The sequence below is a fragment of the Mesorhizobium newzealandense genome, assembly GCF_042682145.1.
Lineage (GTDB): Bacteria > Pseudomonadota > Alphaproteobacteria > Rhizobiales > Rhizobiaceae > Mesorhizobium > Mesorhizobium newzealandense.
Map to the genome: position 1 here is coordinate 57,334 of NZ_JBHUGZ010000012.1, position 230,082 is coordinate 287,415.

The 230,082-nt window shown below is 60.1% G+C and carries 190 protein-coding genes, 42 pseudogenes and 1 riboswitch (2 of these 233 cut by a window edge); of the genes and pseudogenes, 107 read left to right on the plus strand and 125 right to left on the minus strand.

What is annotated here, in order from left to right:
- From ACFSOZ_RS16695 to ACFSOZ_RS16725, 7 genes are all read right to left on the minus strand, one after another.
- Positions 1-131, minus strand: the 5' portion of a protein-coding gene (locus tag ACFSOZ_RS16695; RefSeq protein WP_206073793.1) for an ABC transporter ATP-binding protein. 574 nt of this gene lie to the left of the window's left edge; the window shows 131 of its 705 coding nt (coding positions 1-131); the start codon lies at positions 129-131; its stop codon lies off the left edge, out of view.
- The gene (locus ACFSOZ_RS16700; protein ID WP_206073819.1) at positions 124-843 is read right to left on the minus strand and encodes an ABC transporter ATP-binding protein; all 720 of its coding nucleotides are present in this window, start codon (positions 841-843) and stop codon (positions 124-126) included. Before ACFSOZ_RS16700 ends, ACFSOZ_RS16695 begins: the two co-directional genes overlap by 8 nt.
- Positions 844-879: 36 nt before the next feature.
- Entirely contained in the window at positions 880-2,148 is a 1,269-nt protein-coding gene (locus ACFSOZ_RS16705; RefSeq protein WP_379018107.1) for an ABC transporter substrate-binding protein, read from the minus strand.
- A gap of 215 nt (positions 2,149-2,363) precedes the next feature.
- Entirely contained in the window at positions 2,364-2,696 is a 333-nt protein-coding gene (locus ACFSOZ_RS16710) for a hypothetical protein (RefSeq protein WP_379100052.1), read from the minus strand.
- Positions 2,697-2,716: 20 nt separating this feature from the next.
- Positions 2,717-3,562, minus strand: coding sequence for an intradiol ring-cleavage dioxygenase (locus ACFSOZ_RS16715; RefSeq protein ID WP_379100054.1), 846 nt, complete (start codon positions 3,560-3,562; stop codon positions 2,717-2,719).
- 43 nt (positions 3,563-3,605) lie between these two features.
- Complete coding sequence (locus tag ACFSOZ_RS16720) at positions 3,606-4,154, minus strand: flavin reductase family protein (RefSeq protein ID WP_095090225.1); 549 nt, start codon at positions 4,152-4,154, stop codon at positions 3,606-3,608.
- Positions 4,155-4,164: 10 nt separating this feature from the next.
- Positions 4,165-5,361 (minus strand): acyl-CoA dehydrogenase family protein, encoded by a 1,197-nt coding sequence (locus ACFSOZ_RS16725; protein ID WP_095090226.1) that lies wholly within the window; start codon positions 5,359-5,361, stop codon positions 4,165-4,167.
- A gap of 244 nt (positions 5,362-5,605) precedes the next feature.
- On the opposite strand from ACFSOZ_RS16725, the gene ACFSOZ_RS16730 reads away from it, so the two are divergent.
- On the plus strand, positions 5,606-6,187 hold the full coding sequence (locus ACFSOZ_RS16730) for a TetR/AcrR family transcriptional regulator (RefSeq protein WP_206073794.1): 582 nt from the start codon (positions 5,606-5,608) through the stop codon (positions 6,185-6,187).
- A 335-nt stretch (positions 6,188-6,522) separates the two neighbouring features.
- On the opposite strand, the gene ACFSOZ_RS16735 is transcribed toward ACFSOZ_RS16730, so the two are convergent.
- Positions 6,523-6,957, minus strand: coding sequence for a DoxX family protein (locus tag ACFSOZ_RS16735; RefSeq protein ID WP_095090228.1), 435 nt, complete (start codon positions 6,955-6,957; stop codon positions 6,523-6,525).
- Between the two features lie 72 nt (positions 6,958-7,029).
- Positions 7,030-7,932 (minus strand): NADP-dependent oxidoreductase, encoded by a 903-nt coding sequence (locus ACFSOZ_RS16740; RefSeq protein WP_095090229.1) that lies wholly within the window; start codon positions 7,930-7,932, stop codon positions 7,030-7,032.
- A 94-nt stretch (positions 7,933-8,026) separates the two neighbouring features.
- On the opposite strand from ACFSOZ_RS16740, the gene ACFSOZ_RS16745 reads away from it, so the two are divergent.
- Positions 8,027-8,656, plus strand: coding sequence for a TetR/AcrR family transcriptional regulator (locus ACFSOZ_RS16745; RefSeq protein WP_095090230.1), 630 nt, complete (start codon positions 8,027-8,029; stop codon positions 8,654-8,656).
- Positions 8,657-9,169: 513 nt separating this feature from the next.
- Complete coding sequence (locus tag ACFSOZ_RS16750; RefSeq protein WP_095090231.1) at positions 9,170-9,367, plus strand: GntR family transcriptional regulator; 198 nt, start codon at positions 9,170-9,172, stop codon at positions 9,365-9,367.
- A gap of 393 nt (positions 9,368-9,760) precedes the next feature.
- Here ACFSOZ_RS16750 and ACFSOZ_RS16755 read toward each other — a convergent pair whose 3' ends face one another.
- Positions 9,761-10,339: a helix-turn-helix domain-containing protein gene (locus ACFSOZ_RS16755; RefSeq protein WP_167392290.1), complete on the minus strand. Its 579-nt coding sequence runs from the start codon at positions 10,337-10,339 to the stop codon at positions 9,761-9,763.
- Positions 10,340-10,600: 261 nt separating this feature from the next.
- Here ACFSOZ_RS16755 and ACFSOZ_RS16760 point away from each other — a divergent pair.
- From ACFSOZ_RS16760 to ACFSOZ_RS16780, 5 genes and pseudogenes are all read left to right on the plus strand, one after another.
- Positions 10,601-11,158 (plus strand): annotated as a pseudogene (locus tag ACFSOZ_RS16760) (AMP-binding protein); the annotation flags it as partial.
- Positions 11,159-11,218: 60 nt separating this feature from the next.
- Positions 11,219-12,721, plus strand: coding sequence for a sugar ABC transporter ATP-binding protein (locus ACFSOZ_RS16765; protein WP_095090237.1), 1,503 nt, complete (start codon positions 11,219-11,221; stop codon positions 12,719-12,721).
- Positions 12,722-12,757: 36 nt separating this feature from the next.
- On the plus strand, positions 12,758-13,933 hold the full coding sequence (locus ACFSOZ_RS16770) for a thiolase family protein (RefSeq protein ID WP_095090238.1): 1,176 nt from the start codon (positions 12,758-12,760) through the stop codon (positions 13,931-13,933).
- 1 nt (position 13,934) lies between these two features.
- Complete coding sequence (locus ACFSOZ_RS16775; RefSeq protein ID WP_095090239.1) at positions 13,935-14,357, plus strand: Zn-ribbon domain-containing OB-fold protein; 423 nt, start codon at positions 13,935-13,937, stop codon at positions 14,355-14,357.
- Positions 14,354-15,094, plus strand: a complete 741-nt coding sequence (locus tag ACFSOZ_RS16780; RefSeq protein ID WP_379100057.1) for an SDR family NAD(P)-dependent oxidoreductase — start codon at positions 14,354-14,356, stop codon at positions 15,092-15,094. Before ACFSOZ_RS16775 ends, ACFSOZ_RS16780 begins: the two co-directional genes overlap by 4 nt.
- Positions 15,095-15,343: 249 nt before the next feature.
- On the opposite strand, the gene ACFSOZ_RS16785 is transcribed toward ACFSOZ_RS16780, so the two are convergent.
- The 4 genes from ACFSOZ_RS16785 to ACFSOZ_RS16800 form a co-directional block, all read right to left on the minus strand.
- Complete coding sequence (locus ACFSOZ_RS16785) at positions 15,344-15,772, minus strand: transketolase C-terminal domain-containing protein (RefSeq protein WP_206073795.1); 429 nt, start codon at positions 15,770-15,772, stop codon at positions 15,344-15,346.
- A 58-nt stretch (positions 15,773-15,830) separates the two neighbouring features.
- Complete coding sequence (locus ACFSOZ_RS16790) at positions 15,831-17,270, minus strand: ISKra4 family transposase (protein ID WP_465264461.1); 1,440 nt, start codon at positions 17,268-17,270, stop codon at positions 15,831-15,833.
- 332 nt (positions 17,271-17,602) lie between these two features.
- Positions 17,603-18,928 (minus strand): hypothetical protein, encoded by a 1,326-nt coding sequence (locus ACFSOZ_RS16795; protein ID WP_379078737.1) that lies wholly within the window; start codon positions 18,926-18,928, stop codon positions 17,603-17,605.
- Positions 18,929-19,382: 454 nt separating this feature from the next.
- Positions 19,383-20,180, minus strand: coding sequence for a hypothetical protein (locus ACFSOZ_RS16800; RefSeq protein ID WP_379100059.1), 798 nt, complete (start codon positions 20,178-20,180; stop codon positions 19,383-19,385).
- A 40-nt stretch (positions 20,181-20,220) separates the two neighbouring features.
- Between ACFSOZ_RS16800 and ACFSOZ_RS16805 the strand changes: the two are divergent.
- Positions 20,221-20,412 (plus strand): annotated as a pseudogene (locus ACFSOZ_RS16805) (transposase); the annotation flags it as partial.
- Between the two features lie 173 nt (positions 20,413-20,585).
- Here ACFSOZ_RS16805 and ACFSOZ_RS16810 read toward each other — a convergent pair.
- Positions 20,586-20,891 carry a LexA family protein gene (locus ACFSOZ_RS16810; protein WP_245330990.1) on the minus strand — a complete coding sequence of 102 codons (306 nt, stop codon included), beginning with the start codon at positions 20,889-20,891 and terminating at the stop codon, positions 20,586-20,588.
- 45 nt (positions 20,892-20,936) lie between these two features.
- Here ACFSOZ_RS16810 and ACFSOZ_RS16815 point away from each other — a divergent pair.
- From ACFSOZ_RS16815 to ACFSOZ_RS16825, 3 genes and pseudogenes are all read left to right on the plus strand, one after another.
- Positions 20,937-21,459: pseudogene (locus ACFSOZ_RS16815) on the plus strand (transposase); the annotation flags it as partial.
- Between the two features lie 70 nt (positions 21,460-21,529).
- A complete protein-coding gene (locus ACFSOZ_RS16820) occupies positions 21,530-22,912 on the plus strand; it encodes an ISKra4 family transposase (RefSeq protein WP_379100061.1) in 1,383 nt (460 codons plus the stop codon).
- Positions 22,876-24,334: pseudogene (locus ACFSOZ_RS16825) on the plus strand (ISKra4 family transposase). Before ACFSOZ_RS16820 ends, ACFSOZ_RS16825 begins: the two are co-directional and overlap by 37 nt.
- A gap of 127 nt (positions 24,335-24,461) precedes the next feature.
- On the opposite strand, the pseudogene ACFSOZ_RS16830 reads toward ACFSOZ_RS16825, so the two are convergent.
- The 3 genes and pseudogenes from ACFSOZ_RS16830 to ltrA all read right to left on the minus strand — a co-directional run.
- Positions 24,462-24,809, minus strand: a pseudogene (locus ACFSOZ_RS16830) (transposase); the annotation flags it as partial.
- 25 nt (positions 24,810-24,834) lie between these two features.
- A pseudogene (locus ACFSOZ_RS16835) lies at positions 24,835-25,422 on the minus strand (IS6 family transposase); the annotation flags it as partial.
- Positions 25,423-25,610: 188 nt separating this feature from the next.
- A complete protein-coding gene (gene ltrA / locus ACFSOZ_RS16840) occupies positions 25,611-26,933 on the minus strand; it encodes a group II intron reverse transcriptase/maturase (protein ID WP_379100063.1) in 1,323 nt (440 codons plus the stop codon).
- A gap of 768 nt (positions 26,934-27,701) precedes the next feature.
- Between ltrA and ACFSOZ_RS16845 the strand changes: the two genes are divergently transcribed.
- The 4 genes and pseudogenes from ACFSOZ_RS16845 to ACFSOZ_RS16860 all read left to right on the plus strand — a co-directional run bounded on the left by ACFSOZ_RS16845 (position 27,702) and on the right by ACFSOZ_RS16860 (position 30,575).
- The gene (locus tag ACFSOZ_RS16845) at positions 27,702-28,934 is read left to right on the plus strand and encodes an ATP-grasp domain-containing protein (protein WP_379100065.1); all 1,233 of its coding nucleotides are present in this window, start codon (positions 27,702-27,704) and stop codon (positions 28,932-28,934) included.
- A 71-nt stretch (positions 28,935-29,005) separates the two neighbouring features.
- Positions 29,006-29,483: pseudogene (locus tag ACFSOZ_RS16850) on the plus strand (transposase); the annotation flags it as partial.
- Between the two features lies 1 nt (position 29,484).
- Positions 29,485-30,063 (plus strand): annotated as a pseudogene (locus ACFSOZ_RS16855) (ATP-binding protein); the annotation flags it as partial.
- Between the two features lie 302 nt (positions 30,064-30,365).
- Entirely contained in the window at positions 30,366-30,575 is a 210-nt protein-coding gene (locus ACFSOZ_RS16860; RefSeq protein ID WP_379100067.1) for a hypothetical protein, read from the plus strand.
- Positions 30,576-30,585: 10 nt separating this feature from the next.
- On the opposite strand, the pseudogene ACFSOZ_RS16865 reads toward ACFSOZ_RS16860, so the two are convergent.
- From ACFSOZ_RS16865 to istA (ACFSOZ_RS16885), 5 genes and pseudogenes are all read right to left on the minus strand, one after another.
- Positions 30,586-30,945 (minus strand): annotated as a pseudogene (locus ACFSOZ_RS16865) (ATP-binding protein); the annotation flags it as partial.
- A 54-nt stretch (positions 30,946-30,999) separates the two neighbouring features.
- Positions 31,000-31,602, minus strand: a pseudogene (locus ACFSOZ_RS16870) (IS6 family transposase); the annotation flags it as partial.
- Between the two features lie 110 nt (positions 31,603-31,712).
- Complete coding sequence (locus ACFSOZ_RS16875; RefSeq protein WP_095090155.1) at positions 31,713-31,961, minus strand: hypothetical protein; 249 nt, start codon at positions 31,959-31,961, stop codon at positions 31,713-31,715.
- The gene (gene istB / locus ACFSOZ_RS16880) at positions 31,958-32,731 is read right to left on the minus strand and encodes an IS21-like element helper ATPase IstB (protein WP_095090157.1); all 774 of its coding nucleotides are present in this window, start codon (positions 32,729-32,731) and stop codon (positions 31,958-31,960) included. Before istB (ACFSOZ_RS16880) ends, ACFSOZ_RS16875 begins: the two co-directional genes overlap by 4 nt.
- Positions 32,724-34,223: an IS21 family transposase gene (istA, locus tag ACFSOZ_RS16885; RefSeq protein ID WP_379097156.1), complete on the minus strand. Its 1,500-nt coding sequence runs from the start codon at positions 34,221-34,223 to the stop codon at positions 32,724-32,726. Before istA (ACFSOZ_RS16885) ends, istB (ACFSOZ_RS16880) begins: the two co-directional genes overlap by 8 nt.
- Before the next feature lie 861 nt (positions 34,224-35,084).
- Between istA (ACFSOZ_RS16885) and ACFSOZ_RS16890 the strand changes: the two genes are divergently transcribed.
- The 3 genes from ACFSOZ_RS16890 to ACFSOZ_RS16905 all read left to right on the plus strand — a co-directional run bounded on the left by ACFSOZ_RS16890 (position 35,085) and on the right by ACFSOZ_RS16905 (position 37,649).
- The gene (locus tag ACFSOZ_RS16890; RefSeq protein ID WP_379100069.1) at positions 35,085-36,296 is read left to right on the plus strand and encodes an IS66 family transposase; all 1,212 of its coding nucleotides are present in this window, start codon (positions 35,085-35,087) and stop codon (positions 36,294-36,296) included.
- 8 nt (positions 36,297-36,304) lie between these two features.
- Entirely contained in the window at positions 36,305-36,736 is a 432-nt protein-coding gene (locus ACFSOZ_RS16895; protein WP_379100071.1) for an IS1096 element passenger TnpR family protein, read from the plus strand.
- A gap of 169 nt (positions 36,737-36,905) precedes the next feature.
- The gene (locus tag ACFSOZ_RS16905) at positions 36,906-37,649 is read left to right on the plus strand and encodes a hypothetical protein (RefSeq protein WP_379100507.1); all 744 of its coding nucleotides are present in this window, start codon (positions 36,906-36,908) and stop codon (positions 37,647-37,649) included.
- On the opposite strand, the gene ACFSOZ_RS16910 is transcribed toward ACFSOZ_RS16905, so the two are convergent.
- From ACFSOZ_RS16910 to ACFSOZ_RS16920, 3 genes and pseudogenes are all read right to left on the minus strand, one after another.
- On the minus strand, positions 37,603-38,352 hold the full coding sequence (locus tag ACFSOZ_RS16910; protein ID WP_379100073.1) for an AAA family ATPase: 750 nt from the start codon (positions 38,350-38,352) through the stop codon (positions 37,603-37,605). The genes ACFSOZ_RS16905 and ACFSOZ_RS16910 overlap by 47 nt on opposite strands.
- 38 nt (positions 38,353-38,390) lie before the next feature.
- Positions 38,391-38,762, minus strand: a pseudogene (locus ACFSOZ_RS16915) (transposase); the annotation flags it as partial.
- A gap of 279 nt (positions 38,763-39,041) precedes the next feature.
- Positions 39,042-40,718 carry a flavin-containing monooxygenase gene (locus ACFSOZ_RS16920; protein ID WP_379100075.1) on the minus strand — a complete coding sequence of 559 codons (1,677 nt, stop codon included), beginning with the start codon at positions 40,716-40,718 and terminating at the stop codon, positions 39,042-39,044.
- Positions 40,719-41,066: 348 nt separating this feature from the next.
- Here ACFSOZ_RS16920 and proX point away from each other — a divergent pair, with 348 nt between their 5' ends.
- Both proX and ACFSOZ_RS16930 read left to right on the plus strand, forming a co-directional pair.
- On the plus strand, positions 41,067-42,035 hold the full coding sequence (gene proX / locus ACFSOZ_RS16925; RefSeq protein WP_379100077.1) for a glycine betaine/L-proline ABC transporter substrate-binding protein ProX: 969 nt from the start codon (positions 41,067-41,069) through the stop codon (positions 42,033-42,035).
- 40 nt (positions 42,036-42,075) lie between these two features.
- A complete protein-coding gene (locus ACFSOZ_RS16930; RefSeq protein WP_379100079.1) occupies positions 42,076-42,825 on the plus strand; it encodes an SDR family NAD(P)-dependent oxidoreductase in 750 nt (249 codons plus the stop codon).
- Positions 42,826-42,937: 112 nt separating this feature from the next.
- On the opposite strand, the gene ACFSOZ_RS16935 is transcribed toward ACFSOZ_RS16930, so the two are convergent.
- From ACFSOZ_RS16935 to ACFSOZ_RS16960, 6 genes and pseudogenes are all read right to left on the minus strand, one after another.
- A complete protein-coding gene (locus ACFSOZ_RS16935) occupies positions 42,938-43,708 on the minus strand; it encodes an SDR family NAD(P)-dependent oxidoreductase (RefSeq protein WP_379100081.1) in 771 nt (256 codons plus the stop codon).
- A 135-nt stretch (positions 43,709-43,843) separates the two neighbouring features.
- The gene (locus ACFSOZ_RS16940; protein WP_379100083.1) at positions 43,844-44,872 is read right to left on the minus strand and encodes a quaternary amine ABC transporter ATP-binding protein; all 1,029 of its coding nucleotides are present in this window, start codon (positions 44,870-44,872) and stop codon (positions 43,844-43,846) included.
- A gap of 13 nt (positions 44,873-44,885) precedes the next feature.
- Entirely contained in the window at positions 44,886-45,893 is a 1,008-nt protein-coding gene (locus ACFSOZ_RS16945; protein ID WP_379100087.1) for an ABC transporter permease, read from the minus strand.
- A 246-nt stretch (positions 45,894-46,139) separates the two neighbouring features.
- Positions 46,140-46,904, minus strand: a complete 765-nt coding sequence (locus ACFSOZ_RS16950) for an SDR family NAD(P)-dependent oxidoreductase (RefSeq protein WP_379100089.1) — start codon at positions 46,902-46,904, stop codon at positions 46,140-46,142.
- Between the two features lie 848 nt (positions 46,905-47,752).
- Positions 47,753-48,271: pseudogene (locus tag ACFSOZ_RS16955) on the minus strand (IS110 family RNA-guided transposase); the annotation flags it as partial.
- A gap of 76 nt (positions 48,272-48,347) precedes the next feature.
- Positions 48,348-49,076: an IS6 family transposase gene (locus ACFSOZ_RS16960; protein WP_379100097.1), complete on the minus strand. Its 729-nt coding sequence runs from the start codon at positions 49,074-49,076 to the stop codon at positions 48,348-48,350.
- Between the two features lie 60 nt (positions 49,077-49,136).
- Here ACFSOZ_RS16960 and ACFSOZ_RS16965 point away from each other — a divergent pair, with 60 nt between their 5' ends.
- Together ACFSOZ_RS16965 and ACFSOZ_RS16970 are read left to right on the plus strand one after the other, a co-directional pair.
- Entirely contained in the window at positions 49,137-49,577 is a 441-nt protein-coding gene (locus ACFSOZ_RS16965; RefSeq protein ID WP_379100091.1) for an SDR family NAD(P)-dependent oxidoreductase, read from the plus strand.
- 23 nt (positions 49,578-49,600) lie between these two features.
- Positions 49,601-50,329, plus strand: coding sequence for an IS6 family transposase (locus tag ACFSOZ_RS16970; protein ID WP_379100097.1), 729 nt, complete (start codon positions 49,601-49,603; stop codon positions 50,327-50,329).
- A 425-nt stretch (positions 50,330-50,754) separates the two neighbouring features.
- On the opposite strand, the gene ACFSOZ_RS16975 is transcribed toward ACFSOZ_RS16970, so the two are convergent.
- On the minus strand, positions 50,755-51,756 hold the full coding sequence (locus ACFSOZ_RS16975) for an alpha-ketoacid dehydrogenase subunit beta (RefSeq protein WP_379100093.1): 1,002 nt from the start codon (positions 51,754-51,756) through the stop codon (positions 50,755-50,757).
- 5 nt (positions 51,757-51,761) lie between these two features.
- Positions 51,762-52,781: a thiamine pyrophosphate-dependent dehydrogenase E1 component subunit alpha gene (locus ACFSOZ_RS16980; protein ID WP_379100095.1), complete on the minus strand. Its 1,020-nt coding sequence runs from the start codon at positions 52,779-52,781 to the stop codon at positions 51,762-51,764.
- A 759-nt stretch (positions 52,782-53,540) separates the two neighbouring features.
- On the opposite strand from ACFSOZ_RS16980, the pseudogene ACFSOZ_RS16985 reads away from it, so the two are divergent.
- The 5 genes and pseudogenes from ACFSOZ_RS16985 to ACFSOZ_RS17005 form a co-directional block, all read left to right on the plus strand.
- A pseudogene (locus ACFSOZ_RS16985) lies at positions 53,541-53,780 on the plus strand (hydantoinase/oxoprolinase family protein); the annotation flags it as partial.
- 66 nt (positions 53,781-53,846) lie between these two features.
- Entirely contained in the window at positions 53,847-54,233 is a 387-nt protein-coding gene (locus ACFSOZ_RS16990; RefSeq protein ID WP_095090644.1) for a transposase, read from the plus strand.
- A 68-nt stretch (positions 54,234-54,301) separates the two neighbouring features.
- Positions 54,302-54,385, plus strand: a complete 84-nt coding sequence (locus ACFSOZ_RS16995; RefSeq protein ID WP_379100479.1) for a hypothetical protein — start codon at positions 54,302-54,304, stop codon at positions 54,383-54,385.
- Between the two features lie 34 nt (positions 54,386-54,419).
- Complete coding sequence (locus ACFSOZ_RS17000; protein WP_379100097.1) at positions 54,420-55,148, plus strand: IS6 family transposase; 729 nt, start codon at positions 54,420-54,422, stop codon at positions 55,146-55,148.
- A gap of 310 nt (positions 55,149-55,458) precedes the next feature.
- A protein-coding gene (locus tag ACFSOZ_RS17005; RefSeq protein ID WP_417568608.1) for an IS630 family transposase occupies positions 55,459-56,405 on the plus strand; the annotation gives its coding sequence in 2 pieces (ribosomal slippage) (positions 55,459-55,800 and positions 55,803-56,405; 945 coding nt in all).
- A 197-nt stretch (positions 56,406-56,602) separates the two neighbouring features.
- Here the strand turns inward: ACFSOZ_RS17005 and ACFSOZ_RS17010 are convergent.
- Positions 56,603-57,943, minus strand: a complete 1,341-nt coding sequence (locus tag ACFSOZ_RS17010; protein ID WP_379100099.1) for an IS1380 family transposase — start codon at positions 57,941-57,943, stop codon at positions 56,603-56,605.
- A 424-nt stretch (positions 57,944-58,367) separates the two neighbouring features.
- On the opposite strand from ACFSOZ_RS17010, the pseudogene ACFSOZ_RS17015 reads away from it, so the two are divergent.
- A pseudogene (locus ACFSOZ_RS17015) lies at positions 58,368-58,587 on the plus strand (transposase); the annotation flags it as partial.
- Positions 58,588-58,624: 37 nt separating this feature from the next.
- Here ACFSOZ_RS17015 and ACFSOZ_RS17020 read toward each other — a convergent pair.
- Positions 58,625-59,056 (minus strand): IS1096 element passenger TnpR family protein, encoded by a 432-nt coding sequence (locus tag ACFSOZ_RS17020; RefSeq protein WP_379100071.1) that lies wholly within the window; start codon positions 59,054-59,056, stop codon positions 58,625-58,627.
- Between the two features lie 8 nt (positions 59,057-59,064).
- Positions 59,065-60,276 (minus strand): IS66 family transposase, encoded by a 1,212-nt coding sequence (locus ACFSOZ_RS17025; protein WP_379100101.1) that lies wholly within the window; start codon positions 60,274-60,276, stop codon positions 59,065-59,067.
- A gap of 50 nt (positions 60,277-60,326) precedes the next feature.
- Between ACFSOZ_RS17025 and ACFSOZ_RS17030 the strand changes: the two are divergent.
- The 3 genes and pseudogenes from ACFSOZ_RS17030 to ACFSOZ_RS17040 form a co-directional block, all read left to right on the plus strand.
- Positions 60,327-60,621: pseudogene (locus ACFSOZ_RS17030) on the plus strand (transposase); the annotation flags it as partial.
- Positions 60,622-60,688: 67 nt separating this feature from the next.
- The gene (locus ACFSOZ_RS17035; RefSeq protein WP_095085660.1) at positions 60,689-61,768 is read left to right on the plus strand and encodes an IS5 family transposase; all 1,080 of its coding nucleotides are present in this window, start codon (positions 60,689-60,691) and stop codon (positions 61,766-61,768) included.
- Positions 61,769-61,911: 143 nt separating this feature from the next.
- Positions 61,912-62,414, plus strand: a pseudogene (locus ACFSOZ_RS17040) (transposase); the annotation flags it as partial.
- Between the two features lie 81 nt (positions 62,415-62,495).
- On the opposite strand, the gene ACFSOZ_RS17045 reads toward ACFSOZ_RS17040, so the two are convergent.
- From ACFSOZ_RS17045 to ACFSOZ_RS17055, 3 genes are all read right to left on the minus strand, one after another.
- A complete protein-coding gene (locus tag ACFSOZ_RS17045; RefSeq protein WP_379100104.1) occupies positions 62,496-63,308 on the minus strand; it encodes an SDR family NAD(P)-dependent oxidoreductase in 813 nt (270 codons plus the stop codon).
- A gap of 9 nt (positions 63,309-63,317) precedes the next feature.
- The gene (locus ACFSOZ_RS17050) at positions 63,318-63,695 is read right to left on the minus strand and encodes an SDR family NAD(P)-dependent oxidoreductase (protein ID WP_379100106.1); all 378 of its coding nucleotides are present in this window, start codon (positions 63,693-63,695) and stop codon (positions 63,318-63,320) included.
- A gap of 175 nt (positions 63,696-63,870) precedes the next feature.
- The gene (locus ACFSOZ_RS17055) at positions 63,871-64,581 is read right to left on the minus strand and encodes a class I SAM-dependent DNA methyltransferase (protein WP_379100108.1); all 711 of its coding nucleotides are present in this window, start codon (positions 64,579-64,581) and stop codon (positions 63,871-63,873) included.
- 332 nt (positions 64,582-64,913) lie between these two features.
- Here ACFSOZ_RS17055 and ACFSOZ_RS17060 point away from each other — a divergent pair, with 332 nt between their 5' ends.
- Both ACFSOZ_RS17060 and ACFSOZ_RS17065 read left to right on the plus strand, forming a co-directional pair.
- Entirely contained in the window at positions 64,914-65,642 is a 729-nt protein-coding gene (locus tag ACFSOZ_RS17060) for an IS6 family transposase (protein WP_379100097.1), read from the plus strand.
- Between the two features lie 409 nt (positions 65,643-66,051).
- Positions 66,052-67,431 (plus strand): M20/M25/M40 family metallo-hydrolase, encoded by a 1,380-nt coding sequence (locus ACFSOZ_RS17065; protein ID WP_379100110.1) that lies wholly within the window; start codon positions 66,052-66,054, stop codon positions 67,429-67,431.
- Positions 67,432-67,630: 199 nt separating this feature from the next.
- Here ACFSOZ_RS17065 and ACFSOZ_RS17070 read toward each other — a convergent pair.
- Positions 67,631-68,056 (minus strand): annotated as a pseudogene (locus ACFSOZ_RS17070) (IS5 family transposase); the annotation flags it as partial.
- Between the two features lie 289 nt (positions 68,057-68,345).
- Entirely contained in the window at positions 68,346-68,900 is a 555-nt protein-coding gene (locus tag ACFSOZ_RS17075; protein WP_379100112.1) for a transposase, read from the minus strand.
- On the opposite strand from ACFSOZ_RS17075, the gene ACFSOZ_RS17080 reads away from it, so the two are divergent.
- Positions 68,899-69,627 (plus strand): IS6 family transposase, encoded by a 729-nt coding sequence (locus tag ACFSOZ_RS17080; protein ID WP_379100480.1) that lies wholly within the window; start codon positions 68,899-68,901, stop codon positions 69,625-69,627. The genes ACFSOZ_RS17075 and ACFSOZ_RS17080 overlap by 2 nt on opposite strands.
- A 57-nt stretch (positions 69,628-69,684) precedes the next feature.
- Here ACFSOZ_RS17080 and ACFSOZ_RS17085 read toward each other — a convergent pair.
- A pseudogene (locus ACFSOZ_RS17085) lies at positions 69,685-70,059 on the minus strand (Tn3 family transposase); the annotation flags it as partial.
- Positions 70,060-70,268: 209 nt separating this feature from the next.
- Between ACFSOZ_RS17085 and ACFSOZ_RS17090 the strand changes: the two are divergent.
- Together ACFSOZ_RS17090 and ACFSOZ_RS17095 are read left to right on the plus strand one after the other, a co-directional pair.
- On the plus strand, positions 70,269-70,838 hold the full coding sequence (locus tag ACFSOZ_RS17090; RefSeq protein ID WP_379100114.1) for a recombinase family protein: 570 nt from the start codon (positions 70,269-70,271) through the stop codon (positions 70,836-70,838).
- A gap of 560 nt (positions 70,839-71,398) precedes the next feature.
- Positions 71,399-71,689 carry a LysR family transcriptional regulator gene (locus tag ACFSOZ_RS17095; protein WP_379100116.1) on the plus strand — a complete coding sequence of 97 codons (291 nt, stop codon included), beginning with the start codon at positions 71,399-71,401 and terminating at the stop codon, positions 71,687-71,689.
- Positions 71,690-72,019: 330 nt separating this feature from the next.
- On the opposite strand, the gene ACFSOZ_RS17100 is transcribed toward ACFSOZ_RS17095, so the two are convergent.
- Positions 72,020-73,057: an isopenicillin N synthase family dioxygenase gene (locus ACFSOZ_RS17100; protein WP_379100118.1), complete on the minus strand. Its 1,038-nt coding sequence runs from the start codon at positions 73,055-73,057 to the stop codon at positions 72,020-72,022.
- Positions 73,058-73,595: 538 nt separating this feature from the next.
- Here ACFSOZ_RS17100 and ACFSOZ_RS17105 point away from each other — a divergent pair.
- From ACFSOZ_RS17105 to ACFSOZ_RS17120, 4 genes are all read left to right on the plus strand, one after another.
- Positions 73,596-74,294, plus strand: coding sequence for a class I SAM-dependent DNA methyltransferase (locus tag ACFSOZ_RS17105; protein ID WP_379100120.1), 699 nt, complete (start codon positions 73,596-73,598; stop codon positions 74,292-74,294).
- Positions 74,295-74,527: 233 nt separating this feature from the next.
- Entirely contained in the window at positions 74,528-75,256 is a 729-nt protein-coding gene (locus ACFSOZ_RS17110; RefSeq protein ID WP_379100097.1) for an IS6 family transposase, read from the plus strand.
- Between the two features lie 280 nt (positions 75,257-75,536).
- Positions 75,537-77,516: a CocE/NonD family hydrolase gene (locus ACFSOZ_RS17115; protein ID WP_379100122.1), complete on the plus strand. Its 1,980-nt coding sequence runs from the start codon at positions 75,537-75,539 to the stop codon at positions 77,514-77,516.
- 258 nt (positions 77,517-77,774) lie between these two features.
- Positions 77,775-79,808 (plus strand): CocE/NonD family hydrolase, encoded by a 2,034-nt coding sequence (locus tag ACFSOZ_RS17120; protein WP_379100124.1) that lies wholly within the window; start codon positions 77,775-77,777, stop codon positions 79,806-79,808.
- A 326-nt stretch (positions 79,809-80,134) separates the two neighbouring features.
- Here the strand turns inward: ACFSOZ_RS17120 and ACFSOZ_RS17125 are convergent, their stop codons facing one another.
- From ACFSOZ_RS17125 to ACFSOZ_RS17145, 5 genes are read right to left on the minus strand one after another with little or no spacing between them, the layout of a single operon-like run.
- Positions 80,135-81,151: an ABC transporter ATP-binding protein gene (locus ACFSOZ_RS17125; protein WP_379100126.1), complete on the minus strand. Its 1,017-nt coding sequence runs from the start codon at positions 81,149-81,151 to the stop codon at positions 80,135-80,137.
- Positions 81,148-82,164 carry an ABC transporter ATP-binding protein gene (locus tag ACFSOZ_RS17130; protein WP_379100128.1) on the minus strand — a complete coding sequence of 339 codons (1,017 nt, stop codon included), beginning with the start codon at positions 82,162-82,164 and terminating at the stop codon, positions 81,148-81,150. Before ACFSOZ_RS17130 ends, ACFSOZ_RS17125 begins: the two co-directional genes overlap by 4 nt.
- Positions 82,161-83,048 (minus strand): ABC transporter permease, encoded by an 888-nt coding sequence (locus ACFSOZ_RS17135; protein ID WP_379100130.1) that lies wholly within the window; start codon positions 83,046-83,048, stop codon positions 82,161-82,163. The genes ACFSOZ_RS17130 and ACFSOZ_RS17135 overlap by 4 nt, the downstream gene beginning before the upstream one ends.
- A gap of 2 nt (positions 83,049-83,050) precedes the next feature.
- Positions 83,051-83,989 carry an ABC transporter permease gene (locus tag ACFSOZ_RS17140; protein ID WP_379100132.1) on the minus strand — a complete coding sequence of 313 codons (939 nt, stop codon included), beginning with the start codon at positions 83,987-83,989 and terminating at the stop codon, positions 83,051-83,053.
- Complete coding sequence (locus ACFSOZ_RS17145) at positions 83,989-85,575, minus strand: ABC transporter substrate-binding protein (protein ID WP_379100134.1); 1,587 nt, start codon at positions 85,573-85,575, stop codon at positions 83,989-83,991. The genes ACFSOZ_RS17140 and ACFSOZ_RS17145 overlap by 1 nt, the downstream gene beginning before the upstream one ends.
- Positions 85,576-86,240: 665 nt before the next feature.
- On the opposite strand from ACFSOZ_RS17145, the gene ACFSOZ_RS17150 reads away from it, so the two are divergent.
- The 3 genes and pseudogenes from ACFSOZ_RS17150 (at position 86,241) to ACFSOZ_RS17160 (ending at position 90,003) form a co-directional block, all read left to right on the plus strand.
- Positions 86,241-88,199 (plus strand): CocE/NonD family hydrolase, encoded by a 1,959-nt coding sequence (locus tag ACFSOZ_RS17150; protein ID WP_379100136.1) that lies wholly within the window; start codon positions 86,241-86,243, stop codon positions 88,197-88,199.
- Between the two features lie 79 nt (positions 88,200-88,278).
- Positions 88,279-89,563, plus strand: a pseudogene (gene tnpC, locus ACFSOZ_RS17155) (IS66 family transposase).
- 8 nt (positions 89,564-89,571) lie between these two features.
- On the plus strand, positions 89,572-90,003 hold the full coding sequence (locus ACFSOZ_RS17160; RefSeq protein ID WP_379100071.1) for an IS1096 element passenger TnpR family protein: 432 nt from the start codon (positions 89,572-89,574) through the stop codon (positions 90,001-90,003).
- Positions 90,004-90,328: 325 nt separating this feature from the next.
- Here ACFSOZ_RS17160 and ACFSOZ_RS17165 read toward each other — a convergent pair whose 3' ends face one another.
- Entirely contained in the window at positions 90,329-90,610 is a 282-nt protein-coding gene (locus tag ACFSOZ_RS17165) for a hypothetical protein (protein WP_379100138.1), read from the minus strand.
- A 458-nt stretch (positions 90,611-91,068) separates the two neighbouring features.
- Between ACFSOZ_RS17165 and ACFSOZ_RS17170 the strand changes: the two genes are divergently transcribed.
- Genes ACFSOZ_RS17170 through ACFSOZ_RS17180 form a run of 3 tightly spaced genes read left to right on the plus strand, consistent with a single transcriptional unit; the run spans position 91,069 to position 94,851 of the window.
- Positions 91,069-92,013, plus strand: coding sequence for a dihydrodipicolinate synthase family protein (locus ACFSOZ_RS17170; RefSeq protein WP_379100140.1), 945 nt, complete (start codon positions 91,069-91,071; stop codon positions 92,011-92,013).
- The gene (locus tag ACFSOZ_RS17175; RefSeq protein WP_379100142.1) at positions 91,991-93,517 is read left to right on the plus strand and encodes an aldehyde dehydrogenase; all 1,527 of its coding nucleotides are present in this window, start codon (positions 91,991-91,993) and stop codon (positions 93,515-93,517) included. Before ACFSOZ_RS17170 ends, ACFSOZ_RS17175 begins: the two co-directional genes overlap by 23 nt.
- An 11-nt stretch (positions 93,518-93,528) precedes the next feature.
- Positions 93,529-94,851: an NAD(P)/FAD-dependent oxidoreductase gene (locus ACFSOZ_RS17180; protein ID WP_379100144.1), complete on the plus strand. Its 1,323-nt coding sequence runs from the start codon at positions 93,529-93,531 to the stop codon at positions 94,849-94,851.
- Between the two features lie 3 nt (positions 94,852-94,854).
- Here the strand turns inward: ACFSOZ_RS17180 and ACFSOZ_RS17185 are convergent, their stop codons facing one another.
- The gene (locus tag ACFSOZ_RS17185) at positions 94,855-95,766 is read right to left on the minus strand and encodes a LysR substrate-binding domain-containing protein (RefSeq protein WP_379100146.1); all 912 of its coding nucleotides are present in this window, start codon (positions 95,764-95,766) and stop codon (positions 94,855-94,857) included.
- Between the two features lie 152 nt (positions 95,767-95,918).
- Between ACFSOZ_RS17185 and ACFSOZ_RS17190 the strand changes: the two genes are divergently transcribed.
- Genes ACFSOZ_RS17190 through ACFSOZ_RS17200 form a run of 3 tightly spaced genes read left to right on the plus strand, consistent with a single transcriptional unit; the run spans position 95,919 to position 99,708 of the window.
- Positions 95,919-97,472, plus strand: coding sequence for a trimethylamine methyltransferase family protein (locus tag ACFSOZ_RS17190; RefSeq protein WP_379100148.1), 1,554 nt, complete (start codon positions 95,919-95,921; stop codon positions 97,470-97,472).
- Positions 97,473-97,480: 8 nt separating this feature from the next.
- The gene (locus ACFSOZ_RS17195) at positions 97,481-98,593 is read left to right on the plus strand and encodes a mandelate racemase/muconate lactonizing enzyme family protein (protein WP_379100149.1); all 1,113 of its coding nucleotides are present in this window, start codon (positions 97,481-97,483) and stop codon (positions 98,591-98,593) included.
- Between the two features lie 26 nt (positions 98,594-98,619).
- Positions 98,620-99,708, plus strand: coding sequence for a GlxA family transcriptional regulator (locus tag ACFSOZ_RS17200; RefSeq protein WP_379100151.1), 1,089 nt, complete (start codon positions 98,620-98,622; stop codon positions 99,706-99,708).
- Between the two features lie 204 nt (positions 99,709-99,912).
- Here the strand turns inward: ACFSOZ_RS17200 and ACFSOZ_RS17205 are convergent.
- Positions 99,913-101,254 (minus strand): annotated as a pseudogene (locus ACFSOZ_RS17205) (ISNCY family transposase).
- 995 nt (positions 101,255-102,249) lie between these two features.
- Between ACFSOZ_RS17205 and dgt the strand changes: the two are divergent.
- The gene (dgt, locus tag ACFSOZ_RS17210) at positions 102,250-103,593 is read left to right on the plus strand and encodes a dGTP triphosphohydrolase (RefSeq protein WP_379100153.1); all 1,344 of its coding nucleotides are present in this window, start codon (positions 102,250-102,252) and stop codon (positions 103,591-103,593) included.
- A gap of 218 nt (positions 103,594-103,811) precedes the next feature.
- On the opposite strand, the gene ACFSOZ_RS17215 is transcribed toward dgt, so the two are convergent.
- Positions 103,812-104,300, minus strand: coding sequence for a helix-turn-helix transcriptional regulator (locus tag ACFSOZ_RS17215; RefSeq protein WP_379100155.1), 489 nt, complete (start codon positions 104,298-104,300; stop codon positions 103,812-103,814).
- 46 nt (positions 104,301-104,346) lie between these two features.
- Between ACFSOZ_RS17215 and ACFSOZ_RS17220 the strand changes: the two genes are divergently transcribed.
- From ACFSOZ_RS17220 to ACFSOZ_RS17250, 7 genes are all read left to right on the plus strand, one after another.
- The gene (locus tag ACFSOZ_RS17220; protein WP_379100157.1) at positions 104,347-105,063 is read left to right on the plus strand and encodes an antitoxin Xre/MbcA/ParS-like domain-containing protein; all 717 of its coding nucleotides are present in this window, start codon (positions 104,347-104,349) and stop codon (positions 105,061-105,063) included.
- Between the two features lie 2 nt (positions 105,064-105,065).
- Complete coding sequence (locus tag ACFSOZ_RS17225) at positions 105,066-105,650, plus strand: RES family NAD+ phosphorylase (RefSeq protein ID WP_379100159.1); 585 nt, start codon at positions 105,066-105,068, stop codon at positions 105,648-105,650.
- Between the two features lie 2 nt (positions 105,651-105,652).
- Positions 105,653-105,943, plus strand: coding sequence for a hypothetical protein (locus ACFSOZ_RS17230; protein ID WP_379100161.1), 291 nt, complete (start codon positions 105,653-105,655; stop codon positions 105,941-105,943).
- A 15-nt stretch (positions 105,944-105,958) separates the two neighbouring features.
- Entirely contained in the window at positions 105,959-106,645 is a 687-nt protein-coding gene (locus tag ACFSOZ_RS17235; RefSeq protein ID WP_379100163.1) for a hypothetical protein, read from the plus strand.
- A 104-nt stretch (positions 106,646-106,749) separates the two neighbouring features.
- Complete coding sequence (locus tag ACFSOZ_RS17240; RefSeq protein WP_379100165.1) at positions 106,750-107,745, plus strand: 3'-5' exonuclease; 996 nt, start codon at positions 106,750-106,752, stop codon at positions 107,743-107,745.
- A gap of 112 nt (positions 107,746-107,857) precedes the next feature.
- Positions 107,858-109,198, plus strand: coding sequence for an SIR2 family protein (locus tag ACFSOZ_RS17245; protein ID WP_379100167.1), 1,341 nt, complete (start codon positions 107,858-107,860; stop codon positions 109,196-109,198).
- Positions 109,195-111,201 carry an ATP-binding protein gene (locus tag ACFSOZ_RS17250; RefSeq protein ID WP_379100168.1) on the plus strand — a complete coding sequence of 669 codons (2,007 nt, stop codon included), beginning with the start codon at positions 109,195-109,197 and terminating at the stop codon, positions 111,199-111,201. The genes ACFSOZ_RS17245 and ACFSOZ_RS17250 overlap by 4 nt, the downstream gene beginning before the upstream one ends.
- 23 nt (positions 111,202-111,224) lie before the next feature.
- On the opposite strand, the gene ACFSOZ_RS17255 is transcribed toward ACFSOZ_RS17250, so the two are convergent.
- From ACFSOZ_RS17255 to ACFSOZ_RS17350, 20 genes and pseudogenes are all read right to left on the minus strand, one after another.
- Complete coding sequence (locus ACFSOZ_RS17255) at positions 111,225-111,716, minus strand: hypothetical protein (protein WP_379100170.1); 492 nt, start codon at positions 111,714-111,716, stop codon at positions 111,225-111,227.
- 24 nt (positions 111,717-111,740) lie between these two features.
- Positions 111,741-112,076, minus strand: a pseudogene (gene scpB, locus ACFSOZ_RS17260) (SMC-Scp complex subunit ScpB); the annotation flags it as partial.
- Between the two features lie 13 nt (positions 112,077-112,089).
- Positions 112,090-112,518, minus strand: a pseudogene (locus tag ACFSOZ_RS17265) (IS5 family transposase); the annotation flags it as partial.
- A gap of 286 nt (positions 112,519-112,804) precedes the next feature.
- Positions 112,805-113,944: an IS110 family RNA-guided transposase gene (locus tag ACFSOZ_RS17270; RefSeq protein WP_379100172.1), complete on the minus strand. Its 1,140-nt coding sequence runs from the start codon at positions 113,942-113,944 to the stop codon at positions 112,805-112,807.
- 63 nt (positions 113,945-114,007) lie between these two features.
- A pseudogene (locus ACFSOZ_RS17275) lies at positions 114,008-114,352 on the minus strand (IS5 family transposase); the annotation flags it as partial.
- 87 nt (positions 114,353-114,439) lie between these two features.
- A pseudogene (locus ACFSOZ_RS17280) lies at positions 114,440-114,784 on the minus strand (SMC-Scp complex subunit ScpB); the annotation flags it as partial.
- A gap of 2 nt (positions 114,785-114,786) precedes the next feature.
- The gene (locus ACFSOZ_RS17285; RefSeq protein ID WP_379100174.1) at positions 114,787-115,743 is read right to left on the minus strand and encodes a DUF1403 family protein; all 957 of its coding nucleotides are present in this window, start codon (positions 115,741-115,743) and stop codon (positions 114,787-114,789) included.
- Between the two features lie 205 nt (positions 115,744-115,948).
- Positions 115,949-117,916: a relaxase/mobilization nuclease RlxS gene (gene rlxS, locus ACFSOZ_RS17290; RefSeq protein WP_379100176.1), complete on the minus strand. Its 1,968-nt coding sequence runs from the start codon at positions 117,914-117,916 to the stop codon at positions 115,949-115,951.
- Between the two features lie 197 nt (positions 117,917-118,113).
- Positions 118,114-118,800 (minus strand): lytic transglycosylase domain-containing protein, encoded by a 687-nt coding sequence (locus ACFSOZ_RS17295; RefSeq protein ID WP_378924805.1) that lies wholly within the window; start codon positions 118,798-118,800, stop codon positions 118,114-118,116.
- On the minus strand, positions 118,788-119,333 hold the full coding sequence (locus ACFSOZ_RS17300) for a S26 family signal peptidase (protein ID WP_379100178.1): 546 nt from the start codon (positions 119,331-119,333) through the stop codon (positions 118,788-118,790). Before ACFSOZ_RS17300 ends, ACFSOZ_RS17295 begins: the two co-directional genes overlap by 13 nt.
- Entirely contained in the window at positions 119,330-119,569 is a 240-nt protein-coding gene (locus tag ACFSOZ_RS17305) for a helix-turn-helix transcriptional regulator (protein ID WP_095090519.1), read from the minus strand. The genes ACFSOZ_RS17300 and ACFSOZ_RS17305 overlap by 4 nt, the downstream gene beginning before the upstream one ends.
- Before the next feature lie 149 nt (positions 119,570-119,718).
- Positions 119,719-120,042: a DUF736 domain-containing protein gene (locus ACFSOZ_RS17310; RefSeq protein WP_379100180.1), complete on the minus strand. Its 324-nt coding sequence runs from the start codon at positions 120,040-120,042 to the stop codon at positions 119,719-119,721.
- Positions 120,043-120,579: 537 nt separating this feature from the next.
- A complete protein-coding gene (locus tag ACFSOZ_RS17315) occupies positions 120,580-120,915 on the minus strand; it encodes a hypothetical protein (protein WP_379100182.1) in 336 nt (111 codons plus the stop codon).
- Positions 120,888-121,649 carry a hypothetical protein gene (locus ACFSOZ_RS17320; RefSeq protein ID WP_379100184.1) on the minus strand — a complete coding sequence of 254 codons (762 nt, stop codon included), beginning with the start codon at positions 121,647-121,649 and terminating at the stop codon, positions 120,888-120,890. The genes ACFSOZ_RS17315 and ACFSOZ_RS17320 overlap by 28 nt, the downstream gene beginning before the upstream one ends.
- Positions 121,568-122,146 (minus strand): ParB/RepB/Spo0J family partition protein, encoded by a 579-nt coding sequence (locus ACFSOZ_RS17325; RefSeq protein WP_379100186.1) that lies wholly within the window; start codon positions 122,144-122,146, stop codon positions 121,568-121,570. Before ACFSOZ_RS17325 ends, ACFSOZ_RS17320 begins: the two co-directional genes overlap by 82 nt.
- A gap of 77 nt (positions 122,147-122,223) precedes the next feature.
- Positions 122,224-122,640, minus strand: a complete 417-nt coding sequence (locus tag ACFSOZ_RS17330) for a DUF2958 domain-containing protein (RefSeq protein WP_379100188.1) — start codon at positions 122,638-122,640, stop codon at positions 122,224-122,226.
- 244 nt (positions 122,641-122,884) lie between these two features.
- The gene (locus ACFSOZ_RS17335; protein ID WP_379100190.1) at positions 122,885-123,835 is read right to left on the minus strand and encodes an ArdC family protein; all 951 of its coding nucleotides are present in this window, start codon (positions 123,833-123,835) and stop codon (positions 122,885-122,887) included.
- Between the two features lie 721 nt (positions 123,836-124,556).
- Entirely contained in the window at positions 124,557-124,772 is a 216-nt protein-coding gene (locus ACFSOZ_RS17340) for a helix-turn-helix domain-containing protein (RefSeq protein ID WP_095090521.1), read from the minus strand.
- A gap of 349 nt (positions 124,773-125,121) precedes the next feature.
- A complete protein-coding gene (locus ACFSOZ_RS17345; RefSeq protein ID WP_379100192.1) occupies positions 125,122-131,409 on the minus strand; it encodes a shikimate kinase in 6,288 nt (2,095 codons plus the stop codon).
- A gap of 1,390 nt (positions 131,410-132,799) precedes the next feature.
- A pseudogene (locus tag ACFSOZ_RS17350) lies at positions 132,800-133,259 on the minus strand (IS110 family transposase); the annotation flags it as partial.
- 230 nt (positions 133,260-133,489) lie between these two features.
- Here ACFSOZ_RS17350 and ACFSOZ_RS17355 point away from each other — a divergent pair.
- A pseudogene (locus tag ACFSOZ_RS17355) lies at positions 133,490-133,720 on the plus strand (integrase core domain-containing protein); the annotation flags it as partial.
- Here the strand turns inward: ACFSOZ_RS17355 and ACFSOZ_RS17360 are convergent.
- Positions 133,663-134,850: an IS110 family RNA-guided transposase gene (locus ACFSOZ_RS17360; protein ID WP_245331278.1), complete on the minus strand. Its 1,188-nt coding sequence runs from the start codon at positions 134,848-134,850 to the stop codon at positions 133,663-133,665. The pseudogene ACFSOZ_RS17355 and the gene ACFSOZ_RS17360 overlap by 58 nt on opposite strands.
- Before the next feature lie 207 nt (positions 134,851-135,057).
- Positions 135,058-135,303, minus strand: coding sequence for a helix-turn-helix domain-containing protein (locus ACFSOZ_RS17365; RefSeq protein ID WP_095090258.1), 246 nt, complete (start codon positions 135,301-135,303; stop codon positions 135,058-135,060).
- Between the two features lie 120 nt (positions 135,304-135,423).
- Between ACFSOZ_RS17365 and ACFSOZ_RS17370 the strand changes: the two genes are divergently transcribed.
- On the plus strand, positions 135,424-135,699 hold the full coding sequence (locus tag ACFSOZ_RS17370) for a DNA -binding domain-containing protein (RefSeq protein ID WP_095090259.1): 276 nt from the start codon (positions 135,424-135,426) through the stop codon (positions 135,697-135,699).
- A gap of 30 nt (positions 135,700-135,729) precedes the next feature.
- Here ACFSOZ_RS17370 and ACFSOZ_RS17375 read toward each other — a convergent pair whose 3' ends face one another.
- The 5 genes and pseudogenes from ACFSOZ_RS17375 to ACFSOZ_RS17395 all read right to left on the minus strand — a co-directional run bounded on the left by ACFSOZ_RS17375 (position 135,730) and on the right by ACFSOZ_RS17395 (position 138,458).
- Positions 135,730-136,125 carry a DNA -binding domain-containing protein gene (locus ACFSOZ_RS17375; RefSeq protein WP_379100194.1) on the minus strand — a complete coding sequence of 132 codons (396 nt, stop codon included), beginning with the start codon at positions 136,123-136,125 and terminating at the stop codon, positions 135,730-135,732.
- Positions 136,126-136,282: 157 nt separating this feature from the next.
- On the minus strand, positions 136,283-136,537 hold the full coding sequence (locus tag ACFSOZ_RS17380) for a transcriptional regulator domain-containing protein (RefSeq protein ID WP_143748885.1): 255 nt from the start codon (positions 136,535-136,537) through the stop codon (positions 136,283-136,285).
- Positions 136,538-136,568: 31 nt separating this feature from the next.
- Positions 136,569-137,201 (minus strand): acyl-homoserine-lactone synthase, encoded by a 633-nt coding sequence (locus tag ACFSOZ_RS17385; RefSeq protein ID WP_378924216.1) that lies wholly within the window; start codon positions 137,199-137,201, stop codon positions 136,569-136,571.
- Positions 137,202-137,291: 90 nt separating this feature from the next.
- Positions 137,292-137,675, minus strand: a pseudogene (locus ACFSOZ_RS17390) (helix-turn-helix transcriptional regulator); the annotation flags it as partial.
- A gap of 405 nt (positions 137,676-138,080) precedes the next feature.
- Positions 138,081-138,458, minus strand: coding sequence for a hypothetical protein (locus ACFSOZ_RS17395; protein WP_378988326.1), 378 nt, complete (start codon positions 138,456-138,458; stop codon positions 138,081-138,083).
- Here ACFSOZ_RS17395 and ACFSOZ_RS17400 point away from each other — a divergent pair.
- The 5 genes and pseudogenes from ACFSOZ_RS17400 to ACFSOZ_RS38740 form a co-directional block, all read left to right on the plus strand.
- Positions 138,360-139,325, plus strand: coding sequence for an NUDIX hydrolase (locus tag ACFSOZ_RS17400; RefSeq protein WP_378924218.1), 966 nt, complete (start codon positions 138,360-138,362; stop codon positions 139,323-139,325). The two genes, ACFSOZ_RS17395 and ACFSOZ_RS17400, sit on opposite strands and share 99 nt — an antisense overlap.
- A gap of 63 nt (positions 139,326-139,388) precedes the next feature.
- The gene (gene nadA / locus ACFSOZ_RS17405) at positions 139,389-140,363 is read left to right on the plus strand and encodes a quinolinate synthase NadA (RefSeq protein WP_095090264.1); all 975 of its coding nucleotides are present in this window, start codon (positions 139,389-139,391) and stop codon (positions 140,361-140,363) included.
- Positions 140,360-141,901, plus strand: a complete 1,542-nt coding sequence (locus tag ACFSOZ_RS17410; RefSeq protein WP_378924220.1) for an L-aspartate oxidase — start codon at positions 140,360-140,362, stop codon at positions 141,899-141,901. The genes nadA and ACFSOZ_RS17410 overlap by 4 nt, the downstream gene beginning before the upstream one ends.
- 1 nt (position 141,902) lies before the next feature.
- On the plus strand, positions 141,903-142,784 hold the full coding sequence (nadC, locus tag ACFSOZ_RS17415; RefSeq protein ID WP_095090266.1) for a carboxylating nicotinate-nucleotide diphosphorylase: 882 nt from the start codon (positions 141,903-141,905) through the stop codon (positions 142,782-142,784).
- 454 nt (positions 142,785-143,238) lie between these two features.
- Positions 143,239-144,135: pseudogene (locus tag ACFSOZ_RS38740) on the plus strand (ISAzo13-like element transposase-related protein); the annotation flags it as partial.
- Here the strand turns inward: ACFSOZ_RS38740 and ACFSOZ_RS17435 are convergent.
- A pseudogene (locus tag ACFSOZ_RS17435) lies at positions 144,136-144,499 on the minus strand (transposase); the annotation flags it as partial. It lies immediately after the preceding pseudogene.
- A gap of 342 nt (positions 144,500-144,841) precedes the next feature.
- Here ACFSOZ_RS17435 and ACFSOZ_RS17440 point away from each other — a divergent pair.
- Complete coding sequence (locus tag ACFSOZ_RS17440) at positions 144,842-145,003, plus strand: hypothetical protein (protein ID WP_378926217.1); 162 nt, start codon at positions 144,842-144,844, stop codon at positions 145,001-145,003.
- Here the strand turns inward: ACFSOZ_RS17440 and ACFSOZ_RS17445 are convergent.
- The 4 genes and pseudogenes from ACFSOZ_RS17445 to ACFSOZ_RS17460 all read right to left on the minus strand — a co-directional run.
- A complete protein-coding gene (locus ACFSOZ_RS17445) occupies positions 145,000-145,878 on the minus strand; it encodes a toll/interleukin-1 receptor domain-containing protein (protein WP_378926219.1) in 879 nt (292 codons plus the stop codon). The genes ACFSOZ_RS17440 and ACFSOZ_RS17445 overlap by 4 nt on opposite strands.
- Before the next feature lie 218 nt (positions 145,879-146,096).
- Positions 146,097-147,134, minus strand: a complete 1,038-nt coding sequence (locus ACFSOZ_RS17450) for a nucleotidyl transferase AbiEii/AbiGii toxin family protein (protein WP_379100196.1) — start codon at positions 147,132-147,134, stop codon at positions 146,097-146,099.
- Positions 147,127-147,720: a DUF6088 family protein gene (locus ACFSOZ_RS17455; RefSeq protein ID WP_379100198.1), complete on the minus strand. Its 594-nt coding sequence runs from the start codon at positions 147,718-147,720 to the stop codon at positions 147,127-147,129. The genes ACFSOZ_RS17450 and ACFSOZ_RS17455 overlap by 8 nt, the downstream gene beginning before the upstream one ends.
- A gap of 384 nt (positions 147,721-148,104) precedes the next feature.
- Positions 148,105-148,463 (minus strand): annotated as a pseudogene (locus ACFSOZ_RS17460) (transposase family protein); the annotation flags it as partial.
- Between the two features lie 138 nt (positions 148,464-148,601).
- Here ACFSOZ_RS17460 and ACFSOZ_RS17465 point away from each other — a divergent pair.
- Positions 148,602-149,432: a type IV toxin-antitoxin system AbiEi family antitoxin domain-containing protein gene (locus ACFSOZ_RS17465; RefSeq protein ID WP_379018035.1), complete on the plus strand. Its 831-nt coding sequence runs from the start codon at positions 148,602-148,604 to the stop codon at positions 149,430-149,432.
- Positions 149,419-150,336, plus strand: coding sequence for a nucleotidyl transferase AbiEii/AbiGii toxin family protein (locus ACFSOZ_RS17470; protein WP_378926225.1), 918 nt, complete (start codon positions 149,419-149,421; stop codon positions 150,334-150,336). The genes ACFSOZ_RS17465 and ACFSOZ_RS17470 overlap by 14 nt, the downstream gene beginning before the upstream one ends.
- 568 nt (positions 150,337-150,904) lie before the next feature.
- Here ACFSOZ_RS17470 and groL read toward each other — a convergent pair.
- Complete coding sequence (gene groL, locus ACFSOZ_RS17475) at positions 150,905-152,569, minus strand: chaperonin GroEL (protein ID WP_379100200.1); 1,665 nt, start codon at positions 152,567-152,569, stop codon at positions 150,905-150,907.
- 68 nt (positions 152,570-152,637) lie between these two features.
- Entirely contained in the window at positions 152,638-152,934 is a 297-nt protein-coding gene (groES, locus tag ACFSOZ_RS17480) for a co-chaperone GroES (protein WP_006203049.1), read from the minus strand.
- Between the two features lie 1,152 nt (positions 152,935-154,086).
- On the opposite strand from groES, the pseudogene ACFSOZ_RS17485 reads away from it, so the two are divergent.
- A pseudogene (locus tag ACFSOZ_RS17485) lies at positions 154,087-154,386 on the plus strand (Ros/MucR family transcriptional regulator); the annotation flags it as partial.
- Between the two features lie 73 nt (positions 154,387-154,459).
- Here ACFSOZ_RS17485 and ACFSOZ_RS17490 read toward each other — a convergent pair.
- The 7 genes from ACFSOZ_RS17490 to ACFSOZ_RS17520 form a co-directional block, all read right to left on the minus strand.
- Complete coding sequence (locus ACFSOZ_RS17490) at positions 154,460-154,708, minus strand: hypothetical protein (protein ID WP_095090155.1); 249 nt, start codon at positions 154,706-154,708, stop codon at positions 154,460-154,462.
- Entirely contained in the window at positions 154,705-155,478 is a 774-nt protein-coding gene (istB, locus tag ACFSOZ_RS17495; protein ID WP_095090368.1) for an IS21-like element helper ATPase IstB, read from the minus strand. Before istB (ACFSOZ_RS17495) ends, ACFSOZ_RS17490 begins: the two co-directional genes overlap by 4 nt.
- Complete coding sequence (gene istA / locus ACFSOZ_RS17500) at positions 155,471-156,970, minus strand: IS21 family transposase (RefSeq protein WP_379100202.1); 1,500 nt, start codon at positions 156,968-156,970, stop codon at positions 155,471-155,473. The genes istB (ACFSOZ_RS17495) and istA (ACFSOZ_RS17500) overlap by 8 nt, the downstream gene beginning before the upstream one ends.
- 2,054 nt (positions 156,971-159,024) lie before the next feature.
- Positions 159,025-159,237, minus strand: a complete 213-nt coding sequence (locus tag ACFSOZ_RS17505; RefSeq protein ID WP_379018039.1) for a cold-shock protein — start codon at positions 159,235-159,237, stop codon at positions 159,025-159,027.
- A gap of 572 nt (positions 159,238-159,809) precedes the next feature.
- Entirely contained in the window at positions 159,810-160,271 is a 462-nt protein-coding gene (locus tag ACFSOZ_RS17510; RefSeq protein ID WP_379018108.1) for a phasin, read from the minus strand.
- Between the two features lie 287 nt (positions 160,272-160,558).
- Positions 160,559-160,807, minus strand: coding sequence for a DUF982 domain-containing protein (locus ACFSOZ_RS17515; RefSeq protein WP_378926232.1), 249 nt, complete (start codon positions 160,805-160,807; stop codon positions 160,559-160,561).
- Complete coding sequence (locus tag ACFSOZ_RS17520) at positions 160,808-161,020, minus strand: hypothetical protein (RefSeq protein ID WP_378926234.1); 213 nt, start codon at positions 161,018-161,020, stop codon at positions 160,808-160,810.
- Positions 161,021-161,708: 688 nt separating this feature from the next.
- Here ACFSOZ_RS17520 and ACFSOZ_RS17525 point away from each other — a divergent pair.
- Positions 161,709-163,046, plus strand: coding sequence for a Fic family protein (locus ACFSOZ_RS17525; protein WP_379100204.1), 1,338 nt, complete (start codon positions 161,709-161,711; stop codon positions 163,044-163,046).
- A 470-nt stretch (positions 163,047-163,516) separates the two neighbouring features.
- Here the strand turns inward: ACFSOZ_RS17525 and ACFSOZ_RS17530 are convergent, their stop codons facing one another.
- The 4 genes from ACFSOZ_RS17530 to ACFSOZ_RS17545 all read right to left on the minus strand — a co-directional run bounded on the left by ACFSOZ_RS17530 (position 163,517) and on the right by ACFSOZ_RS17545 (position 166,775).
- Positions 163,517-163,942, minus strand: coding sequence for a hypothetical protein (locus tag ACFSOZ_RS17530; protein WP_379018041.1), 426 nt, complete (start codon positions 163,940-163,942; stop codon positions 163,517-163,519).
- A 258-nt stretch (positions 163,943-164,200) separates the two neighbouring features.
- Entirely contained in the window at positions 164,201-165,847 is a 1,647-nt protein-coding gene (locus ACFSOZ_RS17535; protein ID WP_095090523.1) for an MFS transporter, read from the minus strand.
- 363 nt (positions 165,848-166,210) lie between these two features.
- Positions 166,211-166,408 carry a hypothetical protein gene (locus ACFSOZ_RS17540; RefSeq protein ID WP_143748889.1) on the minus strand — a complete coding sequence of 66 codons (198 nt, stop codon included), beginning with the start codon at positions 166,406-166,408 and terminating at the stop codon, positions 166,211-166,213.
- 64 nt (positions 166,409-166,472) lie between these two features.
- On the minus strand, positions 166,473-166,775 hold the full coding sequence (locus ACFSOZ_RS17545; RefSeq protein ID WP_095090292.1) for a DUF982 domain-containing protein: 303 nt from the start codon (positions 166,773-166,775) through the stop codon (positions 166,473-166,475).
- 271 nt (positions 166,776-167,046) lie between these two features.
- On the opposite strand from ACFSOZ_RS17545, the gene ACFSOZ_RS17550 reads away from it, so the two are divergent.
- Together ACFSOZ_RS17550 and ACFSOZ_RS17555 are read left to right on the plus strand one after the other, a co-directional pair.
- The gene (locus tag ACFSOZ_RS17550) at positions 167,047-167,283 is read left to right on the plus strand and encodes a type II toxin-antitoxin system Phd/YefM family antitoxin (RefSeq protein WP_095090524.1); all 237 of its coding nucleotides are present in this window, start codon (positions 167,047-167,049) and stop codon (positions 167,281-167,283) included.
- Positions 167,284-167,405: 122 nt separating this feature from the next.
- Positions 167,406-167,705 carry a PIN domain-containing protein gene (locus ACFSOZ_RS17555; protein WP_378976967.1) on the plus strand — a complete coding sequence of 100 codons (300 nt, stop codon included), beginning with the start codon at positions 167,406-167,408 and terminating at the stop codon, positions 167,703-167,705.
- A gap of 497 nt (positions 167,706-168,202) precedes the next feature.
- On the opposite strand, the pseudogene panC (ACFSOZ_RS17560) reads toward ACFSOZ_RS17555, so the two are convergent.
- Together panC (ACFSOZ_RS17560) and panB (ACFSOZ_RS17565) are read right to left on the minus strand one after the other, a co-directional pair.
- Positions 168,203-169,092: pseudogene (gene panC / locus ACFSOZ_RS17560) on the minus strand (pantoate--beta-alanine ligase).
- Positions 169,089-169,930 (minus strand): annotated as a pseudogene (gene panB, locus ACFSOZ_RS17565) (3-methyl-2-oxobutanoate hydroxymethyltransferase). Before panB (ACFSOZ_RS17565) ends, panC (ACFSOZ_RS17560) begins: the two co-directional pseudogenes overlap by 4 nt.
- A gap of 419 nt (positions 169,931-170,349) precedes the next feature.
- Here panB (ACFSOZ_RS17565) and ACFSOZ_RS17570 point away from each other — a divergent pair.
- Entirely contained in the window at positions 170,350-170,817 is a 468-nt protein-coding gene (locus tag ACFSOZ_RS17570) for a Ros/MucR family transcriptional regulator (protein WP_095090294.1), read from the plus strand.
- Between the two features lie 170 nt (positions 170,818-170,987).
- Here the strand turns inward: ACFSOZ_RS17570 and ACFSOZ_RS17575 are convergent, their stop codons facing one another.
- Both ACFSOZ_RS17575 and ACFSOZ_RS17580 read right to left on the minus strand, forming a co-directional pair.
- Complete coding sequence (locus ACFSOZ_RS17575; protein WP_095081581.1) at positions 170,988-171,200, minus strand: cold-shock protein; 213 nt, start codon at positions 171,198-171,200, stop codon at positions 170,988-170,990.
- Positions 171,201-171,581: 381 nt separating this feature from the next.
- A complete protein-coding gene (locus ACFSOZ_RS17580; protein ID WP_378924765.1) occupies positions 171,582-172,367 on the minus strand; it encodes a GGDEF domain-containing protein in 786 nt (261 codons plus the stop codon).
- Positions 172,368-173,160: 793 nt separating this feature from the next.
- On the opposite strand from ACFSOZ_RS17580, the gene ACFSOZ_RS17585 reads away from it, so the two are divergent.
- From ACFSOZ_RS17585 to ACFSOZ_RS17595, 3 genes are all read left to right on the plus strand, one after another.
- Entirely contained in the window at positions 173,161-173,541 is a 381-nt protein-coding gene (locus tag ACFSOZ_RS17585) for an XRE family transcriptional regulator (RefSeq protein WP_095090296.1), read from the plus strand.
- Positions 173,542-173,623: 82 nt separating this feature from the next.
- Positions 173,624-174,679, plus strand: coding sequence for a DNA-processing protein DprA (locus ACFSOZ_RS17590; protein ID WP_378924767.1), 1,056 nt, complete (start codon positions 173,624-173,626; stop codon positions 174,677-174,679).
- A 2-nt stretch (positions 174,680-174,681) separates the two neighbouring features.
- A complete protein-coding gene (locus ACFSOZ_RS17595) occupies positions 174,682-175,917 on the plus strand; it encodes an HAD-IA family hydrolase (RefSeq protein WP_379100206.1) in 1,236 nt (411 codons plus the stop codon).
- A 184-nt stretch (positions 175,918-176,101) separates the two neighbouring features.
- Here the strand turns inward: ACFSOZ_RS17595 and ACFSOZ_RS17600 are convergent, their stop codons facing one another.
- From ACFSOZ_RS17600 to ACFSOZ_RS17625, 6 genes and pseudogenes are all read right to left on the minus strand, one after another.
- The gene (locus ACFSOZ_RS17600; protein ID WP_379078718.1) at positions 176,102-179,239 is read right to left on the minus strand and encodes an AAA family ATPase; all 3,138 of its coding nucleotides are present in this window, start codon (positions 179,237-179,239) and stop codon (positions 176,102-176,104) included.
- Complete coding sequence (locus ACFSOZ_RS17605; RefSeq protein WP_379100208.1) at positions 179,236-179,883, minus strand: ABC-three component system middle component 1; 648 nt, start codon at positions 179,881-179,883, stop codon at positions 179,236-179,238. Before ACFSOZ_RS17605 ends, ACFSOZ_RS17600 begins: the two co-directional genes overlap by 4 nt.
- On the minus strand, positions 179,880-182,240 hold the full coding sequence (locus ACFSOZ_RS17610; protein ID WP_379100210.1) for an ABC-three component system protein: 2,361 nt from the start codon (positions 182,238-182,240) through the stop codon (positions 179,880-179,882). Before ACFSOZ_RS17610 ends, ACFSOZ_RS17605 begins: the two co-directional genes overlap by 4 nt.
- 465 nt (positions 182,241-182,705) lie before the next feature.
- Entirely contained in the window at positions 182,706-183,785 is a 1,080-nt protein-coding gene (locus ACFSOZ_RS17615; RefSeq protein WP_379100212.1) for an ImmA/IrrE family metallo-endopeptidase, read from the minus strand.
- Positions 183,786-183,902: 117 nt separating this feature from the next.
- Positions 183,903-184,373, minus strand: a pseudogene (locus ACFSOZ_RS17620) (hypothetical protein); the annotation flags it as partial.
- Positions 184,374-184,533: 160 nt separating this feature from the next.
- Positions 184,534-185,480 (minus strand): IS630 family transposase gene (locus ACFSOZ_RS17625; protein WP_417568608.1). Its coding sequence is split into 2 segments (ribosomal slippage): positions 184,534-185,136 and positions 185,139-185,480, totalling 945 coding nucleotides; the frame shifts between segments, so codons are not numbered across the junction.
- A gap of 228 nt (positions 185,481-185,708) precedes the next feature.
- Here ACFSOZ_RS17625 and ACFSOZ_RS17630 point away from each other — a divergent pair.
- From ACFSOZ_RS17630 to ACFSOZ_RS17665, 8 genes and pseudogenes are all read left to right on the plus strand, one after another.
- Entirely contained in the window at positions 185,709-185,951 is a 243-nt protein-coding gene (locus tag ACFSOZ_RS17630; protein WP_378924779.1) for a DUF982 domain-containing protein, read from the plus strand.
- 354 nt (positions 185,952-186,305) lie between these two features.
- Positions 186,306-186,559, plus strand: a pseudogene (locus tag ACFSOZ_RS17635) (3-oxoacyl-[acyl-carrier-protein] synthase III C-terminal domain-containing protein); the annotation flags it as partial.
- A gap of 96 nt (positions 186,560-186,655) precedes the next feature.
- A riboswitch (TPP riboswitch) is annotated at positions 186,656-186,772 on the plus strand.
- Positions 186,773-186,876: 104 nt separating this feature from the next.
- On the plus strand, positions 186,877-188,700 hold the full coding sequence (gene thiC, locus ACFSOZ_RS17640) for a phosphomethylpyrimidine synthase ThiC (protein WP_379100214.1): 1,824 nt from the start codon (positions 186,877-186,879) through the stop codon (positions 188,698-188,700).
- Positions 188,697-189,665: a glycine oxidase ThiO gene (gene thiO, locus ACFSOZ_RS17645; protein ID WP_379100216.1), complete on the plus strand. Its 969-nt coding sequence runs from the start codon at positions 188,697-188,699 to the stop codon at positions 189,663-189,665. Before thiC ends, thiO begins: the two co-directional genes overlap by 4 nt.
- Complete coding sequence (thiS, locus tag ACFSOZ_RS17650; RefSeq protein ID WP_095090305.1) at positions 189,665-189,862, plus strand: sulfur carrier protein ThiS; 198 nt, start codon at positions 189,665-189,667, stop codon at positions 189,860-189,862. Before thiO ends, thiS begins: the two co-directional genes overlap by 1 nt.
- Before the next feature lies 1 nt (position 189,863).
- Positions 189,864-190,637 (plus strand): thiazole synthase, encoded by a 774-nt coding sequence (locus tag ACFSOZ_RS17655; protein WP_379100218.1) that lies wholly within the window; start codon positions 189,864-189,866, stop codon positions 190,635-190,637.
- Positions 190,634-191,239 (plus strand): thiamine phosphate synthase, encoded by a 606-nt coding sequence (locus tag ACFSOZ_RS17660; protein ID WP_379100220.1) that lies wholly within the window; start codon positions 190,634-190,636, stop codon positions 191,237-191,239. Before ACFSOZ_RS17655 ends, ACFSOZ_RS17660 begins: the two co-directional genes overlap by 4 nt.
- On the plus strand, positions 191,230-191,991 hold the full coding sequence (locus ACFSOZ_RS17665) for a hydroxymethylpyrimidine/phosphomethylpyrimidine kinase (RefSeq protein ID WP_379100222.1): 762 nt from the start codon (positions 191,230-191,232) through the stop codon (positions 191,989-191,991). Before ACFSOZ_RS17660 ends, ACFSOZ_RS17665 begins: the two co-directional genes overlap by 10 nt.
- A 92-nt stretch (positions 191,992-192,083) precedes the next feature.
- On the opposite strand, the gene panC (ACFSOZ_RS17670) is transcribed toward ACFSOZ_RS17665, so the two are convergent.
- Together panC (ACFSOZ_RS17670) and panB (ACFSOZ_RS17675) are read right to left on the minus strand one after the other, a co-directional pair.
- Positions 192,084-192,971, minus strand: coding sequence for a pantoate--beta-alanine ligase (gene panC / locus ACFSOZ_RS17670; protein WP_379100224.1), 888 nt, complete (start codon positions 192,969-192,971; stop codon positions 192,084-192,086).
- The gene (gene panB, locus ACFSOZ_RS17675) at positions 192,968-193,813 is read right to left on the minus strand and encodes a 3-methyl-2-oxobutanoate hydroxymethyltransferase (RefSeq protein WP_379100226.1); all 846 of its coding nucleotides are present in this window, start codon (positions 193,811-193,813) and stop codon (positions 192,968-192,970) included. Before panB (ACFSOZ_RS17675) ends, panC (ACFSOZ_RS17670) begins: the two co-directional genes overlap by 4 nt.
- A 312-nt stretch (positions 193,814-194,125) precedes the next feature.
- Here panB (ACFSOZ_RS17675) and ACFSOZ_RS17680 point away from each other — a divergent pair, with 312 nt between their 5' ends.
- On the plus strand, positions 194,126-194,551 hold the full coding sequence (locus tag ACFSOZ_RS17680) for a DUF309 domain-containing protein (protein WP_379100482.1): 426 nt from the start codon (positions 194,126-194,128) through the stop codon (positions 194,549-194,551).
- Between the two features lie 112 nt (positions 194,552-194,663).
- On the opposite strand, the gene ACFSOZ_RS17685 is transcribed toward ACFSOZ_RS17680, so the two are convergent.
- The 3 genes and pseudogenes from ACFSOZ_RS17685 to ACFSOZ_RS17695 all read right to left on the minus strand — a co-directional run bounded on the left by ACFSOZ_RS17685 (position 194,664) and on the right by ACFSOZ_RS17695 (position 197,674).
- Positions 194,664-194,900 (minus strand): hypothetical protein, encoded by a 237-nt coding sequence (locus tag ACFSOZ_RS17685; protein ID WP_379100228.1) that lies wholly within the window; start codon positions 194,898-194,900, stop codon positions 194,664-194,666.
- A 118-nt stretch (positions 194,901-195,018) separates the two neighbouring features.
- A complete protein-coding gene (gene pmtA, locus ACFSOZ_RS17690; protein ID WP_095090311.1) occupies positions 195,019-195,615 on the minus strand; it encodes a phospholipid N-methyltransferase PmtA in 597 nt (198 codons plus the stop codon).
- A 405-nt stretch (positions 195,616-196,020) separates the two neighbouring features.
- Positions 196,021-197,674 (minus strand): annotated as a pseudogene (locus tag ACFSOZ_RS17695) (MFS transporter).
- 80 nt (positions 197,675-197,754) lie between these two features.
- Here ACFSOZ_RS17695 and ACFSOZ_RS17700 point away from each other — a divergent pair.
- From ACFSOZ_RS17700 to ACFSOZ_RS17760, 14 genes and pseudogenes are all read left to right on the plus strand, one after another.
- On the plus strand, positions 197,755-198,069 hold the full coding sequence (locus ACFSOZ_RS17700; RefSeq protein WP_379100230.1) for a sigma 54-interacting transcriptional regulator: 315 nt from the start codon (positions 197,755-197,757) through the stop codon (positions 198,067-198,069).
- Complete coding sequence (locus ACFSOZ_RS17705) at positions 198,066-198,506, plus strand: AAA-type ATPase lid domain-containing protein (RefSeq protein ID WP_245331313.1); 441 nt, start codon at positions 198,066-198,068, stop codon at positions 198,504-198,506. The genes ACFSOZ_RS17700 and ACFSOZ_RS17705 overlap by 4 nt, the downstream gene beginning before the upstream one ends.
- Before the next feature lie 154 nt (positions 198,507-198,660).
- A pseudogene (locus ACFSOZ_RS17710) lies at positions 198,661-199,189 on the plus strand (arsenate reductase (azurin) small subunit).
- 14 nt (positions 199,190-199,203) lie between these two features.
- Positions 199,204-201,518, plus strand: a pseudogene (locus ACFSOZ_RS17715) (arsenate reductase (azurin) large subunit).
- 97 nt (positions 201,519-201,615) lie between these two features.
- Positions 201,616-201,966, plus strand: a complete 351-nt coding sequence (locus tag ACFSOZ_RS17720) for a c-type cytochrome (protein ID WP_379100484.1) — start codon at positions 201,616-201,618, stop codon at positions 201,964-201,966.
- Between the two features lie 130 nt (positions 201,967-202,096).
- Positions 202,097-203,011: pseudogene (locus ACFSOZ_RS17725) on the plus strand (molybdopterin molybdotransferase MoeA); the annotation flags it as partial.
- A 114-nt stretch (positions 203,012-203,125) separates the two neighbouring features.
- Positions 203,126-203,293, plus strand: coding sequence for a hypothetical protein (locus tag ACFSOZ_RS38745; protein WP_446685992.1), 168 nt, complete (start codon positions 203,126-203,128; stop codon positions 203,291-203,293).
- Between the two features lie 115 nt (positions 203,294-203,408).
- Positions 203,409-203,585: pseudogene (locus tag ACFSOZ_RS17730) on the plus strand (IS110 family transposase); the annotation flags it as partial.
- A 458-nt stretch (positions 203,586-204,043) separates the two neighbouring features.
- Entirely contained in the window at positions 204,044-204,289 is a 246-nt protein-coding gene (locus tag ACFSOZ_RS17735; RefSeq protein WP_143748890.1) for an antitoxin VbhA family protein, read from the plus strand.
- An 89-nt stretch (positions 204,290-204,378) separates the two neighbouring features.
- Complete coding sequence (locus ACFSOZ_RS17740; RefSeq protein ID WP_379100234.1) at positions 204,379-204,861, plus strand: Fic family protein; 483 nt, start codon at positions 204,379-204,381, stop codon at positions 204,859-204,861.
- Between the two features lie 625 nt (positions 204,862-205,486).
- A complete protein-coding gene (locus tag ACFSOZ_RS17745; RefSeq protein WP_379100236.1) occupies positions 205,487-206,047 on the plus strand; it encodes a DUF1440 domain-containing protein in 561 nt (186 codons plus the stop codon).
- 199 nt (positions 206,048-206,246) lie between these two features.
- Positions 206,247-206,891, plus strand: coding sequence for a TetR family transcriptional regulator (locus ACFSOZ_RS17750; protein ID WP_095090318.1), 645 nt, complete (start codon positions 206,247-206,249; stop codon positions 206,889-206,891).
- A 214-nt stretch (positions 206,892-207,105) separates the two neighbouring features.
- Positions 207,106-207,498, plus strand: coding sequence for a hypothetical protein (locus tag ACFSOZ_RS17755; protein ID WP_378924455.1), 393 nt, complete (start codon positions 207,106-207,108; stop codon positions 207,496-207,498).
- A 14-nt stretch (positions 207,499-207,512) separates the two neighbouring features.
- On the plus strand, positions 207,513-207,734 hold the full coding sequence (locus ACFSOZ_RS17760; protein ID WP_379100237.1) for a hypothetical protein: 222 nt from the start codon (positions 207,513-207,515) through the stop codon (positions 207,732-207,734).
- 228 nt (positions 207,735-207,962) lie between these two features.
- On the opposite strand, the gene ACFSOZ_RS17765 is transcribed toward ACFSOZ_RS17760, so the two are convergent.
- Positions 207,963-208,121 carry a hypothetical protein gene (locus tag ACFSOZ_RS17765; RefSeq protein ID WP_167392296.1) on the minus strand — a complete coding sequence of 53 codons (159 nt, stop codon included), beginning with the start codon at positions 208,119-208,121 and terminating at the stop codon, positions 207,963-207,965.
- Positions 208,122-208,182: 61 nt separating this feature from the next.
- Complete coding sequence (locus ACFSOZ_RS17770; RefSeq protein ID WP_167392297.1) at positions 208,183-208,416, minus strand: hypothetical protein; 234 nt, start codon at positions 208,414-208,416, stop codon at positions 208,183-208,185.
- A 1,104-nt stretch (positions 208,417-209,520) separates the two neighbouring features.
- Between ACFSOZ_RS17770 and istA (ACFSOZ_RS17775) the strand changes: the two genes are divergently transcribed.
- The 4 genes from istA (ACFSOZ_RS17775) to ACFSOZ_RS17790 all read left to right on the plus strand — a co-directional run bounded on the left by istA (ACFSOZ_RS17775) (position 209,521) and on the right by ACFSOZ_RS17790 (position 213,076).
- Entirely contained in the window at positions 209,521-211,020 is a 1,500-nt protein-coding gene (gene istA / locus ACFSOZ_RS17775) for an IS21 family transposase (protein WP_379097156.1), read from the plus strand.
- On the plus strand, positions 211,013-211,786 hold the full coding sequence (gene istB / locus ACFSOZ_RS17780; RefSeq protein ID WP_095090157.1) for an IS21-like element helper ATPase IstB: 774 nt from the start codon (positions 211,013-211,015) through the stop codon (positions 211,784-211,786). The genes istA (ACFSOZ_RS17775) and istB (ACFSOZ_RS17780) overlap by 8 nt, the downstream gene beginning before the upstream one ends.
- Complete coding sequence (locus ACFSOZ_RS17785; protein WP_095090155.1) at positions 211,783-212,031, plus strand: hypothetical protein; 249 nt, start codon at positions 211,783-211,785, stop codon at positions 212,029-212,031. Before istB (ACFSOZ_RS17780) ends, ACFSOZ_RS17785 begins: the two co-directional genes overlap by 4 nt.
- A gap of 148 nt (positions 212,032-212,179) precedes the next feature.
- Positions 212,180-213,076 (plus strand): diacylglycerol/lipid kinase family protein, encoded by an 897-nt coding sequence (locus ACFSOZ_RS17790; RefSeq protein ID WP_379018057.1) that lies wholly within the window; start codon positions 212,180-212,182, stop codon positions 213,074-213,076.
- A 156-nt stretch (positions 213,077-213,232) separates the two neighbouring features.
- Here the strand turns inward: ACFSOZ_RS17790 and ACFSOZ_RS17795 are convergent, their stop codons facing one another.
- The gene (locus ACFSOZ_RS17795) at positions 213,233-213,538 is read right to left on the minus strand and encodes a LexA family protein (RefSeq protein ID WP_245330990.1); all 306 of its coding nucleotides are present in this window, start codon (positions 213,536-213,538) and stop codon (positions 213,233-213,235) included.
- 45 nt (positions 213,539-213,583) lie between these two features.
- On the opposite strand from ACFSOZ_RS17795, the gene ACFSOZ_RS17800 reads away from it, so the two are divergent.
- Both ACFSOZ_RS17800 and ACFSOZ_RS17805 read left to right on the plus strand, forming a co-directional pair.
- Complete coding sequence (locus ACFSOZ_RS17800) at positions 213,584-214,708, plus strand: IS630 family transposase (protein ID WP_379100239.1); 1,125 nt, start codon at positions 213,584-213,586, stop codon at positions 214,706-214,708.
- Positions 214,709-214,835: 127 nt separating this feature from the next.
- Complete coding sequence (locus ACFSOZ_RS17805; protein ID WP_379100241.1) at positions 214,836-215,951, plus strand: IS110 family RNA-guided transposase; 1,116 nt, start codon at positions 214,836-214,838, stop codon at positions 215,949-215,951.
- A 366-nt stretch (positions 215,952-216,317) separates the two neighbouring features.
- Here the strand turns inward: ACFSOZ_RS17805 and ACFSOZ_RS17810 are convergent, their stop codons facing one another.
- The 6 genes and pseudogenes from ACFSOZ_RS17810 to ACFSOZ_RS17835 all read right to left on the minus strand — a co-directional run.
- On the minus strand, positions 216,318-216,683 hold the full coding sequence (locus ACFSOZ_RS17810; protein ID WP_342586889.1) for a transposase: 366 nt from the start codon (positions 216,681-216,683) through the stop codon (positions 216,318-216,320).
- A gap of 204 nt (positions 216,684-216,887) precedes the next feature.
- Positions 216,888-218,519 carry an IS66 family transposase gene (locus ACFSOZ_RS17815; RefSeq protein ID WP_379100243.1) on the minus strand — a complete coding sequence of 544 codons (1,632 nt, stop codon included), beginning with the start codon at positions 218,517-218,519 and terminating at the stop codon, positions 216,888-216,890.
- 102 nt (positions 218,520-218,621) lie between these two features.
- Positions 218,622-220,253: an IS66 family transposase gene (locus ACFSOZ_RS17820; protein ID WP_379100243.1), complete on the minus strand. Its 1,632-nt coding sequence runs from the start codon at positions 220,251-220,253 to the stop codon at positions 218,622-218,624.
- Between the two features lie 201 nt (positions 220,254-220,454).
- On the minus strand, positions 220,455-221,789 hold the full coding sequence (locus ACFSOZ_RS17825) for a type II toxin-antitoxin system HipA family toxin (protein ID WP_379100245.1): 1,335 nt from the start codon (positions 221,787-221,789) through the stop codon (positions 220,455-220,457).
- On the minus strand, positions 221,786-222,085 hold the full coding sequence (locus ACFSOZ_RS17830) for a helix-turn-helix domain-containing protein (protein WP_245331287.1): 300 nt from the start codon (positions 222,083-222,085) through the stop codon (positions 221,786-221,788). Before ACFSOZ_RS17830 ends, ACFSOZ_RS17825 begins: the two co-directional genes overlap by 4 nt.
- Before the next feature lie 676 nt (positions 222,086-222,761).
- A pseudogene (locus tag ACFSOZ_RS17835) lies at positions 222,762-223,340 on the minus strand (transposase); the annotation flags it as partial.
- 1,051 nt (positions 223,341-224,391) lie between these two features.
- Between ACFSOZ_RS17835 and ACFSOZ_RS17840 the strand changes: the two are divergent.
- Positions 224,392-226,476 carry a DNA/RNA non-specific endonuclease gene (locus tag ACFSOZ_RS17840; protein ID WP_379100247.1) on the plus strand — a complete coding sequence of 695 codons (2,085 nt, stop codon included), beginning with the start codon at positions 224,392-224,394 and terminating at the stop codon, positions 226,474-226,476.
- A gap of 186 nt (positions 226,477-226,662) precedes the next feature.
- Here the strand turns inward: ACFSOZ_RS17840 and ACFSOZ_RS17845 are convergent, their stop codons facing one another.
- From ACFSOZ_RS17845 to ACFSOZ_RS17855, 3 genes are all read right to left on the minus strand, one after another.
- Positions 226,663-227,487 (minus strand): IS5 family transposase, encoded by an 825-nt coding sequence (locus ACFSOZ_RS17845; RefSeq protein ID WP_378924035.1) that lies wholly within the window; start codon positions 227,485-227,487, stop codon positions 226,663-226,665.
- Positions 227,488-227,741: 254 nt separating this feature from the next.
- Positions 227,742-228,398: an RloB family protein gene (locus tag ACFSOZ_RS17850; RefSeq protein WP_378924436.1), complete on the minus strand. Its 657-nt coding sequence runs from the start codon at positions 228,396-228,398 to the stop codon at positions 227,742-227,744.
- A gap of 3 nt (positions 228,399-228,401) precedes the next feature.
- Positions 228,402-229,643 carry an AAA family ATPase gene (locus ACFSOZ_RS17855; RefSeq protein ID WP_378976924.1) on the minus strand — a complete coding sequence of 414 codons (1,242 nt, stop codon included), beginning with the start codon at positions 229,641-229,643 and terminating at the stop codon, positions 228,402-228,404.
- A 372-nt stretch (positions 229,644-230,015) separates the two neighbouring features.
- On the opposite strand from ACFSOZ_RS17855, the pseudogene ACFSOZ_RS17860 reads away from it, so the two are divergent.
- Positions 230,016-230,082 (plus strand): annotated as a pseudogene (locus ACFSOZ_RS17860) (IS256 family transposase) (its annotated part continues 881 nt past the right edge of the window); the annotation flags it as partial.

The following is a 230,082-nucleotide window of genomic DNA, read 5'->3' on the forward strand; positions in this document are numbered from 1 at the left end:
TTTCCCGCTCCGTTCGCACCGATGAGGGCGAGCAGCTCCCCCCTGGCCAAAGTGAGGTCGAGGCTGGTCAGAGCCTGCGCATCGCCATGGAAGGCATCGAGCCCTTCGACGGAAAGCAGCGGTTCAGACAAGCGCGTCCTCTCCAAGGTAGACGGACTTCACTTCGCTACTGTCCATCACTTTATCCGGAGCGCCGTCGGCGATCTTCTTGCCAAAATTCACGACAACCAGTCGCTGGGCGACTGACAGCAGCGCGCGCACCACATGTTCGATCCACACGATCGTGACACCCGAGGCATGGACTTGGCGCAGCACGTCAAGCAATTCGTGGCACTCACTCTCTGTCAGGCCTCCGGCGATTTCGTCGAGCAGCAGCAGCCGCGGTTCGGTCGCAAGTGCTCGCGCAAGCTCGAGCCGCTTGCGGCCGAGCAGCGGCAAGGAACCCGCGAGTTGGTTTGCCTTCTTCGACAGCCCCGACAGCTCCAAAGCCTGCATGGCGTAGTCCACAGAGCCCTCCGCCTTTCGCCCGAAGGTCGCGCCGACAAGCACATTCTCGAACACGGTCATGCCGACAAAGGGATGTGGAATTTGGAATGAACGGGAAATACCCGAGCGACAACGTGCGGCCGCCCCTTCGCGGGTGATATCGCGACTTTGGAAAGTGATCGTGCCGGTATCTGGCTTCACGGTACCTGCGATCAGATTGAACAGGGTCGTCTTCCCGGCCCCATTGGGGCCGAGGATTCCGACGAACTCACCTTGTGCGACCTCGAACGAGAAGCTGTCCGTTACAACGAGCGCACCGTAACGTTTGCTTAGAGAGTCAAGGAGCAGCATGGTTATGATGCCGTGGGCGGCGTATCCCACCTTCCTCTTTCTTCATGACAGGAGCTTCAGCTTACCGCCGACGGGAATCGACGGATATTGGCTGTTGTTGGTTATGACGAGCTCGAAGTGGTCGCCATTCTTCTGCCATTGGCCGCCGACGAGAGGCGTGCGCACGACGTTCTTGACCGGGTTGAGCGGCCCGCCCTTCCACGAAATCGGGCCCACTAAGCTCTGCATATCGGTGGCCGCAACCGCATCGACCACCGATTGCGGGTCGCTGAGGTCGGCAGTGCGCTTAATGACATCCGCTGCGACTTCGAACAAGGCATGATTGAAGCCGATCGGCTGTGTCCATTGTTTGCCCGTTACAGCGGTATAGTCGTCGGCGATCGCCTTCGAGCTATCGCCTGTGAGGCTCGACGTGAAAGGATGGCTCGGCGACCACCAGATTTCCGATGTCAGCCCGTCACCGCGAGCACCGAGCGATTCGATGACCGATGGGAAGAGCAGCGCTTTGCCGATCGTCACGACCTTGGGCTTGAAACCCTGCTGACCGGCCTGCGACCAGAAAGTCGCAAAGTCCGGCGGGATCATGTTGCCGGTCACGATTTCGCAGCCGGCTTCCTTGAAGGCGGCGATCTGCGAGGAGAAATCATTGTTCATGACCTGGTAGCGGCCCAGATCGATGAGCGAATATCCGGCCTTGGCGAGCGGCGTCGGCAGGCCGAGCTTGGGATCCCCCCAGGCATTGCCGTCGGCGTCGTTGGGGAACAGGCCACCGATTTTCTTGGTGGCGCCCGACTGATCCCACAAGGCCAGGAAATTGGCGATCACGTCCTCGAGGCCCCAGAAAAAGTGATAGGTCCATTTGAAGCCGGTCGCAGGGTCACCGTTGCGACCGAAGAAGTAGGGTTGCCAGGGCGAAATCGAGGTGATGCAAGGAATTTCGTTGAGTTCCGCCTGATCGGCGACGGGATTGGCGGTGTCCGGCGCCGCCGAGGCCAGCAGCATGTTGACGCCATCCCGTTCGATCAGCTCGGTGGCGACTTCCGCGGCACGGTTCGAGCTCGATTGCGAGTCCTTGGCGATGATCTCGACCGCTACGGGTTTGCCATTGTTGGTCAACCCAGCGAAGGCCTTCCTCACGCCGCCCAGAATGAACGCGTCCGCCTCGCCGAAACCGGCAATCGGGCCGGTGTTGGGCGACACGTAGCCGATCTTGAACACGGCGTCCTGCGCGGAAGCGCGGGTCACGCGTAGAATGGCTGGCGCGGCAAGTAGGGTCCCTGCACCCTTGAGCAACTCTCTGCGATTCATGATGTTGAGCTTGGACATGAAGACCCTCCCGGTTGCCTTGTTTCCGACGAACCCGCGCCCACTTCTCCTGCGCGGTCTATGCATTTCGCAATTGTCACGACGGCGTCCCGTCGGTTAGAAATCTGCTGTCTTGCCTATGCTCAAAGGGGCGCATCCCTGAGCAAGGGTATGTCTTGAATCCACTGCTATCCTCGCGTTCCTGGTTACCTATCCCGGCGCTACTTCAGTGCCAGATAGGTTTCCGGATTGAGTTGGGTCGAACGAATGACCACGCGCGCGCCTGCCGCTTGCGAAAGCGCCTCGCGTAACCGTTCGCAAGCGCCAAGTATGACCTCGCGCGTCCTGTCAGGTTTCGGAAGTATCTGGATCTCCGCTGCAACGGGTGCTTGGTCGTCGACGCCCCAGGTGGGGATGATGGCTAATTGACAGAGCGACGTGTCGACCTTGAAGGTCTTGCAGAGCATCGACCGTATCGGCTCGAGCACTGCGACCAATTCATCCTTCCTATCTTGCCAGAGTTCGTTCTCGACATGGATCTTTACCAACGGCATGAATTAACCCTCCAATCCGATCAGGCTGAGATTGGCGTGAGCACGAAATCGAAGGGCGAATGCCATTGCGTCTCGCCGACCTTGACAAGTTCGAACGACGCAATCAGCGATTTCTTGACCCCGAACACGGCATCGGATTCGAGATAGGGATCGTCTCTAACGAAGATGTGGGTCACAAGTTTTTGGTATCCGGGCGCCGTCACCAGGTAGTGCATGTGGGCAGGGCGGTAGGGATGGCGATGAAGTTTCCCGAGCATCTTGCCGACAGGACCATCGTCCGGAATCGGATAGGAAACGGGCTTGATACCGACAAAGGCATATCTGCCATCCTCGCCTGTGACGAACAGTCCGCGATTGTTCCACTTCGGCTGAATGCCTAGTTGCTGCACATCGTAGAAGCCGTCGGCATTGTCCGACCACACGTCCACGCGGGCGTCATTGACTGGGTTGCCGCCGAGGTCCAGCACCCTGCCCTCGAACAGGCAACTCTCGCCCTTGCCGTCCAGACAGATATTCTCGCCCATCTTCCGGACTGGCGGATTGTCGACGTGGAATGGCCCCAACACAGTGTTTTCGGTGGCACCAGTCGGCCGCCGGTTGTTGATCGCGTCCACCAGCATGGAGAAGCCAAGTACGTCGGAGAGCAGGATGAACTCCTGCCGCTCGGCGCTGCAGATCTGGCCGGTCCGGGTGAGAAAGTCGATGCCGAAGTCCCACTCTTCCTGGGTCAGATGGATTTCCTTGGCGAAGGCGTGCAGGTGCTTGACCAGGCACGTCATCACTTCTACCAGCCGCGGATCGGCGCTCTCGCCCATGCGCGCATTGACGGCTTCGGTCGAATTTTCCTCCGTAAAGTATCGCGTCATCAGATCCTCTCCCGCGGAGCCTTTCGACCGCCGCCGACAGCATTCAGAGAAATTCGTTTTCACCAACATCTACGCCGGCAAAGACCTTGCGCAATTGCCTGAAACGGCGCCCGCCGTAGAGCAGGGTATCTGCGCCCCTGCGATCAGCCGTTGCGACCACATCCCCGAAAAACACGGTATGCGTGGACTGGTCGGACGTCCCCCCGACGAGGCAGTCGAACACAGCGGCCGCCCCGATCAGAGCGGGAGCGCCGGTCTTGAGCGTTATCCATTCGCCCACCGAGAAGCGATCCTGCCGGTTGCCGCCGACCCCCGCGAATACCAGGGCCAGCTTGTCCTGCTCCTCGGCCAATACGTTGACGCAGAAGCTGCCGGCCTCCAGGATCTTCTCATGTGTGATGCCGCTCTTGTTCACGCAGACCAGTAGCCGAGGCGGCTCTGCCGAGACCGAGGACACGGCTGTAGCCGTCATGCCAAACCGTTCGCCGTCAAGACCCGTGGTGATCACGCATACCGAGGAGACGTGTTGCGCCACCGACGTGACATATTCAGCCGCCGGAACCGATGGGAAGGTCGAGGTCCTCGCAACCATGACTAATACCTCAAATCACACCAGTGCCGGGATCCACGCCAAGGAGCACTCGGCCATAGATTTCCGCGCCGGCGTTGTGCAGCAGAAAGCCGTGCATCGATGTGGCCTGCAAATTGCGGAAATTGAGCTGGATCGGGCTCTTCAGCGACAGGCCGGCAGCGCCACCGATTGTAAGCAGTTTCTGCACCGCATCGCGGCAGAGGCGCGGAACAACAGTGATATCCATGCGGATGCGGCCGCGCATTTCCATCGGCATCTTTTCACCGCGACGAGCATACTCGTCCACGTCGTCGGCACATCGGTAGAAGACTAACTCCGCCTGATGGATCATCGCCGCGGCCTCGCCCAATTCAATCTGCAAGGCCGTCCATTCATGCGAAATGTGAGAGGTATACATTACCTTCTTGCCTGGCACGAGCTTGCGGAACTCTTCGAGCGCGCGCCGCGCACCGCCAAGCGCCGAAGTGGCAATGAACATGCCGAGGGCCGGACCGCCCTGACATCTGTAAATCGCAGGCGCGTCGTGGCTTGCGAAGACAGGCGTTTGATTTTCCAGGATCGCGGGCAGCGACACGAAACGATGGGCAGGAACCGCGACATTCGTGCATTTCACCGAGTTGGAGCCAGTGCCCTGGAGCCCGGCCACATGCCAGTCGTCGATTTGCTCAGCGTCGCCTGTCGGCACCGCGAGATCGCCCTCGTCCAGCTTGTTGCCGGCCTCGTCGAACACTTCTGCGCCGAGCAGCAGCCAACGCGCCGCAGCATTGCCGGAGGCGAACGGCCAGAATCCATTCAACACATAGGAGCCATCGGCTTGTCGGACCGCCTTGCCTCGTGGCCCAATGACGGCGGCCACGGCGTTGATATCGCTGGTCGAGTAGATTTCCTCCTGTACCCTCTCGTTCATATGCCCGATGATGTAGTCGTGGGCATGATAGACGCCGAGTACCCAGGCCGTAGCGCCACATCCCCTGGCAATTGTAGACACCGCATCGACATGGGCGCGCATGGACAACTCGGACCCGCCCCATTTCTTGGCACGGAACACGCCAAGCAGCCCGCTCTCATGCAACAGCTTGATGTTCTCCGCCGGTACTTTGCGGTCTTTCTCGGTCTCGAAGGCTCGTGACGAGAGCAACGGGATCAAGCTCTCGGCAATGGCCTTGACGTTCGATTCCTCGACGCGTGCGAGCGCATGAGCGTTCATGGCTACCCTCCCGGAGTTTCTATCCACCCAACGAAAATGAATGGTATTCGAGTTTGAATGATTGTCAATATCGATCTGTAGCCGTAAATGACTTATCTTCGCGTTCTCCGAGTCCGAACTTGACTTTTGTCGGCATCGTACGGCATGCACACCCGCAGGAATGGGAGCAAATCCATTGCAGGTTTCGAAAGCGTCGACCAAGAGCAGAGTCGCTCTCAGGCAGGAACGAAACCGGGAAGCCTTGGTGCAGGCCGGCTATACGGTAATTTCCCAGAAGGGCATTGATTCCGCCACGATGCAGGAGATCGCCGACCTCGCGGACGTAGGCGCGGGAACGGTCTACAGCTATTTCAAATCCAAGGATGATCTCGCCGTTTCAGTAATGGAGCGCGTGATGCATAATCTGGCACTGCGAATTGAGGAGGTCACCAACACCTTCGCCGATCCCGCGCAGGTCTACGCATTTGGCATCCGGACCGTGATTGACCACGCGACGGGCGACATGCGCTGGAAGCAGCTCCTCAACCGCCCTGAAGTGATTGCCGACGCCATGTTCCGTTGCATGGGTCCCTTCGCGATCCGGGATCTGGAAAATGCCACGCAGGCGGGTCGCTTCAAGGTGGTCGATGCCAGACTCACTTGGCAAATGGCGTCCTACGCTATCGTCGGCGTCAGCCTCGCCATCACGAAAGAGCACCTGCCACCGTCGCTCATAGACGAGACGGTCGTCCGGCTCCTCTGCATGACCGGTATCGGCGAGGCCGAGGCCAAGGATCTCGCTTCACGACCCCGCCCTGCCCTTCCGCCGGAGAAATCAAGGCTCTGAAATCTCCAGGTAGCCCGCATAGGTGAGCCTATCCCGGTCGCGAGTCATTTCTCGTGAATCTGCCAAGCCATTCGCACTAAAGATTCATCTCCTATGGGACGTCAGGGTAACGGGGAAGCCGGCTGCAGCATGAGCGCGCGTGCCAGGCCGAACGCTGCCGCTGGACACCCGAGAACGCGTGTGGAAAGCGCTCGGCGCGCCGGCGACCGGTCCGGGCGGTGACTAGCCCTTTTCGACGCTAGCTTGAGAGCGGCCTTGAAGGGGTGTGCTGTCTGTTCACTCAGGCAGGCGCATGCTGAAGTGTGCATGCGCCGGAAGATGTGGGAACCGCTGCATCAGCGGCTGGCAATCGGTGCCTTGCGCGTGCGGCCCCAAAGGACGAACAGCGATAGCGCCAGGAAGATGATGTTCATCGGCAGGGTGTGAGCGGTTTCGCCTCGAAATGCATGGAAGCCTACGGCCAGCACTTGAATGGTGACAAATCCGAGCGCGGCCAGGGGCGTCAGGAACGGCAGGATGCGCGTCGCCGCCGGAAGAATCATGCCGAGTGCGCCGGCCAGCTCGCATAGTCCGATGAAGCGCAGCAACCAGATTGGGACGTCGGTTGCCCAGGCAATACCCATCGGCGCAAGAGCCGACGGATCCATGAATGTCTTCATGATGCCCGGCATGCCGAACAGGATGAAGAGTGCGATCTGGGCGACCCACAGCCCGATGTGCCACGGACGAGAGGACGAGCGAGAGGCAGTGTGAGCTTGAGAAACAGACATGGCGGCTATGACCTGATTTGGAGGTTCAGCAGAAACATCGCTCTGTGTGGCTGGACACCACGCTATGGACGTTCAATGGTTCAGCACGACTTTGCCCCCGGCGCCAGCGGCGACGGCGTTCTGTGCGGCGCCGATTTGATCCAGGGGGAAGGTCTTTGCGACCGGGATGGTCAATAGACCGCGGGACGCGGCGTCAGCCACTGCGGCCAGCGTAGCCGCGTCCGCGCGATGGTAGAGTTCATAGATTGTCACGCGATCGCGAACGTTGCCGTCTTCCGGCACCGGAACGATGCTGGCAACCTGACCACCGTTTCGCACATGCTTGATGAGATTGCTCGCGGCGGGTGCTGTGGTGCTGATCGCATAGTCGAATGTCGCGGCAGTCGGCGGCTGGGTGATATCGAGCGCCTCGCCAGCCAGTTGGCGCGCCTCTTCGAGCTGATCGGGACGGACACCGGCCACCGGCTTTGCCCCAATCTCCTGGAGATATTGGATTGCGGCGCGCCCGACCGCGCCGATGCCTCCCGAAATCAGGACGCGGTCGCCCGCCGTGACGCCAAGAGCATCCACGGATTGTCGTCCAGTGAGACCGGCTTTCGGTAGAGCAGCACCTTGTTCGAATGTGAGATTGGCAGGAAGTTTGGCGGCAGCCGTAACAGGAACAACTCCGTATTCGGCATGGGCACCCCTGCCGTTCGCCGCGAAGTCGGCAATCACCCGATCGCCGATCACGATTCCGGTCACGCCCGCGCCGACCTCGACAACGGTACCGGCAGCATCACCGCCCAACACCGCGGGAAGTTCCAAAGGGATGTATTGGGCCATGTAGCCTTGGCGGATAATCAGGTCGAAATGATTGACCGCGGAGGCTTCGATCTTGATCAGCACCTCGCCGGCTTCCGGTTTGGGCATAGGAACGTCATCGATGACGAACTGATCAATGTCCCCATACGCTTTGAGACGGGCAGCTTTCATATGTCGGCACCTTCGTGTATTTTGACGCAGAGATACGATAAGGTTCAGTATCGTTCAAATGATATGATTGACTATCGTATCGGAGTCAAGCCGCATGAAATCCTGGGCTCCCGACCATCCCAAAGCGAAGTTGATGGCGAGCAAGCGTGCCGACATCCTCGCGGCCGCAAAGGCATCATTCCTCGACACTGGCTACGAGGGGACGAGCATGGAAAGCATCGCCAAGACGGCGAACGTCTCGATCATGACTCTCTACCGGCATGCAGAGAGCAAGGACGAGCTGTTCTCGGCCGTCATCTCCAATGCCTGCGATCCCGACGACGAAGCCGAGCAGGCAGAGTGGGCGGCCCTTCTGGAGAAGCCGCTAAGAGACGTCTTGATCTGGGCGGGGATGACAGCGCAGACCCGTTTGACGGACCCAGACACCATAGCCCTCATGCGCACTGTTATCGCCGAGGCCACACGCTTTCCCGGTTTGGCAGGGATGGCGCATACCAGCCTCGTGGGCAATCTCGAAGGCATGCTTGCGTTCACGCTCGGACTTAAGCAGGAAACCAGCGCGCTCAGTGCGGAGCGCCGACGCGAACTCGCCGTCCAATTCATCGATCGGCTGCTCGGCAGCCATATGCTCGGCCTGCTAATGGGGCTTGCCGGCCCCTCCAGACGGGAGCAGCAGGAAAGAAGCGAGACCGCTGCCGACGGGTTGATCAGTTCGCTTGGCTAGCGGTGTCTGTAGCCAAAAGCCATAAGAACAAGATCATTCGCCGGCTAGTAGTGCCGCCGTACCGCATGTCACCGGAGATGGCGACCAATTGATAGAAACGTAGGGCGAGGCCCGCGCCATCACCACGCTGGTGATGCTGCCATCCGAAGCCTTGAGCGAACAGGACCTTGCCCAGCAACTCAGCGTCAGCCGCACGCCCTGCGTGAAGCGCTCATTCGGCTTGCCTATGAAGGCCTGATTGACATCCTGCCGCAGCGCGGCAGCTTCGTCGCGCCGATCCGGCTGAGCGACGTGGAGGAAGCCCAGTTCATTAGTGAGTGCTCAGTGTCACTGTCGTGCAGAGGCTGGCCGGCCACGACTCGAGTGATTTCATCGCCGACGGCAAAGCGAACCTCGCCAGGCAGGCAAAGGCGGTTGCCGAGGGCGCCCGCGAGCTTTTCCTCGATATCGAGAACGCTGTGAGGAGGCCGGCCTGCCCCGGAGCTGGCGGGTCATCCAGGTGGTCAAGCTGCGATGGATCGTGTGCGCTACCTTAGCTTGCCCGAGCGTCGCCACCTCGAAACGCAGCTTGCTCAGCATGTGGCGATCTTCGAGGCCGTTGAAACCGGCGAGGCAAAACAGCCCGGTGCCCGGATGGCTGCGCATCTGCGCGAAGTGCTGTGGACGGTGCAGCGGCTCAACGTGGCGTGTCCCGACCTGTTCGGCGACTAGCGTCGCTTCCATGCGGCTTGTAAGAGCGCGGCCCTCATCGTTTGGCCGTCATGCGACTTGGTGGCCTTTCGATCCGCATCGTTCAAATCCCAGACTGCTTTGTACGCGACCGGATCGGAACGTGATAGAATTCAACCAATTACTCGACATATAATAGAGTGCCCCGACCCGGCCACCTGCAGACGAGCCAGTTTTCTCCATCAAATGGGACAGACCGGTCGTTGCTCGCTTATCTCGAGGCGCCGGCGTGATGATGCATATGACGCGCGGGCAAAGTGGCGGACCTGATGGGTAGCGCCCATTGCTGGGATTTGTCCGAAGGAGTCTCCGCAGCGAGTTGACCCATTCAAAATGGGCCGCTCGTTGATCAAAACAGCAATATGATCGACCCTGTTACGTTGACCGTTCAGGCGTAATCACCACGAAGGCCTTGGCTTCTTTGCCGTCGATAGCGACGCCATTGTGCTCGAAAGAGGATTCGAACTGGATGCAGTCTCCCGGTCCGAGGATCATCTCGGTTCCGGCAAAGTCGAAACGGATGCGCCCCTCCAGCATCAGCAGGATCTCCTCGCCCGCATGCCGGAAACGCGGCAGCTGGACGTCTTCGATGCAGGGCAAGGTCAGGAAGAATATCTCGGATCGCGGATTGGCCTTGTTGAAGGAGGCCACCTCATAGACATAGCCAAGCTCGCTGCCGTTGCGGTTGATCGGCCTTCGTTCGTCGGCACGGACGATGGAGATCGGCCCCTTCTCGCCGGGCGAGATGAAGACATCGGACAACGGCACGCCATAGACGTCGGCCAGCCGGCTGACCACCGCGATCGAGGGCTGCGAAACGCCTGATTCGACCTTGGAGAGATAGCCCTTGGTCACCTCTGCCTGGCGCGCGGCCGCCTCCATCGTCAGGTTGGCGGTCTTGCGAAGCCGGCGCAGGGACGCGCCGATTTCTCCCATCTTTGCGCTGACGTCCATTTTCCTCCCCCGATCGATCGGAGCACACGAAAACCGCTGGCGCGTCGCACGCTGCGTGTCGGCATAGTCGACGGGATATCGCATAAATCGTGTTGACATGAAAGTTTTCTTGTAGGAAACATCGAGGAAACATCAGTCGTTGTCCGGGAGGAGATGGATGCGACAGCCCATGTCGCGCCGCGTTTTGGCGCGTGCCGAAAATCTGCGCCATCTGTCCGCCGGCAGCCTCTTCGGAGCAGTGGCGTGAGCGATCCGCGCCCCATGGGTCTTCACGGATCCAGCGCGGTTCGTGCCGCGGCGGCGGGACCAACGGTGGCATCGCTGTTTCGCGACAGTGCCCGCGCCAATGCTGCCTCGCCCGCCATCGTCGGGGCTGGCAAAACAATCAGCTACGGGATGCTCAACGAGCGTGTGAACCGGCTGGCATCGGCGCTGCGGCATGATGGCGTGATGGCGGGTGATCGTGTCGCAATCGTCTCGGAGAATCGGCCGGAATACATCGAGATCGTGCTTGCTTGCGCCAAGATCGGAGCTATCGCCGCTTGCCAGAACTGGCGGCAGGCGGCACCGGAACTCGCCCATTGCCTCAGGCTTGTCGAACCGCGCTTCATCTTCGCCTCGCCGCGCTTTGCCGAAGCGGCGGCAAGCCTCGGGCTGGCCTACCCGCTGGCCCTGTTCGGCGACGGCTATGAACATATGCTGGACACAGGCTCGCCGCAGGAGCCGGATATTTCGGCAAGCGCCGAGGATGGGCTGCTGATCCTCTACACCAGCGGCACCACCGGCCTGCCCAAGGGCGCCGTCATCAGCCACCGCGCCATCATCGATCACTTCCAAAGGCGGCGATGCAGTGCTGCGGCTTGGGCCCGAGATGCTGCCATGAACGACAGGCCGGTGCTGATCGAGATGCGCGGCATCACCAAGCGCTATGGCGGCGTCGCCGCCGTCGAAGCCGTCGACTTCACGCTTCGCAAAGGCGAAATCCATGCCTTGCTCGGCGAGAACGGCGCGGGAAAATCGACGCTGACCAAGCTGATGGCCGGCGTCATCCAACCGAACGCGGGCGAGATCCTGCTCGAAGGCGTGCCGGTCTCCTTCGCCTCGCCGGCCGATGCCATGCGGCGCGGCATCAACATGGTCTATCAGGAAAACAGCCTGGTGCCGTCGATGACGGTGGCGCAGAATATCTTCCTCGGCGACGAACGCTTCTTCAACAAACTGCGTCCGCTCTACATCGCGGCCCAGCAATTCCTTCAATCGCTGAACTTCAACGTCGACCCATGGGCGAGCGTCGCCGGCTTGGGCGTTGCCAAGAAGCAGATGGTCGAGATCGCACGCGCGGTGCGCCAGAACGCCCGCGTCATCGTCTTCGATGAGCCCACGGCATCGCTGACGCCGGAGGAGAAGCACCATTTCTTCGCTTTGGTCCGGCGATTGAAGAACGACGGCGTCTCGGTCGTCTTCATCAGCCATGCGCTGGAGGAAGCACTGGAACTCTCCGACCGCATCACCATCCTGCGCGACGGCAGGCTGGTGATCAGCGACGACCGCGCGAAATTCGACCGCGAGCGCATCGTTACCGCCATGGTCGGGCGGGCGCTGTCGCGCGACCTCTACGGCGAAGGCGGGAAGCCGCGCCGCAAGCCCGGCGAGCGTGTGCTGTCGGTGCAGAACCTGTCGATGGGCAAGGTCGTGCGCAACACCTCCTTCACCGTCTATGCCGGCCAGATCACCGGCATGTTCGGGCTGATCGGCTCGGGCCGCACCGAAACCGCAAAAATCATCGCCGGCATCGCCAAGCGCAATTTCCTGCATGGCGGCGAGACCAGGCTCGGCGAACGCTCCGTCCGCTACCGCGTGCCCCGGCAGGCCGTCCACGACGGCATCGTCTACGTCACCGAGGATCGCAAGGTCGAGGGCTTCTTCGACACCATGTCGATCGCCGAGAATGTCGGCGTCGGTCACATCGCCGCCGGCTTCAACAAGGGCCTGGTGGTGAGGATGTCGCAAATCGCGACGGTTGCCCGCGACTGGAGCCAGAAGCTGGCAATCCGTTCGATCAACGCCGACGCCCGCGTCATTGAACTGTCGGGCGGCAACCAGCAGAAGGTCGTCATCGCCAAAGGGCTGGTGCAGAAGCCGAGGATCATCATCTTCGACGAACCGACGCGCGGCGTCGATGTCGGCGCTATCGCCGAGATCCACCAGTTGATCGAACGCCTCGCCGAAGACGGCCTCGCGGTCATCGTCATCTCGTCCTACCTGCCTGAAATCCTCGGCCTCAGCGACCGCATCCTGGTCTGCCAGAAGGGCCGTGTGGTCGAGGAATTCCGCACCGAGGACGCCACCGAAGAAAAGATCATGTACGCCGCCGTGCACTGAACGGCGGCGCCAGCAATACCAGGAGGCCCCATGCCAATGCAGAAAGCCAGAGCAGCCGCGGTCGGAATTGGCGAAGTGCCATCCGGCCGGTTTCCCGAACGCAGCGAGATAGAGGCGGCGATCCTCGCCTGCCGGCAAGCCATCCTCGACGCCGGCATGTCGCCGCGTGACATCGATGTGGTCATGCCGGTCGGCGCGCTGGCGTCGCGCCACTTCAACGTCGACCTGGTGTTCTCGAGGCTCTGCGAGGAGCTCGGCATGCTGCGCTCGGCCCGGATGAACGTGCAGGTGATGTCGGGCGGCGCGACCAGCGCCAGCATGCTCGCTTTGGCCGAGGGACTGGTCGCCAGCGGCCTTGCCCGCAACGTGCTGTGCGTCCATTCCGATGCTGTCGGCTCGCTGCCCAAGCAGGCCGGCATCGACCTGTTCTCGACCACCGGCGTCTCCGAGGAATGGGAAGCACCATACGGCCACAACATGAACGCCGTCGGCGCGCTCGCCTCCAACCGCTACATGCACGAGACCGGCACCACCGACGAGGAGATGGCGGCACTTTGCGTGTCGCTGCGCAAATGGGCCGAGCTCAACCCGCACGCGATGTTCCGCACGCCGCTCACCATCGAGGAGGTGCTGGCCTCGAAGATGGTGGCGACGCCGCTCAGGGCCAAGCATTGCAACATGCTGGCCGACGGCGCGGCCGCCTTCATCGTCGCCCGCGCCGAGGATGCCAGCCACATCACGGCAAATCCGGTCTATGTGCGCGGCCACGGCTCGCTCGTCACCCACTACACGACCTCGCAGGATACCGACCTCGCCAGGCTCGGTTACGAACAGGCGGCGGCGCAAGCTTACGAAAAGGCCGGCATCGGCCCGAAAGATATCCAGATCGCCGAGCTCTACGACGCCTATCCGGTGTTCGCCATGATCGCGCTGGACGGGCTGAAGCTCTGCCGTGGCGAGCGCGCCGGCGCCTTTGTCGCGGCTGGCGAGACCGCGCCCGGCGGCTCGATGCCGATGACCACCAATGGCGGCATGCTTTCGCAGGGACATACGGCCGTCGGCGGCGGCATCGCGGTGCTGGTCGAGGCCTTCCGGCAACTGATGGGCAAGGCCGGGGCGCGGCAGGTGCCGAACCTCGTCAACGCGGTTGAAACCGCCTCGGGCGGGACGTGGATGGATTCGCACGTCACCATCCTGTCGAAGGAGCATTAGCATGACCAACTCCCCTCGCCCGCTGCCCCACCCCAGCCACTGGTCGGCCGGCTACTGGCAGGCCGCCGCCGAACGGCGCTTCGTGGTCCAGGAATGCGGCGACTGCGACAGGCCGATCATGTACCCTAAGCGTGTCTGCCCATACTGTCTTGGCGAGAGGCTGAACTGGCGCGCGTCCGCCGGCAAGGGCGAGATCTACGCGGTGACGACGCAGCTCGCCGGCCCACCGACCGGCTTTGCCGACCGCTTGCCCTATGTGCTCGCCGTCATCCGCCTAGACGAGGGCGTGCAGCTGATGAGCAACATCGTCGGCGACAGCGCGCTGGAGGCCCGTATTGGCGACCGGGTCAGCGTCGATTTCGAGCCGGCGGGAGACATGGTGCTGCCGGTCTTCCGGCTCGAAAAGACCGGAGTGTCGCAATGAGCGCGGCGGCACCGGTCGCCGTCATCACGGGTGGCGCCAGGGGCATTGGCGGCACCGCTGCCGGCATCCTCAGAGATCGCGGCTGGACGGTGCATTCGCTTGACCGCCAGCCTAATCCGGACCCGGCGATTACCAGCCACATCTGCGACGTTATCTCGGACAATGATCTGCGCTCCTGCGCCAGCGAGATCGGCGGGATGGATGCGCTGATCGCATGCGCTGGGATCAATCTGCGGCCAGACGACAACCGCGCCGAACAGCTGATGCTCGACGCATGGAACAAAACCCTTGCCGTCAACCTGACGGGGGTGATGCTCAGCGTGCGCGCGTTCCGCCCGGCGATGCGCAATGATGGCGCCATCGTCCTACTGTCGAGCATAGCCGCACTCAGGGCAATGCCGCTCGCCGATGCCTATACGGCCTCGAAGGGAGCGCTGGTGGCGCTGACCCGCTCATGGTCGGTCGACTATGGGCGTTTTGGCATCCGCGTGAACTGCGTCTGCCCTGGCCCGACCGCAACCGAGATGATGTCCGGCGTCATGGAAGGCTTCTCGTCCAGCCAGCAGTTGCAATTGCCGCAGCAACGCATGGCGCGACCGGAAGAGGTGGCAAACCTCATCGCCTTCCTGGTCTCGCCGGAGGCGTCCTATATTTCCGGTGCCATCATTCCTGTCGATGGCGGAGCCGCCGCCCACAGCGCCGGCATGCCGTTTCCCAAGCGCCGAGTCAAAAAGTAAATGCCACTATCCAGAGGCGGCCTTCACGAATGCAAGACGTTCCGAGTTTCATGGTTTCAGTCTGCTTCTGCGAGGTGGTTATGGCTCCGGCGATGACCCCCTTGCTTGAGGCCGCGCAGAGGGCCGGCGCGCATGTCCACCGGGAGACAGGATGCTGATCGGCCAGATCGAGGCAATGTCCGCCTTTTTTACCGATGGCACTGGCTAAAATGGAGCCGGTGATTCCAAAACCACACCGGAGGCTGGCGGTCAGCCCCCTATTGCTCTCACGGCCTCCGCAATTGTCTGGGCATTCGGGAGAAGCGCCTTCTGCAGTACGGGGCTCGATGGCATTCTGACGTCGGGGGTCGTCAATCGTGAAATCCTGACATCCATTTCCGGAACGAGTTCGCGAATACGCATGGCGATTTCGGCAGCGAATCCCCCCGTCCTCACCGCCTCGTGGACAATGAGCACCTTGCCTTTCGCCGCTGTCACGGCGTCGACGATAGCCTTCTCGGCAAGTGGGTTCAGCCAACGAAGATCCAGCACGCCCACATCGAGCTGTTCCGCTGAAAGAGCCTCGGCTGCCGCGAGAGATGGCCCAACCATGGTTCCCCAAGTGATGATCACAGCGTCGTTCCCGTCGCGGCGCGTTCTTGCCATGCCGACAGCTTCAGCGCCATCGGTCAGCTCCACGGCCGATTTCGTTTGGCAAAGGGAGCGGGATTCAATGAGACCGGCAATTTCTCTGGGGTTACGCGGCGCGCAGAAGGGGTGGTTTGGGCTTGAATAATGGGGGCACGTTTGGCTCTGGCTGTCGGAAGGGTGCCCGCAGCCGATCGCGAAGTTCGCCATTGATCTCCGCCGTCCGGACCTGCATGAGCATGTGGGCACCGTGGGGGGAGCAGCGCATCTGCTGCTTTTTGACCATCCGCTTGCCGACGAGTGAATTCACCGCCGACTCGGCCAGAGCGGAGGCAACGCGAAGCCCAGCCCGATAGCGCTTTCCATAGTTGACGATCGCGCCGCGATTTGAATGGATGAGCTGCGAGGCGAGGCTATAAAGCCGTGCGATCGAGAACTCGCCGTCCCTTTGCGAGTCTTTCAGTCTCGCCAGGAATTGCTCCAGGTCGCGGATCGCGCCATCGACCCGCCCGTGCCAGAGACGCCACTTCACGGCTCTGATGTCCCTGTCGATGGTTGGAAGCACTTCAAAAGGGTCGGACTGGGATCGCACTATGTGATCGGCGATCTGCTGCATGGGCTGGATCTTCATGGCAATGTGGAACCAGTCGATGATGTGGGCTGTCGGCTTCGGCATGGCGCGGGGCAGCCGCTTCAGGATTTCGGCGCCGTCCGAGATCACGGTGACGTTGCCAAAGCCGCAATAGCCTTCTTGCTGAAGTGCGTGGAGGGCTCGATCCCGGATTGCAGCCTGGTCGGTGTTGCTGGTCACGAGGTAGCGGCCACCGACATCACCCCGACCGCCGCGGCCGCATCGAGCTACAACGAGCTCGAAGTTTCGCGCGGAATTGGGATCGGCGCTGCGAACATGTGCCGTATCGATGCTGATGACGAACTCTTTGCGTCGGTCGCCGGGAAGCTGCATTTCAAGCTGGCTTCGATCGTGCCTTTGAGCTCGCGCGCGCCTTTCTTCCTTCGCGATCTGTTCATCGAGCCGTTCACCGATCCTGATGGTCCGCTTGCGCACGGTCACGTACGTCTCGGGGTGTTCAATCGGCAGAAATTCGCCAAGCTTCGCTGCCTGCCGATACGGCATCATGCTTCCCAATCGTGCCGTGAGTTCAATCAGTTCAGGCGTGGCTCGATCAGGGCAGATCTCGTTGAGTGGTGCGAAGGCAGCGACCATGCCAGGATGGCAATCCCGGCAGAGCATCCAACGGGGATTGCGAACCTCCACCGTGCCGAAGACAGTCCGGATTTTGCGCGTCGTATAGCCCTTGACCGGCCGGAACGTGTGGCAATCAGGGCAGACGCGGCGAAAGAGCGAGTAGGTCTCCGCCTCGTGGCTGACGACCGCGATCTGCAGGGCCGCCATGATTTTCTTTCCATCGTCGATCGAGAAGCCGATATCGCCGTCGAACAAGCCCTTCCAGCTCTTGTCGATGCGGACCTCCTTCCGGCAGGTGTCGCCAAATTCGTTCCTGCCCTCGATCGTGATCGTCCATTCCACTGCCATCGCTGCCTCCTTGAAGAAGCGACGGTGATGGACTGCTTGGGCCAAACAACCCGTGTTCGACCCCAGAGAAATTACCGGTCTCGATATCATTACGCCGAGGAGTCTCATTATTAAATGCAGCGCGACACACTACCCTGTCGGCCTCCGGGAGAATTTGGACAATCGAAAGTTCGGGCGAAATCAGCGAGCGGAAGGCATGGAGCACGGGCAAATCACGGCGTCGACCGCGATTCCGACTCTATGAACTTATTCGCACCGTCCGTGAATCCCGGCACCTGCACCAAATATGCGGAAGAACCCCTGTTTGTCGTGCGGCAATCGCTTGTTCAGTTTCGGCGGTAGAACACAATGATGTCGTTTTGCCTGCCTGATGGCCCCAACGCCGCTGTGTAGGGCACGCCACCGATGGTGAAATTTGTCTGCGGCTGCGACGGGCTCGGCAGCACGCCCATGTAGTGCATTCCGCGCATGAGGTCCTCAGGCGCGCGCTGATCGCCGTGTTGCCAGCCGGGGACGTAGATTGCTAGATCCGGCGCCGGAGGCGCGTTGGGCACGTGTGCTGCCCCAAAAATCCATGCCCCGGCGCCTTGATCCGATGGGCCTGGCTGGTTAACGGTTGGCGCTGGCGAAGGCGCATTCATTCCCTGCCAAATGGGCGGCGGAGAAGCGCCGCCCGGCGCCGCCTGGGCCGCATCATAATCGCCCCAAAGCTGATCTTGATTGTAACTTGATACTCGCGACGGGGATGACTGCGGAGAAGCGCCACCCGGCGCCGCCTGGACCGCATCATAATCGCCCCAAAGCTGGTCTTGATTGTAACTTGACACTCGCGACGGGGATGACTCATGCTCTGGTGATGGCTGTTGCACTGGCTGGCGAGAGCTGCCCTCCGCAGCATGCGAGGTGCCCTCTCCAAGGGTTTCCCGATACCTCTTCAGCATGCTCACCCCACTCTGGACCCTGGGGTCGTCCGGACACAGCTCCCTAGCATAAGCCTTCAGCGATTCGTCACTAAGTCCATTAAGAGACAAATTGTAACGCTGCTGGAGCCTTCCAGACAATCTGCGGAGACTCGTGGAATTGTTAGATATAGACCCAGCCTCAAGCCTCCCGCGAGCCGCACCACCCGCATTATGGATTAACGCCGCATCTTCAGGAACGACATCATACCGCCTTCCCTGTCCCTGACGCGAGGTACCCGCTCCAGAGGCACCCTCTCCATAGGCACCCTCGCGGTACGCCCTAAGCATGCCCAACGCCGTAATGACCCGGGCTTCACCCGGAAACAGTTGCTTAGCATAATCCTTCAGCGACACGTCACTAAGTCCATTGAGAGACAAATTGTAACGCTGCTGTAGTGCTTCAGATAACTTGCGGAGACTCGAACCGTTCACGACTGCGGAGCGATACGCAATCTTCTGGCAAGCCGCATTACGCGCATTCCGGATGAGGGCCGCGTCATCAGGGGCGATGGCGTACCGCCTCCCATGATCGGGAGCGTCCTGCTGGCCCGCCTCTTCCAGGTGCTCCTCAAAGTCGCGCTGCGCGGCCTCCTCCGGCTGGCCCCCCTGTCCTGCCTGCTGCTGGGCCAGCATCGCGTAGTACGAGTTTTGCCAATCTGGTGAGAAGGGATTGAAGTTCTTCGGATCCATAATTCACCTCCGTGGTTTGAGAGATCCATCTAGCGAGGAACTATCCTGCCCGCATCCGCTGACGAGAAGCTGACGAGGCCCGCAGTTCAAAGACTGACAGCGCAGGCCTGCCGTTAGAAGCAGCGCTGAAAGGAAAAAGGGGCAGGCGGTTTCAGGTGCATGGGGAAGGACTATTCACAAGATGTGCGAACGGGCCATTGCGTCCGCACTCGAAGGCGTCAGCGGAGCGTCAGCTAACGTGACATCCTCTCGGCTCTTACCGGTGCAAGAACAATGCAGGATCGATTTTTTTGTATTTGCTGACGCTGGCGCCGAACAGCTCAATGCACGAGTATGTGATGGCGTGCAAAATTTTGCTCCGATTTTTATCTGTTGCCACCGTCGGCACTGCTGCTTGCGCATTGGCTCGGCCTTCCAACTCCCACATCAGCCATCAATTCGAATTGAACGGTCGTCAGGTCTTCTGCTGCGCCACAATCGCACGCGTTCGAATGTCGGACCGACGGTACGCATACTGCCACAGCTCTTCGCAGGACCACCGACGCCCACGGATCTGAAACGCGCCTTGAATCACAGTGCGCTCGACGCGGCGCGCTACAGACGCGCGGACCTCATCCCGGCTCATGGTTATAGCTGACCACCCTGTAGCAACATGCTGTTGAAAAATGGCGTTGGGCGAAAGCCCCTTTAGGCCGCTCTGCTTTCCGGTGGGCACGCTGTGATAGGCCTTTAGAAGACCGAAGAACGCCGGAACGAAATCTTCGAAGGTGCCATAGGGCGCAACCGTCCGGCCGATCGCCTCCTGGCGCTTGTTCATACGGTTGCCGGAAATCCAGCCCGGTACTGAGCTTAGATAGCGAGACTCGAAGTCCCCGAACCAGCGTTCGATTGGCTTTGCCGGGGCGTTGTAAGGCAAGGCGTTGACAACCCTCAGCGTGTGAGCCAGCCCATGGAATCCGGGCACCGTCAGTGTTCTTGCGGCGTCCAGGTACGTCGCGAATGCAAATTCCTTGCCGCTATCGATGTAGAGGGCTTCAGGCAGGCCAAAAGCAGGATGCTCCACCATGGCCGCGAAGACTTCGATCACGTCACGATTGTTGACGCCGCCGCGCTTGTCAAATGCGATCAGATCACACCAGACGCGGCCAGTCGCCCAATCGAGAAACGCGATCAACTTCGCTGTACAAATCGAGCCCTCAGCCCGCGTCAGATGGATGTCGATCGGGTGCACGTCTCCGACGACCAATTCCATCGGGCGCATGCCTTCGACAGAGCGCCGACCGCGCGGGCGGCTGCGCGCCGCGATGCCGAAACGCTCGAGCTTTGCCGTCGCCCAATTCGACACGCTGCGATTGCGCCTCATCAAGATCGCCGCCCGCGTGGTCGAGATGAAAACCCAGATCCGTCTGCACCTGCCGACATCCTGCCCCGACCAGCGTATTCTGCGCATCGTCCTCAGCCGCATCCCGCAACTCGCGACATAAACGATGGGACGCAGACGTCCCGAAACAAACCCGCCGACCTCAACCCGCAAACCCCCGCCTTCCATCACGACGGATCATCGCCGGCGCCCGACGAGGCTTGTCAAAATGCGCTCCGAGGGCGGCCAGATCGCCGATGTAGGCCGCCGAAAGCCGATCGCCGTGCATCAAGCGGGCTAGTACCTCTGCACAGAGGTTATGACGGGTTGAACCGGCTGAAGTTTGGGTAGGATGTCGTGGTCGACGAGCAGTTGGATGCTGCGCGCGACACCTGGTTGCCTGCGGATGAGGCCGGAGCGTTCGAGGGTTAGCACCATCTGGTGGACGGACGGCGGGGTGACGCCGAAATAGCGTTGCATGTCGCGTTCGGCCGGCGGCTGGCGGTTGATCTGCATATAAGCCCAGATGAAGGCGAGGTACTGGCCCTGTTTTTCGGTGAAGCTGGGACCCGCAGGCGTTTGCCCGTCAAGTAATTGATTCAATTTTCGATTCATCCGGAACCCTTGGCAATCGAGGAGGCTTTCTGGATGAATCTACGCTATCGTGTCGATCTCGACCAACCCGAACGCGATGAACTCACAGCGATGCTGGCAGGCGGCAAGCAGCCGGCTCGCAAGCTCAAGCGGGCGCAGATCCTGCTCGCCGTCGACGCGGGCTTGGGTGACGAGGCCATTGCCGCGACGGTGGTGGTCGGCGGCTGTGGTGCATCCCCAAGGTCGACGCCGAGTATGTCGCGCGCATGGAGGACGTGCTCGACCTCTATGCCGAGGCACCGGACCCGAAGCGACCGGTGGTGTGCTTCGACGAAAGCCCGACCCAACTCATCGGCGAGGTGCGACAGCCGATCCCGGCCGAACCGGGCCGGCTTGAGCGGTATGACTGCGAGTACAAGCGCAACGGCACCGCCAACCTGTTCGTCTTCCTCGACGCACACCGCTCCTGGCGCAAAGTCAAGGTCACCGAGCGGCGCGCCGCGGAAGACTTTGCCCATTGCATGCGCGACCTCGTCGATATCCATTACCGCAGGCCGAACGCGTGAGACCGCTAATTTCTCTGGGGTCGAATACGGGTTGTTAGGCCCAAGCAGTCCATCAGTGTCGCTTTGTTCGGAGAGGAAGCGATGGCGGTGGAATGGACGATCACGATCGAAGGGAAGAACGAGTTCGGCGATGTTTGTCGACGGGAAGTGAAGACCACCAAGAGCTGGGAGGGCTTATTCGACGGCGACATCGGACTGTCGATCGAAGACGGCAAGAAGATCATGGCAGCGCTGCAGAGCGCGGCCGTGAACCATGAGGCGGAGACCTATTCCCTCTTTCGTCGGGTTTGCCCGGATTGCCACAAGTTCCGGCCGGTCAAGGACTATACGACACGCCGGATCCGAACCGTGTTCGGCACTGTGGAGGTGCGCAATCCTCGCTGGATGTTGTGCCGGGATTGTTACCCCGGCATGGTCGATGCCTTCGCGCCGCTGAAAGAAATCTGCCCTGATCGGGCGACGCCCGAGCTGATGGAACTGACCGCGCGGCTGGGGAGCATGCTGCCGTATCGGCGGGCAGCGAAGGTGCTGGCCGATTTCCTGCCCATCGAGCCGACCGAGACGCATGCAACCGTGCGCAAGCGCACTATCAGGATCGGCGAACGGCTCGACGACCAGATCGTGCAGGAAACATGGCGCGCAAGGTCTCAAACGGACGAACGACGCCAGATCGAGATGCATCTTCCGGGCGATCGGCGCAAAGAGTTCGTCATCAGCATCGACACGGCTCATGTTCGCAGCGCCGATCCCAATTCAGCGCGAAACTTCGAACTCGTTGTGGCCAGATGCGGTCGCGGCGGTCGGAATGAACCCGGTGGCCGCTATCTCGTGACCAGCAGCACTGATCAAACCGCAATCCGAGATCGAGCGCTCCACGCGCTTCAGCAGGAAGGATATTGCGACTTCGGCGACGTCACCGTGATCTCGGACGGCGCCGAAATCCTCAAGCGGCTGCCGCGGGCCATGCCGAAGCCGACAACCCACATCATCGACTGGTTCCACATTGCCATGAAGATCCAACCCATGCAGCAAATCGCCGATCACATCGTGCGATCCCGGTCCGGCCCCTTTGAAGCGCTTCCAAGTATCGACAGGGAAATCAGAGCCGTGAAGTGGCGTCTGTGGCATGGGCGGGTCGATCGCGCGATCCGCGACTTGGAGCAGTTCCTGGAGAGACTGAAGGATTCGCAGGAAGAAGGCGAGTTCTCAGTCGCGCGACTTCGCAGCCTCGGCGCGCAGCTCCTGACCTATGTCCGTTCGAACCGCGGCGCGATGATCAACTATGGAAGGCGATACCGAGCCGGGCTTCGCGTCGCTTCGACCCTCGCCGAGTCAGCGGTGAAGAGACCGGTAATTTTTCTGGGGTTGAGCACGGGATTGTTAGGCCCGAGCAGTTCATCACCGTCGCTCTCTTCGGAGAAGCAACGATGGCGGTTGAGTGGACAATTACAATCGAGGGAATGAGCGAGTTCGGCGACGTTTGTGCGTCGGGAGGGTCCGGGTCGACAAGAGCTGGGAGCGCCTGTTCGACGGCGAAATCGGCCTGTCGATCGAAGACGGCAAGAAGATCATGACGGCGCTGCAGGGCGCGGTCGTAAACCAGGAGGTGAATGCCTATGCTCTGTTTTGGCGGGTTTGCCCGGACTGCCACACGTTCCGGCCGGTCAAAGACTATACGGCGCGCCGGATCCGAACTGTGTTCGGCACGGTGGAGGTGCGCAATCCCCGCTGGATGCTGTGTGGGGATTGCCATCCAGGGATGGTCGTTGCTTTCGCGCCACTGAAGGAAATCTGCCCGGATCGGGCGACGCCCGAGCTGATGGAACTGACGGCGCGGCTGGGAAGCATGATGCCGTACCGGCAGGCCGCCAGAGTGCTCACCGAATTCCTGCCCATTGAGCCTACCGAGACGCATGCGACCGTGCGCAAGCGCACCATCAGGATCGGTGAACGGCTGGACGAGCAGGTTGCAGAGGAAGAACGGCGCGCAAGGGCGCAAGCTGATGATCGACGCCAGCTCGAAATGGAGCTTCCCGGCGATCGGCGCAAAGAGTTTATCATCAGCATCGACACAGCGCATGTGCGCAGCGCCGACCCCAATGCAGCGCGAAACTTCGAACTCGTTGTAGCCAGATGCGGTCGCGGCGGTCGGGGCGAACCCGGTGGCCGCTATTTCGTGACCAGCAGCACCGACCAAACCGCAATCCGAGATCGAGCGCTCCACGCGCTTCAGCAAGAAGGATATTGCGGCTTTGGCGACGTCACCGTGATCTCGGATGGCGCCGAAATCCTGAAGCGCCTGCCCCGCGCGATGCCTAGGCCGACCAGCCATATCATCGACTGGTTCCACATCGCCATGAAGCTCCAACCAATGCAGCAGATCGCCGACCACATGGTTCGATCTCGCGCGGACGGTGCCAGGCCCCTTCCAACCCTCCACAGGGACATCAGAGCCGTGAAGTGGCGCCTGTGGCATGGGCGCGTCGATCGCGCGATCCGCGACCTGGAGCAACTCTTGGAGAGAGTGAAGGATTCGCAAGGAGACAGCGAGTTCTCGATCGCACGGTTCATAGCCTCGCCTCGCAGCTCCTGACCTATGTCAGATCGAACCGCGGCGCGATCGTCAACTATGGCAAGCGATACCGAACTGGGCTTCGTGTCGCCACCAGCCTCGCCGAGTCAGCAGTGAATTCGCTTGTCGGCAAACGCATGGTCAAGAAGCAGCAGATGCGCTGGTCTCTCCACGGTGCGCACATGCTCATGCAGGTCAGGACGGCGGAGATCAATGGCGAACTTCGCGATCGGCTGCGGGCACCGTTCCGACAGCCAGAACCGAACGTGCCTCCATTATTCAAGCCCAAACCGCCCCTTCTGCGCGCCGCCTAACCCCAGAGAAGTTACCGGTCTCCCAAGTGCGAATCTCAAATTAAATGCAAATTCTCATTTTAAGTACAAGGCTAAGGCCTTGATATCATTACGCCGAGGAGTCTCATTATTAAATGCAGCGCGACATCAGGCGGTTGATCTGGCCTTCCGCCTGGCCATTGCTCCAGGGTAATTCGACGGCGTTGCGGACGGCGGCGATGTCACGGCGCAGGACCCGCGCGAACCGGACGATCGAGGAGAGCCCTGAGTTGACAGCTTCGTCAATCCACATGTCGAGCTTGCTCGATTCACGGCTCCGAAGGATGCCGCGAAATCGCATGGCAAGGCTGCGCATCAGGACAAAGGCATGTGATCCCTGCTTCAAGGCATCGACCTTCCTCGCCTGATTGATCGTCAGCATACTTCGCGGCTTCATGCAGAGGGCAGCGGCGACTACCGGCGAGATCACATGGCCGGTCGCAGGATCTCGTATCGGCACAACAATGCCATCTGGTTGTGGGGCATTGTCGTGCCGACTTGAACCGGATCATACCTCGTTCTCGCCGTCGAACAGCCAGATGAGAATTCTCCGCTCGGTTATTCAGCCCCTTATGCGATCGATGCTCGACACCTGGCATGATTTCCCTTTTGGCCGCATCGTAGGATCTGAGCTTGTCGGTGATCATGACGCGCGGCGTGATGCCTTGCCCTTTCAGCAGCTTTCGCATCAGCTTCAAGGCCGCCTTCTTGTTCCGGCGGCTCTGGATCAAGGCATCGAGAACATAGCCATCGGCATCGACGGCCCGCCACAGCCAGAATTTCTTGCCCTTGATAGCAACGACCATTTCGTCGAGATGCCACTTGTCGGCAAAACTACCCCTGGACCGCCGCTGGATGGAGCGGGCATATCCGCGGCCGAACTTGGCAGCCCATTCCGCGACAGTCTGGAACGAGACTTCGATGCCGCGCTCGGCCAGAATATCTTCCACATGACGCAGGCTCAGTGGAAATCGGAAGTAGAGCCACACCGCATGCGCTATGATCTCGGCAGGAAAACGATGACGCTTGTATCGGAGCGTCATAATATCGGTGGGCGGGTGCGGGCTCATGCCCGTAAAGTCCGCCGAAAATGTTAAGGCGACGCTACCATTTCAACGGCTTGCACCACATCCCCCCAACCCCCCGTAGAGTCGAGGAGGGGCGCGGTGGCTTGGGCCGTGCTGGCCTCGCTCCGTCTCCCTTCCCCGCTCATCAAACCGGACGTGCGGATTTCCCGCATCCGGCTTTCCGACTGGTTTCATCGTGAGGCACGCGGCGGCGGTCCAATGTGCACGCGTCGAAGACGCAGGACACCAAGTTTTCCGAAGACAATGTCGTCGGAGAAACGCTGTGTGCCGCGTCCTTGCACCTTGTGCCGTTTGCGCAGGAAGGCGCGAACACGGTCATAGACGTGGTTGTCGACCGCTCGATAGGCCGGCAAGCGTGTTCCATAGCCAAAGTAGCCTGACCAGCCGCGCAGAAGCCTGTTCAGCTGGGTGCAGACCACGGGCCACGGCTCTTTGTTGCCGTTTACCAAGTGATCGCCAATCTTCGTTTTGATCCGTTGCACGCTCTTCTTGGATGGGCTCGCACCCAGGTACCAATGGCCGTCTTTCCGGTAGCGGTGAGGTCCGAACGTATAGCCAAGGAAGTCGAAAGGCTCCGTGCGGGCATCCTTCAGCGAGGTCTTCGCCTCGTTCAGCGTCAGCCCGAGTTTTGTCATCACCGAACGTGTCCACGCCAGCGCCTCGTCCGCGTGCCCGCGGCTGAGGATGACGAAGTCATCGGCATAGGAGATGACATGCGCACGGAACGCCTCGCCGCGTCCGGTGAGCCGCCAATGTTTCAGGAACCGGTTCATGTAGATGACCGAGAGCAGCGGACTTGCGACCCCACCTTGCGGCGTGCCGCGCGTGCTGCTCTTACCACCGCTCACGTGCCGTTTCCCGTCACCGTCCCGCTCTTCGATCGGCGCTTTCAGCCACAGCTTGATCAGCCGCAGCACGTGCCGCTCGACAATGCGCCGGGCCACCGATGTGAGGAGGTCCGAATGCGGAATCGTGTCGAAGTATTTCGACAAATCGGCGTCTACCACGTCCGTGTAGCCCCGGCAGACAAGCCGGTGCACTTCCTTGATTGCGTCGGTCCCACTGCGTCTGGGCCGATAGCCATAGGCACCATCCTCGAAGTCCGCCTCGAATATCGGTTCCAGCACCAGCTTGGCGGCGGTCTGAACCACCCGGTCCCGAATGGTCGGGATGCCGAGCGGACGTTCGCCGCCCCCCGGCTTCGGGATCATCACCCGTCGCACCGGCTGCGGCCGGTAGGTCTTCGAGACAAGTTCCTCGCGCAGGCCCGCCAGCCACCTCTCCGCGCCTTCCGCCTCGATCTTCGCGAATGTCACGCCGTCCACGCCCGGCGAACCCGCATTGGCGCGGGCCAGCGCATAGGCATGGCGCAGCATGTCCTCACGGCAGATCTTGTCGTAAAGCACGTAGAAGCGGAAAGCGGGCTCCGCCTTCGCCTTACGATACAGCTTCCTCTGCAGGTGCCTGATCTTTTCGGGTGTTTCGAGGCTCATCGCCAATCACCCCCTCCTAACCAACTTCGAAAGCACACCAGAAGTCAGGGCCCTTCCCTCCACCGGCATTACCCGGCTTCAGCGGTATTATGACCCTGTCCGACTCCCACCGGCACCGCCGCCCTGACGGCTGCGTTGAGGCCGCTACCCTCATGCCGAGCGGGTCTCCCCCGTTACCCGCATCACCCTTCCGACGTGCCGTGCCCATTACCCCGGCGGATCGAACGGGTGCACATGTCGATTGCTTCCCCGTTCGCGCGGCCTTCCCCGAAATTCAGGCGGGTCGGCATCCACATCATCACTTTCGAGGCCTGCTCAGGCTTCACTCACGTTACGGCCCATCGGATTGCTCAACCGCCCAAGGCGGCCTTTGTCACGAGGCTTCGACCCGGCCAGTTACCCGACCGAGCCGCTCGTCAGCTACCAGACCAATCGACTACTATCTGGGTGGAACCTTCCTCCACTGGTGATACGCGCCATCGGGGCGCACTGAATTTTCCGGGCTAAGTACAATACCTTCGCAGCCTCGACATCGCCAGCGCTGCTTGAAAATCGCAATCTTCCAAATTGCGCCGAAGCTCCCGTGCCACACCGTCTGGTAATCAAAACGGTTGCAACAAGCATTTCAAATAACTTCTCAGAATCTTTGCAACCTCAGAATCATTGACGATGGTACCTTCACCGCAAAGTGTGGCAGGCATGGCCAAAAAAGCTGATCCCTATCTACGCTCGTACCACTGCATAGCACGCAAAAGAGGTCAACAGCAAATGGCAAGAAGAGCGCTTATTCTAGTTGAAGGCACAAGTAATATGCTGCAATACGTCCAAGCGGCCCAGCGTCTTGCTCTTTATCCAATTACCCTGTCGGCTAATCCAGCTCGGTACAACTATCTTGCAGCGGAAGGGCTTGAGGCAATCCGGGTCGATATAGGCAATCACGATGCGCTGATCCGCGAATGTTCCCGGCTACGTACGACCTATGACATTGCCGGCATTATCGGTTTCCCGTACCCCGGTGAGTGGGTCTGCGCGACAGCTGGCAGACTCTGCCGGTATTTCGATCTACCGGGACCGAATCCCGAGTCGATTGAACGGTGCGCCGACAAATTCCTTCAGCGTCAACTCCTCGCGGAAGCCGGCGTTCCAATACCTGCTTATCGACTGGCAGCGAATGCGGCGGACATAGAAAGTGCTGCCGCAGAGATCGGCCTGCCGGTGATTCTTAAGCCAGCCGTAAACAGCGGCGGCAGCTATGGTGTCCAACTGTGCCGCAACACCGAGGAGTTGGCCGAACATACGACCTATCTGTTGGGCGGGGAGCATAGATGGCCGTCGTCGCCGAGGATACTGGTCGAAGAATTTGCACAAGGCCCTTACTATAACGTCGACATAATGGGAGATGAGGTCATAGCGATTTGCGCCGGTGAGTTCGGCCCCCACCCGAATTTCGTCGCTCGTGAACTGACCTATCCGGCCGTGCTAACCGATGACGAGCATAATCGTATCGCCGATATTTCCTTGAGCGGTCTGCGAGCCCTCAGCCTTGGCTGGGGGCCAACGAACTTTGAGCTCCGGTGGACGATGCGTGGCCCAGTCATCATTGAAGTCAATCCCCGTTCGCCGGGTTGGCCTGTTCCTCAACTGGTTCAGCTGGCCTACGGTGTCGATCTCGTCACCCAGCACATCAAGCTTGTCATCGGCGAGGGATGGGATTTACGCAGATGGCATTCACAAACTGCGGCTGCGCGGATCCTAGTTCCTGATCGCAATGGCATCCTCGATTGGATCGATGGCGACAGTCGGGCCGCCGCCGTACCAGGTGTCGTCGAGGTCAAATTGTATGTTGAACCCAAGACGGCGATCATCAGGAAAGGCGATAGCCGAGACTTTATCGGGCATATCATCGCCGCATCACCCAGCCGTGCTGAGACCGCAGTCGCACTTCAGCGTGGTGCCGACTTAATCGACTGGTCGATCACGCCATTTCCAGCCGAAAAATGACGTTGGTGCGCGGATCATTAATCGCATTGGCGTAGGCGGGCGGGAAGCTCACTAATCGGTCTGTCGCAGCCATGCCTTTCAAACACAATGCCCCCCGCCGCCATCACATCGGCAAGATGAAGTTCAGGGTGAGGAACTGGCAAGAGTATGAGGCGGGGCTCTGCCGACGCGGTAGCTTGACCCTGTGGCTGACGCCGGAAGCCCTTGTGTCGTGGCAAGCGCCAAGACGCAAGACAAAGGGTGGGCAGCCCCGCTATTCCGATCTGGCGATCGAAACCGCCTTGACGTTGGGCCTGGTATTCGGGCTGCGTCTGCGCCAGACAGAAGGATTGCTGGGATCGGTGTCTGCAATTGATGGGTCTGGATCTCTCCGTCCCCGATCATACCACCCTGAGCCGGCGAGCGCGGACATGGCGATCTGTCAACAGCCGGCATGATCGCCAGGTTGCGCCGGACGGCCCGGTACATGTTCTTGTCGAGAGCACTGGCCTTCAGGTTTACGGCGCAGGCCAATGGCTTGAAGAGAAGCAACGAATAGCACCTGCCCGCCTGGCCGCAGTTCGCCGAACAGGCCGACAAGGAAGGCTGGCCCGCCGGCCGCTTCCTTGCCGCGATCACCGAACACGAGCTGGCCGAACGCGATCGACGCCGCATCGAGCGCCATCTCGCCGAAGCTCATCTGTTGCCGAGAAAGACCCTCGATACGTTCGAGTTCGAGGCCGTGCCGATGATCTCCAAGGCGCAGGTGATGGCGATCACCGCCGGCGACAGCTGGCTCGAGAAGGGAGCGAACCTGCTGCTGTTCGGTCCGCCTGGGAGCCATCTCGCCTCCGCCATCAGGCACGCCCTCATCGAGAACTGATGGCGGGTCATGTTCACCCGCACCACCGACCTCGTCCAGAAGCTGCAGGTCGCACGCCGCGAACTCGGCCTTGAAGCCGCCATTAACCGGCTCGACCGCTTCCATCTGTTGGTCCTTGACGACCTCGCCTACGTCACCAAGGACCAGGCCGAGACCAGCGTGCTGTTCGAGCTCATCAGCGCCCGCTACGAGCGACGCTCCATGCTCATCACCGCCAACCAGCCCTTCGGAGAGTGGGGAAAGGTCTTCCCGGAACCCAACATTACAGGGTGCCGCCATTCTCGACGGGGTGGTATCTCATTTAACCGTCACGGATCCGCGCCACGGCCTTGCGGGTCAGCGTCTGGAGATGGTTTCGTCCCGTTCTGCGCGCGGTCCGGCTTTCGTCGTTGTTCGACTGCCTGACAGCCGTCGCTCAATTCGGCGTTCGGTGACCGACCTCGCAGCGCCGTCTCCGGAAGAACAAGGCGCGTCGAAGTCGTTGGGGCGGATCAACGCCCGGACGTTGCTCACATTGATGCACCATTTGAACAGCACATTCGCCTCTCGTATCGAGGAGGTGATTCGCGATGAACATCCAGTCGAATCTGCACCGCGTAGCGTCCCAGACCTTCACCGAACTTCCGAACCCGGGCATGACAACACTCCCGGGACCTTGGCTCAACTTGCCGGGGGAGACGCAGAAGCAGATTGCGCAGAGCCTCGCGCGACTTCTCTTGCGGATGCGATCGACGGGCGTGTCAATACCGGGCGAAATTTCCGCAGAAGTGCCGAAGTAAAATTCCCCAATTATGCCGCTCCGGACGACGTGGAGAATTGGGCATTTTTCGGGGGTCTGCCGCGTTCGCGTGATGGCGGGGCGAAAGACGGTGGCGTTATCAATGCTTTCGAACGGACGTGTTCGGGCATCAATTCGGCATGTTGGCGCAGTCTGTAACTTGATCCTTCGATCTGAACGACGACGGCATGATGCAAAAGTCTGTCGAGGAGGGCCGTTGCGACCACGGCGTCTCCAAAGACATCGCCCCATTCTACAAAGCCGCGATTTGATGTGAGGATCATCGCACCTTTCTCATAGCGGGCGTTGACGAGCTGGAAGAACAGATTGCCGCCGCCGGCGATGACCGGGAGATACCCGATCTCGTCAACGGGTGGCGTCGCCTTAACTTGGGTTGTGCACGGGATTCCCCCGATGTGGCCTCTTCACGCGGCTGTCGATGAAGCGATTTGCCTCCAGACCGCCATAGCGGCGGCTCGAATGTCGCGGTGATCGGCGGCTATCAGATGTTTCCGGTGAAGATTGAAGAGGTTGGCGATCGGGCCATGGATGGAAACGAAGCGCTGGCATTGTCGTGCCGACTTGAACCGGATCATACCTCGTTCTCGCCGTCGAACAGCCAGATGAGAATTCTCCGCTCGGTTATTCAGCCCCTTATGCGATCGATGCTCGACACCTGGCATGATTTCCCTTTTGGCCGCATCGTAGGATCTGAGCTTGTCGGTGATCATGACGCGCGGCGTGATGCCTTGCCCTTTCAGCAGCTTTCGCATCGGCTTCAAGGCCGCCTTCTTGTTCCGGCGGCTCTGGATCAAGGCATCGAGAACATAGCCATCGGCATCGACGGCCCGCCACAGCCAGAATTTCTTGCCCTTGATAGCAACGACCATTTCGTCGAGATGCCACTTGTCGGCAAAACTACCCCTGGACCGCCGCTGGATGGAGCGGGCATATCCGCGGCCGAACTTGGCAGCCCATTCCGCGACAGTCTGGAACGAGACTTCGATGCCGCGCTCGGCCAGAATATCGTAATTACTCACGCCCTTGTCAGGGGTGTTAACGGCTGCGAGAAAGCGCGGACAAATGGTGCCGAGGATTGTGGAGGAGAAAGCGGCCCGATGGGGCCGCTTTGTATTTTTTACCAGGAGGGATCGAGAGGATGGGGCTTTTGCCCTGTCTGCTCGTCGCTGGAAGGGTGCTGATCGTCAGGGGCTTGTTGGTGACGGACAAACTGCTGGATGTGGGGAGCGTAACGGCTCCAGATGCAGTCTCGCAGATCGTCGAGGAGTTCGAAGACGGCGGCTGCTTGCTCGGGTGTCCATTCGGCATTGACGATGAACTGGATTCCACGCCCGAGACCGGACGGCTGATGAGGATTTCCGGTCATGCTGCAGGCTCCTTTTCGTCAGCGGGGTGGCTGGTGCGTTGTTGACGCTGCGCCTTCGAGCGCTCGGAGGCTTCCTTGAAGCGGTAAGAATCGCCTTCGATGGGAATGACCTCACAATGGTGCAAAAGGCGATCGACCAGACTGACGACGCAGGCGGCATTGGGGAAGACCTCCGACCATTGCGCGAAGGGCTTGTTGGTGGTGACGATGGTCGAGCGTTTCTCGTATCGGCGGCTGATGAGATCGAACAGCAGATCGGCATGACGGTTGGAATAGGAGAGATATCCGACCTCGTCGATGACCAGGATATCGGGCGCCGCATAGTACTGCAGCTTTCGGCGGAGCATGGAATCGCTGTCGATGGCGGCGAGCTCGCCGAGCATTTCGCTGGCGGTGCGGAAGAGGACCGAATGGCCGGCGACCAGCGCCTGGTAGGCGACGTTAAGAGCGAGCGTGGACTTGCCGACGCCGTTAGGGCCAATAAGGACGATGTTGGCGGCCTCCTTGACGAAGGACAGCGTCATCAGTTCCTCGATGGCGGCGCGATCGATACGACGCGGCCATTTCCAGTCGTAATCGGCCAGTTGCCTGAAGTGGCCAAGCCTGGCGGCGCGCATGCGTCGCCGCAATGAGCGGTCGGAGCGCTCTTCTTCCTCCCATTGAAGCACGGCGGCCAGCCACGGCGCGTCGGCGATTTCGTCCCAGTGGGCGATCAGGCCATTGAGGCGCAGCGCCCTGGCGCGGTTGAACAGGATGCCGGGATTATTCATCGTCGTTGCCTGCGCAAGTGAGTTGATCGTAACGGTCGAGCTTGTGGGGCTGTACGACCGTATCCTTTTTGCGGACATGCTCCGGCAGCCTTGTTTCGACCGGCGGTGGAGCGCCACGCGCGATCCGGCGGCGTTCGAGCGCGACGTGAACCGATCTCGAATGAGAGGCCCCGGCCTGCAAGGCATCTTCGACGGCGGCCTGGAGTTCGGTGGCGCCGTAGAGGTCGAGCAGTTTGAGCATGGCATTGGTGATCGCGCCGATATTGGCGCCGCGCTCGGCGGCGTGGATCATCAGTTTCTGGCAGGCCGGCACGGCGCGCGTCAAACTGTTGAGGCCCCGATGCTGGCGCGCTTCGCGCTTGACGGCGACGAGCGCCTTGAGGTGCCGGGGGTCTTCGATCTGCTGGCCCCGGTCGTAGCTGCGGCGGTGGCTGGCGATCATCGTGGCGGCATCGAATATCCGGACCTGGGCGAGATCGGCGCGCACGGTGAGCGTGCGCCGGACATGAGTATGGGGAACCGAGTAATCGTTCAGGTCGAAGCGGACATAGGGTGTCTTTCCGACCTTCGCGGCGATCTGCTCCTCGATGGGGTACGGGTTGGTGGGCAATGGCAGAAGCATGGGCTGCTCCTGCGCAAACACCTGACGAACCGTCATCGTCCGGTCCTCGGGGCATGGCCGGTCGGCGGCCTGGTTGCGGCACCATTGTTCGGCCTGGGCATTCAGATCGTCGAGGTCCTTGAACTTGCGGGCGATGAAGAAGGCTTCCCGGATGTGGCGAATGGCGCGCTCGACGCGGCCCTTTTCGTTGCCCCGCGCCACGGCGACGGGACGGGGCTCGAAGCGATAATGGCCCGCGAAGGCCAGAAGTGTCGGATGGAACCGGATGGCATCGCCGTGACGCTCAAGCACAGCGCTCTTAAGGTTGTCATAGAGCAGCACCCTGGGCAAACCATTCCAGGCGTTGAACGCACCGGCGTGGCCGCGCAGGAAGTTTTCCATGCGGGCATCAAGAAAGAAGCGCAGATAGATGTCGCGCGAGTAGGACAACACCATGACGAAGGCCATCAGCGGGCGGCGAGCCTTGCCGATTTCGATGTGACCAAAATGCGCCCAGTCGACCTGGCCTTGCTCGCCCGGCAGGGTGCGCAGACGCAGGAACGCTTCCGCAGCCTTGCGCGGACGGTGGAGCGCGATCATATGCCGGAAGTGGGAGGACGAGCCCTTGTAGCCGCGCTCCTGCACCATCCCGTACAGGCGGCTGGCGGTCAGGTCTGGATATGTCTCAAGCGTCCGCTGGACGAACGGCAGATACTGGTCGACCTCGGCGGGACGTATCACCGGCCTGTGGCGGGGCAGACCGGCCTCCTTCAGAACCCGGAAGACCGTCGTATGGTGGCAATGCAATTGCGTTGCGATCGTTCCACAGCGCCACCTCTCAACGTGGTACAGGCGCAGGATCATCGCTTCCTTCTCGGCGGATATGGTCATCGGTTGGGTCTCCATAGTCGTGTTGACGGACATAGGCCCCTCGGCGACGCACGAAGCCGCCGCGAAAGAACGGCGGCAGCCGACAACTGCAGCGCCGGCAGCACGGAGCCGGAGGGATCGATGGCACCGCTTCAGCGGTGACGTCGTCCAGTGCGACGGTGCCGTCGATCAGGGGCGCGTTCAGTCGTGAACCATCCGGCAGACAAGGTGGAGACTGATGCGTCACGTTGTTTTTGCAGCGCTGGCGATATCGGCGGGAGCGGTCGGCGTGGGCAAAGCGGCCCCGGCGGGTGTTCTGGTAGCGCAGCCCCGCCGCACGCAGACTGTCACGGCGGGCTTCATGGGCGCAGTCAGAACCACAGAAGCGCTGACCCCGATCGCAATGCCGGCAAAGCAAGACCTGTGAGCGGCACCGTGCGCAGAGAAAGAAACGACCGGTTTGCATTGCGGCGGCGAACCTCTCGGAACGCCGTCGGGATTGCGGGGAAAAGCTCGACGGAATGCGCCAATGCCATTATGCTGGCGCATACCGTGAACCAGTCGGCATCAGTGCCCGGGGACCTGCAAGTCCCCTCACACGGGCCGTTGGGATAGGACATCGAGTTTACGTGGTAGTGGGTCGATGTCTGATTGCGGCGCTCCGCACATGTAGCATGCGCGGACGCAGCGCGGGATGCGCCTCAGTCGCCCTCCGGGCTCCTGTCGGCGCATCCCGCGCTCTCATCCCCAACCAAATCAGATCATCAGCGTCATTCAGCACCACTCCGAGCCGAATTCCGCATCAATTCCCTCTCGGCGCCATCTATACGCGGTTCTCAACCGCCATCGACAAGGGGCAAGAATCCCTGAATCTATGTGGATATGGATCGCACTGATTTGCAGCGTCTGACGAAGGAAGAGTTGATCGATCTGGTGCTGCGGATACAGCGGCCAGAGAAGACATCGCGCACGTCGTCCAGGCCACCTTCGAGCGATCGCAAGGCGCGTCGGGACAGGGCAAAGCCTGGCGGCGCCAAGGCGGGTCATAAAGGTCACAGCCGCGCCATGAGTGAGGATGCCGATCGCATCATCGATCATCATCCCGACCAATGCCTTTGCTGCCGCGCCAGCCTGTCGAGCGATCTTGCTGCCGAAACCGTCAGCGAGCACGACAAGATTGAGCTTCCTGCGATCAGGCCTTTGATTGAGCGCCATCGGCGCCTGGCAGTCCGTTGCCCGTCCTGCGGCACGCTGGTCGTCGCGGCTGTGCCAGATGCGGCGAAGGGGACGCCGTTCGGGCCACGCGTGCACGCCGTAGCGACCTATCTCAAGACTTTCCAGGCCCTGTCCTACGAGCGGCTGCAGGGCGCGTTCGCGGCCGAGTGCGACAAGGCCGTCGCGGCGTTGCGCCGGGCCAAGGTCATCGCCTCCGATGAGACCGGCGTGCGGATCGAAGGAAGCAACGCCTACCACTGGGTGTTTCGCTGCGCCGAAGCGGTTGTTCATCAAGCGGCGCCAACGCGCGGCGCTGTCGTGGTCCGGACCCTGATGGACGGCCATCGGCCCGACGTCTGGTGTTCCGATCGCTATGCCGCACAACAAGGTCACGCAAATGCGCATCAGACCTGCCTGGCGCATCTCGCCCGCGACGTCGCCTATGCGGACGAGGCAAGTGAGGACATGCTGCCCTCACGGCTCAAACGTTGGCTGCAAAGGGCCTTCGCCCTAGCCGACGGTATGGAAACCTTCGCCGCCTCGACCATCGCCGGCAAGCGTCGCGCCCTGGAGCGAAGTCTGGACGATATCTTCGCCACCACAACGTCGTGCGATCTGGCCCGCGACATCCAAAACAAGTTCAGGCGAGCTCGTGATCAACTTTTGACCTTTGCCCAATGGCCAGGAATGGTCGACGCGACGAACAACGCCTGCGAACGGGCGCTGAGACCCGCCGTCGTTCAACGGAAGATCACCAACGGCTATCGCGCCATGTGGGCCGCCCAGGGCGAAGCCGACATTCGAACCGTCGTCGACACGGCTCGTCTCGCGCCAGGCACGAACTCCTTCAAAATCATCCTTCAAACCGTCAGCGCCTGAAATCTGCGATGACTGAGCCCGCGACCTTGATCTTCCGAGCCTCTCTTCGGGCACGGCTTTGTCGGGACATCGAGGTGTCGAGTTCGAGCACGCTGGCGGATCTGGCCGAAGCCATCGTAGCGGCATTTGGCTTCGACTTGGACCACGCCTACGGCTTCTATTCAAAGCTGACGGGAAAGCTGTTCGACTCGCCCCTGCGGTTCGAACTCTTCGCCGACATAGAGGGGAGCGGCTCTCGCAGCGTGAAGGGCACGCGCGTCAGCACAGCCTTCCAGAAGGTGGGCTCGGCAATGACCTTCTTGTACGACTACGGTGACGAGTGGCGCTTCCGCGTTGAACTTATTGGAACAGGGCAGGCGCAGCCCGATGCCAATTACCCGAGGATCGTCAGCAAGATCGGCAAGGCTCCCCCGCAGTACCCGGACATCGACCACGAGTGACGACGCACCGTGCCGCATCGAAAGGGTGGGTAATTACAGAATATCTTCCACATGACGCAGGCTCAGTGGAAATCGGAAGTAGAGCCACACCGCATGCGCTATGATCTCGGCAGGAAAACGATGACGCTTGTATCGGAGCGTCATAATATCGGTGGGCGGGTGCGGGCTCATGCCCGTAAAGTCCGCCGAAAATGTTAAGGCGACGCTACCCTCCAAGCGCCAGGTCGTGCGGATCCTGACCAGCAAGATCGACGCCTTTGTCGCCGAAGCGAAGCAGGTTCTGACGGCCGGGCTCGCTTCGGCCGGTTGGGTCAGCGTCGACGACACCGGGGCCCGCCATGGCGCGGTCAATGGCGTGTGCACGCAAATCGGCAATGACCGGTTCGCCGTGTTCACGACCACCAAGTCGAAGAGCCGGCTGAACTTCCTGCGGCTCCTGCACGGCGGGTCGGCCCGGTGGATCCTGAACGCCGCCTCACGCGCCTACATGCTGGAGCGCGGGCTGCCGGTGATCACGACGGATCTTCTGCAAGCCGGGCGCGAGCCGTCCGGGTTCGAGGACGCGGCGTCATGGGACGCCCATCTGCTCGCCCATGGCCTGGAGCCCAAGGATGGCCCTCTGGACCCGTTCCGCATCGCCAGTGAAGGCGCGTTGTGGGGCGGTCTGACCGAGGCAAAGGCCCTCGACGGCACCGTCATCCTCAGTGATGGGGCGGGCCAGTTCGCAATCGGCGAGCACGCGCGGTGCTGGGTCCACATGGAGCGGCAGATCCATGCCCTCGATAGCTTCACCGACCCGCAGCGCCGCGCCAAGGCCCTGATCCAGAGCCGGTGTGCCGTTCAGAATTATCTGTCGCTGTCGGGAATTAAGCCGGGCTTCGGAGCTCGTCTCGGCGCTCGTGCAGAAGCTTGAGCGCGCCGCTGCCGCATGACATGCCGCGAAGCGTGGTCTCGATCCGGGGAAGACGAATGCTGCCGATGCCGCTGGTAGAGGCAGCGCAGTTCTGGAGAAGGTGGCAAAGCGCGCGAAGGGAGGTGTTCTCACCGTAGATGACAATCGCATCGTAGGCGTCGGCTCCCTCAATGTTGTGTTCGGCGCCTATCCTCATGCAGTCCTCCCGCGTCGGCTGCCCGATCTCGAAACGCATGCCGATACGGCTTTCGATTTGATCCATGGCGTGGGTATCACGCCTGGTGCCAGCTAATCGATGAGTGTTGCCAGCGAGCAGTAAAGCGAAACCGCAGCGCTCCTGAAGGTGCAGCAGCTCCCGCAAAACAGTGGGTGTGAAGTTCTGATATTCGTCCACCAGCAACGGACGCGGCGGGCCGTATCGGGCGCCCAAAAAGTTCATGCAATCCTTCGCAAGATCATATGTGTGCTTGCTGTCCTTTTGGACGCCGTAGGCGTCGTGCAGCATCAGGAACATCGGCCTGATAGCCTTGGTATGCTGCGCAACCTCACAGTAGGCAGCTCCGCTTTGGGCGGCTATCCAGTTAAGCGCCACAGTCTTTCCGAGTCCGGCTTTGCCGACCGCAAGCACCGGATATCGCATCTTGACCGCCGTATCGAAGGCAGCCCGCACGGTGAGCGCGGCGCGGGTTTCGACAAACGTCATCCGACGATCCTCTTCGCCAAGTCCATCTGAGCGGCTACCCGATTGATCTCTTCCCAGGTCTCGGGCCGGATCGCGCTGATCGTCTTTTGCAGCACCGACTTCTGTGGGCTCCATGACCATGGCAGGCGGGCAAAGGCGCGAAACGAGGCGGAGTCCTCAAGATGGAACGCCAACTCCTGATAACTCAGCTGCCGGCATTGCTTGAGCAACGCGCAACGCAGCACCGCTTCGGCGGGCAGGCCCTGCCGTCCGGTGGCCTTGACGCCGAGGCGAACCAAGTCTCGGGCCACCAAGCCAAGCAGATCGCAATGCTCATCCAGCCATTGCGACATCGCCTTCAGCTCGTGGCCGATCTCGTGTGTGGCGAAAACATCGAATATGCTCGCTTGGACGGTGCGTTCTTGGCGCATTGTCGGCTCCGGCGGTGGCAGGACTTTGGAATCAGTGGCATGATCCAAGATACCTGAAACCGCCGGGCCTTGCTCGCGCAAAGCTACGATTCACTCAATAGAATCAATCGCTTGCTGTTTATGGACGGAAACTAGGCTAGCTGCAAGTGCCCGTGCAAAGCAGACGAACTGATTCTGACTGCCCGAAAGGGCTGCCGACCTCCCTAGAAGTTCGACTAGGCGGCGGCTCCGTTTCAGTGCCGCGGCGTAGGTCGCCCCGGGGCCGCTCCCAGCTTCATTTTAAATTATGGCTCGGACGCGAATCCTGTGCAAACTGTTCGATCGCGTGCTGATTGTGAACCCTTTGTACCCGTCGGCAGCCACTTCCTGGCAGACCCTTTGATACGCGGGCACACCACCGACATATGGCATGAACACGGCCGGTTTCCCTGGAATGTTGACGCCGAGGTACCAAGATTTCGCTTGAGTGTACAACGTGCCTTCGGCCGCCTGCCTAACTTGCTCCATCCAGGTCTCTTCGCCTGAAGCGGTCGCCTCGATATAGTCGGCGTCGACGTCGACGAGGTGCGCGATGCACTCAGCTATCCATTCTACATTGTCTTCAATGGCAACTATTACGTTGGTCAGAACGGATGGGCTTCCTGGCCCTGTGACGATAAATAAGTTCGGAAACCCGGCACTCATTAAGCCGAGAAATGTGTTCGGCCCATCCCGCCACTTTTCCTTGAGGGTCAGGCCCTGCCGCCCGACAATGTCGATTTTGTTGAGGGCGCCGGTCATCGCATCAAAACCAGTCGCTAACACCAGAGTGTCCAGCTCGTAGAACTCAGAGCCTACGGTTATTCCGTTGGAAGATATCTCGCGGATCGAGTTGGCCCGAAGGTCAACGAGGGTGACGTTTTCGCGATTGAAGGTCTCGAAGTATTTCGTGTCAGCGCATATGCGCTTCGCACCGATAGGGTGGTCGACCGGGGTCAACAGCTCAGCTACTTGCGGATCTTCGACGACTCGGCGGATCTTTTCGCGGACGAATTGAGCAGCGGTTTCGTTTGATTGCCCATTTCTCAACAAATCGGAATATGCCGCGGTAAAAGCAGTTCCTCCCGCAGCCCATCGTCTTTCGTATTCTTGGAGCCGCTGTTCTGGAGCGACAGCCAATGCAGATTTGTCTCCCAAGTCACACAAAATCCCCGCAGGCATCGTCCGCGCTTGCGCACGCCGTTCGGCATAATTGCTTTTCCACCAGTTCTCGTATTCGGCATCCATAGGCCGATTTCGTGCTGGGATGCTAAAATTTGGTGTGCGCTGAAACACGTACAAGTGCTTCGCCTGTGCCGCCAGCTCCGGTATCACCTGGATGCCGGAAGAGCCCGTGCCGATGGCTCCAACATTCTGCCCGGATAAGTTGACAGCCTCATGCGGCCAGTTGCCCGTGTGATAAACCCGCCCCTTGAAGGTATCCAGGCCGCGGATGTCGGGGGTCTGGGCAGCCGACAGACATCCGGTTGCCATTATGCACCACTTGGCCCGATACCGCGTTCCTCGATCGGTCGAGACCAGCCAACGGCAGTCTTCGTCCTGGAAGGACGCCCTTACGACACGTGTGTTGAATTCTATGTCGCGTAGAAGATCGAACTTCTTCGCCACGTAGTTCGCATAGGCCAGGATCTCGGGCTGCGACGCATACCGCTCCGTCCAGTGCCACTCTTGCTGAAGCTCCTCCGAGAACGAGTAAGAGTACTGCATGCTTTCAACGTCGCAGCGCGCTCCCGGGTAACGGTTCCAGAACCAGGTGCCGCCAACCCCGTAGGCCGCATCAAGCACGACAGCCGATAGGCCGAGACCGCGAGCCAGATGCAGCATGTACATCCCCGCAAACCCGGCACCAACAATGACAACGTCACACGCCACCGCCTCGCCGCCGGCTTGATCGTCCAAAGCTTCAGTATGCTGCACGAGCTGCTTCCTTCGTCGCTGAGTAGGTTTGTCTTTAGGCTGCCAAAAAATCCCCCCATAAGCACGCGCTAAAAACTCAACCGCCCGGTACGTTTTTTTCCGGACCGGTTTTCAAAACGGGGTGCTAAGACGATGGCCAGGGAAGAGACTTTTCAGACCCAACGAGTGGCTCGGCAGAAATCCGACATGACACGTGTGTTCGATCCACGATCGCGCTGTAGGACCCTTCCGTCGGCAAAGCCGCATCAAGAGATTATCAGGTCGACGAGTCGAAGTCATATATCGTGGCATTCAACGTCGGGAGACCGACGAAACAACCAAATAAAAATAGAAGGAGGAGTAATGGTCATGAAGTCACTGTTTCGCTCTATTCTGCTTGGCTCGGTTCTTTGCGCATGCCCCGCGCTCGCCGGTGAAAAAGTAATACCGGCATGGGATGGCATCACGGAAAATCTCATGCAGACTTACATCGTCGATGAGGGTCTACGGCAGCTTGGATATGATGTCGCCGACCCTATTCAACTCCAGATACAGCTTGCGTATGTCGCAGTTGCAAAAGGCGACGCCACGTTCTTTGCTGCCTATGCAGAGCCGATACACGACCAGTACGTGAAAGAGAACGGCGGTGACGCTGTCTTGACGCGACTAGGGCATATTTCAGCAGATAACATCCAGGGCTATTTGATTGATAAGAAGACGGCTGATTCCACCGGTATCAAGTATATTGAGGACTTGAAGGACCCGGAGAAGGCCAAACTATTTGACATCGACGGCAACGGCAAAGCCGATCTTTATGGATGTGAGCCAGGGTGGGGTTGCGAGGTGATCATTGAGCACCATCTTGATGCCTACGGCTTGCGCGATACCGTCGAAGAAAAGCAGGGCGGGTATTTCGCAATTATACCTGACGCGATAGAACGTATTAAGGAAGGAAAACCCACGCTTTACTACACATGGACCCCGCTTTGGGTATCCAGCATCCTGCAGCCGGGAAAGGACGTTGTTTTTCTGAATGTGAAGAAGACGGCCCTGCCGGCGGGTCAGACGGCTACCCCGATCCCAGGCATAGGCAATCTTGGTTTCCCCATGATCCAGCAGCGGGTCGTCGCGGCGACGTCGTTTGTCAAGGATAACCCCTCGGCCAAAAAATTCTTTGAGCTAGTTGCAATCCCGATCGACGATCTCAATGCAGAAGATCTTCGGATTTACAAGGGCGAGAACTCGAACGATCAGATCAAACAGGCCGCTTTGAACTGGGTCGCGGCAAACAAGACGAAGTGGGACGGGTGGATCGCCGAGGCGAAGGCTGCGCACTAGCGGATTTGGTGACGGATAGCTTGAAGCAGGAGAAATGCAGTTGGTTGATGACAGCCTCGTGGATCAAGTCGTCATTCTGACGGGCGCTGCCGGCGGTATCGGCAGCGCCATCGCTCGGACTTTTCATCGGTTAGGCGCGCGCTTATTGCTAGCTGACTATGATGAGCAAAGCGTATTGGACCTAGCCTCCTCGCTCGACCCGGCCGGCGAACGGGCGGTAGGGATCGCCTACAATGCAAGCAATCCATCCGATGCCGACGCTGTAGTATCGACCTGCGTTGCCCGCTTCGGCCATATCGACCATGTGGTTCCAGCAGCGGCAATCTTCGAAGATCAGCCATTCTCGACCATGACGGACGAACAGTGGCGGCGAACGATGTCGATAAATTTGGATGGAGTGTTCTACATCTGCAGACGCTCCATCCCTCATATCAGGCCTGGCGGGACGATCGTCACCATCGCATCTTCCGCCGCACATGAGGGCTGTTCGCCCGAGCACGTTCACTATGGAGCGTCCAAAGGCGGTATCTTAGCATTCACCAAATCACTGGCGAGGGAGCTTTCACCGACCATTCGGGTCAACGCGGTGTCTCCCGGAACCATTGACACTCCAATGGTAGCGGAGCTCCTGCGACAGAAAGGCGACAAGTTCCTGTCCATTACGCCCGCAGGTCGCTTTGGTACTGGTGAGGAAGTAGGCGACGCAGTGGCCTTCCTTTGTAGCAAGGCCTCTAGCTACATTATGGGTCAAACCATTCATGTGAATGGCGGATCATACATGGGTGGCTAAAAGCTCCCATCCCAATGTCCCTGCTTGCATTTAGGCGGACCCTGCATTGCAGGCCCGAAGGGCAACGAGCGGATAGCGGCTGTCGTCGACTCTCGACGACAGCCGCTGCGCTTTACCAGCAGGTGTAGCCCCCATCCACCAAGAGAACAGTCCCCGTGATGTAGCTCGCCGCGTCGCTCGCTAGGAATTGCACTGCGGATGCAATCTCATCAGGTCGCCCCATGCGACGCATCGGCGTCTGTTCACACCAAGCAGTCACCACGGCTTCGGGATATCTGTCGGTCATTTCAGATCGAACGAATCCGGGAGCAACTGCGTTTACGCGAACGCCGGTTCTTGCCCATTCGCACGCAAGTGTCTTTGTCACCATGTTCACCCCGGCCTTGCTTGCGTTGTAGGAGGTAACGACGGACTCCTGCCGGGTCACGATCTCTGCGCACATCGAACTGACATTCACAATCGCGCCAGAACCCCGCTTCGCCATAAGCGAGCCGAATGTGCGGCTGCAATAGAAAACGCCGTCCAAGTTCACAGAAAGAACCGCGCGCCAATCCTCATCAGTTGTATCCTTCGTCGGGGCCGCACGAGACACGCCGGCATTGTTGACGAGGATGTCGGGGCAAAGTGCGATCCTATTGGCGAGATCACGCACCGCCGCCGAATTCGTGACGTCGAGCGGATGGACCTTCGGCCTGACTGCGAACCGATCTGCAGCTTCGGCGGCACGGTTGCCGTCCGCGTCGGTCAGGATTATCTCGGCACCGGCTCCCTGCAAGGTTAGGGCGATTTGTAAACCGATGCCGCGCCCTGCGCCGGTTATCAGCGCGGTCTTTCCGGCCAGATCGAACTTGCTATGGGCAGACGAGCCCTCCGCAGATGGCATTGCTATCTCCTTTGCTGTTATTCAGGTCCGATCTGCATCGGCCAACGAAGAACCATGGACTTATGGTTAGCGGCCCGGTCCAAGATGGGATTTCTTAAGGCCCCTCGGGGGCGCGCCTCGGGCTGGACTGTCCGGTCAGCCTCTTATCCCGCGCAGAAGCTCAAGCCGCGAAATCACACCTACAGGCTTGTTGTCCTCGATCACAGTTATGTCGCCATTATGATGGGTCGCCAGATCGATTATGGCGCCTAGTTTGTCTGTAGCTGCAACCGTGGCGCCGTTGTAAGAGGTCCCAGCAGGAGCATCAGGCAATGGTTTCATGATCTTTCGGGCTGTTACAAGTTCAAGTCGCGAAATGCCCTTGACGAAGTCTGCCACATACTCGTCCGCCGGCTCTGTGACAATTTCCTCCGGTGTTCCGACCTGGACGAACCTGCCGTCCTTCATGATTGCAATATGAGTGCCAAGCCGGATCGCCTCGTCCAAGTCGTGGGTGATGAAAATGGTCGTCTTTTTGACAAGCTTCGAGAGTTCAAGGAACTGTTGCTGAAGTTGCCGACGGATCAATGGATCGAGAGCCGAAAAAGGTTCGTCCATCAACAATATTTCGGGATCGGCCGCCATGGCTCGAGCCAACCCGACGCGCTGTTTCATGCCGCCAGACAATTCATCGGGGAAGCGAAAGGCCCATTCCTCCAAGCCCACGAGCTCAAGCTTCTCTCGTGCAGTCTGGAGGCGCTGGGCGCGGCCGATACCTCGTAGTTCTAGGCTCAGCGCGACGTTGTCCTGAACGCTGCGATGAGGCAACAACGCCATGTTCTGAAAGACCATGCCGACGCTTGTTGCCCGCAGCGCGCGGAGCGCAGAATTGCTCAATGCACTTACATTGCGGCCCGCCACGATAATCTCGCCGTCCGTGGGCTCCACCAACCGGTTAATGTGCCTGATTAGAGTGGATTTGCCTGATCCAGACAGCCCCATTATGCAGAAAATTTCACCCTGGCCGACTGAGAAGGATACGTCGGCAACTGCAGTGACCGCGCCGTACTGCTTTAGTATTTCAGACTTAGAAAGCCCTTCCTTCCGGATAGCCTGAAGAGCATCTTTCGCCCTGTTTCCGAAAATCTTCCAGACGCCTGAACAGTGAACGACGGGGTTGTTCATTGGATACCTCTATTTACTCAGATCCAGCTACCTGCGGCTGGTTGCGAGTGGATCGAAAGAATCGCATTGCGTACCCAATCGCTGCAGCTGGGCCGTGCGCCCAGACCTCTCCTGGACGCCCACGAGGCCGAGCGAGAGCTTGCGTTATCCGATCGAGAATAATCGCCAGCGCTACAATGCCGAGACCGCCTATGCTGGCGAGCCCAACATCAAGTCGGCCAATGCCGCGAAGCACCATCTGGCCGAGGCCGCCCACTGCAATCATTGAGGCGATGACCACCATAGAAAGGGACATCATCAGGGTTTGGTTGACGCCCGCCATGATTGTCGGCAGCGCCAGAGGCAGTTGAGCTTTCCACAGCAGCTGACGATCGGTCGCGCCAAAAGCGCGCATAGCTTCGGTCACTTCTTCAGGTACCTGGCGGATGCCCAAATAGGTCAACCGGATAACCGGCGCGACTGCGAAGATCACGGTGACAATTACACCGGGCACATTGCCGATGCCGAAAAGCATGACAACGGGAACCAGATAGACGAAAGCTGGGATCGTTTGCATGCCATCCAGGATCGGCCTCATGACCGTGTACAACAGCTGAGATCTGGTCGAAAGCACACCAAGGGGGATGCCAATTGCCAACGAGAAAAACAGTGCGGTAAGCACGATTGCCAGTGTTGTCATGGTGTCGGGCCAGACCCCGATAAATCCAATGAAAACGAGAATAGCCGTAAGTGAGGCGGCAAGCCGCCAGCTGGAAAGTTGCCAAGCCAGCAGCATGATGGCCAAGATGACCAACGTCGGTGGTGCCGAGGTCATAAAGTGGGTGAGCGACTGCAAGACCGCGTCAAAGGGCGCCTTAACAGTTTGGAAGAAAGGTCGATAATTTTCGACCATCCACCGTAATCCGTCGCTTATCCATGCAGCCAACGGCAATTTAGCGCAATCAAACGGATTCAAAACGCCACATCCGTTCATTGTTATTTCCTCCGGATTTTGACCTGAGTCAGCCACAAGGGATAGCATGGATTTCCCCCCGGGAGGGGGCGCAAAAAAGTCGTCTGAGGGGTGATTTTATTTCAGCCCCTTTAGCGTGTTTTGGACCGACGAGCCTCCTGAATCCTTTCTCCCGCTTAACAGCGCTTCAGATTCGCCGACATGGCCCGTTCGTTGGGGCCTTATTGTTCATCGATCGAAGCGACAGGCTGGCCTGCGAGAAAGTTGAGTCGATCGTCTGAGGAATCGATACTCGGCCATCGGCCGAGCCTTTCTTTACTCAACCGGCAGCGGCAGCTTCTTAGTGCGGCCGCCGTCGACGATGTAGACCTGCCCGGTGACGAATGCGCTTTCTTCAGAAGCAAGCCACACAGCGAGATTGCCGACATCCCTCGGCTCGCCAAGACGCCCCACCGGATGCATGATCAGCAGTTCTTTGCGGACGCGGGCGCTGTCGGCCATGCTGTCGATGTAGGCCTCACTGAGATCGGAATTGATCCAACCCGGTGCGATGGCATTACAGCGGATGCCCTCGTGTCCGTGGTCCACGGCGACCCCTGCGGTGAAGCCGTGAATGCCCGCCTTGGAAGCCGAGTAGGCCGGATGACCCGGGTTCGACGCCAGTCCTTCGATGGAGCCAATATTGACGATGCTTCCCTTGCCGCGTTTGCGAAGGTGCGGCATTGCCGCCTTCGTCAACAGGAAAGGGGCTTTCAGATTGATATCCATCATCTGATCCCAATCCTCCTCGGTCATTTCGTCGACTGTCTTTTCGAACATGATCCCGGCGTTGTTGACCAGGATGTCCAAGCCGCCGAACCGCTCGACGACCGTCTGCACAGCCGCGGTAATATCATGAGCGTTGGAAAGATCCGCCTGTACATAAACGACGCGCTCGCTGAGTATGGCATCGGGGGGCGGGTTCCTCTGTACAATAGCGACCTTTGCCCCCGCCTCCACAAAGCACCCGGCGATGCCGGCTCCGATCCCGCGACCGCCGCCAGTGATAATGGCCACTTTTCCTGAAAGTCTTTTGGTCATTGAATCCTCTTGCAACGGCTTCGCGTCTCTAGAGAGCTCTCCCGCTCCGTGGCATCCACGATCTCGGAAACCCTTGCCGGGCGAACCCCAACCCGTCCTAGGCTACTCAGCGACTGGATGGGCGCCCGCCTCTACGATGTGAACGATATTGTTTAAAACCGCGGAAGTTCCCGCTTTCCGACCTTGGTCATGCTCCGCGCCTAGCTGATGCGCGTTCGCGGTAGTTGCCGTCAAAGCCAGCTCACTTAGAATCAGCAGAACCGTTCCCTGCAACTCTGCTTTGGCATTCCACTGGATCTCGTTCTCCCTGTCGAGGTTCGAAGCTACTAGCCGGTGCCTAAGCCGTCGCGTCCTGTTCTATGGTATCGGTCGCCCGCTCACTGTTCATTGGAGCTCAAGAAGAGAACTATGGGAACTGCAAAATCCTCATCTGTCAGGTGATTTTGGCGACGTGCTCAGGGGCAGGACTGACGGCGCGTAAGATCATCCGCGATCCCCGCCTCGCTCACCGATCGCTATCGCGAAGGATGCGTTCGGCACTGTCGCCTATATCGACGGCGCGGAGACGGGTAATTTCTTCTGTGGTTGCCGCCTGTGATGCAAGAAGTTTCTGATCCTATGGGTGGTGATCGAGCGCGGTCTTCTGTAAGGCCTTTGAATGCGGCGCTTTCAGAAGCCGCTGGCCGGTATGGTGATCTGCGGATCGGGTCCATATCTCTGGGACGAGCTCGCAGGCTCGGACAAATTATCTGGTTTTCCCGATCCAGATCTGTTCGATCATTTTGCCCATTCGGGACGTCGCCTTCTTGTCTCCCCGTTGCCGGCGTCAGCCTTGCGCAGCCTGTTGATCAAGCTACTGTGGCTGCTGCCGGAACCCGGTAATCCTCCTGCTTTGTCAGCATGGCCCAAATTGTCCGGGCCATCTTGTTAGCAAGCGCGATCGCAACCAGCATCCGTGGTTTGCGCGCCATCATCTGCGCCAGCCAGGAACCTTCCGGGATCGATTTACGACCCAGCCAGTTCAGACGGGACATTGCGCCGATAATCAACAATCTACGCAGATCAGCTTGCCCTGCCTTGGAAATGCGCCCGAGCCGCTCTTTGCCCCCGGAGGAGAATTGACGCGGAACCAGGCCGAGCCAGGCAGCGAAGTCGCGCCCACACTTGAAGCTCGTCATTGGCGGGGCAAAGGCTTCGAATGCCAAGGCGGTCAAGGGACCAACGCCGGGCATGGTCTGCAGTCGCCGCGCTGTGTCAGCCTCAGCCGCTAGCGCCTTGATCTTGTCAGTCTTGGCATTGATGCGGACCGTTTTCTCGGCAATCTGCTCCAGCAAGTCGCGGCATTCTTCTCGCAACAGGGCAGGGAAGTCGCTGTTTGGTGCATCCAGGGGTGGCGTCGCCTTAACTTGGGTTGGGCACGGGATGCCCCCCGATGTGGCCTCTTCACGCGGCTGTCGACAAAGCGATTTGCCTCCAGACCGCCATAGTGGCGGCTCGAATGTCGCGGTGATCGGCGGCTATCAGATGTTTCCGGTGAAGATTGAAGAGGTTGGCGATCGGGCCATGGATGGAAACGAAGCGCTGGCATTGTCGTGCCGACTTGAACCGGATCATACCTCGTTCTCGCCGTCGAACAGCCAGATGAGAATTCTCCGCTCGGTTATTCAGCCCCTTATGCGATCGATGCTCGACACCTGGCATGATTTCCCTTTTGGCCGCATCGTAGGATCTGAGCTTGTCGGTGATCATGACGCGCGGCGTGATGCCTTGCCCTTTCAGCAGCTTTCGCATCAGCTTCAAGGCCGCCTTCTTGTTCCGGCGGCTCTGGATCAAGGCATCGAGAACATAGCCATCGGCATCGACGGCCCGCCACAGCCAGAATTTCTTGCCCTTGATAGCAACGACCATTTCGTCGAGATGCCACTTGTCGGCAAAACTACCCCTGGACCGCCGCTGGACGGAGCGGGCATATCCGCGGCCGAACTTGGCAGCCCATTCCGCGACAGTCTGGAACGAGACTTCGATGCCGCGCTCGGCCAGAATATCTTCCACATGACGCAGGCTCAGTGGAAATCGGAAGTAGAGCCACACCGCATGCGCTATGATCTCGGCAGGAAAACGATGACGCTTGTATCGGAGCGTCATAATATCGGTGGGCGGGTGCGGGCTCATGCCCGTAAAGTCCGCCGAAAATGTTAAGGCGACGCTACCATTGGCACTGACGGGATCCGCTTGGCGGAGGCTGCAGACCAGTTCCCCGTCAAACCGCAGGTCCATCAGCTGGATGTCACGGATTCGAAGGCGGTGCACGATGTCGCCGGTAGAATCGACCTTTGCCCAGACATCCTCGTGAACAATGCCGGCGTGTCTCGTGCCGCGCCGACCAATCAGACCACCGATGAGGATTGGCGGGCGGTGCTCTCAGTCAATTTGGACGGCGTCTTCTATTGTAGTCGCACGTTCGGATCCCTGATGGCGGAGCGCGGTTCTGGGGCGATCGTAAACATTAGTTCCATGTGCGGTGAGATCGTTACCCGACAACAATCCGTCGTGACGGCCTATAACGCAAGCAAGGCCGGAGTGAACATGGTAACCAAGACACTTGCGTGCGAGTGGGCAAGATCCGGGGTGCGCGTGAACGCAGTTGCCCCCGGGTTGGTAGCGTCGCCTTAACATTTTCGGCGGACTTTACGGGCATGAGCCCGCACCCGCCCACCGATATTATGACGCTCCGATACAAGCGTCATCGTTTTCCTGCCGAGATCATAGCGCATGCGGTGTGGCTCTACTTCCGATTTCCACTGAGCCTGCGTCATGTGGAAGATATTCTGGCCGAGCGCGGCATCGAAGTCTCGTTCCAGACTGTCGCGGAATGGGCTGCCAAGTTCGGCCGCGGATATGCCCGCTCCGTCCAGCGGCGGTCCAGGGGTAGTTTTGCCGACAAGTGGCATCTCGACGAAATGGTCGTTGCTATCAAGGGCAAGAAATTCTGGCTGTGGCGGGCCGTCGATGCCGATGGCTATGTTCTCGATGCCTTGATCCAGAGCCGCCGGAACAAGAAGGCGGCCTTGAAGCTGATGCGAAAGCTGCTGAAAGGGCAAGGCATCACGCCGCGCGTCATGATCACCGACAAGCTCAGATCCTACGATGCGGCCAAAAGGGAAATCATGCCAGGTGTCGAGCATCGATCGCATAAGGGGCTGAATAACCGAGCGGAGAATTCTCATCTGGCTGTTCGACGGCGAGAACGAGGTATGATCCGGTTCAAGTCGGCACGACAATGCCAGCGCTTCGTTTCCATCCATGGCCCGATCGCCAACCTCTTCAATCTTCACCGGAAACATCTGATAGCCGCCGATCACCGCGACATTCGAGCCGCCACTATGGCGGTCTGGAGGCAAATCGCTTTGTCGACAGCCGCGTGAAGAGGCCACATCGGGGGGCATCCCGTGCCCAACCCAAGTTAAGGCGACGCCACCGTGCCAATGAGGATTATATCGGCGCCAGCTTCTTGCAAGGTCAGGGCGATCTGCAAACCGATTCCGCGCCCTCCGCCCGTTATCAACGCAGTTTTCCCGGTTAAATCGAACTTGCTACTGAATGATGTGCGTCCCCCAAGTCTCATAGCTGTTCTCCCTCTCGACGGTCTCACTTTGCGGTGCAACGTTTTGTCGTCAAATACCGCTCGCATGCGCTTCCACTTCTGTAGTGGCCGTGGCTGTCTCGGCTTCGAGCACACCCGACCGCATCTCCGACGCTTTTCAGCCAGCGAAGCAGCTTTCCTCATCCTCTGGAAGGTAAGTTGATATCGATTGTCATCCTGGCTTTCTGTCGGAGTCTTTTGGGGATGTCAGAGCAGCCGCCGTACGGCGGCGATGATGTGATCTTTCGTCGGGAAGAAATCCTTCTCGAGGGCCGGACTGAATGGGACGTGAATGTCCGGAGCGCTCAGGCGCAGAATTGGCCGCTCTAATAGATCGAACGCCTCTTCGGCCATCACCGCGGCGATTTCACTTCCGACGTTGCAGACCCGGTGCGCGTTCTCGACGATCACAAGCCGTCGGGTCTTCGCGATTGAGATCTTGATGGCCTTATGATCGAGCGGCTTCAACGTACGTGGATCGATCACTTCGACCAAAATGCCCTCCTTGGCGAGCGCGTCGACAGCTTCCATCGTCGGCCCAATTGCGCCGGCAATAGCGAGAAGGGTTACGTCTGTTCCCTCACGCTTCACTTCCGCTTTGCCAATCGGGATTACATGGTCCGGATCTGTGGGTACATTACCCTTGACCGGCCACAGGCGAACGTCTTCGAAGACCAGTACAGGATCGCCGTCGCGAATGGCCGATTTCATAAGTCCTTTGATGCCGGCGGCGCTTGTCGGGCTGATGATTTTGAGGCCCGGCACATTCATGAAAAATGGATAAGGCCGGTCGGCATGTTGCGCGGCCTCGGACCCCACTGAGAACATACAGCAACGAAACACGATCGGAATGTCGATCTGGCCTCCAGTCATATACCGCAATTTTGAGGCCTGGTTGATGATCTGGTCCGAGGCGAGATAGACCAAACTGGCAGCTGCGAGGTCTACGATGGGTCTCAATCCGTTGATGGCAGCCCCGATTCCGAGGCCGGTAAAACTGCCTTCTGAAATCGGCATGTTCCAAATCCGGTTTTTACCGAACCGCTCAATGAGTTTGGCGCCGCCATGGGCCGCGTTGTCCTCTCCCATTATGACGATGCGCTCATCACGATCCATTTCCTCTATCTGTGCCTGCACGAGTGCTTCAAGATAGGTCATCGGGACATGGGTGCCAGGCGTCGCGGCAAGTTTCTGAGTATCAGTTTGCATGTCGATTAACTCCTCTCCAGGCCAGCCACGAAGCCATGATGATGGCCTGTAGGGGGCGAACTGAACATGTAATCGGCTAGGGTAGCGGGCCGAGGCAGGGGGCTGGCCAAAGCAAATTTTACAGCCTGCTTCACGGCTTCGACGGTTTCGTCCTCGATTGCTCTCAGAGACTTTTCATTTATGCCCTCATGGAGGAGCGCAGTGCGATACAGTAGGATCGGATCCCGGTCGCGTCTATGAGACTCGACTTCTTCAACCGATCGATAGGGCTGCCCCGGAACCACCAAGCCGAAATTGTGCTCATCGAACCGATAGGTGTTGGCCACTATCAGCGTAGGCCCCTCGCCCGCGCGTGCCTGCGTGACGGCCTGTGCCGCAGCTTCATAGACGGCACTCACGTCTTGCCCGTCAACCGTTACCCCTGGCATTCCGTAGCCCGACGCCCGCAGCGCGATGTCCGGCTGCCCGTGACTTTGGGCTACCGACGTGGTCATTGCATAGCCGTTGTTCTCGCAATGATAGATGACCGGAAGCTTCCACAGCGACGCCATGTTGAGACTCTCATGGAAGGTGCCTTGGTTCACCGCTCCATCGCCGAAGAAGCAAAGGGTGACTTGATCGACGCCCCGCACCCTGGCGCTGAACGCCGACCCTGTAGCAAGAGGAATGCCCCCTCCGACGATAGCCGATTCGCTGATGATCCCGGCCGAATTGTCTGCAAAGTGCATCGAACCGCCGCGCCCCTTGCAAATGCCGCGCTCCTTTCCCATCAGCTCGGCCATGAGCGCGTCCAGATGCGCACCCTTCCCGATTGGATGGCCGTGCGAACGATGCGTTCCGGTCATGGCGTCATTGTCCCGGAGGGCGAGACATGCCCCTACGATAGCGGCTTCCTGACCCACGCTCGAGTGGAACCAACCAGGAACTTTGCTATCTTCAAACTGGCGCATACCTTCTTCTTCGAATCGACGGATGCGAAGCATCCTCCGATATGCCTCTAATCTCTGACCACCGTTTAACTGCATGATTCGTTACTCCAATGTCCAAGTAAAGATCCGGCATGGGATGGAAGAGCCCACGTCTTGTAAATTCTAATGGGTTTGTTCATCACCCTTTTTGGCTCTCTTAAAATCATGAGTAAAAAAGCTTGGCCACGAACTATCAGTCCGAGTAATAAATTAAGGCTTTGCGCCTTCCACCTCGTGGGATTTTCGTTGCAAGGGAGGTCTTGGCTCCTCGTCTTCGTCCTCCACAACCTGTGATTTGGGTGATGTGGGTGCCTTCGGAAGCCTAGTCTCGCAGAATTGGTTCTGCGCATTGTAAAAGGTGCTGGTGAGACTCTGACCTTGCCTTGGCGAATCTGTGATGGTTTTTTTGGCATGCGCACTCGGATGAAGATCGGTCAACGGCAAATCGGCGAACGCCTCGTCGGTGACTCACACCAATCATACCCAATACAGCTATCGAGCGCAGACCTGTGCAGTGGACCACGTCCCGATAAATAGGGACGGTTTTCTTAAGCGCTTGTACGAAGGTTCTCGGTGTCAACAACGGCCGTGGTCCTATTTTTTAGCCACACTTTCTGTGGGGCCTAGAGAGGCTGGAGCAAGAGCCACGCCATTTGAACTTAGCTATGGAATCACATTGGTTTTGAGCGAAGAGCCCTCGATGGAACAAATCCGCAAACCTTCTTTCGTTCGAAACAGGACATGAATGTCGAAGCTCAAACGAAGAGAATGGGACCAAGGGCACGGCCACGGCTCGCGGCTTGACCTGCTCTGACGCCGCTCGCGCTCGACAGGCTTTTGGCCTCGAATGCCCAGAACGCCACGCTGAACCGGCTGGTGTCGCGCGGGCTGGTGCATATTTCCGGCTTCACGCCGTCGGACGCCGCCCATGTGCTGGGCAAGCAGGCCAATTGGGATGCCACCGCCGCCCGCCTCGGTGCCGAACTGTTTGCCCGCAAGCGCGATGGCCGCGGCCAGAACATCGCTGCCTCTCCCGAGGTGATTTGTAAGCGCGTAGGCATCCCCACGTAGCGTGCAGGCGGTTGATCGCTCATTTTCAGCATGAATCATGCGGAGAATCCTGTGAGCGACAGTATGAGCCATCATCGAACATTCGAGATTTTGACGGCGGAGCCTGTGCCGTCCCGACGCAAGCCGCGCCATCGGTCGGAAGACGAGAAGGCACGGCTTGTCGCCGAAGCGTTCTCGCCAGGGGGCAATGTGTCGGCGGTTGCGCGTTCCGAGGGGCTGGATCCCTCGCAGCTCTATGGGTGGCGCCGCAAGGCGCTTTCGTCGGGCATGGTTGCGCCACTGACGGAGGCAGCGAGCAAGCCGGCGAAGTTCACGCGCTTTGAAGCGGTGGGCAGCGGCACGGTGGAAATCGTCATTGGCGATGCCGTGGTGCGCGCCGGCGGCGATGTTGATTCCGATCGCCTGGCGAGGATCATCCGCGCGGTTCGCAAGGCATGATCGCTTCCGGTGTGGTGGTTTACGTGTCGTGCCAGCCTGTCGACTTCCGCAAGGGCGCGGCATCTTTGATGGCGCTGGTCAGAGACGGCGGCCTGGACCCGTTCTCGGGGGCGCTTCACGTATTCCGTTCGAAGCGTGCGGACCGGGGGTAGCGTCGCCTTAACATTTTCGGCGGACTTTACGGGCATGAGCCCGCACCCGCCCACCGATATTATGACGCTCCGATACAAGCGTCATCGTTTTCCTGCCGAGATCATAGCGCATGCGGTGTGGCTCTACTTCCGATTTCCACTGAGCCTGCGTCATGTGGAAGATATTCTGGCCGAGCGCGGCATCGAAGTCTCGTTCCAGACTGTCGCGGAATGGGCTGCCAAGTTCGGCCGCGGATATGCCCGCTCCGTCCAGCGGCGGTCCAGGGGTAGTTTTGCCGACAAGTGGCATCTCGACGAAATGGTCGTTGCTATCAAGGGCAAGAAATTCTGGCTGTGGCGGGCCGTCGATGCCGATGGCTATGTTCTCGATGCCTTGATCCAGAGCCGCCGGAACAAGAAGGCGGCCTTGAAGCTGATGCGAAAGCTGCTGAAAGGGCAAGGCATCACGCCGCGCGTCATGATCACCGACAAGCTCAGATCCTACGATGCGGCCAAAAGGGAAATCATGCCAGGTGTCGAGCATCGATCGCATAAGGGGCTGAATAACCGAGCGGAGAATTCTCATCTGGCTGTTCGACGGCGAGAACGAGGTATGATCCGGTTCAAGTCGGCACGACAATGCCAGCGCTTCGTTTCCATCCATGGCCCGATCGCCAACCTCTTCAATCTTCACCGGAAACATCTGATAGCCGCCGATCACCGCGACATTCGAGCCGCCACTATGGCGGTCTGGAGGCAAATCGCTTTGTCGACAGCCGCGTGAAGAGGCCACATCGGGGGGCATCCCGTGCCCAACCCAAGTTAAGGCGACGCCACCGGCGAGACAGCGTGATGCAAATCCCAAGAGGGGCGGGTTCTCGTATTGCGGAACATCGCCTCATGCGCTCCAATCCAGGCGTGTGTGGGATTGAGATCGACTGTTTCGGAATAATAAATGGCGCGTCGCAAGGAACTGCATCGCCTCGCTCAGCTGCATCAGCTAGAGCGGTTTTCCCTTAATCGGAGTCGTTTGTTTGCAGTGAACGGCTTGTTCTGATTCCCTGATCGAAGTGATTTGCGGAAGGAGCAGCGGCATGGCACGAGCTTACAGCCTGGATTTGCGGACGCGTGTTATCGAGGCGATAGAGGCAGGCCTGTCGACCCGAGAAGCGGCACGGCGGTTTGCCATCGGGATATCGACGTCTGGTGCATGGTATCGGGCCTGGCGTTCGAGCGGCAATCTGGAACCTGGGCGGCAGGGCAAGCCGAAGGTATCGAAGCTGGACGCGCACGAGACTTTCATTCTCGCCTTGGTCGAGACCGATGAGCGGGACATCACGCTTGCCGAGATCGTCGATCGCCTTGCGGCAGAGCGCGGGGTCAAAGCCAGCCTGACGACGGTCCATGCGTTCTTCGCAAAGCGTGGCATCACGTACAAAAAAAGACAGCGCACGCGGCCGAACAGCAGCGACCGGATGTTTTGGCAGCGCGGGAAGAGTGGTTCGAAGGCCAACTCGATCTCGATCCGAGCCGCCTGATCTTCATCGACGAAAGTGGCCTCAATACCAAGATGGCCCGGCTACGAGGCCGCTCTGCGCGTGGACAGCGTTGCCGGGCGGCTGTTCCTCATGGGCACTGGAAATCCACGACCTTCACGGCCGGCCTGCGCCTCGACGGGATCGTCGCGCCCTGGCTCCTGGACGGCGCCATGGATGGCGAAGCATTCCTGGTCTACTTGCGCCGCGTCCTCGTGCCGACGCTTCAACCCGACGATGTCGTCGTGATGGACAACCTGCCTGCTCATAAAGTGGTCGGTGTCCGCGAAATCATCGAGGCTGCGGGGGCTTCCCTTCGCTATCTTCCGCCCTACTCCCCGGACTTTAACCCCATTGAGATGGCCTTCGCCAAGCTGAAGGCTTTACTGCGAAAGGCAGCAGCCCGGTCCATCCCGGAATTATGGGACGCCGTGGCCGTCGCCATCGATCGTTTCCACCCCAAAGAATGCGAAAACCTGTTCGCCCACGCCGGCTACGATGCCTAACCGTGATTATCCAGAAACTGCTCTAGCCCGCTTGATGCACGGCGGTCGGCTTTCGGCGGCCTGCATGGCGATCTGGCCGCCCTTGGGGTGCATTTTGACAAGCCTCGTCGGGCGCCGGCGATGATCCGTCGTGATGGAAGGCGGGGGGTGCGGGTTGAGGTCGGCGGGTTTGTTTCGGGACGTCTGCGCCCCATCGTTTATATCGCGAGTTGCGGGATGCGGCTGAGGACGATGCGCAGAATACGCTGGTCGGGGCAGGATGTCGGCAGGTGCAGACGGATCTGGGTTTTCATCTCGACCACGCGGGCGGCGATCTTGATGAGGCGCAATCGCAGCGTGTCGAATTGGGCGACGGCAAAGCTCGAGCGTTTCGGCATCGCGGCCCGCAGGCCCCACATCAGCCAGTAGGCGCCGGCATGCAGGAACAGCCGGAACTGGTTGGCCGTCGCTCTTGTGCAGGAGGTGCGGTCGGCGGCGAGATGCGTCTTCCACGACTTGATGTGGTTCTCGGCAGCGCCGCGCCGGCAGTAGACATCCTCGTAGAGCGCCTTGGCCTTGCCACTTGCAAGGTTGGTGACGATGAAGCGGGTATCGGCACCTTGGGCGCCGACCTCGACGCGGGCGATGATGCGCTCGACGCGGCTCCAACTGGCGGCGCCGTCAAAAAACTCCTTGAAGCGGCGGACCTTGTTCGTCTTCGATGACACTTCAAAACGCGCCATCGTGCTGCTCTCCAGGTCCGCGACATGCTTGCGCAGGGTCGTGGTGGGCGCCACGCCGAGGATGAAGTCGACATCGTTGGCGCGGCACCAGTCGATGACCTGCGGACTACAATAGTGGCTGTTGGCCCGGATCAGGATCCGGGTGTTCGGCCAATTGCTGCGGATCGCCCGCACCAGGCGGCGCAGGTGGGGGCGGATTTCTGCCCCGCTCGGCCGCTTCGCTGGTCGCAGGACCGCACCGACGAACCGGCCGTCGCCATCGAACACAACAATCGGCTGGAAGCCGTATTCGTCGTGATGGGCATTGAACAGGCGGAGCTGCTGGCCGCCATGCACGGCGTCAAAAGTGTCGTCAATGTCGAGCACGATCCGCTTCGGAACCTGGCGGAAGGAAGCGCAATAGAGGTCGACCATCGCACGGCCCATAACGACCAGTTCCCGCACGCCAGGCAGGTTCTCCAGCCGGCACATCGTCGATTGCGAGGCCAGATCCCGACCCGAAGGCAGCGCATCCTGGGCCATCTTGAAGACCGGATCGCAGCGCAGCCGGTTGGCGTCGTTGCCATCCTCATAACCGGCGGCGATCATCTTCATGCGAAAGCCGATCATGTCCGCCAGGCTGTGGATGATCTGGTCCGGGCGGCGCGGATCGTCGATGCAACGCGCCACACGGTCGGCCACACGCAGCCGCTTTTCCACCTCGGCCAGAGCCAGAACACCACTGTTCGAGGACAACATGCCGCCGTCAAAACGGGCGACGACGGACTTGCCGCCGACTGATGACAAACCGCTCAACGGCAGCGTAAGATCATTCATGGCGGGTGTGGTCTCCGGGAAATGGTTCGGATCGGCTTAAGCAACCAAATCCTACGTCATTTCAACGGCTTGCACCACATCCGCCAACCCCCATGAATTTTCCGGGCTAAGCATGTACCATGCCAAGCGAAAGAATACTTTTAAAACAATATGATACCCCGACTTATATTACGTCGGTTGTGCTGTTATGTCGAATTCAGGACAACTCTGTCGCCGACTTGTTCAGATTGAGCCATGGCTCGGTGCCATCCAGTGCCGGCCTCACCAAGCGACGCGGTCGCGGGAGGAATAGACGAAAGCGACCATTTGGATCGGCTTCCACCAAGTCTATTTCGACAAGTGGTACAATCCGACGTTGGTGCGCGGATCATTAATCGCATTGGCGTAGGCGGGCGGGAAGCTCACTAATCGGTCTGTCGCAGCCATGCCTTTCAAACACAATGCCCCCCGCCGCCATCACATCGGCAAGATGAAGTTCAGGGTGAGGAACTGGCAAGAGTATGAGGCGGGGCTCTGCCGACGCGGTAGCTTGACCCTGTGGCTGACGCCGGAAGCCCTTGTGTCGTGGCAAGCGCCAAGACGCAAGACAAAGAGGTGGGCAGCCCCGCTATTCCGATCTGGCGATCGAAACCGCCTTGACGTTGGTAATTACCCACCCTTTCGATGCGGCACGGTGCGTCGTCACTCGTGGTCGATGTCCGGGTACTGCGGGGGAGCCTTGCCGATCTTGCTGACGATCCTCGGGTAATTGGCATCGGGCTGCGCCTGCCCTGTTCCAATAAGTTCAACGCGGAAGCGCCACTCGTCACCGTAGTCGTACAAGAAGGTCATTGCCGAGCCCACCTTCTGGAAGGCTGTGCTGACGCGCGTGCCCTTCACGCTGCGAGAGCCGCTCCCCTCTATGTCGGCGAAGAGTTCGAACCGCAGGGGCGAGTCGAACAGCTTTCCCGTCAGCTTTGAATAGAAGCCGTAGGCGTGGTCCAAGTCGAAGCCAAATGCCGCTACGATGGCTTCGGCCAGATCCGCCAGCGTGCTCGAACTCGACACCTCGATGTCCCGACAAAGCCGTGCCCGAAGAGAGGCTCGGAAGATCAAGGTCGCGGGCTCAGTCATCGCAGATTTCAGGCGCTGACGGTTTGAAGGATGATTTTGAAGGGGTTCGTGCCTGGCGCGAGACGAGCCGTGTCGACGACGGTTCGAATGTCGGCTTCGCCCTGGGCGGCCCACATGGCGCGATAGCCGTTGGTGATCTTCCGTTGAACGACGGCGGGTCTCAGCGCCCGTTCGCAGGCGTTGTTCGTCGCGTCGACCATTCCTGGCCATTGGGCAAAGGTCAAAAGTTGATCACGAGCTCGCCTGAACTTGTTTTGGATGTCGCGGGCCAGATCGCACGACGTTGTGGTGGCGAAGATATCGTCCAGACTTCGCTCCAGGGCGCGACGCTTGCCGGCGATGGTCGAGGCGGCGAAGGTTTCCATACCGTCGGCTAGGGCGAAGGCCCTTTGCAGCCAACGCTTGAGCCGTGAGGGCAGCATGTCCTCACTTGCCTCGTCCGCATAGGCGACGTCGCGGGCGAGATGCGCCAGGCAGGTCTGATGCGCATTTGCGTGACCTTGTTGTGCGGCATAGCGATCGGAACACCAGACGTCGGGCCGATGGCCGTCCATCAGGGTCCGGACCACGACAGCGCCGCGCGTTGGCGCCGCTTGATGAACAACCGCTTCGGCGCAGCGAAACACCCAGTGGTAGGCGTTGCTTCCTTCGATCCGCACGCCGGTCTCATCGGAGGCGATGACCTTGGCCCGGCGCAACGCCGCGACGGCCTTGTCGCACTCGGCCGCGAACGCGCCCTGCAGCCGCTCGTAGGACAGGGCCTTGAAAGTCTTGAGATAGGTCGCTACGGCGTGCACGCGTGGCCCGAACGGCGTCCCCTTCGCCGCATCTGGCACAGCCGCGACGACCAGCGTGCCGCAGGACGGGCAACGGACTGCCAGGCGCCGATGGCGCTCAATCAAAGGCCTGATCGCAGGAAGCTCAATCTTGTCGTGCTCGCTGACGGTTTCGGCAGCAAGATCGCTCGACAGGCTGGCGCGGCAGCAAAGGCATTGGTCGGGATGATGATCGATGATGCGATCGGCATCCTCACTCATGGCGCGGCTGTGACCTTTATGACCCGCCTTGGCGCCGCCAGGCTTTGCCCTGTCCCGACGCGCCTTGCGATCGCTCGAAGGTGGCCTGGACGACGTGCGCGATGTCTTCTCTGGCCGCTGTATCCGCAGCACCAGATCGATCAACTCTTCCTTCGTCAGACGCTGCAAATCAGTGCGATCCATATCCACATAGATTCAGGGATTCTTGCCCCTGACAAGGGCGTGAGTAATTACTGACGTTGGGCCTGGTATTCGGGCTGCGTCTGCGCCAGACAGAAGGATTGCTGGGATCGGTGTCTGCAATTGATGGGTCTGGATCTCTCCGTCCCCGATCATACCACCCTGAGCCGGCGAGCGCGGACATGGCGATCTGTCAACAGCCGGCATGATCGCCAGGTTGCGCCGGACGGCCCGGTACATGTTCTTGTCGAGAGCACTGGCCTTCAGGTTTACGGCGCAGGCCAATGGCTTGAAGAGAAGCATGGCGCCAGATCCCGCCGCGGTTGGCGCAAACTCCATCTGGAGGTCTCGAAAAACCTCCCCATTTTGACCGGTTTGTGATTCACTGCCGTTGCGATTTGGAAGGAGGGATTGGATGCGGGGACAGGCCGGGTTCTGGGATATCGATGAGCGCTATGCTCGGCTAAGCGAAGCCGGCGATCCCCTGGAGAAGTTGAACGCCGTTGTGCCGTGGGAGGTTTTCCGCAAGCCTTTGGCCAAGGTGCTGAAGCGCTCGGACGGCGCCAGGGGCGGTCGTCCTGCCTACGACCCGGTGATGATGTTCAAGATCATGGTGCTGCAGGCGCTCTACGGGCTGTCCGACGACCAGGCCGAGTTCCAGATCCAGGACCGGCTGTCCTTCATGCGCTTCCTCGGACTGGGGCTCGGCGACAGAGTGCCAGACGCCAAGACGATTTGGCTGTTTCGCGAGCATCTGACGCAGGCCTGCGCGGTGGAGAACCTGTTTGCCCGCTTCGACAAGCACCTCGCCAAGGCCGGCTATCTGGCGATGGGCGGGCAGATCGTCGACGCCACCATCGTGGCGGCGCCGAAGCAGCGCAACACCGACGCCGAGAAGGCCGACATCAAGGCGGGCAAGGTGCCGGACGCATGGAAGGAGAAGCCGGCCAAGCTGCGCCAGAAGGATCGCGATGCCCGCTGGACGGTGAAGTTCTCCAAGGCCAAGGTCGCCGAGGAGGGAAAGGCGCAGCAGCGCGACATCGCCATTCCCGCTTTCGGCTACAAGAACCATGCCGCCATCGACCGCCGGCACGGCTTCATCCGCGGCTGGAACGTCACGAGCGCATCCGCCTATGACGGCGCGCAGCTTCGCAACGTGCTCAACCGCGCCAATACCGGGTCTACGGTCTGGGCCGACACCGCCTATCGCTCGAAGAAGAACGAGGAGTGGCTCGACCGGAACGGATATGTCTCCGAAATCCACCACAAGAAGCCGAAGGGCCGGCCTATGAGCGAAGCGACGTCGCGGGCCAACGGCCGGCGCTCAAAGACCCGAGCCTTCGTCGAGCACGTCTTCGCCCGTCAGAAGGCGCAGATGAAACTCTTCATCCGCACGATCGGCATCGCCCGCGCCAGGACCAAGATCGGCATGACGAACCTCGCCTACAATCTGATGCGCTACGTCTGGCACCAGGGGCGAACTGCGCCTGCATGACGCCAAAAGCGGCGGAAAACGCCGCCGCGACGCCAAACTCGGCACCCAGCATCAACCTCAACGACCAAAACCGAAGCCACTTCCCGCCATCAGCCCGGGCCGAACCGCTTTGCCGCCCCACAGGTCTCGGAAATGCCGTAGTTCGAGGTGCCCAGCTGGCTCTGGATGCCGATAGCGGCAAGATCATCGCCCGCGCGACCGAATGGGACACAGGAGATGCCTCGCAGGTGGCCCCGTTGCTCGACCAGATCAGTCGCCCGGTCGGACAGTTCACCGCCGACGGCGCCTATGATGGAAAGCCGACCTACGACGCTGTCATCAACCACAGCGCCGGCGCTGTGATCGTTATTCCGTCGCGTGCTAACGCGGTCCAGCGCGCCGACACCGAACCTCCCGGCCAAAGGGGATCTGCATATCACAGCAATCGGCAGAGACGGTCGAATGAAATGGCAGGCCACCACCGGCTCTGGTAAGCGCGCGCTGGTCGAGCGCCATCGGGCGATACAAGGCGCTCATCGGGCGGCGTCTGCGGGCCCGGTCGTTTCATGCTCAGCAGACGAAAATCGCCATCGGCTGCACAGTCCTCAACCGCATGCTCGAATGCGCACGCCCGAAATCCGTCCGCCGTAATGGAGCCACCGCGTAGACAGCTCCATCAAAGACTGGCATCCGTTCAAGTCCCGATCCACGCACCAACGCCGTTCATTGCCTAAACCCCAATCCAGGACTATAGCTGTAGCTTCGTCAGCTTGACCCGATACTCCTCGTCCACAATGGCGGGTAGGGAGATCTTTTTAGTTCGCGCGCCGTCGACGGAAATCATTTCACCACTAACGAAACTGGATTCCTCACTGGCCAACCAAAGCACCGCGTTGGCTACTTCCCTCGGCGCGCCAATCCGTCCCACCGGGTGAAGTTGTCCCAATTCCCGCTCGATCGAGCTGCGGTCTGGGTACATCTCAATGTAGGCCCGATTGAGCTCGGTATCGATCCAACCGGGGCAAACGGTATTGCAACGTATGCCATCGGGCCCAAGATCAACTGCCAGGCCCAGCGTGAGCCCATGTACGCCGGCCTTGGTGGCAGCGTAGGCAGTATGCCAAGGGTTGACCATATAGCCCTCGACCGACCCGATGTTAACGATCGTGCCCGCGCCGATACGCCTCATCTCCGGGACCACATACTTGGCCATCAGAAACGGACCACGAAGGTTGACCGCCATAAGCCAGTCCCAATCCTCGGCGGTCTGATCGTCGATGGACTTATGAATAACTTTACCAGCATTGTTGACCAGGATATCGATCCTGCCAAATTTCTCGAGGACCTCGTCAACAAATGCGCGAATTGAGGCTTCGTTCGTGACATCGAGAGAGACAAACGCGAGCCTCTCCAGGCTGGCACAATCAGCGAAGCGATCCTCACGCAAGTCGCCGATGACGACCGTGGCGTCTTCACAAGCGAGCGTCTCCGCAATTGCACGCCCTATGCCTCGATTCCCACCGGTCACGATGGCAACCTTGCCTGATAGCCGGGTCCCCATGAATCCCCCCTATCCTGCCGTGAAGCCGCCATCGGTGGCAGTAACAGACTTGCTGTGGGCTGACACAAGCATGGGCGTGTCCACGGCACCGTGGCAGACCGCATTGATGCTGATTTGCTCTTTGGCATGACCGAGCGTCATGGCGCGTGTCAACAGAACGACGGCGCCCTTTGAGGCACAGTAGGCAGCCAGCCTGGGACAGCCAACGAATCCGACATTCGAGGCTATATTAACAATGCTGCCGCCGCCAGTCGCCCTCATTGCTTTCACGGCAGCGCGGCTAAAATAGACGTCACCGTCGACATTGGCCTGGAAAGTCTGACGCAAATCATCATCTGATGTTTCGATGGCGCTTCTACGCCTAACCATCTTCTTGGAATGGGTCATGGTAGCGGTTGTCCTTCAGAAGTGATGAGCCCTTGCGCGTATCTTCGGCGGCCTGGTCAATGATCTGTGCCCCGCATACCGGTAGTTCCTTTCCTCTTTCGTAAGCGGCTCCGACGGAGTTGACGGGACCTTGAACATGGTCATGCTCCTTGGTTATCCAGCACGCGATTATTTCTCATTTGAAGGCCGCCTCCGTCGGCGCGCTGACCTTCTCAGGCACACGGAAGACCCAATAGTGCGCGTCCTCCTCGGCGACGTATCTGCCGTTCCTTAGACATTGCGCCGATATAAGGACGCCCTCATCCTGCAAACTGCGCACCTGGTCTTCAAAGACTGTCTTCTCCGCGTAGCTCTTGCGGGTGCTTGCAATGACAAAGCCGTTCGGGCGGGTGACGCGAGCCAGCTCCCGCAACCCATCCGGCTGGACGTGTCCCAGCGTGAGGACGCCGCAGCAGACGGTCAGGTCATAGGTCGCGCTGGAGTAGTCGGAGAGCTGCCCGTTAAGGTCGACATGGCCTCGGGCATGTCGGTAGACGCCGGTTTGCCGGGCCTTTTCGGCCATCTCTTCGGAGAGATCGAACCCGTCAATCAACCGGAAACCGAGGCGTTCCAGTTCCACGCCGACGAGTCCCGTTCCGCAGCCAGCATCCAGGATTGTGATGGCACTTCGCTCCCCGGCCAAATAGGCCGTCTGCATGGCGCCTGCCAGTTCGCCCACGATCATCGGCCCGCAGTACCCGACGCGGGCCTGATCCAGATCGAAGGCACTCGCCCATCCGCGATATAAGTGGGCCAAGCGACCGGCGTCGCCATCAAGGGCATGGGATGCCTTCATGCGCTCTCGTGCGGCTTGCTCCGGTGCTGTGTGCTGATGCAGGGTGTGCATATAGTTCCTCCGTGTAGCCAGATGGGTGTGGCTCTGCCTGTCAAGCGCGACTTTACCAGCAATATGCAGGGGCAAAGGGTAAGTTTTGAGAATTTTATGTTACATTACTTTAACGTTGAGATTTCCGAAGATGTTTGGCGTTCCCATGGACAAGGGCGTTGGTGCGTGGATCGGGACTTGAACGGATGCCAGTCTTTGATTATGGCGCGACATCGCCCGATTGCAACAGGTCGGCTGGATCAAGATGAGACCGGTAATTTCTCTGGGGTTGAGCACGGATTGTTAGGCCCGAGGGTAGCGTTGCCTTAACATTTTCGGCGGACTTTACGGGCATGAGCCCGCACCCGCCCACCGATATTATGACGCTCCGATACAAGCGTCATCGTTTTCCTGCCGAGATCATAGCGCATGCGGTGTGGCTCTACTTCCGATTTCCACTGAGCCTGCGTCATGTGGAAGATATTCTGGCCGAGCGCGGCATCGAAGTCTCGTTCCAGACTGTCGCGGAATGGGCTGCCAAGTTCGGCCGCGGATATGCCCGCTCCGTCCAGCGGCGGTCCAGGGGTAGTTTTGCCGACAAGTGGCATCTCGACGAAATGGTCGTTGCTATCAAGGGCAAGAAATTCTGGCTGTGGCGGGCCGTCGATGCCGATGGCTATGTTCTCGATGCCTTGATCCAGAGCCGCCGGAACAAGAAGGCGGCCTTGAAGCTGATGCGAAAGCTGCTGAAAGGGCAAGGCATCACGCCGCGCGTCATGATCACCGACAAGCTCAGATCCTACGATGCGGCCAAAAGGGAAATCATGCCAGGTGTCGAGCATCGATCGCATAAGGGGCTGAATAACCGAGCGGAGAATTCTCATCTGGCTGTTCGACGGCGAGAACGAGGTATGATCCGGTTCAAGTCGGCACGACAATGCCAGCGCTTCGTTTCCATCCATGGCCCGATCGCCAACCTCTTCAATCTTCACCGGAAACATCTGATAGCCGCCGATCACCGCGACATTCGAGCCGCCACTATGGCGGTCTGGAGGCAAATCGCTTTGTCGACAGCCGCGTGAAGAGGCCACATCGGGGGGCATCCCGTGCCCAACCCAAGTTAAGGCGACGCCACCATGCAAGGCTCAAAGGAAGCTCTCGTCGGCGCAACGGTCATCGCATTGCATGACGACTTCGACGTAATCGCCGTCGCGGATAGCGGTGCTCATGCGGGTTCGCCGCGCCGAAGGATCAATCGCATTGTAATCCCAGCGCAGATCACGTCGGCGTGCAAACTACCGACCTGCTTGAAGCGTCAGTGCCTCACGTCAAATCAAACGCCAGCCTGCCCTACAGAATTATTGCTGATCGGGTCGAAACCCCTGATTTGCAGGTTTCCGCTCAATTCGATGTCGCGATACTCAAGACTTGCAGCAGCGGCTTGCTAGTAGGTCCCCTGAATAGCAGTATTCTCCTTTCATAGGAAAATATATGACTACATCTGATACATTGATCGCCGTTTTCGAGCATATCGACGCGAACCGCTCGCCTTTCCTCGAGCGTCTGATTGATTACGTTCGCCATCCCAGCATCAGTGCCGAGAACGTAGGTATTGAACAAGTGGGTGCCCTCCTGGTCGAAATGCTGAGCAGCATTGGGCTTGAGACCAGCCTAATGCAGACAGAGGGACATCCTATGGTGGTCGCGCGCTGGGAGAAGGCGCCGGGCAAGCCAACCGTGCTGCTCTATGGCCATTACGACGTACAGCCGGCCGACCCGATCGACAAATGGCTCTCGCCGCCCTTCGAGCCAACTATTCGCGCCGGCCGTCTTTATGCACGCGGCGTCGGCGACAACAAGGGCCAGCATTTCGCCCAGATTCTCGCGATCGAGTCCCACATCAAGGTCCATAGCGCGCTGCCCTGCAACGTCATCCTGTTGTTGGAGGGTGAGGAAGAGATCGGCAGCCCGCATATTGCGGCGTTTGTGCGGGCTAACAAGGACAAACTGGAGGCCGATCTCGCCGTCACGGCCGATGGCCCGCGCCATGCCAGCGGCGCACCTATGATAAAGTTTCGCTCCCGCGGCGTGCTCTCCTTCGAGCTTCGTTGCCGCCACGCCAACAGCGATCTGCATTCGGGCAACTATGGCGGCGTGGTGCCGAACCCCATCTGGACGTTGGTGCATCTGCTCGGCACCATGAAGAATGCCGACGGCGAGATTACCATCGACGGCTTCCACGATGGCATCGAGCCGCCCTCGTCGGAAGAACTGGCCGCGGTCGAGCGTCTGCCGCTTGATCTCGAGACATTCACGCGGAAGCTCGATCTTTCTCGGCTCGACGCGCCGGCGGAACGGTCGTTCTACGAGCGTCTCTGCTTCCGCCCGACGCTGACGATCAATGGATTCCATGGCGGCTATAGCGGCCCCGGAAGCAAGACCGTCCTGCCCAGCGAAGCCGTTGTAAAATGCGACATCCGGCTGGTGGAGGCGCAGGACCCCCACGACATCCTGCGCAAGGTCTCCGCGCATGTGAAGCAACATGCTCCTGAGGTGGAACTCATCGCGCTGGAAAACATGTCCCCCTCAAAGACGCCTATCGCCTCCTCCTTCACCGCGCCGCTGCGTCGTGCCTTCCTTGCTGCTCAGGGCGAGGAGCCATTACTGATCCCAGCGGGCTTTGGCTCTTTGCCTAACTACGTCTTCACCAAGATTCTCGGCATTCCTGCTTTCGATACGCCTTACGCAAACCATGACGAAGCAAATCACGCTCCGAATGAAAATCTAACGCTTGATTGCTTCTACAGCGGAATTCGTACCGGCGCTGCTTTATTGCATGAGCTTGGTTTGTTGCGCCTTGATGAAGCGTGATGAGCAGGGGTCTGTCCGGTCATACTGGGCCAGTCTTTTCGCGAGCCAAATCCATAATAACTTGCGACAAATTCAGGCAATCGGGATAGCTGAGGCCGGATGCTGGATAGCCAATCACGAACTTTACTGGGCCGTAGCCCACCCGGCATACCGCTGACACGGTGTCCAAAGGAACCCCAGCACTAAGGGCTGTTGATATTCATCTGGAGCTTATGATGGCGGCGGCGAGGTGAATGAACGCGGCAAAGCTCTTGTCGGTTTTGTCGGCACGCATGGCGATGCGTTTGAACTCTTTGAGTTTGCAGAAGAAATTCTCGATCAGATGACGCCACTTGTACATCTCGGCATCGAAGGGAAGCGGCTTGGTTCGTCGCGGATGCTGGGAAATGACGATCTTGGCACCACGTTGGTCGAGGTCGGCGATGATGGAGTTGCTGTCGAAGGCCTTGTCGGCGATCAGAGCGTCGAAGGAGAGACCGTCGACGAGTGGTTCAATGCCGACCGTGTCGAACCGCTGCCCCGGCAGCAAGACAAAGCGGACGAGGTTGCCGAGGGCGTCGGTCAGCGCCAGGATTTTGGTCGTCATGCCGCCCTTGGAGCGGCCAATGGCCTGGCTCTGAGTCCCCCTCATATGAGGCTCGTTGTGTCAATAGTAGCGGCGGCGGCTTAATCACCTTCGGACGCTGTCGGGATCGGCCTCGCGGCGAATTGCGGAACAAGTCCACATCACCTCATATCCGGTCGGCTCTGGTGGAGCCTGCACCCATATCCCGCATGCACGGGCAAGTTTGGCGAGGCCGGGCAGGATGGGACCCATCTTTTTGACGGCGTTAACAGCCCTGGGGGGCGCCGGTCCACATCCATCCCGCTTCGTCGCAAGTGACGTTGGCCGCCCCTCGCGTCGAACTCTTTCGTCAGGCCTTGGTCATGGCGCCCTCCGGCAGCAGGCCCTGGGTCAGATACCGCCACAAGGCGATTATCAGCTTGCGCGCCAAGGCGACGATCATGGTGCGGCGGATGCGTCCTTTGCCGGCGCCGACGCGCTCATGAAACCAGCGCGCGAGACCGCTATCGGGCTGATGGCGCAGCCACAGCCAGGCAAGTTCAATGGCGGTTCGACGCGCTCGCGGATTGCCCGATCTCTGGATGCCTTGATCGCGGCTGACCGCGCCGCTGCTCCAAGGGCTGGATGCAAGACCGAGATAACCGGCGACCTCACGCCGATTCTGGAAGTCGCGGAAGAACACCTCGTTCGTCATTACGCTTGCGATCGTCAGGCCAATGCCACGCAGATGACTCAGTTGGATGATCCCGGGAGCTGTGATCTCGGCGGCCTGACGCTGCTCAGCCTCGACCTCCATGATCATCTCAATCACTTGCCACAAGCGGTGGCACTCGCGCTTGATCTCGTTCTTCAGGCAGGACGGCGGTAGCGTCGCCTTAACATTTTCGGCGGACTTTACGGGCATGAGCCCGCACCCGCCCACCGATATTATGACGCTCCGATACAAGCGTCATCGTTTTCCTGCCGAGATCATAGCGCATGCGGTGTGGCTCTACTTCCGATTTCCACTGAGCCTGCGTCATGTGGAAGATATTCTGGCCGAGCGCGGCATCGAAGTCTCGTTCCAGACTGTCGCGGAATGGGCTGCCAAGTTCGGCCGCGGATATGCCCGCTCCATCCAGCGGCGGTCCAGGGGTAGTTTTGCCGACAAGTGGCATCTCGACGAAATGGTCGTTGCTATCAAGGGCAAGAAATTCTGGCTGTGGCGGGCCGTCGATGCCGATGGCTATGTTCTCGATGCCTTGATCCAGAGCCGCCGGAACAAGAAGGCGGCCTTGAAGCTGATGCGAAAGCTGCTGAAAGGGCAAGGCATCACGCCGCGCGTCATGATCACCGACAAGCTCAGATCCTACGATGCGGCCAAAAGGGAAATCATGCCAGGTGTCGAGCATCGATCGCATAAGGGGCTGAATAACCGAGCGGAGAATTCTCATCTGGCTGTTCGACGGCGAGAACGAGGTATGATCCGGTTCAAGTCGGCACGACAATGCCAGCGCTTCGTTTCCATCCATGGCCCGATCGCCAACCTCTTCAATCTTCACCGGAAACATCTGATAGCCGCCGATCACCGCGACATTCGAGCCGCCACTATGGCGGTCTGGAGGCAAATCGCTTTGTCGACAGCCGCGTGAAGAGGCCACATCGGGGGGCATCCCGTGCCCAACCCAAGTTAAGGCGACGCCACCCCCGGCCTTGAACTCAAGTGCCTCGATCAACGCCGGAGCGAATTTCCTGAGCGTCGAATAACGGTCAACCGCCACTATGAGCGGATCCTCGCTAGCCGTTTCGGCGATTGCCGCGACTTCGTGCCTGACCTTGAGCAAGGTCGCCCATCCGACGGATTCATCGATCGCCTCAATCGGGTCGACATCATTTTCCTGCGCTGCGGAGAGCGCGTCGATCGTGCCGCGAAACAGCCGCATGAGACGTGACACATCCTTCGACGTCGCGACATAGCGCCGGGCGTGCGTGTTCTTGGCCCGGGTGAACATGCCGCCGATCAGCTTGTCGGCCATTTCGATCACCGCGTCGGTCAGACGCTCCTCCAGGTCGATCAGGAAAGCGCTCCGGCGGGATACCCAGCAACTGCTCCCGCTCGGCGTCGCTCAGCAACTCGTGTTTCGCCATTTTTGCCCCCTCCGGCCGTCCACAAAAGGCCATTCAATTCCATGGACAACGCTCAATAAAGAGACATATTCTGTGGACGAATTTCGTTTCATGCGACAGGTCACGCAGAATCCGTCCACAGAACGTCCGTTTGGGAGACACGAAAATGGCGCAGATTCTCGGCTACGCCCGCGTCTCGACCGGCGATCAGGATGTCGCAGGCCAGACGCTGCGCCTCGAGCAGGCCGGCGCAATCAAGGTGTTCACCGACATCAAATCGGGAAAGAGCATGGACCGGCCGGGCATCGCCGACCTTCTCGCCTATGCACGTCCTGGCGACACGCTCGCCATCGTGCGCCTCGACCGCCTCGGCCGATCACTGGCGGAACTGCTTCAAACGGTAAACATGCTGCGGGAGCGGCAGATCGCACTTCTCAGCCTCGAGGAAAAGATCGACACGTCCTCGGCCGCCGGCGAACTTGTCTTCCATGTGTTCGGCGCCATCGCTCATTTCGAGCGGCGCCTCATCTCCGAGCGCACGAAAGACGGCGTCGCCGCGGCAAGGGCCAGGGGCAAGCGGCCCGGGCGACAACCGCTTGACCTCAAAAAGGTCGAGGCGGCTATCAAGCTGGTCGAGGCAAAGACATCACCCGCCGAAGCCGCACGGCAACTTGGGCTCGGACGCTCAACAATCTATCGGGAGATGAGAAGATTGGGCGTCAGCCGTCCAGCTTGAGCCAAAATCCCGCTTTGTTCTCCATTCGCGTTGTTTAGCGTACTTTCAACGCGATGCCCTCATGTAGTGCGATCTGCAACGATAATGTCTCAAACAAGACAAAGATCATTCGGCTTGGCCCTTGGGTCCGGCATTCTTCCACTGGCATGAACATTGCTGATCTTAGGCAGAGGCCCCTCATGAATCGAAAGCGAAAGGAAGAGAATGCCGATGCACACACCCGTCTCTTTAACGCTCGCGACGTCGGGTCGGCCAACGTCGGCTGGAGTAAAGACGCCGGCTAGCGGTCCAGCGGGGCTGCGAATCCGTCGCAGTGAGCGGGGCGCGGCCAGCGATCGCCATCGGCCTCAAGGACACAGACATGTCCTTCTGGCTTACGGCCGGCGTTCGATACGTCCGCAGTGGGCGAACCTCCTTAGGAGTCGATCATCTATGTGCGGCTAACCTCCGCATGCGCGGGCGGGTCGGTCTCCATTTTCCGTCTTGATAATCCCGAATAGTGCTCTTCCGAAGGGCAACGTACGCGCCGCCGACGGCCCGCTGATCTGATTGAGGATCTCATGAAGCACCCCCATTACGATCTTCCGTGCCTGGGCGATCTGGAGACCTTCGAGGCGGTGGGACGGCATCTCTCGTTGAAGCCCGCCGCCTCTGAACTCAACATCACGCCTGCCACGGTCAGCAGACGGATCAAAGTCATTGAAAAGCAACTCGGCGCCTCACTCGTCACTAAGTTCGGGGCCAACATTGCGCTTACTCGACCTGGCGAGGATCTTTATAACGTGCTCGAAAGCATGTTTTCGAGTGCATCCGATATCGTGTACAGGATCAAGATGAGGCGATCGCCGTAAGAGATCTACGATTGCCTGTTCAAAGCTGTCATAATTACAGATCTCGAGCTACCCGCGCGGAGAGGATATTATGTGACGTCGGATGTCGGCCGAATGCCATCTCCAGCGGCCGGATCGCTGAGCAAATGGTTGCGTGAGATCTCGGCTGATGAGCGATGCTCTTGAAACAGAACCAGCCCTTTACGCGCTGGACTATGACAAGCGCCACGTAGGCACCGCTATCGCAACTTTTTGCCAAAGGTGCGAGGGGCCAATGATGGATACTTCGTACGGCTTCCATCCCGGAGCCCGCACCATGACGGTCGAGCCAAAGTCTGCTTGCTGCCTCTTCTAGAGAACTGCAGGCCCTGTCTGCTGAGTGGCGACGTCAGTGTGTTCTCGTTGCAAATGCGGAAAACTCTCTAGGAATCGTGCGAACTTGTGCGCGCCGCAGGTAATTGGCGGATAACGCGGCGGCCTATCGTCCGAGATGCAACTGTCCAGAGGTGTGATCACGGCGTCACAGTCGCCATCGATGAAAAACGCAAGCGAATAGCGTTCCCGTCCGGAAGTGTTCACCACCCTATGCAGATTGGCGAGGTAGCGGTCGTTGGTCAGTTTTTGAATCAGGTCCCCTATATTGATGACAAACGTGTCGGGGATGGGATTGCCCTCAATCCACACACCGTCGCGATTCATCACCTGGAGCCCGCCGACGCTGTCCTGGGCTAAAATGGTAAGGCTACCGTAATCGGTATGCGCTCCAATGCCGATGATCCTTTCGTCGACTACTCCACTTTGAGGCGGATAATGGAGTAATCGCTGGATGGAGATCGGGTTCTTCATCTTAGGTTGGAAGAAGTCTGCAGGGAGCTCAAGGCTGAGTGCGATGCCACTCAATATCTTGATCGAGAGTGCCTTCATGGCCTCGTGATATAACAAAACGGTCTCCTGAAATTCGGGCATGGCCGTCGGCCACTGATTAGGACCAAAGAAGGGGCCCTCAATGGTCGGCCACTCGGGGCCGACGTCGAAGCACTCCTTCAGGTCCTTGGTTTTGGCCGGGTTGGTGTTCTCTCCGAACACTTCAATGTACCCTCGTAACGCCACGCCTGAATTGCTGATATGCAGTTTCAGCTTCTCGCTGGTTGGCAGATCGAAAAACGCTCGAGCCCGGGCGAAGGTCTCGTCTACCAACCGCACAGACACACCGTGATTCTTGACATACATGAAACCTGCATTGGCCAGCGCCCATCGGATTTCCCTCGCAAGCCGTTCCGGGTCGCTTCCGTCAAGAAGGGGAGCCAGGTCGACCAGTGGAACTTTGTCGAAGGACTGCCGCTCTGCGTGAAGCCTGTCGTCGAGTTGTGCGACGTTCGATTTGGTCATTGTATTTCATCCCATTTGAGTGGTGTCGGCGTTCAGTTGTGAAAGATTTGAAGCGCCAGAGACCTTTGCGCAATCAAAGCGCCGCTCGGTTGCAGCGTGGAACGACGCTGCCCGGACGAACTGAACAACGTTCGCAAGAGCACTCGTCGGTGTCGTGCTGCCCTGAATTCAGAGGCCCATCTTAGGCAGACGCTGCAAACAGTGTGACAGGCGGCGATAAATAATCAACGGGTGTTTCCAAGAAATAATTGTTTACGTTTATTACAGAGATCGCTGTCTCGTCACGATAAAGCAATTAACGTCTTACACTGGAAACATAAGTTCACAAATAAGAACTTATAATATTCTCCAAAGCTGTCACTCTGCTCAAGGCAGCTTAGGTCACTCGGATCAGGTCCGTCGACTTCCGATCGAGAGCCGAATCCCATCGTGGCTCAGACAAACGGGCTGAAATCAGGCTGATGCTGATAGAAGTTCTAGATCGTCATAGTCGCTGCTCAAGGCGGGTGGTGACATTTCATCGCCACGGAGAAAACGCATGAATACGTTGACCGAACAGACTGCACTCGAGGAGGCCGCGCAAAAGCGGATCAAAGAGTCACATTCCCTTAACGGTGACGCCGATCGTTTGGCCAAGTACTACCGTGGATGGGCCGATTCCTACGAGCTGGATGTCGAACGCGAGCAATATTGCGGTCCAGTAATCGTGGCGGAACTCACGGGCGCACTGCAGGCAGCCTACGTCGACGGACCACGAGCGGCCACAACGATTCTGGACGCCGGCTGCGGAACGGGTCTGGTCGGCATGGAATTGGAACGCCTCGGCTTCCGGTCTATCGATGGCTTCGATCTCTCTGAAGCGATGGTCGAGAAGGCAGTGGAAACAGGATCTTACCGCCACGTCCAAGGCGATGTTGACCTCAACAGTTCGCTCACGTGCTACCCCGACGCGAGCTATGACATGACTGTCTGCTGCGGGGTCTTCACCCTTGGACATGTTCGACCCGATGGGCTGCGAGAACTGGCGCGCGTCACGCGTCCGAAGGGATTCGTGATCGTAAGTACCCGCAAGAGCTATGCGGAGGCGACATCCTTCGAAGACGAAGTGCTGAGCTTGCAGCAGGCAGGGGTGTTTGTGCCCGTACAGTGCTTAAATGATGGCAGATACCTCGAAGAAGAGGATGCCCACTACTGGGCGCTCCGCGTGGCCGAGAAGCCGAAGGAGCGGCGTCTATGAACTGACCTGCTAACGGAGGCGTCTCCTTCTGGAAAACCGGCGTTCATGCGCGCTGCCGAGAAGCATGAGCAGGCGCTCCAACTCAGGCGACGTGCTTTCACATACATGTTCGCCCTAAACTCTCGGGCAATCGAATGGTCGACGGCGTTTGCTGACACCCGCGAATATGAGTGCCAGCAATGGACAGCGCGCGGGGTAGCGTCGCCTTAACATTTTCGGCGGACTTTACGGGCATGAGCCCGCACCCGCCCACCGATATTATGACGCTCCGATACAAGCGTCATCGTTTTCCTGCCGAGATCATAGCGCATGCGGTGTGGCTCTACTTCCGATTTCCACTGAGCCTGCGTCATGTGGAAGATATTCTGGCCGAGCGCGGCATCGAAGTCTCGTTCCAGACTGTCGCGGAATGGGCTGCCAAGTTCGGCCGCGGATATGCCCGCTCCGTCCAGCGGCGGTCCAGGGGTAGTTTTGCCGACAAGTGGCATCTCGACGAAATGGTCGTTGCTATCAAGGGCAAGAAATTCTGGCTGTGGCGGGCCGTCGATGCCGATGGCTATGTTCTCGATGCCTTGATCCAGAGCCGCCGGAACAAGAAGGCGGCCTTGAAGCTGATGCGAAAGCTGCTGAAAGGGCAAGGCATCACGCCGCGCGTCATGATCACCGACAAGCTCAGATCCTACGATGCGGCCAAAAGGGAAATCATGCCAGGTGTCGAGCATCGATCGCATAAGGGGCTGAATAACCGAGCGGAGAATTCTCATCTGGCTGTTCGACGGCGAGAACGAGGTATGATCCGGTTCAAGTCGGCACGACAATGCCAGCGCTTCGTTTCCATCCATGGCCCGATCGCCAACCTCTTCAATCTTCACCGGAAACATCTGATAGCCGCCGATCACCGCGACATTCGAGCCGCCACTATGGCGGTCTGGAGGCAAATCGCTTTGTCGACAGCCGCGTGAAGAGGCCACATCGGGGGGCATCCCGTGCCCAACCCAAGTTAAGGCGACGCCACCATGCGGCGGCTGAACCTGAGCCCGTGAAGGGCTTCGAGACGCCACTGTAGAGCCGAATACGCGGGTTCTTCGGCTGTTGGACCGGCGGCCCAAGGAAACCGGATAGCGAAATAAGATCATCGGACAGGTTACTTTTTTGCGCGACCTCCAACGGGAACAGTCGTGCTAGCGTTGCCCCATCATCATCATCAGAGTTTCACGCAGAAGCGAAGGCCGCAGAGCGCATATGTTGGCGAAAGTAATTGAGAACGAATGGATACAGATGCCCGACGGGCGCAGCTTGGCGGCTAGGATTTGGCTTCCCGCCTCCGAGGGGCCGGCCCCTGCTGTTTTTGAATACCTACCCTACCGCAAGCGCGACGGCACCGCGGGGCGCGATGAGACGACGCATCGCGTTTTTGCTGAAGCGGGCTATGCGTGCGTGCGCGTCGACATCGCCGGTACCGGCGAGAGCGAGGGGCAGTTCGACGACGAGTATTCCGAGCAGGAGCTGAGTGACGGCGAGACAGTTCTGGCATGGATCGCAGCGCAGGAATGGTGCGATGGCAACGTTGGAATGATTGGCATCTCGTGGGGCGGTTTCAACGGGTTGCAACTGGCCTATCGCCGGCCCCCCGCGCTGAAGGCGGTGATCAGTATGGGCTCGACGGTCGATCGCTACGCGGACGATTGTCACTTTATGGGCGGCTGCCTGCTAGTTGCGAATGTTGATTGGGCCACCCAACTGTGTGCTTATCTCACCCGTCCGGCCGATCCTCAACTGCGTGAGGATTGGCGAAAGGACTGGATCCGACGGCTGGAAACGGTGCCATTCTCTGCCCTTGATTGGATGAGTCATCCCACGCGGGATGATTTCTGGAAGCACGGCTCAGTCTGCGAGGAGTGGTCGCGCATAGAGGCGCCGGTGCTGGCGATCACCGGTTGGGCGGATCCGTATGTCAACGCGCCGCCCGCGTTGGCAGCGAACCTCCAGGTTCCGTGCAAAGCCATGATCGGGCCTTGGGAGCATAGTTATCCCCACCTTTCGCGGCTCGATCCAGCCGATTTTCATTCAGAAGCATTTCGCTGGTTAGACCGCTGGCTGAAGGGAGATCGCAACGGTGCGGAGAATCTGCCCGCTTACCGGATTTACATGCAGGAGCATTTTAACCCGACCAAGGCCTACGGTCCGCGCGTAGGACGTTGGGTGGCGGAGCAGAGCTGGCCCTCAGCCCACGTGAATGACCGGGTTCTTTTCCTGGGGTCAGACGGTTTGAAGGACAATGCGACCGTTGGGACTATAGCTGTCTCAAGCCCTGCGCACATCGGTCAGACAGGAGGGTACTACTGCCCAGGCATGCGCATCGACAATGACCTGGCCGAGGACCAGGCAGCCGACGATGCTCTGTCGACCTGCTTTGACACGGCACCGCTGACAGAGCCGATGGAACTGCTCGGTCGTCCCAAACTGAAGTTTGCCTTTTCAGTTGACAGACCAGTGGCCCAGATCGTGGCGCGCCTGTGCGACGTCTCACCCGAGGGCGTTTCGCAGCGGATTACCTTTCGCCCGCTGAACCTGACCCATTTTGCCAGCCATGAGAGCCCGCAAGCACTGGTGCCGGGGCAGGACTACGAAGCCGAGATAGACCTGAACGAGTGCGCCCATCGACTGAGAACCGGACATTTCCTCCGGTTGGCGCTGTCGACCTCTTACTGGCCATTGGTCTGGCCAGCGCCTGAGAATGCGTTGGTCACGCTGCACCTGGAAAACAGCACGCTGCACCTGCCAATTCGAACAGTAACTGAGGAAATCCCGCCATTGAACCCCGGTCCACCACGGGAGTATCCCAAGCTACAAGCCCAGCAGCTGCGTCCGGCTAGCAACACCTCGAAGCGGGATGTGTTGGAGGATGGCACGATAGTGCTGGATACGTTCGACAACTTCGGTCAGAAGATCAATCCGCATCACGGAATGACTGTAGGCAGCGATGTTCGGATGCACTGCAGTATCCATCCGGACGATCCAGCGTCGGCCCGATACCTAAGCGGGTGGCATTTCACGTTCAAACGTGACCAATGGCATGTCGCGATCGAGACCGAACAAAGCATGAGCTGCGATTCTAAATACTTCTATCTGCACCGCAAGGTGCGTGCTACCGAGGGCTTGGACGAAATCGAGGTGTTCGCAAGAGAATGGTCCGAAACCATTCCGCGCGCCCTGCTTTGATCTGTCCGAGGAAGGACACGATAATATTCACGCGGATCAAGGCACTTCACACAGCCTTTCACCTTCAACCAGTATCTCCGGTGCGATAGTCAGAGTCGAGCCTTATGGTTGGCGGCATTCTGGCTCAGCCGAAATTCTAGCCACTAATCTGCCCGTTCTTTCGGAGGGGATATCTGCTAGCCGGGATCAGCGGCCTGAATGGCTGTCCCGCACCCGAACAGGAATCACCGCGCAAAAAGTGAAGAGGAGCTGACTTGAATGAGCAATACGACTGAAAACGATAGTGGATCTACGGCGCGAACAGGTCCGCGCAAGGTGCGTGAAATCGAGAACATCTGGATTCCGATGTCTGACGGCACCAAGATAGCGGCGCGCATCTGGTTGCCGGAGGATGCCGAACATAGCCCCGTGCCAGTACTCATGGATTACATCCCTTACCGCAAGCGTGAGGATACTAGCGGCATGTACCCCTACCTGGCTTCTTACGGATACGCTTGTGTGCGGCCGGACATCCGGGGATCGGGTGATTCCGAGGGATTGCCGCAGGACGAGTATGTTAAGCAGGAGCAGGACGACGGAGTAGAGATCATCGCGTGGCTCGCCAGGCGGCCCTGGTGTACCGGCAAGGTCGGTATGTTCGGGCTTTCCTGGGGTGGTTTCAGCGCTCTGCAAATGGCTGCCCGCCGACCCCCTGAGCTCAAGGCAATCATCGCGGTTGGTGCGATTGACGACCGCTACGCCCAAGAGCTCTACACCGGTGGTTTGATCAATGATGCTATGTTCTTCGAATGGGGTTTGCGTTGGCCTGCTTATTGTGCACGCTCGCCTGATCCCGCGATCGTCGGGGACCGCTGGCGTGACATGTGGATGCAGCGTCTGAATCACCTGGAATACTACACTGCCGACTGGGTTATCCACCAGCACCGCGATGCATTCTGGAAGCACGGGTCGATCTGCGAAGACTACGGTGCCATTCAATGCCCCGTCTACGCCGTGGGCGGTTGGAAGGATGCTTTGAACCGCGCGATTCCCAGCATGCTCGCCAGGCTCAACTGCCCGCGCAAAGGGCTGATGGGCCCCTGGGGTCACGGATATCCAGACACCACCGGTCCGGGTCCGGCGATCGACTGGCTGACGGAGGCACTGCGCTGGTGGGATTACTGGCTCAAGGATATTGATACGGGCATCATGGCCGAGCCAATGTACCGGGTATGGATGCAGCGAGAGCCAGCAATGCGCGGCATACACCAGACACCTGGACGCTGGGTGGCCGAGGACAGCTGGCCGTCGCCGCGCATCGGTCCGCGCAAGCTCTATCTGACCAAGGATGGATTGGGCGGCAATGCCGGTGCCGAAACGGCCCATGTTCTCAAGTCTTTGCAGACGGTCGGAACAACGGCGCCGCGATGGCATGCAAGAGACATCGACACGGAGGTGCCGAGCGATCAGCGAGTTGACGACGGACGCTCACTGACGTTCGATTCCGAGCCGCTCGGCGGGGATTTCGAGATCCTGGGCCAGCCGGTGGTCACTCTCGACCTGACGGTCGACAGGCCGGTTGCCGCCTTGGCCGTCAGGCTCAATGAAGTCGAGCCCGACGGCCTGTCGAAGCGAGTCACTTATGAGGTCCTGAATCTGACTCACCGGAACAGTCATGAGTTTCCTGAACCGCTGGAGCCCGGCCAACGCTATCGTATCCGCATGCCGCTGCAGGATTGTGCTCATGTCTTCAAATCCGGCGGGCGCATTCGTGTTGCAGTGTCGACTACCTATTGGCCAGCCTTCTGGCCGTCGCCGGAGCCGGTGACGCTGACGGTTTATGCCGGTCGGTCGGAGCTTGAACTCCCAGTACGAACGTCACGCGCCGAGGATGAGAACTTGAAGCCCTTTGGTCCGGCTTTCGTGCCGGAACCCACCTCTGGTCGAACGGTCCTGGAGGAAGCGCCAGCGCCGACCAGGGTGCACGAATGGGATATCGCAACAAATAAACTTACGACGCGTACCGATCAGGGCGGCGGGCGTTACAGGATCGACGCAACTGGCACGGAAATATCATCGACCACTAGTGAAGTAACGGAGATCCTGGACCACGATCCGACAAGCGCCAAAGTCGAGGCGCAATACGTAGAGACGATGAAGCGCGGTGACTGGGACGTCCGTGTTGATAGCCACCTGCGTTTGACCCTCACCAAGGAGAACTTTTTGTTTGTCGGCCAGATTAAGGCCTTCGACCACGACCAGGAAGTCTTCACAAAAACCTGGAATCGTGCGATCCCGCGCTTGCTTGTCTGATATCTAATTCCGAAAAAGGAACATTCAGAGCAGCCGACACGGCGATCAGGTGCATTTGCAACGTTGCTCGTCTGGTCCACCCGCTTTCCAACCTGTGATCGGCATCGGCGGCGAGATCGGCTCCCTCGCTCTGGAAGAGCCCAGCTAAAACGAGTTACACCAATTTCAAAGACACGATCGCCAGCGTCGAACTCCTGAAATGTCGCTGCGAGATGTCTGGTCCGGGATTGGCTTGCCTGAGATGCGGCGCTCCCACAGTCGACTTCTGCTTGTAGGATAGGTGAACACCAGTCCAGCCGTGTTGAATTCGGAAGGTCTATCGAGACTTACGGGCGGTCCTCCATCTTGTCTGCCGATATGCGCTTCAGCGGGAAGTGGCATTTGAAGCTATGTGCCGGGTCATCCGAGCTGTCTGCATCCCTGGGAAAGACGCGGCTACAGATGTCCTGCGCGTACTGGCACCGTGTATGGAACTCGCAGCCGGAGGGCCGTCGCAACATGCTCGGCACCTCGCCCTTGATTTCGATGCGATTGAGAACGGCGTCCGGATCCGGCACTGGATTGGCCGAAATCAAGGCTTGAGTGTAAGGGTGGCGCGGCTGATCGAAGATGTCTTGCGTTGAGCCAATCTCGACAATGCGGCCGAGATACATGATCGCCATACGATCGGCCATGTGGCGCACAACATTGAGGTTGTGGGTGATGATGAGGATCGCGATCCCGAGTTCATCCTGGAGGCGAGCAAGCAGATTAAGCACCTCGCCCTGGACGGATACGTCGAGGCCTGCTGTGGGCTCGTCGGCGATGATCAGGTCTGGGTTGAGTGCAAGGGCACGAGCGACGCCGACGCGCCGGGCCTGTCCGCCAGAGAGCTGGTGGGGATAGCGGCGCCCAAAGTCAGCCGGCAAGCCGACCATACGCAACAGGCGCTCCGCTTCGGCACCGCGATCGCGAGTGCTCACGCCATGGATACGGGATGGCTCGATCAGGAGCGACTGCACTGTCAGCCTCGGCGAGAGGGAGCCCACGGGGTCCTGGAACATCATCGTCATGCGGCGCAGGTAAGACTTTCGTTCGGCCGCCTTGAGGCCGATCAGTTCCTCCCCGTCGAAACGAATGCCGCCGCTAACAGCCGGCTGGAGGCCGATGATCGTGCGCGCGATGGTGGATTTGCCAGAGCCGCTTTCGCCGACGAGGGCAAGCGTCTCGCCCTTGCGGATTTCGAAGGAGACGCCGCACACAGCGTCAATGAAAGGATCTGCCGTGCCCGTGGTGAGCGCCTTCAGTGACCCCATGGTGCGGAAGCGGACGCGCAGGTCCTGGACATTCAGCAGCGCACTCATGCCGCAACCATACCAACTCGATCGAGCAGATGGCATCGCGCGATCTGATCCGCAGCGACACGGTATTCGCCAGGCGTCTCATGCACGCAACGATCGAAGGCGTGAGGACACCGCGGGCGGAAGATACATCCCTCTTTGGTCCCCAGCAGGCTGGGGACCTCTCCCGGAATGGTCGGCAAATTGCGCGTCCGTTGTTTGATCCGTCCTGGGTCGCAATCAAGCAGTGCCCGAGTGTAGGGATGGCCGGGCTTGTGGAAGATGTCGCGCACGGCGCCCTGCTCCACCACCTCGCCGGCATACATGACGGCTACTCGGTCGCACAGTTCGGCAACGACGCCAAGATGATGGGAAACAAACAGGATGGAGCAGTCGATCTCCCGTTGCAGGTCCTTGAGAAGGTGGATGATCTGGACTTCCAAGGTTGCGTCTAGCGCTGTGGTCGGCTCGTCGGCGATAAGGAGCGCCGGTTTCACCAGAAGTGCCATGGCAATGCAGATGCGCTGGCGCATGCCACCAGAGAACTGATGCGGATAATTCCCGATGCGGCTTTGCGGATCTGGAATTCCGACGCGCTTGAGCATGTCGACCGCACGAGAGCGTTTGGCACTCCGTCTTCTTTCTTCGTGGTGTTGGATATCGATCATCTGGCTTTCGATTGTCCGCACCGGATTGAGTGCGGTCATTGGGTCCTGGAAGATCATGGAGAGGCGATCTCCCATCAGACTACGTCGCGCCCGGTGTGTCAGTGTGAGCAGGTTGCGTCGCTCAAAGACAATGCTGCCGGCTGTAACCTGAGCGTTTTCTGCAAGCAGCCCCATTACAGCGGACGCGAGCGTTGATTTCCCTGATCCGCTTTCGCCGACGATCCCCAGCACCTGTCCGGCTGGCAGTTCGAGCGAGACATTGCGCAGTGCATGGATATTTCCACGCGGCGAGCCGAAATCGATGCTGAGGTTGCGTATCTCGAGAAGCGCATCGGCAGATATCTGCGGTATTCGGTTCTCTCGTCTCATAGGTCTTTCCGCAGCTTGGGATCGAATATGTCGCGCAATGCTTCGCCCAGGAATGTGAAGCCCAGCGTGGCGACGACGATTGGAATACCGCCGGCAAACACCAGCCATCCCGATTGATGGATGTAGGCATAGCCATCATTGAGGATCGCTCCCCAATCGGGCGTGGGAGGACGCACACCCATGCCAAGGAAGCTGAGACCCGCTTCCACAGCGATGACGGCCGGCACGTCCATGCTTACCAGGATGAGAAGCGGACCGATCACATTGGGTAGAATATGTACGGTGAGGATGCGCGCGGTGCTGGCGCCCATGCTTCGCTCCGCATCGATGTAGTCGCTGTTGCGCAGGGCTTGCGTCTGGGTGCGCACGACACGCGCATAGATCGGCATGGATGTAATTGCGATCACCAAAATCACGCTGAACAGACTAGGTCCCAAAAGTGCGATGACAGCCAACGCAAATATGATCCCGGGAAAGGACCGGATCGTATCGAAAATAAGCAGAAGCAGATTGTCGAGCCAGCGCGGACCGAACCCCGCGATCAGGCCTAGCAAGAGGCCCACGACAAGCGAACTGGCGAGCGATGCAGAGGCGACCAGAAGCGGGATCTGGCCACCAATAATGATCCGCGAAAAGGTATCGCGGCCGAGTTGATCCGTGCCGAGAAGAAAGTTTGCTGAAGGCGGTGCCAGGCGGGGCCCAACCATGATGCGAATTGGATCATGTGTGATGAGCAACGGGCCAAAGATAGCGCTTGCCAGCACCAGCAGTACAAGCACCGCGCCAAGCACGCCCAGACGGTTCCTGCCGAACTGCCGCAAGTATGTGCGAATAGCGCCGAGACTTCGGCCTTCGTCGACTTCCACCGATTCAACACTGGCCATAGTCAAAGCTTTTCTCGGGTTCGCGGGTCGAGGACCGCATTGATCAGATCCGAGATCGTCGTCGCGACAACAATCAGGACCGTTGTGACAAGCACAACCCCCATGACGATTGGATAATTGCGCATGTTGACAGCCTGCACGATGAGCGCCCCGATCCCCGGCCTGGCGAAAACCACTTCAACAAACACGGCTGCGGAGAGCAGCCATGCGATCCCCGCGCCGAGGATGGTCACAGTCGGCAGGATTGCCAGCGGCAGCGCGTAGCGCGAAATGATGCGCCATTGCGAGATGCCGAAGGAACGCGCCATGCGGATGTGGTTCTCCCCCAGGATCTCAAGCATGGATGCACGCACCAGCCGGGCGATATAGCCAACCCAGCCGATGCCGATGGCCAATCCGGGCAGGACAAGATGGACGAGGCTATCCCAGAATCCATTGCCGACACCGATGGCTGGCAGCCAGCGTAGCGCGACAGCGAAGATCAGCAGCAAGTAGACTGCCATCACAAAAGAAGGAATGCCGATCGTGGCGACCGCCATGACACCTATCACGTGGTCAAGCATGGAATTGCGACGAACGGCAGAGATACAGCCCAAAGGCACTGCGATTGCGACAGCCCACAGGATCGAGCCCAGGATCATTTTGATCGTGTAGGGCAGCTGCTCGAAAACAATGTCGCTGACAGGCCTTTGGCTGAACGCGTCATATCCGAGATCTCCATGCAGCACCCTGCCAAAAAACGTGGCGATCTGCACGACCAAAGGTTTGTCGAGCCCCATCTGCTGATGAAGCTGAGCTATCATCTCCGGAGTTGCCCGGGGGCCGAGCAGAGCCACTGCAGGGTCGCCTGGTACAGCATGGATCATGAGGAACAGAAGCGTCATCGCGATCACAACGACTGTGACCGCGAGGACGACCCGCTGGGAGAGATACAGCCACATCAGACTGGCTTGAACTGCGTATACAACGGGTTGCCATCCGGGCGCATGGCTGGTTCCATTTGCGTCGTGCGATACATGACCGGCGTGGCCCCATGGGTCAGGAACCGGACAGAGCCGGACTGCTCCAAAATGTCCTGCATCTCGCGGTAGAGCTTCGCGCGCTCATCAGGCTCGCTGATGGTGATCGCCTTAGCGCTGAGCTCGTCAAAGCGATCGCTGCGGAAGCGCTGCCAGTTCCAGACGCCGACTTGATCTTTAACAAACCAGCATGTGTCGTAGTAGGGATCCGGCAGACTTGAAAAATCCATGAGGAAAAGCTGCACATCCTTCCAGCGCTCGCCCTCCGATTCCAGACCAAGCGTCCAGAATGTGCTGGAATCGCTCGTGTTTACCTCGACGGAAACGCCAATCTGTGACAGTTGCGCCTGCACCGTTTGGGCAATCGCTGAACTGACGCTGTCGTTTGAACAATCCATGGTGAATCTCAGATCTGAGGCACCAGCTTTTTCCAGGAACTCCTTGGCCTTGGCGAGATCCCCTTCCGGCGGCACAAGCGCCTTGTCGCGATGCCCCACGACACCGGGAGGGATAGTGCCCGTCGCCACTTGCGCCTGGCCGGCATAAGCAGCATCCAAAATCTGCGGCACGTTGATGGCCCATTGGATCGCCTGACGGACATTGATGTCCTTCAGTTTCGGGTGGTCCATATTCATGCCGATCCATGCGTAACGAAGCGACGAATGTTCCTCGACCTTCGTGTTGGCGGGCGGATCGCTCTTGAACGCCCCGAACGAGTCAAGACTGACGGTGGTGAAGTCGACGTCGCCCGCCTGATAAGCTCGTTCCGCTGCCTTGATGTCGGTGATTGGCAGAATGCGGATTTCATCGAAACCAGCCTTCGGTCCCGACCAGTCAGGATTGCGGGTCAGTAGCGCATATTGGTTGGGTTTCCAGTCGGCCAGCACATATGGACCAGAGAACGCGGGCGGTTTCATGCCGAAATCGCCGCCGTCCTTGGTTGCCTTCATGACCGCCTCCTCAGATAGGATTTGGCCTGCGACATACGGCAGTGGAACGAGCCAGACAGGCGCATAGGGTGTTTTGAATACGATCACGCCGGCATGATCATTCTCGATTTCGACATGATCGAGCGGCCCCCAATCGGCTTTGTTGGTTGCGCCTTTTTGATTAATCATCCGCTCGAAGGAAAATTTGACGTCGCTGGCCGTCAACTCGCCGTGACCGCCGCTGAACTTGATGCCTTTCTTCAACTCGAAGCGAATGTGGGTGGGATCCACTTGCTCGATTTTGTCTGCCGCCTCCAGCTCCCATCCCCATTCTGATCCAGGCTTGTAGCGGGTCAGCTTCGAATAGATGCAATTCATCACGTCGACCTCGACGCCTTGACCAGCAAACGCAGGATCGAGTTTGGTGAGGTTGGAAGTCGAGCAGACCTTAAGCACCTTGCCTTCGGCTGCCCAGATGGCCTGCGACAGCGGCATCCCCGACGCAATCAGTCCTCCACCGAGTGTCGCCCCAGATTTGAGTAGAGCGCGACGATTGAGATTACCAATGACAGTATTCATTGTCTGTTCCTCCCTTCATTTTGAGCGGCTCCTCTTGGCCGCTTTCGATGTCACATACCCATAGCAAGCGTCTGGGCCACTCGCGGTCGAAATAATCTCAACTGCCGGGTTCATTTTTTTCCGCGCAGCGCGATCTCACTGGATCCAGATAGCTCTCCCGCCTTAGCCGCCGATAAGCCCATGGTTGGATCAGGGTTTATGGGCTGCCAATGTGCGCTGGCTCATGCTTGGACAGCGAGGGTGGGGTGTGTGGGAATTTGGCGGCTCCGAATCGGCGAAGCGTCCCAAGTTTCGCCGGAGAAGGGCAGTTCTTAGTGGAATTTCATCTAGTCTACCTCCGCTGGGCGCAACGGCTTCCTAGCCGAATGAAAAAAAATAGTGCGGCAGTTGAGATTATTTCGACTCGGGTGATCGGCTTCGGTTCGCTATGTCAGTGGCATTCCGCTGCCAAGCCCGCATGCAATAACCAACCGAGGCTGTCAGCTGGTCTGCTAGATCTGCGACATTAACTTGGCCAGACTCGCGGCCGTACATTCGTGACGCCCCGAACAAGAGTTCGCAGGGCAAGCATAAAACTGAAACGTGGAATTAACCCTGGACGGTGAACAATGAGAGTTGCGATGGGACCGCGACCAATTGCTGTGGTCGAGAATATCTGGATCCCCATGTCCGACGGCACCAAAATTGCCGCGCGCATGTGGTTGCCGGACGACGCCGAGCGTGAGCCGGTTCCGGTCATCATTGAGTATATTCCGTACCGTAAGCGCGACGGAACGCGCTTTCGCGATGAGACCATACATCCGTACGTGGCATCCCATGGATACGCTTGTGTGCGGGCCGACATTCGGGGGTCTGGCGATTCAGAAGGGTTGCCGCAGGACGAATATGTTCAGCAGGAGCAGGACGACGGGATCGAGATCATTGCGTGGCTCGCTAGACAGAGCTGGTGTACCGGCAAGGTCGGAATGTTCGGAAAATCTTGGGGCGGTTTCAACGCGCTGCAGATAGCTGCCCGCCGCCCACCTGAGCTCAAGGCGGTCATCACCGTGTGCTCGATCGACGACCGGTATTCCAAGGAACTGTACACGGGGGGTCTGATCAATGATGCAACGTTTTTCGAGTGGGGCCTTGTTTGGCCTGCTTATTGTGCACGCTCGCCTGATCCCGCGATCGTCGGGGACCGCTGGCGTGACATGTGGATGCAGCGCCTGAATAACCTGGATTACTACACTGCCGATTGGCTTGCCCATCAGCACCGGGATGCATTCTGGAAGCATGGGTCAATCAGTGAAGACTATGGCGCCATTCAATGCCCCGTCTATGCTGTGGGCGGCTGGAAAGATTGCTTGAACCGCGCGATCCCTAGCATGCTCGCCGAGCTCGAATGCCCGCGCAAGGGGTTGATAGGTCCTTGGGGTCACGACTATCCGCATACCGGCAATCCGGGTCCCGCGATAGACTGGCTGGCCGAGTCATTGCGGTGGTGGGACTACTGGCTCAAGGATATCGATACCGGAATCATGGCCGAGCCGATGTACCGGGTATGGATGCAGCAAGAGCCGATGATGCGAGGTGTGCACGAGATCCCCGGGCGATGGGTGGCCGAGGAAAGCTGGCCGTCGCCGCGGATCATGCCGCGCAAGTTCTATCTCACCGAAGAGGGGTTAGGAGGCGACACCGCTACCGAAACGGCACATGTTCTCAAGCCTTTGCAGACCGTCGGAATAACTGCTCCGCGCTGGCATGCTAGAGATATCGACACGGAGGTGCCTGGCGATCAACGAATTGACGATGCCCGCTCACTGACATTCGATTCGGAGCCGATCGAGGAGGATTTCGAGATCCTGGGCCAGCCCGTCGTGACTCTCGATCTGGCGATCGACAAGCCCGTTGCTGCTCTCGCCGTCAGACTTAATGAAATCGAACCAGACGGCCTGTCCAAGCGAGTCACGTATGAGGTACTAAATCTGACTCATATGAACAGTCATGAGTTTCCTGAACCGCTGGACCCCGGGAGCCGCTATCGTATTCGCATTCCGCTCCAGGATTGCGCCCATGTCTTCAAGTCCGGCAGACGTATTCGTATCGCGATCTCCACTACTTATTGGCCAGCTTTCTGGCCATCGCCGGAGCCCGTGACGCTGACCGTTTATGCCGGGCGGTCGGAGCTTGAGCTACCGATCCGGTCAGCACGCGCTGAGGACGCGAAGCTTAGCCCGTTTGGTCCGGCTTTCGTGCCGGAACCCACTTCGGGTCGCACGGTCCTGGAAGAAGCGCCAGCGACGACAAGGACCCACGAATGGGACGTGGCAGCCAACAAACTTACGACGCGTACCGTTCAGGGAAGCGGACGCTACAGGATTGAGGCCACTGGCACAGAATTGTCGACCACAGCCAGCGAAGTCACGGAAATCCACGACGACGATCCGACCAGTGCCAAGGTAGAGTCTCAATACGTCGAGACGATGAAGCGCGGTGACTGGGACGTCAGTGTTCAAAGTCAGCTGCGTTTGACGCTGACTGCTGAGAACTTTTTGTTTATGGGTCAGATCAAGGCCTTTGAGAACGACAAGGAAGTCTTCGCTAAAACTTGGGATCGTTCAATTCCCCGCCGGCTAGTATGAACTTTTTCGAAACCTGGACAGAGGAAGCGTAATTACTCACGCCCTTGTCAGGGGCAAGAATCCCTGAATCTATGTGGATATGGATCGCACTGATTTGCAGCGTCTGACGAAGGAAGAGTTGATCGATCTGGTGCTGCGGATACAGCGGCCAGAGAAGACATCGCGCACGTCGTCCAGGCCACCTTCGAGCGATCGCAAGGCGCGTCGGGACAGGGCAAAGCCTGGCGGCGCCAAGGCGGGTCATAAAGGTCACAGCCGCGCCATGAGTGAGGATGCCGATCGCATCATCGATCATCATCCCGACCAATGCCTTTGCTGCCGCGCCAGCCTGTCGAGCGATCTTGCTGCCGAAACCGTCAGCGAGCACGACAAGATTGAGCTTCCTGCGATCAGGCCTTTGATTGAGCGCCATCGGCGCCTGGCAGTCCGTTGCCCGTCCTGCGGCACGCTGGTCGTCGCGGCTGTGCCAGATGCGGCGAAGGGGACGCCGTTCGGGCCACGCGTGCACGCCGTAGCGACCTATCTCAAGACTTTCCAGGCCCTGTCCTACGAGCGGCTGCAGGGCGCGTTCGCGAACCTTTTTCGGTCTCAACATTAGCCAGGGCGGACTGATGAACATGTTGCGCCGTGCGCAGGGCGCGTTCGCGGCCGAGTGCGACAAGGCCGTCGCGGCGTTGCGCCGGGCCAAGGTCATCGCCTCCGATGAGACCGGCGTGCGGATCGAAGGAAGCAACGCCTACCACTGGGTGTTTCGCTGCGCCGAAGCGGTTGTTCATCAAGCGGCGCCAACGCGCGGCGCTGTCGTGGTCCGGACCCTGATGGACGGCCATCGGCCCGACGTCTGGTGTTCCGATCGCTATGCCGCACAACAAGGTCACGCAAATGCGCATCAGACCTGCCTGGCGCATCTCGCCCGCGACGTCGCCTATGCGGACGAGGCAAGTGAGGACATGCTGCCCTCACGGCTCAAACGTTGGCTGCAAAGGGCCTTCGCCCTAGCCGACGGTATGGAAACCTTCGCCGCCTCGACCATCGCCGGCAAGCGTCGCGCCCTGGAGCGAAGTCTGGACGATATCTTCGCCACCACAACGTCGTGCGATCTGGCCCGCGACATCCAAAACAAGTTCAGGCGAGCTCGTGATCAACTTTTGACCTTTGCCCAATGGCCAGGAATGGTCGACGCGACGAACAACGCCTGCGAACGGGCGCTGAGACCCGCCGTCGTTCAACGGAAGATCACCAACGGCTATCGCGCCATGTGGGCCGCCCAGGGCGAAGCCGACATTCGAACCGTCGTCGACACGGCTCGTCTCGCGCCAGGCACGAACTCCTTCAAAATCATCCTTCAAACCGTCAGCGCCTGAAATCTGCGATGACTGAGCCCGCGACCTTGATCTTCCGAGCCTCTCTTCGGGCACGGCTTTGTCGGGACATCGAGGTGTCGAGTTCGAGCACGCTGGCGGATCTGGCCGAAGCCATCGTAGCGGCATTTGGCTTCGACTTGGACCACGCCTACGGCTTCTATTCAAAGCTGACGGGAAAGCTGTTCGACTCGCCCCTGCGGTTCGAACTCTTCGCCGACATAGAGGGGAGCGGCTCTCGCAGCGTGAAGGGCACGCGCGTCAGCACAGCCTTCCAGAAGGTGGGCTCGGCAATGACCTTCTTGTACGACTACGGTGACGAGTGGCGCTTCCGCGTTGAACTTATTGGAACAGGGCAGGCGCAGCCCGATGCCAATTACCCGAGGATCGTCAGCAAGATCGGCAAGGCTCCCCCGCAGTACCCGGACATCGACCACGAGTGACGACGCACCGTGCCGCATCGAAAGGGTGGGTAATTACGAGGAAGCTCTCGACAAGCGCGACCGTTGTGGCCCGATGCGCTTCCGAAGCCCGTGGTCGGCGGCTGACTCCGAGGTGGCAAAAGCGTATTCCTCATCGACCTCCGACCCGGCCGAAGAAGCTCGGCTGGGCTGGACACCTCAAACTACCGGCATTTCGGAGGCTGGTAACTCGTGATGAGGGTTGAGCACTGTCAGATGCGCGGCGATCGCTTCAGTTTTGGTCGTTGAGATTGATGCTGGGCGCCAATTTCCGGGTCGCGGCGGGACTGCCGGCCATTTTCTTTTGTCATGCGGACGCACTTCGCCGCCAGACGAAGCGCATCAGATTGTAGGCGAGATTGGTCAGGGCGATCTTCGTCCGAGCGCGCGCGATCGCGATGATGTGAACGAAGAGTTTCATCTGTGCCTTCATACGCGCGAAGACGTACTCGACGAAGGCGCGGATCTTGGAGCGCCGACCGTTGGCTCGCGACGTCGCTTCGCTCATCGGTCGGCCCTCGGGCTTCTTGTGGTGGATGTCGGAGACGTAGCCGTTCTTCTCCAGCCATTCCCCAGCTTGTCCCCGCATCCATCTGCTCGCGGCAAATCATCGTCCGAGTCAATCAGAAATGTCCCAAGATCGCCAGGTTCTTTGAGGTGTCCAGCTATAGTCGGCGAGCTTTTCCGAAAAGATCGTCAATCAATGTCTATCATATATGGCTAAAAACAATAACCAACGCACAAACCATAATCAAAGCCGCCTAGTTTCGACCAGCAGCGGTCATTGACCCGCCTGCGCGAGCATAGCGTGCTGTTAACTGCAATAGACGAGAAGTGCTTGAGAGATGGATATTGTCGTATAAATCTTTTCCAACGAAATGAGGTCTTGAGTTCGTTCCGCTCCTCCAGGTTGAGTTTGACCAGCACTACGCTCTCTTTCCAAGGTTGGAATCCGCAAAAAAGTAAAGCGGCTGGTGATTTTGTTTCGGCTGCTTCGTCAGGGATACTCGTCTATAAATCGGCGTCTAAGCTGAATGGAGTCGGCCCATGTCGTTCAGAGGTATTATCCCCCCCGTAACCACGCCCTTTCAAGCCGATGGATCGATAGACCGTGACGGCTTCTGCCTGATGATCGAGCATCTGGTGGCGTCTGGAGTGCACGGCATCATCGTCGGCGGCACGACCGGCGAGTACTATGCCCAATCGCGCGATGAACGTGTTGGCCTACTGAAGCTTGCCAAGACCGTCGTGAAGAGCAAGGTGCCCCTGATCGCGGGCGTTGGCGCCATCCGGACCGAGGACTGCATCGAATATGCGCTGATCGCGAAGGACTTGAAGTATGACGGAATACTGATTGGAGCGCCGTACTACGCTGTCCCGACACAACTCGAACTGGCCAATCATGCGCTGGCGATCGACAAGGCGGCGAACCTGCCGATCATGCTCTATAACTACCCTGGACGCACCGGCACGATGATGGACCTTGAGTTTCTCGACCGGGTCGGCCGAAGCACCAATTTCTGCGCCATCAAGGAATCCAGCGGCAGCATGAACCAGCTGCACGCGCTGGCGCGCGACTATCCGCACATCGACCTGTTCTGCGGCATGGACGATCAGGCGCTGGAATTCCTCGCTTGGGGCGCCAAGGGCTGGGTGTGCGGCGCCGGCAACTGCCTGCCGGCGGAACACATCGCGCTCTACGAAGCGTGCGTCGTCGAGAAGGATTTCACCAAGGGCCGGCAGATCATGTCGGCGCTGCTGCCGTTGATGCGCGTTCTCGAACAGGGCGGCAAGTTCGTCCAGAGCATCAAGTTCGGCTGCGAGCTGGCCGGGTTGCCGGCGGGCCCGGTGCGGCGGCCGATGCGGTCGCTCGACGACGCGCAGAAGCGTGAGCTCGAGACGACGATCCGCACGCTCAAAGCAGTCATCGCTTCCATTACTGCAAAATCCCAGAAGAGGGCTGCCGAAAATGTCATCGCTATTAACGCGTGATGAGTACCAGAACCTGGCGGACAGCCTGCCGCTGCCGACCAACGCGGTGATCGACGGTAAGGCGCGGGCGGCACAATCCGCGGAAACGTTCGAGACCATCAATCCAGCGACGGGGCAGGTCATCGCAAGGATCGCGTCCTGTGGTCAGGCCGACGTCGATTTCGCGGTCGAGAAGGCGCGTCTGGCGTTTGAATCGGGCGCCTGGGCGCGCGCGCATCCGAGCGAGCGCAAGCGGGTGCTGCGGCGCCTCGTCAAGCTGATGGAGCGCGATGCCCATGAGCTTGCGGTGCTTGAGACGCTCGAAAGCGGCAAGCCGATCTACGACGTCGAAACCATAGACATCCCCGAGGCGCTGCATTGCCTGGAATGGCACGCGGAGGCTACCGACAAGCTCTACGGCCAGACATCGCCTTCGGGCGACGACGTCGTGTCGATGATCGTGCGCCAGCCGCTTGGCGTGGTCGCCTGCGTCCTGCCGTGGAATTTCCCGATCCTGATGCTGGCCTGGAAGATCGGCCCGGCGCTTGCTACCGGCAACTCCGTCGTCGTCAAGCCGGCCGAGCAGACCAATATGTCGACCTTGCGGATTGCCGAGCTGGCGCACGAGGCCGGGTTGCCGTCAGGCGTCCTTCAGGTCGTCACCGGTCCGGGCGAGATCACCGGCAAGGCGCTCGGCATGCATCCGGATATCGACATGGTCGCCTTCACGGGCTCGACCGATGTCGGCCGGAAATTCCTGGAATATTCCGCTAGATCCAACCTGAAGCGCATCGTGCTTGAATGTGGCGGTAAGAACCCATGCATCGTGCTGGACGATGCAGAGAATCTCGATGTTGTCGCGCAGCACGTCACCCAAGCAGTATTCTGGAACATGGGCGAGAACTGTTCGGCCAGCTCCCGACTCATCGTCCATGAAAAGATCAAGGACCGCCTGGTCGAAATGGTGCTTCACAAACTCAAGGAATGGCCCTTGGGCGAGCCTCTGGACCCCGGAAACCGCCTGGGCGCCATCGTGTCGAAGGAACAGTTCGACCGCATCATCGGCTACATCAAGAAGGGACGTACTGAAGGCGCCAGGATCGTGACGGGCGGCAACGCGCACAAGCACGGCAAGGGCTATTTCATCGAGCCCACCGTCTTCGACGATGTCACGCCGGAAATGACGATTGCGCGCGAAGAAATCTTCGGCCCGGTGCTGTCCGTCATAAAGGTGGCCAACGCAGACGAGGCAGTCCGCGTCGCCAATGATACGCAATACGGGCTCGCTGCCTCTATCTTCACCGCCAACCTCGGCCAAGCACATCGCATCGCGCGCGACATCCGCGCCGGCACGGTGACCATCAACTGCTACGGCGAAGGGGACATTTCGACCCCGTTCGGCGGTTTCAAGCTGTCGGGCTTCGGCGGACGGGACAAGTCACTTCACGCCCACGATCAGTATACGGAACTCAAGACCATCTGGGCGGACATTTCCGATCCCAGAGCGTCGCGCGCGGTGGACTGAGCCGGAAAGCCATGAGCGTGCATAGGGCCGTAAGGACGCCCGCCGACATCAACATGCCCGGCTGGTATGGAATTCTACCGCCTCCCAAGGCGCATGAGGCGCTGCGCGGCCACTACGAGGCCGACTGGGTCATTGTCGGGGGCGGCTTCGCCGGCCTCGCGGCCGCGCGGCGCCTATCACAATTGGTTCCAAACGACCGTATCGCTGTCGTCGACGCCCAGCGCATCGGCTGGGGTGCAGCGGGTCGAAATTCGGGCTTCATGATAGACCTGCCCCATGAGCTAGGTAGCGAAAACTATGGCGGCGGTGCCGAGCACGATCTAAAGCAAATACGCATGAACCGAGCTGCGATCGAATTTTCCGGATCTGCGGCCGAGGAGTATGGGTTGCAGCGGTTTTTCGTGCGTGCGGGCAAATTTCATGGCGCCGCAACCGATCACGGCCTTGCTGTCCTGCGCGAGTTCGAAAACCACCTGTCCGGCCTGACAGAGCCATTCGAGCGGCTGGATGGGCCGCAAATGAAGAAAATCACCGGAACGGAATTCTTCGTTGGCGGCACCTTCACGCCAGGGACAGTGATGGCGCAGCCAGCCGGCTTCATCGGGGGCCTGGCTGAAGGTTTGTCGAGCCGCGTGCAAATATTCGAGAATTCTCCGGTCACAACTGTGCAGACTGGCCGATTGCATACGGTGAAAACCGCCCAGGGAGAGATATCCGCGCCACGGCTGATCCTCACTGTTAATGGCCAACTTGAAAGCTTTGGTTTCTTCAAAAAGCGCCTGCTGCACGTCTTCACCTACGCCAGCATGACGAGGTCACTCTCCAGGACCGAACAGGCTACCCTGGGTGGCGAACCACATTGGGGCTTGATTCCGGCTGATCCGATGGGGTCGACCATCCGTCGCGTCGGGGATCGTATCGTCGTCCGCAACACCTTCACTTACAACCCGGGCATGTCCACCAGTGAAAAGCAGATCAACCAGATCGGGCAGGCGCACGATCGATCGTTCCGGGCTCGCTTCCCGATGCTGGGCGAAATATCGATGGAGTTTCGATGGGGAGGCCACTTATGCCTGTCACTAAACTCGGCGCCGGCATTCGGTGAAATCGACGACCGGGTCTATGTGGCTGGCTGCTGCAACGGGCTAGGTACGGTCAAGGGCACGCTCTACGGAATGCTGGTCGCCGACTTGGCAGTCGGCACAGGGGAGCCAATGGTTGCCGATGCTCTCAAAGAACCGTCGCCAAATCGGCTCTACCCAGAGCCTTTAGTGGCGATTGGTGCGCCACTGAAGCTCTGGGCTATGCAAAAGCGCGCTGGGCGCGAACTCTAGCAATCACGTCGCCCGCTCTTCGGCCGCGACCTCTCTCAACCACTTCCGAAAAAGCTCAGCAGCAGGCGAGAGCGTTCGATTGTCATTCCAGCTAAGGTGATATCCTCCAGGAGCAGGCATTTCGAGATCGGTGATCTTTACAAGCTTGCCTTCTTCGATGAGGGGCCGAACGAGGCGATGCCAACCCACCGCGACACCCTGATCGGCCTGGGCAGCCTGCAAGGTCACAAAGAACTTGCCGAATCTACGGCCACGCGGAGCTCCGTGCGGGATTCCAGCGCGACGCAGAACTTCGTCCCAGTCAGCCCATTCAGGATCAACCCAGTTGACGTGAAGAAGTGGAAGTTCCGGCAGTGACTGGGCCGTAGCATCCCGATGCACTTGGGCGAAGCCAGGGCTGCAGACAGGATAGATGATATCATCAAAAAGCGATTCGGCGGTTTCGTCTGGCCAGGAACCAAACCCGTAGCGGATGCGCAACTCTACTTCAGCGCGCCGGTAGTCTCGCGAATTGTCAGAAATCAGATGATCCACCGCAATTTCAGGGTGGCGATTCCAGAAGCGAGGCATGCGCGGTATCAGCCACATAGTTGCAAATGCGTCTGAGCACGCGACGGTCACATTTTTAGTTCGATCGCCTCGCTTGACGGTTCTGACGACTTCCGAGGCTTTGGAAAAGCCACTTGCCAGCACAGCATACAGATCATCGCCAGCGCTGGTCAGCATGACGCCGGTTCCGAGCCGTACGAATAAAGGGACGCCGATCTCTTCCTCGATGGCTTTGATCTGCCGACTGACAGCGCCTGGCGTGACGTTGAGCTCGGAAGCCGCAAGCTTAAAAGACAGGTGCCTCGCAGACGCCTCGAAGACCGCGAGCGCAGTTAAGGACGGGAGATCATAGTAGCGACGAACCATCTGGCAACCACCTGACCGCGTGAACCCGAGCAGCACTTTAATCAACACCGGGGTGAGACTTTTGCATTAGGTCAATTCCCCGGGATTAGGCAATAGTCGCAAATGAGGCGCTATCGGCGTGCGCCGCTTTTCTTATTGTTCTGGAGGCTAGGATGACTGCTGACGCTAGAGTCGCGCGAAGAGGCGGACGGGAAGCTCGGCGTACAATCCGGACCGCTCCCAAATTCGACATGCTTCCCACGCTCAAGCGCGGTCTACCGGTGGTGGAGCCTATGGATGCCGAGCAGGTTGAGCGCATTCACGAAGCCTCGCTTGCGATCCTGGAAGAGGTCGGCGTGGTGTTTCGCGATCCGATCGCGATTGAGGACTGGAAGAGGGCCGGCGCCGACGTCCGAGCGGGTGACCGGGTCCACCTCGATCGTGGCCTGGTCATGGAACTCATCAAGACGATTCCTCCCGAGATCGAATATGTCGCGCGCGACCCGGCGAAGAACGTCGAGCTAGGTGGCGGCAAGTCGATCTTCGTGCCGATGACCGGCGCACCTTACATGCGCGACCTGGATGATGTCAGGCGAGGGCCGACTATCGCGGACCTCGGCACCTTCCATAAGCTCGCTCATATGATGCCTGCGCTGCATTCATCAGCGCATCACATCGTAGAGCCGATGGACATTGTGGTCGCACACCGCCATCTACACATCACTTATTCGTCGATGAAGCATTCCGATAAGATATTCATGGGCATGACGACGTCGCCGAAGAACGCCGAAGACGTCCTTGACATGTGCGAGGTCCTTTTTGGCGAAGGGTTTCTTGAAACGCATGCGGTGACGACTGGTAATTGCAACGGCAACTCACCGCTGGTCTGGGATCAAGTGATGCTCGGCGCCATGCGGGCCTTCTGCCGGCGCAACCAACCGGTGCTGTGCTCGCCGTTCGTCCTCGGCGGGGCGAATACTCCTGCATCAACAGCCGCGGCCGTCGCGCAGCTCAATGCCGAGGCTCTTTCCGCCCTCGCTTATACCCAGGTGATCCGAAAGGGCTGCCCCGCGATCTATGGACATTATCTGTCGACCGTGTCGATGCAGTCGGGAGCGCCGATGGCGGGAACGCCGGAGATTTCGCTCATGAATTTCATGATCGGCCAGATGGCGCGTCGATACAACGTTCCTTGGCGTACTTCGAACCTGCTCGGCGGCGCAAAGGTCTTCGACGCGCAGTCAGGATACGAAAGCGCGATGACGATGATGGCCGTGCTGATGTCGGGCGCAAACTACATCTGGCATTCGGCAGGCTGGAACGAGGCCGGCATGCATTGCTCGATCGCCAAATTTGTTGTCGATGCCGAGGTCTGCGATATGGGCTACCGCATGACCAAGGGTATTCAGTGGGACGATTTCGATGAAGCCTTGGCTGCCATTCGTGACGTCGGGCCGGGGGGGCATTACCTCGGACACCCGCATACGCAGGCGAACTTCGAACGTGCATTCTTCATCCCGAAGCTGTTTGACAATAATTCAATCGAGCAGTGGAAGGTCGACGGCTCAAAAGATATCAAGGAACGAGCACTTGACCATGCTCGTCATCTATTGAGTGAGTATCAGGAGCCCAAACTGGATCAGGCAAAGGACGAGGAATTGCGGGCCTATATTGATCGCCGCTCACGGGAGATCCCTGCGGTGGATGCTCTGAACGACGAATTTTGAGACCATCTATGCGAATAGAAGTTATCAACGTCTACAAATGTCTATTGCCGGTCAAGGGTGGTAGCGGCTACCGGATGGCCAGCGATAACGTGCAGTTGCTTGACAGTACGCTCCTTGAGGTCGTTACCGATGAGGGCCTCAAAGGCTGGGGCGAGACCTGCCCTGTAGGCCCGATCTATCAGCCGCATCACGCGCTTGGCGCCCGCGCCGCGATTGCCGAAATCGCACCTGGTCTGATTGGCCAAGAGGTGTCCTCGATGCGGCGTATCGCTAAGGTAGTGGACGACCGGCTGAACCGGCATGGCTACGCCAAAGCAGCCTTCGACATAGCTTTCCTGGATGTGCTTGGTCAGAGCCTAGGAGTGCCGATATCGTCTCTGCTCGGCGGCGCCCTCACCGACCGGGTACCCTCTTACTATTCCACAATCGTCGGGACACCTGAGGAAACCGCCCGCATTGCTGCCGACAAGGTCAAAGCAGGATATCCTCGACTGCAGATCAAGATTGGCGGTCGCGATCTCGAACAGGATGTCGCGACGGTTCACAAGGTTTGGGAAGCCGTCGGCTATAAAGCCAGAATTGCGGTTGACGGCAACCGCGGCCTTACCGTTGCGACCGCGATGCATCTTGATCGACTTTGCGAGTCGATCCCGTTCGCATTCGAACAGCCTTGCAATACGATGGACGAGATCGCGACCCTCAAGGGCAGGCTAACGCATCCCGTTTACCTCGATGAGAACACGGAAGACTTGAACGCGGTCCTCCGCGCGATTTCCTTGAACATTGCTGATGGTTTTGGATTCAAAGTGACGCGCTTGGGCGGTCTCAGCAAGATGACCACTGTGCGAGACATGTGCGCGATCAGGTCCCTGCCCCATACCTGCGACGACGCGTGGGGTGGCGACATTATCGCGGCGGCATGTGTCCATCTCGCCTCCACGGTCGAGCCGAGGCGGTTCGAAGGCGCATGGATAGCACAGGAGTATATTGAGGGACATTATGACCCTGTGAACCCGATAGTGATAAGGGACGGCCATATCGAGGTGCCCCAGCGGCCCGGGCTCGGAGTCAAACCCGACCCAGAAACGTTAGGTGCTGCGGTCGCCACATACAGTCGCTGATGAACGCCCCGGCTACCATCCACGCAGTGAAGCCCATCGAGCGGCCGTATGGCCTGTCGCTTGATCAGTCGCTGCACATTGGCGTTCTGGTATTGCCGGGGTTTTCGCACCTGTCGTTCCATGCCTATATCGAGCCGTTGCGCATCGCAAACATGCTGTCGAAGGCACGTCTATTCACCTGGCAAGTCGTAGGAGTCTACAAGAAGCCCGTATACGGAGCGAACGGCATCTCAATTTCAGTAGACGTCACCGCAGAAGAAATTAGCGGGATCAAGGCGCATTTCAATCAGCTGGTGATCATCGCGGGCGAGCAAGTTGAGCAGCAGTCCACGCCTCAATTGCAGACCTTCCTACGACGTGTGGCAAGGCGAGGCATTCCCATATCGGCTTTAGGAACGGCCACGTGGCTGCTAGCCGAAACTGGTCTACTGGCCGACACTCCTTGTACGATCCATTGGTCGAGACTTGCTGCTTTTTCCGAGGTGTTTCGTAAGCCGCGCATAAGAGAAACACTTTTTGTCAAGGATGGGCAGTATTCCACATGCGCCGGCGAGCTCGCAGCTTTCGACTTGGCAGTGGACCTCATCGCAAGCCGCGCCGGCGCGACCGTCGCGCAAGAAGTTTGCCGACATGCCATTGTCGACGGGCAACGCGCCGGTGCAAATCGCCAGACTGCCCCGGCGGGGATTTCTTACGCAAACGTCAGCGAAAAGCTGGTTTCTGCAGTGCAGACCATGGAAGCAAATCTTGACGACACGCTGTCGATGAATGCGATAGCCAAGCATGCGGGTATTTCAAGGCGACAACTCGAACGGCTGTTCGTCACCCACGTCGGCACCACGCCAGCTAAACACTACCTGAAAATTAGAGTAGATCAGGCCAAGCGGCTGATTCAGGGTACGAGAATGCCGTTGGTCGAGATCGCCATTGCGTGTGGTTTCGTTTCTTCGTCGCATTTCTCGAAATGTTTCAAGGCCATCCATGGAAAAACTCCGCAGCAATGCCGCTCGGAGGTACCGGCGTGGGTTGGCCCCGGCTTGGGCGGCACCGGGCTTGCCAGGATCCTGCAGCCCGCGCATGAAAACGGAACGGCGGTTGCACGACAGCCGTATTGAACACCTGGCCCGCCAACTAGGCTAGTTTCCGTCCATAAACGTGCGTATTTCAGTGCGTTTACAATGAGTTGCGCGCGATTGAAAGCGCGTTTACGGGCGCGAACGGGTCGAAGAGTGTTGTTTGTCGCCAAAATAGTGTCACCGGCGCGTGCGGTGGCGGCCGGCATGGGTCGGCGCGGGGCAACCTGCGATCCCGGGGGCAGTTCAGGTCGGCTTGAGGCGGGTGAAGATGACGAGGTTGTAGGCCACGACCGAGGACCAGACGTAGGTCTTGAAGTGATCGAGGCCGCGCCAGGTGCAACACGCCAAACCGTAGGCGCGCTTGAGGCATGAGATGCCGGCCTCGATGCCGGCGCGGAAGTTGCGCAGCTTGCGATAGACCCACTTGCTTCTGACCATGTCTTCGATCCTGAGGCCAGCTTTCTTGTGGAAGGCCATGTCGGAAACGCCCCACGCTTTCGCTGTGGCCAAGTTGGCGCGAGTGGCGAAGCCTCCATCGGCGGCCGCCTGCCGCGGTGCCTGACCATAAAAGGCGATATGGCGCCTCAGCATCGGCAGCAAGCGGTCGCTGTCGGCCGGGTTGCCTGCTTCGATCATCAGATCGAGGATCATGCCGCTCCTGCCGGTGGTGAGGTTGAGCTTGTGGCCGTATTCGGTATCGCGGCTGCCTTTGACGATGATATCGGCATGCTCTTCGAACAGGCTGACCAACTTCTCGCCGGCGGGCACCGGCTCGCCGGCCAACACCCGCCGTTCGCTCTGTCGGATGATGCGTTCCACCAGCGGCCGATAATGGCGAACCTGGGCCTGCCACAGGGCTATGGACGGTGTGCTCGCCACGGCCAAACGCTCGCTCGCCTGCTCCAGATAGGGCCAGGGTCGCACGGGTGATTGCGATCAGCTCGCGGTAGAGTTGGACCCGGTTGGGTCGACCGCGCGTGAACTGGATTTTGCGAGCCCGGTTCTTGGCTGCGCGGCAGTGATCGCGCCATGCCATACCGGTGCCGCCAATCAAGACATCAGCTCGATTCAGAAGGCGCACCATGACCCGCACGGCATCCCAAAGCAGGCTGCTGTCACTCGGTTCGTGCATGAGTGCCGAGGTCACGGTGCTGTCCAACCGCACCACCGCGCCGTCTTCGAGCTTCGCCTGTCGAGCGCTCGACAGCAGTACCCGATTGATCTCTTCCCAGGTCTCGGGCCGGATCGCGCTGATCGTCTTTTGCAGCACCGACTTCTGTGGGCTCCATGACCATGGCAGGCGGGCAAAGGCGCGAAACGAGGCGGAGTCCTCAAGATGGAACGCCAACTCCTGATAACTCAGCTGCCGGCATTGCTTGAGCAACGCGCAACGCAGCACCGCTTCGGCGGGCAGGCCCTGCCGTCCGGTGGCCTTGACGCCGAGGCGAACCAAGTCTCGGGCCACCAAGCCAAGCAGATCGCAATGCTCATCCAGCCATTGCGACATCGCCTTCAGCTCGTGGCCGATCTCGTGTGTGGCGAAAACATCGAATATGCTCGCTTGGACGGTGCGTTCTTGGCGCATTGTCGGCTCCGGCGGTGGCAGGACTTTGGAATCAGTGGCATGATCCAAGATACCTGAAACCGCCGGGCCTTGCTCGCGCAAAGCTACGATTCACTCAATAGAATCAATCGCTTGCTGTTTATGGACGGAAACTAGCTAGCACCTGGCGTCGACGCGGGGCAATTCCTGAGAATTTTGTGGGATATGCTACATCGCGAACGTGTAGGCTATTTGAAGATCGTCCGAGACCACCTCGCGGAGGCAATATCAATGTCGGCCCCCCGGCGGGGAGATACTATTAAGCGCTGCAATAGCGCTGGGTTCGTGAGCTCGATGACGCCTCCGCTAGGGACTGGGCCAGTTGGGTCGCTCATAACCACCTTCGGATATTCCAGGAAATCGTAAAGCTCGATGAGGCAGAGCGCATCGACGAAACGTCATGCGCACTGGGACGGGAATCTGCTGACCGCAGCTGAACTGAAGCGAATTCGCCGAAAGGTGCGAGCGCCACTCGCTCGATGAGGGTTACCAAACCTGTCGCTGGGGGTTACCAATGTGCGTGTTGGGTGGCCTTAGGTTCCCAATCTTGGCCGTAATAAGCTCAATCAAAACATCTCCTTAAGGCCAGTCGGGAATTGATTGTCGTTGAGGCACATTGGTAACCTGTTGTCCGAAAGGCATTGGTAACCTCTTCGGCACGAAAGCAGCGGGAAGTCATCCACTTAGCAGTCCAGGCAACGACAGATAATCCTGGACTCTAGCCTCTACCGACGACAGATAATTCCGGACGCCATACCAGACTGCCATTATGCGACTTTCGAGGCACAAACCATGAACACTGCGGCGGCGTGGTATTAATTTCCAATCGCCACTTAGTACGCTTGCATGTTCCGAAATGACCGCATTGGAGTGTAGGCGATCGTCCAACAACCGCGGGATCAAGACATTCGCTTGGCGACCCTTTCAGCACGAGCTACTGATTGGCATCGAAGCGCATTGGAATTTGGGGGATCAAAATGGAATGGGAAAAGCTGCTGTGCAGCGAACGACTTGGCGACAAGCACTACGAGCCCAAGCCGAACCGCTCGATCTTCGTTCAGGATCATGACCGGATCGTATTCTCGGCGCCATTTCGGCGACTAGCCAACAAGACCCAAGTGCAGCCTCTCTACGAGCACGATCATGTCCATCACCGTTTGATCCATTCCGTTGAGGTCAGCAGCGTCGGACGATCGTTGGCAATGCGAATCGGTAACTGGCTCGAGGAGACGCATCGGATCGCCGACGGCGAGTCGAACAGCTTGGCGAACATCGTTCAGGCGGCATGCGTCGCCCACGATATCGGCAACCCTCCTTTCGGTCACTCAGGCGAAGCGGCGATGGGCGACTGGTTCGCGGAGAAATTCGACGACGCCAAAGGGGTCATGGCAGAGCTCGAGGAGCGGCACCGCTTGGAGTTCATAGAGTTCGAAGGAAACGCGCAAGGATTTCGGATAGTTACTCGTCTCGAGATGTACCGCAACGAGGGCGGCATGCGACTATCTAAGGCGACATTGGGCGCGTTCACGAAATACCCTGTCACTTCTGCCGACCGCGAAAGCATCGTCGGCAAAGGAACTGCACCATATGTCGGCGTCAAGAAGTTTGGCGTCTTCCGCTCCGAGATCGAGCTGTTTAAGGAGGCGGCTGATTCACTGGGGCTGCCCCAGGAAGTGGACCAGGCCGGGAATTGGTGGCGGCGCCATCCCTTGGTCTTCATCGTCGAGGCCGCAGACGACATCTGCTACAACATCGTAGATCTTGAGGATGCCTTCACGACCGGGGAGCTCCCGTTCGACACGGTCAGGGACCTGCTACACGAGGCTGCCAACAACCCTAACCGCGACGTGAGCGGCCTCAACCAGGCCGAGCACATCGCATTGCTGCGAGCTTTGAGCATCAATGTCGCAGTCGAGAGCTGTGTCGCGGCCTTCAAGGCCAACTATGACGCCATCATGACCGGGACGTTCTCTGCTTCCCTGACCGATGCTGGCCCCATGGCTCCCACCTTCGCTAAGATGAATGCCCTTTCTCGGGACCAGGTCTTCACCGCCCGGAGAAAAACCGAGCTGGAAGTGTCTGGTCGGCGCGTGATTGGCAACGTGATGTCAGGTGTGCTTCCCGTATTCGAGGATCTTGCTAAGGCTAAGTGGGATCAGGAAAAGCTCTCAGGGCACAACCGGCAGCTCGTCAGGGCCCTTGATCTAGATTTACGGAGTGTAGCCGATGCCGAGCAAGCGCTACACGCTCTTGCAGACTTCACGTCGGGCATGACCGATCGATATGCTGTGCGGGTCGCCAGGATGCTCACCGGCATCTAGATGACAAAGCGCCCGCGTCGTATGTGCAAAGCGACGAATATGCGCACGGCGTCCGCATCAATCGATCATAGGGCGTGGGCTGAAGCTCGGTTGTAGGCACCAAAATGGCAGAGCGGATGCGCCCCTGGCTTGGCGACTAAAGACCCAATAAAGCTAGCGCTTCTCGGCTGATTGGTCGGATACACGACGTCGAATTTGGCACATTTGCCGGCATCCACTCAAGGCAGCGCGTCGAACTTGCGCTGATGTCCCTTCACCATCTCGCGCAACCGCGCAGGCTGGAGCACTTCCACCGACTTTCCCCAAGAGTAGAGGTGCCAGCACATCTCGAGGTGGCCGGACGCCTTGAAGCGCACAAGCAGCGATCCGTCCGACTCTTCCTCAATGGTCTGTGTTGGATGGAACACAAACCGACGAGCGTGCGGCGCGGCGTCCGGCGAGAAGCGCCATACGACGTCGCCGTGCTCGGCTGCGCTCTCATATGACCCGAAGCCCTTGTCGGCGTGCGCGCGGATGTTGAAGTCAGGATCAAGATCGAAGCTCTCGTCGAGTACCTCGGCCGAGTAGATCTCCTCGACCCGGTAATGCTGCAGCGGTGCGTCGGTCTTCTTCGCCGTGTCCCGCGCGACCAGGTAGCGCCGCACGCCGAGAAGAAAGCCCCCTTTCAGCCTAAAGAACCACCTCGCCTGTTCGAACGATCTGGACAATCCGGACTATCCGGACTATATGTGTGTCACAGAAATGGAGGCCGCCATGGTCGCAACAGTTCGAAAATCTGGAACAGGCGTGCACGTTAATGTGAGCAGCGCGGCCGTCGCCGACATTCTTGAAGTGTTGGCACGGCACAACCCAGGAATCTCCCGATCGGCGCTAAAGGGCAAGAGCAAAATGGTAGCTGCGGTCACTGCGGCAGCTGTCCGGCTTTCGGAGGAGAACCAGCGCCAGATTCTGGTCCATGAAAAGGATCTTGCCCAGGCAATGGAGACGGTGGTCGCGGATCTCGCTGGTCGAGGCGACAGCAGGCTGATCAAGCTCGACGTTGAAAGGCCCATTGAGGTCAGTCACGGCGCGGGACTCGGCAACGTAGTAGATCTCGAGGAAGGTCGGCGAAGGGTCACGGAATATGCAACAGCGGTTCGCCTCGAAGACTGGGCAGGGCCGATTGCAGGGCCGAGTGATATTGAGAAGGCCTTTGGAACAAGAAGATCCACGCTCCATGATTGGCAAAAACGGGGTGCCGTCATCGGCTTGCTGAAGGGTGAACGAAAGCATGTCTTTCCCTTGGCACAGTTTGTGGACGGCCGGCCGGTCAAGGGGATGTCTGAAGTCACCAGCATCATCCGTAATTCTCGCGCGGCCTGGCAATGGCTGATCCAGCCGAAGCCTAGCATCGGGGGCGCTCCCCTCGACCTTCTCAAGGCTGGGCAGGTGAATGAGGTTCTTGCGGCCGCCGAGCGTGACTTCAGCTGATCGTGAAGCTTGATCCCAAGACAGTCGCGGACCTCGCTCTCGGATTTCAACCGCGTTCATACCTCCGCGTGATGCGCGCCGCGCATATGGCGACGCCGTTGGGGATGGGTTTTGGACACACACGCTTCTCAAGTCCGGATAGGACGTTTCAACTCCTCTACATCGCCCGCGACCTTGCAACGGCAATTGCCGAGACCATCGTCCGGGACAGGTTCGAAGGCAGGATGAAGCGTGTCCTTGATCAAAGCGAGATCGAAGAGTGGGCCGTAGCGGAGATTACTGCGACTTCTCCGCTCACGGTACTCGATCTGCGGACCACGGGCCTCCTCAGGTTGGGAGTCAGCACTGACGCCGCTCGAGCCAAGAAGCACCGGCAGGGGCGGCAACTCAGCGCGGCGATTCATGGCGCCTTCGCGATTGACGGTCTGCTTTATACATCCCGTCTCACATCCGCCGAGTGTGTGGCCGTTTACGATAGAGCCATTGAGGGAAAGCTGGACGCATCGCCATCAACAAATCTAGTGCGGCACCCGGACCTGATAGCAGCTCTGCAGTCTATTGGTGTCTCCCTTCAGAGAGGTGCCTGACGATGGCCGGGAACGTTACGTCGGTGAATTTCTCGGGACGTTTCAAGAAGCTGAACGGAACCGTCGCGCTGACCGCAACGCGTGCGGACATTATCCGGTCACTGCTGACCGTGGGGTATCCGAGCCGAAGGGCGGCCGTGCGCGTCGTGGGTAGGTGGAGGGAACGAATGCTGGTCGCGATGGCGACTGGCTATCTCGACAATGCGCTAAACACGACGCTTTACTTCCGCAATCTCGAGCAGTCGGAGAAGGTCGGTGTTTCCTTCCTGCTCGGCGAGGCATTCACCCATTGATACGCGCAGGACAGGATGAAGATTGAATATCTCGTCCATGTGGGTGGGCTGTCGAGTTGCTCGTGGACTTCACCGACAACTTCACTTGCCCCGAAGACGGGCGCGTCCCCGCCAGCCGCAAAGAGCCGTCCCGATTTCATCGGCATACGCCGCACGGAGAGTCATGTCTTCGAAAGCAAGGGGCGGAGTCGGCGTCCGGCGGCAACTGCTGTGAGCAAGGCGCTCGGGCAAGTGTCCGCCCTCCATTCAGTCAATGGCAAGGCGCCAAAGACCAGGTGTGCAAGTTTCTTCATGCTCAGGAGCGCCGGCACCGAAGGGTTCGTGTCCGACCCTCCCGTTGACGGCAAGGGCAGCGGCGTCAACTTCGACGTTCTCGACGCGCTCGCCAAGGCATATTCCTTCTTCCTGGACGAACCAACGACGAATCTGCCGGCAGACGTTTCCGACGGATACTTTGGTCGCGAGATTGAAGATGGTGTCTATTTCGGCCTCGACAAGAAAGTCTTCGCTGCCATACAGGAGCGGCCTGATGGTGAACAAGAACGCCGCCGCCGGACAGCCGAGATATTCGCAATTATTGCCGACAGGTTGCAATCTTACGAGGGCCGGAGAGAGCGGAACGTTTCGGCTGGTCCGGACGGAACCATACTCATCGACCGTCGATCACGCCCCGGTAGCAGACAGCGTATAATCGCAAAATAGCGTTGCAAGGCTGGGCTTGAGTCGCCCCAAATGCATGGAGAGCGGTCAACGATGCCATCTTACCCTGTCGGAATTGGTTGTTACTCTCCTGGCCGGACGATTTGATGAAAGCACTTTCTGGACAGTTCGATCTGTTCGACCTTGATCCCGGCTATAGGGAAACACCGCGACGCGTTGCTCCGGCTCGGCCTGCGCGGAAACATCCCATTGTTGCGCCGGGAACTGAGGATGAGCTGGTGCAACTCTTAGAAGACACTGGGCGATTCAAGGTTTTGCGAAAGCTGGTGCCCCGCCCGATCATCGATCGCGCCAGCAGCAGATTTCAGAGGTTAGCCGTCCTGGTCGATGTCGAGACGACTGGTCTCAATCATGCCCGCGACGAGGTGATTGAAATCGGCGCTGTCGCCTTCACTTATGACGATGCAGGAATGATCGGCGATGTCGTCGGCGTATTAAGCGCGTTGCGGCAACCATCAGGCCCGATACCGGCAGAGATCACCCGCCTCACCGGCATTACCGACGAGATGGTGGCTGGACAGTCTGTGGATCTCGGCGCACTCGACGCACTTATCGAGCCGGCCGATCTCGTCATTGCCCACAATGCCGGTTTCGACAGGCCGTTTTGCGAGCGTCTGTCGCCATCGTTCATCCCAAAACCGTGGGCCTGCTCGGTGACGGAAATCCGTTGGGCGGACCACGGCTTTGAAGGCAACAAACTCGGTTATCTCGTCGGGCAATCAGGCCTGTTCCATGACGGACACCGCGCGACCGATGATTGCCATGCCGTCCTCGAAATTCTTGCAAGACCGCTCGCCGGCAGCGGCGTAACGCCATTCGCCGAACTCTATGCTGCAAGCCAACGACTCCGGGTCCGGGTGTGGGCTGAGAACAGCCCCTTCGAGACGAAGGATCATCTGAAGGCGCGTGGATATCGATGGTCGGATGGCAGCGACGGTCGACCAAAGGCCTGGTGGGCAGAAATTGCTGAGGAGAACCTTGACGAAGAACTTCGGTTTCTGCGCGAGGACATCTATCGTTGGCCCGAAGCGGAGCCGCTCACACAACGGCTTTCAGCAGCCGATCGCTTCAAAGCAGCTTAATTTGCAGGTGCTGACCTGCCGGTCGTTACAAATCATCTTTGCTTTAATTTGAACGATGGGCCAATACTGCGGCATATTCTTGGTGCTCGCATATATGGGGGAAGAATGGGGAATGGCTGACGAGGATGTGGCGCCGCAGCGCCAATTCCAGATTGTCCGTAACGGCGATTCGACACCGGCCAACATAGATTGGTCCCAAGGAGTCGAGACAGTTCAAAAGGGCATCGCCGATGCCCTGAACGCGCGCAACGTGGCGTTCCTGTTGGGCGCTGGCTGCTCCTCGTTGCGTGTCGACGGAGAGGAGCGTGGCATCTCAACCATGCAGCCCCTCGCTGAGATATTTTGCAACACTACCACCCAAGCGTTGGCAGCCGCACAGCAGCGTGCGGAAGACGAGGATCTATTAGGCGAAGGCAGCACCGACGTGCTCCCTGTAGAGCCGCCTGACTGGCTTCTAACCAAAGAAGAAGTAGCCATTCTACAAGAGGCGGGCGTCGAACTGGAAGATGAGTACGCGCGCAACCTTGAGCGCTTGATGGAGGTATTGCACAGTCTTCGTTTCGTCTCCCAACGCAGCGCGAAATCATCCCATTGGGCGCGAGCCAAAGATCTGACGGAGGTAATCAACAAGGTCCAGGCATTCCTCTGGGAGCGGTGCACCGACGGTGCTTTCGCGCAGGGGGATACATCTGTCCGCGACCTCTATGAGAAGTTCTACCGAAAATTAGTGCTGCGCGACCGAAGCCTACCCCGGCCATGGGTGTTCACCACGAATTATGATCTGTTCAATGAAACTGCGATGGACCGCCTCGGCATTCCTTATGCCAACGGTTTCTCCGGCATCATAGAGCGGCGTTTCAATCCCTCCACATTTCGCTACGCCTTGGCTGAGCAGCTCGATCTTTCAAACCGCAAATGGTCGGCGGTCGATGCGTTTGTCTACCTATGCAAGTTACACGGATCGATCAGCTGGACCGAAGACGATCACGGCCTGTTCCCAATCCGTGAGAAGTGGCCGGCCGACGGCAGCGCCAAGATGATGATCTTTCCCACGCCGGCAAAACAGAACTCGAGTCTAGGGTCACCGTATGCCGACCTCTTTCGCGAATTCCAGTCGCGCATCGTCCGCGAGCAAAGCGTGCTTGTGACTTCGGGCTACGGGTTCGGGGATGAGCACCTGAACAACATCATTTACCAGGCGCTGACAATACCGACCTTTCGGTTGATTATCTTTGCGTCACCGGACGCACCCGGAGAGATTGCCAAACTGCGCGCCCTTGGTGATCCGCGGATCTGGATAATCGGTGGCGACGGTCCCGAGCCAGGTACAAGAGCACATTATTTCGACACGATGGTCGATCGGTTCATGCCTCAGCGGCCAAGCGAGCGTATCGACGACGCCGTTCGCAAGGTGATGAAGGAATTGGCTCCGGACAAGGACGATACCGAATGAGTCACGACGATCGCAAACGCGCCGTCGGTAAGGTCACATCAGTGGCAGCAGACAGGTTCGTGGTCGAGATGCACGCGGGGACCGACAACTTCACGGTCGTGGGCTTTGACGACGTGCATTACGTCGCACGTTTGGGCTCGTTCCTGATGATACCGACTCACGCCGAATATGTTGTCGCTGAAGTTGTGGGGCTGCGCGAACGTGATGTTGCGGCCTCCTCTAGAGGCGACCTCGACAGGACCGGATCGGCGAAATTCCTCGACGTGGTGCCCGTAGGCATGCTGCCTGCTTCGGGGGACGGAAAGTTCCGGTTCGGTGTGTCGGTCTTCCCTTCGCTCTATGCCGACGCATTGTATGCTCTCGATAGCGAACTCGACAGGATATTTGAGACGAAAACCGAGGCTGAGGCCGGCATCGGGCCTGACGGGCAAATCTGTGTGCCGGCGAATGCCACCCGCTTTCGTGTTTTAAGCATCGGTCAGTCTGTCGTGTTCGAGGACTATGCGGTGAAGGTCCGCCTCGACGATTTCTTCGGTGGTCACGTCGCAGTGCTTGGCAACACGGGCAGCGGAAAGTCGTGCACAGTCACTTCGATTTTACAGGAGCTTTTTGAAAAACCGGACGAACATCATGCCCGAGGTGCCACGTTTGTGGTGTTCGACGTCAACGGCGAGTATCGGCAGGCGCTCGAACCGCTGGCAAAGCCCGGCGGTATTGGGGTCGACCGAGTTATACTCGATGGAACAGCAACTGGTTTCCGCTTGCCCCATTGGTTTCTGGACCTCTCAGAATGGGAACTTCTGCTCCAGGCGAGCGAACGCACGCAGGTCCCCATACTGCGTATGGCGCTTGGCCTTTCAACGATGTTCTCAGAAGCTGGTGCAGACGATCTCGGCGGCGTGAAGAACCACATCCTTGCCAAATGTATCACGCAGATCGTGCGCGACGATTCCAGTAGTCCGTCAAAGCATGACCGGATAGTTGGCATCCTCCAGCGATTCAACACTGGTGAAATCAATCTGCAATCCATCCAACCTTTCATTGCAATTAGCTACGGCCAGCTGGCTGATGCCCAAGGTTTGGACGACTTTCTCGTCGGCGAGAATGCCTTTGTTATCGACGAGTTGAAGCTGCCGGATTACGAAAACATCCCTTTCGATTTCCGCTCACTAGGAGAGGCAATGGATCTGGCCATCCTTTACGAGGAGGCACACGGCAACCGTCAGATTCGCGACTACTGCTCGCAGATGGTCACCCGCCTCAAATCGCTTGAGGAGCGTCGGGAGTATGAATTTCTACGCCACTCACTGCCAGTCGGGGTGCAAGCCGGTGAAGGTCAGAGCGAATTCCTCGCCCGAATCCTCGGGCTGACCGCGAAGGGCAATGGCCTGACTAAGACCAGTCAGGTCGTGATCGTCGATATGAACGCCGTATCGGATGACGTTGTCGAGCTTTTCTGCTCGGTTCTCGCACGCATGACGTTTAGGCTGCTGCGGCAAGCCGATCCGCGCAACCGCTTCCCAGTTCACTTGCTGCTTGAAGAAGCTCATCGCTATATTGCCTCCACACCCTCTCGTTATGCGTTGGACGCAGCGAAGGTTTTTGAGCGGATAGCCAAGGAGGGCCGCAAGTACGGTATGTTCCTCATGGTAGCATCACAGAGGCCAAGCGAGCTTTCAAAAACCGTGTTGTCTCAATGCTCCAACTTTGTCGTTCACCGCATTCAGAACCCAGACGACCTGTCGCAAATCCGTCAGATGACTCCATTTATCTCCGACGCGGTTCTCAAACGGTTGCCATCCCTCCCCAAGCAGCACGCGTTGGTGTTCGGAACATCCGTGAATTTGCCGACGACGTTCCGCGTCAGGGACGCGTCTCCTCGGCCATCCAGCGACGACACCAAAATAGTTGATCTCTGGTTCCACGAGGAAGGTCGCCGAGCGAACATCCGACTCGCCCCGCTCGTACCCGATCCGGATGACGTATTCTCAAATCTAGTGTGACACTAGCCGAATGCTGAGGAGCTCTATGTCTTTGGCCAGCCTTTCGTTTTCAAGAAGATCATTCCATCGAATGCGCCGAGTTTTGCCGCGGCTTCGGTAACATAGCGCCTTCGAGACTCCACGGATCGGCCGGATGAGCGCTCCAGGATCCGGCCGCCCCAACTGTCCGATCCTTTTCGGTATATCGAAATGTTCAGCCCGTCGGTATTCAGATAGCTGTTGCCAGCGTGCGAGACGCGCCACTTGCGCTGGAGCCAATTGCGTCGGCGGTGTGCAGCACTGCGGAGCGCACGTTCGCGCATTCGCGGTGCCTCGTAGTCCTGCTCCATCTTCTCCGCACAGACACATCCCACGCCGAGCATTTCGGCATGGTCAGGATGAGTCATGTAATGGATGTATCTGATCTCTTGGGTTTCGCACATTTCGCAAATCTCAGACGGTTCATCGAGATCCTCCACATTGACGCAGGTCCAGCCCTTATGCGGAATTCCCGATCGCGACCACTTCCCAGTCATCGATCCCCTCCCCCTCCGACGAACCTATTCCTCTATCTCGACGGCGACGTCCTGCTGGCTGCCGAAAAAGTCGGGCATGACGTCGCCCGCCAACAACTTCTCTTTTGACAGCAGGCCAGCATCCTCGAGCGCCTCGAAATCCGGTAGCTGGCGCAGCGTGTCGAGCCCGAATTGCGACAGGAAGGTTTTGGTCGTCACATAAGTGTAGGGCGCGCCTTGAGTGGGGCTGCGCGGCCCCGAGGCGATGAGGTCCTGCGCGCGCAGCACGCCGATGAGATCGCGCGACACCTCCTTGCCGAAGAAGCTTGAAAGCTCGCCGCGGGTGATCGGCTGGAAATAGGCAATGCACATCAGGACTAGGAAGTGTGGACACTTATCTGAGCCATAGGATGGTTGCGGCAAGGGTTACGATTGCAAGGTAGTGCCTTGCGGTCTTCTCGAAGCGTGTTGCGACGCGGCGGAACTGCTTGAGCTTTGAGAAGCAGCATTCGATGAGATGGCGCTGGGCATAGAGGTGCTTGTCGATCGGATGTTTGCGAGCCCGAGAGGGATTGTTGGGGATGACCGCGACAGCCCCCTTGTCAGCGATGGCCTTGCGCAGACGGTCGCTGTCGTAGGCTGTATCGGCCAGCACGACATCGGCTGGCAAGCCTTCGATCAGGGCATCGGCCTGCGGGGCGTCCCCCTTTTGGCCAGCCGTGAGCGTGAAGCGGACCGGGCACCCCAGACCACGCACGGCCATGTGGATCTTGGTGCTCAGGCCGCCACGGGAACGGCCAAGGGCCTGATCTTGAGCCCCCTCATATGAGGCTCGTTGTGTCAATAGTAGCGGCGGCGGCTTAATCACCTTCGGACGCTGTCGGGATCGGCCTCGCGGCGAATTGCGGAACAAGTCCACATCACCTCATATCCGGTCGGCTCTGGTGGAGCCTGCACCCATATCCCGCATGCACGGGCAAGTTTGGCGAGGCCGGGGCAGGATGGGACCCATCTTTTTGACGGCGTTAACAGCCCTGGGGGGCGCCGGTCCACATCCATCCCGCTTCGTCGCAAGTGACGTTGGCCGCCCCTCGCGTCGAACTCTTTCGTCAGGCCTTGGTCATGGCGCCCTCCGGCAGCAGGCCCTGGGTCAGATACCGCCACAAGGCGATTATCAGCTTGCGCGCCAAGGCGACGATCATGGTGCGGCGGATGCGTCCTTTGCCGGCGCCGACGCGCTCATGAAACCAGCGCGCGAGACCGCTATCGGGCTGATGGCGCAGCCACAGCCAGGCAAGTTCAATGGCGGTTCGACGCGCTCGCGGATTGCCCGATCTCTGGATGCCTTGATCGCGGCTGACCGCGCCGCTGCTCCAAGGGCTGGATGCAAGACCGAGATAACCGGCGACCTCACGCCGATTCTGGAAGTCGCGGAAGAACACCTCGTTCGTCATTACGCTTGCGATCGTCAGGCCAATGCCACGCAGATGACTCAGTTGGATGATCCCGGGAGCTGTGATCTCGGCGGCCTGACGCTGCTCAGCCTCGACCTCCATGATCATCTCAATCACTTGCCACAAGCGGTGGCACTCGCGCTTGATCTCGTTCTTCAGGCAGGACGGCAGATCCCGCCCGTCAGCCGTGCGCAGCGTCTCGAGCTGCTCACGCCAGTCCCGTCTGGCTGGCTTGAAGTCGCGGATGCCCTGGGTCATCAAAAGCCCCTTGACGCGGCTGGAATGCTGGCCGCGTTCGTTGACGAGCCGAGCCCGTTCCCGGCTGCGACGGCGATCGTTCTCCTGCTCGAGGCTCGGCACCCGCACAACCCGGCAGACCCTCGGCTCGCCACGTTCCAGCGCCATCAGCGTGCGCAGCAGCGCCGCCGCATCGAGGCGGTCCGTCTTGGCGCGGCGTGACCGGCGGTCGACCAGGATGCTGGCCGCGTCCAGAACCTGATTGTCGATGCCGCGGTCGCACAGGAAACGATGCAGCCAGAAACCGTCGTAGCCGGCCTCGTAGCACGACATTACCCGAACCGGACGCGTCAAGGCGGCCTGCGCCTGTTCGCGCCGGTGTTCAATGAGAGCCATAAGCCCTTCGGTGTCACCTCCTTGCAGGCGATGCAGGCTGATCTTGTCGACCGCCGGCGAGTGCAGCGCCACAAGCCAGGTCGACTTGCTCAATTCCAGTGCAACGAAAATCGTGGCAGTCTTCTCGCCGGCGGGCGGCGGAGCAACGGATGAGAGATTCATGAGACGTCTCCAGGGTTAGGATGTCGGACCCCGAAACCTTACCTGAGTTCCGCCGCCCGTCGCCTCATGGGATCTTTTTGCGCCCGAGGCGTGCTGATGGGCGCGGATGATGGTGGAATCGACGATCAGGTATTCAAAGTCCGGATCGTCCGCGATCGCGGCGAAGATGCGCCACCAGATACCTTTGTGGCTCCAGCGGCTGAAACGGCGAAAGACACTGTTCCAATCGCCGAACATCTCGGGCAGATCACGCCAGGGCGAGCCCGTTCGCACGATCCACAGAACCGCTTCAACGAACATGCGGTTGTCGCGACCCGACGAACCGCGTGTGCGCTCGTCGCCAATAATGTGTTGCGACATCCGCTCCCACTGATCATCCCGAAGGATCAGACGGTCCAGCACTCCCATGACTGCCTCCAAAAGACAGTCTTGAATCTGATTTGCAAGCCCTTGGGAATCCCAAGAGTCCACACCTCCTAGAGCCTCCGCCTGCGACAAGTCTTTTGTCCCCTGCCCCGCGGTTGTCCCGAAGGCGGCCCGGATGGCGTCGCCAAAAACCCTCTTGGTCCGGTGCTGCCAGCCGCCGGCGACCGCGACCAGTTCATAAGGGCGACCGGCGAGCTCGGCGCGAATGTCGTCGATGACAAGGTCGAGGTTGCAGCTTCTTCCGATCACCCGCGCGAGGACACTACGTGTCACCGGTTCGCTGGCGGCAAAGATCACCGCTTCGAGGCGGCCCATCCACTCGCGCCAGCGCAGTTCCGGCGGCAGGTGCTCGAGCTCGGTGTCCAGCAAGGCTGGCTGATCGTATGGCTTGCGGCGGGCAGACGCTTCGCTCATCGCTACAGCCCAAACAGCCGGAAGGTGGCGCGGCCGGACAGCTCGCGCACGGCATCGAGTTGCTGCAGCCGCTCGAACAGCCGCCGCGATCCAAAGCGCGACAGGTTCTTCGTCGTCAGCGAACCGGAGACGGCGTCTTCATTCAGGAGCAAAAAAATCGCCTCGCCGGCACCCTTGGCGCGCAATTTCGGCGCCACCGCCAGGAGTTTTGCGGCGCGGCGCGACAACTCGTCAGCCAGCCGGCAGGCCTCCGCCGCCGCGTGAACAAACGCCACGCAGACCGCGCGCTCAAAATCTCTCTCCGCGGGTCGGATGCGCTTGCCGCCGCCGGCCTGGGCGCGGAAGGACGGGCCAAAGGCTTGCGCCATCAGGAGCGGCAGCGGTCGCGGCCAGCGCAGGCTTTGCGCCAGCACCAGGTCGGCGAGCCACCAGGCCAAAAGCTCGGCATCGGGACGCATGGCGACGACGTGAGCGGCGATCGCCGCGGCGGCGAACGGCGCCGGCCGCCCCGAGCGCGCCAGGTCGTCGATGTGTTCACAAAGCGCGGCCAGCGCCTCGACATCCCAATGGAGGCCAAGCTGGTCGAGTATCTTCCCGAGCCGGTCAGGGGTAACGACGGACGGCTGCCCGACCAACTGCCGCCAGGCGCCAAAGATGGTGCCGGCCGGTCCGGGGTCGGCCCCGGCCTGGCGCAGATACCAGGCGTCGCGCAAGGCGGCCGCGTCCTCGGGGCGGCCGGCGAGCAGCATGCTGGCGGCGGCGCAGCTAAGCGCCAGCCGCTGCCGCCAGGCGCCGGCCCAGGCAGGCTGCGCGCGGGCGAGCGTATCGAGGACACCCAGGGCCGCGCCGGCCCGGAAGGCGGCGTCGCCGTCGCTTGGCGCGCCGGCGCTTGTGATCGCCCAGGCCGGAACGGCAGGCGGCGTGGCAGGGCTGGCGGTCGCGGGATCAAGGCGAATCATGGTTTTGGAGGATAAAGCGTCCGTGCGGTTTGCGCTATGATTTTGGCGCCACAACGCACAGCCTGTCGCATGGATAAAATGAACGATAATGTTGCATTATCAGTCTTTTAGATGCTGCGGCATCTATGCCGCCACCAACGACTGGCGTACTCCTTCCGGCAGGGCACCCATTCTGGCGCACAGGCAATGAATCCGTGCCGCCATGTCACGAAACGCTCGGCCCGCTCCTCTGCCGGCCGATGGTCCAGGAAATCCCCTCCCCGCGCACGATACCGGAAACCTCCTTGCCGAAGTATCGTTCGAGCACCGGCCGCCACGGTACGAGGGTGAATTCGCGCGATTTCTCCACGACGGCATATTTGCCGCTGGCTAACTCAACTGATCGGCGCAATGTGCCCTCTATCCGATCTCCTGCCCGGGCTTCGACATAGGGCAGACCGAGCTCGCCCGACAGTTGACCGGCAACACGGTTCAACTCTCGCTGACGCAAGACCGAAATCATGTTGGCGCGGTAGACGATACGCCCTTGCTCTTCGTCCGCGAGCGCTTGAGCGATCAGCCACTGCCGCCGGCGGGCCTGCGCCTCCCCGACCTCGTGGCCGAAGCCGGTATTGCGCAAGGGCTCCGGCGCATCCGAAACCAGCTCGCGGTCGAGCCAGGTGGCGCCGTCGAAGCTAACCTGTCGCGCCAACGGGATCGATGACAGCTTTTCAACGATCACAGGCTCGGCTCTGGCCCGCTGGCGCTCGTAATCCGCGACACGGTCCAGATGGTCCGGCGCGATGATCCAAGTGCCATCCGGCTCACGCTCCACGCCGCCGGTAGCACGCCGGATCGCCTCCAGTCGACGGACATGCGTTTCGGCGAAACGCTCGGTGGCCGATCGATCGTGCTTGAGATGGATATCAATACTGTAGCGCCCGCCACTGGTCGCGGCGATATCGGCAACGGTGCGGTCGACCTGCCTAGGTTCGGTGTTCCTCGGCGTGACACGCACGATGTACCCGTCGGGCGTCGGTTCCGTCGCCTCGCCTTTGCCGATATCGATGTAATGGCTTTTGCCCTCCATCCCATCGAGGATCAAGTAGTGCCGGTCGTTGATTTCGTCGGCCAGGCCGCGAGCGACAACACGGCCGACCACAGGCTCGGTCTTCAGTTCCGCATCGTGGACGACATAGTCTGCGGCACTGCGGGCGAGCCCCTTTCCGGTCAGCTCGCGATGCATGGTCTTGATGATATCGCCGCGCTCGCCGATGCGGCGCAGCGTCACTTCAAGCTCATCGTCCAGGCGCCAACGGCCCGGAGGGGTCTCCTGGGCAAGTCCCATGCGCTCCAGTTTGCGCAGGCGGCCCTGGTGCAACGTTTGGCGAAACGCGTCGCGGCCGGCCGCCGAGACGAAACCGTCATCGTCGCGCATGCGCAGCAGCTGCCGGTCGATGCTGGTGAAGCGTTCCTGGTCCATTTCCTGGCGCAAGCGCTGCTCGATCTCGCGGTCGGTGCGGGGACCAAGATCGAGGCTGACCAGCTCGGCCGCCCGCTCGCGGATTCCGCTCGAAACATATTCCCGCGCGATGACGAGGTTTTCGTCGCGGTCATCCTTCCCGCGAACGATGATGTGGGTGTGCGGATGGCCGGTGTTGAAATGATCGACGGCGACCCAATCGAGCCTAGTGCCGAGGTCCTTTTCCATCTGCGCCATGAGCCGCCGCGTGAGCGGCTTCAGGTCGTCGTCCTCAATGCCGTCTTCGGGCGCCACGATAAAGCGAAACTGATGGCGGTCTCCATCCGCGCGATCGAGGAACTCTTTTCCGTCAACGCGATCCTTGTCTGCGCCGTAGAGCTCGCCCGGCTCACCCTCGCGGGTGACACCGTCGCGCTGGATGTAACGCAGATGAGCACGCGCCCCGTCCTGCCCCTTGCCGGCTAGCCTGACGATGCGCGCCTTGACCATCACCCGGCGCTGGCGGAAGGCAGCGTATCGATCGCGCGATCTGAGTAATGCAGCAGCCGCCCCGCCTCGCCCTGCCCGGCTTCCGGTAAAGCGGCCGCCGCGCATGGGCTTGCCGCCTGCTCTGTTGATCGCCGCCCTGACCTGTCCAGCGTAGCCTTTGCCTGCCTTCGAGCCGTTAGACCGGATTTTGCCTAGCTTCGGCGTGAACTCATCGTCCTGCATGCCGGCCTCCAGCTAATCAAGAGTGAGATCAAGCGCTTATGCGCCCCAGCCTCCTGCGGTCGGTAGCAGCCTCTTGGAAAAACGATGTGCAGACAAAGACTTGACTGCCGCCTGGAGGCGGTACCTTTATCTTGCCTTCCGCCGACCCTGCTTCTGCCCCCGCCCAGCCGCCCTCACCGACCCGCAGCCGCCAGCCCTCACCGGCTGTCCGGCTTGCTTGTCCCAAGGTGATCCTTCCCGAGCGGCACCAGAATTTTGCCGTTCGATTTGCGCGCCAGCTCGCCGTTCCGCAGAAAAAACAGCGATCCTCCGGAGGGAGCTTCTGGTGCCTTTGCACGCGGTGATTTGCCCTTGAACTGATCCATGTCGGCGGCCGAAACCCCGGCCGCCGTTAGCCCTTTCAGATAAGCAACCGTCTCATTTGGAAGCGGTGTTCCGCGTTTCAAATGCGCCGCATAGCGTACCGGTCCAGCGTTGTAGGCGGCGAACAGGCCGGGGAAGCCGAAGCGGTCATACATGGCGCGCAGATAGGCGGTGCCGGCCAGGATATTGTCGTGCGGATCGTGCGGATCGGTGCCCAGACCGTGCGCGGCCCGCATGTCCTGATAGGTGCCAGGCATGACCTGCATGAGGCCCATGGCGCCGGCGCGCGAAGTGATGGGACGGCCATCGAGCCTGGTCTTGCCGTCGCTCTCGGCATCGACGACGGCGTAGATCCAGGTTTCAGGAATACGGAAGCGCCTGCTTGCTTCCGATACGAACTTCTGCCACTTTTGAAGCTGCGGACTATGGGAGATGGCGACCGGCTCAGCGCCGGTCGAGGCGGAACAGGCGCATGGCGCAAGGGCGATCATGCCCAGCATCAGGAGGGTCAGTCGGTCCATAGCGGCACCAGCCTCCCGATGACATTCGAGGCCGGGACCGGCCCGAAATAGCGGCTGTCGAAGGAGCGGGGCGTCTCGCCATTGAGCAGGAAGACCTCGTCATCGACGAGCTTTCGACACGCGTTCCACCATGGCAGCGCGCGGCCTTGAACGTCGGTTGCGAGGCGGCGCGCGACGATCGCGCCGCCGATGATTATGGCTTCGTTGAAGGTACAGACATGCTCGTGCGGCAGTGCAGCGATGCGCTTGACCAGCGGCACGTTGCGGGGCAGATAGCCGCGTTTTTCGGCGCGATCGGCGACCGCTTGCGCGGTCCGTACAAGCACCAGATCGCCGCGCGCCGGTGCTGCCGAATCGACCAAATAAAGGCCTAGCGGCGCGCTGGCCGAGGCGTTCCAGACCAGCCAGGGCGATGGTTTTTCGAAGGCGGTGAAGCCGATGAGGCCGACGCCAATCGCAGCTATGGCGATTGCCTTACGGACCCGAATTCGCCGCAAACGGCTGCCGATCCGACGGATGGGGGGACGACTCATGACCGGCCTCCATGCTGAGCGTCGGAGTCCTGCTGGCGTCCTTTTGACCACTCATCGAGTTCGTCGATGTGGTAGCGGACATAGCGGCCGTGCTTGCGGAATTTCGGGCCACCGCCGGTGAGCCGCATCTTTTCCAGGGTGCGCTGGGACAGCCCGATATAGAAAGCAGCCTGCGCTGTATTGAGGAACGGGCTGCCCTTCTTGGCGCGGGCCGCGCGCTCGTTTTCGTCGTCCATGATCATCCTCGTTCGCGTGGGAGAAGCGAGGCGAGGATGATCGCGTGAGGGCGCTTCAGGGACGGGCGAAGAGTCGGACCATGGGTTTTCGCCGCCCCTTGAGAGGAGCCCCCGCGCCGGCTGGGGCGCGAGGGCCTGGGGCTTGCCGATCAGTCGACCGGGTTCCAGATGATGGCGTAGGTTTCGTCGTCATCCTGCCCGGCGGCGCGGCCGAGATTGGCGTAGAGCTTGCGCGGGCCGAACTCAGGGGCGGCGATTGACAGGCTCACATAGTCCTTGCCGGAGGTCTCGCCGGTGCGGATCCAGCCCGCGCCGACCTCGACGCCCTGCGTCAGCACCCGGAAGTCGGGATGGTTTTCGGCACCCTTGGCCTGGTTGGGCACGATGTCGATGTCGGCGCGGACGCTGAGCGTCTTGAGCTGGCCCTTGTAGCCGCCGTTGTCCTGCTTGGTGACGTAGCCGATCGCGGGCATGTTAGTCTCCTTTTGCTGTTCGCCGGGGACCATTCCCCTGCGATGGCGGACCGTGATGGGCGCGTCAGGAACGCCTGAACCCTTCAGGGCCGCAGCGACAGCGAAGGACCCGAGCGGACGGCTTTTTTTGAAGCGAAGCGGCGCGAGGAAGCCGCCGCAGGCGGCGGGGAAAAAAGCTGGCGGCGAGGGTTTCGGGCGGGCCGGATCGCCCATAGGTCGACAAGCCAGCCGCAGGGAAATGGTCCCTGAAGACACATGGAGACAGGTCGCGCTGACCGCGCTGCATGCAACAAGCAGACGACGGCAAGGTGGGGCCGTGGACGCTCGGAGGCCGTGCCGACGACAGCTGGGGCCGATCAGCGCTGGCGCTCTGCCAGCCATGCGGGTGTGGTGATCATTGGCCGATGGCGAGGAGTTTGACGGTCGGATCTTACTGCGGTTGCGAACCGCCAGGGACGGCTGAATGCGGAAATCCACCCGACCGGAACGTCGCGTGGGCGGCGGTAAAGGGAGGTGCCGCCGCCCGAGCGAGAGGGGTCATTCGGAGCCGAACAACGCGCGGACTTTCGCCCACTGATCGGCGGTGCGGAAGCCGCCGCGACCGGTATAGGTTTCGGCAGGGACTTTCATCCAGCGCGGCAGCCATTGGTCGACCTTGTGGCGGCCGTTCTCGCCGCAAAGGAAGTCGCGGATGATCTTCTTTTGCGTCTTGACCTTCTCCGAAACATTGCCGTCCGCGACGTGCTTGCCGGCTATATCGGCCAGCATGGCGTTGGCGATTTCCCTTTCGCGAATGAGTTCGAAGAAGGCCTCGTCCGGCTGCCAGCAGGCGCCGATATCGACATTCAGATGGTTGCCGAGCGCCTCGACCACAGCACTTCCCGCCTGAAAAGTCTCGCCCATGACGATGGCGAGCGCGCGCGCATCACGTCTTCGTCGGGAAGCGCCAGGAGGCGGCCAAAGACGCTCGCCGTGGCATGATCGTCGCTTTTTCCCCCGGCGACGGTTCTGTTCTCATCGGCCATGTTCAACAGGGCCAGGACCGCGCGGCGTTTTTCGGCGAAGGCGGCTTCGGCCTTGCCGTTCGCGAGGCTCGCGGCCACCGCCTCGTTGGCGGCGCGTTGCGGTTCGGGCCGCACGTGCCAGAGACCCGAACCGCTGATGGCATGGGCCACCATCAGGCGCAGTGCTGTGCCCGCATGATCGAGCATGGCGGCGCGCACGGCGGCGTGGCGATGCGAGACGGTGATGACGACCTTGCCGCCTTTTTTCTTCGGCGTCTTTTCGTAGTCCCATGAGTGGAAATACTGGCCGGGTTCCAGCACCACCACTTCGGCCCAGCCGGCTTCCAGATAGGCGTCGCGTCTGGCGGCAATTGCCGCGTTCTGCTTTTCCCAGAACAGATCGGCATCGGCGAAATAGCTATCCTCGCCGAACAGGTCGCACACCATCAGACCGGGGTAATCCTCGATTGGAAACAGCGCCACCTTGGTGGAAATCGACTGGCCGCCGAACAGCCATTGCTTCAACTGGAAGCCGGGCGGCGCGTGGTGCTCGGAATCGGCAAGAAGCGCCAGCCAGTCCTGTTGCTGCGCCTTCGAGGCCATGGTGAGATAGCGCGCGGTCTCGGCGTCGAATAGGCCTCGCGGAGTTTCGGCAGCAGGTCGCCAAGCGTCAGGATGCGTTTGACGGCAAGCTCGGTGATGCCGAAGGTGGCGGCGATGTCTGGAACGGTGCGGCCCTGCTTGATCAGCCGCGAAAACGTCTCCCACTGCGATACTTCATCCGGGTCGAGGCGGGCGATGTTTTCGATCAGCGAGGCTTCGAGCGCATCGGCGTCGTCGCCGTCTTCCATGATGGCGCAGGGCAACGGTTCGGCTTCGCCACGCTCGTTGGCAATGGATTTCGCGGCGAAGTAACGCCGGCGTCCGGCGACGATTTCGAACATGTCGGGCGCGCCGTTGGGCCGCATCAGAAGCGGCACGAGAACGCCGCGCGCGCGAACGGACGGCAGAATGCCGGACACGTCCGGGGCGCGTCTGGCATGGCGCATGTTGACGGCGGAAATGTTGAGCCGGTCGATTGCAATGTGGGCAAGCTGCATGGTTTTTCTCCTTTTCTTCGGTTGGGATTGTCCTGACGCGAGGCGCGACAAGCGGCGCGGCAGGGACGGTTTTGCGCCTAGCGGCGCTCTCTCGCCACGTCGGGCGAAAGCTCAAAATGGCGCTTCGAGAGTACGCTTGCTGCCTGTCGAAGAAGCTGTTCGGCCTCGGTGATATGGCCGGCGAGGCGCGCGGCCTGCGCATGGACCGAGAGCGGGAAGCGGCCCTCGAAATGGAGGTCGCGCTCGATGCCGAGGCCAAGCGGACCTTTGACGGTTTGAAGCTCGGCAAGGCTGACGCTGCCGAGTTCGGAGTACCCGAACCCGAGGTCGCAAAGGCCGAACAGCGTGTCGCCGTCGGGGTCGAGTTCGGTCAACAGCCAGGTCGCCGCGCCTGCCGGATCAAACAGCTTCACGACCGGCTGATGGTCGGTTTCAACTTGCGCCGCGCCGTTGGCGAGAAGCCGGGCGCAAAGGTCGTCGGTGATCAGGATCATGGCAAAAACTCCTTTTTCAGAACAGGTCGAGTTGATTGCGGGCATTCGGCGGGAGAAAGGTTCGCTGGACCTTTCCCTGATCCTCCTCACCAGAGGCCGATATCGAGCGGCTTTTGCGCGGCACGCGGCCGCCTCCATGAGGCGGTCGAGCCAGTCGCGCGGTGATCGGGCGGACACCGGGGACGAGCGTTTGCTCGTCTTGCGGCGTCGTCTCGCTCTGGAGGGGATGGGAAGCGCACGGCGCTCATGCCGCGATCCCCTCCTGCGGCGGCTCGGCTTCATCGTGGTGGAAAGCGAGCAGCAAATCGGCGGCTTTCGAGGCGCGGCTGGCAGCGCTGAAGATGGCGCGATTGTCCTCGCGCAGCACCTTCAGCCATGAGCCGATATAGCCGGCGTGGCGCACGGTCGGCTCGATGCCGAGACTGCTGCAGACAAAGGCTGCGGCGATTTCGGCGACCAGTTCCTCGCGAGCATAGACCTTGGAGCCGAACGAGCCGGAGAGATCGCGGGCAAGGCGCGAGGGGTGGCCGGTCCAGTGGCCAAGCTCGTGAAAGCAGGTCCTGTAATAGTCGATCTGCTTGAAAAATGCCGGCTGCGGCGGGACCTGAATGCAGTCGCTACCGGGCATGTAGAAGGCGCGTTCGCCGCCGATGCGCAAATCGGCGCCGCTGGAGCGGATGAGCGCTTCGGCCTGCGGGATGATTTCGCGTTCGGGTAGCGGCTCGGCGGCGGCGCGAACATGCTCGGGCAGGCCGTCGCACTGAGCGACATTGAAGACGGTGAAGCGCTTGAGATAGGCAATTGCCCGCGGCTCCTCGCCATCGTCGCCGGCGCGTTCTTTTTCGTCTTTGGGAACAAAGCGGTCGGCATGCACGATGGTCGTGCCGCGCTCGCCCTTGCGGACATTGCCGCCAAGGATCAGCGCCTGCCGGAAGGTCAGCCAGTTCTGGCAGGGATAGCCGCGCTCGATGACGGCGCCCCACAGGATCAGGATGTTGATGCCGGAATAGCAGCGCCCGGTGGCGGCGTTCTTGGGCAGGCCGAGCCCGGCATTGGCCCTGCCCCAAGGCTTGACCCATGGCACGGTGCCGCGTTCCAGCTCGGCGACAATGCGGTCGGTGATCTCCTGATAAAGGCTGGCGCCCGGGCGCCCGCCTGCCCTTGCGTTGGCGCAACGCTTACTGTTTGAACGCATCGTTTTATCCTCCGCTCTTCAATCGCACGCCTTTCCCCGGAAGCGGGGTGGGCGGCGAAACGCGACCGGAAAGGCCCGCCGTCGGAGGCGAACCGCATCCGAAGGACCGGAACGAAGTGGAGGACCCGGAGCGACAGCGAAGGGTTGCGGATTGCCGCGGCGGGCCTAGAAGGGAGTGCCGCCCACCCCGCGCCGCCGGGAAAGGCAGCTAACCCAAGACCGCGCCGGCCAAAGGACGGCGACCATCGGCAGCCGCAAGGCTGCTTTTGCGCCAGGGGGCGAAGCCGGATGGCCGAGACCGCCTGAGCCTGCCGAAGAAAAGCGGGCTCGGTTCACGAGCACCCGGTGCGCGCCAAAGGCGCGCTGGCGCCCAGGTTTGGGAGATCAAGTCGCCAAGCTCAAACCCTATTTCTTCGACGGCCTGATCAAATCGCAGGGATCAAAGCGATCGCCAATCGCCCCAGCACATTCACGCTGGCGCGTTCGATCGCGCCCACCTAGCGCATGATCAAGCTCAGCGCGCGCCGCCAGTTCCTCTTGCGTCAAGTGCTGCTCGTGACCGCGAGGAAAAATGGACGGCCGAGACCGCCTGGGGCCGGCAAAGCAGATCGGGCTCGGTCCGCGAGAACCCTTGCGCGCCAGGCTCGGAACGATTTGCAACAGGATCATCGGGAAGCAGATCCTGTAGTGCCGGACCCGCCCGACCCCTTGTTGAACAACTCTATTCCGATCGAGGATCCAGCAAGGCTGCCGGATCAACCTCAAGCACCTTGGCGAGCTTCTGGACCATATCGATACTGGCACCGTAAACGCCGCGTTCCTGGGCGCTGATGTAGGTGCGGTCGACGCCGGCCTCATGCGCCAGCGCCTCCTGGGACAGTTTCTTTTTGTGTCGGTGCCGGCGAAGATTGCGGGCAAAGACCTTTCGAATCTCAATGCATGAGAGGCCAGCTTCTTATCGAGCATTTCACCACGGAGTATTCTCGACAAAGCGGCGGAGTCACGGGAGAGATTACAAAATGCAAAGGCTAGATTAAATGATCGCGGAGAAGCTGGATGCCGACTACATCGAAGTTCATGGAGCAGCTGGGACAACGGGGCGAACCCGAGACGTCGTTCGGGTGTCGTCAGGCTCTCCGGTCTGGCTGAGCCTCAGCTTTCTTCATGGCGCAAATACTCCTGGGAGGGCTGCTTGGGTTCTCGTTCACTTTGTATGAAATACTGGGGCGAGCATGCTCCTGGGTTCTTATCCGCGTCGGGAGCGGGAAACTCATTAACGGGATTTATTAGACGCCCGGCTGAGCGGCGGCCGGCTCGGGACGCAGATAGGCGTGCAGCGCCCTGACGCATTCATCCATCTGCCTCTCATGCGACACATTGCGCGAAGCGATCGTGAGATGAGCATTTTGATAGATCGGCTCACGCTCAGCGATCTGTTGCGTGATAGTGCCGAGCAGGTCCGAGGCCTGCTGCAGCCGGCGACCGCGTCGTCTCCCGAGCCGTCGCATTATCAGGTCGGCATCGGCCTTGAGCCAGATCGAGACCGCCTTGTCCTGGATGAGCCCATGGGTCTGCTGATGGATGAAGGAACTGTCACCGGTCGCGAGCACTGCCGGTCCTTGCTTCAGCACACGCGCAATCACTCTCGCCTCAAGCTCCCTGAAATGCTCCTCGCCATGGGTTTCGCAAAGTTTTTTTATCGACATGCCGGCCTCTTTCCTGATCTCGGCATCGGAGTCGATGAATTTCAACCCCAACCCTTTTGCAAGCCGCTCGCCAATGGTGGATTTACCGACGCCCGACATGCCGACGAGCGCTATCGGCCGCACGCCGAGGGCCGGCGCAATCTGGCTTGCTTCCGGCGACCTGGCGATCTCGGACATTCTTGATTTTTCGCCAACTCGCATTCCAAATGCCGCAGCAGCGCTCCATCTAGGATCCTCTTCGGCTTTCCAGTTTGGTATGCTATGGGCGCCTTTGGGGATCGCAACCTCGGCACAGACCTCGATGGCGCGTTGCATCAGTTCCTCGGCCTTGGCTTGCGGAGCATCCCCGCTTGAATGCTGCTGCCGAAGCTTGCCAAGGATCTTATAAGTGTCGTGATTGGCCAGTTTGGCCCTGTAGCTGCCTGGCGTGTGAAACTCGACCTCGAAGCGATAGGCTTCGGGCGTGGCGAGCACTACCTTGATGCCCAAGAAATTTCGAGTCTGCTTACTGAACCAGTTGACCACGCTGACCTCGGTGTAGCCCCGGTCATCGAAGGCCAGCATGGCTTTCTTGAAAGCGTTTATAAAATGCTCGTCAGGGATTTCGAAGACATGGCGTACAGCATTGGTGAGGAGCTGTGGAGCGCTGCCGGGCGGGACGCTCATGCCGGTGAGTTCATCTGTTATGGAGGCATGCGATTTCAAGCGGCGCTCCAGATGGGGCATCTTCATCTGGAAGTCCGCTTTCCAGAGGCTTTCGGCGACGCCGAGCGCGGCCTCGGTGATTTTGCTCTCTTCGGCTCTAGCGCGGGCAGCCTCGATCTGGGCGCGCTCTGAAGCCTCCGCGCGGGTCAGCGCAATCATCATGTCGGCATCCTCGGCGGTGGGCCGGAGGCCAGAAGGTTTCGGCAGAATGCCTTGCTCCGCAGCGAATTTGATCGAGGCCTCCATGATGCCAGCGGCCAGCGTGGGGTTGTCTTTCAGATCATCCAAGGTCGCATCGACGTCAAACCTTCCCTGGGCGAGGGTCGCCGCAACGCCCTTGACATAGGGCACGGACTTCAAGCCCGGTGTCTGGTGGAGGAGCCGCTGAAGGTAGCTGCCCTTCTTGAAGAAAAGGTTGGCGCCAGTATCGGATTTATAGGCGTCGGTGCCGACCTTGATGCCGAGGCTCAGCAAGTTGGTTGCGCTTTGTACGAGGTCGTCCGGATTGTAACCATCTGGGCGAGAATCGATGCGAGCAGGATAGTGGTCGAGCAAAAGCTGGATGCGGTCTCGTGGCTGAGGCGTTGCCGGATAGGTCTCGGTCAGACCCGGGAAAAGCTCGCACAGCCTTGCGCTGAAGCTCGGGTTTGCGGCGTTCGCGCTTTCGATTGTTTCGGGCAGGAGTTGTCCACCCTGCTTGACTGCCCATGCCACAAGGTCGGAGACGAGCAACTCGGCCATTTCGCGGGCAACCGGATGTTTGGCGACCTCAATCTCGCGCCTCGCCCTCGCAAACGTGTTCTGGATATCCTGGCCACTCACCTCTTCCTGGTTCAACAGCTGACCGATATCTCGCCGGAGCTCCTTGTGAACGCCCTCATAGGTGCCAAAGACGGCACGCTCGGCAAACCAGCGTCGTGCTTCATGGGATTGAGCCAGAAAGCTTCGCTGCAGACAGGTATAAGTTTCCAGAACATTCTGCGTGGCAGAGAGGATCTGGCGGGCGCGACTGAACTGGTAATCGTCGCCCTCAAGCGCCGGGGTATGGGACTTTGGCGGCTTCAGCGACGGAAGTCCCAGAGCTTGCTCCCGGTGATCGAACGCGCGCAAATGCTCATAAAGCTGCGGCCGGTCGCCGAGGATGATGACGGTGTCGCCGTCGAAGTCGCCGTCAAGTTTTTTCTGCTCACCGGTCGGGACAGCCACCAACGAGCCCGGGGCAAACACCTCGGTCGCCTGCAGGATGCCGAGGCAGTCGAGCGGCGTGTCCACCTTGACGCGGTCCTTGCTCGAGGTCCAGCTCGCATGGCATTTGACGTCCTCGGCAGACATCACCAGCCCACGGTCGGCGTAGGCGGCCGGCCACATCTTATCCGGGACAACGATCAGAATGCCTTTGGCAAAAAAGGTCGGATCGTTGGCCGCCAGTTCCCTCCCCGACTTCTGGGCGACGTTGAAGCTGTATTGGATGGCCGTGCAGTTGTCGAGAAACACAGCGGTCGGATCCCCCTCGAGGGCCGACTTGACTCCTTCTGGGGCAAACGGGCGCAGGTTGGGCTTGTCATAGGGCGAGCGCCCGATCAGCACGCCGCTCGTCCCCGTCAACGTCTCGCTCTTGAGCGTCGGCACATGGAGACACTCGTCGCTGGAGGGTATGGCAACCGCGCCAGGACCGTCGATATGTCCGCCAGTCACGGTTCGAAACAGCTCCTCGGCCGACAGCCTTTGCCCCTGTCGGCTCTCGAGCCAGGTCTTGGCCTTCTCCTGCGCCTCATCGGCCACCGACTCGCTGCGTGGATAATGTTGCAGCGCCGAGGCAGGCAGGGACGATCTGCGTCCCTCAGCAAAGGCAGGCACCCGATCAGGACCTTCCTGCCGGCGGGCGCGATGAACAGCCGGCATGCGGTTGGCCAGCGAGGCCTTGATGAAACCGCAGCCATCATGCGATCGCAAGGCGATCGGGCCTTCCGGCCCAGTTAGCTTGAAGGGATGTTCCTGGTTCGCAGGGCGATCCGGCAGCAGCGACAGTTTGAAGGCGCCCTCCAGCGCGTAGTCGTGAGGGCCCAGCCCCTTGATTGCTGGAGGCGCGGCAAAACCCCTGCGCTGCGTATAATAATATGCCTCCTTGAAAGGGGCCCATGCGCGCAATAGCTGCTCGAACGCCGTGCCCGATGCGGTATCGGCATACGGAATGGCCAGCAGCTTTCCGCCAGGAGACATGGCTGCCGCGGCGTCCGGGGCGCGGGCGGCGAGCTGCGAGAGGGTCGGTTTCGGTGGTTTTAACTTGCTTCCGCCGAACAGGTCCATGCGGTATGGCACACCCTCGACGGTAACCGTACGCGCCAGCATGAAGGGGCTGGGCTTTCCTGGCAGCTGCACCGCGACGACTGGCAAAGCTCCCGAGGTCAGGCGATGAAAAATCGAATAGCGTGTCTCGGGCTCCGTGGCCACTGGCCGGCCCTGCATGTCCACCACCGGCAACTGCATCAGTCCCGCCTCACCTTGCGGCGGTCTGGGCTCGTGGTCCATTGCTCGCAACACCTGATGGACGTCGAACACCGACGCTGGATGTTGGGCCTGGACCGTCGCCACATTCTGCGCCATGAACGTGTCCAGCCCATCAAGCGGGGTCTCTGCCGCGATCTCCGCGATCAGGTTCCAACTCATGGTGGAAAGGTCGCCTTCGATGAGGCCGGCCGTTTTCTCCAAAATCTCCTTGGTCTTGAACTGCAGCTCTTCTTGCCTCACCCGCAAATCGGACTTCTTGCCCTCGACATACGGCCGGCGGAACAATGTCGCCAGAACCGTGCGGGTCTTGAGCACTTGATAGATCGACAAGGCGGGGCGACGGCTCGAGTACGGGCCACGGGTCCGCTCGCCATCGCCTGCTTTGAGATGCGCCTCAATCTTATGCTCGACGATCGGTTGAATGTCGTTCAGCAAATTCAGAGCCTGCCTCCGATGCCAGCGCAGGCTCTTGCGCGGGCTGCGCGCCAGCGGCAGCACGGCGAGGCAGAGATTGCCCATGGTTTCGAGGTTGTTCTCAGCGGCAAAACCAGGGGCACGATGCAATTCCGTAAGCCGATCCAACGCCGGCCGTGCGAGCAAACCGAGATCGTCAAACAATCGAGCCTTGGCCAGCGCCTTGAAAATCACGGCGATGTTCAGAACGTGGGTCTGCTCCAGACGATCACTGGCATAGTGAAGGTAGCGGGCCAGCTGGTGTAGCCGATCCTTCAGCAGAGCGGTCTCTATGATCTCTCCTGTGTCCTCTCCCCTGGTGACACTTCGCCCCAGAGCATTGGCCATCATGCCGAGCTCAAGTGTGGTGAACGTTCCGAATCGTTGGCCTCCGGAGCCCAGTTTGCGCACGATGTCCAGGACTGCCTGGTGGCACGCCGCTGCTTCCGGCCACTTGCTGAAGCCGTTCACAAGGTTCGCCAATCCCTGCGGACTAAAATCAGAGAGCCGGTTGTCACGGCGAAGCACCTCACCGGCGATTGCGACCGTGGCCTTGCTGCAGCCCGTCTCGTCCGGCCACTTGCTGAAACCGTTGACCAGGTTGGCCAGGTTCTGGGGAGTAAAATCAGAGATCAAGGCGCTTTCGGAGCGACGAAGGACCGCCTCGGCAATAGCGACTGTGGCCTCGCGACAGGCCCCTCCGTCCGGCCACTTGCTAAAACCGTTCGCCAGGTTTGCCACGTCCTGCGCATTAAAATCAGAGAGCTGGGCTTCGCGTTTGGCAAGGCGAGAGACCTCGCCGGCGATCGCGACTGTTGCCTCGCGGCAGTCCGGCGCTTCCGACCACTTGCTGAAACCGTTCACCAGGTTCGCCAGGTGCTGCGCAGTAACGTCAGAGAGCTGGGCTTCGCGTTTGGCAAAGCGAGAGACCTCGCCGGCGATCGCGATTGTGGCCTCGCGGCAGTGCGGCGCTTCCGGCCACTTGCTGAAACCGTTCGCCAGGTTTGCCACGTCCTGCGCATTAAAGTCAGAGAGCTGGGCTTCGCGTTTGGCAAGGCGAGAGACCTCGCCGGCGATCGTGACTGTGGCCTCGCGGCAGTCCGGCGCTTCCGGCCACTTGCTGAAACCGTTCACCAGATTCGCCAGCCCCTGCTGGGTAAAGTCAAAGAGCCGGACGTCGCGTTTGGCGCGGCGAGAGACCTCGCTGGCGATCGCGACTATGGCCTCGCGGCAGTGCGGCGCTTCCGGCCACTTGCTGAAACCGTTCACCAGGTTCGCCAGGTGCTGCGGAGTAACGTCAGAGAGCTGGGCTTCGCGTTTGGCAAAGCGAGAGACCTGGCTGGCGATCGCGACTGTGGCCTCGCGGCAGCCAGGCGCTTGCGGCCACTTGCTGAAACCATTCACCAGGTTCGCCAGGTCCTGCGGAGTAAAATCAGAGATCAAGGCGCCGCTTCCGGAGCGACGAAGGACCGCCTCGGCGATAGCGACTGTGGCCTTGCGACAGTCCGGTGCTTGCGGCCACTTGCTGAAACCGTTCACCAGGGTCGCCAGCCCCTGCTGAGTAAAGTCAAAGAGCCGGACGTCGCGTTTAGCGCGGCGAAGGACCTCACTGGCGATCGCCACTGTGGCTTCGCGGCAGTCCGGCACTTCCGCCCACTTACTGAAACCATTTACCAGGCACGTCAGATGCTCCTGCATAAAGTCAGAGAGCCCGACCTCGCTTTCGGCGCGGCGAAGGACCTCATCGGCGATCGCGGCTGTGGCCTTGCGACAGTCCGGTGCTTCCGGCCACTTGCTGAAACCATTGGCCAGCAACGAGAGATTTTGGCTGCCCAGCTCACCTAGTACGCCCCTTTGATCCTGACAAATTCGGGCGATTCTCATCGCTCCATCGCGACATTTCGTCGACAATGGGTCCCGACCGAATGATGATGCGAAGAGCGAAAGCGCTCTCGGTTCAATCTTCTTCATTAACGCGAGATCAAGCTGCGACAGCCGAGCTGCGACAGCCCTGCAAGCTTCTATCCCTGCCTGCCCTCCCGCATACCGGCTCACCGCATTGCACGTAGTGGCGTACCCCCATGATTGCCGGGCGTCGATATCTTCCTCCAAGCGCGGGACAAATTTGCGTTCAAAATCGACGGAGGCCTTTTGCATGAACGTTGCTTGATCCGGCATCCGCAGGCGCTTGGAATGCTTCACCACCTCTCTTGAGAACCCCCCGATGTCACGCGCGTTAGCAATTCCTCTTAGTGCTGCATGCAACTCGCCTGAATACTGTGGATCAGGTCGCTCAAAGCTGGCGTGGCTCTGCGCGGCTACGTCGTCTACGCGCCGCTTTCCAAGTCCAGGACCCAGGTCGCTTGCGGATTGCCTTGGCTGCGGAAGCGCGCCCGATTGCGAGCTCTCGGCCGCCTGATTGCGCTGGCGCATGCTTGCTTGCGAGTCTCCGGCCGCCCGATCGCCGCGCCAATGCTCGCTATCAGAGCGCGAGGAGCCTTCTTCCCGATAGGGTGCGCCACGATCCTGTCGCTGGGGCGGGCGCTCAGCCCATTGCGAGCCCTCGGCCGCCCGATCGCCGCGCCAATGCTCGCCACCAGAGCGGGAGGAGCTTTCTTCCCGATTGAATGCGCCACGATCCTGTCGCTGAGGCGGGCGCTCGCCCCTTTGCGAGCCCTCGGCCGCCCGATCGCCGCGCCAATGCTCGCTATCAGAGCGGGAAGAGCTTTCTTCCCGATAGGGTACGCCACGATCCTGTCGCTGGGGCGGGAGCTCGCCCCTTTGCGAGTCTCCGGCCGCCCGATCGCCGCGCCAATGCTCGCCATCAGAGCGGGAAGAGCTTTCTTCCCGATAGGGTGCGCCACGATCCTGTCGCTGGGGCGGGAGCTCGCCCCTTTGCGAGTCTCCGGCCGCCCGATCGCCGCGCCAATGCTCGCCATCAGAGCGGGAAGAGCTTTCTTCCCGATAGGGTGCGCCACGATCCTGTCGCTGGGGCGGGCGCTCGCGGCGCCAGGGCTCATCCCCGAAACGCGAGGGGCCTTCTTCCCGATTGAATGCGCCACGATCCTGTCGCTGAGGCGGGCGCTCGCCCCTTTGCGAGCCCTCCGCCACCTGATCGCCGCGCCAGGGTTCATCCTCGAAATGCGACCAGCCTTCCTCCCTATCCAACCCGCGCCGCCTCCCGCGTGCGCCAACTGATGGATGAGGAGACGCGTCCCGCAGGATATCACTGGTGCGGACGGGTCCGCCCTCTGGATTTTCATGGTCGGAACGCATCCGCTCCATGAGTGAATTGAACTGTTGGCCACCTTGTCCAGAGGCAGGACCGCGGGCCCCCCCTATGTCCTGCGCGCCCCCAGCTCTGACTTGCCCACTGTACAAGCCACCACGTCGACCAATACCCGTCATAGCCAACCCCGAGTGCAAATGAAAATACAATTGCGCACGGTCATTCCTGTCGCATTGCACGCTGAGGGTATCATCATACTCGTGGTATCTGACGGAAGCCTGACTAGACCTCATGTTGGACGAGTATCGCAATAACCTGGCGAGAGATTTATTGCTTTGCGCGGCAACCGCCACTGGCGCCTCACAGGTCGGCATGCGGGCAGGACGGGATGAGGTGGCTATGAAGGATCGACTGGATGACATTCTTCAACCGCGATCTTTGCCTGACGATCTGATTGCGCCGCGTCACTTGCCGGCGCAGCGCCTGTGTCGGCTCGTCCGGAATCCAGACTTCTGGCAGGAAGCCTGCTGTCGCCAGAACGCCGGCATCGATCGTATCCGTCTTGATCTTGGCATAGGCAATGATGCGCACCTGCTTCGGGTTTGCGATCACCACTTCTGTACGTGCGGCGCGACAACCGCGGCGGCCGAGGACGCGTTGGCAGTGGCCTCTATCACCACGATGTCGCTCGGCGCCAGCTTTGCGGCAAACGCCTCTAGCAGTCGCGCCGCATGTCGACACGGCCCAGCCGCCTGAGCCTGCCGTCCTCCCACGCCACCGCCTCGGCGAAGGCGCGGTGGATATCCAGTCCGATGATGCACATGCCTGTTGCCTCCTTTCTGGCTCGGTCAAGAACGGGAGCTGGCGGGCAACACGACATCTACTGATCCGCGCTCGCAGCGCATCCGGGAAAGTCGCGAGGGGCGGCCATGTAACGAGCTCGGGCTCTCAGCCAACGGTCTAAAGACGGCCTGCCCGCACCTTCGTGCTCCCGGTGCCCCAGGTCCCGGATGGGCTCACCATAAGGCCGTTCCAAACAAAGAAACAGCAGGACGAATAGGCACCGCAGATCACATACCGGATAACGGCCAGGTCGAAAGAATGAACCGGACTATCAAGGATGCCACCTACTACGAGAGCCACGATCAGCTTCGCCAGCACCTTGCAGACTTCGTCTCCGCCTACAACTTCGCTCGTAGGCTGAAGACCCTCAACGGCCTCACGCCTTACCAGTTCATCTGCGAAGCTTGGGCCACAGAACAACAACGCTTCAAGCTAAATCCGCTCCAGCAAAATGCCGGGACTAAACACAAGGCTATGAGCAACTTGCGGGCGAGCGCTACGATCATCTTCGTTTTGCGTGCGGCGGTCGGACCTTCCGTTCGCGCCCGGTACCATTGGGCCAGAGCGCTATCCTTCTGGAACCGCAGAAAGCGCCAAGCAAGCTGGATCAGGCCGCGACGGACGCGGGCGTTACCTGCCTTCGCCAGTCCCTTCTGGCGCCGCTTAGAGCCACTTTCGTCGGGCGCGCCGGTCAGGCCGGCATAGCGCGCCACAGCCCGCCGGTCGCGAAGATTGCGGGAGAGCACCTCCTGAACCAGCATGTCTGCTGTCTCGATGCCGATGCCGATAATGCTGGCGATGAGACGCACCATCGCGTGCGGCCCCGCCGCCGGCTCCTGTTCGAGACGCGCAAGGCGGGCCTTCTCGATCGCTTTGATTTGCTCGCAGACCATGGCGAGCCGGGCCATGTCGCGCCGGAGTTCATCGATCGTATTGGGTAGCAGTGGCAGACCGTCCGGTGTCCGCAGCCCGTCAAGGCGCTGTACTGCCTTTCGCAATTTGGGATTGAAGCTGCGGATCCCGAGCCACGCCAGGATCGCCTTCATGCGGTTGATGATCCGCGTGCGCTCGCTGACCAGACTTTCCCGCTCACGGCTTGGACGCCTGGCATCCTCTTCCTCGAGCGTCGGAACTGCGACCATCCCGCAATGCCCACGCTCGCCGCGTAGCCAGCCCAGGAAGACGCGCATCAGCATCGCCGTGTCCAACCGATCGGTCTTCGCCCGACGATGTTCGCGCGACACCGCGACGCTAGTCGAATGGACGACGTGCACCTCGATGCCGCGCCTCTCCAGCCACCGCGCCAGCCAGAACCCATCGCGCCCGGCCTCGAAGGCCAGCGCAATCCGTTCGATTGCATTGCCCACCTTGACCGCCTCGTCACGCCACCGCTCCACCAGCCGCAGCAAAGCAATAGGATCAGGCTCCAACTTTTTCAGAGGCAAGCGTTCAATGCCGGGAACCTGTCCCGCCGCCAACCAACTCGATTCACTCATTTCAACAACGACGATTACGCTGCTATTTTGATCAAACGGGACGAGCGAACGGCTCAGATCGTCAACCTGGGTCAAACTCAGCGCGCGCGCAGCCAGTTCCTCTTGCGTCAGGTCCTGCTCATGGCCGCGAGGGGAAGGTGGGCGGCCGAGACCGCCCGGAGCCGGCAAAGCAGATCGGGCTCGGTCCATCGCGAAGCAGATCCTGCGGTCTCGGCCCGCCGGACGCCTTGTTGAAGGATTCGACTTGAGGACGTTTCTCGCTGAAGCTCCCCTTATCGTGACCTATCGGTGGCGAGAACGAGGAACCTGTGCCAGCAGCTGGCAGGGATCGACCTCCAGAATCTCCGCTAGTTCTAAAAACTCAATGACGTCCAAACGACGTTCACCGCCCTCATACTTTGCGACGAAGGACTGTGGGCGGCCCAGCGCCTGCGCAACCTGGAGCTGGGTCAGGCCCTTGTTCTTTCGCGCCGCAATCAGCTGTTTCAGCATCTGGCGCTGGCGAGATGATCGAAGGGATTTCGGCATTTTGCGAACCGGCCATGAAGGAACCGGCTCGCCGACTAATCCCAGTTTCGGAGTATCCCATTTTAGGATATTGACCGGGCGTCAGGGCGGACGCGCGATCGTACAAACCGAGAGAGAGAATTGGGAAACAGATCGCGCCTCGAGCCTAATGAACCCGTTATCGACGAAGTCCCCTGGTCGGACAGTCTCACGGCCTACGACAGGGAGCATTTCACGATCTACATGCGGCTGCTGGACGCATCGGCCGACAACGCAAGCAAGGAAGAGATGGCGCAAGTCATTCTCGGCCTCGATCCGGTATGCGAACCGGAGCGAGCCCTAAAGTCGCTTGACAGTCATCTGCGACGTGCAAACTGGATGGTGAGGACGGGCTACAAGGCAATGTTCGGCAGCTGACCATTTGCTCGGGTGCGCCACACCGCATTTTCAAGTGAGCAGGTCCTTGTATCCATCGTTCATGAGGGCATGGCCGCGGCGTATGGCGCGACGGATCAGGTCGCGCAGATGATCGCGCGGATCTGCCCAATCGGCCCTGACGCGCGCTTGGCCAAGCAGGGCTTCGGCGATGACCCGGTGCGTTGCCCCCGACAGCGACCCATCGAGCGCACGAAGGACGAAGCGGAGACGTCGGCCACGCGCCTCCGCACGAAACAGGGTATTCGGCAGCCGTCCGCGCATCGCCAGGCTGTTGAGGCATTCAAGTGCCCATAGCCGATGCTTCGCCTGCCCGGCCGGCCAGATCGCGTCGACCTGCAGGCGCACGCGCTGAGCGACTGTCGCACCTGAAACCGCGAGCTGAAGATGTCGCTCAGCAGGGCGCAACAGAACGTGCTGGCGGCCGTTGCCTGCCAAAAGCACCGTGGCACGACATGGCGGCGCCGTCAGATCGAAAGCGGGCGGCGCGGCCGAGGAAGATGCCGGTTCGGCGGTGATCGGCAAGACGTAGGGACATTGGCGTGGACACCAGAATACACGCGCATCAGGCCGCAAGGAGTCCGCGAAACAAAACGCCCCACCGCGTCAGGTCGGCGCGCGACGCGATGATGTCGAGCGACCTTGGACTGCCCAGCCATTCGGCCCCCTCCAGTGCCTTGGCCAGATCGTTGCGGAATGCCGGATTGCGCCGCAAGAACTCCCAGGCCCACTCTCGCCGCGTCAGACGAAACGTATGCTGGTACGCCCTATCATCGCACCAGTCCGGCCAGTCGGCTCCGGTGTCCTCCACCGACCTCATGGACAAGCCCCACGGACAAACCGACCAGGCATCACATCGCGCCGCAGGCTATTGGCGCCCACAGAACCGGCCCATGGAAACCGCCATTGCGCCGAACGGAACCAAGCGTCTCGGCCGAGACGTCGAGATATCCGGCCACCGCGCGGGTTAGGCCGATCGCGTGCGGTTCGCCGATCCGCTCAAGCGGCCAGCCGGCGCGGCGCAGGATGCGCTCCATGCGCAGATCGGTGACCGTGACAATTCGCTCGAGACTGCATGACAGGCCGAATTCGATGATGCCGGCGAAGAGTTCGTAGGTGGCGACAGCCACGCCGCCGGCGCCCTTGGGGGTCGATGGCTGAAGATCGAGGGCAAAGCGGCTGCTTTCCCAGATATCCGGCTCGCTGGGCGCTGCCTTGCCTTCCAACAGCTCGGCAAAAGTGTTGCCCAGCATGGTGGGTCCGGTCGACGGAAGCAGCCGCGCGCATCCCTCGACAGCACCGCCGAAACCGCGCAAAAGGAGATAGTTCGGTTTCAAGGAATCGAAGCAATCGATCTCGTAGCGGCCGTTCGTCGGCACCTGCCAGTCCAGCCGCTCCTTGAAGACGCGGTAACGCAAGCGGTGCATTTCATGAAGTTCGTCGACAAAGTCGCCATAGCAATCGGGTGTAACAAGCTGAATCACGCTGGGCCTCCTTAAAGGGATCACCCTGGCATTGGAGGCGAACCTTCGGCACGAAGCATCCTGTGCAACTGTACAGGGTAAAGCTGCTTGTCAGAAAAGATCGTTGTTGGAAGCCGAAAGCTGCATCACGGCTTGCATGACTGTGCGCACGCCGAGCTTCTTCCTGGCATTGTCCAGATGATACGCGGCTGAACGGCGCTTGACGCCCAGGATACGGCCGGTCTCCCACGCTGACTTGCGGCGCGCCGCCCATTGCATGCACTCATATTCCCGCAGCGTCAGCGCAATACCACTTATCACTCGATCGGTAACAAGCTTGCGACGAATGTGAATATGGAAACAGGTCGCCATGAGTTGAAGCGCCTGTTCATAGCGCTCGGCGGCGAGCAGGAACGAGCGATTGGGTTCGTCAGCGGCAAAGGTCACGGCCGCGACACCGCCCCGGCGTTCGACAATCGCAATGGTCACACCGCAGCGGTCGGCTGTTCGGGAGCTGGTGGTTGAGGCGAAGCGAACCGTCCGGGTCGGCGCGCGGAAAGCGACCAGAGCGCGTTGACCAACGTCAAGCCGGCATCGCCGTGATCGCAGTTTTCCGCGCACCGAGCAAGCGGATGGGCCATCGGCTCGCCAGCGCTCGAGCTGGACGGCCGCGCAGCCGGTCCCCGCCATCAGCCGGGCAGCATTATGGAAAGCATGCTTGGCACCTCGTGCTGGGGGTCGAAAGGCAAGTCGACTGCCGTCAGTGCTCGTTTTTAGCCTGCTCCCGGCGCCAGGCATGCATGATCATCATGTTACGGCGTAACGCCGAGGGTGGCTGGCGGGCCAAGCAGCACGATGCCGACGCTGTCACCGACAAGAACGATGTCTCGCGGCGCGCAATCAACCAGCTTCGCGCTCGCCCTGCCCGCAGGCCAACCAGTGGCGTTCCGCGCCTGCGGGAACGAATATCCGGAGGTGTGATGGCATTGCGTCCCGACCGCGCTCGAAGGTGCCTTCCCTCACGTTACCGCCGGCCGGTGTCGTGTTTGAAGCCCATTGGTGCAGCTGGGAAGAGCTAAAATCACGCAATTGGTGGTGTTGACGCTCCGGCAGGCATGATAAAGATTGATTAAATCGATTGAGTTCCTTCGCGGCGGGGTTGCGACCATTTTGGGGAACATGGACGCAAAAGACACCAGAAAAGCCCGCGCCGGACGCAAGGCCAACGACGTCAAGGCGGATCTGATCGCTGTCGTGGTCGCGGTCACCGATGGGCACCCTTCCGTTCTCACCATCGGGCAGGCCAATGCACTTCCGTCGGACCCGTTCGAGTTCGATCACCGCTCGCTGCAATCGGGCCTTCGGGCATGGGTCGAACAGCAAACCGGTCAGCCGCTTGGTTACATCGAGCAGCTCTACACATTCGCCGACCGCGACAGGATCGGCGCCGAAAACCCGCAACGTGTGATTTCGATCAGCTATCTCGCACTCACCCGGCAAGAATATGCCAGAGACTCGGCCAAGCCCTGCTGGGGGAGCTGGTACGATTACTTCCCGTGGGAGGACCATCGCTCCGGCACGCCGCCGGTGGTGCTGGATGTTCTGCGCCCCCGTCTGATCGAATGGGCGCAAGGCGCGCCAGAGGTCGAGGCGCGTCGCGAGCGCCAGCGGCGGGCAGCAGTCGCTTTCGGCTTCGACGATCTGGGCTGGAACGAGGAGCTCGTTCTTCAACGCTATGAGCTGCTCTATGAGGCTGCGTTGATTGAAGAGGCGGCTCGCGGCGGGCAGCATGCGGGTGCCCTCGCCCCGATGCCGGGCAGATCGATGGTCGCCGATCATCGCCGCATCCTGGCAACAGGTATTGCGCGGTTGCGCTCCAAAATCAAATACAGGCCCGTCGTGTTCGAGCTGATGGCGCCGGTTTTCACGCTTCTACAGCTGCAGCGAACCGTGGAGGCGCTCGCCGGCAGGCTCGTTAACAAGCCGAATTTCCGCCGCCTGATCGAGCAGCAGGAGCTAGTCGAGGAAACAGGCGAGACCACCACGGAAACCGGCGGGCGGCCCGCCAAGCTTTATCGCTTCCGTCATGCCATTCTCGACGAGACGGTCATAGCTGGGACAAAATTGCCGCTGGCGCGGTCTTGACATCCTTATAGTCGGTGTAGAAATATCCCCTTATAACCAGATTGACTATAATTGGAGGCGCCGATGACGCGGGCGTTACCTACGGCCACCTCCCTATACGATCGCGTCAGCCGCGTGATTCCGTCAATCGAATGGTCGGCCTTCAGCGACGACATCGACGCAATCCTGGGGCTGAAGCGCCAACGCAACGCCGTCATCCTGGCCCACAACTATCAGACGCCGGAGATCTTTCATTGCGTGGCCGACATCGTCGGCGACAGCCTGGCTCTCGCCCGCAAGGCAATGACGGTCGAGGCGCAAGTCATCGTGCTCGCAGGCGTGCATTTCATGGCTGAGACGGCCAAGCTGCTCAATCCCGACAAGACAGTACTCATCCCGGATCTCGGCGCCGGCTGCTCGCTGGCCGACTCGATCACGGCATGGGACGTGCGGTTGATGCGTGAGCGTTATCCGGGAGTTCCGGTTGTCACCTATGTAAATACGTCCGCCGCCGTGAAGGCTGAGTCCGACATTTGCTGCACCTCGGGGAATGCGCTGGCGGTGGTGAAGTCGCTCGGCGCGCCTCGCGTGATCATGTTGCCCGACGAATATCTGGCGAGAAACATCGCCGCGCAGACAAAAGTCGAGATCATTGCCTGGAAGGGACGGTGCGAGGTGCATGAGCGCTTCGCAGCGTCCGACATTCAAGAGCTGCGCGAGGCCTATCCCGGCGTAACGGTGCTTGCTCACCCTGAATGTCCACCGGAGGTCGTGGCGGAGGCAGACTTCGCTGGCTCGACGGCGGCGATGTCGGACTACGTCGGACAGCACAAGCCAGCGCGTGTGATGCTCATGACGGAGTGCTCGATGAGTGACAACATTGCCGTCGAACATCCGGAAATCGAGTTTGTACGCCCCTGCAACCTGTGCCCGCACATGAAGCGCATCACGCTCGCCAACATCCGCAGCGCGCTCGAAGAAAACCGTCACGTCGTCACGATCGATCCCCATGTTGCTGAGCGGGCCCGTTGGGCTGTGGAGCGCATGCTCTTCGTATGACGCAAGAGATGCGTGACATTGGCGGGGCGCCAGTAATCATCGGCGCGGGCGTTGCCGGCCTGGTGACGGCGCTTCATCTGGCGCCGCAACCAGTCGTCCTTCTCTCCACGACCCCGCTTGGAACGGACGCCTCCAGCACGCTGGCCCAGGGCGGGCTCGCGGCGAGCGTCGGCGAAGACGACAGCCCCGAACTGCACCTCACCGATACGCTTGCCGCCGGCGATGGGCTTTGCGACGAAACGATGGCCAGGCGGGTGGTCGAGGCCCTACCTAACGCAATCGACCATCTCATTCGTCTGGGTGCTCCTTTCAACCGTGCGTTGGATGGGAAACTGCGGCTCGGCCTCGAGGCGGCGCATTCGCGCCGCCGGATCGTGCACGCCGCCGGCGACGCCACCGGCCGCGAGTTGTTCCGCACGCTCCTCGCCGCGATCCGGCGGACACGTTCGATCACGATCCTGGAAGGCGTGACAGCCCTTCGCCTCGTGGTTGCGGAGGGCGGCATTGTGGGCGTGTTGGCGGCCCGACATAGCGGTACCTTCGCACTGCCGACGCGACGCGTGGTGCTTGCGACCGGCGGCATCGGCGGCCTATTCAACGATACAACGAACCCACTTGGCTCATTCGGGCATGGTCTGGCGCTGGCTGCCTGCGCAGGCGCCGAGCTTGCCGATCTTGAATTCGTGCAGTTCCATCCGACCGCCCTCGACAGCCCCCGCCGACCAATGCCGCTTGTAAGCGAAGCCGTACGCGGCGAAGGTGCAGTGCTCGTCGACGAACACGGTCAGCGCTTCCTTGCCAATACGCCCGGCGCCGAGCTCGCCTCGCGTGACGTGGTCGCGCGGGCCATCTCCTGTCAGCTCACCGTGGGACGTCGTGTCTATCTCGACGCCCGGCAATGCCTCGGCCAGAAATTCGCCAGACGCTTTCCGGCGATCGACGCGGCTTGCCGGCAGGCCGGCATCGATCCCGCCATCGAGCCGATCCCGGTACGCCCGGCCGCGCACTATCACATGGGTGGCGTGGCCGTTGACGCTGAAGGGCGCAGTTCCGTCTCCGGCCTGTGGGCATGCGGCGAAGTTGCATGCACCGGGCTGCACGGCGCCAACCGGCTGGCCAGCAACTCGCTTGCCGAGGCGGTCGCAACAGCCGCGTGGGTAGCGGCAAGCGTCGGTGGCACTTGCGCCGGCTGGCAGTGGCCCAGGCTTCCTTCAGCCGGTCCCTTGCGACCTGACCCTTCACCCCTACGCCAAGTCGTCTCGAATGCGCTTGGTATCATCCGCAATGGCAAGGGGCTACGCCAGGCCGTGGCGGCTCTGCTGCCGATCGCCGTTGGCGAGACGGCGGCGGCCGACCCGGGACTAGTGGCGATGTTGATCTCGATTGCGGCGCTTCGACGTGAGGAGAGCCGCGGCTCGCACCACCGATCCGATTTCCCCGGGCGCGGTGCTGCCGCCCTCCCCTCGCGACTGACGCTCTGCACAGCCTTTGAGAATGCCGTCGCGCTCAGCTGGCAAGCATCCGAACGGAGCTGTTGATATGACTTCACTTGCACCGCTTCCCCAGATCATCATGGAACCCATCGTGCGCAGTGCCCTCCTGGAAGATCTGGGCAGAGCTGGCGACATTACGAGCGACGCAATCATCCCAGCCGATTGCAAGGCGACGTTTGCGTTGAATGCCAGGCAGGCTGGCGTTGTTGCCGGGCTCGATCTGGTCATGTTTGCCTTCCTACTGGTCGATCCTGGGATCAGCATACAGTTGCGGTGTCCCGAGGGTGGCAAAGTGTCGGCCGGAGAAACCATCGCGATGGTAAACGGGCCGGCGCGCAGCCTGCTAACGGCCGAGCGGACGGCGCTCAATTTCCTCTCCAGGCTGAGCGGCATTGCGACGGCTACCGCCGCGCTGGTGGATGCGGTACGCGGTCATAACGCAAAGATCGTGTGCACACGAAAGACGACACCCGGCCTACGTGCTCTGGAAAAATATGCGGTGCGCGCTGGCGGCGGCGCCAATCACCGCTTCGCACTCGACGACGCCGTGCTCATCAAGGACAACCACATCGCCGTTGCCGGCGACATCCGCACCGCAATCGAGCGCGCGCGCGGCGCGATTGGCCACATGGTGAAGATCGAGGTCGAGGTCGACACGCTTGACCAACTCGAGATGGCGCTTCAGGCGAGCGTCGACGCCGTACTGCTCGATAACATGTCCCTCGAGGATCTTGGCCAGGCCGTGGCGATGGTCGGCGGCCGGGCTATCACCGAGGCGTCGGGTCGGGTGACACCGAAAACGGCTTCGGCAATTGCGGCGACCGGCGTCGACCTTATCTCGGTCGGCTGGCTTACCCACAGCGCTCCCATCCTCGACATTGGCCTGGACATGCCAGCCAACCGGAATTGTAGCAGGCATCTGAACTGAGGGAGAGGACATGAACCGGAACCGCAGGAACTCCTTTGGCCGCAGACTAACTTGCGCCAGCACGTCCCCAGTTCCACCGACCGTCGACGCAAGCCTGCTAGCTGCACGACCACACAGTTAAACCGGCGAGGCGGGAGTGACGGGCCAGGAGCAAACAAAAGACTGCGTGGACGTACTTGGCTCTATCATATGCCGGCTCGACGAACTGCGCCAGATGGCGGCCTCCCACGGGCTGGAAACACTCAGTTTTCTACTGGACGTCGCCTTCACCGAATCCTGTGACGCGATTAGAAGGGAGCGTTCCTCCGCTCAAGGCGAAACAATGGATGCAGCGGTCCGCGCTGACGACGTGAGTTGAGCCATTGCCGGCAGCAGCTGGGGTCTTCTGTTTTGAACGAAACCGGTAATCGCCTTTCCACACGAGTACTTCTGGCTGGGCCAAGGGGATAGGTTTGTCGATCGGCAAGGCGGCGGCCCGCGGCCGCTGAGCGAGCGTGATGTGACGTTGCTCGCCGACCTCGCGCGCCTCGTCGAGCCCCGCGACGCAGGGCGATCCGGAGCGTCCGCTGCTGTGGGTGTCGAAGAGCCGCGACAAGCTGGCGTCGGCGCTCGTTGACATGGGCCACGCGATCAGCCCCAACAGCGTGCGCAAACTGCTCACCGAGCTCGGTTTCTCGCGCCAGTCCAACCGCAAGGCGGAAGAAGGCTCCAAGCATCCCCACTGCAACGCCCAGTTCGAGCACATCAACGCCAAGGTCATCGCGGCGCAAGCGGCGGGCCAGCCCGTCATCTCGGTCGAAACCAAGAAGAATGAGCTCGTCGGCAACTTCAAGAATGGCGGAACCGATTATCGCCCGAAAGGCGACCCGCACCGCGTGAACGTGCACGACTTCGAGGACAAGAAGCTCGGCAAGGACGACGTGAGCGCCAACGCCGGCTTCGTCAGCGTCGGGCTCACGAGCGATATGGCCGAGTTCGCCGTGCAGTCGATCCGTTGCTGGCTCGAACGGTGCGCGCGTGCGGCTCTGGAACGTCGGGCTGCAAAGGCTTGCCGACGAGACGGGGCTGGTGATCCGCGTCCACCTCTATCCGCCGGGCACATCGAAGTGGAACAAGGTCGAGCATCGGCTGTTTGCTGTTCTGCCACATCACGCAGAACTGGCGCGGCCGGCCACTCACGGATCGCATAGCAGTGGTCGAACTGATCGGCGCCACCTCGACAAAGGCCGGTCTCAAAGTCGAGAGCGCACTCAACACGCGCAGCTACCAGAAGGGTGTCAAGGTCAGCAATGCCGAGATGAAGCGCCTCGACATCACAAGCGATCAGTTCCATCCTGAATGGAACTACTCAGGCCAGCTTCAGCACCTTCGCCTGACGCACCACAGGCAGAGTGTGGTCGCGGTCGATCATCGCTTTGCGCTCAGCAGGCCGGCCTTGCTGAGCGCGCCGGACAAAGAATCATTCTCCAGCGCCAGCTCACCGATCTTGGCGTGCAACGCCTTCAAATCGACCGGCGCCTCGCTCGAACCCGCCTTGTCCTGCCCGAACACGCCCGCGGCGCCTTCGAGCAATTGGGTCTTCCAGGTCGTAATCTGGTTCGGGTGAACGTCGAACTGCTGCGCCAGCTCCGAAAGCGTCTTCTCCCCCTTTACCGCGGCCAACGCCACCTTCGCCTTGAATGCCGGTGATGCGTCCGGCGGCTTCTCTTCGTCATCTCAACTCCGGATTCCCGGCGAGAATCCTCGCCAATCTCAGGCAGAAAATCCACTTATGCCACTGTCCGATTTTGCGGAGCCAGCTCTGTCCCCACGGCCCCGGCCATCGAACTCGTCGCGATGATGATGCGCTGGGGTCGGCATCTCAAGCAGTGGAAGGCCACGACGCTGGCCGACTTCGCGCGCGTGTCCCTGTCCACATTCGAACGTGTCGAACGCGGTGACAAGGTCAGCGACGAGGCGCTCGATCGGATTGCGCAGGCGATCGGATCGCGGGCGGCGCGATCTCTACAACGACATTCTGAAGTGCGTGGCCGAGCTCGAGCGTCGCGGGCTCCGTATTGTCGGTCGTCATGCAGGCGCCGCAGCCGGGACTGTCGGGCTGGAAGGTGGCCATTATCTCGGCGACGCCGCGGCTCACCGATCCCGGCGCGCCCAAGCGCCGCCATGTCCTAGTCGACCGCTGCTGCGTCGCGCTGCCGGCAACCGCGCTGGACGGCTAGGCAATGAGGGCCGCGCGTTCGGCGATGAACTGGGCGATCTGGGCGGGCGAAAAGCGGCGCGCATCGACATAGCCGTCGGTGCGGAACACGCCGTCGACGGCGCCGTCGTCGACGCGCACGAACATGACGCGCTGATCCTCGCGCGCCATGATGATCTCGCGGATGGCCCTGAACTCGACGCCGCACCAATCCTTGCGCTGATAGTCCTCACCGAGGAAGACGACGATCAGTTTGGACCGGTTGCGGTAGATGTCCTGGAGCAGGGTGTCGAGCGAGGGCCGCGCGAGCTGGGACACGTAATTGTTGTCGTAGAAATAGGCGTTGGGGCCGATGCGCGCCTCAAGCTCGCGGGCGACCTCTTCCACCAGCCGACGCGCCTCACCGGGGAAGGAGAGGCCGACATCGAAATTGTGCCGGGTAATGTCCACGGCCCGCCCTGCCTGCCGGGTCCATGACGGCAGCATGATGCCGCGTGCGGCGTGCAGTTCCTTGGGCAGGTTCACGTCCTTGACTGCCCAATGGGTGCGGTTCATTTCCCAGTTGCCGATGTCCAGCTCAAAACTAAGGGAATCGAAATCGGCCGCCGCGAGGAACGGATCGACCGGGATGATCTCGTATTCGATCCGCACCTGGCCGCGGCGCACGGTGACCTCGCGAATGAGGCCAAATTTCGGGTCGAGCTTACAGCCAGCCTCGTAGGCGAAGATAGAGGGCAGGCGCTTCAGCTCCTTCAGCGCCACTTGGTCGAGCGAGCCATACTGATCGGCGATCTGCTCGTCCGTATATTCATGGTGGCGGACGCAGCGGCTGGCATCAAGCACACAGGGATCGCCTTTCCACTGGTCTGACCATCCCGAGACAAAAAGATTGTACATAGCTTGCTTTCCAGGTGATGTCTTCGAGTCAGGGCAGAAGCCTCGTGAGGAAGGCCGCGAGCGCAGATTCCACGCTAGCAGGATCTTCGTCTTCGGTTTTCCATATTGCGGCTAACAGGCGACGCTCCAGGCCTGATGAGCTCGTTGGCAGCGATGATCGTGTCGGCTGAATGGTTTCTCGCGCACAGTCAGTTTGGAGTTCTCGGCAAATCGTGCGCCTACCTGTTGATGGTCCCCTGGAATTTCTCAATTCTGGAAAGAATGTCGTCGAATGACGGCGAGGTGTCATCGAACATCATCGGCGCCATTGCCCGATAATCCGCTCTGAGACGGTTGATCCGGGCTTCGCTTGGCATCAGCCGCAAAGTGCCTGGGCGCGCCGTATCGTAATTGGCCCAGCCCGAGCGAAAGAATGTCGCCTTCTGCTTTGCCACGGTTGCCAGCAGCTCGAGATCAGCGGCGGCAGCCTTGCCCTCGTCGGAGTCGAGCATCATGGCGAGGTCATAGTAGTGGCGCGAGAAATATTGCGGGGTCGCCCACTCTGCCGGACGATGGGCTTCCGCGTGCAAGGCAGTGGCTTTTTCCCAGAAGGTGCGCCATCCAGACAGGACCGTGACGGTCGTATCCGGATGTTCGAAGAAATCGGGAAAATCGTCGGCCGCGTAGGGGCGAATGACCTTCTTCTCGGCGGGCCATGGATCGCCGCGGGCGCCGAGCTCAAGCTTAACCCGTGGCGTGATGTACGCCATGCCTTGATACTCGGCCGTCGGAAGCACTACTGGGTAGTGGAAGTTCAGTGTCTGCGCGTCGGCTTCATCGATCGCTAACGACCACTCGTCGTGCTGCGGTTCGCCGAGTTCTTGGACGATCGCGGAACGAAGGGCAAGAAGCAGCTTGTCGGCTATATGCTTCTCAACATCTCCCACCAGGTCGTCGATGAGTTGACCTGATTTCTTCCGGCTGATGCCCTCCTTTTCTGGATCGCGATCACCTGTGTAGCCGAGATCGGCCCGGTCGAAGGACAAATCGATGTCCTCGGAGAAACGGCGGATGATGCCAAAGGCCTTGGACAGGGACGTTCCGCCTTTGAAGACTAGGCTGGCTGCGGCGTCCTCCGGAAGACCGAACAATCGTTTCAAGGTCCAGCAGACCCAGAAGTCCTTCTCGATGATCGTGTTGGCGACGCCGCGCCCGGCACCAGTTTCGCCAAAAAGCGCTGCCCGATCACTCGGCGGTAGAAGGGCGACCTTATCCATTCGCTGCGTTCGACGCTGTGTTGCCGATCGAGATCAGTGTCGGACGCATCCAGGCGGGAGCCTGAACTGCGTTGGACGCGAGTAGCCTCTTGTCGCTGGCCGACAGCCGGCGCGCGGCGAGCTGAGCCACATCGGCGGCCCGCACCGGCCCGACGTGGCGAAGTGCTTGGACGACTGTTCCGGCAGGACTGCCCGGTGCGATCAGATGCTTGGGCGAAGCGTGACGCAAATCGACCACGCGCTTACCCAGCACGATCCGGCGCGAGGGCCCGTCCGTCAAATAAAGGCTCTTTGCGGGAACCTGCGTCGAGAGGCCGAGCGCATTGGCGGCGTGCGCGCCGGCGATCTGCGCCTTTGAACCAGTCTCCCGCGCGAGCGCACGCGCGACATCGTCGGGAGCCGGTGAAAGCTGGCCCAGCTTCGGATGGACCTTCGGATAGTCATAGAGGCCACGCGCCAGGCGGCGCAGCTTTCCACTCTTGACCAAGCGGGAGAGGGCCTGATCGAGAGCAGCGCGCCTCGCGACGTCGAGGAAGTCGCTGGGCGTGAAAACACCGCCACGCCCGCCGGCGCGGGCGCGGCGCATGACCCGATCGGGAACTGATGTCATGGCCGTTTTCATGCGTCAGAAAATAGGCTATCTTTTTCTGACATTCAAGATGCAAAACGTGCGAAAGGGGCAGAAAGGGTGTCCCGACAACCCCCACGTGGCTTGCGAATGCCGTCGCGGACCTCATCCTCCGTGAGAACTTGTCCATCGCCCTGAGCTTGCACTGAATTCCAACATGATGCGACGGATCGCCATAGCGTACGCCAAACAGATCAACACCATTCCGCCGCTGGCCGCGCCTGCCGTTCCTCGGAACGTTGGGATCGCCGAGCAAGCTTCGCCATAGCGCGACAGAGGTAAAATTGATTGTAATTATGGTCGTCATTCACTCCCCTGATAGGTTCAGACGGGTTTCAGGGCCTAGATCCAGGGCCCGGACTCATAACCAAGGCCGACGATCGCAGCGGTGCAGACCGCCGCTGGGTAATTTGACGGCAAGAGGCTCGCATCGTATCGCAATGAGCCGGCAGAACATGCGTTCGACGGCGTTTCGGTCGTGGTAGAGGACAGGCGAGAGGCAGTTCTGCCATCGCCGGCCGCCTTTGGCGCGATGGCCGCGGGGCTTCGATCAGGCGGCGGGTCGCGTCCGAATCATAACGCTTGTCGGCCTGCAGGATCCGGGTGTGTGGCAGACGTTTCAGTGGCTGGGCTCCCCTCCAATCAGCGACCTGGCCGCCGATGAGCTTTAAGGCGGTGGAACGACAGGCCGGTCGCGTCAATAGGTCGTCTCCGTCTTTGCTGGATCGCATCATGTTCAAAGGTCGGCATTTCCTCCTCCAGATGCGTTTTGCCCTGGTGGTTTGAATATTGCGCCTTTATGCCTACCGTTGATGGGTCGAAAATACGAACCTCCGAACTTGCCTGGCGGTTTGGACTCGTGTTATTTTCCCCTACCAATGATAGGTCGAAAAAACGAAAAAATAAACCAGCTTCATCGCCTGCTCCCCGAGGGGCTAGTGGTCGATACTGCTTGGCTGGATGAATACGGCTACCGTCGGCAGTGGCGTGAAAAATACGTGGCGCAGGGTTGGCTCGAAGGTGTCGTCCGCGGCGTCTATCAGCGACCGATCGGCAACGTCGAGCAGACCATGGCCTGGCAGCGCGTGATGATCTCGCTCCAGCGACTTCTCGACAAAGCCGTGCATGTCGGCGGCCGCAGCGCCCTCGAACTGCAGGGCCTGACCCACTACCACCGCTTTTCGGGCAAGCCTAAAATCCACCTCTATGCCTATGGCAGCCTGCCTGGCTGGGTCCAGCGGATACAGACCGACGCTCAGTTCGTCGAACACAAGGCAGACAAGCTCTTCGATGCCGACGCACCTGGAAGGACGCGCATTGTATGGGGACATTGGGGATGGGAGCTCGATGTCTCCGCGCCGGAGCGAGCACTTTGCGAGCTTCTTGACCTTCTCCCATTCCGGGAGACCTTCCATCAAGCGGACGTTCTAATGGAGTCGGTTCGCACTCTGAGCCCGAAGCGGGTTCAGGCAGTGCTGGAAGCATGCGGCTCCGTGAAGGTGAAGAGACTGTTTCTCTGGTTCGCCGAGCGGCACGCCCATCCGTGGTTCGGCCGGCTCGATCTCAAACGTATCGACCTTGGTCGTGGCAAGCGCCAGATCGTGGTCGGGGGTCGGCTGGACAGCAAGTATCAGATCACTGTGCCGGAGACACTCGATGCCGGCGTCTGAGGCTTACCGCGCGCAAGTCAGCCTCCTCGTTCGGGTCCTGCCACTCGTTGCTGAGGAGGCTGTCTTTGCATTGAAGGGTGGCACGGCCATTAATCTCTTCGTCAGAAACCTTCCGCGCCTGTCGGTCGATATCGATCTGGCCTATCTGCCGGTCGAGGATCGCGCGACTTCCCTCGCCAATATCGACGCTGCGATACGACGCATTGCTGGTCGAATAGGGAAGAATGTGCCGCGTAGCCGCACCCAGGTAGTGCCGCTGCACAGTGATGGCGCTGCCACAAAGGTGCTGATTGCCTCCGACAGTGTACAGATCAAGATCGAGGTGACGCCTGTCATTCGTGGCTGCGTTTACGCGCCCGAAACGCGGGCGGTTTGCGACCGAGTTGAAGAGCTCTTCGGCTATGCCGAGGTGCCTGTTGTGTCCTTCCCGGACCTCTATGCCGGCAAGATAGTCGCGGCCTTGGATCGGCAGCATCCGCGAGATCTGTTTGACGTCAGGGATCTGCTCGCGAATGAGGGCGTGTCCGATGAGCTGCGGCGCGCCTTCATTGTGTACATGCTGAGCCACAACAGGCCGCTGGCGGAGGTTTTGGCGCCGACGCGCAAAGACCTGCGCCGGGAGTTTGACGCTGGATTTGCTGGCATGACGGAAGAGCCCGTGACCCTGGAAGCGTTGTACGATGCTCGTGAAGCTCTAATCGCCGAGGTCGTTGGCAAGATGCCTGCCGAGCACCGGCGTCTTCTCCTATCCTTCAAGGCCGGCGAACCTGACTGGAGCTTGTTTGGTGTGCCCGGAGCCGCGGAACTGCCGGCAGTGCGCTGGAAGGTCGACAACTTGGCCAAACTTTCCAAGGGCCGGCGCGAAAAGCTGCTATCAGATCTCGAGCGGGCGCTCGCGAAATGACAGAAGTGGGATGCGTAGGGACGTCGAAGTGAACGGAGCGGGGCGAGGGCGACGACATGGAATTGTGCTCCGCAGTGGTTGGTTCGCAGACTGCGGAGCTGGCCATGTGGAGTGCCAGGGGTCGGCGCTTCAGAACAGGGCGGAGCTGAGAGGTTAGGCCATGGCCCGTCTCTTCGTCGGTGTTACGGACAAGGCCTGGTTCGATCAGTTGAGGCGCCTTGGAGCGCGGTCGCGTGGGCAGAAATCCTGCATGAAGGAAATCCGCTCTCGGTTTCGTCATTCACGGCGTGTTCGGCGCATTTCGTCACGCTTCGGTGCCAGCTGGCGCTGGCTGACAGGGGCGCTCGACGCAAGCATCGCGCGGCATGGGCCTTGCAGAACGAAAAAGGGCGGCATCGCTGCCGCCCTTTTTCGTATCTGAAGGCTGAATGGGTTCGATTAGAAATCCAGGCTGCCCCTCAAACCCGCTTGCGGGTTGAGCATTGTCAGTTGATGGCGTGCTTTATGGAGTTCTCATTGCGAATGATCTTATCCGAAAAGTCTGCAACTTTTCGGGAACATTCGTCAATTAGAAGTCCATGCCACCCATGCCACCCATGCCGCCCATGCCGCCGCCGCCCATGCCGCCAGGCATGCCGCCGCCAGCCGACTCCTTCTTCGGAGCCTCCGCGATCATGGCTTCGGTGGTGACGAGCAGGCCGGCGACCGAGGCCGCGTCCTGGAGAGCGGTGCGCACGACCTTCATCGGATCGACGATACCCATGGCGATCATGTCGCCGTATTCGCCGGTCTGGGCGTTGTAGCCGAAGGTCGCGTCCTTGTTCTCGAGGATCTTGCCGGCAACGATCGAGGCTTCAGCTCCGGCGTTGGCCGCGATCTGGCGGGCCGGAGCCTGCAGCGCACGGCGCACGATGGCGATGCCAGCGGTCTGGTCGGAGTTGGCGCCGACCGCCTTGATGCTCAGCGAAGCGCGCAGCAGGGCGACGCCGCCGCCAGCAACGATGCCTTCTTCCACGGCCGCGCGGGTCGCGTTGAGGGCGTCATCGACGCGGTCCTTCTTTTCCTTGACTTCGACTTCCGTCGCACCGCCGACGCGGATCACCGCAACGCCGCCGGCGAGCTTCGCCAGACGTTCCTGCAGCTTCTCCTTGTCGTAGTCCGAAGTGGTCTCTTCGATCTGCTGCTTGATCTGGGCGACGCGGCCCTGGATCTCGGCCTTCTTGCCGGCGCCGTCGACGATGGTGGTGTTCTCCTTGGAGATCGACACCTTCTTGGCGCGGCCGAGCATGTTGAGGCCGACGTTCTCGAGCTTGATGCCGAGGTCTTCCGAGATGACCTGGCCACCGGTGAGGATGGCGATGTCTTCCAGCATGGCCTTGCGGCGATCACCGAAGCCCGGCGCCTTGACGGCGGCGATCTTCAGGCCGCCACGCAGCTTGTTGACGACCAGCGTGGCCAGAGCCTCGCCTTCGACGTCTTCCGAGATGATGAGCAGCGGCTTCGAGGTCTGGACGACGGCTTCGAGAACCGGCAGCATGGCCTGGAGGTTGGAGAGCTTCTTCTCGTGCAGGAGGATGTAGACGTCCTCGAGCTCGGCAACCATCTTGTCGGCGTTGGTGACGAAGTAGGGCGAGAGGTAGCCGCGGTCGAACTGCATGCCTTCGACGACTTCGAGTTCGGTCTCGGCGGTCTTGGCTTCCTCAACCGTGATGACGCCTTCGTTGCCGACCTTCTGCATCGCTTCGGCGATCATCTTGCCGACCGACTCGTCGCCATTGCCGGCGATGGTGCCGACCTGGGCGACTTCCTCGGAGGTCTTGATCTTCTTGGCGTTCTTGGTGAGGTGGGCGACGACTTCGGTGACGGCGAGATCGATGCCGCGCTTCAGGTCCATCGGGTTCATGCCGGCGGCAACCGCCTTGTGGCCTTCCTGGACGATCGACTGCGCCAGAACGGTCGCGGTCGTGGTGCCGTCGCCGGCGATGTCATTGGTCTTCGAAGCAACTTCGCGGACCATCTGCGCGCCCATGTTTTCGAACTTGTCCTCGAGCTCGATTTCCTTGGCGACGGTGACGCCGTCCTTGGTGATGCGCGGGGCGCCGAACGACTTGTCGATGACGACGTTGCGGCCCTTGGGGCCGAGCGTGACCTTCACCGCGTCGGCGAGGATGTTGACGCCGCGCAGCATGCGCTCGCGGGCATCACGGGAGAATTTTACGTCCTTGGCAGCCATGTTTAGCTCCTGGCAGGGGCTCGCAGAGAGCCCGAAGATGAAGATTCAGGTGAAAGAGAGGCCGATATTCAGCCGATGATGCCCATGATGTCGGATTCCTTCATGATCAGAAGGTCTTCGCCATTGAGCTTGACTTCAGTGCCCGACCACTTGCCGAACAGGATGCGGTCGCCAGCCTTGACGTCCAGCGGAACCAGTTTGCCGGCTTCGTCACGAGCGCCGGAGCCGACAGCGATGATCTCGCCTTCCTGCGGCTTTTCCTTTGCCGTGTCGGGGATGATGATCCCGCCGGCGGTCTTGGATTCGGATTCGACCCGGCGAACGACCACGCGGTCATGAAGCGGGCGGAACTTCGACTTTGCCATTTTTTCTTCCTCGATGAGAACGGTCCCTCTATCCGGCGAAGCCGGACAAACCAGTACGCCCGGCGGTTCCGGACATTAGTTAGCACTCATCAATGGCGAGTGCTAACACCGCGGGGGATAGGCTCCTGGCATAGGAGAGTCAAGACGCTCGTGAGGCGATTGCAGACAGCCGGTATGATGATTTGGCCGGCTGTCCTATTGCCGCCGAGGCGACCGCAGCGCCCAGCAGTGGCCATCGTTCGGCGAGCCCGTAGCTGCCGGTCAGCTCGAGACCGAGATCACTGAGATCACTGAAAGGTCTTGGCGTCACAGATCGGTCGAAAAACGGCGCTTCTGCGAAGCAGTAAACCGCCCCGGCGGCTTGGCAGCCCCATGACTGAAATGGGGTGCGGGCGGAACGCACTACTCAGCCGCCCGGATCGATGATGCGAAAACAGGCCTAATATTCCGTAAACAGGAAGGCTGGCGACGCACCGATTGCAATTGCGCTGACGTGGGGTAAGCTTGGCCCGTCCTGGATCGTCAATCCCATTGCAGATTCGGGCACTCCCGATTTTGCCGCCTTCGGGCGGCCCTTTTGTTTCATGTAAGCTATTGCCGCCGCGATCCGAACCGCGACAGCGGGTGCGGCCCGATGGGTTCGCCGCCAACCGCGTCGATCAATCATATTCAGGGACCGGCTCGGCCGTAGCAGTCCCCGCAATCGGCGAGCGGCTGGGTAGCGCCGACATGGCGGGACGCCATCAGACAGGCCCCGTCTTGATGGGGCGCCAATTGTAATGCTGGTCCGCACGATGGAACACCAGCTTCGCTGTCGCGTGTAGCTAACCGCTGGCGCTGATATTACTCTAGTGAAGTGGAGATGTTGCTTCCGTTGGATCCGGAGACGTTTCGGACCGTATTGGCCGAACGGCGAGCCGCGCGAATCACCTGATTGGTAGATTACCCTGGGGAAATGCAGCGACGCTTGCCGGTGTTCCGAAAGTCCCGTCGGCAAATCCACTATGTGGAATCCTGCAGTCACCGCTGACGCGTTGAGTTACGGATGAACATGCTATTTTCCCGTTGATTGTGTTTGGAAGTTAGAAAGATGAATGTTTCGAAAGGAGAACCTGCTTTGGCTGAGGACATGACTAACATGCTCGGGCTGAAACAACTGACATTGTTTCCGCTTACGTCAGCAAGAACGCGCCGCCGATTTCCTCTCTGCCGGATCTTATTCACAGCGTGAATCAATCGCTGTCGAAACTCGGACAGCCCGCCGAACCCGAGAAGCCGGCGCAGGCTCCCGCAGTCAACCCGAAGCGGTCGGTGTTCCCGGACCACATCATTTGCCTGGAGGACGGGAAGAAGTTCAAATCGCTGAAGCGCCATCTAAACGTCCATTATGGGCTGACACCGGACGAATACCGATCCAAATGGGGCCTGCCCGCCGACTATCTGTTAACGGCTGCGAGAAAGCGCGGGCAAATGGTGCCGAGGATTGTGGAGGAGAAAGCGGCCCGATGGGGCCGCTTTGTATTTTTTACCAGGAGGGATCGAGAGGATGGGGCTTTTGCCCTGTCTGCTCGTCGCTGGAAGGGTGCTGATCGTCAGGGGCTTGTTGGTGACGGACAAACTGCTGGATGTGGGGAGCGTAACGGCTCCAGATGCAGTCTCGCAGATCGTCGAGGAGTTCGAAGACGGCGGCTGCTTGCTCGGGTGTCCATTCGGCATTGACGATGAACTGGATTCCACGCCCGAGACCGGACGGCTGATGAGGATTTCCGGTCATGCTGCAGGCTCCTTTTCGTCAGCGGCGTGGCTGGTGCGTTGTTGACGCTGCGCCTTCGAGCGCTCGGAGGCTTCCTTGAAGCGGTAAGAATCGCCTTCGATGGGAATGACCTCACAATGGTGCAAAAGGCGATCGACCAGACTGACGACGCAGGCGGCATTGGGGAAGACCTCCGACCATTGCGCGAAGGGCTTGTTGGTGGTGACGATGGTCGAGCGTTTCTCGTATCGGCGGCTGATGAGATCGAACAGCAGATCGGCATGACGGTTGGAATAGGAGAGATATCCGACCTCGTCGATGACCAGGATATCGGGCGCCGCATAGTACTGCAGCTTTCGGCGGAGCATGGAATCGCTGTCGATGGCGGCGAGCTCGCCGAGCATTTCGCTGGCGGTGCGGAAGAGGACCGAATGGCCGGCGACCAGCGCCTGGTAGGCGACGTTAAGAGCGAGCGTGGACTTGCCGACGCCGTTAGGGCCAATAAGGACGATGTTGGCGGCCTCCTTGACGAAGGACAGCGTCATCAGTTCCTCGATGGCGGCGCGATCGATACGACGCGGCCATTTCCAGTCGTAATCGGCCAGTTGCCTGAAGTGGCCAAGCCTGGCGGCGCGCATGCGTCGCCGCAATGAGCGGTCGGAGCGCTCTTCTTCCTCCCATTGAAGCACGGCGGCCAGCCACGGCGCGTCGGCGATTTCGTCCCAGTGGGCGATCAGGCCATTGAGGCGCAGCGCCCTGGCGCGGTTGAACAGGATGCCGGGATTATTCATCGTCGTTGCCTGCGCAAGTGAGTTGATCGTAACGGTCGAGCTTGTGGGGCTGTACGACCGTATCCTTTTTGCGGACATGCTCCGGCAGCCTTGTTTCGACCGGCGGTGGAGCGCCACGCGCGATCCGGCGGCGTTCGAGCGCGACGTGAACCGATCTCGAATGAGAGGCCCCGGCCTGCAAGGCATCTTCGACGGCGGCCTGGAGTTCGGTGGCGCCGTAGAGGTCGAGCAGTTTGAGCATGGCATTGGTGATCGCGCCGATATTGGCGCCGCGCTCGGCGGCGTGGATCATCAGTTTCTGGCAGGCCGGCACGGCGCGCGTCAAACTGTTGAGGCCCCGATGCTGGCGCGCTTCGCGCTTGACGGCGACGAGCGCCTTGAGGTGCCGGGGGTCTTCGATCTGCTGGCCCCGGTCGTAGCTGCGGCGGTGGCTGGCGATCATCGTGGCGGCATCGAATATCCGGACCTGGGCGAGATCGGCGCGCACGGTGAGCGTGCGCCGGACATGAGTATGGGGAACCGAGTAATCGTTCAGGTCGAAGCGGACATAGGGTGTCTTTCCGACCTTCGCGGCGATCTGCTCCTCGATGGGGTACGGGTTGGTGGGCAATGGCAGAAGCATGGGCTGCTCCTGCGCAAACACCTGACGAACCGTCATCGTCCGGTCCTCGGGGCATGGCCGGTCGGCGGCCTGGTTGCGGCACCATTGTTCGGCCTGGGCATTCAGATCGTCGAGGTCCTTGAACTTGCGGGCGATGAAGAAGGCTTCCCGGATGTGGCGAATGGCGCGCTCGACGCGGCCCTTTTCGTTGCCCCGCGCCACGGCGACGGGACGGGGCTCGAAGCGATAATGGCCCGCGAAGGCCAGAAGTGTCGGATGGAACCGGATGGCATCGCCGTGACGCTCAAGCACAGCGCTCTTAAGGTTGTCATAGAGCAGCACCCTGGGCAAACCATTCCAGGCGTTGAACGCACCGGCGTGGCCGCGCAGGAAGTTTTCCATGCGGGCATCAAGAAAGAAGCGCAGATAGATGTCGCGCGAGTAGGACAACACCATGACGAAGGCCATCAGCGGGCGGCGAGCCTTGCCGATTTCGATGTGACCAAAATGCGCCCAGTCGACCTGGCCTTGCTCGCCCGGCAGGGTGCGCAGACGCAGGAACGCTTCCGCAGCCTTGCGCGGACGGTGGAGCGCGATCATATGCCGGAAGTGGGAGGACGAGCCCTTGTAGCCGCGCTCCTGCACCATCCCGTACAGGCGGCTGGCGGCCAGGTCTGGATATGTCTCAAGCGTCCGCTGGACGAACGGCAGATACTGGTCGATCTCGGCGGGACGTATCACCGGCCTGTGGCGGGGCAGACCGGCCTCCTTCAGAACCCGGAAGACCGTCGTATGGTGGCAATGCAATTGCGTTGCGATCGTTCCACAGCGCCACCTCTCAACGTGGTACAGGCGCAGGATCATCGCTTCCTTCTCGGCGGATATGGTCATCGGTTGGGTCTCCATAGTCGTGTTGACGGACATAGGCCCCTCGGCGACGCACGAAGCCGCCGCGAAAGAACGGCGGCAGCCGACAACTGCAGCGCCGGCAGCACGGAGCCGGAGGGATCGATGGCACCGCTTCAGCGGTGACGTCGTCCAGTGCGACGGTGCCGTCGATCAGGGGCGCGTTCAGTCGTGAACCATCCGGCAGACAAGGTGCAGACTGATGCGTCACGTTGTTTTTGCAGCGCTGGCGATATCGGCGGGAGCGGTCGGCGTGGGCAAAGCGGCCCCGGCGGGTGTTCTGGTAGCGCAGCCCCGCCGCACGCAGACTGTCACGGCGGGCTTCATGGGCGCAGTCAGAACCACAGAAGCGCTGACCCCGATCGCAATGCCGGCAAAGCAAGACCTGTGAGCGGCACCGTGCGCAGAGAAAGAAACGACCGGTTTGCATTGCGGCGGCGAACCTCTCGGAACGCCGTCGGGATTGCGGGGAAAAGCTCGACGGAATGCGCCAATGCCATTATGCTGGCGCATACCGTGAACCAGTCGGCATCAGTGCCCGGGGACCTGCAAGTCCCCTCACACGGGCCGTTGGGATAGGACATCGAGTTTACGTGGTAGTGGGTCGATGTCTGATTGCGGCGCTCCGCACATGTAGCATGCGCGGACGCAGCGCGGGATGCGCCTCAGTCGCCCTCCGGGCTCCTGTCGGTGCATCCCGCGCTCTCATCCCCAACCAAATCAGATCATCAGCGTCATTCAGCACCACTCCGAGCCGAATTCCGCATCAATTCCCTCTCGGCGCCATCTATACGCGGTTCTCAACCGCCATCGACAACTATCCGATGGTCGCCCCGAACTCTTCGGCCTCGCGATCGCAATTGGCGAAAGCGAGCGGTCTCGGCCGCAAGGTTGCTGCGAAGGCGCCTGACAAGCGAAAGGCACGAGCTTAGAAGAAGGCAACTGTCGCCTTTCAATATCGGGCGATGGCCCGGCACGATGCTCAGGCTCCATCGCCAACTTGTGCTTGCGGCGTTGTCGCTACTGCTTGCGCAGCCGGCGCTCGCGAAAACTTGGTGCCATCCGATTGACAACACCGCCCGGATCCTTGCGTCGCCAAGCCCGAATGACATTCACAGGGATTGGCGGGACGAAAATCACATAGGCATGTCGTTGGCATTGGCGCCGCGCCGCAAAGTGACGGCAGAGCGCGTTGTTTATATCGAGGGAGATCTTTTTTACCACGAAGCGGCCTTGTGAATAAAAAAGTCAATGTCCTCCAAAAGGAATGGCAATGTGATTGGCGGCTCTCGCCGGGCGCTCCGCACTCGCGGATATACACACCGGGCAATAGGGTCGCGGCACCTGAGCCACCGGACCTTGCTGGGTATGTCTCCTGAGCACTTCCCAATGCCCGGCACAGTTGCCTTTGCCGATAAGCGAAGTATCGTTGCGCCGCGAATCGGCTGGAGGATCAATGCGCAAGCAGACAAAACCGTTCATCATCGAGGTCAAACCCTCACGGAAGCCGAAATCCGGCCCACGGAAGACGTCGATCTGGGGCAGTTGGACTTGAGGACCGAGGACGATCCGCCGGCTGGAGCGGCGCCACAAAAGGTGCCAGCCGCCATCGAGGATAGCGCTGCGGCCGGGGGCCGCTGACCCAAACGTGCTGCTGCGCGCCTATGTGGAATCAATGACAAGGAGCCGTCGGCAGCAGACTGCTGGCGACGGCCGACGGTGTGAGTGTCAGCCTGTAGGCGCTGTGCGAGTCTCGGTGGCGCGGGGCCAGATAGCTGCGGGCCGCCTCTCCGAACTTTTCGCCGGTATTCTCACCAGGGGCATCAGCTTGTCGGTGTGTGGGATAAACCACCAGGCTTTGGATGAGGCAGGTGGCGAACGGCGCCTTCAGACGCACCTTCCGGCCGGTATTTTGAGAAAGGCGGGAAACACCCCGCCTTTCCTTGCAAATTGTCTGGCTTGGCCTGTAATTCGTGAAGGCTGAGAAAAAGCTGCCCTGGCCTTTTGGCTCCGTCACGTTTGCGCGGCGCGCAAGACAGTCAGCCTGCCTTGCTCAGACTGCCAGCTGAAGACTTGCCGGTGCGGCGGTCCTTCTCGATTTCATATTTGATCTTCTGACCATCGACGAGGGTCGAAAGACCGGCACGCTCGACAGCCGAAATGTGGACGAACACGTCCTGACCGCCGCCATCGGGCTGGATGAAGCCGAAGCCCTTGGTGCTGTTGAACCACTTCACGGTTCCAGTCGCCATCTTCTTATTCCTTCATAACAACTGCAGAATGGCCTGGCCAAAAGCCAGGCCGGTTTACATTGCGCCAGGAGATAACGCAGCAAGATCGCCAAATCGCAAGGCCTTTGACCACTTGGCCGAAGAAGAAACAGGGTTCGGACTCTCTTGGGCACAGACAAGATCCACCTTGTCCCTGGTCTACGCTCTGGGACGGCCGTTCGGCGCCGCCTCGACAAGGAGCTGGTGTGCCGACCAGGTCGTCGATGTGGGTCACGGTCGACGAGGCCGCGGCCTTGCCACCCGATCCGGCCACGAGCGGACCTCGGGCGCTTGATGACCGTCGCGACTGTTTCGGTGTCCCGCCGGCAGATGAGCACATCGCGCCGTCGAGTTCCGGCGCTGGACGTTGCCGGTCCAGGCGAGCGACTGTTTGGCAAGTCCCGGTTGCGGGGGGAGTGGTCGACCATGATGGACCACCATTCCAAATCGGGCTCCGGCCAGAAACCCGCGTTGCACGACAGGCCCCTGACCGGCAAATGACGGGTAGCCTGAAATCGAGGAGTGCTCCCGCATTGATTGGATCATCTAGAAAACTAGGCGGCCTCGAGGCCCTTCAGGGCCTTCGCGAAGGCGTCCTTGACCGGCTTGGAAACGTCGGCCGCCGCCCTGGCGGTGAGCGCCTGGATGTCCTTGACTTGCTCGACACCCATTTCAACGCGCTTGCGCAGAAAGATCCTTTGCAACTCAAAAACTTCGGACAGCGACTTCACACGGACCAGAGCCTCAAGGTGCGAGAAGTCAGCTTCGGCGTTCGCGCGCAATGCCGCGATCATCTTCAGCGATAACTCGTTGCCGGCCGACTTCACGGTTTCGGCGCTCGACTCGAGCGCCTTCTGGGTCTCTTCAGCGCCTGATTTGAATTTTTGAAGCACCTCGTTCGTTTGCTCCATGCCCTTGTCAGCGACGGCGCGAAGTTGATCGGTAGCCTTGTCGGGATTGAATGCCGCAAATTCGGTGGCTTCGGTTGCGCTGGACTTGTCAGTGGGTTTGGACATTTCTTGAACCTCCGCTTGAAGATGGTTTCCCGCCCGCGACAGCACATTGGGGCTGATGTGTGACAGTGGTATGTGCACTGCACCAATCTGGTGCGGCGTGCCGGCTCGGCCGCTGCAGATCGGCTTCGCGCGGACGTGCCAGTGATCGAATGGGTTACGGGTAATGACGTGCCGTCATGGCGCGTGCCGACCTTCCCTTTGCCGAGAACGGTTTCAGATCGGACCGGCGCCGGCCTCGAATTTCTCGGGCGCTCTCCGGGCCTCCGCTCGATCCATGATAGAGATTGCTAGACAAGCAGGCCTTCCTCTCTGGCGGCTGCCTTGAAGGCGATGCGGGCATCGTCAGGCGTCAGTTCTCCGGCCAAGGCGGACAAACAGACGCGTACGGCCTCGTTCCATCTGGGACCGTGCTTAGTCCACTGGAGCAGCTGATCGGCTGCATCTTCGACGCTGCTGCACTCGTAGCGAATACCTGGGGTGCTGATATTTATCACGACAGGTGGCGAAAACCTATGAAGGGACACCGGGGGCGTCATTCATGTAGATCGAAAATAACGAACGCGGCGAGAAACATGGGTCTCCAAGACGATGCGTTCGGTAAGCTCACAGTCCGTTCCGCTCAGGTCCGGACCGCGGTTGCGATCTGCCGCGACGGTTGCCTTGATGGAGATCTTATCGCCAAGCTCGGCGGTTTGGAGCGGCAATCGAACGAGTTCTTTGGCGATGACAGCGGCCTCCTGGTCGACCATTAGCCGCACTCCAGGCCGGAATCGAACTACCCCCACGTTGGAGCAATGTCCAAAAAAATCAACGTGCAATTCTTACCGATATGGGGCTGTTGGATTTTCTCATCCCCTGCATGTTGGCGCGGCTTTCTTCCGGCCACGCCGTCGCGGCCAACCACACAGGAGCGCATGACGGCACCCCCGGTATGAGCATGATCCGCATCCCCCAGAACCCTCTCCTGACAATGCAGTTTCAGGCAATTTTGCGCTAATTCGGTAGCAACCGCCACCAACTCCCAAATTAACGCTTCAACCTGGACCTTACTCCAGAAAGACCAGCGCCCGTCGCCCCGTTCCCGTAAGGGAGTCAGGCTTCTCCAGAGCGCATCGAGACGCCGTTCGCCCTTGTCGCGATCAGTCGATCCTATGGAGCTCCAGGTCCGTACAAGGCATCCAAAGTTAGACGCGCGTCGCCTTGTCAAGGCGGAGGCGCGCTCACTGGCCACTCGGCTTAGCTCACCGAGAACTGAGGCTACATCTGCGGTCGGTCCGAGGTGAACGATTTATTCTTCATTCATTCAGACACCTTCCGGTAGTTTTTATATCGTTGTAAACAAATCGTTTTATGCTTCTATTTATTCATGAATGGCGATATTCTCATTTGATTTTTGCAGGGCGGCGGGCGCTTAGTCGTCCCTGCGTGAACTTGTGAATGGTGAATCCCATGCATCCCGTGATGGCACTTCGAAATTTGGACACTCTTCAGAAGGAGATCGTCAGCATCCTTTCCCGCGCCGGGATCGGCATGTCGCAGACTGGCATCGTAGCGAAACTGACTAGCCGCGCCAGCCAGCCAACCGTGTCCCGGGCGATGGCCAGGCTCGTCGCCGACGGAATCGTCATCAAAACGGGAGAAACCCGCGGCGCATCGTTCGATTTGTCCCCAGCAGCGTCTTGGTTCTCGAAGGCACCGCACTACCGCCCCGAGGTTCCGTATGACCCTGAGCGGATCGGAGGTTACGTCCCGAACACAACAACATGGCTTCCAGCGGAACAGTTGGCGCGCATCAGGGCCGCCGCGGAAGGCGTAAACCAGGCCCTGGATGCATCGACATATAGCAGGGCGATCGCGGAACGCTTCCTGATTGACCTCGCCTGGGCATCATCGAACCTTGAAGGGAACACGTACACCTATCTCGACACGGAAGTCCTCCTTCAATACGGCCAGAAAGCGAGCGGCCACGAACTGGCGGAGGCAACCATGATCCTCAACCACAAGCACGCGATTTCCGAGCTGCTCGATAGCGTGGGGAGGCCCGTCCTCAACCCCCAGTTCGCCGCCCGAATCCACGCGATGCTCCTTCGCGACCTGATCTCGCCCGAAGACCTTGGGCGGGTGCGGGGAAACCCGGTCAAGATTCAAGGCTCCAGCTACCAGCCGAGCGGCGATCGCACCCAGCTCACGCAGGACCTGGGCCAGCTGCTCTGGAAAGCGGAACAAGTCGAGGACCCGTTCGAGGCAAGCTTCCTGCTGCTGACCGAGTTCTCCTACCTGCAGGCTTTCATTGACGGCGACAAGCGGATGGGGCGGCTCATGGCCAACGTGCCATTGCTATGGCAGGGCCTGCCGCCGATCTCGTTCATCGGCATCAACCGCAGCGCATACCTGTCCGGACTCATCCTCTTCTACGAACTGGGCGACGCGTCATTGATGGCCGGCGCCGTGGCCGACGCCTATGAGGAGACGTCGAAAAACTACACGGCTGCGGTGGCGACCAGGCGGGTGCCGAAGTCTGTCGAACTGCGTGAGCGGAGGCGCATCGACGAGGCTGTCCGTACCATCGTGGAGGATGGCCTCCCGGAAGACGACGTGCGGTCGTTCGCTTCGGATTATTTCCAGAACCTGAATGATGAAGACCGGGACCACCTCGTTGGGTTAGTGGCCGAGATAATCACGGCGATCACACCGGAAAACGCGAGGGCATGGAACGTCGACCCTGACAGGGTAGTCGCCTACATCAGCGGCAGATCCAAAACCCATGGCACTTAGTATGTTTTATTCACCATTCATCAAGCCACCGACGGAACGGCCAAACATATGATTATTATTGACTATTTACAGGCGTTTTATTCATAGCCGAGGACGCGGCCTTAGAAATTCGAGTGCAGCGGCGATGGACATTTCACGTCATCCAGGTCGATGACAAGCTATGTATGAGGCGGCGACCCTCACGATAGGGTCGTCGGCCGAAATGAGCTCTGCCGTGACGCCTGGCGCGCCTTGTCGTGCCATTTGCCGAAATTCTTCCAAAAATTTCCGAAACAGGTGCGCGGTCCATACTGACCTCTTATAGGCCGGGGACGTTGGCATCCATTTCCAGTCTCCTCCGATTTCAGTGTTACCGTCGGCGGAAAGCTGGGAAAGTGGCAGTGATGCGCTCGCCCGCTACTTTTCGTTAACCCCCGGTCAAAGAACCGATCGACTCCTGCGGCCAGACCCACTAAGGGCCTGCCTCATGTTCAGGCGGATACGCATACGGCACTGATTTCGCGGCCTCCCGAGGCCGTCGTGCTGACCGAGCCAAGTTCTTTCGGGAAAAATGGGCCGCCCCGAAGTGGCTCAGTTTCACGACGAGGGTTAGCGCCGCAAACAGAGATCGTCCGATCCCCAAGCCGCATGTCGACGGCCATCAGCTCACTTCGTCTCTTTTGAAAATGCGCATTGGTTTGCACTGCTCCGAATGCGGCTTGATAGAACGACGCAGCTCCCTGCTGCCCACCATGCTCCACAAAAATCGTCAGTGAGAGTGATATCCCAACACCGCAAACCGACTTGAGAACGTTCCCGTCTGAAATGCCATGCTGCTGAGGGACTACTTCATGGGCATTCGCTGCCGACAAATCGATCTGCCGCATGGCCAAAGCTTTTCGCAATGCTTTGGCCATGGACTGGGAACGCCGGAGAGCATCATGGTTCATCCCTTCTGTAGTCAGTGTCAGTGCTCGCGTTGCTGACGGCCACCCACGAGGGTCAAACCGTAAGGATTGTGCATTCACCATTCCAGGAGGAGCGAGCGGCAGGCTGCACAGCCTGCCAAGGCAATAGCTAGATCGTGACGTAGATCAACAACTGCTCGCGTCAATTGCGAATCAGGTTTCCCAAAAACTGCGAGAGTGCCCGCCGAGCGCCGTTTCAAACGTCAGCTACGGGCGCGATACAAAGGGCACAGGCTGAACTTCGCTGCCAGAGGCAGGGCTTGTCGACCGTTCGATCGAAAGTGCGAGATGAGGAGAAGACCCATCAGCCTGCAGAGCGGCTAGGCGCTCGGCTACCTCCCTGTCAGCCAAAGTCAGGCGATGATTTAGACGAAGGTAATCCGTCCATGTCGGAGTGCGGAATGTCTCAGTCCAAAGAGTCGGATTCTGAAGATTTCGCTGCAGCGTCCAATTGCGCGCACCGGCACGGGTCTGAACGCGCCGCCTTTCGCGCATGCAGCGCAGAAACGCCTCGATATTAGGTTCGGGGATCGAGTACTCCACCTTGACCACGATTGGACCGCTCCTCGGCCGGAGAGTAAGGGCCAGTTCTGGTGGGATGAAGTCGGCAGCCCCTTGATCCGATTCTTCCCATAGTCGTATCGGCAATACCTTTCCCGCTGCTGCAACCAGCAACAGTGCCACTGCAGCACCTTCCAAAGCCCACGTCAGGGAATAGTTCTGCGCGACAGCTCCCCAGATCCAGCTGCCGGCTGCCATACCGCCGTAGGTCAAAGCGTAATAGATCGACAGAGTGCGACCAACGACCCACCTTGGGCTTGCCAACTGCACACACACGTCGGTTCCGGTCCAGGTGACGACCCAGCCTGCGCCACCGATTGCAAGCGCGATCGCCGCCACCGTCACGGATGATGTGACGGCCAGCAAAAGGCAACACGTTGCGCAGGCAACGGACGCCAGCGTGACCAATCGCTCTTGGGTCGCAATGCGTCTCAAGTAACCATTGCTAATGCCTGCGACAAAGGCACCTGTGCCGAAGCCGGCCAACAGGACGCCGTAAACAAGTGGCCCACCCGCCAGCTGATCGCGGACGAGGAGGGGAAGGAGAGCAAGGATCGAGATGCTCGACAGCCCGAACAGGGTTGCACGCACAATCGCCACTCTGATCTCCGAGGAGATCGCGGTGAAGCGCATGCCATCATGAATGGCGGTCGCCATGCGCTCGCGCGGAAGAGGCGAAGAGCGAACCTGCCACTTGGTGCGCAGGACAGCGCTCAACGGGACCAGGTCGCTCAGCGCCGCCAATGCAAATGCTGCCAGCGGGCCAAGGAAGGCCAAAATAACACCGCCCAGTGCGGGACCTACGCTTCGGACAATATTATATCCCACCGACATCAGTGTCACCGCAGCGGGTATCTCGCGCTTTTCCAGGATATCACCGACGGAGGCGTGCCAGGCTGGATCATTCAAGGCAAAGCCGCATCCGGCCAGAAAACCCAATCCGAGGATCAACCACGGACTGACAAAGCCCAGACCGACAGCGAGAGCCAGCGTCGTGGACGCCAGTGCGATCAGGCAATGTCCGGCAAGCATCACCCCGCGGCGGCTAAAACTGTCTGCAATGGCTCCAGCAAGGATCGACAAGAAGAAGGCGGGCAGTGTAGATGCAGCCTGAACGAGTGCCACCATCAGGTCGGAGGCTGAAATCGTCGCCATGAGCCAGCCGATAGCCACGCTCTGGACGAGCCAGCCGAGGCTGGAAATCTGCGTGGCTGTCCAGATCGAGCGAAAGACCGGGTTCTGAAGAGGCATCAGTGTGGTTGCCGCAAAGGGCGGGGAATCTTCACGCCGCATGACTATCTCACCTCCACCAAGTCGTTCTTCGCTCACCTGCCGACAGCTGGGCGCTTCGCGCACAGCTGCGTCACAACCAAGCTCCGTCATCGCGCTCTCAACACAGGAGATGTCGCATCACCATGCTGATGCGCGATAAGTCCAGTTGGGTGTAAGCCGGTCGAGGTCGCGCAGCCCGATGGATGCGGTCAGTTCTGCCCTGCGACTCTCAGCTTTGGATGGTGCTAGCGCCCCGATGGCCGGCTTGTCAAACGGCCGCAGGCTGGCAGCGCCCATCGGCTGGATCCGCAGCAAGAACGGAAACCGCCTGCTGCTACGGGCGAGCCGCTTTCACCCCTTGGGACCGGACAAGGCCAGTGAGGTTCAAGGAGCAGCGTCTCGGTCGCTCAGCGCCTTCTTGATCTCTTTCAGCGTGCCGGCCCCGCTTTCGAACAGCGCCATGATCTTCGCGGCCAAGGCCTCGCGTTCGGGGCTGTCCGGCGGGAAATGGCCGCCTAGCTCCGCGAGGGCCTTGCTGAGCATTGCCAATTGCTCTGGACGAGCAAAACTGTTATGCGGCATGGCGAACCTCCCTCAACGCGCCTCTAGCCATCCACGAAGTCCCAGCAGCAGAAGTGGCCAAAACCTATGCTTGCACCTTTCCGGTGCCCGACTTGCAGGCGGCGAGCCACTGCATCGCGGAAGTTTCATCCTCCAATATGGCGACCCGTTTCGCAAAGCCAAAAAAGGCGTTGCGGGCAGCACTCACAGGCTTTCGCCCATCATAGGCATCATAGCACGTCCTAAGGGCGATCTCGTGGACTCCGTCCCTGCGATCGTCTGGCCATTCAGTGAGGAAATCGATGGCGTCCGCGAGGTCCGCAATCTCTTGTACGATGTATGTGTCACGTTTCACGAACAGCGGGGTGCCGAAAGCCTCAGCGTTCATTCTTTCCTCCCGATCTGCTGAACAGCTAATTTGTGCGAACAGATGCATCACCGGAACCCGCTCACGATAGCTGAATGTGTTGTCAAGGCGATGACGGTTCAACACGAAAGCGGCGGCTTGCGGAGTTGTGATCGAGAAGTCCGCAGGTGCAATTCGACGAATCTTACATGAGGCTGCGGAATCACGTCTGTGACCCGACGGTGCAGGGTTCGTTTGACGACGTGCTCTTGCACATATATTCTGGCCACGTGGTCATTTTATGGAGACGCCGATGAAAAGCATCACCGTAGTGGAGGCGAAATCCCGCTTCTCAGCTTTGCTGGCGGAAGTCGAAGCTGGCGAAGAAATCGCCGTCACCAGGCACGGCAAGGTGATCGCGCGCCTTGTTCCCGACCATCCCCGCGTGGCGGCCGACGCCTTTCGTGATTTTTGGGCAGACGCCGATGAAATCGATCTGGTCGCGCCTGACGACAAGCAGGCTGAACATGAGACTTCGTTGGACGGTTAGATTGTGACGTCACTCTACCTCCTCGACACGAATATCCTGATAGCGGCTATGAAAGGTCGAATCGAGGTGCGTGGACGATTGGAGTCCGAGCAACTGAGCGCCATGCGGCTCTCTGCCATTGTGTGCTGGGCGAACTAGAATTCGGCGCCGAGAACAGCGCTTATGGCGACCGCAACCGCGCTCGCTTGGCCGCGCTGGCTCAACGGCTCCCGTTTGTCGGAGTCGACTACGACACAACGCGACATTATGCGAAGGTTCGAGCATTTCTGGAGCTTCAAGGAACGCCAATTGGGGCCAACGATACATGGATTGCCGCGCAAGCGTTGGCGATCGACGCCACGCCGGTCGCAGACAATGAGCGCGAGTTTTCCCTCGTGCCTGGACTGGCACTCGAAAACTGGTTGGAACATGGGCAACCGTGACCTTGTCTATCCTAGGAAACCCGACTGCAGTGACGGTTCGGGCCTCACTCACCTGCCAAGCCAATATCCGCCGGGTCGGGAACCGCCGCCTCGAAAATCTCAAGATAGCTCTTACGTCTCTGGGCTCTTGTGGAGGCGCGCTTGCGAACCTTCCCGCCGATAATTTCCTTTAGCTTCTCGGCCGTTGGCTAAGCGCCGTTCATTTTTGGCGAAACGCTTGGCGATGATCCGGGTAACCGTGGAATGGCCCAAACCGCTTCGCAATAGTTTCGCAATAGCGAGGTCGCTCGACCAATTCGGAATGATCCGGCATTGTTGGTGACGTAGCCGGTGAACTCGGTGAAATAGCCCGTGATGGGAACATGGACCAGCGAGGCGCTTCGAATGGGGCCGGAAACTGCGTACGCCACCGCCGGAAACATCCGTGCTATCGGGGTGGCAAGCTCACCCGCGCAGGGAGTCGAGGGTTTTGAGGCAGACTTGGATGCGTCAGAGACTTAAGCGGCTGCAGGTGAAGCAAACCTTTTGGAAGTGCTTTGCTTTGGCCGGACGCACACATTGTCAACGAGCCGGATGTCCCCCAGCCATGCGGCCACGAGGATGCGTGTCGATCTGTCCGCGGCGTCGAGCGGCGCGAGGTCATCGTCGGCCCGCAGTTCAAGATACTCGACTTCTTTGTAGCCGGCCGCCAGGATTGCCTGCCGCGCCTCAATGAGTACGTCGTCGGCTGTCGCCCCTGTCGCCAGCCGCTCGGCCAACGCGAACAGGATTTCCGCGAGGCTCGGCGCCGCCTGTCGCTGTACGGACGAGAGGCGAAGGTTGCGCGACGACATTGCCAGACCGTCGGCTTCGCGCACCGTCGGGCAAGCGACGATCTCGATCGGAATATCGAGATCGCGCGTCAGCCGGCGCACGACGTGCAACTGCTGGAAGTCCTTCTCTCCGAAGAAGGCCAGATCGGCGCCCGTCTGCAGAAAGAGCTTGGCTACGACAGTTGCCACGCCGTCGAAATGGCCGGGACGGTACGCACCGCACACCCATCGCTCACCCCGCTCACCGAGACCGCGGTGGCGAAACCTTCCGGATACATTTCAGATGCATCGGGTGCGTAGAGCATATGGGCACCCAGCGGCGCGAGCTTGGCAGCGTCCTCGTGCTCCGTTCGTGGATAGGCGGCAAGGTCAGCCTCATTGTTGAACTGTCTCGGGTTGATGAAGAGTGTCACGATCACCCGATCCACGCGCTCTAGCGCCGCCCGCACCAGGCTGAGATGGCCTTCATCCAGCGCGCCCATCGTCGGCACGACGGCAACCTTGAGGCCTTCGCGACGCCAGGCTGAAACAATGCTGCGCAATTCCGCGACGGTCCGGACGATCGGTATGCTCACGCTGCCTCTCCTCCTTTGACGGTCTTCGGCGCATCGCCGAAGACATGCTCGGCCGCAGGAAAATGGCGCTCGCGTATATCCTGCGCATAAGCCGCGATCGCCGCTTCGGCAATTTGTCCGAGCTCTGCGTAACGCTTGACGAATTTCGGGCGGAAGTCGCCGAACAGGCCAAGCATGTCGTCGACCACCAGGATCTGCCCGTCGCACGCCGGCGAGGCGCCGATTCCGATCGTCGGGACGGCCACCTCTTCGGTGATCCGCCGGGCGAGCGGCTCAGGCACCTTTTCCAGAACGACCGAAAAAGCACCGGCCTGCGCCACTGCCTTGGCATCGCGCCGGATGCGCTCACCGTCCTCGCCCCAGCCCTGCACAGGATAGCCGCCGAAAGTATTGACCGCCTGCGGGGTCAGGCCGACATGGGCCATGACCGGTACGCCACGCGCGGCGAGAAAATGGATCGTCTGCGCCATTGCCTCGCCACCCTCGATCTTGATGGCCGCACAACCGGTCTCGGCCATCACCCGGGCTGCGTTTCGGAAAGCCTGCCCGGGACCTTCCTCATACGAGCCGAACGGCATGTCGACGACCATGAGCGCACGCTTGAGGCCACGCCGCACCGCCTTGCCGTGCAGGATCATCATGTCGAGCGTCACGCCGAGAGTCGAAGGCAGGCCGTGGAGCACCATGCCGACGCTGTCGCCCACCAGCACAACATCGCAGTGCGGATCGATGAACCGGGCGACCGGGGTCAGCTGTCAGGCAGACGAGCGGAGCCTGGCCTTTACAGCAAGCGAATGTCCGGCGGCGTGATCGCCTTGGTCTCAGCAGATATGCTCAAGCGAAGCCTCCTTCCCTAGCGTTATCCATCGCGGGTGTCGCCTTTGGCATATTTTTGTGCAACTGCGAAGAGCAAAACGGCTACCTCTCGGGATTGGCGCCGAAAGGCATGCCCACGGACCATCGGTGCAGTCCCAGCCCCGACTGCACCCTTGCCAGGCGCATTCATTCAGCTCCAGCGCAACGATCAAGTTGGATGATAGGCGATCCCGCACTATGGCGGTACTTTCGCCGACAACCGCAGTGCCGCAGTGCCGATCAGCTTCGCCATCAACGTGATATGGGCGGGAAGCGTTGCTACCAACCGCGGTGCAGGACGAGCATCGCAATAGTCTTGCCTGGGCTTTATTGCTTTCCGCGGCAACCGCCACTATGTAGCGACGCTTCCCCGACTGTCTTTCAAGCCATCTGGAGAGTTTCATGACGGAAGAAGCCAAAAACAACATCGACACTCTCATCGAGCTCACCGCCGATGTCGTCTCAGCGTATGTGTCCAACAATCCGGTCCCGGTAGCTGATCTCCCTGCCCTGATCAGCCAGGTCTACGCGGCACTCAAAGGCACTGCCGGCGCCAGCGTTTCCGCAGAAGAAGCGGAGGCTCTCAAGCCTGCGGTATCGATCAGGAAGTCGGTGACACCGGACTACATCATCTGCCTTGAGGACGGCAAGAAATTCAAATCGCTGAAGCGCCATCTGTCGACGCATTATGGGCTGACGCCGGACGACTATCGCGCCAAATGGGGTCTGTCGGCGGATTATCCCATGGTCGCGCCGAATTACGCCGCAACGCGTTCGGCGTTGGCCAAGACGATGGGGCTCGGCCGCAAACCGAAAGAGCCGGAAACGCCGGCGCCAACGAAGCGGACCCGCAAGAAGGTCGCAGCTTGATTTCAGAAATCGAGGTTTTTCTGGAGCGCGCAAGCTGCCATCGGCACCATCTGCATCTGCCCGGAATGTGAAAAGGCGGGGTCCAGCCCCGCCTTCCCTTTCAAACAGCTTTGGCTTCCCAGCCTGGATGCACCTTGTCCATCGGCTGTTGCCAGGACGCTGGAGAAGATTCAGCCAGCTTTGCTGAGGCTGCCAGCAGAGGACTTGCCAGTGCGGCGGTCCTGTTCGATTTCATAGTTGATCTTCTGGCCATCGGCGAGGGTCGAGAGCCCCGCTCGCTCAACGGCGGAAATGTGAACGAAAACATCCTGACCGCCATTGTCAGGCTGGATAAATCCAAATCCCTTACTGCTGTTGAACCACTTCACGGTTCCAGTCGCCATATGCGTGTTCCTTTGTAACAATTGCAACGTGGGCAGGCCGTCCGGCCAGTCCCGATTCATAACCGAACTTTGGAGTTGGGCGCAGCAAAAAACGAAAAATTGCAAGGCCCGGTAGATCGGCGGCCGGCAGCTCGCTCACTGCAATGACCCTATTGTCAGCAAGCACGTCCTGCGCTCTCGCTCTCGCGCATGGCCCAGAACGACCCGCGATCTGAAGCCCGGGCGGTCTCATCGCTCCGAGGAATTGCAAATCCAGGCCTAGCGCTGCCGGGCCGACGTAGCGAATGTGGCACCGACGGCCACCGGTCCACCAAAAAAATCCATCAGCACCACCAGGCCGCGGCGTGTTTTTCCATCGGCCTCTCTCCCAGACGGGGTTGGTTACGGTGTCACGACTCGCAACTTGGCTGCTTCATAATCGAACGAAACGCGGTTCCGCCCACGTTGTTTCGCTTCAAAAAGGCATCGTGCGGCAGTGCGGAGGACATCCTGAGTATCTGCACCATGAGGGATTTCCGCACCACCGATGCTGACGGTCACCTTCACGCCGTCTTGTTGCCCTTTCACGCCAGGAACCCGCTCGATATGACGACGGATCTTCTCCGCAATGGTCTTTGCCTGCTCTTTGCGGATGTGGCGTAGCAACACCCCAAACTCTTCCCCGCCAAGGCGACCGATCCCGTCTCCTGGGCGCGTTGTATAGATGAGCGCCTTCGCAATCCGAACCAGAGCTTCGTCACCCTTGGCATGGCCGTGCTTGTCGTTGATTGACGAGAAGTGATCGGGATCGATGAGGAGAAGGGTGTCGCATTCCCCTTCATCGCGGCTTCTATCCATCCTTGCGATGAATTCACCGCGACTAAGAAGTCCTGTCATCGGGTCATGACTGGTGACGAAGGTGAGCCTGCTATGCGTCTCTTTCAGGGCTGCATGAGACTTCTCCAACTTGTCGCATGTTTCCTGGATCGTTTCCGCCTGGGTGAAAATGTAGGCACTGACCGGCATCCCGATGAGGATGGGAATGAAGGTGCATTCCACCCAGCTCAGCCAGTCGATCGGCATCTGCAGCGCAAGCCGAGCCGTAAAAGACAAACCGAAGGTTGCGACGACTGCAATTATCGTCACGACTATTGATTTGCCCAGAATACGCCTGCGACGCGGTGTCATGCGGTTCCTTTAGATACTGGCGCTGAACAAGCTCTTACGAAGTCCATTAAGATTATTTCGGACGCGAAAGGCAAGGAAGCGCAACTGTCGCCGTTCAAGGTCGCGACAGCGAGCCGGTAGCTGACAGAGCGGCGAATTTTAGCAACGGTTAAAATTCGAGTTTTTCGAATCTGCCGGCGTTAGTTTTCGGATGCTACCCAGCCTTCACAGATGGTGAGCGTGGAATATGCGTGGTCCAGGTTGGATTAGAGATATACGGCAGGCTGAGGCTCAGCACCTGCGAGATCGAATAGCTTGGCTTGAATGCGAACTGATTTCTGCGGCCGCGTCCAAAGGCAAATCCAAGTTGCAAAACGTTGGTCACGAGCTTCGTTCGCAGAAGGTTCGACTGGCACGCCTCGAACAATGCATAGCGTGGATGCCGAAGCGGCTCTAGTGTCGCGCCCACATGCGAGGGGTAGATCCGAAGATCGCCGTTGTGGCGGGACCCCGGCTCGCGGTCCGATTATTCACACGCCGCCGCTCGCTCAACAGGGCCACTCAGCGGGGCACGACCGAAAAATCGCCTCAGATACATGGTCCTGCATCCATCCCCATGCTACCTATCGTTGACCCAACATAGCCTGAGAGCTATATTCGGTAAGAGAGTCGGCATTCCGATAGTTCGATAGAGCGTTCGGGATAGCACAATCGAGTTGTTGACTTACCTCGTAGCCATCGCGCGACCCCTCTCGCAAATCTAACGTTTCCGTATAGACGGAAGTGCGGGCGCCAACATTACGGAGTCAATTTCATGGGACGCGGTCTCGATAGCGTCATCGCATCCTTTCCGCAAAGACCGCGGGATCGCATCGATGCGCGGTATACGGAGGAGATCCAGGAGGTAGAAGGTCTTCGGGCACTGCGCCGGATCGCAGGCAAGGCCCAAGCAGATGTTGCGGCCGCTCTGAAGATCAAACAACCGTCTGTTTCGAAGATCGAAAACCAAGTTGATATGTACGTTTCGACGCTTCGCAGCTATGTCGAAGCCGTCGGCGGAAAGCTTGAGTTGACGGTCAGGCTGCCGAAGCAGCCGACCGTGCGTATCCATGCTCTCGGAGAGATCGCTGCCACGATCTCCGAAAATCTCGCCCCTCCCAAAACTTCTCTCGCCAAGGCCGGACACCGCGGATGACCCAACCAATCCGCAACCTTCCGCGAAGCTATCGCTACAGAACGCTGAAGGCCGGCCGCAATTTTGAAAGGCGTTGAATTCCATGATTGGCATCGAAACACGAACCGCAGCAGGCATTCTCACGCTCACAGCGTTGCGCGGCATCGGGCCCGCCACGGCTGAACGCCTTGCGGAGCGATTTTTGCTACTTGACGCAATCATCGGCGCCGAGCCTGCGAAGCTTCGATCCGTCGTCTCGGCTGCCGTCGCCGAAAGTCTTCACGAGCCGACTGCCATCGTCAACGCCGGCGAGAAGGCGCAGCGGGTGCTCGACGAGGCTCACCGTCGTGACGTGCGTGTGCTTTCCATCTTCGACGTCGACTATCCGGACGCCCTTCGCTCGCTCTCCGATCGTCCGCCCATCCTCTTCGTCAAGGGCACTTTGCCGCCCCGTCGGAGCGTCGCCTGCATCGGTACTCGCGAGCCCTCCGAGTTCGGCGAAATCGTCAGCGACAGGATCGTGGAAACACTAGTTGCTGCGAATTGGGCGATCGTTAGCGGTCTGGCGACCGGCGTCGACACACTGAGCCACCAAGCGGCGCTGCGCCATGGCGGGCAGACCATTGCCGTATTGGCAGGCGGTCTTGACGGAATCTACCCAAAACAAAACACCAAGCTTGCCGACGAGATCCTGGAGAGGAACGGCGCACTGGTCAGTGAGCAGCCTTTCGGCGTGCCGCCTTCGCCGCGTAATCTCGTTCAGCGCGATCGCCTGCAGAGCGGGCTTTCGATCGCGACCTTCGTCATGCAAACCGACATCAAGGGCGGGTCGATGCACACCGTCCGCTTCACGATCCAGCAGAACCGCTTGCTGTTCGCGCCAGTACCGCAGGGCCGCCATGCCGCAGAACCCAAGAGCCAGGGCATTCTCGCGATGACGCAGTTTTCGGCGACCCGCTTCGCTGACGCCGCGCGCGCCGGAGGCGACTATCGGCGCATCCTAGTTGAACGATATCGCAACGACCCCGTGGCTGTGCCGCTCGCCAGCAAGGAGGATTACACCTCTATGCTAGAGCTGCTGGAAAATCGAGTGGCTGGTGATGCAGCTCAGGACGCGCCGGTTCGGCCATCGTCGCCCGCGCAGATGTCGATGCTCTGACCATGCCGAACGTCTTCCTCTTCGACCTCGATATGACGCTCGTCGACAGCTCGGCGCTTGCGCATCTGCGACGCTCGCAAATGTGGGATGCCGTTCGTCAGAATATGAATCTGATCCGACCTTTTCCGGCGCAAGGCCGGGTCGCGCCGCATGAACTTCCTGCCCTGCTGCGGGCCGACGGACAAGCAGTTGGCATCGTTACGTCGTCGCCTGAATGGTACGCGACCGCTGTTCTTCAACAGTTCCGTATCCCTTATGACGTGCTGATCAGCTACGGCGACACCGAGAATCACAAGCCCGATCCTGCGCCGATCCAGGAAGCACTCCGGCGCCTTGGCATCGCCGCAAGTCGGGACTCGCTCTACATCGGCGATGATGTCGGAGACGTAGAGGCCGCCTACCACGCCGGATTGGCCTCTGTAGCAGTCCGCTGGGGGCCCACGTCGATCTTCGAGCTTTCGTCCAGTGCGCCCGACATTTTCGTGTCGAAGGCCTCGACGCTGCTACGCCGAGACCGCATCGGTGGGCGCGGCTACATCGGCGAAGCGCTGACCAGCAATTGGCCCTTCCACAGCCATTGGGGCTCTATTCTCCATTGCGACGACGAGCCCGTCGTTTATGCACTCGGCCGCTATTTCACGGCTTCCGATCCGCGGCATGCGACGAGTGCCTTGAGCGCGGCCGTGTTGTCTTTGAAAAATAATGACAGCCAGGCGCAAGTCCTCGGCGAATGCGTTGGCCGCGCCGTCGACCTTTTCGACTGGAAACCCGACTGCATCATCCCCGTACCCATGAAGCCGTCGCAGGAGCGCAACCGCTTCAAGGAACTGCTCGAAAGCGCTGCCGACCATTTCGACGAGGATATTGAGGTCGAACTCAATGGCCTGAAAACCGTCAAGGAGGTCGAAGGCTATAAGCAGATGAACGCGCTGGAGCGTGCGGAGGCCATAAAGGGTGCCTTTGACACGGATTACACTTGGGGTGGCGCCAAGATTCTGCTGCTCGACGATGTCTACACGACCGGAGAGACGACGAGAGAGTGTGTGCGCATTCTTAACGCCAACGGGGCCGGCGAGGTCCGGGTGATGGCGATCGCCAAGGATCAGCGCGTCTTCGCGCGCAAGACCTGTTCCGCCTGCGGGCGATCGATGAAGATACGCGAGAATCACGCGACGCACGTAAAATTTTGGGGCTGTTCGGGTTATCCGCATAACTGCCAGCACACGGAAGACTTCTAACCCTATCGGGTCTGGACACCTTGTCCGGACTCTCCGGCGCCTGGTGGCGCGTGCCTGCCATCACGAGTTGAAGGCCAGAAAGGCTCAGCGCTGGCCGCAGAAGGCCCGGATCGTGCCGCGCAGGGCATGGACCGGCACGCTGCGGATCCATGCCGGCCACCTCCCCGGCCGGCACGGCAGCGATTCATGCATTGGCGGCCGGAGGTGGAGCAGAGGCGAGCACGCCATGTCCCAGCCGCGAATGCTTGAACACCCACTCGACGCCTTCCTTGCCCCGCCCCAGCAAGCTCAAGGTGGCACACGGAATACGACGCGCATCAAACTTGCGCTGCAGAAATTCTGCCTGACCCAAGTCGTGAGTTGAAAGCAGGACCTGATAGTCCTTCTGCTGCACTAAGTTTGCAATGAAGTCGGCGAACGCGGCCGCGTGGATGGCGTCATTGTGCTGAAGCGGATCGTCGAGGATCAATGCGCGCCAGCGTGCCCATGGGTAGGTGAGACTTGCAGCACATAGCATACTTACCGCCAAAGCCGCCATCTGCCCTTCGCTGTGCACGAGCAGCGGGTCAATCTGGCCAATGGCGGCCGGCACCTCTCCATTGCTCGATGCGCTCTGCTCAATTTTCTTACGCCTGACATGAAGGTCGATGCCAACGCGAGGGTCACACAGGATTGCCCTGTTGATCTGTTTCATCAGCGCGTCGAGAGGCTGAATGTATTCAGCGTTGAACTCTTCGACCTCGCGTGCAATGTCGGTGCTTGCGAGACTGGCGATTTCCTTGGCTTGCTTCGTCGCCTCTAACTGCCGCTGCTTCTCGGCCAAATTCTTTTCACCCACGTCGCGTATCTGATCGCGCTCGCTGTTGGGCGCCAAGTCGACCGCCAGGCGCAGGCGTTCGAAGGTTCCTCGATGGGCCTGTTGACGTGCCCATGCCTCACGACCTTCACGAAGTCGGCGATGGATCAGCGTCGCTTCCTCGACGGCACTCTCGGAAGCGGCCAAATCTTGATCGACACCTTCTAGATCCAACACCGTCGGACCGTTCTCCAACCATCCGAGCTGATGCCATTGCGATTGAATGCGCTGCGCCTCGGAAACGGCTTGCGCAAGCTGCTTTTCTAGCTCCTCGACCCGCGCTGCTGCGCTCGCGACCGCCTGCTGTGACGACGCTGCACGCGCATCGAACTCGGTGGAGACATCACGAGCCGCGTCGGAAGCTTCCTGAGCCCGCTGTAGCTCGTGGGCGACAGTATCGATAGCGGATTCTAGCCAGTCCGCCCGGAGCTGTGTTGGCTCGCTCGGAAAGATCACTGTCGTACGAGTTAAAACTTCCGTAGCAGAGGCTTGTTCGGCTGCAGCGAGATCGGACAGACGACGAGCCAGCGTTTCCCGCTGGCGTAACGCGTCGTCGCGCCTTCTGATGGCATCACCCAGCAAGGAGGAAATATCGTCTGGTGCCAAGCTAGAGATCCAACGCCCGCGACGGTCGCGTCTTGCCTGGAGCGCCTGGATTTTCGATACGAGCTCGAGACGATAGCCCTCAAGGCTACTCAAGTCTGCGGGACCTACCCAGGCGATCCTTTCGAGCAACTGGTCATTGTGAGACTGTTCGGAAGTGAGTCGCTGGCGAGTCAGCCGGATTTCCGATTGAAGTTCTCGCGATGTTCTGAGCCGATCCGTGGCAGCGTTCAGTTCGGTCTGTGCGCGGCGTGATGCTTCTTCTTGCTCGACGAGCAGCGGTGCCAGGCGCGCGGCCGCAAGCGCGACGCGTTCGTGCAGCAGGTCCGCATTGTCAAAGCGGGTAGCGCAAACCGGACAGTCACAAGCATCAACCGGCAGGTGGGTGGCAATCGTGGAAACGGCTGCGGTCAGCGCACTAACTGACTTCTGCATTTCCGAAAGCAGCGATCCCTGTACATCTGCTACCCGGTGTGCTTCTTCTAAAGCGTCCGCGGCAGCGTCGACTGCCTGATCGATGGACGGGTTCCTCAGCTCCATCGACGCCAGCGTCCGCCGCTGAACGTCTAAGCTGCTTGATCGTGCGATCCATTGGGCACACCGGTCGACCTCTTCTCGCAATGAGGCGATTTGGTTGTCGGTTGAACTGATTTCGCTCTCGAGGCGCGCAATGATCTGGCGCCTGCGCTCAACTCGTTCGACCTCGTTTTCTGTGCCTTTGAGCGACCGCTCCGCGTCCGTCAGCGAAATTGCAAATCGCCGATGCTCATCGCGCAGCTGCGCAAGGCGCGCTGTAGCCTCGCGTAGCTGGACGAGCTGCATATGCGCGTTTCGCGTGGTCGCAAGAGCTTGCAGTTTCGTCGCGGCCTCCCTGCGCTTGGCAGCAGCATCGGTAGTGGCTTGCGTGGCCGCCGCGGCTGCCGTCGCAAGTTCGCGCTCCGCCTCCAACGACGCCGCTCTCTTCTGCACTACTTCGAGCGAGTTCCGGCCCTTCTCTTCCAGCACAAGCCGCGATTGCGCGATCGCTAGACGACGGTTTCTGACCGCTCCAGCTGAGGTAGCTATTGATGTCTGCAATGCATCGTCGCTAAAGCGGTCAATGCTTATGGACCCCGGCACGTTGCTTCCAATCACCGGCGACACGCGACTCAGGGCACTAGCGATCTGTTGAACAAGGTCGCGCGCGGCGCCATCGTCGATTGCTCCCGAAGCGTGAGCACCCTTCCAGAGCTCGGTCTCTTGGGAGAGGAGGTTTCTCAGGTCATTGATGTCTCGCTCGAGATCACCGATCCGCTTCGTGAATGCGCGTGCGGCGGCATTGCTGCCTTTCCCATGCATTGCGATGCCGATTGCTTCAAGTTCGGCACTTTGCGCCGCCTCCTTCAGGATCTCGAAGCGCTCATCAGACGATCGATGCGTCAGCCGAGAAAGCGTCGACTGCCCGAGGAAGTGAGTAAGGAGTAGATAGCGATTGAGAGCGCTAATCTGTGGTTTCCACGCATCGGTCCTGAGATACTGCGAGACGTCATCCACCCCGGCCAGCGTGGAGATGACCGCTTGGGGCGAGGCAAGCTGACGTTCAATCACCTTGCCGTCCGAAAAACTCATCGCGACCGATGTCGAGCCGGGTTCATCACGCCAGCGGCAGAGGTACTTGCCCACCTTGTCGTACCCATTGGCTGGACGGAAGTGGTCGATATTGTCGGTGAGCGTCCACTCCAGTGCATCAAAAAGCGACGACTTGCCCAGTCCATTGCTTCCGTGGACGATTAGCACGCTCGGCCGTGCCGCCAGTTCTACCTTGAGACTTGCGAAGCTGCGGAACTGCACAAGCTCGATACCGGTGAGATAGACTTGGCTCATTGTGCTGCCTCTCTTGCCGAGACCAACTCTACAACCAGAGCGTCGGGATCATCCTTCACTCGCCTCACAGCGCTGACCCATTGCTGGGCGACTTCGTTTGTTAGCCCGCGGGCGACCAGGGTCCGCTGAGCCAATCCTTGGTTGTTGTCCAGTGGCGCGTTAAGGCTCTCGTCGGCCTCGCGCCACGGTGCCGCAAGAAATGTCCTGGTGAGGAAATCCTTGTACGAGGCTTCCATCGCCACCGTGTCCGGAATCCATATGATCTTGCGACAGACCGTCTCGTCCCGCTCCGCAAGATCTACAACGCTGCGCCAATCCGCGTCAGGCGAAGGATTGGTCGCGCAAAGCATCAAGTGGGCGTTGATGACTTCCTCGGCGCGCATGTATGACCGCGCAATGACCATCTGGCTATGCAGCCTGCGGAGCGACGCTTGCATCTCCTCCACGCTGCCAAGCACCACCGGCGCAACGATTGTCGGATAGTCGCCAAGTCGTAGACCATAGGTCCCAGCGGGAAGCGGAACCGTGGTCTCGTCCGACCGGCCACGGAACTTAGCAAGCGTGAATTCGGGCACGATCGCCGTCGTCCAATCTAAAACCTTGGCGGATTCAATCAGCCGGTAATTGAGCTCTTCCGCCGTCATTTCGACACACCGTTTAGCTGGTCGTCCTGACGCTGGCGCAGTGCGGCGAACTCTTCAGCCACAGCCTCTTTCCACTGGGCGAGGTCACCAGCCAAACGCGTTCGCCAGTAACCGGTATTTTGAATAATTGCCGGGCTAACACGTCGCGCGGCCCTCATAGTTGTTCCAATGGTGCCCCCGTCGAGAACACGGCCCGCGGGGTTTCGGACGTCAACCTCGCCGCTGGCCGAAAGAATCAGCGCGTCGACACCCCAGTCGTCAGGTTCCGTCCGGATTGAGATTGGATCAGAACCGATCACTTCGCATCCCGTGCCCAGTGCAACGGCATCGGTTGCAAAGCTAAGATTGCCGCGCTCGACCGATATAGGTGCAAACGGCTGCTGACAGTGCGCTGCCATGATCATGATGAGCGCGTTCGCCATGCGCTGAATACTACCATAGTCACCGTCCCATGGGCTGATTGCCTGCTGATCGACTTGAGCGAGCCAGCGAAGAAAATCAAAGCGTAGCGTGTGGTTCGCATCCAATATTTGCTGCCACGAGTTCCAGGCCTTGCCGACTTCAGCAAGTAGTGGAGCCGACAATTTCCCCAATGGAGGGGTTTGCCCCTGCGCAATGGCCTGTTGAACACGTCCGTCCAGCGCCCGCATAAGGCACGCATCGACACTGGGCATTATTTGGGCGCCGTCATAGTCCTGGGCCGCTCGCACGGATGTAGGAGCGGGTGCTGTGCCGATCCCGGGTAATAGCTTTGTCCACTCGGTTGAAACGGCCGGGTACGCCCGGAGATCAATCTTGCCGGCACTACCTCTGGTTAGCCGGACGAGATCTATCGCCTCCGGCAGCTGGTTTGGCAGCACGTGAATATCAATCGTGACGCGCTTAGGGAGCTGCTCGCAAGCGAGCGCTACTTCGGCCAATTTCTGGCTGCCGCGCTCGATCAGAACATGCGCAGCGGGGTCAACCAGGATTTCTACAATTCGCTTTGCTTCATCGGCCTGAACAAGCTGCTGCTGCTTGGATGCGTAATCCGCGATTTTCTGAATTCGCAGTTCTTCGAACAGTTCGAAGGTTGCTTCGTCCAGTACTGGGGGGGCCGCCAGACCAGGTGTAGCGGCAAGCAGTGGAGTCAGGTGCGCCTTATAGTCAGCCAGAAGCGTAGCGGCGGGGGCGTACCTGTTCTCTATGTCAGGCCCATGACGCAGTACGACGTGCTTGAATGAGCCGACATACGGAGTGGTGCCGAGGCTGATGCCCACCAGCGCGGTACCAGCCGTTGTTTTCTTCGTATCTTTAACAGACCCCCTCGTACGTTGGACTGTGACGCCTTCACCCCGAGCTGCTTCGAGCAGCGCGAACACCATGCAGTGGTTAAGCTGCGACGCCCGGCCGGCAGCAAACAGGGGGCCACTCGAGTTGATTGTGACGACCCGGTCTTTGCGGAGCATGGGGCGCAGCCGATCCAGCACGCTATGCATCTCCAAGATTGGTAGAAGATTAGTGCGCAGGCTCACCTCGATATCTTGTTCGAACGCCGCCCCGGTGAAGATGATGTCCGCCGCGATGCGAAGTTCGTCGCCTGGAAAGAGCCCAAGGAAGCAGCGCGTAAAGCTGACATGCTCGAACCCATCGACTAGGAGTCCCAGTGTCTCCGTCAGCGCGCCGTCGCCATTGCCGCTGACGATATAGCTGGCGCCTGAGACTGGTTCAGTTGCCGACGTGCCGACCGAACCCGGCCGCCAATAGTCTTCGGGTACCACGTCGCCAGACGACCGCTCATCTCCGAATCCCATGGCGAGGACGACGTGCTGAAAGATGCGGTTTTGAAGGCCGTCGGGAGCTCCAAAAGTAAGCTGCCAGGCCGCACCTGATGGCGCAATTTCGACCAGCTTGTGGCTTGGCCGAAACGTCAGGTTGGGCAGCGACACGTCAATCTTCGAGAACTCGCCGCGCAGTGCGTTACACACGATACCGCCCGTCCCTGCCGACCAATCCATTACCGGCAGGCCAGCTCGATCGTCGAGCGACCCTCGAGTGGGCCATTCATATATGTGCGGATGAAGAAGGCGCGACGACGCACTCTGTAATTGCAAAATCTGCGACGCAGGATCGTATAGCGTCACCTGCTTGTCGAGCAGGGCAAGTGCACACGCAAGGGTCGAACCAGCAGCGCCAGCGCCTACGACCGCGATCTGATGACTAGCTTTGACAAGATCTAGCCCGTGCATCGCTTGGGCGAGCCGCAGGGCGCGAACCTGTTGCGAATAGAAAGTGATGCGAGGGTGGAAGGGACCAACGAAATAGACTGCCTTTGCAGACGGCGTCTGGGAAGCGTTAATCAGGTCGACGTGATCCATCACTATGGTTTCCATTAATATTTACTTCCATCAGCCGCACGAGAGCGCGGCTAGCATTGTGACTGGGAGCCCAGACTTATATTGATAGATTCGTCCAGCCGCACAGCCGTCGCCAAAGCAGGTGATACGACCGCAGCCTAGTTGATGCCCCTCTCCTGCTTACTTATCGGGTATTGGAAAGTCGCGCCAAGAAAGTTTTCAATCAGCAAGGCCCGCACTTCGCGGTTGCGTGTTGCTTTGCTGTTTCAGCCACCAGCGGGCACTGGACGTTGAACGCCGGTTGTCACAGCGCCATTTGCATGGAGCCGTGGCGAATGAAATCTGACCGCTTGTCCGATCGCGGTGCATGACTAGTCAAGCTTGGTTAAACACTGCGGATTATGACAGGATAGAGCAGGCAGCGACCTTGCCGGATCGCCGAACAGCTGTCACGAGGACGGTTGCCCTTACAGGGAGCGATCTGCCTCACTTCACAAGCCGCAAATTTCCCCTTCTGGGGGTTGTCAAAGCATTTGGCGTGGATGGCACGCCCATAGTCACAAGGCCAAAAAGAAGTTTGACAACCTCTGATTCAGGAACGGACAGGTTGCTCGAAAGTCGATCCACACCGGCCCCATCCTGACGGAGATTATCAAGGACCTTCTTCCACACCTGCGGCTGCTCACGGCACATCTGCATTGGTTCATCCGTTCGCCAACCCCGCCGAGAAATCTCCATAAACAACTGCTGATAGGTCCACTTCGATACCAAACCGAGTTCATGAAGCCGATACGTCATTGCGGCCACTGAAACCGACCACGCTCGCTTAAGTTCGACAACTTTTGGCAGCCCCGCGATGCGACCTTCCGCCCGTAGAGGACCTTCTGGCATAAGGAAAGCCGCAGCGAATTCGTTCGCTTGTTTTTCGGCCTCAAGACCATTTGGCGCCGCGTGCTTGTGCAAGACAAGATGCCCTAACTCATGGGCAGCGTCGAAACGGCTTCGCTCGGCAGACTTTTGGGAAATGAGAAATACGTAAGGTTTTTCCCCACGCCAGACTGAAAAGGCATCAACCTCCTTTCCATCCTCGCCTAGGGAAAAGACGCGCCCCCCCCTCAACTCCAGAAGGTGCACCATGTTCTTGATGGACCGGTTGCCAAGGCCCCAAAAATCACGGAGGCCGGCTGCAGCACTTTGAGGTGTGTCTTCTCGCATATCGGGCACAGCAGAGACGGGCAGATCAAACTCTGTATCCAACCAGTCAGACATCAAGAACGCAATTGCCCCTGCGGCAATCGCCCCGTCTCGCTGGCGGGCCGTCATTTTGCTCATCGATCGGAAGCTGACCCCCTCTTCGCGCGGAATGTCCAGATCATCCGACAGAAAAAAGGAAAGGGGAAATCCCAAAGTGCGAGCAAGCTTCTTGGCAACATCCTCGCTCGGAAGATACTCCCCCGCTTCATAGCCCGTGACCGTACGTGGTTCGATACCAGTCTTTGCAGCGAGTTCTTTCATCGTCAGGCCGGCCCGCTTACGAGCCACGGTAAGCCGCGATCTATTAAACATTATGCCGCCTTGCGCTTCACCGGCACATCAATCTCGACGTCTTCGATCGGGTCTTCGACCGGCACTCCACCGTCCACACCCGGCAACGGAATGAAGATGCGCTCTCCCCAGTCAGTTATAATCCGGGCCGGTGACGGCGCGAAGCTCGCTGCGCCCGTCTTTTGCCTCCAAGGTTTTCACAAGCTCGCGATGGGACAGCAGGCCGTGCTGCAGATTGATGGCAGCCAGCGGCGCTGGAAGCTGGCGCAGATAGGTGGCCGGCGCGCCGACCAGGCTGGCGAGTTGGCCAAAACTCCAATGCGTGGGTGCAACAGGGGCATGCGCATCGGGCAGCATTAGCCACAGGCGCTCCCGATCGTCGCGGCTGGCGTCGACGCGGATCAGTTCGCTTTCGACGAGGCGGGTCTTGATGCGTTCGGTTCGCCATTTCACCGAATTATGGAGATCGGTGAGAGAAAGGTAGCGCTCGTCGGCCGGCCGATTGAACCACTCCGACGACACGCGACCGACACGCTGGCCGCGGCTGACGTCGACCTTGTAACCGGCACGCGCGTTACGGACGGGCGTGTGAAATTCCATCTGTGTCATGGTTGCTGCTCCGCGGCGGACGCCGGGAGCCTCTCTCCCGGACCTTCACCCGCCGCTGCAGGCCCGCCCGCCCTCTACCTCTGCCGGCATCCCCGCCCGCCGCCAGAAGCGCCGGCATTGCGGCAGAGTTTGCGCTAGAGCAGTTTCTGGATAATCACGGTTAGGCATCGTAGCCGGCGTGGGCGAACAGGTTTTCGCATTCTTTGGGGTGGAAACGATCGATGGCGACGGCCACGGCGTCCCATAATTCCGGGATGGACCGGGCTGCTGCCTTTCGCAGTAAAGCCTTCAGCTTGGCGAAGGCCATCTCAATGGGGTTAAAGTCCGGGGAGTAGGGCGGAAGATAGCGAAGGGAAGCCCCCGCAGCCTCGATGATTTCGCGGACACCGACCACTTTATGAGCAGGCAGGTTGTCCATCACGACGACATCGTCGGGTTGAAGCGTCGGCACGAGGACGCGGCGCAAGTAGACCAGGAATGCTTCGCCATCCATGGCGCCGTCCAGGAGCCAGGGCGCGACGATCCCGTCGAGGCGCAGGCCGGCCGTGAAGGTCGTGGATTTCCAGTGCCCATGAGGAACAGCCGCCCGGCAACGCTGTCCACGCGCAGAGCGGCCTCGTAGCCGGGCCATCTTGGTATTGAGGCCACTTTCGTCGATGAAGATCAGGCGGCTCGGATCGAGATCGAGTTGGCCTTCGAACCACTCTTCCCGCGCTGCCAAAACATCCGGTCGCTGCTGTTCGGCCGCGTGCGCTGTCTTTTTTTGTACGTGATGCCACGCTTTGCGAAGAACGCATGGACCGTCGTCAGGCTGGCTTTGACCCCGCGCTCTGCCGCAAGGCGATCGACGATCTCGGCAAGCGTGATGTCCCGCTCATCGGTCTCGACCAAGGCGAGAATGAAAGTCTCGTGCGCGTCCAGCTTCGATACCTTCGGCTTGCCCTGCCGCCCAGGTTCCAGATTGCCGCTCGAACGCCAGGCCCGATACCATGCACCAGACGTCGATATCCCGATGGCAAACCGCCGTGCCGCTTCTCGGGTCGACAGGCCTGCCTCTATCGCCTCGATAACACGCGTCCGCAAATCCAGGCTGTAAGCTCGTGCCATGCCGCTGCTCCTTCCGCAAATCACTTCGATCAGGGAATCAGAACAAGCCGTTCACTGCAAACAAACGACTCCGATTAAGGGAAAACCGCTCTAGGTGGCTGGCGCACGAAGTGTGAAGGCCGGCAAGGTCTGCTGGCCCTATTCGGCCCTCGGCAATACATGTATGAAACGAGCCGACGTCATGGCAGGCGCAGACCGCACCAAGCTCGGTATTGAGGGTGTAATTGGATGTCGAGCAGGTTCGTCCGACCGGTGGTAGTGCAAGTTGGACGACATGACCGTGAGCGCGTCATTTTCGATGTGAACGACGCGGCCACGATTCTGCTCCGGAGCTTCCATGATCAGACGAAGAAGCGGAAACTGGCTATGGATGCATGCCTTCAGGTTCTGCGTGGCGAAGCCCACCCGCTGGTTGCCAGACGGGCTTTCGTTGTGGCGGCGTTAGAAGCGAAAATTCTGCGCAGTGATTGAGTTACAAGATTATAATAGCCTCAATTACTTCAACCCCCCCCGCAAGAGCAGTAACGCAGACAAATAGATCGAACGAACGCTTACTCTTGTAGCCGCGATACATAGCTGCGTATCGAGTGCTGCGCTCGTCGCGCAAGATTGATTCGTTGGATCATCCGCCAAGCTCAGGTTTGCGGCGGAGGTCTTTCCGGTTGGTGGAACGCAACCCTGTCGTCGCCGCCAGAAGGGCCGCATTGCTTCTCCGGCACGCCGTCGGCGCTGCCCCCCCCTGCGGATCTCCACGACGACGGGCTCGCCGTCGATGACCTGCATGAGGGCCTCTGGAGTTGTCGAAGAAGAAGCCGCCTCACGCACAAGCCGCAGGACATCGACCGCTTCGTGCCGCACCAGGCCAATGCCCGCATTTTTGATGCCGTAGGGAAAAACCTTGGCCTTGCCGATCGTGCTGTCGTCAAGACGATCGCCGAATACGGCAATTCTTCCGCCGCGACGATCCCGCTGACGCTGTCACTGGCCACCAGACGAAGCCATTTCGGCCTGGCGAAAAAGTTCTTCTGGCGGCGGCGGGAGCGGGCTTGAGCGGCGGCGCTGTCGTCGTTGGAATATAGCCGAGCGGTGGCCGCCCACGGGCCAAAACTGTCCGAGTGAGATGGATGGCCGGTCGACAGGCGCTTGACAAAGCGGCGCCGTCCCGTTCAACTCCAGACATTCACCAGGGGGGTCCCGACAAGGGGCTGAGATACTGCTGGCTTTCGCAGCGCAGTGACCCGTTGAACCTGATCCAGTTCATACTGGCGTAGGGACGGTGCAAGCGCTTTGCGGGAGTTTATGCCCGAAGACCTGTCTCGAGCAGGTCGGCCAAAGCGTCTTTTCATCCTTCCGGCACAGAACTGGGTCTCCAATGCAATGAGCAAAGGAGCCTCAAATGAATGCCTTGACCCCAGCGGTTTCCACGGGACCGCTGCCTGCCTCACGAAAAATCCACAAATCCGGCGTCCTCCATCCACAGATCAGGGTGCCGATGCGCGAAATCTCAGTCCATCCGACGGCGGGTGAACCGCCCGTGACGGTCTACGATCCATCTGGCCCATATACCGATGTGACGGTCGAGACGAGCATCGAGAAAGGCCTGGCGCGGCTTCGGCACGAATGGATCGCAGCGCGAGGCGATGTCGAAGCTTATGACGGCCGCCATGTCAGGCCGGAAGACAACGGCTTCGCCGTGGGCGAGCGTCTGACGCCGGAATTCCTCGTTCGCAACCGCCCGTTCAAGGGCAAGGCCGGCAAGGCGGTGACCCAGCTTGCCTATGCCCGCGCCGGCATCATCACGCCCGAAATGGAGTTCGTCGCCATCCGCGAGAACCTTGGCCGCGAGATCCTGCACGGCAAGCTGCAACGCGACGGCGAAGCCTTCGGCGCGAAGCTTCCCGATTTCGTCACGCCGGAATTCGTGCGCGACGAGGTGGCGCGCGGGCGCGCGATCATCCCCGCCAACATCAACCATCCCGAGAGCGAGCCGATGATCATCGGCCGCAATTTCCTGGTGAAGATCAATGCCAATATCGGCAATTCCGCCGTCACCTCCTCGATGGCCGAGGAAGTCGAAAAGATGGTCTGGGCGATCCGCTGGGGCGCCGACACGGTGATGGATCTGTCGACCGGCCGCAACATCCACAACATCCGCGAATGGATCGTGCGCAATTCGCCGGTGCCGATCGGCACCGTGCCGCTCTATCAGGCACTCGAAAAGGTCGGCGGCATCGCCGAGGACCTGACTTGGGAAGTCTATCGCGACACCCTGATCGAGCAGGCCGAGCAAGGCGTCGACTATTTCACCATCCATGCTGGCGTGAGGCTGCATTACATCCCGCTGACCGTTGACAGGGTCACGGGTATCGTCTCTCGCGGCGGTTCGATCATGGCCAAATGGTGCCTGCACCATCACCGGGAAAGCTTCCTCTACGAGCATTTCGCGGAGATCTGCGACATCTGTCGCGCCTATGACGTCTCCTTCTCGCTCGGCGATGGCCTTCGCCCCGGCTCGATCGCTGACGCCAACGACGCCGCGCAATTCGCCGAACTGGAAACGCTTGGCGAACTGACGAAGATCGCCTGGGCCAAGGACTGCCAGGTGATGATCGAGGGTCCGGGCCATGTCCCCATGCACAAGATCAAGCAGAACATGGACAAGCAACTCGCGATCTGCGGCGAGGCGCCGTTCTATACGCTCGGGCCGCTGACGACGGACATCGCCCCGGGCTATGACCACATCACGTCGGGCATCGGCGCCGCCATGATCGGCTGGTTCGGCACCGCCATGCTCTGCTATGTGACGCCGAAAGAGCACCTAGGCCTGCCCGACCGCGATGACGTCAAGACCGGCGTGATCACCTACAAGATAGCCGCGCATGCAGCGGATCTTGCCAAGGGCCATCCCGCGGCAAAGATCCGCGACGACGCGCTGTCGCGGGCGCGGTTCGAGTTCCGCTGGGAAGACCAGTTCAACCTGTCACTCGACCCAGAAACGGCGCGCTCGTTCCACGACGAGACCTTGCCGAAGCAGGCCCACAAGCTGGCGCATTTCTGCTCCATGTGCGGGCCGAAATTCTGCTCCATGCGCATCTCCCACGACATTCGTGCCGAAGCGCAGAAGGAAGGAATGGCGGCGATGGCGGAAAAATATCGCGATGGCGGCAATCTCTACATGCCGGTGAGCGACAGCGTGCCCAAAGGACCAGAGCCGTCATGAGGGTGCTGGTCAAAGGGGCCGGCGTCGCCGGCCTCACGGCGGCCTTCGAATTGGCCAGACGCGGCGCGGCGGTCACCGTCGCCGACGTCCGGCACGGCCGTGGAGGCAATGCATCGTGGTTCGCCGGCGGCATGCTGGCGCCGTGGTGCGAGCGCGAAAGCGCCGAGCAGCCGGTGCTGGATCTCGGACGCGGCGCCGCCGACTGGTGGGAGGCGGTGCTGCCTGGTCAGGTGACGCAGGCCGGAACACTGGTTGTGGCACCGCCGCGTGACAGCGGCGAGCTGGACCGCTTCGCCGGCCGCACCTCGGGCCATCGCTGGCTCGATGAAGCGGAAATCGCGCGGCTGGAGCCCGATCTCGCCGAGCGTTTCCGGCGTGGGCTGTTCTTCCCCGGCGAGGCGCATCTCGACCCGCGCCGGGCGATGGCGGCGCTTCACGACAAGCTTGTCGCGATGGGTGTCGACATCAGCTTCGCCACGGACGCGCGGCAGCTTCCCGGGTTCGAGCACGAGATCGACTGCACGGGAATGGCGGCGGACGACGGAAGGCTGCGCGGCGTGCGCGGCGAGATGATGATCCTGCACACGCCTGATATCGCGCTATCGCGCCCCGTGCGGCTGCTTCATCCGCGCTTTCCGCTATACACGGTACCGCGCGCCAACCATCGTTTCATGATCGGCGCGACGATGATCGAGAGCGACGGCGCTGGACCGGTCACGGTCCGCTCTATGATGGAGCTTCTGGGCACGGCCTGCGCGCTCCATCCAGCCTTCGGCGAGGCCGGTATCGTCGAGACCGGCGTCGGTGTTCGCCCGGCCTTCTCCGACAATCTGCCGCGTGTCGAAGCGCGTGGAAACACCGTCGCCATCAACGGGCTTTATCGCCATGGCTTTCTTCTCGCGCCAGCCATGGCGCGGCAGGCGGCCGAACTCGTCTTCGCTGACGAACCCATGGAGCTTGCCTGATGAAATTGACCGTAAACGGCGAAGCGCATGAGGTTGCCGCCACCACGCTGGCAGAGCTGCTTGCAGCGCTCGACTATGAGGGCGATTGGCTGGCGACGGCCGTCAACAGCGACCTCGTGCACAAAGCCCATCGGGCGGAGTTCCAGTTGAGCGACGGCGACTGGATCGAAATCCTCTCGCCGATGCAGGGAGGCTAGCATGTTCGAGCTTTTCGGGACGCCACTGTCCTCCCGGCTGCTTCTCGGCACGGCGCAATATCCTTCGCCGGCCATCCTTGCCGATGCGGTCAAGGCGTCGGGCACGTCAGTAGTGACCGTATCGTTGCGCCGTGAGATGGCGGGCGGCAGGGCCGGCGAAAAGTTCTGGTCGCTGATCCGCTCGCTCGGCACGAGAATCCTGCCCAACACTGCCGGCTGCCACTCCGTCAAGGAAGCGGTCATCACCGCGAAAATGGCGCGCGAAGTCTTCGGTACGAGCTGGATCAAGCTCGAAGTGATCGGCAACCACGACACGCTGCAGCCGGATGTGTTCGGCTTGGTCGAAGCCGCCGGCATCCTGGGCGAGGACGGATTTGTCGTATTCCCCTACACCACCGACGATCTCGTCGTTGCCGAGCGGTTGCTGGAGGCGGGCTGTAAGGTCCTGATGCCGTGGTGCGCGCCGATCGGCTCCGCGCTTGGGCCGATCAACATCACGGCGTTGCGCTCGATGCGCCAACATTTCCCCAACGTTCCTTTGATCGTGGATGCGGGGCTCGGACGGCCATCGCATGCGGCGATCGTCATGGAACTCGGCTTTGATGCCGTGCTGCTGAACACCGCGGTTGCCAAGGCGGCCGATTCGGTCGGCATGGCGCGCGCTTTCGGCAAGGCCGTCGATGCCGGACGGGAGGCTTTCATCGCGGGAATGCTCGAGCCGCGCGATGTCGCGGCACCATCGACGCCGACATTCGGCAGGGCGGTTTTGTCATGAAGCTCGATCCCTTCTACCTGATCGTCGACAGCGCCGCCTGGATCGAACGGCTGGTGCCGCTCGGCGTGAAGCTCGTCCAGCTTCGCATCAAGGACAGGGACGAGGACGAGCTGCGCGCCGAAATCCGCCGCGCGAACGATGTCTGCGCGGTCCATGGTTGCCAACTGATCGTCAACGATTATTGGCGACTTGCCATCGAGGAAGGCTGCGACTTCGTTCATCTCGGCCAGGAGGATTTGGCTGCGGCCGATTTGTTGGCGATCAAGTACGCCGGATTGAAGCTGGGGCTGTCGACCCACGATCATGCCGAACTGGAAACGGCGATGGCCGCCGAGCCTGACTACATCGCCCTCGGTCCCATCTATCCCACTACCCTGAAGAAGATGAAATGGGCGCCGCAGGGACTTGAACGGATCAGCGAATGGAAGTGCCAAGTCGCGCCGATTCCATTGGTCGCCATCGGCGGCCTCAATCCTGAGCGGATCGACGGCGTCTTCGAGGCCGGCGCCGACAGCGCCGCGGTGGTCACCGACATCACGCTGAATGCCGATCCCGAGGCACGCACGCGGGAATGGATTGAAAAGACAAAGAAATGGCGCTGAGGCGAGAACCGCATGTGCTTGTCGTTGGTGGGTCGGATTCCAGCGGGGGTGCCGGCATCGCACGCGATGTCGAGACGATCTCATCCATTGGCGTGCGCACCTGCCTTGCGGTGACCGCGGTGACAGTCCAGACGCACGAAGCCGTCATGGACATCCGTCATCTGCAACCCGGTCTGGTGGCCGACCAGATGCGGGCGGCACTTCAGGCCAACGAGGTGGCGGCCATCAAGATCGGCATGCTCGCGACCGCCGAGATCATCGCCGCCGCAGCCGCAGTGCTCCGCGAAAATCCGCAGGTGCCGGCAATACTCGATCCGGTGCTCGCCTCCACGTCGGGCCGGGCGCTCCTGGAAGCAGGCGCCATCGCTGCCATGAAGCGTGATCTGGTGCCGCTTTGCTGTCTGGTCACACCCAATCTCGTCGAGCTGGCGCTCCTTATCGGCGCCAAGCAAGCGGTCGACGAGGATGAAGCGGTCTGGCAAGGCCAGGAGCTCTTGGCCGCCGGCGCGCAGGCCATTCTGATCAAGGGCGGCCATGCAAAAGGACTTCGATCGACGGATATCCTGCTGCACTCCGGTCAAGAACCCATTCGCTTCGATGCGCCGCGCCTTGCAGTATCGATGCGCGGAACGGGTTGCATGCTGGCCAGCGCGATTGCGGCACATCTGGCGAATGCGAGGTCGCTTGAAGACAGTGTGGGCGAAGGCAAGCGGTTTGTGTTCGAGCAGCTTCAGAGGAATTCAACCGAATGACCGCAGCCCGCCTGCCGAGTTGAGGCCCGCCGCCGGCTCCGCCGTTTGCAATGGGGAGACCGATATCTGGCTCCGTCGGCAGCGAAGGAGGGTCAGGCAGCGGCTTGCTTCAACGCTTGAACCGAGCGTTGCGCCGACTCCACCTCGACATTGTCGATCAGCCGCGTCTGGCCGAGCCAGGCGGCGACGAGCAGCCGCGCCGGTCGACCCGGCGTGGCCATCAGGGCAAGATTATCGCCGGCGCGAAGTTCGAGATACTCCACCCGCGAGAAGCCAGCAGCGAGGATCGCCTGTCGAGCCTCATGCAGCAGGCGCTCTACGGGGTCTCCGGAGCTTAGCCGCCCGGCAGTTTCGAACAGGATCTCTGCCAGTCGGGGCGCGGAGCGGCGCTCGGCGGCGGACAGTCGCGTGTTGCGCGACGACATCGCCAGCCCATCCGCTTCACGCACGGTCGGACAGGCGACGATCTCGATCGGAATATCAAGGTCACGCACCAGGCGTCGCACGACTTGCAGCTGCTGGAAGTCCTTTTCGCCGAAAAACGCCAGATTGGCGCCGGTCTGCAGGAACAGCTTCGTCACCACGGTCGCCACGCCGTCGAAATGGCCGGGCCGGAACGCTCCGCACAGACCCTCGCTCACTCCGGCGACCGAAACCGTTGTGGCAAAGCCTTGCGGATATATGTCGGCTGCATCGGGAGCATACAGAATATGGGTGCCGACCGACGCGAGCTTGGCGGCGTCATCGTGCTCGGTGCGCGGATAGACAGCCAGATCGCCGGCACTGTTGAACTGTTTGGGATTGACGAAGAGCGTCACGATGACCCGGTCGGCCTTTGCAAGTGCGGCACGGACCAAGCTCAGGTGACCCTCGTGCAGGGCGCCCATGGTCGGCACAACGGCGACCTTGAAGCCTTCCCGGCGCCACGCGGCGACGATGCTGCGCAGTTCGGCAACGATCCGGACAATCGGAATGCTCATGCGGCTTCTCCTCCATTGACAGGACGTGGCACGTCGCCGAAGACGTGCTCGACCGCTGGAAAGCGGCGCTCGCGCACCTCGCTCGCATACGTCGCGATTGCTGCCTCGGCGGTCCCGGCAAGCTCGGCAAAGCGCTTGACGAATTTCGGCCGGAAGGTTCCAAACAGGCCCAGCATGTCATCGACAACCAGGATCTGCCCGTCACAAGCCGGCGACGCGCCGATGCCAATGGTGGGGATTGCGACTTCCTGTGTAATCTGCCGGGCAAGCGCTTCGGGTATTTTCTCAAGCACGACCGCGAAGGCGCCCGCCTCGCTCACCGTGATCGCATCGCGCACGATGTGCTCGGCATCCTCGCCTCGGCCTTGGACGCGATAGCCACCGAAAGTATTGACCGCCTGCGGCGTCAGCCCGACATGACCCATCACCGGAACACCGCGCATGGCAAGAAACCGGATCGTCCCGGCAATACTCTCGCCGCCTTCGAGCTTGATCGCAGAACAACCGGTTTCGGCCATCAGACGGACGGCATTGCGGAAGGCCTGCTCGGGACTTTCCTCATAGGAACCAAAAGGCATGTCGACCACCATCACCGCCTTTTCCAGCCCGCGCCGCACGGCCTTGCCATGCATGATCATCATCTCGAGCGTCACGCCGACTGTCGAAGGAAGCCCATGGAGAACCATGCCGACGCTGTCACCGACCAGAACCACATCGCAGTGATCGTCGACCAGCTTTGCGATTGGCGTCGTATAGGCCGTCAGGCAAACAAGTGGCATCTTGCCCTTGCGCGCCGCAATGTCCGGCGGCGTCAACGCCTTGGCCGCTCCCGTTGCGCTCACCAGGTTTCCTTCCCTCGCGTCAACCGCGATGGAAGCGTTTGCCACAAATTTGTGCAGATGCGAAGAGAAAATTTGCATCGCACAATAAAGCCGCGCGTCCGCCTTCCCACGCATTGTCGCCAACCGCCGGGCAATACAAGGACTTCGTATCGAGCCGTGACCATCCATGTGATATCCTGCTCCATGGCCATTGGTTCGAAATCGCGTCCTCGCCACCTGCCGAAAAAGAGCTTTCCAGCCTATGCGTACTTGCCCGGCAGGCAGCCGCATCCCGTGCGCGATCCCGCTGGACACAGCTACCTTGTCGAGCCGATGCCGGTCGCCACAGATGCGGCGCTTGGCTCGGATCCATTCCTCTGGGGTCTCGACCTCTTCAATCACGGTTATTACTGGGAAGCACATGAGGCTTGGGAAGGTCTCTGGCAGGTTGCGGACCGAGGCGGCCCTTCTCGCGTGTTCTTTAAAGCATTGATCCTGTTGTCGGCAGCCGGCGTGAAGATACGTGAGGGCAAAACTGCTGCAGCGGTGCGCCACTCCCGGCGCGCCGCAATGCTGTTTCGTCGACTGAACGGCCCGTCGGAACATATTGTCGAAAACGCGCTTGGCCTCCCGCCAGCCATACTCGCCGACTACGCTGAAGCAGCGACAAGGCTCCCCGCCGCGTTGCGGGCCGTGCCATTTGGTCGGCCTCAACCAGTGTTTGATTTCGTCCTCGGATCAGATTGTCAGGGCCACTAATCCGCAAACAGTTGGGATGCAATGAATGAAAGGTAAAATCCCGGGCGGGGATGGCGAGTGTTGCGGAATGGTCAAAAAGCTCCTCCAAGCAACAAAATACGGCTGTGGGTCATCAGCTAAAGCGGCTGAGCACCACATCCAGGCGCCGCTTGGCGGCTTGGGCCGTCTCTAGACGCTCTCGGTTTTCTCCGACCACCTCCTCCGGCGCGCGAGCAACGAAGTCTGGGTTGTCGAGCTTTTCGGAGAGTTTTTTGATCTCAGCCTCCAGACCACTGACCTGCCTCGCCAGTCGCATCCGCTCTGCTTTAAGGTCGATGAACTCGGCCAGCTCTCGCTCTGCTTCAGGCACGATTTCGCGGAGCGCGCAGCGCGTTGGCTGCGTTCAGAGTCAGACCGCTCGTCGGTAAGTCCAGAGCTGCGCGGGCGGGATATTGCGGAGCGCGCAGCGCGTTGGGCTGCGTTCAGAGTCAGACCGCTCGTCGGTAAGTCCAGAGCTGCGCGGGCGGGATATTGCGGACGACGAAATCGTAGTGTGACACGATGTAGCGGTCCGGCATCTTGATCACTGGCGACAATGGTCCGTAGGTGATTTGCATCACTGGCCTGCCAGCAGGGATGCGGGTCAGCAAATCCTCAAGCAAGGCGATGCGCAGCTCCATCGGGAAGCTCAACATCGGCACCGCGCTTATGACACAGTCGAACTGTTCGGCATTTCGTTCCGCCAGCACTTCACCCAGCGAAAAAGCATCGCCCAATCGAAAATCTACGCACGGAAAACGTAGGGTGAGGCGATTGTAGAAATCCTTCGAATATTCGACCGAAACCAGCTGCTGTGGCTTCACGCCCGTGTCCAGGATAGCCTTGGTGATTACCCCGGTCCCTGCCCCAAGCTCGAGAACTGGCATTCCGGACGCTGGCCTGATCACGCTAGCCATGCGGCGCGCCGCATGAACAGAAGTCGGCATGAGCGCGCCCACTCCTTTTTTGTCCCTTTGCCAGCACCGGAAGAATTGCACTTCTTCCTCAAACTTCCGGCCGAGGCGCTCCTTCAAGCGAAAGACCATGTCTACTCCCTGCTACGGCTATTCATCCGCGTCGCTTTGACGGACGGACGTTTGGACAAGTTTTTCGACATTTACAAGCCCCGCTGACGGCGTTGAAACGGCGCCGGGGTTTGCGTCGGCCGGAACGAAGACCGGTCGTTCGACTCCATCGGGACCGCCAGCACCGTTCGCGTCTGCATCGCCAGTCCTCATCGTGGGGTTCCTGTCTACGAAGGCTGGAAGGCGAAGCCCAAGCCGGCCAGACTCTGTGGCCAAGCGCGGCGTCACCAGAGCGACAATTCGCAACTGCTGGGCACCAACGCAAAAGGATCGAAGCCAAATCGGCGGGAATTCGCTGATGGCGAGAGCCTTGTCCATTCCCGCGCTTCGTGTCTCGCCGAAAACGGTCGTTGGCGTTGGATGAGATCACCGTCGGAAAAAGAAACCTGTCGATTGATCCCGCTTACGGGTCGCTCCCGTCGGTCGCTCGATCGACAGCCTCGTGCGAGGTGGAAGCTCGCCCACGTTCAATTCGAGCAGCCGCTGATCCAACTCCTTGTCCGCCGCTGTGAGGCGATGGTTCAAGCGAAGGTAGTCCATCCAGGTCGGCGTGCGGAATGTCTCTGTCCACTGGGAAGGCTCCTGGAGATCGCGCTGAAGGTTCCAGTGCCGGGCACCAACACGGCTTTGCACTCGCCGTCGTTCGCGCATCTGTTCCAGGAAGGCTTCGACGTTCGTCTCCGGGATTGAGTACTCGATCTTGACGACGATCGGCCCGCTTCTCGACTTCAAGTCCACCGCGACCGCAGGCGTTTCGAAGCCAAGAGGATCTTGGTCAGAATCTTTCCATTGACGAATAGGCAACAGTAACCCGGTGAAGGCGACAAGCAGGAGAGCGCCAGCGGAGCTCTCCAGCGCCACGGTAAGCGAATAGTTCTCAGCCACCGTGCCCCACAGCCAGCTGCCGGCCGCGATGCCGCCCGACGAGAGGGCAGAGTAGATCGAGAGCGTGCGACCAACGACCCACCTTGGGCTTGACAGTTGCACGCTCACGTCAAGCCCGGTCCAGGTGACGACCCAGCCAGCGCCGCCGAGCGCCAAAGCAATAGCCGCCACCGCCAGTGAAGGCGTCAGGGCAAGCGAAAGACAACAAGCCGCGCAGGCGATGCAGGCCAGTGTCGTCAGACGCTCTTGGGACAGCGACCGTCGCAGGATGTTGTTGCAGATGCCGGTGCACAAGGCGCCCGTCCCGAAGCCGGCCATCAGGATACCATAACCGATCGGTCCTCCCCCCAATTGATCGCGGGTGACCAGGGGCAGCAGCGCCAGTATGGAGATGCTAGTCAGGCCGAAAAGCGCTCCGCGCGCGATTGCCGCCTTGATCTCTCCCGACAGCGCCGTGAAGCGCGCTCCGTCATGCATAGCTGTGGTCAATGGCTCGCGCGGAAGAGGCGAAGAGCGCACATTCCATTTGCAGCGCCCAACGGTCCACAGCAGCGTCAGATAGGTCAGCGTCGCGATGGCGAAAGCCGTCAGTGGTCCGAAGGAGGCAACGACGATGCCGCCGAACGCCGGACCGATGCTTCGCATGGCGTTGTAGCCGACCGAGATCAGTGTGACCGCGGCTGGAACATCCCGCTTTCGCAGGATGTCACCGACCGAGGCGTGCCAGGCAGGGTCGGTGAAAGCGGCGCCGCATCCGGCCAAACAGCTGAATGCGAGGATCATCCATGGATTGTACAACCCCAGCGCCACAGTAGCAGTCAGCATCGTCGACGACAAAGCTATCACGCACCAGCCGAGCATCATCACATTGGCGGCGGCTGAAACTGTCGGCAATGGCCCCGGCGAAGATCGACAGAATGAATACGGGCAGCGTCCTCGAAGCCTGCACCAGGGCGACCATCACGTCCGAAGTCGAGATGGTTGCCATCAGCCAACTGATCGCAACGGTCTGCATCAGCCAGCCAAGACTGGATACCTGTTTCGCCAGCCAGATCGGACGAAAAGTCGGACTCTCGAGCGGCGCAAACGTTGCCGACGAAACTGGATTGGCTTCCTCGCGCGCCACCCTGCTCATGGGGCTGAGCCTCCCCCCGTCCGATTGTGCTGGAGATTTTCCTCTGGGTGTGAACGGTCGTTAAAAACTGCGGTTATTCGGTGCCGAGGATTGGGAGTAAGATTTTCGGGCATGAGAAAGGGGCGTTCACCGGCGCCCAGCAACGGCACCTCGGCTATGCCGAGCGAGCTGGAGCAGGCGCGTTATTCCTGGATGAAATCGGCGACATGCCGATGCCCGCTCCAAGCCAAACGTCTACGGTGATCGAGGACGGAAGCTTCAACCGAGTCGGTGGCGAGACCCCCTGCAAGTTTCGTGCACGGGTCGTCTCGGCCACGCATCGCGACCTTGGTCAGCGTGGCGGACCATCAGGCTTCCGCGAGGACCTCGATTTCGGCTTGCCGTGTTGCCGGTGACAGTCCCGCCCCTGCGCGAGCGCCATGAGGACATCACCTGGCTGCTCGACCGATTTCTGGAAAATGCGGTGAGCCGGTCTGACGTGCGCATCCGCGGATTCAGCGCGTTGGCGCAGGAAGCAGCTCTTGCCCATCGCTGGCCCGGAAATGTGCGGGAACTGCGGAACAGGGTCGAACGGGCCGTCGCCTTGTCAACCAGCGAATGGATCATGCCGGGCGACCTGTTCCCGGAACGTGCGGCAAAATCAGAAAATACGACCTTCGCTCCGCTGGCCGATGTTCGTGACGCGGCAGAACGACGTCAGATCGCGCGGGCGTTGGACGAAACCGGCGGCCAAATCGCGAAGGCAGCCGCACTGCTTGCAGTCTCCCGGACTACTCTTTGGGAGAAGATGACGCGGCTCGGCCCCGCCGATCGGGCGCGTTCGACTTCCTGAACCTTCGGCAGCGCAGCATGTTCGGATTTCCGGACGTGAAGCAGGAGTTTCCCGTGTTCTCTCCACGCTCTTTCGATGAAAACCAACATTTTCTGCGGTTGGCACAAGCGTTGCAGAGCTCTTGGCGAAGAAGTTCGCCCAAAGGGAGGTTTGCATGGATCGTTGCAACAAGCTGGTCGACGTCGGCCGGCGTCAGTTTCTAAGGGGCGGGGCATTCGCTGCTGCCCGGATGGCCACGGCCGTTGCACTGCCTGTGCAAGCCCAGACCAAGGCTGCCCCTGGCCTGGCTCTTGTCGAATACCCCTCCAACAAGCTGGCCAACATTGCCGACTTGAAGCCGAACGAGCCGTTCGACGTCGGCTGCCCCGATGAAAATGCGCCCGGCGTGTTGCTGAAACTTGGCACCAAGGTCGACGGCGGCGCCGGCCCGGATGGCGACATTGTCGGGTTCTCGACGACCTGTCCCCATAGGGGCTTTCCGCTGAACTACAACGCGGACGATCATTCCTTCAATTGTCCCGGCCACTATTCGCGCTTCGACGCCGATGCCGGCGGCAAGCAGATCTGGGGCCAGTCGACGGCCCAATCTTCCCCAGTACGCACTTCGCATCGATGCCAAGGGCGACATCTACGCCGAGGGTGTGGACGAGCTGCTGTATGGCCGCCTAAGCAACGTACTTTAAGGGAGGATCGGATCATGGCTTACAAACGTCACGTCGCCCGTCTGCCGATCATTCCGGCCGACGCCAAGAAACAAAACGTCACCTGCCATTACTGCATCGTCGGTTGCGGCTACCATGCCTACACTTGGCCGGCGAACAAGCAGGGCGGCACAGCTGCCGCTTCGAACGCTTTCGGGGTCGACCTTCCCAGCAGCAACCTGCCGAGACCGACGCCTGGTATGCAGCCTCGATGTACAACATCGTCAAGCAGGACGGGCAGGACGTGCATATCGTCCTCAAGCCCGATTCCGAGTGCGTGGTGAACTCTGGTCTCGGTTCGGTGCGCGGCGCACGCATGGGCGAACTGCGCTACTCAACCGCCCGTGGCTCGCAGCAGCAGCGGCTGACCAGCCCGATGGTCTGGCGTTACGGGCAGATGCAGCCAACATCGTGGGACGACGCCCTGGACCTCGTGGCAAGGGTCACGGCGGCCGTCATCAAGGATCAAGGTGAGGACGGTCTGTTCATTTCCGTGCTCGATCATGGCGGCTCGGCCGGCGGCTACGAAAATACCTGGGGCACCGGCAAGCTCTATTTTGGTGCGATGAAAATCAAGAACATCCGCAGTTACAACCGGCCGGCCTACAACTCCGAAGTCCATGCCACCCGCGATATGGGTGTCGGCGAGCTCAACAATTGCTACGAGGATGCCGAACTGGCCGATACCATCGTGTCGGTCGGCAACAATCCGCTCGAAACCCAGACCAACTATTTCTTGAACCACTGGATTCCGAACCTGCGCGGAGCTTCCATGGACAAGAAGAAAGCACAGCTGCCGGGTGAATCCCACGCCAGCGGGCGGATCATTTTCGTCGATCCACGGCGGACCGTGTCGATCAACGCCGCCGAAGCCGAGGCCGGCAAGGACAACGTCATGCACCTTGCCATCAATTCCGGCACGGACATGCAGCTCTTCAACGCCTGGCTCACCGAGATCGCCAGCAAAGGCTGGGTCGACAAAGCCTTCATTGACGCCTCCGCGAAAGATTTCGACAAGGCGGCTGCCGCCAACAAGACGTCGCTTGAGGACGCGGCGAAGATCACCGGGCTGACGGTCGACCAGATCAGGCAGTCGGCGGCCTGGATCGCCGAACCCAAGGACGGCAAGCGCCGGCGGACGATGATCGCATACGAGAAGGGCCTCATCTGGGGCAACGAGAATTACCGGACCAACGCGGCGCTGGTGAACGTGGCGCTAGCAACCGGCAATGTCGGTCGCGAGGGTGGGGGATGCGTGCTCATGGGCGGCCACCAGGAAGGCTACGTGCGGCCGTCCGACGCCCATGTCGGCCGCCCGGCCGCCTACGTCGACAAGCTGCTGATCGAAGGCAAGGGCGGGGTCCACCACATCTGGGCCTGCGATCACTACAAGACCACGCTGAACAGCCACCAGTTCAACATGGTCTTCAAGAAACGCACCGACATCGTGAAGGACGCCATGAATGCCGTGCCTTATGGCGACCGCGATGCGATGGTGAAGGCAATCACCGACGCGATCAGGGCCGGTGGGCTATTCTCCGTCGACATCGACATCATCCCATCGAAGATCGGTGCTGCCAGCCACGTCTGGTTGCCGCCGGCCGAATCCGGCGAGATGAACCTCACCTCGATGAACGGCGAGCGTCGGATGCGGCTGGTCGAACGTTACATGGACCCACCCGGCTCCGCCAAACCGGCTTGCCTGATCGCCGCAGGCCTTGCCCAGCATATGGAGAAAGTCATCCGCGAGGGCGGCGACGCCAAATATGCCGACCAGTTCAAGGGCTTCGACTGGAAGACCGAGGAAGACGCGTCCATGGACGGCTACCACCAGAACGCCAAGGGTGGCGAGAACGTCACCTATGAACGATTGAGGGCCATGGGCAACAATGGCTTCCAGGAACCGTCGACCGCGTTCATCAACAACGGCCGCGCCAACCTGGTCTGGCAAAATGCCTTTCTCGACCAGGACAGCGAGTTCGTCACGGATCGGTGGCCGTATCCGTTCATCCAGATCAGCCCCGACGACATGAAGGAGCTTGGGCTAAACAACGGCGCTCTTGTCGAGTTCAACAATGAAAGTGGCTCGACACAGGCGATGGCCTATCCAACGCCAACCGCCAAGAAAGCCGAGACTTTCATGCTGTTCGAGTTCCCGACAGGCGTAGTCGGCAATGTCATCAACGCCGGCACCAACGAACTGATCCTGCCCAACTACAAACAGACCTGGGCCAACATCCGCAAGATCTCGGATGCCCCCGAAAGCGTGAAGCACCTGTCCTTCAAATCCACGGAGTATCAGGCGAGCTAAGTTCGACGCTGCTGCGAGCCGACGCCCGCGGCAGCAACCGTGCCTTCAATCCAAAATGGAGAGTTCCTGCGTGAAACACCTGCTCGTCGGCGCCACTATGATTTTGGCGTTACTGCCGCCGGTCGCCCTGGCCCAGGATATAGAGGCCGGCAAGATGGTCTTCAAAAAATGTGCCGCCTGTCACAACGCTGATACCGATGCGAATAAAGTCGGACCAACCCTGAAAGGCGTGGGTGGGCGAGTAGCCGGGACCGTACCCGGCTATTCCTATTCGAAAGCCATGAAAGATGCGGGCGCGGCCGGTCTTGTCTGGGACGAGCCTAACCTCACGGAATATCTCGCCAATCCCAAGGCGAAAGTGCCGACGAACAAAATGGGGTTTCCTGGCCTCAAGGATCCCGACGACATCAAGAACGTCATCGCTTATCTCAAAAGCCTGTCTGGCTAGACGCCCTTTGGCGGGAGTGGTGCGTGAGCAAACGCAAGGAGGAGCGATCGTGTTTCATGCCGCGAACCGCGTTTTGCCAGCCGACTGCTCCGCAGCGCAGAGCGGCAAAACCATTGCTTTTGAAGCCGCGGTGGCCAAGGCCGTGGCGCTCGCTCACACTGTCCGCTACCGGGAACATCTCTCGCTGGCCGCGTCATTGGGGCGGGTCTGCGCGGTAGCCATTCATTCCCCGATAGCGCTCCCGCCCTTCGATAATTCCGCAATGGACGGGTTTGCGGTGCGAACGTCGGATTTCAACGGGGACGGCCCCTGGACATTTCGGGTGGCAGGCCGGGTAGCAGCTGGCGATGTGCGGGCGCATGACCATCTGGATCCGCGAACGGCGCTTCGTATCTTCACGGGCGCACCCGTGCCGGCGGGGTTCGATGCCGTGGTCATGCAAGAGCAATGCGAACGCTCCAGTGACATGTTGACCGTATTCGAGCGACCGCGACGCGGCCGACATGTCCGCCTCGCCGGCGAGGACGTCGGTGCGGGATCTGAGCTCGTTACGCGGGGCAAGGCTCTGTCTGCCAGGGACTTGACCTTGCTGGCTGCCGTGGGGATCGCTGACGTCGAGGTGCTTCGAAGGATCCGCATTGGGCTTCTGTCGACAGGCTCCGAACTAAGGGAACCGGGCGAGCCCCTCGCGCACGGCCAAATCTATAATTCCAACAGGGTTATGTTGCGCTCGCTGCTGGCGGCATGCCCTTGGGCAGAAGTGGTCGACTTTGGCATTGTGCCGGACAGTCCGGACCGCCTCGCCGATGCGGTCGAGCGGGCGGTCGCCTCCTGTGACGCACTGGTGACGACTGGCGGCGTCTCGGCCGGCGAAGAAGATCATATGATTGCCGCCGCGCTGCAGCACGGTGCCCGCCTCGATGTCCTTAAGGTGGCGATGCGACCAGGCAAGCCGTTGAAGGTTGGGACAATCCAGAGCAAGCTCTTTGCCGGACTACCGGGAAATCCCAATGCGGCGCTGGTCGCTTTCCGGCAAATCATTCTGCCGGCGTTACGCAGATTGGCTGGCCTCACCGAAGTCCAACCGCACTGGTTTTCCGCGGTGGCCGGTTTCACCTGCAAGAAGCGTCAGGGCCGGACCGAGTTTGCGCCTGTCCGCATTTCCGGTCGCTCCGAAACCGGTGAACCTATGCTTGAGCTGATCGAACGTGGATCCTCAGCCAACTTGATGGCAATTGCTTTGGCCGATGGCATTGCCCTCTTTCCGGCTGAAGTCGCCGAAATCACCGACAGCATGCCGCTGCGCTACGAGCCTTTCTCGAACTAGATGCCGTAATGGGCCGGCCTTCGCGAGCATAGCCAGGTTGGGTGGCTGTCCCTCAGAATGATGGTGTTGAAACGGAGTCCGGGCGATCGGCTCCAACATCATGAGAGGAACAGCCATGGAACATTATGCGGGAATCGATGTCTCTCTGGACGAGAGCAGCGTGTGCATTGTTGACGCGACCGGAACGATCATGCGCGAGGTCAAGATCGCCAGCGAGCCGGAGGCGCTGGTCCGCTATTTCGACGAACTGGAATTGTCTGTTAGTCGCATTGGGCTCGAGGCCGGGCCATTACGGCATCTAGGAAGGAATTCGAGGCACTTTTCGAGAGATCGGTCGTCGTGGGTCAAGGTGCTGGAGGAACTCGTCTGGTGGGTGGATCGCCTGAAGGAGGAGGAAGGATCCAGGCGCGTATGGCGGCTTCCAATGGGATTTGACGGTGTGCGAAAGTTCGGCGATCAGCGCCATCACGCACGTCGGAAGGCGGGGCGGCCATGCTGGCGCCGCGGCGGCAAGGCGAGGAACGCCAGACGAGCCGACGCTATCCGAATCCCTATGCGAATCTTCCCAGGATCGTAGCGTTGCCGCCAAAGCGGACCTGGCCATGGCGCTGGCGGCCGAGTGACCGGCGGTTTGGGCGGGCTATTCCGACATCATACCCAAGGCCCGATTTGAAGGAAGCTCCATTTGTTTCCTGCGGCTGAATCGCTTATGTTAAGGGCATGTAGGCACGAAACAGGAAATAACGGTTCATGGGAAAGATTGCCGTCAAAAATCGGTCGATGGACGATAGTCGCCTCAGCGAATCTCTGAACCCAGGGAGCTTCGGCAAGCATAGTCGTCATGAAGACATGAGGCAGATCGCGGCGATATCAGGGTTTGAGGGGTTAACCCCGTCTCCGGCGTTCAAGGCGCTTCGGGAGCGCTACATTTCTGGCGAGATTTCGATCAAGGAGTTCCGGAAGGAGATCGATTCCCGCTGGAAACGGAATGGCTGACCCATATCTCGTTCCAGGCTCTGAAGGGCTCCTTTGAAACGAGATCGGCCTGACAACGATCGAGGAACTTTGGGAAGCCGAGTACCATTATGCCGAAGTGGGGGCAGCGGAGCTGTTCGCTTCGCAGCGAAACATCCAAATCTCCATATCGCACGGTCTTCCTCATCAAGGACAACGAACGGGGCCGATCCCGTTTCTGCGAACCCTCGCGCATCGAGGCCGAAGGGACTCGAGTGCTTGATGGACTCAAGGCTACGCTTCGGCACCTCGATCATGCCCCATTCGAAAAGATCGCCGAGGAATTCGCTGGCGCCTACGTCGACCTCAACCAGGTCCATCCATTCCGTGAAGGCAACGGGCGATCCCAGAAGGTCTTCTTCTCCTTGATCGCGCGCCGTTATGGAATCCAGCTGAACTGGGCTGAGATTTCCCCGGAAGAGCATAACAAGGCCGCCGTCGACGGGTCATTCGGCGAACTTGGCCTGATTTGTCAGCATTTCAGGTCGATCGCCGAACGAAGGTCAGGGAATACGGTCACTCTCTCGTATCCTGTGCGCCAAGAGAACGATTAAGAAACTGATGCCCGGTCAATGTCCAGACCGTTTAGCAAGCAGCAATTACCTGAGACGGAACGAGACTGCCTTCCCCGAATCATGAAGCTGTAGGCAGCTGCATCCAGCCTGTTGACATTAACCAATGTTCCGCCGAATCTCCAGTAGGGAACGATACCTTCCCTATCCAATCACCCAACATCTTGCGGTCCCCTGAGGATAAGCGGTTGAAAAACGTCGCGCTACCAATCTGGTGAACTAACGTATGCCGCTCTTGACCATTCCGAAATCAGTTCGGTCTCAGAAACACCCATAGGGCAGCGTGCATCGGGAGGCGGTTTCATTGAGCTTATCGAAGAGGTGTAAACCAAAGCATGCCGATTTTAGCATCCGAGAATGCTCACTTTCCCAGCGCACAATAGGAACCGGGACTGCAGCGTTGCTAAATAGTAGCGAAGGCTTCGCGAAAGCCTAACCAATAATTGGTGGCTCAACCCGGCCCGTTCTGAAGGGGACGGGGAGGCATTCCTAGCGAATATCGCCGCAAGCCGACCCCGCGAGTTTCAAGTAGGCACGGGAAAATGAGCCCCGTCAGACCATGATCTCAAGCCGTTACGGATATCAACGAAATAAAGGAAGTCCCATCATGCTGGAGCGCCAAATTAATCTCGGCATAATAATTTGGACGACAATCATTGGCGGCTTTTTTAGCTCGCTTGTTAAATGGGGCTCTGAGGTCAATATGCCGCCTCGGATGCCGGGCGAGATCTCTCCTCCGGCAGCGCACATTGATGCGTGGCTCGGGTGGCTTGGAGTTAATTCTCATTCTCTGGATTACGTATACCAGGGAGTAAAAGTACCAGGGGCAGTCGCGCTATATCATTGGTTGTTCAGCTTTATGTTTGCGTTTGTATACGTTTTTGTTTCAGCCTTTTTTCCAAAAATTAGACTCTGGCATGGCGCTCTCTATGGATTGACCATCGCAATTGTCATGCATGGGTTTTTAATTTCCCTACTTGGTTTCAGAAATCCGTCCTACGCCAACGGTGCAACGGGATGGCTGTGGAATCTGAATAGATATGAGTTGTGGAGCGAGATCCTCGGGCACATTTACTGGTCGGTTTCGATCGAAGTCTGTCTGATTGCAGTCCTTGCTCACTTCTCCAGGCCGCTTAAGGGAGCGTGGGTCGACGTAAATAGGGCGTAGCTGCTCCCGCGTTGCGGTCTTAATGCTGCCCTGAGCGAGTGAGCCGTGAAGGGCTTAGCCTTCAGACCGAACTTTGTTCGTCCATACGGGTAGTCACATCACAGCGGGAAAACGCGGTGTTGCATATACATTCATGAATGTATATATGATGAAAGAGCTAGGGATGTATGTAAAAAAGGTACCTCGAAGGAAATGATTTATGAGACGCACTAAGGCCGAGGCCGAGCGGACACGTGAGGCCGTGTTGGCTGCAGCAATCGATGTTTTCCTCGATCGCGGCGTAACCCGTGCTACCCTTGAACAGATCGCTAGTGCGGCAGGGGTAACACGTGGCGCCATCTACTGGCATTTCCACAACAAGCAAGAGATATTCACGGCACTTGAGCGGCGGGCCAACGTGCCAAACGAGGAACTCGGTGAACGGCTCAAGGCCCGCCTCGCCGCCTACCCCGATCTTGATCCGCTGGCCGAATTGGCAGGCGCAATTGGCGACGGACTGCGGTCATTCGAAATCCACCTCGAACGCCCCCGCATTCTAACGATACTATGGCTCCGGTGCGAATATGCCGACGACATGCAGCCGGTTATTGCGCGCCAGCGAGATGCAGACATGGCGCTGCAGAGAATTTTTGAATCCGTCATCGGACAGGCCGCCGCGCGTGGCCTGCTTGCGCCCGCCTTGTCGCCGGAATTGGCGGCGCGCGCGCTCCTTCTACTGTGCAATGGATCGATTCTCGATTGGCTACGCGCGCCCGAAGAGTCCGACCTGACAGCCAGCACCATGCCGGTCGTGACAGGCTTCCTCGACGCTATCAGCGCATCCAAGCGCCCGCGGAGGCCCTGATGGCCTTCGGAAATGCGCCTGACGAGCAGGTCATACGGTTCCCACAACATGGGCCAGTGCCGCCACTGGCGGCTGTGCCCGCAATGCGTTTCGCACCCAGAAAGCGGTCTCGGTGATGCGACGCGTACTAACGAACAGGGAATCCGCCCGAACGATAGGACTTCTATGCAACGGAATGACGGCCCTTCTTGTCCGGTCCACGCGGGTTCTGCTCATGTCGGCGATATTATGCGCGCTGATCGGCTGCGCGACCCGAGGGGAATATGCCTTTCATCCTCTGGCCCTTGCCGCCAGCGATGCCAGCCAAGTGGATATGCTGGTCGCGACGACGCGCAAGCAGTCTGAAAATCTCGGCCAGCTCTATACTGGCGGCCGCGGAGCCGCGATATCGCTCAACAGGATAGTCGTCTCCATTCCTCCGGATCGGAACCCCACGATTGGAAAGGTCCAGTGGCCTTTGTTCATCAAACCCGATCCGGAAAAGGATTTTGCTGTACGCGGTAAGCTGAGAAGCAGGTCTGCTGGGGAGGAGTTCAGCCCATCGAGCAGCCCGACGTTTCGTCTGCTCGACTCGACAATGGACGGGAAGGCGGCAATATTCCTGTAGGTGGGAGAGGATGTATGCGAGATTTGCCACGCGACATAGATGCCGACGTTGTGATTGAAATCAGTCGTCTTCTCGATGACGCCGCGCGCACCGTGGCTGTAGCGATCCACGGTCTTGTCAAACATATCCGGGACGCAACACAAACGCGACTTTCCGATCAGGCGATCGAAGAATTGATTGTTGAAATGGCCTCGACGCGTGGTTTGTCCATGATCTTCGAGAAGCCGGCGGCCTGAGCCTCGCTTCCAGGGTTCAACATCGACCCATTGCAGACGCCTTAGTCGCCGACGCGCATCAAGATTAGCGTGGGGTTCGGCCATTGGCGGCATCGAATTTACCGAAGACGGGGGTGTGAAAATCAAGGGATTCGTGACCTTCACGTGGATGCTTTGCAGTTAAATTGATAATCGGAGCTACCACATTCTCGCAATTAGCTGCCAAACCTAACCGAAACGATCGCCTTCTCACGATTTGCTGCCAAGCGACAGGCGAGGGTCGAATTCGTGAATGATGGCGACCTCGGCGTCGTCGATCTCGTCGCCCGGTAGGACGCGTAATCGCGGGCCGATTGACAGGGTGTCGCAGGAAGTGGTCGGATTCGGGGTGGTCTGACTGCCGTCCATGACGCATTCTGGCCGGCCATTACGGTGTCAGCGCCGCCCTGAAGAAGCGCTTCACTCCCCATTAATCGCGCTGCTCCGCGAGCCAGAATTCGACCGTATCGTCGACGCTGTTGATGGCGGATCGGCTGCCGCGATCCTGAAAGATCTGTGTAGCTTCGGCCTCGCCCAAAACCCAACTGCGAACCTTCGGTACACGGGGCCTGCTTACAGGAGCGACGACGTAATAACCATCCGGTGTTGGCACAAAGGCTTTGATGGCAACGACGACCCTTCCTGAAGCGAGAGCATCGGCCACCGAAACATCCCGCACGACTGCCAGACCTTGGCTCGACGTCGCTGCCTGTATCAGTAGCGCGTCGTCCGCATACGCAGCCGAGTGTGGCTCTCGACACCGGCCGCCTCGTGACCCGGCCCGATCATAGTTCGACACCCGTTTGGGACGGGAAGGTCCTGCTGGCCCATGACGGAAGTATTCTGGCCAATCCGGGGACAGGAACCTTGCAGGGTGCCGTTGCCAGTCCCTGATCGAGAGGATTCGTGATGTAATATCGAAATTGCATGAGACGAGTGTCGATGGCGGTTGAGAACCGCGTATAGATGGCGCCGAGAGGGAATTGATGCGGAATTCGGCTCGGAGTGGTGCTGAATGACGCTGATGATCTGATTTGGTTGGGGATGAGAGCGCGGGATGCGCCGACAGGAGCCCGGAGGGCGACTGAGGCGCATCCCGCGCTGCGTCCGCGCATGCTACATGTGCGGAGCGCCGCAATCAGACATCGACCCACTACCACGTAAACTCGATGTCCTATCCCAACGGCCCGTGTGAGGGGACTTGCAGGTCCCCGGGCACTGATGCCGACTGGTTCACGGTATGCGCCAGCATAATGGCATTGGCGCATTCCGTCGAGCTTTTCCCCGCAATCCCGACGGCGTTCCGAGAGGTTCGCCGCCGCAATGCAAACCGGTCGTTTCTTTCTCTGCGCACGGTGCCGCTCACAGGTCTTGCTTTGCCGGCATTGCGATCGGGGTCAGCGCTTCTGTGGTTCTGACTGCGCCCATGAAGCCCGCCGTGACAGTCTGCGTGCGGCGGGGCTGCGCTACCAGAACACCCGCCGGGGCCGCTTTGCCCACGCCGACCGCTCCCGCCGATATCGCCAGCGCTGCAAAAACAACGTGACGCATCAGTCTCCACCTTGTCTGCCGGATGGTTCACGACTGAACGCGCCCCTGATCGACGGCACCGTCGCACTGGACGACGTCACCGCTGAAGCGGTGCCATCGATCCCTCCGGCTCCGTGCTGCCGGCGCTGCAGTTGTCGGCTGCCGCCGTTCTTTCGCGGCGGCTTCGTGCGTCGCCGAGGGGCCTATGTCCGTCAACACGACTATGGAGACCCAACCGATGACCATATCCGCCGAGAAGGAAGCGATGATCCTGCGCCTGTACCACGTTGAGAGGTGGCGCTGTGGAACGATCGCAACGCAATTGCATTGCCACCATACGACGGTCTTCCGGGTTCTGAAGGAGGCCGGTCTGCCCCGCCACAGGCCGGTGATACGTCCCGCCGAGGTCGACCAGTATCTGCCGTTCGTCCAGCGGACGCTTGAGACATATCCAGACCTGACCGCCAGCCGCCTGTACGGGATGGTGCAGGAGCGCGGCTACAAGGGCTCGTCCTCCCACTTCCGGCATATGATCGCGCTCCACCGTCCGCGCAAGGCTGCGGAAGCGTTCCTGCGTCTGCGCACCCTGCCGGGCGAGCAAGGCCAGGTCGACTGGGCGCATTTTGGTCACATCGAAATCGGCAAGGCTCGCCGCCCGCTGATGGCCTTCGTCATGGTGTTGTCCTACTCGCGCGACATCTATCTGCGCTTCTTTCTTGATGCCCGCATGGAAAACTTCCTGCGCGGCCACGCCGGTGCGTTCAACGCCTGGAATGGTTTGCCCAGGGTGCTGCTCTATGACAACCTTAAGAGCGCTGTGCTTGAGCGTCACGGCGATGCCATCCGGTTCCATCCGACACTTCTGGCCTTCGCGGGCCATTATCGCTTCGAGCCCCGTCCCGTCGCCGTGGCGCGGGGCAACGAAAAGGGCCGCGTCGAGCGCGCCATTCGCCACATCCGGGAAGCCTTCTTCATCGCCCGCAAGTTCAAGGACCTCGACGATCTGAATGCCCAGGCCGAACAATGGTGCCGCAACCAGGCCGCCGACCGGCCATGCCCCGAGGACCGGACGATGACGGTTCGTCAGGTGTTTGCGCAGGAGCAGCCCATGCTTCTGCCATTGCCCACCAACCCGTACCCCATCGAGGAGCAGATCGCCGCGAAGGTCGGAAAGACACCCTATGTCCGCTTCGACCTGAACGATTACTCGGTTCCCCATACTCATGTCCGGCGCACGCTCACCGTGCGCGCCGATCTCGCCCAGGTCCGGATATTCGATGCCGCCACGATGATCGCCAGCCACCGCCGCAGCTACGACCGGGGCCAGCAGATCGAAGACCCCCGGCACCTCAAGGCGCTCGTCGCCGTCAAGCGCGAAGCGCGCCAGCATCGGGGCCTCAACAGTTTGACGCGCGCCGTGCCGGCCTGCCAGAAACTGATGATCCACGCCGCCGAGCGCGGCGCCAATATCGGCGCGATCACCAATGCCATGCTCAAACTGCTCGACCTCTACGGCGCCACCGAACTCCAGGCCGCCGTCGAAGATGCCTTGCAGGCCGGGGCCTCTCATTCGAGATCGGTTCACGTCGCGCTCGAACGCCGCCGGATCGCGCGTGGCGCTCCACCGCCGGTCGAAACAAGGCTGCCGGAGCATGTCCGCAAAAAGGATACGGTCGTACAGCCCCACAAGCTCGACCGTTACGATCAACTCACTTGCGCAGGCAACGACGATGAATAATCCCGGCATCCTGTTCAACCGCGCCAGGGCGCTGCGCCTCAATGGCCTGATCGCCCACTGGGACGAAATCGCCGACGCGCCGTGGCTGGCCGCCGTGCTTCAATGGGAGGAAGAAGAGCGCTCCGACCGCTCATTGCGGCGACGCATGCGCGCCGCCAGGCTTGGCCACTTCAGGCAACTGGCCGATTACGACTGGAAATGGCCGCGTCGTATCGATCGCGCCGCCATCGAGGAACTGATGACGCTGTCCTTCGTCAAGGAGGCCGCCAACATCGTCCTTATTGGCCCTAACGGCGTCGGCAAGTCCACGCTCGCTCTTAACGTCGCCTACCAGGCGCTGGTCGCCGGCCATTCGGTCCTCTTCCGCACCGCCAGCGAAATGCTCGGCGAGCTCGCCGCCATCGACAGCGATTCCATGCTCCGCCGAAAGCTGCAGTACTATGCGGCGCCCGATATCCTGGTCATCGACGAGGTCGGATATCTCTCCTATTCCAACCGTCATGCCGATCTGCTGTTCGATCTCATCAGCCGCCGATACGAGAAACGCTCGACCATCGTCACCACCAACAAGCCCTTCGCGCAATGGTCGGAGGTCTTCCCCAATGCCGCCTGCGTCGTCAGTCTGGTCGATCGCCTTTTGCACCATTGTGAGGTCATTCCCATCGAAGGCGATTCTTACCGCTTCAAGGAAGCCTCCGAGCGCTCGAAGGCGCAGCGTCAACAACGCACCAGCCACCCCGCTGACGAAAAGGAGCCTGCAGCATGACCGGAAATCCTCATCAGCCGTCCGGTCTCGGGCGTGGAATCCAGTTCATCGTCAATGCCGAATGGACACCCGAGCAAGCAGCCGCCGTCTTCGAACTCCTCGACGATCTGCGAGACTGCATCTGGAGCCGTTACGCTCCCCACATCCAGCAGTTTGTCCGTCACCAACAAGCCCCTGACGATCAGCACCCTTCCAGCGACGAGCAGACAGGGCAAAAGCCCCATCCTCTCGATCCCTCCTGGTAAAAAATACAAAGCGGCCCCATCGGGCCAAGCGGCCCCATCGGGCCGCTTTCTCCTCCACAATCCTCGGCACCATTTGTCCGCGCTTTCTCGCAGCCGTTAACAGACGAGCAGGCGATACCAGTTTCACTCCTTCGCAAGTGGCGCGCACATGACAGTTCTGGTCCTCCTCAATGCAAGCGCCGGCACAATCCAGCGCGCTGACTACGATGTCGAAGCATTCGTCCGAAGCGGGCTTCAGGCGCGCGGATTGGAAGCCGAGGTGCGAATGGCGGGCGGGAGCCAGATCGCGGAGATGGCCCACAGCTTCGTCTGGGCGAAATCACCCGGCGACAAACCAAGGACGCTTGTGATCGGCGGCGGCGATGGCACCCTCGGTTGCGCGGCTTCGGCGGTCGCGGGAACGGATGTCGTCCTGGGCGTTCTGCCGCTCGGTACCCTCAATCATTTCGCCAGGGATCTTGGTTTGTCGAATGATCTGGGGGCGGCCATGGATACAATCACCGCGGACCATGTGAAACAGATCGACGTTGCGGAGGTGAACGGCCGGGTATTCCTCAACAACTCATCCATCGGCATCTATCCGTTTCTTGTCGCCGAACGGACCGCCGAGCAGAAGCGGCTGGGGGTCGGAAAGCTTGCCGCGCTCGGCCCGGCGCTTATCCGCACGCTCAAGGTTTCATCGTGGAAGAGGGTCAGGATTTCTATCGGCAACGAGCGAAGCCAGAAGACGCTTTGTGTGTTCGTTGGCAACAATTTCTACGATCTGCGCGAGCTCGGCCACCGCGGCAGTCTTACGTCCGGTGAGCTGTGCGCCTACGTCGTGAAGGCGCAGTCCTGGCTGGGGCTCGCGCTGCTGCCGTTCAAGGCCGCGCTCGGGCTGATCGACCCAGTCCGCGATGTCGAACTCTTCCGGGTTCAAAGTCTGGAGGTCAAAGCGCGCCGACGACACCTGCGCATTGCGATGGACGGCGAGACCGTCGAGGCAATACCACCGTTGCATTATCGGATACGGCCGCGGTCATTGCGCGTTCTCGCGCCGCCATGAAAAACGCCGCACCTCTTTGACGAATTGAAGCGTGCCGACAGCCGCCCTCCTGTCCTGAAAATCGAGCCTGGAGCCAATTCGGACTTTAATCTGATGGAACATAGCAACCCAAAAATGATGCGGCATCTGGGGTTAGGCTTGCTGGCGACAGCCCTGCTAGTACCTCTGCACAGAGGTTATGACGGGTTGAACCGGCTGAAGTTTGGGTAGGATGTCGTGGTCGACGAGCAGTTGGATGCTGCGCGCGACACCTGGTTGCCTGCGGATGAGGCCGGAGCGTTCGAGGGTTAGCACCATCTGGTGGACGGACGGCGGGGTGACGCCGAAATAGCGTTGCATGTCGCGTTCGGCCGGCGGCTGGCGGTTGATCTGCATATAAGCCCAGATGAAGGCGAGGTACTGGCCCTGTTTTTCGGTGAAGCTGGGACCCGCAGGCGTTTGCCCGTCAAGTAATTGATTCAATTTTCGATTCATCCGGAACCCTTGGCAACCGAGGAGGCTTTCTGGATGAATCTACGCTATCGTGTCGATCTCGACCAACCCGAACGCGATGAACTCACAGCGATGCTGGCAGGCGGCAAGCAGCCGGCTCGCAAGCTCAAGCGGGCGCAGATCCTGCTCGCCGTCGACGCGGGCTTGGGTGACGAGGCCATTGCCGCGACGGTGGTGGTCGGCGGCTCCACTGTCTATCGCACCAAGCGCCGCTTCGTGGAGATGGGTCTGGAGGCGGCGCTCAGCGAAGAGCCACGCGCAGGCGCGCAACGCAAGCTGACGGGCAAGGAAGAAGCCCTGCTGGTGGCCACCGCCTGTTCCAGTCCGCCGCCGGGCCGCGCCCGCTGGACCCTGGAACTGCTGGCCGGTGAGTTCGTCAAGCTGACCGATCACCAGGAACTGTCGCGCGAGACGGTGCGCCGACGCTTGGCAGACAACGATCTCAAGCCCTGGCGCAAGGACATGTGGTGCATCCCCAAGGTCGACGCCGAGTATGTCGCGCGCATGGAGGACGTGCTCGACCTCTATGCCGAGGCACCGGACCCGAAGCGACCGGTGGTGTGCTTCGACGAAAGCCCGACCCAACTCATCGGCGAGGTGCGACAGCCGATCCCGGCCGAACCGGGCCGGCTTGAGCGGTATGACTGCGAGCACAAGCGCAACGGCACCGCCAACCTGTTCGTCTTCCTCGACGCACACCGCTCCTGGCGCAAAGTCAAGGTCACCGAGCGGCGCGCCGCGGAAGACTTTGCCCATTGCATGCGCGACCTCGTCGATATCCATTACCCGCAGGCCGAACGCGTCAGGGTGGTGCTCGACAATCTGTCAACCCACTCGGCCGCCGCGCTCTACCAGGCTCTGCCTGCTTCAGAGGCGCGACGCGTCCTTCGACGGCTGGAATTCCACTACACGCCCAAACACGCCAGCTGGCTCAACATGGTCGAGATCGAAATCGGCGTCCTGCGCGGCCAGTGCCTCGATCGTCGCATCAATAGCTATGATCGCCTCGTCGCGGAGACCGCTGCCTGGGAGCACCTGCCAAACACCAGTGGCGCTCGCATCAACTGGATGTTCTCTACCGAAAACGCACGCCTTAAGATGGCCAAAGCCTATCCCAAGCCGACTTCCAAAGAGTCATAACCTCTGTGCAGAGGTACTAGTCCCTATGATTGCTGGGCCTGAGGGCGGCCCGTCATCCGATATGCAACGGTACGAGGGTTAAGCCGGCTGGGCCGGCACAGAGCCTCATGCATAGGAGACGGGCCACATGGAACATACCCGATTTGTCGGTTTGGATATTCACAAAGAACGGATTTCAATCGCGGTGGCGGAGAACGGGCGCTCCGGCTCGGTGGAATATCTTGGCGAGATTGCGAATGACCCTGATGCCATCAGCAAGCTGTGCGATCGTCTGGGGAAGTCCGGTAAACCGCTGGTGTTTTGCTATGAGGCCGGACCGTGCGGCTATGGCGTTCATCGCCAACTCACGCGCCTCGGCCACCGGTGCGACGTGGTGGCGCCGTCACTGATTCCGAAGAAGCCCGGTGATCGCGTGAAGACGAACCGTCGCGATGCGACCATGCTCGCCCGCCTCCACCGGGCCGGAGAGCTGACGCCAGTCTGGGTGCCCGATGCCGATCATGAAGCCATGCGCGACATGATCCGGCTGCGCAGCGTGGTTCGACAAGTGGTGACGCGAGCGCGCCAACATCTTCAAGGATTTCTGCTGCGACACGGGCGCAAGCATGAGCGGGGGACCGCCTGGCGAATGGCTTTCCGGCGATGGCTTTCGACTTTGGCTTTCGAACATCCCGCTCAGCAGATCGCATTTCAGGATTACGTCGATGCCGTCATGGATGCGGAACGGCGCCTGCAGCAGGTCGAGGGACAGATACTCAGCCTTCTCCCGGAATGGAACCAGCGCCCGGTTGTTGACGCCTTGCAGGCAATGCGGGGTATCGCGCTGATCAATGCCGTGGTGCTGGTCGCGGAAGTCGGTGACTTCACGCGTTTCTCGAACCCGCGCCAGCTCATGGCCTATTTCGGCTTGGTCCCGGGCGAGCGATCGAGCGGCGAAACCATCCGGCGCTGCGGCATCACCAAGACCGGCAACACCCATGCCCGACGCGCGCTGGTCGAAGGCGCCTGGGCTTACCGGATGAGACCGCGCATCGGCCGTCACAAGGTCGATCGAATCGAGGCGCTGCCAAAGGTCGTTCGCGACATCGGATGGAAAGCGCAGGTTCGACTGTGCACCCGATATCGTCGGCTCAGCGCGCGCGGCAAGAACGCCAACGTCGTCAATGTCGCCATCGCACGCGAGATGGTGGGCTTCATCTGGTCGATCGCCTGCACGGTTCAATCGACCCCAAAGGCGGCATGACATCAACTTGACAGACAGCCCAGGAGAGGAGATCGCAACACCCAACATCAGCCTCGGCGCGATATGCGGTGCTGGAGGCGGGACAATGCCGGGGAGCCCTCGTCTCCACTATGAGCCTTGACGCTCGCCACCTAGACAGAGGCAGCCCCAAACGAAACAAGGTCATGCGGCTCGACCCGCGGATGAGAGATTGTTGACCGACGTTCAAGTCCCGCCTCTTGCACCTCATATCCGCCGTACAAGTACCTCGGCCGCCGATCGGATCCGGCGGGCTGCAACCTATGCCAAAGGCTATTGTCAGCAATCATGAGAGTGGCATTGATCACATCGGAGCGGATCCAGACGTGGGCGGGCAGGGGCACCGTCTCACTCGGCGTCGACAAGCTGCAATCTCGTCGCGATGTACTTAGCCCACTTGCGCCAACGCGGACAGATGAACATTGACCCGCCAAGCGCCGTTTTCGGTCGACGTAGGCGCGGGACCGGCACCCCGACAGCGACCACACCCATTTCAATGAAGGCGATTGGTGGGGTCTCGGATCGGTCACCCGATCTCCGTTCCCGGGTTTGCTTCATCCAGATGTGCAAGTGGTTCGCGTTCATGTCGTGACGCCGCGCGACAACCGCCACCGGATCACCGGACTCCTGCACCTCGCGCATGATCGCCAGCTTCTGCTCGACCGTCCAGGAGCGGCGCGTCCGCTGTCGGCCCGCATCCGTCGGCAGCGGCAGAGCCGCCGGCGTGCTCGCTCAATCACAGGAATGTGAACGAGGCGCGCATGTGTATGGCAGAATACTCGGTCGCCGAAGTCCTGCGGCTCAGCGCCGCCGGCATCAGCGGAGGGACAGCGACGAAATGAATGAGCCGGTTACGCCAAAGTTACATGGAAGGAGACACCCTGATTTTGCTCGTAACCGGGGCAGATTTCCGGGCGATCAGGCTGGAGCGGCTTGGCTGACGAGATCGGGAAGCGGCAGAACGGCGGTTTGTGTGGGGATACCAAGGCGGTCGCCGAGGTAGGCGAAGAAGGAGACGCCGAGCTTGGTGCAGGTCTTCATCAGGCCGAGCAGGACATCGCGGGCATCTCTGCCTGCGTCACTGACGGTCCCGCCGGAGATCTTGCGTTTTATAACCACGGCGCGAATGTCGTTTTCCGAACCGTTGGTGTGGAGTGGGATCTCGGGGCGATCGAGAACGCGCAGGAGTTCATGCTTGCGGCGGTGAAGCCGGGTGAGCAGCCTGTCGAGCATGACGTAGCCGGTTCGTCGTTTGAACAGGCGGTCGAAGCGGGCACGCAAGGCCGCCGCGCGGCGCGGACAAGGTGACCGCTGATAGCTCTTCAGGTCGTGATAGAACCACCAGATCAACTGGCGCATGACGTCAACGGCCTGGCGCTGGTCTGGCGTCATCGGCACCAATTTGTGGACGAGCCGCTCGGCGTGGACCCAACACAGAGCATGGTCGGCGATGCGGAACTGGCCGGCGTCATCGGAGACGATAACGGCGTCGGCAAGAAAGCCATGATGGCGGATCGCCCCCCACATCGCCCCCTCAGTGGCAATCTTGACCGGGTTCGGCTCAACCGCAAGCTGGTCGAGGCCCAGTGCTGCCAGATGCGCCTGCCAGGCGGCGCTGTCGGCAAACACCTTTTGCGGGAAAGCCGCCAGCCGGTCGATCACCGGACCAGCGAGGTTGCGGCCGCGCATATAGGCCAACGCCTCGTCATTGATGACGTAATCGCCGTGCCCGGCGCGCAGCGTTGCCAGGAACGCCCCCCGTGACTTCGATCGCCCGGTGCGGAACGCGGTGAAGCGGTCATCGCCGATCTGAGCGGTGTAGCCGTCCTGGTTGGCGTGGCGCGCCGACGTATCATCGACCGTGATCCAGCGCGCCGTGGCAAGTCCGGTGCGCAACACGTCACGATCCTCTGCAACGAAGACCTCGAGGCCCTCCGAAATCAGCCGCACCACCTGACGCTTCGAGATGTCGACGCCAATGCCCGTCAAGAGTGCGGTTAATCGCTCCGTCGTCACTTGGCCCTGAATATGGCAGGCCAGGATGAAGCGGCGCAGGTTCGCGCCCCAGCCGCCGACAATCCCCGACGGCAGTGGCGCCACGATCGTCTCGCCGCTCGGGCTCACCCAGCGTTCGCGCCGGTAGCGCACCACCTCGGCCGACAACACCAGATCGCGCACCAGGATCGTCTCATACCCCTTGAAGCGGGAGCCCGCAGGGGAGCTCACCGCAACCGTCACCTCGCGGCTCACACGAGCGCTGTCGCGCTTGGCGCCGCGCCGCCGACGCTTGCCCTTGGCCGCTTTCGCCCCCGTCGCCTTCTCCATCCCCGACGGTTTGGACGGCTTGATTGGCGGCCGCGGAGGCAGGTCCTTCAGACGCTTAATCTCGTCCTTCAGGCTCTGGTTGTCGGCGCGCAGCGCCTGGTTCTCCATCTGCAGGCTCTCGACCTGTCCGTGAAGACCCCGCACTTCGCCGAGCAGCGTCCCAACCAGCCCGCGGAGTTCCGCCAGCGACAGGCCTTCAAGCGAATCATTCGGCGGCAGAGTCACGCAAAGGGTGAATCACAAACCCGCCCCCCTGCAAACCCCACCTCCGCCCGGAAATCTGCCCCGGTTACATTTTGCTCGTAACCGGGGCAGATTTCCGGGCGATCAGGCTGGAGCGGCTTGGCTGACGAGATCGGGAAGCGGCAGAACGGCGGTTTGTGTGGGGATACCAAGGCGGTCGCCGAGGTAGGCGAAGAAGGAGACGCCGAGCTTGGTGCAGGTCTTCATCAGGCCGAGCAGGACATCGCGGGCATCTCTGCCTGCGTCACTGACGGTCCCGCCGGAGATCTTGCGTTTTATAACCACGGCGCGAATGTCGTTTTCCGAACCGTTGGTGTGGAGTGGGATCTCGGGGCGATCGAGAACGCGCAGGAGTTCATGCTTGCGGCGGTGAAGCCGGGTGAGCAGCCTGTCGAGCATGACGTAGCCGGTTCGTCGTTTGAACAGGCGGTCGAAGCGGGCACGCAAGGCCGCCGCGCGGCGCGGACAAGGTGACCGCTGATAGCTCTTCAGGTCGTGATAGAACCACCAGATCAACTGGCGCATGACGTCAACGGCCTGGCGCTGGTCTGGCGTCATCGGCACCAATTTGTGGACGAGCCGCTCGGCGTGGACCCAACACAGAGCATGGTCGGCGATGCGGAACTGGCCGGCGTCATCGGAGACGATAACGGCGTCGGCAAGAAAGCCATGATGGCGGATCGCCCCCCACATCGCCCCCTCAGTGGCAATCTTGACCGGGTTCGGCTCAACCGCAAGCTGGTCGAGGCCCAGTGCTGCCAGATGCGCCTGCCAGGCGGCGCTGTCGGCAAACACCTTTTGCGGGAAAGCCGCCAGCCGGTCGATCACCGGACCAGCGAGGTTGCGGCCGCGCATATAGGCCAACGCCTCGTCATTGATGACGTAATCGCCGTGCCCGGCGCGCAGCGTTGCCAGGAACGCCCCCCGTGACTTCGATCGCCCGGTGCGGAACGCGGTGAAGCGGTCATCGCCGATCTGAGCGGTGTAGCCGTCCTGGTTGGCGTGGCGCGCCGACGTATCATCGACCGTGATCCAGCGCGCCGTGGCAAGTCCGGTGCGCAACACGTCACGATCCTCTGCAACGAAGACCTCGAGGCCCTCCGAAATCAGCCGCACCACCTGACGCTTCGAGATGTCGACGCCAATGCCCGTCAAGAGTGCGGTTAATCGCTCCGTCGTCACTTGGCCCTGAATATGGCAGGCCAGGATGAAGCGGCGCAGGTTCGCGCCCCAGCCGCCGACAATCCCCGACGGCAGTGGCGCCACGATCGTCTCGCCGCTCGGGCTCACCCAGCGTTCGCGCCGGTAGCGCACCACCTCGGCCGACAACACCAGATCGCGCACCAGGATCGTCTCATACCCCTTGAAGCGGGAGCCCGCAGGGGAGCTCACCGCAACCGTCACCTCGCGGCTCACACGAGCGCTGTCGCGCTTGGCGCCGCGCCGCCGACGCTTGCCCTTGGCCGCTTTCGCCCCCGTCGCCTTCTCCATCCCCGACGGTTTGGACGGCTTGATTGGCGGCCGCGGAGGCAGGTCCTTCAGACGCTTAATCTCGTCCTTCAGGCTCTGGTTGTCGGCGCGCAGCGCCTGGTTCTCCATCTGCAGGCTCTCGACCTGTCCGTGAAGACCCCGCACTTCGCCGAGCAGCGTCCCAACCAGCCCGCGGAGTTCCGCCAGCGACAGGCCTTCAAGCGAATCATTCGGCGGCAGAGTCACGCAAAGGGTGAATCACAAACCCGCCCCCCTGCAAACCCCACCTCCGCCCGGAAATCTGCCCCGGTTACATTTTGCTCCATGTAACTGATTGAAAAATATGGTGGGGCGATACCAAGGTTCGAACTTGTGACCCCTACAATGTCAAACACTCAAGACGGGCCTTCAGGACATCAACGGCGGCGGCCACGGGGAGTGTACCCATCATCGCTTGCGCGTTTTCTTTCGTGTCGACACGGGCTCGGAACCAGCAAGATTGTCACCGGATGTATCGTGATGTTTCGCCTGTTCAGGTTGAGGCCTCCGTCCATTCAGGATCAGATCAAGTTCATTGGTTCGTGCTCTGGATATACCTGCTTCGTCCGCGAACAGTGGCCAGCGATCGACCGCAGATCGGATGCGTTCAATCACGTTCAACGCTTCCTGCTCGGAAATGGAAGCGCCATTAGCGACGGCAAGCAAATGCTGCCGCCCTGGATTCAATCCCTCCCCTGCAATCGATGCGCTATGCTGTCCTCCCGGGCCTGCCGAGAAGGTCAGATCGTACGCCGGAGAGAGTTTCCACCGCCCATCCGATCCCATCAGGAAAGAATGGTTCTTCGAATGGTCATCTCGGTTCCGTGCATACACATTGAAAACCATGTGACCGAACATGCGGAGGACCTCCGCGCTGTCTCTAGTCATCATGTACGTCAGTTTGTGAAGCGAACCGTAGTCAAGTGATGCCTGTCGATGGTCGGCATAAAGAAGACCGCTCGCAGTATGCATATGTAGTCGTCCATGCGATGTGCGGTCAAATCGCTTGGTCGCGAAAAGACGATTTCCTTTTTTTGTCTGCAGCACCCGCGTATCAGCCATCTCCAACCCGGCGGCACGGGCCATGAGCGCATAAGCTTGCTCCTCGACACCGATATCTATTGGGTCGTCGGAGCTACGCGATTTGACCATCCAGCGTTCGAGACCAAGCTTCAATTGATGGCCGTAATCGATCACAAAGGTATTCTGATCCGGGTTCAAGCCGATCATGATCTTGGGACGCGCGCCTGCGGAGCCGCCCTGAGCTCCCTGCAGTGCGTCAATCTCGGCAGTGTCCATCTCCTTTTGCACAAGCTCAACCTGCTCAACGAACCAGTCCAAGTCGCCTGCACCATGCTTGTCATCGGGAAGTTCAGGAACGAAAGCCAATGCTCCCATTCCGGAAGTTCCCACAGCAGAAAGGCGGTCCAAAGCCGTAAGCGTATGGTAGTCCACCCCCGCTTTTTGAAGGCAGCGATCCAGCAATAGGCGTCCCCATCCATCTGGAAGGCTGTCGTTAAAGAGCCCATGCAGCCCATTGAACGGTTCATGCTGAGCTGGAAGAAGACCTCCCTTCAATCCGAGATGGAACGGTGAAATTAGCAGTGGTGCGGTTATGAATTCGGCTGCGTACTCAAAGTAAGCTCGGCGTTCCTCGGAACTCCAGGCAAGCGTTCCCAGATCTCGTTGGGAACCCTCGAGATCGAGAATCACCTTCACTTTTCTGATTGGCCTGAACTTCATTTCTTGCGGACTCTCATCCTAGCCGGATGCCCGACGACATCTTCAAGTGTCTTTGGAGGTCGTGAAGGAAACAAGCTTTCAAATTCAGCTTCTGCCTCCAAAGCGAATGCGAGCTTTACGACAGCTTCAAAGGACGCCCTGCCGGTCTCTTCAAAAACTCGCAGGGAGCCGTAGGAAACTCCAGCCTTGGAAGCCAGCTCTCGTTGGGTAAAATTGGCATCAATCCGTCGTCGCTTCATCCGTGTTGCGACACCTTCAATGATTTCCTTCGGCGATGTCATTTTAAATGTTATCATGATAGCACTTATATCCATAATTCTAATTTAAGTGCAATAATAATAGCAATTATCAAAGATGTCAAGTTTGCTCGTCCCGATCCCGTCCGGAGGTTTGGAAATACGCGGCTCAGTCGCCGTCCAAACCGAGGAGGGGCTGAGCTATGGCGATGTCCGAAAACGAACCGAAAGGCAGCATTTCCTGCTGTCGCCGGGATGCCGACACTCACCGTCATGGACTTGGCGAAGGTCCGGGAGGAGACGGCGTACAAATGGTTCAAGCGCATGTGCTGGCCGGAGACCGACGGCGAGCGGTACTGTCCGCAATGCGGGACCCCCTGCGCTGCCACTTGATGAGCCACGGCCGTTACAGGTGCTCCGACTCGGCCTCGATACGCGTGAAAATGCCGTCACGATCTGAAAGCGCGAAGGCCAACCAGACGAGCCTCACGATTTCAGGTCGCCTGCCCTGCGCCGCTGGCGCCAGGGACTCCGAGAGCATCGATCTGGTACACATGCTACTAGCCCGCTTGATGCACGGCGATCGGCTTTCGGCGGCCTGCATGGCGAGCTGGCCGCCCTCGGAGTGCATTTTGACAAGCCTCGTCGGGCGCCGGCGATGATCCGTCGTGATGGAAGGCGGGGGTTTGCGGGTTGAGTTCGGCGGGTTTGTTTCGGGACGTCTGCGCCCCATCGTTTATGTCGCGAGTTGCAGGATGCGGCTGAGGACGATGCGCAGAATACACTGGTCGGGGCAGGATGTCGGCAGGTGCAGACGGATCTGGGTTTTCATCTCGACTACGCGGGCGGCGATCTTGATGAGGCGCAATCGCAGCGTGTCGAATTGGGCGACGGCAAAGCTCGAGCGTTTCGGCATCGCAGCGCGCAGGCCCCACATCAGCCAGTAGGCGCCGGCATGCAGGAATAGCCGGAACTGGTTGGCCGTCGCTCTTGTGCAGGAGGTGCGGTCGGCGGCGAGATGCGTCTTCCACGACTTGATGTGGTTCTCGGCAGCGCCGCGCCGGCAGTAGACATCCTCGTAGAGCGCCTTGGCCTTGCCACTTGCAAGGTTGGTGACGATGAAGCGGGTATCGGCACCTTGGGCGCCGACCTCGACGCGGGCGATGATGCGCTCGACGCGGCTCCAACTGGCGGCGCCGTCAAAAAACTCCTTGAAGCGGCGGACCTTGTTCGTCTTCGATGCTTCAAAGCGCGCCATCGTGCTGCTCTCCAGGTCCGCGACATGCTTGCGCATCTGCCGGTTGGGGTTCCCGAGAGCACGGGGCACCACTTATCGTTCATATCGAGCTGCAGATCGACGCCGGGGACCAGCCGAGCCTCGAAGTTCTTTCCCGAAAGCGAAAGCAATCTGGCTAGGTCGCCGCCGACCCCGGCCTGACCGCTGACAAACAGCGGCTGTTCGACGTGAACGCCATTGCCCGCCTGGGCCACGACAAGAGGGCCATCAGTTTTGATATCAGCGTGCCAATGATAGTCGGCACATTGGTTCGTAGTGCCAATGCTCGGAGCGGTAATATCTGGTACCTCGGCGCAAACACGCACGCCGACAACCCAGCGACATTCGGTATGATGGTCCAAATGCCCCCCTTCAATGTGAGGAATGCCGACACATCCGATGTGACCATCTCCATGCACTGGAACGGATTGCGGTATCTTCGATTGCGCCGCTCCCACTAACGTCTCGTACGGGATTTGTGCCACCAGCGTGAGAACGCTGTCCGACGTTAGAGCCGGCGGCACATCGGCAGTGCCACCATGGGGCGGCGCCTGGAAGAGATTTTTTTCGCAGCCCGACACGCTAAGTAAAATGAGAAGGACCGGAACGAACCGGCGGGTTGCGACAGCTAAGTAAGCGACACGCAACTTCATGCCAGGTCTGGTACGCGATGCCATGGACGTCTCCCCCAAGAATGCTTTGCACCTGCTGAAGCGGCGTGTCACCGCTTTGTGATCTCTACGTGATCGAATGATCTTCAGGTCCCCATGCGGAAGCCGGCGTCGAAGCTCCTGCTGCCAAAAGACAGCCGAAAAAGCGATCCCGCACGAGGAACTTAGTTGAGAACTCTATTCTTAACATTGACCATACGTTACTCTTTGTTGCATAGTGATGTAAGAGGAGGCTGGAACTTTTTAAGAAATTGACAGAGCATCATCGCTGGTCGAAAGGCCTTCGTGTGAAAAGTTGTTAGCCGCTTAAACATTCCGCCGCTTGAGCGTTTGTCGTATGAAGTCGAAACTCTCAATCGCCATCCTCAAACAAAGTCCATCGTCATTCCTTATTCAGGCCGTTGGAAGGAAGAGCCTACATGGCCGCGACTAATTTATTCGACGAGCGCCGCCTCGCGGTAATGATTGCAGCGGCAAAGCGATGGAAAACGCAGCCGCCGACGCCTGCGACGACGCAAGTGACGCCATCGGAACAGGCGCGCTACGACGCTCGCCGTTCGAGCTTCGTTCAGGCGAGCGAATTGAAGGCTCAAGGCCGTCTCCCGGTGTTCGTCGAGCGCAAGATCGGCCCCACCCTTGACTGGTACACCTTGCCGCCGGACGATGCTGCCCGAGCCGCTGGCCGGCCGGTCGCGCGCATCGTGGTCAATGTCGATCCGAAGGTCGATCCTGTCGGGTTTGCGACCGGGTTCATGATTTCACCCAACATTCTTCTGACCAACTGGCATGTGTTTCCGGATCCCGGCTCGGTTCGAGGAACAGGCGCCAACTTTCTTCACGATCAAACGGCATCGGGTGTCACTCGAGGCATTATCTTTGAGTTCGATCCGGATGCGCTTTTCTTCTCGGCGGAGGATCTCGATTTCGCGATCGTCGCGGTGAAGCCGAAGGCGGTCACTGGCGAGCTTCTTTCTTCCGTCAACTTCCTTGCGATCAATGGATCGCGGTCAAAGATCCTGCCAGGAATGCCGATCCGGATGATCGAATATCCTGATGGCGGGCCAAAGCGCTATGCGATGGAGAATTGCCGGCTGCTCGAACTGCGGGACGACGGTTTCCTCCGGTACGAGACCGACACTGAGGGTGGATCGTCGGGCTCACCCTGCTCCTCGGAAATATGGGAGGTAGTCGGTTTGCACCACGCCTCAATCCCGAAAATGCGAGGCAATACTATTCTCAATAAGGACGGTTCGGCATGGTCACCTGGCCAGCCGGATGAGGGGATAGACTGGATCGCGAATGAGGGTGTGCGCATAAGTGCGTTGGTCAAGGCCTTCGGCGGACTTGTGCCGACGACGCCCTCCTCCAAACGCCTTTTGGTCGAATTGCTGGCCAACACGACCGATCCTACCGATGAGGTCGCGAAGCTAGCGACGCCTCGCGCGCCAGAAGCGCTTAGTCCTCTGCTACCTGATCCCTCCAAAATTTTCGCAAACGTGAAAGGAAACGCAATGGGCGGCGTTACCATGAATTTTTCCGGACCAGTGACGATTTTCATTGGTAGCGGCGTGCCGGCATCGCAGCTTCCATTGGCGACGGCCGAGATCGCGGCAGACGAGGCGCTCGAGAAGGCACTGCGCTTCGACCCCAACTACGACGATCGAGAAGGCTACAACCCTGATTTTCTCGAAAACGATATCGCGGTGCCGCTGCCTCGCATTTTGCAGGAGCGGGACCAGGAGATGTACAAGGAAAATGGCCAGATCGTCGTGCTCAAGTACCACCACTTCAGCCTGGCGATGAACGCTTCCCGGCGCATGCAGATGTGGTCGGCGGTAAATGTCGACTACGATGCATCGAAAAGGACCTCCAGCGGCCGCGCCTTCTTCGGTCAAGATCGTTGGGTGTTTGACCCGCGAATCCCCCAGAAATACCAGTTGGGCGATCCCGACATCTATGAGCCCGCCAAACAGATCGACCGAGGCCATATCGTGCGCAGGGAAGACAATGCCTGGGGTGATACGCCGACGGAAATCGAGTTTGCCAATTCCGACACGTTTCACTTCTCAAATTGTACGCCCCAGCACGCGGCCTTCAACCGCTCCCAACCGGGAAAGCAATGGCCGGGAGTTCAAGGCTTGTGGGGCGGTTTCGAAAACCACATTCAACGCGACTTACAATCAGGTGACACGCGCGCCTGCATCATAGCGGGACCGATCTTGGAGGCGAACGATCCGTCTGAGGATTTTGGAACCGGCGTGGTGCAGTATCCTCTCGTCTTCTGGAAGGTGGTTGCGGTCTCGGCGCGCGATACCAACGGTCGCCGGTCCCTACGCACCTACGGCTTCAGGCTTTCCCAGAAAGACGTCGTCGATCGGTTCGGAGTGGAATTTGCGCCCGGTGAATATGCACGCTATCAAGTCGCCCTGTCAGCCATTAGCCATGAGGCCGGCGTTATTTTTGACGATGTCCTCTTGCGCGCCGATACACACGCCGAGGCATAACATGACAGTCAGCGTCGCCGAGACGGCTCGCGGCCGCACGTTGCAGTGCGCTTCGGTCCAGAAGACCGAATGTCCTTTTCACAACCCATTGCTTACAAAGCGATATTTCGCATTTTTTAGTTGTGTGCAAGGATTTGTGTAATGCAAACTAGCCTCAGTGTCTGAATCGGAATGACCGCCGTGTTTTCAGGCCCTTGCGAGCCGTCGGGTAAGCATGCGGATGTTTGCGATGAGGACCCAGGCCTGTGCGGATTCGATGGATCGCTCGAAGTCCTTGGCCAGCCTACGGCACCTACCCAGCCATGCGAAGGTCCGCTCAACGACCCATCGGCGTGGCAGAATCTCGAAGCCTTTGGCGCTGTCCGATCGCTTGATGATCTCCATCGTGAACTTGCCGATCTTTTGCAGGACACCCCGCAGTTTCGGCCCTGCATAGCCGCCGTCGGCGAAGACATGGCGCAGCCACGGCCAGCGCTTGAGTATGGATTTCAGGACGGCCGGCGCGCCGTCGCGGTCTTGAATGTCGGCGGCGTGAACGACGACGCCGACCAGCAGGCCCAGCGTGTCGACGACGATGTGGCGCTTGCGGCCCATGATCTTCTTGCCGGCGTCGAAGCCTCGTATTCCGCCGCTTTCGGTGGTCTTGACCGACTGACTGTCGATGACGCCGGCGGACGGGCTCGCTTCCCGGCCTTCCCGTTCGCGCGCCGCCATGACGAGTTCATTGTTGATGGCGCGCAGCAATCCTTCGTCCCGCCAGCGCCAGAAGTATTTCTGCACCGTCGAGAACGGTGGGAAGTCCTTCGGCAGAAGCCGCCATGCTCCGCCCGACGACGCCATGTAAAGCAGTGCGTTCACGACCTCGCGCAGGTCCGTCTTGCGGGGCCGGCCGATCCGGTTCGGCGCCGGCATCAGCGGCTCGATCAGCGCCCACTCCGCGTCCGTCAGGTCGCTTGCGTAGCGCGGGCAGCGCCGTTCATAGTGAGGGCGAGTGGTTTCGGTCCAGGGCATCATGATCTCCGTCGAATCTCAGCAATCCGACAGAATCACAACCCGCTGAAATCACTCACTTCTTTTTGGAGCAGACACTCAGGCTTTGTCACGTTCGACCAGGCACGCACCATTGGGTTGAGATGATCGGTGCTCAAAGGTAATTGCTGAGGCGCATGGCGGCGCAGTCCACCCAATGGCGAGTACGGGCGTCGTAATCGAAGTCGGCCTCCCATCCAGGGGAAGACCGAACATGACCACGATTTGGAAGGTGGTTATCCCCACGGTACAGGGATCGATAGGAGTTTGTTGGCGACTAGGTCGATGTCTGTGTACGGGTCAGACCCGTCGGCCGGATTGAATGATTCCCGAAGGTGCGTCGCACGCTGCGTAGCAGTCCCGATATTGCCCTTGGTATCATCGTAGACTGTGGCGCTGTTTTTCGCGTAGGTCGGGTAAAAGGCAGGCTTCTTCAGTTCGGCGTAAACCTCAGTTCGGTGTATGGGTGCCAGAACGCTTTTGAAATGGAGTAGCAGCCATAGCTCGAAATTCGGCACGGATGGGACGGCCGCGAAAGGGACACGGACGCCCGCCTCATTCTTATAGCTGTTGTTGAGCGCGGACGCCCGGTCCAAAGCATTGTTGTAGGTATGGTGATCGTCGCGATCGAAAACGGCATAGACTTCGTCGAACGCCCTCCCCTCGGCGAGGAATTTGTCTAGGGCATAATTCACTACGCTGAGAGGATCCGTCCCGTAATCTGACGGCAAGATTTGCACGCGTGCGCCGCTGAGACGCCGTTCGCGTCGTATCGCATTGAAATAGTTTCTCTCGGTCTTTTCGCCCTCGCAGACAATGAGAATGCGCGGCGAGCTCTTCTTGCGGCCCTGAGTGCGGCGGAGCGATGATTCAGAACGTGCTCGTCTCTCCATAGGCTAGTCCTGCAACGGTTCCAGGATCGGTATGCCACCGTAGCGTCCGCCCAGATAGCCCTTTTCCAGGGCCTCACCCTTCCGCGGCGAAAAGTCGAGGAGCGGGAAGAAATGTGAAGCCTGCCCCTGGTCCTTTTCCGCGAACCAGATCTGGTCTCTGCGCAGGTGTTTGCTGTCGAGGAGTGAGACATCGTGAGTGGTAAAGATCAGTTGGGCGCCATGCCGGTTCTGCTGAGGATCGTTAAACATTGCGACCAGTTGCTGCACCAACAACGGATGCAGGCTTCGGTCAAGTTCGTCGACCACCAGCAATCGACCGCGCTGAAGAATGTCGAGCACCGGTCCCGCCAGGCTGAAAATAATCTGAGTCCCGGATGACTCGTCCTGGAAGTCCAAGGGATAGGTCACACCGTTGGCCAAGTGACCCAGCTGCGGCATATTGAATTCCACCTCAGATGTTTCGTGCAGGCCGCTTGCCAGATTCACCTGCAACTGCTGCCCACGTCTCTTGTCAAAGGCCAAGCTGGAAACCCCAGTGTCAGCGGCAGAGAGTAACGACACCACGCGCCGCTGGCTCCCGGAATCCTGGACATAGTTGGCGGTGAAATCGGTCCCGATCGCGCCGCCTTGGAGGGAAACCGCCATATCGTCGACGAACTTCTGGTAGAGCGGGCGCAACTGTTCGTTGTTGAGATTAACCGCCGTGGTTAGGAAGAGCACTTCCTTGCGCGTGGCGCCCTCCCACACCTTTTTCTGGCCAAGGAAATAGTCACTGTAGGTGTACCTATATTTTCCCGTCTTCTCATCGCGCTTGCGATGAAACCAGACCTGCGGCTTGGCAGTCTCGTAGACTTGGAGCCATTCCTCAATGATCGCGCGACGTGTGAACTCGAAGCCGTACTGGTACCGCACCCCATCGATTAGGAACGTCATCTCCAACAGCGTCGGATAGCTCGCGGCCTCTGGACGCAGCGCGAACGGCGACAGATTGCTCTCTTGATCCGGCTGGACTTGGTTAGAGGTTGCGACCATGAGCTGCATGAATTGAAGAGCGCGCACCACATTGGTCTTGCCGCTAGCGTTGGCTCCGAAGATGGCAACCGCGTTTACCACGCGCTTGGCCTTTTCCAGTCCGGTCTCACGCGTATGGGTGGCCTGCATCGAAGTGTCGCTGCTCGCCGTCATGCGTAGAACAGCCTCGTCCCGGAACGAACGAAAGTTCTTTATCCGAAATTCCAACAACATAGCTACGACTTTCCTGTTTAAACGTGATTGTCACGCAAAACGTGCAAAAAGTAAAGATATTTCGGTTATTTATCCGATATCGCGGCACTCTCCTTCCGCGCCGCGCATTCTGCCAACGCTCCCGTATGCTGCACGAAAGCCGGAGCACCTTCACCGGCACGACATCACATACAAAAAGCGCGGCGACCTCCTCGGCGATCGCAACGAATAGATTTGCGGCTTCTTTCTGACCGCACTATCGATCGGGATTCAGACGGCGTTTAAGCCGCTCTGAAGAGGTCATTTCCCGCGGGTACATCACGGGAGAGCATGATTAGCGCGTAGCCGTCGCGTTGCAGAAGCACCTGCTCGTAAAGAGGCACAGGTCGACCCTTCGAACAGGGCGGCCTGCTGGATACGCTCAAGAAGGCTCTGACGGAGCGCGCGCTGAACGCGGAGA

Bases quoted from the DNA above. Each gene is read 5' to 3' on its own strand.
- ACFSOZ_RS16710 (WP_379100052.1), bottom strand. From the start codon at position 2,696: ATGCCGTTGGTAAAGATCCATGTCGAGAACGAACTCTGGCAAGATAGG.
- ACFSOZ_RS16715 (WP_379100054.1), bottom strand. From the start codon at position 3,562: ATGACGCGATACTTTACGGAGGAAAATTCGACCGAAGCCGTCAATGCG.
- ACFSOZ_RS16720 (WP_095090225.1), bottom strand. From the start codon at position 4,154: ATGGTTGCGAGGACCTCGACCTTCCCATCGGTTCCGGCGGCTGAATAT.
- ACFSOZ_RS16725 (WP_095090226.1), bottom strand. From the start codon at position 5,361: ATGAACGCTCATGCGCTCGCACGCGTCGAGGAATCGAACGTCAAGGCC.
- ACFSOZ_RS16735 (WP_095090228.1), bottom strand. From the start codon at position 6,957: ATGTCTGTTTCTCAAGCTCACACTGCCTCTCGCTCGTCCTCTCGTCCG.
- ACFSOZ_RS16740 (WP_095090229.1), bottom strand. From the start codon at position 7,932: ATGAAAGCTGCCCGTCTCAAAGCGTATGGGGACATTGATCAGTTCGTC.
- ACFSOZ_RS16745 (WP_095090230.1), top strand. From the start codon at position 8,027: ATGAAATCCTGGGCTCCCGACCATCCCAAAGCGAAGTTGATGGCGAGC.
- ACFSOZ_RS16750 (WP_095090231.1), top strand. From the start codon at position 9,170: ATGGATCGTGTGCGCTACCTTAGCTTGCCCGAGCGTCGCCACCTCGAA.
- ACFSOZ_RS16755 (WP_167392290.1), bottom strand. From the start codon at position 10,339: ATGGACGTCAGCGCAAAGATGGGAGAAATCGGCGCGTCCCTGCGCCGG.
- ACFSOZ_RS16765 (WP_095090237.1), top strand. From the start codon at position 11,219: ATGAACGACAGGCCGGTGCTGATCGAGATGCGCGGCATCACCAAGCGC.
- ACFSOZ_RS16770 (WP_095090238.1), top strand. From the start codon at position 12,758: ATGCAGAAAGCCAGAGCAGCCGCGGTCGGAATTGGCGAAGTGCCATCC.
- ACFSOZ_RS16775 (WP_095090239.1), top strand. From the start codon at position 13,935: ATGACCAACTCCCCTCGCCCGCTGCCCCACCCCAGCCACTGGTCGGCC.
- ACFSOZ_RS16780 (WP_379100057.1), top strand. From the start codon at position 14,354: ATGAGCGCGGCGGCACCGGTCGCCGTCATCACGGGTGGCGCCAGGGGC.
- ACFSOZ_RS16795 (WP_379078737.1), bottom strand. From the start codon at position 18,928: ATGGATCCGAAGAACTTCAATCCCTTCTCACCAGATTGGCAAAACTCG.
- ACFSOZ_RS16800 (WP_379100059.1), bottom strand. From the start codon at position 20,180: ATGGAATTGGTCGTCGGAGACGTGCACCCGATCGACATCCATCTGACG.
- ACFSOZ_RS16820 (WP_379100061.1), top strand. From the start codon at position 21,530: ATGGCGGTGGAATGGACGATCACGATCGAAGGGAAGAACGAGTTCGGC.
- ltrA (WP_379100063.1), bottom strand. From the start codon at position 26,933: ATGAGCCTCGAAACACCCGAAAAGATCAGGCACCTGCAGAGGAAGCTG.
- ACFSOZ_RS16845 (WP_379100065.1), top strand. From the start codon at position 27,702: ATGGCAAGAAGAGCGCTTATTCTAGTTGAAGGCACAAGTAATATGCTG.
- ACFSOZ_RS16860 (WP_379100067.1), top strand. From the start codon at position 30,366: ATGAACATCCAGTCGAATCTGCACCGCGTAGCGTCCCAGACCTTCACC.
- ACFSOZ_RS16875 (WP_095090155.1), bottom strand. From the start codon at position 31,961: ATGACCGGAAATCCTCATCAGCCGTCCGGTCTCGGGCGTGGAATCCAG.
- istB (WP_095090157.1), bottom strand. From the start codon at position 32,731: ATGAATAATCCCGGCATCCTGTTCAACCGCGCCAGGGCGCTGCGCCTC.
- istA (WP_379097156.1), bottom strand. From the start codon at position 34,223: ATGACCATATCCGCCGAGAAGGAAGCGATGATCCTGCGCCTGTACCAC.
- ACFSOZ_RS16890 (WP_379100069.1), top strand. From the start codon at position 35,085: ATGGATCGCACTGATTTGCAGCGTCTGACGAAGGAAGAGTTGATCGAT.
- ACFSOZ_RS16895 (WP_379100071.1), top strand. From the start codon at position 36,305: ATGACTGAGCCCGCGACCTTGATCTTCCGAGCCTCTCTTCGGGCACGG.
- ACFSOZ_RS16905 (WP_379100507.1), top strand. From the start codon at position 36,906: ATGCCCGTAAAGTCCGCCGAAAATGTTAAGGCGACGCTACCCTCCAAG.
- ACFSOZ_RS16910 (WP_379100073.1), bottom strand. From the start codon at position 38,352: ATGACGTTTGTCGAAACCCGCGCCGCGCTCACCGTGCGGGCTGCCTTC.
- proX (WP_379100077.1), top strand. From the start codon at position 41,067: ATGAAGTCACTGTTTCGCTCTATTCTGCTTGGCTCGGTTCTTTGCGCA.
- ACFSOZ_RS16935 (WP_379100081.1), bottom strand. From the start codon at position 43,708: ATGCCATCTGCGGAGGGCTCGTCTGCCCATAGCAAGTTCGATCTGGCC.
- ACFSOZ_RS16940 (WP_379100083.1), bottom strand. From the start codon at position 44,872: ATGAACAACCCCGTCGTTCACTGTTCAGGCGTCTGGAAGATTTTCGGA.
- ACFSOZ_RS16945 (WP_379100087.1), bottom strand. From the start codon at position 45,893: ATGCTATCCCTTGTGGCTGACTCAGGTCAAAATCCGGAGGAAATAACA.
- ACFSOZ_RS16950 (WP_379100089.1), bottom strand. From the start codon at position 46,904: ATGACCAAAAGACTTTCAGGAAAAGTGGCCATTATCACTGGCGGCGGT.
- ACFSOZ_RS16960 (WP_379100097.1), bottom strand. From the start codon at position 49,076: ATGAGCCCGCACCCGCCCACCGATATTATGACGCTCCGATACAAGCGT.
- ACFSOZ_RS16970 (WP_379100097.1), top strand. From the start codon at position 49,601: ATGAGCCCGCACCCGCCCACCGATATTATGACGCTCCGATACAAGCGT.
- ACFSOZ_RS16975 (WP_379100093.1), bottom strand. From the start codon at position 51,756: ATGCAAACTGATACTCAGAAACTTGCCGCGACGCCTGGCACCCATGTC.
- ACFSOZ_RS16980 (WP_379100095.1), bottom strand. From the start codon at position 52,781: ATGCAGTTAAACGGTGGTCAGAGATTAGAGGCATATCGGAGGATGCTT.
- ACFSOZ_RS16995 (WP_379100479.1), top strand. From the start codon at position 54,302: ATGGCGCTGGTCAGAGACGGCGGCCTGGACCCGTTCTCGGGGGCGCTT.
- ACFSOZ_RS17000 (WP_379100097.1), top strand. From the start codon at position 54,420: ATGAGCCCGCACCCGCCCACCGATATTATGACGCTCCGATACAAGCGT.
- ACFSOZ_RS17010 (WP_379100099.1), bottom strand. From the start codon at position 57,943: ATGAATGATCTTACGCTGCCGTTGAGCGGTTTGTCATCAGTCGGCGGC.
- ACFSOZ_RS17020 (WP_379100071.1), bottom strand. From the start codon at position 59,056: ATGACTGAGCCCGCGACCTTGATCTTCCGAGCCTCTCTTCGGGCACGG.
- ACFSOZ_RS17025 (WP_379100101.1), bottom strand. From the start codon at position 60,276: ATGGATCGCACTGATTTGCAGCGTCTGACGAAGGAAGAGTTGATCGAT.
- ACFSOZ_RS17035 (WP_095085660.1), top strand. From the start codon at position 60,689: ATGCGGGGACAGGCCGGGTTCTGGGATATCGATGAGCGCTATGCTCGG.
- ACFSOZ_RS17045 (WP_379100104.1), bottom strand. From the start codon at position 63,308: ATGGGGACCCGGCTATCAGGCAAGGTTGCCATCGTGACCGGTGGGAAT.
- ACFSOZ_RS17050 (WP_379100106.1), bottom strand. From the start codon at position 63,695: ATGACCCATTCCAAGAAGATGGTTAGGCGTAGAAGCGCCATCGAAACA.
- ACFSOZ_RS17055 (WP_379100108.1), bottom strand. From the start codon at position 64,581: ATGCACACCCTGCATCAGCACACAGCACCGGAGCAAGCCGCACGAGAG.
- ACFSOZ_RS17060 (WP_379100097.1), top strand. From the start codon at position 64,914: ATGAGCCCGCACCCGCCCACCGATATTATGACGCTCCGATACAAGCGT.
- ACFSOZ_RS17065 (WP_379100110.1), top strand. From the start codon at position 66,052: ATGACTACATCTGATACATTGATCGCCGTTTTCGAGCATATCGACGCG.
- ACFSOZ_RS17080 (WP_379100480.1), top strand. From the start codon at position 68,899: ATGAGCCCGCACCCGCCCACCGATATTATGACGCTCCGATACAAGCGT.
- ACFSOZ_RS17075 (WP_379100112.1), bottom strand. From the start codon at position 68,900: ATGCCCGTAAAGTCCGCCGAAAATGTTAAGGCGACGCTACCGCCGTCC.
- ACFSOZ_RS17090 (WP_379100114.1), top strand. From the start codon at position 70,269: ATGGCGCAGATTCTCGGCTACGCCCGCGTCTCGACCGGCGATCAGGAT.
- ACFSOZ_RS17095 (WP_379100116.1), top strand. From the start codon at position 71,399: ATGAAGCACCCCCATTACGATCTTCCGTGCCTGGGCGATCTGGAGACC.
- ACFSOZ_RS17100 (WP_379100118.1), bottom strand. From the start codon at position 73,057: ATGACCAAATCGAACGTCGCACAACTCGACGACAGGCTTCACGCAGAG.
- ACFSOZ_RS17105 (WP_379100120.1), top strand. From the start codon at position 73,596: ATGAATACGTTGACCGAACAGACTGCACTCGAGGAGGCCGCGCAAAAG.
- ACFSOZ_RS17110 (WP_379100097.1), top strand. From the start codon at position 74,528: ATGAGCCCGCACCCGCCCACCGATATTATGACGCTCCGATACAAGCGT.
- ACFSOZ_RS17115 (WP_379100122.1), top strand. From the start codon at position 75,537: ATGTTGGCGAAAGTAATTGAGAACGAATGGATACAGATGCCCGACGGG.
- ACFSOZ_RS17120 (WP_379100124.1), top strand. From the start codon at position 77,775: ATGAGCAATACGACTGAAAACGATAGTGGATCTACGGCGCGAACAGGT.
- ACFSOZ_RS17125 (WP_379100126.1), bottom strand. From the start codon at position 81,151: ATGAGTGCGCTGCTGAATGTCCAGGACCTGCGCGTCCGCTTCCGCACC.
- ACFSOZ_RS17130 (WP_379100128.1), bottom strand. From the start codon at position 82,164: ATGAGACGAGAGAACCGAATACCGCAGATATCTGCCGATGCGCTTCTC.
- ACFSOZ_RS17135 (WP_379100130.1), bottom strand. From the start codon at position 83,048: ATGGCCAGTGTTGAATCGGTGGAAGTCGACGAAGGCCGAAGTCTCGGC.
- ACFSOZ_RS17140 (WP_379100132.1), bottom strand. From the start codon at position 83,989: ATGTGGCTGTATCTCTCCCAGCGGGTCGTCCTCGCGGTCACAGTCGTT.
- ACFSOZ_RS17145 (WP_379100134.1), bottom strand. From the start codon at position 85,575: ATGAATACTGTCATTGGTAATCTCAATCGTCGCGCTCTACTCAAATCT.
- ACFSOZ_RS17150 (WP_379100136.1), top strand. From the start codon at position 86,241: ATGTCCGACGGCACCAAAATTGCCGCGCGCATGTGGTTGCCGGACGAC.
- ACFSOZ_RS17160 (WP_379100071.1), top strand. From the start codon at position 89,572: ATGACTGAGCCCGCGACCTTGATCTTCCGAGCCTCTCTTCGGGCACGG.
- ACFSOZ_RS17165 (WP_379100138.1), bottom strand. From the start codon at position 90,610: ATGCGGGGACAAGCTGGGGAATGGCTGGAGAAGAACGGCTACGTCTCC.
- ACFSOZ_RS17170 (WP_379100140.1), top strand. From the start codon at position 91,069: ATGTCGTTCAGAGGTATTATCCCCCCCGTAACCACGCCCTTTCAAGCC.
- ACFSOZ_RS17175 (WP_379100142.1), top strand. From the start codon at position 91,991: ATGTCATCGCTATTAACGCGTGATGAGTACCAGAACCTGGCGGACAGC.
- ACFSOZ_RS17180 (WP_379100144.1), top strand. From the start codon at position 93,529: ATGAGCGTGCATAGGGCCGTAAGGACGCCCGCCGACATCAACATGCCC.
- ACFSOZ_RS17185 (WP_379100146.1), bottom strand. From the start codon at position 95,766: ATGGTTCGTCGCTACTATGATCTCCCGTCCTTAACTGCGCTCGCGGTC.
- ACFSOZ_RS17190 (WP_379100148.1), top strand. From the start codon at position 95,919: ATGACTGCTGACGCTAGAGTCGCGCGAAGAGGCGGACGGGAAGCTCGG.
- ACFSOZ_RS17195 (WP_379100149.1), top strand. From the start codon at position 97,481: ATGCGAATAGAAGTTATCAACGTCTACAAATGTCTATTGCCGGTCAAG.
- dgt (WP_379100153.1), top strand. From the start codon at position 102,250: ATGGAATGGGAAAAGCTGCTGTGCAGCGAACGACTTGGCGACAAGCAC.
- ACFSOZ_RS17220 (WP_379100157.1), top strand. From the start codon at position 104,347: ATGGTCGCAACAGTTCGAAAATCTGGAACAGGCGTGCACGTTAATGTG.
- ACFSOZ_RS17230 (WP_379100161.1), top strand. From the start codon at position 105,653: ATGGCCGGGAACGTTACGTCGGTGAATTTCTCGGGACGTTTCAAGAAG.
- ACFSOZ_RS17235 (WP_379100163.1), top strand. From the start codon at position 105,959: ATGAAGATTGAATATCTCGTCCATGTGGGTGGGCTGTCGAGTTGCTCG.
- ACFSOZ_RS17240 (WP_379100165.1), top strand. From the start codon at position 106,750: ATGAAAGCACTTTCTGGACAGTTCGATCTGTTCGACCTTGATCCCGGC.
- ACFSOZ_RS17245 (WP_379100167.1), top strand. From the start codon at position 107,858: ATGGCTGACGAGGATGTGGCGCCGCAGCGCCAATTCCAGATTGTCCGT.
- ACFSOZ_RS17250 (WP_379100168.1), top strand. From the start codon at position 109,195: ATGAGTCACGACGATCGCAAACGCGCCGTCGGTAAGGTCACATCAGTG.
- ACFSOZ_RS17255 (WP_379100170.1), bottom strand. From the start codon at position 111,716: ATGACTGGGAAGTGGTCGCGATCGGGAATTCCGCATAAGGGCTGGACC.
- ACFSOZ_RS17270 (WP_379100172.1), bottom strand. From the start codon at position 113,944: ATGAATCTCTCATCCGTTGCTCCGCCGCCCGCCGGCGAGAAGACTGCC.
- ACFSOZ_RS17285 (WP_379100174.1), bottom strand. From the start codon at position 115,743: ATGATTCGCCTTGATCCCGCGACCGCCAGCCCTGCCACGCCGCCTGCC.
- rlxS (WP_379100176.1), bottom strand. From the start codon at position 117,916: ATGCAGGACGATGAGTTCACGCCGAAGCTAGGCAAAATCCGGTCTAAC.
- ACFSOZ_RS17295 (WP_378924805.1), bottom strand. From the start codon at position 118,800: ATGGACCGACTGACCCTCCTGATGCTGGGCATGATCGCCCTTGCGCCA.
- ACFSOZ_RS17300 (WP_379100178.1), bottom strand. From the start codon at position 119,333: ATGAGTCGTCCCCCCATCCGTCGGATCGGCAGCCGTTTGCGGCGAATT.
- ACFSOZ_RS17305 (WP_095090519.1), bottom strand. From the start codon at position 119,569: ATGGACGACGAAAACGAGCGCGCGGCCCGCGCCAAGAAGGGCAGCCCG.
- ACFSOZ_RS17310 (WP_379100180.1), bottom strand. From the start codon at position 120,042: ATGCCCGCGATCGGCTACGTCACCAAGCAGGACAACGGCGGCTACAAG.
- ACFSOZ_RS17320 (WP_379100184.1), bottom strand. From the start codon at position 121,649: ATGGCCTCGAAGGCGCAGCAACAGGACTGGCTGGCGCTTCTTGCCGAT.
- ACFSOZ_RS17325 (WP_379100186.1), bottom strand. From the start codon at position 122,146: ATGCAGCTTGCCCACATTGCAATCGACCGGCTCAACATTTCCGCCGTC.
- ACFSOZ_RS17330 (WP_379100188.1), bottom strand. From the start codon at position 122,640: ATGATCCTGATCACCGACGACCTTTGCGCCCGGCTTCTCGCCAACGGC.
- ACFSOZ_RS17335 (WP_379100190.1), bottom strand. From the start codon at position 123,835: ATGCGTTCAAACAGTAAGCGTTGCGCCAACGCAAGGGCAGGCGGGCGC.
- ACFSOZ_RS17365 (WP_095090258.1), bottom strand. From the start codon at position 135,303: ATGCCGAAATCCCTTCGATCATCTCGCCAGCGCCAGATGCTGAAACAG.
- ACFSOZ_RS17380 (WP_143748885.1), bottom strand. From the start codon at position 136,537: ATGAGGTCGGTGGAGGACACCGGAGCCGACTGGCCGGACTGGTGCGAT.
- ACFSOZ_RS17400 (WP_378924218.1), top strand. From the start codon at position 138,360: ATGGACGCAAAAGACACCAGAAAAGCCCGCGCCGGACGCAAGGCCAAC.
- nadA (WP_095090264.1), top strand. From the start codon at position 139,389: ATGACGCGGGCGTTACCTACGGCCACCTCCCTATACGATCGCGTCAGC.
- ACFSOZ_RS17410 (WP_378924220.1), top strand. From the start codon at position 140,360: ATGACGCAAGAGATGCGTGACATTGGCGGGGCGCCAGTAATCATCGGC.
- nadC (WP_095090266.1), top strand. From the start codon at position 141,903: ATGACTTCACTTGCACCGCTTCCCCAGATCATCATGGAACCCATCGTG.
- ACFSOZ_RS17445 (WP_378926219.1), bottom strand. From the start codon at position 145,878: ATGTACAATCTTTTTGTCTCGGGATGGTCAGACCAGTGGAAAGGCGAT.
- ACFSOZ_RS17450 (WP_379100196.1), bottom strand. From the start codon at position 147,134: ATGGATAAGGTCGCCCTTCTACCGCCGAGTGATCGGGCAGCGCTTTTT.
- ACFSOZ_RS17455 (WP_379100198.1), bottom strand. From the start codon at position 147,720: ATGCGCCGCGCCCGCGCCGGCGGGCGTGGCGGTGTTTTCACGCCCAGC.
- ACFSOZ_RS17470 (WP_378926225.1), top strand. From the start codon at position 149,419: ATGCCGGCGTCTGAGGCTTACCGCGCGCAAGTCAGCCTCCTCGTTCGG.
- groL (WP_379100200.1), bottom strand. From the start codon at position 152,569: ATGGCTGCCAAGGACGTAAAATTCTCCCGTGATGCCCGCGAGCGCATG.
- groES (WP_006203049.1), bottom strand. From the start codon at position 152,934: ATGGCAAAGTCGAAGTTCCGCCCGCTTCATGACCGCGTGGTCGTTCGC.
- ACFSOZ_RS17490 (WP_095090155.1), bottom strand. From the start codon at position 154,708: ATGACCGGAAATCCTCATCAGCCGTCCGGTCTCGGGCGTGGAATCCAG.
- istB (WP_095090368.1), bottom strand. From the start codon at position 155,478: ATGAATAATCCCGGCATCCTGTTCAACCGCGCCAGGGCGCTGCGCCTC.
- istA (WP_379100202.1), bottom strand. From the start codon at position 156,970: ATGACCATATCCGCCGAGAAGGAAGCGATGATCCTGCGCCTGTACCAC.
- ACFSOZ_RS17505 (WP_379018039.1), bottom strand. From the start codon at position 159,237: ATGGCGACTGGAACCGTGAAGTGGTTCAACAGCACCAAGGGCTTCGGC.
- ACFSOZ_RS17510 (WP_379018108.1), bottom strand. From the start codon at position 160,271: ATGTCCAAACCCACTGACAAGTCCAGCGCAACCGAAGCCACCGAATTT.
- ACFSOZ_RS17515 (WP_378926232.1), bottom strand. From the start codon at position 160,807: ATGACGCCCCCGGTGTCCCTTCATAGGTTTTCGCCACCTGTCGTGATA.
- ACFSOZ_RS17520 (WP_378926234.1), bottom strand. From the start codon at position 161,020: ATGGTCGACCAGGAGGCCGCTGTCATCGCCAAAGAACTCGTTCGATTG.
- ACFSOZ_RS17525 (WP_379100204.1), top strand. From the start codon at position 161,709: ATGGTGAATCCCATGCATCCCGTGATGGCACTTCGAAATTTGGACACT.
- ACFSOZ_RS17530 (WP_379018041.1), bottom strand. From the start codon at position 163,942: ATGGCCAAAGCATTGCGAAAAGCTTTGGCCATGCGGCAGATCGATTTG.
- ACFSOZ_RS17535 (WP_095090523.1), bottom strand. From the start codon at position 165,847: ATGCGGCGTGAAGATTCCCCGCCCTTTGCGGCAACCACACTGATGCCT.
- ACFSOZ_RS17540 (WP_143748889.1), bottom strand. From the start codon at position 166,408: ATGCCGCATAACAGTTTTGCTCGTCCAGAGCAATTGGCAATGCTCAGC.
- ACFSOZ_RS17545 (WP_095090292.1), bottom strand. From the start codon at position 166,775: ATGAACGCTGAGGCTTTCGGCACCCCGCTGTTCGTGAAACGTGACACA.
- ACFSOZ_RS17550 (WP_095090524.1), top strand. From the start codon at position 167,047: ATGAAAAGCATCACCGTAGTGGAGGCGAAATCCCGCTTCTCAGCTTTG.
- ACFSOZ_RS17570 (WP_095090294.1), top strand. From the start codon at position 170,350: ATGACGGAAGAAGCCAAAAACAACATCGACACTCTCATCGAGCTCACC.
- ACFSOZ_RS17575 (WP_095081581.1), bottom strand. From the start codon at position 171,200: ATGGCGACTGGAACCGTGAAGTGGTTCAACAGCAGTAAGGGATTTGGA.
- ACFSOZ_RS17580 (WP_378924765.1), bottom strand. From the start codon at position 172,367: ATGACACCGCGTCGCAGGCGTATTCTGGGCAAATCAATAGTCGTGACG.
- ACFSOZ_RS17585 (WP_095090296.1), top strand. From the start codon at position 173,161: ATGGGACGCGGTCTCGATAGCGTCATCGCATCCTTTCCGCAAAGACCG.
- ACFSOZ_RS17590 (WP_378924767.1), top strand. From the start codon at position 173,624: ATGATTGGCATCGAAACACGAACCGCAGCAGGCATTCTCACGCTCACA.
- ACFSOZ_RS17595 (WP_379100206.1), top strand. From the start codon at position 174,682: ATGCCGAACGTCTTCCTCTTCGACCTCGATATGACGCTCGTCGACAGC.
- ACFSOZ_RS17600 (WP_379078718.1), bottom strand. From the start codon at position 179,239: ATGAGCCAAGTCTATCTCACCGGTATCGAGCTTGTGCAGTTCCGCAGC.
- ACFSOZ_RS17605 (WP_379100208.1), bottom strand. From the start codon at position 179,883: ATGACGGCGGAAGAGCTCAATTACCGGCTGATTGAATCCGCCAAGGTT.
- ACFSOZ_RS17610 (WP_379100210.1), bottom strand. From the start codon at position 182,240: ATGGATCACGTCGACCTGATTAACGCTTCCCAGACGCCGTCTGCAAAG.
- ACFSOZ_RS17615 (WP_379100212.1), bottom strand. From the start codon at position 183,785: ATGTTTAATAGATCGCGGCTTACCGTGGCTCGTAAGCGGGCCGGCCTG.
- ACFSOZ_RS17630 (WP_378924779.1), top strand. From the start codon at position 185,709: ATGTCGAGCAGGTTCGTCCGACCGGTGGTAGTGCAAGTTGGACGACAT.
- thiC (WP_379100214.1), top strand. From the start codon at position 186,877: ATGAATGCCTTGACCCCAGCGGTTTCCACGGGACCGCTGCCTGCCTCA.
- thiO (WP_379100216.1), top strand. From the start codon at position 188,697: ATGAGGGTGCTGGTCAAAGGGGCCGGCGTCGCCGGCCTCACGGCGGCC.
- thiS (WP_095090305.1), top strand. From the start codon at position 189,665: ATGAAATTGACCGTAAACGGCGAAGCGCATGAGGTTGCCGCCACCACG.
- ACFSOZ_RS17655 (WP_379100218.1), top strand. From the start codon at position 189,864: ATGTTCGAGCTTTTCGGGACGCCACTGTCCTCCCGGCTGCTTCTCGGC.
- ACFSOZ_RS17660 (WP_379100220.1), top strand. From the start codon at position 190,634: ATGAAGCTCGATCCCTTCTACCTGATCGTCGACAGCGCCGCCTGGATC.
- ACFSOZ_RS17665 (WP_379100222.1), top strand. From the start codon at position 191,230: ATGGCGCTGAGGCGAGAACCGCATGTGCTTGTCGTTGGTGGGTCGGAT.
- panC (WP_379100224.1), bottom strand. From the start codon at position 192,971: ATGAGCATTCCGATTGTCCGGATCGTTGCCGAACTGCGCAGCATCGTC.
- ACFSOZ_RS17680 (WP_379100482.1), top strand. From the start codon at position 194,126: ATGCCGGTCGCCACAGATGCGGCGCTTGGCTCGGATCCATTCCTCTGG.
- pmtA (WP_095090311.1), bottom strand. From the start codon at position 195,615: ATGGTCTTTCGCTTGAAGGAGCGCCTCGGCCGGAAGTTTGAGGAAGAA.
- ACFSOZ_RS17720 (WP_379100484.1), top strand. From the start codon at position 201,616: ATGATTTTGGCGTTACTGCCGCCGGTCGCCCTGGCCCAGGATATAGAG.
- ACFSOZ_RS17735 (WP_143748890.1), top strand. From the start codon at position 204,044: ATGGGAAAGATTGCCGTCAAAAATCGGTCGATGGACGATAGTCGCCTC.
- ACFSOZ_RS17740 (WP_379100234.1), top strand. From the start codon at position 204,379: ATGCCGAAGTGGGGGCAGCGGAGCTGTTCGCTTCGCAGCGAAACATCC.
- ACFSOZ_RS17745 (WP_379100236.1), top strand. From the start codon at position 205,487: ATGCTGGAGCGCCAAATTAATCTCGGCATAATAATTTGGACGACAATC.
- ACFSOZ_RS17750 (WP_095090318.1), top strand. From the start codon at position 206,247: ATGAGACGCACTAAGGCCGAGGCCGAGCGGACACGTGAGGCCGTGTTG.
- ACFSOZ_RS17755 (WP_378924455.1), top strand. From the start codon at position 207,106: ATGTCGGCGATATTATGCGCGCTGATCGGCTGCGCGACCCGAGGGGAA.
- ACFSOZ_RS17760 (WP_379100237.1), top strand. From the start codon at position 207,513: ATGCGAGATTTGCCACGCGACATAGATGCCGACGTTGTGATTGAAATC.
- ACFSOZ_RS17765 (WP_167392296.1), bottom strand. From the start codon at position 208,121: ATGGACGGCAGTCAGACCACCCCGAATCCGACCACTTCCTGCGACACC.
- istA (WP_379097156.1), top strand. From the start codon at position 209,521: ATGACCATATCCGCCGAGAAGGAAGCGATGATCCTGCGCCTGTACCAC.
- istB (WP_095090157.1), top strand. From the start codon at position 211,013: ATGAATAATCCCGGCATCCTGTTCAACCGCGCCAGGGCGCTGCGCCTC.
- ACFSOZ_RS17785 (WP_095090155.1), top strand. From the start codon at position 211,783: ATGACCGGAAATCCTCATCAGCCGTCCGGTCTCGGGCGTGGAATCCAG.
- ACFSOZ_RS17790 (WP_379018057.1), top strand. From the start codon at position 212,180: ATGACAGTTCTGGTCCTCCTCAATGCAAGCGCCGGCACAATCCAGCGC.
- ACFSOZ_RS17800 (WP_379100239.1), top strand. From the start codon at position 213,584: ATGAATCTACGCTATCGTGTCGATCTCGACCAACCCGAACGCGATGAA.
- ACFSOZ_RS17805 (WP_379100241.1), top strand. From the start codon at position 214,836: ATGGAACATACCCGATTTGTCGGTTTGGATATTCACAAAGAACGGATT.
- ACFSOZ_RS17825 (WP_379100245.1), bottom strand. From the start codon at position 221,789: ATGAAGTTCAGGCCAATCAGAAAAGTGAAGGTGATTCTCGATCTCGAG.
- ACFSOZ_RS17830 (WP_245331287.1), bottom strand. From the start codon at position 222,085: ATGATAACATTTAAAATGACATCGCCGAAGGAAATCATTGAAGGTGTC.
- ACFSOZ_RS17840 (WP_379100247.1), top strand. From the start codon at position 224,392: ATGGCCGCGACTAATTTATTCGACGAGCGCCGCCTCGCGGTAATGATT.
- ACFSOZ_RS17845 (WP_378924035.1), bottom strand. From the start codon at position 227,487: ATGCCCTGGACCGAAACCACTCGCCCTCACTATGAACGGCGCTGCCCG.
- ACFSOZ_RS17850 (WP_378924436.1), bottom strand. From the start codon at position 228,398: ATGGAGAGACGAGCACGTTCTGAATCATCGCTCCGCCGCACTCAGGGC.
- ACFSOZ_RS17855 (WP_378976924.1), bottom strand. From the start codon at position 229,643: ATGTTGTTGGAATTTCGGATAAAGAACTTTCGTTCGTTCCGGGACGAG.